The 230,686-nt window shown below is 58.3% G+C and carries 209 protein-coding genes, 3 tRNA genes, 1 other RNA gene and 1 riboswitch (1 of these 214 cut by a window edge); of the genes, 105 read left to right on the top strand and 108 right to left on the bottom strand.

From position 1 onward, the window contains the following. Positions 1 to 61: 61 nt before the first annotated feature. The 4 genes from GPK94_RS02925 to GPK94_RS02940 all read left to right on the top strand — a co-directional run bounded on the left by GPK94_RS02925 (position 62) and on the right by GPK94_RS02940 (position 2,209). Positions 62 to 496 carry a hypothetical protein gene (locus GPK94_RS02925; protein WP_215654353.1) on the top strand — a complete coding sequence of 145 codons (435 nt, stop codon included), beginning with the start codon at positions 62 to 64 and terminating at the stop codon, positions 494 to 496. A gap of 465 nt (positions 497 to 961) precedes the next feature. Next, complete coding sequence (locus tag GPK94_RS02930; RefSeq protein ID WP_215654355.1) at positions 962 to 1,162, top strand: hypothetical protein; 201 nt, start codon at positions 962 to 964, stop codon at positions 1,160 to 1,162. 36 nt (positions 1,163 to 1,198) lie between these two features. Next, positions 1,199 to 1,660, top strand: a complete 462-nt coding sequence (locus tag GPK94_RS02935) for a hypothetical protein (protein WP_215654357.1) — start codon at positions 1,199 to 1,201, stop codon at positions 1,658 to 1,660. 6 nt (positions 1,661 to 1,666) lie between these two features. After that, positions 1,667 to 2,209, top strand: coding sequence for a hypothetical protein (locus GPK94_RS02940; RefSeq protein WP_215654359.1), 543 nt, complete (start codon positions 1,667 to 1,669; stop codon positions 2,207 to 2,209). A gap of 47 nt (positions 2,210 to 2,256) precedes the next feature. Here GPK94_RS02940 and GPK94_RS02945 read toward each other — a convergent pair whose 3' ends face one another. Together GPK94_RS02945 and spoIID are read right to left on the bottom strand one after the other, a co-directional pair. Further along, positions 2,257 to 3,654 carry an NAD(P)/FAD-dependent oxidoreductase gene (locus GPK94_RS02945; RefSeq protein WP_101692299.1) on the bottom strand — a complete coding sequence of 466 codons (1,398 nt, stop codon included), beginning with the start codon at positions 3,652 to 3,654 and terminating at the stop codon, positions 2,257 to 2,259. 112 nt (positions 3,655 to 3,766) lie between these two features. Further along, positions 3,767 to 4,774 carry a stage II sporulation protein D gene (spoIID, locus tag GPK94_RS02950; RefSeq protein ID WP_215654361.1) on the bottom strand — a complete coding sequence of 336 codons (1,008 nt, stop codon included), beginning with the start codon at positions 4,772 to 4,774 and terminating at the stop codon, positions 3,767 to 3,769. A gap of 102 nt (positions 4,775 to 4,876) precedes the next feature. Between spoIID and GPK94_RS02955 the strand changes: the two genes are divergently transcribed. Further along, positions 4,877 to 6,241, top strand: coding sequence for a citrate/2-methylcitrate synthase (locus tag GPK94_RS02955; RefSeq protein ID WP_186963086.1), 1,365 nt, complete (start codon positions 4,877 to 4,879; stop codon positions 6,239 to 6,241). Positions 6,242 to 6,304: 63 nt separating this feature from the next. Here the strand turns inward: GPK94_RS02955 and GPK94_RS02960 are convergent, their stop codons facing one another. Further along, positions 6,305 to 7,453, bottom strand: coding sequence for a HAMP domain-containing sensor histidine kinase (locus tag GPK94_RS02960; RefSeq protein ID WP_252192498.1), 1,149 nt, complete (start codon positions 7,451 to 7,453; stop codon positions 6,305 to 6,307). A gap of 204 nt (positions 7,454 to 7,657) precedes the next feature. On the opposite strand from GPK94_RS02960, the gene GPK94_RS02965 reads away from it, so the two are divergent. Further along, positions 7,658 to 8,530 carry a hypothetical protein gene (locus GPK94_RS02965; RefSeq protein ID WP_215654363.1) on the top strand — a complete coding sequence of 291 codons (873 nt, stop codon included), beginning with the start codon at positions 7,658 to 7,660 and terminating at the stop codon, positions 8,528 to 8,530. Beyond that, the gene (gene metG / locus GPK94_RS02970) at positions 8,520 to 10,490 is read left to right on the top strand and encodes a methionine--tRNA ligase (RefSeq protein WP_101692295.1); all 1,971 of its coding nucleotides are present in this window, start codon (positions 8,520 to 8,522) and stop codon (positions 10,488 to 10,490) included. The genes GPK94_RS02965 and metG overlap by 11 nt, the downstream gene beginning before the upstream one ends. Before the next feature lie 83 nt (positions 10,491 to 10,573). Here the strand turns inward: metG and coaBC are convergent, their stop codons facing one another. After that, complete coding sequence (coaBC, locus tag GPK94_RS02975) at positions 10,574 to 11,776, bottom strand: bifunctional phosphopantothenoylcysteine decarboxylase/phosphopantothenate--cysteine ligase CoaBC (protein WP_215654365.1); 1,203 nt, start codon at positions 11,774 to 11,776, stop codon at positions 10,574 to 10,576. Between the two features lie 261 nt (positions 11,777 to 12,037). On the opposite strand from coaBC, the gene GPK94_RS02980 reads away from it, so the two are divergent. Together GPK94_RS02980 and GPK94_RS02985 are read left to right on the top strand one after the other, a co-directional pair. Then, on the top strand, positions 12,038 to 12,712 hold the full coding sequence (locus GPK94_RS02980; RefSeq protein WP_235964123.1) for an ECF transporter S component: 675 nt from the start codon (positions 12,038 to 12,040) through the stop codon (positions 12,710 to 12,712). A 21-nt stretch (positions 12,713 to 12,733) separates the two neighbouring features. Then, positions 12,734 to 13,504, top strand: coding sequence for a type III pantothenate kinase (locus GPK94_RS02985; RefSeq protein ID WP_101692292.1), 771 nt, complete (start codon positions 12,734 to 12,736; stop codon positions 13,502 to 13,504). A gap of 64 nt (positions 13,505 to 13,568) precedes the next feature. Here the strand turns inward: GPK94_RS02985 and GPK94_RS02990 are convergent, their stop codons facing one another. The 10 genes from GPK94_RS02990 to GPK94_RS03035 all read right to left on the bottom strand — a co-directional run bounded on the left by GPK94_RS02990 (position 13,569) and on the right by GPK94_RS03035 (position 20,445). Beyond that, a complete protein-coding gene (locus GPK94_RS02990) occupies positions 13,569 to 14,792 on the bottom strand; it encodes a cation:proton antiporter (protein ID WP_215654367.1) in 1,224 nt (407 codons plus the stop codon). A gap of 53 nt (positions 14,793 to 14,845) precedes the next feature. Continuing rightward, a riboswitch (Fluoride riboswitch) is annotated at positions 14,846 to 14,924 on the bottom strand. A 26-nt stretch (positions 14,925 to 14,950) separates the two neighbouring features. Beyond that, positions 14,951 to 15,433, bottom strand: a complete 483-nt coding sequence (locus tag GPK94_RS02995) for a GNAT family N-acetyltransferase (RefSeq protein ID WP_180956804.1) — start codon at positions 15,431 to 15,433, stop codon at positions 14,951 to 14,953. Then, on the bottom strand, positions 15,430 to 16,341 hold the full coding sequence (locus GPK94_RS03000; protein WP_346727977.1) for an RluA family pseudouridine synthase: 912 nt from the start codon (positions 16,339 to 16,341) through the stop codon (positions 15,430 to 15,432). The genes GPK94_RS02995 and GPK94_RS03000 overlap by 4 nt, the downstream gene beginning before the upstream one ends. Then, on the bottom strand, positions 16,338 to 17,768 hold the full coding sequence (locus GPK94_RS03005; RefSeq protein ID WP_215654369.1) for a serine hydrolase domain-containing protein: 1,431 nt from the start codon (positions 17,766 to 17,768) through the stop codon (positions 16,338 to 16,340). The genes GPK94_RS03000 and GPK94_RS03005 overlap by 4 nt, the downstream gene beginning before the upstream one ends. Positions 17,769 to 17,837: 69 nt before the next feature. Next, a tRNA-Val gene (locus tag GPK94_RS03010) sits at positions 17,838 to 17,914 on the bottom strand. Positions 17,915 to 17,943: 29 nt separating this feature from the next. Continuing rightward, positions 17,944 to 18,018 (bottom strand) — tRNA-Glu (locus GPK94_RS03015). A 24-nt stretch (positions 18,019 to 18,042) separates the two neighbouring features. Next, positions 18,043 to 18,119, bottom strand: a tRNA-Met gene (locus tag GPK94_RS03020). A gap of 136 nt (positions 18,120 to 18,255) precedes the next feature. Further along, on the bottom strand, positions 18,256 to 19,107 hold the full coding sequence (locus GPK94_RS03025; protein WP_215654370.1) for a DUF3298 and DUF4163 domain-containing protein: 852 nt from the start codon (positions 19,105 to 19,107) through the stop codon (positions 18,256 to 18,258). Continuing rightward, positions 19,100 to 19,600, bottom strand: coding sequence for a sigma-70 family RNA polymerase sigma factor (locus GPK94_RS03030; RefSeq protein ID WP_215654372.1), 501 nt, complete (start codon positions 19,598 to 19,600; stop codon positions 19,100 to 19,102). The genes GPK94_RS03025 and GPK94_RS03030 overlap by 8 nt, the downstream gene beginning before the upstream one ends. After that, positions 19,597 to 20,445 carry a GDSL-type esterase/lipase family protein gene (locus tag GPK94_RS03035; protein ID WP_215654374.1) on the bottom strand — a complete coding sequence of 283 codons (849 nt, stop codon included), beginning with the start codon at positions 20,443 to 20,445 and terminating at the stop codon, positions 19,597 to 19,599. The genes GPK94_RS03030 and GPK94_RS03035 overlap by 4 nt, the downstream gene beginning before the upstream one ends. 245 nt (positions 20,446 to 20,690) lie before the next feature. Here GPK94_RS03035 and asnA point away from each other — a divergent pair, with 245 nt between their 5' ends. Further along, on the top strand, positions 20,691 to 21,704 hold the full coding sequence (gene asnA, locus GPK94_RS03040) for an aspartate--ammonia ligase (RefSeq protein ID WP_215654376.1): 1,014 nt from the start codon (positions 20,691 to 20,693) through the stop codon (positions 21,702 to 21,704). Between the two features lie 272 nt (positions 21,705 to 21,976). On the opposite strand, the gene GPK94_RS03045 is transcribed toward asnA, so the two are convergent. Further along, the gene (locus GPK94_RS03045; protein WP_215654378.1) at positions 21,977 to 22,804 is read right to left on the bottom strand and encodes a putative RNA methyltransferase; all 828 of its coding nucleotides are present in this window, start codon (positions 22,802 to 22,804) and stop codon (positions 21,977 to 21,979) included. Between the two features lie 320 nt (positions 22,805 to 23,124). Between GPK94_RS03045 and GPK94_RS03050 the strand changes: the two genes are divergently transcribed. From GPK94_RS03050 to GPK94_RS03080, 7 genes are all read left to right on the top strand, one after another. Beyond that, positions 23,125 to 24,354, top strand: coding sequence for a hypothetical protein (locus GPK94_RS03050; RefSeq protein WP_215654380.1), 1,230 nt, complete (start codon positions 23,125 to 23,127; stop codon positions 24,352 to 24,354). Between the two features lie 173 nt (positions 24,355 to 24,527). Beyond that, entirely contained in the window at positions 24,528 to 26,126 is a 1,599-nt protein-coding gene (locus GPK94_RS03055) for an ATP-binding cassette domain-containing protein (protein WP_101692283.1), read from the top strand. Between the two features lie 179 nt (positions 26,127 to 26,305). Next, positions 26,306 to 26,857 carry a DUF1836 domain-containing protein gene (locus tag GPK94_RS03060; protein WP_186963075.1) on the top strand — a complete coding sequence of 184 codons (552 nt, stop codon included), beginning with the start codon at positions 26,306 to 26,308 and terminating at the stop codon, positions 26,855 to 26,857. 52 nt (positions 26,858 to 26,909) lie between these two features. Further along, complete coding sequence (locus GPK94_RS03065) at positions 26,910 to 27,782, top strand: DegV family protein (RefSeq protein WP_193535970.1); 873 nt, start codon at positions 26,910 to 26,912, stop codon at positions 27,780 to 27,782. Between the two features lies 1 nt (position 27,783). Next, complete coding sequence (prmA, locus tag GPK94_RS03070) at positions 27,784 to 28,728, top strand: 50S ribosomal protein L11 methyltransferase (protein ID WP_215654382.1); 945 nt, start codon at positions 27,784 to 27,786, stop codon at positions 28,726 to 28,728. A 107-nt stretch (positions 28,729 to 28,835) separates the two neighbouring features. Beyond that, on the top strand, positions 28,836 to 29,252 hold the full coding sequence (locus tag GPK94_RS03075; RefSeq protein WP_252192499.1) for a PPC domain-containing DNA-binding protein: 417 nt from the start codon (positions 28,836 to 28,838) through the stop codon (positions 29,250 to 29,252). Next, positions 29,249 to 30,025, top strand: coding sequence for a TIGR00282 family metallophosphoesterase (locus tag GPK94_RS03080; RefSeq protein ID WP_101692277.1), 777 nt, complete (start codon positions 29,249 to 29,251; stop codon positions 30,023 to 30,025). The genes GPK94_RS03075 and GPK94_RS03080 overlap by 4 nt, the downstream gene beginning before the upstream one ends. A gap of 86 nt (positions 30,026 to 30,111) precedes the next feature. Here GPK94_RS03080 and gap read toward each other — a convergent pair whose 3' ends face one another. Further along, on the bottom strand, positions 30,112 to 31,125 hold the full coding sequence (gene gap / locus GPK94_RS03085) for a type I glyceraldehyde-3-phosphate dehydrogenase (RefSeq protein WP_101692276.1): 1,014 nt from the start codon (positions 31,123 to 31,125) through the stop codon (positions 30,112 to 30,114). A 286-nt stretch (positions 31,126 to 31,411) separates the two neighbouring features. Between gap and GPK94_RS03090 the strand changes: the two genes are divergently transcribed. Then, complete coding sequence (locus GPK94_RS03090; RefSeq protein WP_215654384.1) at positions 31,412 to 32,221, top strand: ATP-binding protein; 810 nt, start codon at positions 31,412 to 31,414, stop codon at positions 32,219 to 32,221. A gap of 112 nt (positions 32,222 to 32,333) precedes the next feature. On the opposite strand, the gene GPK94_RS03095 is transcribed toward GPK94_RS03090, so the two are convergent. The 3 genes from GPK94_RS03095 to GPK94_RS03105 are packed head-to-tail and all read right to left on the bottom strand — an operon-like array spanning position 32,334 to position 36,575. Then, positions 32,334 to 34,628 carry a transglutaminase-like domain-containing protein gene (locus GPK94_RS03095; protein ID WP_215654386.1) on the bottom strand — a complete coding sequence of 765 codons (2,295 nt, stop codon included), beginning with the start codon at positions 34,626 to 34,628 and terminating at the stop codon, positions 32,334 to 32,336. Beyond that, entirely contained in the window at positions 34,625 to 35,632 is a 1,008-nt protein-coding gene (locus GPK94_RS03100) for a DUF58 domain-containing protein (RefSeq protein ID WP_215654388.1), read from the bottom strand. Before GPK94_RS03100 ends, GPK94_RS03095 begins: the two co-directional genes overlap by 4 nt. 10 nt (positions 35,633 to 35,642) lie before the next feature. Next, on the bottom strand, positions 35,643 to 36,575 hold the full coding sequence (locus GPK94_RS03105; RefSeq protein WP_193535980.1) for a MoxR family ATPase: 933 nt from the start codon (positions 36,573 to 36,575) through the stop codon (positions 35,643 to 35,645). A 370-nt stretch (positions 36,576 to 36,945) separates the two neighbouring features. Between GPK94_RS03105 and rimP the strand changes: the two genes are divergently transcribed. The 10 genes from rimP (at position 36,946) to GPK94_RS03155 (ending at position 46,552) form a co-directional block, all read left to right on the top strand. After that, complete coding sequence (rimP, locus tag GPK94_RS03110) at positions 36,946 to 37,401, top strand: ribosome maturation factor RimP (RefSeq protein ID WP_215654390.1); 456 nt, start codon at positions 36,946 to 36,948, stop codon at positions 37,399 to 37,401. A 14-nt stretch (positions 37,402 to 37,415) separates the two neighbouring features. After that, on the top strand, positions 37,416 to 38,603 hold the full coding sequence (nusA, locus tag GPK94_RS03115; protein ID WP_186963068.1) for a transcription termination factor NusA: 1,188 nt from the start codon (positions 37,416 to 37,418) through the stop codon (positions 38,601 to 38,603). A gap of 57 nt (positions 38,604 to 38,660) precedes the next feature. Beyond that, positions 38,661 to 38,936 carry a YlxR family protein gene (locus tag GPK94_RS03120; protein WP_101692269.1) on the top strand — a complete coding sequence of 92 codons (276 nt, stop codon included), beginning with the start codon at positions 38,661 to 38,663 and terminating at the stop codon, positions 38,934 to 38,936. Continuing rightward, on the top strand, positions 38,929 to 39,450 hold the full coding sequence (locus GPK94_RS03125) for a ribosomal L7Ae/L30e/S12e/Gadd45 family protein (protein ID WP_101692268.1): 522 nt from the start codon (positions 38,929 to 38,931) through the stop codon (positions 39,448 to 39,450). The genes GPK94_RS03120 and GPK94_RS03125 overlap by 8 nt, the downstream gene beginning before the upstream one ends. Positions 39,451 to 39,565: 115 nt before the next feature. After that, entirely contained in the window at positions 39,566 to 41,950 is a 2,385-nt protein-coding gene (gene infB / locus GPK94_RS03130) for a translation initiation factor IF-2 (RefSeq protein ID WP_346727987.1), read from the top strand. A 112-nt stretch (positions 41,951 to 42,062) separates the two neighbouring features. Continuing rightward, entirely contained in the window at positions 42,063 to 42,458 is a 396-nt protein-coding gene (gene rbfA, locus GPK94_RS03135; protein ID WP_101692266.1) for a 30S ribosome-binding factor RbfA, read from the top strand. Between the two features lie 5 nt (positions 42,459 to 42,463). Beyond that, on the top strand, positions 42,464 to 43,414 hold the full coding sequence (locus GPK94_RS03140; RefSeq protein WP_215654392.1) for a DHH family phosphoesterase: 951 nt from the start codon (positions 42,464 to 42,466) through the stop codon (positions 43,412 to 43,414). Then, positions 43,407 to 44,282 (top strand): tRNA pseudouridine(55) synthase TruB, encoded by an 876-nt coding sequence (gene truB / locus GPK94_RS03145; protein ID WP_215654394.1) that lies wholly within the window; start codon positions 43,407 to 43,409, stop codon positions 44,280 to 44,282. Before GPK94_RS03140 ends, truB begins: the two co-directional genes overlap by 8 nt. A gap of 5 nt (positions 44,283 to 44,287) precedes the next feature. Continuing rightward, the gene (gene ribF / locus GPK94_RS03150) at positions 44,288 to 45,211 is read left to right on the top strand and encodes a riboflavin biosynthesis protein RibF (protein WP_186963065.1); all 924 of its coding nucleotides are present in this window, start codon (positions 44,288 to 44,290) and stop codon (positions 45,209 to 45,211) included. After that, positions 45,212 to 46,552 carry a DUF1576 domain-containing protein gene (locus GPK94_RS03155; RefSeq protein ID WP_215654396.1) on the top strand — a complete coding sequence of 447 codons (1,341 nt, stop codon included), beginning with the start codon at positions 45,212 to 45,214 and terminating at the stop codon, positions 46,550 to 46,552. Between the two features lie 83 nt (positions 46,553 to 46,635). Here the strand turns inward: GPK94_RS03155 and GPK94_RS03160 are convergent, their stop codons facing one another. From GPK94_RS03160 to dusB, 7 genes are all read right to left on the bottom strand, one after another. Further along, positions 46,636 to 47,298: a DUF6198 family protein gene (locus tag GPK94_RS03160; RefSeq protein WP_215654398.1), complete on the bottom strand. Its 663-nt coding sequence runs from the start codon at positions 47,296 to 47,298 to the stop codon at positions 46,636 to 46,638. A gap of 5 nt (positions 47,299 to 47,303) precedes the next feature. Continuing rightward, positions 47,304 to 47,729: a MarR family transcriptional regulator gene (locus tag GPK94_RS03165; protein ID WP_346727978.1), complete on the bottom strand. Its 426-nt coding sequence runs from the start codon at positions 47,727 to 47,729 to the stop codon at positions 47,304 to 47,306. 145 nt (positions 47,730 to 47,874) lie between these two features. Beyond that, positions 47,875 to 49,218 carry a butyryl-CoA:acetate CoA-transferase gene (locus GPK94_RS03170; RefSeq protein ID WP_215654400.1) on the bottom strand — a complete coding sequence of 448 codons (1,344 nt, stop codon included), beginning with the start codon at positions 49,216 to 49,218 and terminating at the stop codon, positions 47,875 to 47,877. A 170-nt stretch (positions 49,219 to 49,388) separates the two neighbouring features. Next, a complete protein-coding gene (locus tag GPK94_RS03175; protein ID WP_215654402.1) occupies positions 49,389 to 51,467 on the bottom strand; it encodes an elongation factor G in 2,079 nt (692 codons plus the stop codon). Between the two features lie 201 nt (positions 51,468 to 51,668). Further along, positions 51,669 to 52,778, bottom strand: coding sequence for a zf-HC2 domain-containing protein (locus tag GPK94_RS03180; RefSeq protein WP_215654404.1), 1,110 nt, complete (start codon positions 52,776 to 52,778; stop codon positions 51,669 to 51,671). A 47-nt stretch (positions 52,779 to 52,825) separates the two neighbouring features. Further along, positions 52,826 to 53,422 carry a sigma-70 family RNA polymerase sigma factor gene (locus GPK94_RS03185; protein ID WP_215654655.1) on the bottom strand — a complete coding sequence of 199 codons (597 nt, stop codon included), beginning with the start codon at positions 53,420 to 53,422 and terminating at the stop codon, positions 52,826 to 52,828. 42 nt (positions 53,423 to 53,464) lie between these two features. Next, complete coding sequence (gene dusB / locus GPK94_RS03190; protein WP_101692257.1) at positions 53,465 to 54,436, bottom strand: tRNA dihydrouridine synthase DusB; 972 nt, start codon at positions 54,434 to 54,436, stop codon at positions 53,465 to 53,467. A 168-nt stretch (positions 54,437 to 54,604) separates the two neighbouring features. Here dusB and GPK94_RS03195 point away from each other — a divergent pair, with 168 nt between their 5' ends. The 6 genes from GPK94_RS03195 to GPK94_RS03220 all read left to right on the top strand — a co-directional run bounded on the left by GPK94_RS03195 (position 54,605) and on the right by GPK94_RS03220 (position 61,407). Next, positions 54,605 to 54,769, top strand: coding sequence for a rubredoxin (locus tag GPK94_RS03195; protein ID WP_215654657.1), 165 nt, complete (start codon positions 54,605 to 54,607; stop codon positions 54,767 to 54,769). A gap of 231 nt (positions 54,770 to 55,000) precedes the next feature. After that, positions 55,001 to 57,358 carry a SpoIIE family protein phosphatase gene (locus GPK94_RS03200; protein WP_215654406.1) on the top strand — a complete coding sequence of 786 codons (2,358 nt, stop codon included), beginning with the start codon at positions 55,001 to 55,003 and terminating at the stop codon, positions 57,356 to 57,358. A 94-nt stretch (positions 57,359 to 57,452) separates the two neighbouring features. Then, positions 57,453 to 57,656: a 4Fe-4S dicluster domain-containing protein gene (locus tag GPK94_RS03205; protein ID WP_193536003.1), complete on the top strand. Its 204-nt coding sequence runs from the start codon at positions 57,453 to 57,455 to the stop codon at positions 57,654 to 57,656. Next, a complete protein-coding gene (locus tag GPK94_RS03210; protein WP_215654408.1) occupies positions 57,653 to 58,309 on the top strand; it encodes a 4Fe-4S binding protein in 657 nt (218 codons plus the stop codon). Before GPK94_RS03205 ends, GPK94_RS03210 begins: the two co-directional genes overlap by 4 nt. Continuing rightward, positions 58,309 to 58,602 carry a metalloregulator ArsR/SmtB family transcription factor gene (locus GPK94_RS03215; RefSeq protein WP_235964128.1) on the top strand — a complete coding sequence of 98 codons (294 nt, stop codon included), beginning with the start codon at positions 58,309 to 58,311 and terminating at the stop codon, positions 58,600 to 58,602. Before GPK94_RS03210 ends, GPK94_RS03215 begins: the two co-directional genes overlap by 1 nt. A 153-nt stretch (positions 58,603 to 58,755) precedes the next feature. Then, positions 58,756 to 61,407, top strand: coding sequence for a TetM/TetW/TetO/TetS family tetracycline resistance ribosomal protection protein (locus GPK94_RS03220; protein ID WP_215654410.1), 2,652 nt, complete (start codon positions 58,756 to 58,758; stop codon positions 61,405 to 61,407). A gap of 234 nt (positions 61,408 to 61,641) precedes the next feature. Here the strand turns inward: GPK94_RS03220 and GPK94_RS03225 are convergent, their stop codons facing one another. Both GPK94_RS03225 and GPK94_RS03230 read right to left on the bottom strand, forming a co-directional pair. Continuing rightward, positions 61,642 to 62,697 (bottom strand): nucleoside hydrolase, encoded by a 1,056-nt coding sequence (locus GPK94_RS03225; RefSeq protein WP_186963060.1) that lies wholly within the window; start codon positions 62,695 to 62,697, stop codon positions 61,642 to 61,644. A gap of 14 nt (positions 62,698 to 62,711) precedes the next feature. Continuing rightward, positions 62,712 to 63,629, bottom strand: a complete 918-nt coding sequence (locus GPK94_RS03230) for a ribokinase (protein ID WP_215654412.1) — start codon at positions 63,627 to 63,629, stop codon at positions 62,712 to 62,714. 108 nt (positions 63,630 to 63,737) lie between these two features. Between GPK94_RS03230 and GPK94_RS03235 the strand changes: the two genes are divergently transcribed. Then, positions 63,738 to 64,772 carry a LacI family DNA-binding transcriptional regulator gene (locus GPK94_RS03235; protein ID WP_215654414.1) on the top strand — a complete coding sequence of 345 codons (1,035 nt, stop codon included), beginning with the start codon at positions 63,738 to 63,740 and terminating at the stop codon, positions 64,770 to 64,772. Positions 64,773 to 64,814: 42 nt separating this feature from the next. Here GPK94_RS03235 and GPK94_RS03240 read toward each other — a convergent pair whose 3' ends face one another. The 5 genes from GPK94_RS03240 to GPK94_RS03260 all read right to left on the bottom strand — a co-directional run bounded on the left by GPK94_RS03240 (position 64,815) and on the right by GPK94_RS03260 (position 71,021). After that, the gene (locus GPK94_RS03240; protein WP_215654416.1) at positions 64,815 to 65,774 is read right to left on the bottom strand and encodes an ABC transporter permease; all 960 of its coding nucleotides are present in this window, start codon (positions 65,772 to 65,774) and stop codon (positions 64,815 to 64,817) included. Continuing rightward, positions 65,758 to 66,813: an ABC transporter permease gene (locus tag GPK94_RS03245; protein WP_101692248.1), complete on the bottom strand. Its 1,056-nt coding sequence runs from the start codon at positions 66,811 to 66,813 to the stop codon at positions 65,758 to 65,760. The genes GPK94_RS03240 and GPK94_RS03245 overlap by 17 nt, the downstream gene beginning before the upstream one ends. Then, complete coding sequence (locus tag GPK94_RS03250) at positions 66,810 to 68,366, bottom strand: ABC transporter ATP-binding protein (protein WP_346727979.1); 1,557 nt, start codon at positions 68,364 to 68,366, stop codon at positions 66,810 to 66,812. The genes GPK94_RS03245 and GPK94_RS03250 overlap by 4 nt, the downstream gene beginning before the upstream one ends. Before the next feature lie 85 nt (positions 68,367 to 68,451). Continuing rightward, complete coding sequence (locus tag GPK94_RS03255; RefSeq protein WP_186963058.1) at positions 68,452 to 69,612, bottom strand: BMP family ABC transporter substrate-binding protein; 1,161 nt, start codon at positions 69,610 to 69,612, stop codon at positions 68,452 to 68,454. Between the two features lie 71 nt (positions 69,613 to 69,683). After that, a complete protein-coding gene (locus GPK94_RS03260; RefSeq protein ID WP_215654419.1) occupies positions 69,684 to 71,021 on the bottom strand; it encodes an ADP-ribosylglycohydrolase family protein in 1,338 nt (445 codons plus the stop codon). 120 nt (positions 71,022 to 71,141) lie between these two features. Between GPK94_RS03260 and GPK94_RS03265 the strand changes: the two genes are divergently transcribed. The 7 genes from GPK94_RS03265 (at position 71,142) to GPK94_RS03300 (ending at position 79,161) form a co-directional block, all read left to right on the top strand. Then, on the top strand, positions 71,142 to 71,408 hold the full coding sequence (locus GPK94_RS03265; RefSeq protein WP_215654420.1) for a hypothetical protein: 267 nt from the start codon (positions 71,142 to 71,144) through the stop codon (positions 71,406 to 71,408). Between the two features lie 195 nt (positions 71,409 to 71,603). Then, positions 71,604 to 72,452, top strand: coding sequence for a LacI family DNA-binding transcriptional regulator (locus GPK94_RS03275; protein ID WP_215654422.1), 849 nt, complete (start codon positions 71,604 to 71,606; stop codon positions 72,450 to 72,452). Between the two features lie 87 nt (positions 72,453 to 72,539). Then, complete coding sequence (locus GPK94_RS03280) at positions 72,540 to 74,273, top strand: adenine deaminase C-terminal domain-containing protein (RefSeq protein ID WP_215654424.1); 1,734 nt, start codon at positions 72,540 to 72,542, stop codon at positions 74,271 to 74,273. Positions 74,274 to 74,316: 43 nt separating this feature from the next. After that, positions 74,317 to 75,840 carry an ABC transporter ATP-binding protein gene (locus GPK94_RS03285; RefSeq protein ID WP_346727980.1) on the top strand — a complete coding sequence of 508 codons (1,524 nt, stop codon included), beginning with the start codon at positions 74,317 to 74,319 and terminating at the stop codon, positions 75,838 to 75,840. A gap of 68 nt (positions 75,841 to 75,908) precedes the next feature. After that, positions 75,909 to 76,922 (top strand): BMP family protein, encoded by a 1,014-nt coding sequence (locus GPK94_RS03290; RefSeq protein ID WP_193536015.1) that lies wholly within the window; start codon positions 75,909 to 75,911, stop codon positions 76,920 to 76,922. A 136-nt stretch (positions 76,923 to 77,058) separates the two neighbouring features. Continuing rightward, positions 77,059 to 78,219 carry an ABC transporter permease gene (locus tag GPK94_RS03295; RefSeq protein WP_193536018.1) on the top strand — a complete coding sequence of 387 codons (1,161 nt, stop codon included), beginning with the start codon at positions 77,059 to 77,061 and terminating at the stop codon, positions 78,217 to 78,219. Positions 78,220 to 78,231: 12 nt separating this feature from the next. Then, complete coding sequence (locus GPK94_RS03300) at positions 78,232 to 79,161, top strand: ABC transporter permease (protein WP_215654426.1); 930 nt, start codon at positions 78,232 to 78,234, stop codon at positions 79,159 to 79,161. A 207-nt stretch (positions 79,162 to 79,368) separates the two neighbouring features. Here GPK94_RS03300 and GPK94_RS03305 read toward each other — a convergent pair whose 3' ends face one another. The 5 genes from GPK94_RS03305 to GPK94_RS03325 form a co-directional block, all read right to left on the bottom strand. Then, positions 79,369 to 79,584, bottom strand: coding sequence for a hypothetical protein (locus GPK94_RS03305; protein WP_215654428.1), 216 nt, complete (start codon positions 79,582 to 79,584; stop codon positions 79,369 to 79,371). A gap of 196 nt (positions 79,585 to 79,780) precedes the next feature. Then, positions 79,781 to 80,128, bottom strand: a transfer-messenger RNA (tmRNA) gene (gene ssrA, locus GPK94_RS03310). Positions 80,129 to 80,292: 164 nt separating this feature from the next. Beyond that, positions 80,293 to 80,817 (bottom strand): peptidylprolyl isomerase, encoded by a 525-nt coding sequence (locus GPK94_RS03315; protein WP_215654429.1) that lies wholly within the window; start codon positions 80,815 to 80,817, stop codon positions 80,293 to 80,295. A 45-nt stretch (positions 80,818 to 80,862) separates the two neighbouring features. Further along, a complete protein-coding gene (smpB, locus tag GPK94_RS03320) occupies positions 80,863 to 81,333 on the bottom strand; it encodes an SsrA-binding protein SmpB (RefSeq protein WP_101692238.1) in 471 nt (156 codons plus the stop codon). Between the two features lie 101 nt (positions 81,334 to 81,434). Further along, positions 81,435 to 81,926, bottom strand: a complete 492-nt coding sequence (locus GPK94_RS03325; RefSeq protein ID WP_215654431.1) for an adaptor protein MecA — start codon at positions 81,924 to 81,926, stop codon at positions 81,435 to 81,437. Positions 81,927 to 82,176: 250 nt separating this feature from the next. Here GPK94_RS03325 and GPK94_RS03330 point away from each other — a divergent pair, with 250 nt between their 5' ends. Genes GPK94_RS03330 through GPK94_RS03350 form a run of 5 tightly spaced genes read left to right on the top strand, consistent with a single transcriptional unit; the run spans position 82,177 to position 87,503 of the window. Further along, positions 82,177 to 82,713 (top strand): NUDIX hydrolase, encoded by a 537-nt coding sequence (locus tag GPK94_RS03330; RefSeq protein ID WP_101692236.1) that lies wholly within the window; start codon positions 82,177 to 82,179, stop codon positions 82,711 to 82,713. A 42-nt stretch (positions 82,714 to 82,755) separates the two neighbouring features. Then, entirely contained in the window at positions 82,756 to 83,481 is a 726-nt protein-coding gene (locus tag GPK94_RS03335; protein ID WP_193539076.1) for a response regulator, read from the top strand. A gap of 22 nt (positions 83,482 to 83,503) precedes the next feature. Continuing rightward, positions 83,504 to 85,315 carry an ATP-binding protein gene (locus GPK94_RS03340; RefSeq protein ID WP_215654433.1) on the top strand — a complete coding sequence of 604 codons (1,812 nt, stop codon included), beginning with the start codon at positions 83,504 to 83,506 and terminating at the stop codon, positions 85,313 to 85,315. Beyond that, the gene (locus GPK94_RS03345; protein WP_215654435.1) at positions 85,302 to 86,675 is read left to right on the top strand and encodes a hypothetical protein; all 1,374 of its coding nucleotides are present in this window, start codon (positions 85,302 to 85,304) and stop codon (positions 86,673 to 86,675) included. The genes GPK94_RS03340 and GPK94_RS03345 overlap by 14 nt, the downstream gene beginning before the upstream one ends. 12 nt (positions 86,676 to 86,687) lie before the next feature. Continuing rightward, the gene (locus GPK94_RS03350) at positions 86,688 to 87,503 is read left to right on the top strand and encodes a hypothetical protein (RefSeq protein WP_215654437.1); all 816 of its coding nucleotides are present in this window, start codon (positions 86,688 to 86,690) and stop codon (positions 87,501 to 87,503) included. 80 nt (positions 87,504 to 87,583) lie between these two features. Here GPK94_RS03350 and GPK94_RS03355 read toward each other — a convergent pair whose 3' ends face one another. From GPK94_RS03355 to GPK94_RS03370, 4 genes are read right to left on the bottom strand one after another with little or no spacing between them, the layout of a single operon-like run. Continuing rightward, the gene (locus tag GPK94_RS03355) at positions 87,584 to 89,995 is read right to left on the bottom strand and encodes an S-layer homology domain-containing protein (protein ID WP_215654439.1); all 2,412 of its coding nucleotides are present in this window, start codon (positions 89,993 to 89,995) and stop codon (positions 87,584 to 87,586) included. Positions 89,996 to 90,020: 25 nt separating this feature from the next. After that, positions 90,021 to 91,265, bottom strand: coding sequence for an ABC transporter permease (locus GPK94_RS03360; protein ID WP_193539085.1), 1,245 nt, complete (start codon positions 91,263 to 91,265; stop codon positions 90,021 to 90,023). Next, entirely contained in the window at positions 91,262 to 91,957 is a 696-nt protein-coding gene (locus GPK94_RS03365) for an ABC transporter ATP-binding protein (protein WP_101692229.1), read from the bottom strand. The genes GPK94_RS03360 and GPK94_RS03365 overlap by 4 nt, the downstream gene beginning before the upstream one ends. Positions 91,958 to 91,970: 13 nt before the next feature. Continuing rightward, entirely contained in the window at positions 91,971 to 93,674 is a 1,704-nt protein-coding gene (locus GPK94_RS03370; protein ID WP_186962988.1) for an HlyD family efflux transporter periplasmic adaptor subunit, read from the bottom strand. A gap of 237 nt (positions 93,675 to 93,911) precedes the next feature. On the opposite strand from GPK94_RS03370, the gene GPK94_RS03375 reads away from it, so the two are divergent. Continuing rightward, positions 93,912 to 94,178: a hypothetical protein gene (locus GPK94_RS03375; RefSeq protein WP_101692227.1), complete on the top strand. Its 267-nt coding sequence runs from the start codon at positions 93,912 to 93,914 to the stop codon at positions 94,176 to 94,178. 23 nt (positions 94,179 to 94,201) lie between these two features. Here GPK94_RS03375 and GPK94_RS03380 read toward each other — a convergent pair whose 3' ends face one another. Further along, positions 94,202 to 94,915 carry a FadR/GntR family transcriptional regulator gene (locus GPK94_RS03380; RefSeq protein ID WP_101692226.1) on the bottom strand — a complete coding sequence of 238 codons (714 nt, stop codon included), beginning with the start codon at positions 94,913 to 94,915 and terminating at the stop codon, positions 94,202 to 94,204. A 290-nt stretch (positions 94,916 to 95,205) separates the two neighbouring features. Between GPK94_RS03380 and GPK94_RS03385 the strand changes: the two genes are divergently transcribed. From GPK94_RS03385 to GPK94_RS03455, 15 genes are all read left to right on the top strand, one after another. Continuing rightward, positions 95,206 to 95,910: an RraA family protein gene (locus GPK94_RS03385; protein ID WP_101692225.1), complete on the top strand. Its 705-nt coding sequence runs from the start codon at positions 95,206 to 95,208 to the stop codon at positions 95,908 to 95,910. A 61-nt stretch (positions 95,911 to 95,971) separates the two neighbouring features. Further along, positions 95,972 to 97,390 (top strand): SLC13 family permease, encoded by a 1,419-nt coding sequence (locus GPK94_RS03390; RefSeq protein ID WP_101692224.1) that lies wholly within the window; start codon positions 95,972 to 95,974, stop codon positions 97,388 to 97,390. Positions 97,391 to 97,441: 51 nt separating this feature from the next. Next, positions 97,442 to 99,205 (top strand): dihydroxy-acid dehydratase, encoded by a 1,764-nt coding sequence (ilvD, locus tag GPK94_RS03395; protein ID WP_215654443.1) that lies wholly within the window; start codon positions 97,442 to 97,444, stop codon positions 99,203 to 99,205. Positions 99,206 to 99,578: 373 nt separating this feature from the next. Beyond that, positions 99,579 to 99,893 (top strand): TIGR04076 family protein, encoded by a 315-nt coding sequence (locus tag GPK94_RS03400; RefSeq protein ID WP_215654446.1) that lies wholly within the window; start codon positions 99,579 to 99,581, stop codon positions 99,891 to 99,893. Positions 99,894 to 100,005: 112 nt separating this feature from the next. Continuing rightward, positions 100,006 to 101,049 carry a BMP family protein gene (locus GPK94_RS03405; RefSeq protein WP_101692222.1) on the top strand — a complete coding sequence of 348 codons (1,044 nt, stop codon included), beginning with the start codon at positions 100,006 to 100,008 and terminating at the stop codon, positions 101,047 to 101,049. Between the two features lie 159 nt (positions 101,050 to 101,208). Beyond that, positions 101,209 to 102,744: an ABC transporter ATP-binding protein gene (locus tag GPK94_RS03410; protein ID WP_101692221.1), complete on the top strand. Its 1,536-nt coding sequence runs from the start codon at positions 101,209 to 101,211 to the stop codon at positions 102,742 to 102,744. Beyond that, the gene (locus GPK94_RS03415) at positions 102,741 to 103,862 is read left to right on the top strand and encodes an ABC transporter permease (RefSeq protein ID WP_101692220.1); all 1,122 of its coding nucleotides are present in this window, start codon (positions 102,741 to 102,743) and stop codon (positions 103,860 to 103,862) included. The genes GPK94_RS03410 and GPK94_RS03415 overlap by 4 nt, the downstream gene beginning before the upstream one ends. Beyond that, positions 103,855 to 104,775, top strand: coding sequence for an ABC transporter permease (locus GPK94_RS03420; RefSeq protein WP_180956793.1), 921 nt, complete (start codon positions 103,855 to 103,857; stop codon positions 104,773 to 104,775). Before GPK94_RS03415 ends, GPK94_RS03420 begins: the two co-directional genes overlap by 8 nt. Beyond that, positions 104,776 to 105,681, top strand: coding sequence for a dihydrofolate reductase family protein (locus GPK94_RS03425; protein WP_215654448.1), 906 nt, complete (start codon positions 104,776 to 104,778; stop codon positions 105,679 to 105,681). A 47-nt stretch (positions 105,682 to 105,728) separates the two neighbouring features. Continuing rightward, positions 105,729 to 106,364 carry a flavodoxin family protein gene (locus tag GPK94_RS03430; RefSeq protein WP_193539102.1) on the top strand — a complete coding sequence of 212 codons (636 nt, stop codon included), beginning with the start codon at positions 105,729 to 105,731 and terminating at the stop codon, positions 106,362 to 106,364. Then, a complete protein-coding gene (locus tag GPK94_RS03435; protein WP_215654450.1) occupies positions 106,361 to 107,707 on the top strand; it encodes an amidohydrolase in 1,347 nt (448 codons plus the stop codon). The genes GPK94_RS03430 and GPK94_RS03435 overlap by 4 nt, the downstream gene beginning before the upstream one ends. 38 nt (positions 107,708 to 107,745) lie before the next feature. Beyond that, a complete protein-coding gene (locus tag GPK94_RS03440) occupies positions 107,746 to 109,077 on the top strand; it encodes a UbiD family decarboxylase (RefSeq protein WP_215654452.1) in 1,332 nt (443 codons plus the stop codon). 43 nt (positions 109,078 to 109,120) lie between these two features. Then, positions 109,121 to 109,732, top strand: coding sequence for a flavin prenyltransferase UbiX (locus GPK94_RS03445; RefSeq protein WP_193539107.1), 612 nt, complete (start codon positions 109,121 to 109,123; stop codon positions 109,730 to 109,732). 18 nt (positions 109,733 to 109,750) lie between these two features. Further along, the gene (locus GPK94_RS03450; protein WP_215654454.1) at positions 109,751 to 110,908 is read left to right on the top strand and encodes a hypothetical protein; all 1,158 of its coding nucleotides are present in this window, start codon (positions 109,751 to 109,753) and stop codon (positions 110,906 to 110,908) included. Continuing rightward, the gene (locus GPK94_RS03455) at positions 110,890 to 111,087 is read left to right on the top strand and encodes a winged helix-turn-helix domain-containing protein (RefSeq protein ID WP_215654456.1); all 198 of its coding nucleotides are present in this window, start codon (positions 110,890 to 110,892) and stop codon (positions 111,085 to 111,087) included. Before GPK94_RS03450 ends, GPK94_RS03455 begins: the two co-directional genes overlap by 19 nt. Before the next feature lie 62 nt (positions 111,088 to 111,149). On the opposite strand, the gene GPK94_RS03460 is transcribed toward GPK94_RS03455, so the two are convergent. The 15 genes from GPK94_RS03460 to GPK94_RS03530 form a co-directional block, all read right to left on the bottom strand. Beyond that, positions 111,150 to 112,190 (bottom strand): M42 family metallopeptidase, encoded by a 1,041-nt coding sequence (locus GPK94_RS03460; RefSeq protein ID WP_215654457.1) that lies wholly within the window; start codon positions 112,188 to 112,190, stop codon positions 111,150 to 111,152. A 25-nt stretch (positions 112,191 to 112,215) separates the two neighbouring features. Next, positions 112,216 to 113,205: an ABC transporter ATP-binding protein gene (locus GPK94_RS03465; RefSeq protein WP_195279078.1), complete on the bottom strand. Its 990-nt coding sequence runs from the start codon at positions 113,203 to 113,205 to the stop codon at positions 112,216 to 112,218. Beyond that, positions 113,198 to 114,205: an ABC transporter ATP-binding protein gene (locus tag GPK94_RS03470; RefSeq protein ID WP_101692210.1), complete on the bottom strand. Its 1,008-nt coding sequence runs from the start codon at positions 114,203 to 114,205 to the stop codon at positions 113,198 to 113,200. The genes GPK94_RS03465 and GPK94_RS03470 overlap by 8 nt, the downstream gene beginning before the upstream one ends. A 16-nt stretch (positions 114,206 to 114,221) precedes the next feature. Next, on the bottom strand, positions 114,222 to 115,127 hold the full coding sequence (locus GPK94_RS03475; RefSeq protein WP_193539115.1) for an ABC transporter permease: 906 nt from the start codon (positions 115,125 to 115,127) through the stop codon (positions 114,222 to 114,224). A gap of 14 nt (positions 115,128 to 115,141) precedes the next feature. Next, on the bottom strand, positions 115,142 to 116,068 hold the full coding sequence (gene nikB, locus GPK94_RS03480) for a nickel ABC transporter permease (protein WP_186962981.1): 927 nt from the start codon (positions 116,066 to 116,068) through the stop codon (positions 115,142 to 115,144). A gap of 72 nt (positions 116,069 to 116,140) precedes the next feature. After that, positions 116,141 to 117,685: an ABC transporter substrate-binding protein gene (locus GPK94_RS03485; protein WP_180956791.1), complete on the bottom strand. Its 1,545-nt coding sequence runs from the start codon at positions 117,683 to 117,685 to the stop codon at positions 116,141 to 116,143. A gap of 418 nt (positions 117,686 to 118,103) precedes the next feature. Continuing rightward, the gene (locus tag GPK94_RS03490) at positions 118,104 to 118,766 is read right to left on the bottom strand and encodes a cyclase family protein (RefSeq protein ID WP_215654464.1); all 663 of its coding nucleotides are present in this window, start codon (positions 118,764 to 118,766) and stop codon (positions 118,104 to 118,106) included. Positions 118,767 to 118,781: 15 nt separating this feature from the next. Further along, positions 118,782 to 119,780 carry a substrate-binding domain-containing protein gene (locus tag GPK94_RS03495; protein WP_215654466.1) on the bottom strand — a complete coding sequence of 333 codons (999 nt, stop codon included), beginning with the start codon at positions 119,778 to 119,780 and terminating at the stop codon, positions 118,782 to 118,784. Positions 119,781 to 119,795: 15 nt separating this feature from the next. Further along, entirely contained in the window at positions 119,796 to 120,788 is a 993-nt protein-coding gene (locus GPK94_RS03500) for an ABC transporter permease (protein ID WP_215654469.1), read from the bottom strand. Beyond that, a complete protein-coding gene (locus tag GPK94_RS03505) occupies positions 120,770 to 122,314 on the bottom strand; it encodes a sugar ABC transporter ATP-binding protein (RefSeq protein WP_215654471.1) in 1,545 nt (514 codons plus the stop codon). The genes GPK94_RS03500 and GPK94_RS03505 overlap by 19 nt, the downstream gene beginning before the upstream one ends. Before the next feature lie 128 nt (positions 122,315 to 122,442). Beyond that, positions 122,443 to 123,348, bottom strand: coding sequence for a LysR family transcriptional regulator (locus tag GPK94_RS03510; protein WP_215654473.1), 906 nt, complete (start codon positions 123,346 to 123,348; stop codon positions 122,443 to 122,445). Continuing rightward, positions 123,345 to 124,043 (bottom strand): response regulator, encoded by a 699-nt coding sequence (locus GPK94_RS03515; protein WP_215654475.1) that lies wholly within the window; start codon positions 124,041 to 124,043, stop codon positions 123,345 to 123,347. The genes GPK94_RS03510 and GPK94_RS03515 overlap by 4 nt, the downstream gene beginning before the upstream one ends. 5 nt (positions 124,044 to 124,048) lie before the next feature. Then, complete coding sequence (locus tag GPK94_RS03520) at positions 124,049 to 125,656, bottom strand: ATP-binding protein (RefSeq protein WP_215654477.1); 1,608 nt, start codon at positions 125,654 to 125,656, stop codon at positions 124,049 to 124,051. 177 nt (positions 125,657 to 125,833) lie between these two features. After that, positions 125,834 to 127,174: a nucleobase:cation symporter-2 family protein gene (locus GPK94_RS03525; protein WP_215654479.1), complete on the bottom strand. Its 1,341-nt coding sequence runs from the start codon at positions 127,172 to 127,174 to the stop codon at positions 125,834 to 125,836. Positions 127,175 to 127,218: 44 nt separating this feature from the next. Next, positions 127,219 to 128,619: an amidohydrolase family protein gene (locus GPK94_RS03530; RefSeq protein ID WP_101692204.1), complete on the bottom strand. Its 1,401-nt coding sequence runs from the start codon at positions 128,617 to 128,619 to the stop codon at positions 127,219 to 127,221. A 224-nt stretch (positions 128,620 to 128,843) separates the two neighbouring features. Here GPK94_RS03530 and GPK94_RS03535 point away from each other — a divergent pair, with 224 nt between their 5' ends. Further along, positions 128,844 to 129,443 carry a TetR/AcrR family transcriptional regulator gene (locus GPK94_RS03535; protein WP_193539123.1) on the top strand — a complete coding sequence of 200 codons (600 nt, stop codon included), beginning with the start codon at positions 128,844 to 128,846 and terminating at the stop codon, positions 129,441 to 129,443. A gap of 89 nt (positions 129,444 to 129,532) precedes the next feature. Here GPK94_RS03535 and GPK94_RS03540 read toward each other — a convergent pair whose 3' ends face one another. After that, on the bottom strand, positions 129,533 to 131,686 hold the full coding sequence (locus tag GPK94_RS03540) for a 5'-nucleotidase C-terminal domain-containing protein (protein WP_215654481.1): 2,154 nt from the start codon (positions 131,684 to 131,686) through the stop codon (positions 129,533 to 129,535). 560 nt (positions 131,687 to 132,246) lie between these two features. On the opposite strand from GPK94_RS03540, the gene trpB reads away from it, so the two are divergent. Next, complete coding sequence (gene trpB / locus GPK94_RS03545) at positions 132,247 to 133,449, top strand: tryptophan synthase subunit beta (protein ID WP_101692650.1); 1,203 nt, start codon at positions 132,247 to 132,249, stop codon at positions 133,447 to 133,449. A 72-nt stretch (positions 133,450 to 133,521) separates the two neighbouring features. Here the strand turns inward: trpB and GPK94_RS03550 are convergent, their stop codons facing one another. The 5 genes from GPK94_RS03550 to GPK94_RS03570 form a co-directional block, all read right to left on the bottom strand. Beyond that, positions 133,522 to 135,069 (bottom strand): recombinase family protein, encoded by a 1,548-nt coding sequence (locus tag GPK94_RS03550; RefSeq protein WP_215654483.1) that lies wholly within the window; start codon positions 135,067 to 135,069, stop codon positions 133,522 to 133,524. Positions 135,070 to 135,445: 376 nt separating this feature from the next. Beyond that, positions 135,446 to 136,564, bottom strand: coding sequence for a molybdopterin molybdotransferase MoeA (locus GPK94_RS03555; protein ID WP_215654486.1), 1,119 nt, complete (start codon positions 136,562 to 136,564; stop codon positions 135,446 to 135,448). A 2-nt stretch (positions 136,565 to 136,566) separates the two neighbouring features. After that, complete coding sequence (locus GPK94_RS03560) at positions 136,567 to 137,490, bottom strand: class I SAM-dependent methyltransferase (RefSeq protein WP_252192500.1); 924 nt, start codon at positions 137,488 to 137,490, stop codon at positions 136,567 to 136,569. Between the two features lie 17 nt (positions 137,491 to 137,507). Further along, positions 137,508 to 138,305 (bottom strand): ABC transporter ATP-binding protein, encoded by a 798-nt coding sequence (locus GPK94_RS03565; protein WP_101692198.1) that lies wholly within the window; start codon positions 138,303 to 138,305, stop codon positions 137,508 to 137,510. 1 nt (position 138,306) lies between these two features. Beyond that, positions 138,307 to 139,344, bottom strand: a complete 1,038-nt coding sequence (locus tag GPK94_RS03570; protein WP_215654488.1) for an iron ABC transporter permease — start codon at positions 139,342 to 139,344, stop codon at positions 138,307 to 138,309. A gap of 207 nt (positions 139,345 to 139,551) precedes the next feature. Here GPK94_RS03570 and GPK94_RS03575 point away from each other — a divergent pair, with 207 nt between their 5' ends. Next, positions 139,552 to 140,667 carry an ABC transporter substrate-binding protein gene (locus GPK94_RS03575; protein ID WP_252192501.1) on the top strand — a complete coding sequence of 372 codons (1,116 nt, stop codon included), beginning with the start codon at positions 139,552 to 139,554 and terminating at the stop codon, positions 140,665 to 140,667. Between the two features lie 141 nt (positions 140,668 to 140,808). Then, the gene (locus tag GPK94_RS03580) at positions 140,809 to 141,711 is read left to right on the top strand and encodes an NTP transferase domain-containing protein (RefSeq protein ID WP_215654497.1); all 903 of its coding nucleotides are present in this window, start codon (positions 140,809 to 140,811) and stop codon (positions 141,709 to 141,711) included. A 73-nt stretch (positions 141,712 to 141,784) separates the two neighbouring features. On the opposite strand, the gene GPK94_RS03585 is transcribed toward GPK94_RS03580, so the two are convergent. Beyond that, the gene (locus GPK94_RS03585) at positions 141,785 to 142,252 is read right to left on the bottom strand and encodes an ATPase P (RefSeq protein ID WP_195279067.1); all 468 of its coding nucleotides are present in this window, start codon (positions 142,250 to 142,252) and stop codon (positions 141,785 to 141,787) included. A gap of 265 nt (positions 142,253 to 142,517) precedes the next feature. Here GPK94_RS03585 and GPK94_RS03590 point away from each other — a divergent pair, with 265 nt between their 5' ends. Next, on the top strand, positions 142,518 to 143,633 hold the full coding sequence (locus tag GPK94_RS03590; RefSeq protein WP_215654499.1) for an MBL fold metallo-hydrolase: 1,116 nt from the start codon (positions 142,518 to 142,520) through the stop codon (positions 143,631 to 143,633). 77 nt (positions 143,634 to 143,710) lie between these two features. On the opposite strand, the gene GPK94_RS03595 is transcribed toward GPK94_RS03590, so the two are convergent. The 4 genes from GPK94_RS03595 to GPK94_RS03610 form a co-directional block, all read right to left on the bottom strand. After that, positions 143,711 to 144,679 (bottom strand): ABC transporter ATP-binding protein, encoded by a 969-nt coding sequence (locus tag GPK94_RS03595; protein ID WP_186962971.1) that lies wholly within the window; start codon positions 144,677 to 144,679, stop codon positions 143,711 to 143,713. Next, on the bottom strand, positions 144,663 to 146,342 hold the full coding sequence (locus GPK94_RS03600) for an iron ABC transporter permease (protein ID WP_215654502.1): 1,680 nt from the start codon (positions 146,340 to 146,342) through the stop codon (positions 144,663 to 144,665). The genes GPK94_RS03595 and GPK94_RS03600 overlap by 17 nt, the downstream gene beginning before the upstream one ends. 59 nt (positions 146,343 to 146,401) lie before the next feature. Next, on the bottom strand, positions 146,402 to 147,484 hold the full coding sequence (locus GPK94_RS03605) for an ABC transporter substrate-binding protein (protein WP_101692190.1): 1,083 nt from the start codon (positions 147,482 to 147,484) through the stop codon (positions 146,402 to 146,404). 117 nt (positions 147,485 to 147,601) lie between these two features. Then, on the bottom strand, positions 147,602 to 148,228 hold the full coding sequence (locus tag GPK94_RS03610) for a PHP domain-containing protein (RefSeq protein WP_101692189.1): 627 nt from the start codon (positions 148,226 to 148,228) through the stop codon (positions 147,602 to 147,604). 165 nt (positions 148,229 to 148,393) lie between these two features. On the opposite strand from GPK94_RS03610, the gene GPK94_RS03615 reads away from it, so the two are divergent. The 19 genes from GPK94_RS03615 (at position 148,394) to GPK94_RS03705 (ending at position 166,667) form a co-directional block, all read left to right on the top strand. Beyond that, the gene (locus tag GPK94_RS03615; protein WP_346727981.1) at positions 148,394 to 148,780 is read left to right on the top strand and encodes a polysaccharide deacetylase family protein; all 387 of its coding nucleotides are present in this window, start codon (positions 148,394 to 148,396) and stop codon (positions 148,778 to 148,780) included. 263 nt (positions 148,781 to 149,043) lie between these two features. Continuing rightward, positions 149,044 to 149,922: a glucose-1-phosphate thymidylyltransferase RfbA gene (gene rfbA / locus GPK94_RS03620; protein ID WP_101692188.1), complete on the top strand. Its 879-nt coding sequence runs from the start codon at positions 149,044 to 149,046 to the stop codon at positions 149,920 to 149,922. Positions 149,923 to 149,937: 15 nt separating this feature from the next. Then, positions 149,938 to 150,483, top strand: a complete 546-nt coding sequence (rfbC, locus tag GPK94_RS03625; protein WP_101692187.1) for a dTDP-4-dehydrorhamnose 3,5-epimerase — start codon at positions 149,938 to 149,940, stop codon at positions 150,481 to 150,483. 12 nt (positions 150,484 to 150,495) lie between these two features. Continuing rightward, the gene (gene rfbB / locus GPK94_RS03630; protein WP_101692186.1) at positions 150,496 to 151,515 is read left to right on the top strand and encodes a dTDP-glucose 4,6-dehydratase; all 1,020 of its coding nucleotides are present in this window, start codon (positions 150,496 to 150,498) and stop codon (positions 151,513 to 151,515) included. Next, the gene (locus GPK94_RS03635) at positions 151,490 to 152,473 is read left to right on the top strand and encodes a glycosyltransferase family 2 protein (protein WP_215654504.1); all 984 of its coding nucleotides are present in this window, start codon (positions 151,490 to 151,492) and stop codon (positions 152,471 to 152,473) included. The genes rfbB and GPK94_RS03635 overlap by 26 nt, the downstream gene beginning before the upstream one ends. A 7-nt stretch (positions 152,474 to 152,480) precedes the next feature. Then, entirely contained in the window at positions 152,481 to 153,329 is an 849-nt protein-coding gene (gene rfbD, locus GPK94_RS03640) for a dTDP-4-dehydrorhamnose reductase (protein WP_215654506.1), read from the top strand. Between the two features lie 53 nt (positions 153,330 to 153,382). Next, positions 153,383 to 154,135: an ABC transporter permease gene (locus GPK94_RS03645; RefSeq protein WP_195279059.1), complete on the top strand. Its 753-nt coding sequence runs from the start codon at positions 153,383 to 153,385 to the stop codon at positions 154,133 to 154,135. A 9-nt stretch (positions 154,136 to 154,144) separates the two neighbouring features. Then, on the top strand, positions 154,145 to 155,425 hold the full coding sequence (locus GPK94_RS03650) for an ABC transporter ATP-binding protein (protein WP_215654508.1): 1,281 nt from the start codon (positions 154,145 to 154,147) through the stop codon (positions 155,423 to 155,425). An 11-nt stretch (positions 155,426 to 155,436) separates the two neighbouring features. Next, positions 155,437 to 157,782, top strand: coding sequence for a class I SAM-dependent methyltransferase (locus GPK94_RS03655; RefSeq protein WP_215654510.1), 2,346 nt, complete (start codon positions 155,437 to 155,439; stop codon positions 157,780 to 157,782). Positions 157,783 to 157,794: 12 nt separating this feature from the next. Continuing rightward, entirely contained in the window at positions 157,795 to 158,637 is an 843-nt protein-coding gene (locus GPK94_RS03660) for a glycosyltransferase family A protein (RefSeq protein WP_346727982.1), read from the top strand. A gap of 16 nt (positions 158,638 to 158,653) precedes the next feature. Next, positions 158,654 to 159,766 carry a hypothetical protein gene (locus tag GPK94_RS03665; protein WP_101692179.1) on the top strand — a complete coding sequence of 371 codons (1,113 nt, stop codon included), beginning with the start codon at positions 158,654 to 158,656 and terminating at the stop codon, positions 159,764 to 159,766. After that, positions 159,673 to 162,225: a hypothetical protein gene (locus tag GPK94_RS03670; protein ID WP_215654512.1), complete on the top strand. Its 2,553-nt coding sequence runs from the start codon at positions 159,673 to 159,675 to the stop codon at positions 162,223 to 162,225. The genes GPK94_RS03665 and GPK94_RS03670 overlap by 94 nt, the downstream gene beginning before the upstream one ends. A gap of 56 nt (positions 162,226 to 162,281) precedes the next feature. After that, positions 162,282 to 162,578, top strand: a complete 297-nt coding sequence (locus GPK94_RS03675) for a hypothetical protein (protein WP_215654514.1) — start codon at positions 162,282 to 162,284, stop codon at positions 162,576 to 162,578. Positions 162,579 to 162,632: 54 nt separating this feature from the next. Beyond that, on the top strand, positions 162,633 to 163,349 hold the full coding sequence (locus GPK94_RS03680; RefSeq protein ID WP_215654516.1) for a glycosyltransferase family 2 protein: 717 nt from the start codon (positions 162,633 to 162,635) through the stop codon (positions 163,347 to 163,349). A gap of 38 nt (positions 163,350 to 163,387) precedes the next feature. Then, positions 163,388 to 163,684 (top strand): DUF2304 domain-containing protein, encoded by a 297-nt coding sequence (locus GPK94_RS03685; protein ID WP_215654518.1) that lies wholly within the window; start codon positions 163,388 to 163,390, stop codon positions 163,682 to 163,684. Positions 163,685 to 163,689: 5 nt separating this feature from the next. After that, on the top strand, positions 163,690 to 164,037 hold the full coding sequence (locus GPK94_RS03690; RefSeq protein ID WP_193539158.1) for an EamA family transporter: 348 nt from the start codon (positions 163,690 to 163,692) through the stop codon (positions 164,035 to 164,037). A 23-nt stretch (positions 164,038 to 164,060) separates the two neighbouring features. Continuing rightward, positions 164,061 to 165,134 carry a GNAT family N-acetyltransferase gene (locus GPK94_RS03695; protein WP_193539160.1) on the top strand — a complete coding sequence of 358 codons (1,074 nt, stop codon included), beginning with the start codon at positions 164,061 to 164,063 and terminating at the stop codon, positions 165,132 to 165,134. Between the two features lie 9 nt (positions 165,135 to 165,143). Then, positions 165,144 to 165,977, top strand: coding sequence for an XrtA system polysaccharide deacetylase (locus GPK94_RS03700; RefSeq protein ID WP_101692170.1), 834 nt, complete (start codon positions 165,144 to 165,146; stop codon positions 165,975 to 165,977). A 24-nt stretch (positions 165,978 to 166,001) separates the two neighbouring features. After that, positions 166,002 to 166,667, top strand: a complete 666-nt coding sequence (locus tag GPK94_RS03705; RefSeq protein WP_101692169.1) for a UDP-N-acetylglucosamine pyrophosphorylase — start codon at positions 166,002 to 166,004, stop codon at positions 166,665 to 166,667. 438 nt (positions 166,668 to 167,105) lie between these two features. Here GPK94_RS03705 and GPK94_RS03710 read toward each other — a convergent pair whose 3' ends face one another. After that, positions 167,106 to 168,566 (bottom strand): recombinase family protein, encoded by a 1,461-nt coding sequence (locus GPK94_RS03710; protein WP_215654520.1) that lies wholly within the window; start codon positions 168,564 to 168,566, stop codon positions 167,106 to 167,108. 417 nt (positions 168,567 to 168,983) lie between these two features. On the opposite strand from GPK94_RS03710, the gene GPK94_RS03715 reads away from it, so the two are divergent. From GPK94_RS03715 to GPK94_RS03725, 3 genes are all read left to right on the top strand, one after another. Then, positions 168,984 to 169,361, top strand: a complete 378-nt coding sequence (locus tag GPK94_RS03715) for a transcriptional repressor (RefSeq protein ID WP_215654522.1) — start codon at positions 168,984 to 168,986, stop codon at positions 169,359 to 169,361. After that, positions 169,328 to 171,430: a rubrerythrin gene (gene rbr / locus GPK94_RS03720; protein ID WP_215654524.1), complete on the top strand. Its 2,103-nt coding sequence runs from the start codon at positions 169,328 to 169,330 to the stop codon at positions 171,428 to 171,430. Before GPK94_RS03715 ends, rbr begins: the two co-directional genes overlap by 34 nt. A gap of 110 nt (positions 171,431 to 171,540) precedes the next feature. Continuing rightward, positions 171,541 to 172,386, top strand: coding sequence for an S-layer homology domain-containing protein (locus GPK94_RS03725; protein ID WP_215654526.1), 846 nt, complete (start codon positions 171,541 to 171,543; stop codon positions 172,384 to 172,386). Between the two features lie 90 nt (positions 172,387 to 172,476). Here the strand turns inward: GPK94_RS03725 and GPK94_RS03730 are convergent, their stop codons facing one another. The 9 genes from GPK94_RS03730 to GPK94_RS03770 form a co-directional block, all read right to left on the bottom strand. Next, a complete protein-coding gene (locus GPK94_RS03730) occupies positions 172,477 to 173,640 on the bottom strand; it encodes a DUF3798 domain-containing protein (protein ID WP_215654527.1) in 1,164 nt (387 codons plus the stop codon). 34 nt (positions 173,641 to 173,674) lie between these two features. Next, positions 173,675 to 174,730 (bottom strand): hypothetical protein, encoded by a 1,056-nt coding sequence (locus GPK94_RS03735; RefSeq protein ID WP_195279045.1) that lies wholly within the window; start codon positions 174,728 to 174,730, stop codon positions 173,675 to 173,677. Then, positions 174,711 to 175,754, bottom strand: a complete 1,044-nt coding sequence (locus tag GPK94_RS03740; protein WP_215654529.1) for an ABC transporter permease — start codon at positions 175,752 to 175,754, stop codon at positions 174,711 to 174,713. Before GPK94_RS03740 ends, GPK94_RS03735 begins: the two co-directional genes overlap by 20 nt. Beyond that, on the bottom strand, positions 175,751 to 177,280 hold the full coding sequence (locus GPK94_RS03745; RefSeq protein ID WP_215654531.1) for a sugar ABC transporter ATP-binding protein: 1,530 nt from the start codon (positions 177,278 to 177,280) through the stop codon (positions 175,751 to 175,753). Before GPK94_RS03745 ends, GPK94_RS03740 begins: the two co-directional genes overlap by 4 nt. A gap of 429 nt (positions 177,281 to 177,709) precedes the next feature. Further along, positions 177,710 to 178,030: a hypothetical protein gene (locus tag GPK94_RS03750; RefSeq protein WP_101692156.1), complete on the bottom strand. Its 321-nt coding sequence runs from the start codon at positions 178,028 to 178,030 to the stop codon at positions 177,710 to 177,712. A 26-nt stretch (positions 178,031 to 178,056) separates the two neighbouring features. After that, a complete protein-coding gene (gene lsrF / locus GPK94_RS03755) occupies positions 178,057 to 178,944 on the bottom strand; it encodes a 3-hydroxy-5-phosphonooxypentane-2,4-dione thiolase (protein WP_215654533.1) in 888 nt (295 codons plus the stop codon). 3 nt (positions 178,945 to 178,947) lie between these two features. Then, a complete protein-coding gene (locus GPK94_RS03760; protein WP_101692154.1) occupies positions 178,948 to 179,946 on the bottom strand; it encodes a dihydroxyacetone kinase subunit DhaK in 999 nt (332 codons plus the stop codon). A 35-nt stretch (positions 179,947 to 179,981) separates the two neighbouring features. Further along, complete coding sequence (locus GPK94_RS03765) at positions 179,982 to 180,590, bottom strand: DAK2 domain-containing protein (protein ID WP_215654535.1); 609 nt, start codon at positions 180,588 to 180,590, stop codon at positions 179,982 to 179,984. 243 nt (positions 180,591 to 180,833) lie between these two features. Beyond that, positions 180,834 to 181,763 (bottom strand): sugar-binding domain-containing protein, encoded by a 930-nt coding sequence (locus GPK94_RS03770; RefSeq protein WP_195279039.1) that lies wholly within the window; start codon positions 181,761 to 181,763, stop codon positions 180,834 to 180,836. A gap of 163 nt (positions 181,764 to 181,926) precedes the next feature. On the opposite strand from GPK94_RS03770, the gene GPK94_RS03775 reads away from it, so the two are divergent. The 5 genes from GPK94_RS03775 to GPK94_RS03795 all read left to right on the top strand — a co-directional run bounded on the left by GPK94_RS03775 (position 181,927) and on the right by GPK94_RS03795 (position 185,201). Then, entirely contained in the window at positions 181,927 to 182,238 is a 312-nt protein-coding gene (locus GPK94_RS03775; RefSeq protein WP_195279038.1) for a metalloregulator ArsR/SmtB family transcription factor, read from the top strand. An 84-nt stretch (positions 182,239 to 182,322) separates the two neighbouring features. Then, complete coding sequence (locus GPK94_RS03780) at positions 182,323 to 183,336, top strand: permease (protein ID WP_186964211.1); 1,014 nt, start codon at positions 182,323 to 182,325, stop codon at positions 183,334 to 183,336. 72 nt (positions 183,337 to 183,408) lie between these two features. Continuing rightward, positions 183,409 to 183,867 (top strand): C-GCAxxG-C-C family (seleno)protein, encoded by a 459-nt coding sequence (locus tag GPK94_RS03785; protein WP_215654537.1) that lies wholly within the window; start codon positions 183,409 to 183,411, stop codon positions 183,865 to 183,867. A 20-nt stretch (positions 183,868 to 183,887) separates the two neighbouring features. Next, complete coding sequence (locus GPK94_RS03790; protein WP_101692648.1) at positions 183,888 to 184,328, top strand: arsenate reductase ArsC; 441 nt, start codon at positions 183,888 to 183,890, stop codon at positions 184,326 to 184,328. Positions 184,329 to 184,448: 120 nt separating this feature from the next. Further along, a complete protein-coding gene (locus tag GPK94_RS03795) occupies positions 184,449 to 185,201 on the top strand; it encodes a flavodoxin family protein (protein WP_215654539.1) in 753 nt (250 codons plus the stop codon). 93 nt (positions 185,202 to 185,294) lie between these two features. On the opposite strand, the gene gltB is transcribed toward GPK94_RS03795, so the two are convergent. From gltB to glnA, 3 genes are all read right to left on the bottom strand, one after another. Then, on the bottom strand, positions 185,295 to 189,818 hold the full coding sequence (gene gltB, locus GPK94_RS03800; RefSeq protein WP_215654541.1) for a glutamate synthase large subunit: 4,524 nt from the start codon (positions 189,816 to 189,818) through the stop codon (positions 185,295 to 185,297). 85 nt (positions 189,819 to 189,903) lie between these two features. Next, positions 189,904 to 190,446: an ANTAR domain-containing protein gene (locus GPK94_RS03805; protein WP_186964208.1), complete on the bottom strand. Its 543-nt coding sequence runs from the start codon at positions 190,444 to 190,446 to the stop codon at positions 189,904 to 189,906. Between the two features lie 34 nt (positions 190,447 to 190,480). Next, a complete protein-coding gene (glnA, locus tag GPK94_RS03810) occupies positions 190,481 to 191,812 on the bottom strand; it encodes a type I glutamate--ammonia ligase (protein WP_195279035.1) in 1,332 nt (443 codons plus the stop codon). 326 nt (positions 191,813 to 192,138) lie between these two features. Here glnA and purF point away from each other — a divergent pair, with 326 nt between their 5' ends. The 3 genes from purF (at position 192,139) to GPK94_RS03825 (ending at position 197,209) form a co-directional block, all read left to right on the top strand. Next, positions 192,139 to 193,521, top strand: a complete 1,383-nt coding sequence (gene purF, locus GPK94_RS03815) for an amidophosphoribosyltransferase (RefSeq protein ID WP_215654543.1) — start codon at positions 192,139 to 192,141, stop codon at positions 193,519 to 193,521. Positions 193,522 to 193,963: 442 nt separating this feature from the next. After that, complete coding sequence (gene asnB / locus GPK94_RS03820) at positions 193,964 to 195,544, top strand: asparagine synthase B (RefSeq protein ID WP_215654546.1); 1,581 nt, start codon at positions 193,964 to 193,966, stop codon at positions 195,542 to 195,544. Positions 195,545 to 195,577: 33 nt separating this feature from the next. Beyond that, a complete protein-coding gene (locus tag GPK94_RS03825) occupies positions 195,578 to 197,209 on the top strand; it encodes a CTP synthase (protein ID WP_215654548.1) in 1,632 nt (543 codons plus the stop codon). 139 nt (positions 197,210 to 197,348) lie between these two features. Here the strand turns inward: GPK94_RS03825 and GPK94_RS03830 are convergent, their stop codons facing one another. The 5 genes from GPK94_RS03830 to GPK94_RS03850 all read right to left on the bottom strand — a co-directional run bounded on the left by GPK94_RS03830 (position 197,349) and on the right by GPK94_RS03850 (position 200,555). After that, entirely contained in the window at positions 197,349 to 198,302 is a 954-nt protein-coding gene (locus tag GPK94_RS03830) for an alpha/beta hydrolase (RefSeq protein ID WP_215654550.1), read from the bottom strand. 77 nt (positions 198,303 to 198,379) lie between these two features. Further along, the gene (locus tag GPK94_RS03835) at positions 198,380 to 198,778 is read right to left on the bottom strand and encodes a desulfoferrodoxin family protein (RefSeq protein WP_195279025.1); all 399 of its coding nucleotides are present in this window, start codon (positions 198,776 to 198,778) and stop codon (positions 198,380 to 198,382) included. Between the two features lie 17 nt (positions 198,779 to 198,795). Further along, positions 198,796 to 199,371 carry a DUF308 domain-containing protein gene (locus GPK94_RS03840; RefSeq protein WP_101692124.1) on the bottom strand — a complete coding sequence of 192 codons (576 nt, stop codon included), beginning with the start codon at positions 199,369 to 199,371 and terminating at the stop codon, positions 198,796 to 198,798. A gap of 76 nt (positions 199,372 to 199,447) precedes the next feature. After that, positions 199,448 to 199,912 carry a TspO/MBR family protein gene (locus GPK94_RS03845; RefSeq protein WP_215654552.1) on the bottom strand — a complete coding sequence of 155 codons (465 nt, stop codon included), beginning with the start codon at positions 199,910 to 199,912 and terminating at the stop codon, positions 199,448 to 199,450. Between the two features lie 19 nt (positions 199,913 to 199,931). Further along, on the bottom strand, positions 199,932 to 200,555 hold the full coding sequence (locus GPK94_RS03850) for a DUF308 domain-containing protein (protein ID WP_101692122.1): 624 nt from the start codon (positions 200,553 to 200,555) through the stop codon (positions 199,932 to 199,934). A 111-nt stretch (positions 200,556 to 200,666) separates the two neighbouring features. Here GPK94_RS03850 and GPK94_RS15940 point away from each other — a divergent pair, with 111 nt between their 5' ends. Further along, the gene (locus GPK94_RS15940; protein ID WP_252192502.1) at positions 200,667 to 201,302 is read left to right on the top strand and encodes a hypothetical protein; all 636 of its coding nucleotides are present in this window, start codon (positions 200,667 to 200,669) and stop codon (positions 201,300 to 201,302) included. A gap of 30 nt (positions 201,303 to 201,332) precedes the next feature. On the opposite strand, the gene GPK94_RS15945 is transcribed toward GPK94_RS15940, so the two are convergent. Together GPK94_RS15945 and GPK94_RS03865 are read right to left on the bottom strand one after the other, a co-directional pair. Next, on the bottom strand, positions 201,333 to 202,040 hold the full coding sequence (locus GPK94_RS15945) for a Crp/Fnr family transcriptional regulator (protein WP_252192503.1): 708 nt from the start codon (positions 202,038 to 202,040) through the stop codon (positions 201,333 to 201,335). Positions 202,041 to 202,222: 182 nt separating this feature from the next. Then, complete coding sequence (locus tag GPK94_RS03865) at positions 202,223 to 202,861, bottom strand: corrinoid protein (RefSeq protein WP_215654556.1); 639 nt, start codon at positions 202,859 to 202,861, stop codon at positions 202,223 to 202,225. A 70-nt stretch (positions 202,862 to 202,931) separates the two neighbouring features. On the opposite strand from GPK94_RS03865, the gene GPK94_RS03870 reads away from it, so the two are divergent. Beyond that, a complete protein-coding gene (locus GPK94_RS03870) occupies positions 202,932 to 204,179 on the top strand; it encodes a helix-turn-helix domain-containing protein (RefSeq protein ID WP_215654558.1) in 1,248 nt (415 codons plus the stop codon). Positions 204,180 to 204,185: 6 nt separating this feature from the next. Here GPK94_RS03870 and GPK94_RS03875 read toward each other — a convergent pair whose 3' ends face one another. Beyond that, on the bottom strand, positions 204,186 to 205,202 hold the full coding sequence (locus GPK94_RS03875; RefSeq protein WP_215654560.1) for a uroporphyrinogen decarboxylase family protein: 1,017 nt from the start codon (positions 205,200 to 205,202) through the stop codon (positions 204,186 to 204,188). Positions 205,203 to 205,504: 302 nt separating this feature from the next. Between GPK94_RS03875 and GPK94_RS03880 the strand changes: the two genes are divergently transcribed. From GPK94_RS03880 to GPK94_RS03890, 3 genes are all read left to right on the top strand, one after another. Continuing rightward, positions 205,505 to 206,809, top strand: a complete 1,305-nt coding sequence (locus GPK94_RS03880) for a hypothetical protein (protein ID WP_215654562.1) — start codon at positions 205,505 to 205,507, stop codon at positions 206,807 to 206,809. A gap of 77 nt (positions 206,810 to 206,886) precedes the next feature. Then, a complete protein-coding gene (locus tag GPK94_RS03885; RefSeq protein WP_215654564.1) occupies positions 206,887 to 207,573 on the top strand; it encodes a GntR family transcriptional regulator in 687 nt (228 codons plus the stop codon). A gap of 182 nt (positions 207,574 to 207,755) precedes the next feature. Further along, a complete protein-coding gene (locus GPK94_RS03890) occupies positions 207,756 to 208,655 on the top strand; it encodes a BMP family protein (RefSeq protein ID WP_215654566.1) in 900 nt (299 codons plus the stop codon). A gap of 117 nt (positions 208,656 to 208,772) precedes the next feature. On the opposite strand, the gene GPK94_RS03895 is transcribed toward GPK94_RS03890, so the two are convergent. The 7 genes from GPK94_RS03895 to GPK94_RS03925 all read right to left on the bottom strand — a co-directional run bounded on the left by GPK94_RS03895 (position 208,773) and on the right by GPK94_RS03925 (position 217,007). Then, positions 208,773 to 209,558 (bottom strand): pseudouridine-5'-phosphate glycosidase, encoded by a 786-nt coding sequence (locus GPK94_RS03895; protein WP_215654568.1) that lies wholly within the window; start codon positions 209,556 to 209,558, stop codon positions 208,773 to 208,775. After that, positions 209,558 to 210,676, bottom strand: a complete 1,119-nt coding sequence (locus tag GPK94_RS03900; protein ID WP_252192504.1) for a substrate-binding domain-containing protein — start codon at positions 210,674 to 210,676, stop codon at positions 209,558 to 209,560. Before GPK94_RS03900 ends, GPK94_RS03895 begins: the two co-directional genes overlap by 1 nt. A 61-nt stretch (positions 210,677 to 210,737) precedes the next feature. Then, positions 210,738 to 211,694, bottom strand: a complete 957-nt coding sequence (locus GPK94_RS03905) for an ABC transporter permease (protein ID WP_101692118.1) — start codon at positions 211,692 to 211,694, stop codon at positions 210,738 to 210,740. Continuing rightward, complete coding sequence (locus GPK94_RS03910; protein ID WP_215654573.1) at positions 211,691 to 212,437, bottom strand: ATP-binding cassette domain-containing protein; 747 nt, start codon at positions 212,435 to 212,437, stop codon at positions 211,691 to 211,693. Before GPK94_RS03910 ends, GPK94_RS03905 begins: the two co-directional genes overlap by 4 nt. 274 nt (positions 212,438 to 212,711) lie before the next feature. Further along, on the bottom strand, positions 212,712 to 214,226 hold the full coding sequence (locus tag GPK94_RS03915; RefSeq protein WP_215654576.1) for a BCCT family transporter: 1,515 nt from the start codon (positions 214,224 to 214,226) through the stop codon (positions 212,712 to 212,714). Between the two features lie 123 nt (positions 214,227 to 214,349). Next, complete coding sequence (gene grdH / locus GPK94_RS03920; protein WP_215654578.1) at positions 214,350 to 215,666, bottom strand: betaine reductase selenoprotein B; 1,317 nt, start codon at positions 215,664 to 215,666, stop codon at positions 214,350 to 214,352. An 18-nt stretch (positions 215,667 to 215,684) separates the two neighbouring features. Further along, positions 215,685 to 217,007 carry a glycine/sarcosine/betaine reductase component B subunit gene (locus GPK94_RS03925; RefSeq protein ID WP_215654580.1) on the bottom strand — a complete coding sequence of 441 codons (1,323 nt, stop codon included), beginning with the start codon at positions 217,005 to 217,007 and terminating at the stop codon, positions 215,685 to 215,687. Between the two features lie 246 nt (positions 217,008 to 217,253). On the opposite strand from GPK94_RS03925, the gene GPK94_RS03930 reads away from it, so the two are divergent. Further along, positions 217,254 to 217,910, top strand: a complete 657-nt coding sequence (locus GPK94_RS03930) for a TetR/AcrR family transcriptional regulator (protein ID WP_256447297.1) — start codon at positions 217,254 to 217,256, stop codon at positions 217,908 to 217,910. Between the two features lie 180 nt (positions 217,911 to 218,090). Here GPK94_RS03930 and GPK94_RS03935 read toward each other — a convergent pair whose 3' ends face one another. The 6 genes from GPK94_RS03935 to GPK94_RS03960 are packed head-to-tail and all read right to left on the bottom strand — an operon-like array spanning position 218,091 to position 224,725. Then, on the bottom strand, positions 218,091 to 219,353 hold the full coding sequence (locus tag GPK94_RS03935) for a zinc ribbon domain-containing protein (protein WP_215654584.1): 1,263 nt from the start codon (positions 219,351 to 219,353) through the stop codon (positions 218,091 to 218,093). A gap of 11 nt (positions 219,354 to 219,364) precedes the next feature. Next, positions 219,365 to 220,603 carry a zinc ribbon domain-containing protein gene (locus GPK94_RS03940; protein WP_215654586.1) on the bottom strand — a complete coding sequence of 413 codons (1,239 nt, stop codon included), beginning with the start codon at positions 220,601 to 220,603 and terminating at the stop codon, positions 219,365 to 219,367. A 3-nt stretch (positions 220,604 to 220,606) separates the two neighbouring features. Further along, positions 220,607 to 221,527, bottom strand: a complete 921-nt coding sequence (locus GPK94_RS03945; protein ID WP_215654588.1) for a zinc ribbon domain-containing protein — start codon at positions 221,525 to 221,527, stop codon at positions 220,607 to 220,609. Between the two features lie 14 nt (positions 221,528 to 221,541). After that, a complete protein-coding gene (locus GPK94_RS03950) occupies positions 221,542 to 222,798 on the bottom strand; it encodes a zinc ribbon domain-containing protein (RefSeq protein ID WP_215654590.1) in 1,257 nt (418 codons plus the stop codon). 14 nt (positions 222,799 to 222,812) lie between these two features. Then, positions 222,813 to 224,075 (bottom strand): zinc ribbon domain-containing protein, encoded by a 1,263-nt coding sequence (locus GPK94_RS03955; RefSeq protein WP_215654593.1) that lies wholly within the window; start codon positions 224,073 to 224,075, stop codon positions 222,813 to 222,815. Positions 224,076 to 224,077: 2 nt separating this feature from the next. Beyond that, the gene (locus tag GPK94_RS03960) at positions 224,078 to 224,725 is read right to left on the bottom strand and encodes a protein kinase (protein WP_207724984.1); all 648 of its coding nucleotides are present in this window, start codon (positions 224,723 to 224,725) and stop codon (positions 224,078 to 224,080) included. Between the two features lie 167 nt (positions 224,726 to 224,892). On the opposite strand from GPK94_RS03960, the gene GPK94_RS03965 reads away from it, so the two are divergent. After that, complete coding sequence (locus GPK94_RS03965; protein ID WP_346727983.1) at positions 224,893 to 225,318, top strand: helix-turn-helix transcriptional regulator; 426 nt, start codon at positions 224,893 to 224,895, stop codon at positions 225,316 to 225,318. Positions 225,319 to 225,452: 134 nt separating this feature from the next. Here the strand turns inward: GPK94_RS03965 and GPK94_RS03970 are convergent, their stop codons facing one another. The 5 genes from GPK94_RS03970 to GPK94_RS03990 all read right to left on the bottom strand — a co-directional run. After that, a complete protein-coding gene (locus tag GPK94_RS03970) occupies positions 225,453 to 226,523 on the bottom strand; it encodes an FUSC family protein (protein ID WP_215654597.1) in 1,071 nt (356 codons plus the stop codon). Further along, the gene (locus tag GPK94_RS03975) at positions 226,510 to 226,962 is read right to left on the bottom strand and encodes a helix-turn-helix domain-containing protein (RefSeq protein ID WP_207724983.1); all 453 of its coding nucleotides are present in this window, start codon (positions 226,960 to 226,962) and stop codon (positions 226,510 to 226,512) included. Before GPK94_RS03975 ends, GPK94_RS03970 begins: the two co-directional genes overlap by 14 nt. Before the next feature lie 168 nt (positions 226,963 to 227,130). Then, positions 227,131 to 228,474, bottom strand: a complete 1,344-nt coding sequence (locus tag GPK94_RS03980; protein WP_346727984.1) for an MATE family efflux transporter — start codon at positions 228,472 to 228,474, stop codon at positions 227,131 to 227,133. A 148-nt stretch (positions 228,475 to 228,622) separates the two neighbouring features. Continuing rightward, entirely contained in the window at positions 228,623 to 229,060 is a 438-nt protein-coding gene (locus tag GPK94_RS03985; protein WP_215654599.1) for a beta-hydroxyacyl-ACP dehydratase, read from the bottom strand. Positions 229,061 to 229,329: 269 nt separating this feature from the next. Then, positions 229,330 to 230,686 carry the 3' portion of a sigma 54-interacting transcriptional regulator gene (locus tag GPK94_RS03990; protein ID WP_215654601.1) on the bottom strand. The gene runs 134 nt beyond the window's last position, so only the last 1,357 of its 1,491 coding nucleotides appear in the window; the start codon falls outside the window, past its right edge; it ends in the stop codon at positions 229,330 to 229,332.

The raw sequence follows: 230,686 nt of genomic DNA on the forward strand, positions 1-230,686 counted from the left end.
CACCGTGAGTTTTTCAAGTTTTGAACTATTATCTCATTTCTGACGGTGAGATGATAGGCGGGTGATTATTAATCACTTACAAAATAAAATAAATAAATTTGAAATGTTTGAAAGTGAATGCCCAGTACTAAACAGTCAAGAATTAATAAATGAATTTTATGATGATAGTACAGGATACAGTGTAAAAAGATTAAAGCATTTTGATGTCGGAGATATGTTTTTTGTAAAAGATATAATCTCTAATATCACATATGATTCAAACACTAATGTATCTATTATCTGTTTTGGAGAAAATGAACATTGCTTTGAATGGCCATTTATTGGAGATTTAAGAGATCGATTTAATATTGGAGAAAAATTGACTTTTAAATTTAAAGTTTGCGAAGAGTATAATTCTGGAGAGTATGCATTTGAGTCATTAAACTATTTTGTTGATAGTTATGAAGAGATTAGCAAAAACAGTGCTGTAAGTATAGATAACTATATTGTTACTTAAAATGGAGAATTTATTCTTTGCAATATGGGTATTCGGTTACTATTTATTACTTATTAAAATATTTAACCTAATAATTATATTGCCTCCAGGTCCAGGTGCAGCTGTGATAGGCATGATAGCATTATTTGTTATTTTTATTATTAGTGTTGTATTGGCACAGGTTACAACAAACAGTCTTCCTAAAAAGTATTGGTTTCTTTTTCTTTTACTATTACTATTAACACTATATTTTTTATAAGTTTAGAAGCTATCATACTTTTGTACCTGGAAAATAGAATACTAAATTTTCGGAGAGACGATATAATGAAAACAATGTGATAATGATTGAAGAAAATAAAAAACTAACGATTGGATATAGCGGCAAGTATTAGGTCATCTATACTCAATACTCTAAATTGGGTCCCGGGCTCCCGATATGGAGACCGGGACCTTTTCCCCAATATCCGGGATAAGGGAGGGAGTTTCGTGTTCTACGACACCATTTCCAGACTCAAACTGAACGTTGCGCTGAACGAAAAAGAATGTGGAGTCCCGCCGTTCGGTGCGGCGGAAAAGAAGGCCTTGCGTCAGGCGAAACAGGCGGAGGAGGCCTTTCGACGGTCGAAAGGCTATCCGCCCAATACGTTCTGGGGAAAAGTGAAAGCGCTGTTTTTGCGGCGCAGATAGTGGACAACTCGTATCCGGGTACGGGGGTGAGCTGGTATGAAAGGGACTGTATGGCGTACCCGGTGCGGACGGGAGCTTCTGGCCGTCGGGCTTCTTTTGGCGGGTATGCTGCTGTTCGGGCTGGTGCGCTGGGAACAGGACCGTGGGAAGGCGATTTTCTTCGACTCCTCCTATGAGCAGGTCATTCCCCTCACCTGGGAGACAGGAGAGCTGACCGGAAGAGAGATCATTTCCGCCTTTTATGACCATGAGACACGGACCTATGAGGTGCGCCTCCGGCTCCCCGGCCGGGACGGCAATGTCTACTGGCCCTTTGGTGCAGAGGAACATCCGATTCTGACGGTGGATGACCGACAGGTGGAGGATTATTTGACTGTCCCCCATACGACCATTTGGGGAAAAGACGTGTATCTCCTCTTCTCCGACGTGGAGTTGGCCCCGGAGGCGGTCATCACAGTGGGGGAGGAACAATGCACGCTCTGTCCAGTGGAGGAGTGAGTGCCGGTGAAAGGAAATGGATGGAGTAAGTGGTGCCTTCCGCTGGCCCTGGCAGCTGGAATCCTGCTGGGGGCAGTTCTCTTCCCCGGCCGGGCCAAATGGGAGCAGATGGAGGGAAGTCTGCGGGCCAAATTCCATCAGGAGCTGCGGTATGCCGCCTTTTCCGGCGGACAGCTGACCGAGGATATGTCCCCCGTGGAGCGAGTGGAGTTGCTGAGGGACACACAGCGGCATGTGCAGGCGCTGTTGCTGTTCTGGGAGCTGACGCCGTCGCCGCCCTATGAGACCTTGAAACACACGGAAGAGCGGAAACTGAGCAAAGAGGAATTCGGCACAGTCACCGCATTTTTATGGAATTATAATCTGCTGCTGGACCGCGTACTGGAGGCAGAGGAGCCAGAAGCGAAATTGGAGGCGCTGGCAATGGAAGGGGCCAACGCCCTCGGCGCGTCCGTGGATCCCGGCGGTACCGCGCATATTGACTGGCTCTACGATGCGGTCATGGAGGAGAAGCTTGCCGTCCGTTTAGAGCAAGGATTAAGTGAATGAAAAGAGCCACCCGGCATTGCCGGGCGGCTCTTTTGTCTATCCATATCTTATTTTCCCAGACGCTCCGCAATGACACGGGCCACCTTGACGCCGGAGGCGCCGGCCTGGGCCAGGCCGCGGGTGACACCTGCGCCGTCGCCGATGGCGAAGAAACGGGGCAGCGCGGTCTCCAGCTCGCCGGAGAGGGCCAGGCGGGAGGAGTAGAATTTGACCTCCGCGCCGTAGAGGAGAGTGTCGTAGTTGGCGGTACCGGGGGCGATCTTGTCCAGCTGGTAGATCATCTCGATGATGTCGTCCAGCTGCCGCTTGGGCAGGGCCAGGCTCAGGTCGCCGGGAACGGCGGCGGTGAGGGTGGGCCGGACAAAGGACTTGCTCAGGCGGTGCTCGTTGGTACGGATGCCCGCAACCAGGTCGCCGAAGCGCTGCACCAGCACGCCGCCGGCCAGCATGTTGGACAGAGAGGCGATGTGCTTGCCGTAGCGGTAGGGCTCGTTAAAGGGCTGGGTGAAGCGGTTGGAGACCAGCAGGGCGAAGTTGGTGTTCTCGCTGCGCAGCTTGGGGTCGGAATAAGAGTGGCCGTTGACCGTGTTGATGCCCTCCACGTTCTCGGCCACCACATGACCGTAGGGGTTCATGCAGAAGGTGCGCACCTGATCGCCGTACTGCTTGGTGCGGTAGACCAGCTTGGACTCATACACCACGTCGGTGATGTGCTCAAAGACCTTGGCGGGGAGCTCCACCCGTACGCCGATGTCCACCTGGTTATTGATGAGCTCAATCCCCAGGCCCTTGCACTGGTTGGCAAACCACTCCGCGCCGGAACGGCCGGGGGCAGCGATGAGCCAGGTGCAGTCCACCTCGTCTCCCTTGTCGGTGATGAGGCGGTAGCCCTCTTCCCCGCGGTTCTCGATGGTGGTGACGGCGGTGTGGAAGCGGTACTCCACGTGCTCCTTCACGGTCTCATAGATGCTCTGGAGGATTTTCAGGTTGTTCTCGGTGCCCAGGTGCTTGCAGCGGGCCTGGAGGAGATGGAGGTCATGCTCCAGGGCGCGCTTCTCCAGCGCACGGGCCTCGGGAGTGGTGGTGGAAAAGACCTCGGTGGTGGCGCCGTGCTGGACGTTGATGGTATCCACATAGTCGATGAGGTCCATGACCTCTTTCCCGTCCATAAAGTCGGTGAGCCAGCCGCCGAAAGCGGTGGTAAAGTTATACTTGCCGTCGGAGAAGGCGCCCGCACCGCCAAAACCGCACATGGTATCGCAGATCTTGCAGTGAATGCACTCCTTCACTTTGCCCGCCACGATGGGGCAGCTGCGGGTGTAGATATCGGCGCCCTGATCCAGGGTGACCACCTTGAGCGCGGGGTGGCGGCGCATCAGCTCGTACCCGGCGAAGATTCCGGCCTCGCCGCAGCCGATGATGGCTACATCGTATCTTGTGTTCATGTGCGTTCGTTCCCTTTTCTCAAATTTCCGGAGAGCTGTACATACTCTTCCAATTTGCTATTATAACAAAAAATGAGAGAAATGACAAGAGGAAACCAGAGGCCTGTATGAACTATGCTGTGGCCTCCGTGGTGAGCTCAATACCGGTGTAATACCAGGTCAGGATTTCCTCGTAGGTCTTCCCCTCCTTGGCCATGGCATTGGCCCCGTACTGGCTCATGCCCACGCCGTGGCCGTAGCCGGTGACTGAGAAGGTGATGGTATCCGCCGTTGTGGAGATGGTAAAGCTGGTGGAACGCAGCGCGAAGAGGGTGCGCATCTCATTTCCCGAGGTGGAGACTCCGCCCACGGAGATGGACTCCACCCCTCCGGCGGAGTTGAGCTGGGGCGCGCCGAACCAGGAGGACGGGTCCCCCTCCAGCACGGCGTCCGGATGAGCGGCGAGAAATTTCGTCTTGAAGTCGGCGGCGCTGACCTCCACGGTGGAGTGGTAATTGGGCACCTCCTCCCCCTCGGGGGACTCCACACTGGTGAGATAGGGGACGGAATTGCCCCAGACCTCCACGGCGTCCACGGTTTTTCCGGCGGCCGAGGAGAAGAAGACCGCGTCAATGAGCTGTCCATTGTACTTGGCCACCACGCCGTCCGTTCCAGCCACGGCGGCGCGGATCTTGGCGGTGTAGACGTCGGCGTTTTCGCCCCAGTTGGAGGCGGCCTGTTCGGGCTCGATATAGGCCTGACAGCAGGTATGGTCGGTACACACGTCGGCATCCGGATGGGCCTGGGAGGAGTGTTCCATCTTCCGCATAGCGTAAGTACGGGCCGCAACAGCCTGGGCCTTGAGGGCCTCCAGCTCAAAGGAGGCGGGCATCTCAGCGGCCACCACATTCCAGAGATAATCTCCCATGGACATGGTGCTCACCGTCCCGTCAGAGAGCTGGACCTGGATCTGCGTCCCGGTGTCCAGCTCCCCGGAGGGGACGGGGGATACCACTGTGTGGTCCAGGGGAAGAGAGCCGTCCTCCTCCTGAGACTGGAGCGGGTCCCCCCGGAGCAGCAGAAGGGGAAGCAGGAAAAAGAGCAGGAGCAATATGAGGGCTGTGGCCGCCACTTGTTTCATAGGTAGACCTCCGTCGCAGTTAGGTAGTGTGGAAATGCGTTGACTGTCTTACTTTAGTGTGATAAAATAAACAAACATACTTGCGCAAAGGAGCATAGAACCATGGAGGGAAAAAAGGACAATGGCATGGACTTTGTTACCAGTCTATGCGAGGAATACCGGGCCCATAACTACATTGACCCGTCCTACTATGAGCGCTGGGGGGTCAAGCGGGGCCTGCGCAATGCCGACGGCACCGGCGTTCTGGCGGGCGTGACCCAGATCGGCAATGTTCTGGGCTACTATGTGCAGGATGGTGAGCGCTATCCCATGGACGGCAAGCTCATCTACCGGGGCATCAATGTGGAGGAGCTCATCGACGGCTTTATGCGGGAGGGCCGCTTCGGGTTTGAGGAGACGGCCTATCTTCTCCTGTTCGGGGCGCTGCCCGACCGGACGCGGCTGGAGGAGTTCAAGCAGGCTCTGAGCGACAATCATACCCTGCCCAAAATGTTTACCGAGGACATGATCCTCAAGGCGCCCAGCCCTGATGTGATGAATAAGCTGGCCCGCTCGGTGCTGGCCCTCTATTCCTACGACGACAATCCCGACGATCTCTCCCTGGCCAATCAGCTGCGGCAGGCCATCCAGCTCATCGCCCGGGTACCGGTCATCGTGGCCCACGCCTTTGCCGTGAAGCGGCACTACTACAATGACGAGAGCCTCTATCTCCACCGGCCCCAGCCCGGGCTGAGTGTGGCGGAGAACTTCCTCTACTCGGTGCGCCATGACAACCGCTTTACCGAGCAGGAGGCCCGTCTGCTGGACCTGTGCATGGTCCTCCACGCTGAGCACGGCGGCGGCAACAACTCGGCCTTTGCCTGCCGGGTACTCTCCTCCTCCGGGACCGACATGTACTCGGCGGTGGCGGCGGCGGTAGGCTCCCTGAAGGGCCCCCGCCACGGCGGCGCCAACAAGAAGGTCATGGAGATGTTCCGGTATATCGAGTCCGATGTGAAAGACTGGAAGGACGACGAGGAAGTTAAGGATTACCTGGGAAAGATCCTGCGCAAAGAGACGGGAGACCGCTCCGGCCTCATTTACGGGATGGGACACGCCATCTACACCCTGTCCGATCCCCGCGCCGTGCTCCTCAAGAAATTTGCCCGGGAGCTGGCCGAGACCAAGGGTATGCTGGATGAGTTCCAGCTCTTCGAGGCGGTGGAGCGCCTGACCCCGTCGGTGCTGGCCGATGTGAAGGGGGACAAAAAAGTGGTATGCGCCAACATCGATCTCTACTCCGGCTTTGTCTATAAGATGATGGGCATCCCGGAAGAGCTCTACACGCCCCTCTTTGCGATGGCACGTGTGGTAGGCTGGTGTGCCCACCGGCTGGAAGAGGTGGGCGGCAGCGCCAACCGGATCATCCGTCCCGCCTACAAGGCGGTGGCTCCTCTGCGCCCCTTTGTCCCGCTGGACCAGCGGTAATTTGGGCTGCAAAACACTTCGGATACACTGCGGCGGGCCATTCGGCCCGCCGCTTTTCTGCCGTTATGCCTGGATGGAAGGGGCATCGTAGAGGGGGAGTGTGATTACAAAGCTGGTAAAGCGGCCGTTGGACTCGGCCCGGATGGTACCGCCGTGGCGCTCCACGATCTCCTTGGCGATGGCCAGACCCAGCCCCGCGCCCCCCGTCCGGGTGGAGCGGGCGGCGTCCAGCCTGTAAAATTTCTGGAAAATATTTGCCAGCTCCCCCTCCGGGATCTCCAGCCCCTCGTTGGAGATGTGGATCTCCACCTGTTGGCCGTCCCGGAGGGCAGAGATGCGGACCTCCCCGCCGGGGGTGCTGTAATTGACCGCGTTGCGCAGGACGTTGTCAAAAACCCGGACAAGCTTGTCCGGATCACCGAGCACCACAAGGTGGTGCTCGATCTCCGTTGTGCACCGGAGTTCTTTCTCCGCGAAAATGGGGTAAAACTCATCGGCGATCTGCTCCAGCAGCATGGTGAGCTGAATGGGGACCATGGAGTCGGGGTCGGCCCCCAGATCCATGCGGGTGATGTCAAAGAATTCCCCCAGCAGCTCCTCCAGCCGCTGGGCCTTTTCCAGGGCGATACCGGTGAATTTGCTCCGCTGCTCCGGGGTCAGATGGGGATCGTCGTGGAGCAGGGTGAGGTAGCCCACCACGGAGGTAAGGGGAGTCTTGAGATCGTGGGCCAGAAAGGAGATTAGATCCTGCCGGCGCTGTTCCACCGCTTTGGCACAGGCCTCCCGGGCCTGAAGCTGCTGCCGGATGGCGTTGAGGTCCTTTTCCAGGGGAGCGAGCTCCTTGGGAAGTGAGACCTCCTGGTCGGAGAGGTCGGCGATCCGGGCCGTGGCGGAGCGGATCTGGTCCAGCCAGCGGGTAAAGCGTCCCATGGCCAGATAAAAAGCCACAAGCATCAATAAAAACAGGAAGAGCATGACCCACTCCCGCTTATAATTGCGGATGTACAGCTGATAGGCGTCCAGAGATGCGGCGGTGCTCTGCCCAAACAGGTGAGTGGCGATCCAGACAAAGAGCTGGGCAAAGGGGTCCTGGAGAAAGCCATCAATCAGCACGTCCTCCAGAAAGAGCCCTACGGCGCTGGCCACAGCAGCGCCCGCCACCACCACCAGCAGCATACGAAGTTTCAGACGGGTATAGCGCTGTTCTGACATGGGAGACCTCCTATTTCAACATGCGCCTGAGTAACAGCCTTTATTATAAAACGGGGAGGGGAAACTGGCAAGGGAGAGCCCACCCGGAGTCCTTCCACAAAAAACTGCGCTACCCCGTGCTTTTTGTGGGAGAATATGATATACTTATAAACTCGAGGATATTTCCATAGACATAGGCTGGAATGCTTCGGAAAGGAGCCTGACATGCAGAAAAAAATCGTATATCCTGCGCTGGCGGTCCTTCTGGGCGGCGTGGGCTTTGCGCTGCGCCGCTGGGAGCTGGCCACCGCCTTTGAGGAGACAGGGCTTGTGACGCCTGGCATGCCATCCACACTGGCCCTGATCGCCCTTTCGGCCATAGCAGGGATCCTGTGCGCACTGCTGGGATGGAGCCGGCGCAACGTCGATTATGGAGATTATGACACGGCCTTTGCCGCCAAGGACTGTTCGCTCTTTATGGGGGCGGTGGTCCTCTCGGCCTTCCTTCTGCTGGGGGCGGCGGCACTGAAACTGACGGGAATCCCCACGGCCTACCGTGAGGCAGCCGCTCTGGCCGCCCAGGGCAGCGGAGGAAATCCGGCGCTGACCATGCTGCTGCCCATTCTGATGGCGGCGTTGAGCGCGGCGGCGGGGATCTGTGTCCTGGTGACCGGCCGCAACGCTTACCGGGGGGAGCCCACGGGGAAATACAGCTCCCTGGTGCTCATGCCCGCCTATCTGTGCTGTGTGTGGCTTATTGCGGCCTATCAGAACCGGGCTGCCGACCCGGTGATCCAGGACTATATCTATGAGCTGCTGGCCATCATCTGCGTCCTGCTGTCGGTATATTATCTCTCCAGCTTTGCCTTTGAGACTTCCAAGGCAGGCCGGGCTCTGTGCTTTTCCCTGCTGGCAGTCTATTTTTCCATGACCACGCTGGCCGACGCCCATGACTGGGCCACGATGGCGCTGTATGGATTCGGCATTCTCTACCCCTTGACCATGTCTGCCGTCCTCCTCTCCAAGACGGGAAAACCCCGGGAGAAGAAGGGCGCGGGTGATACAGAAGAAACGGAGGAGACCCCCAATGAAGGATAAGAACACATTTTATATCACGACCCCGATCTACTATCCGTCGGACAAGCTTCACATCGGCCACACCTACTGCACCGTGGCCACCGATGCCATGGCCCGCTATAAGCGCCTCCAGGGCTACGATGTGATGTTCCTCACCGGAACCGATGAGCACGGCCAGAAGATCGAGGACAAGGCCAAGGAGGCCGGTGTCTCCCCCAAGGAATTCGTGGACAACATCGTGGAGGGGCCCCGCGGCGTACTGGACCTGTGGAAGCTGATGAACATCTCCAACGACCGCTTCATCCGCACCACCGACGGCTATCACGAGCAGGCCGTGCAGAAGATCTTCAAAAAGCTCTATGAGCAGGGGGACATCTATAAGGGCAAGTATGAGGGCAAGTACTGCAAGCCCTGCGAGTCCTTCTGGACCGAGACCCAGCTGGTGGACGGCAAGTGCCCCGACTGCGGCCGCGAGGTGGTGGACGCCCAGGAGGAGGCCTATTTCTTCCGCCTGTCCAAGTATGCCGACCGCATTCTGGACCTGCTGGAGAACACGGACTTCCTGGAGCCCCGCAGCCGTGTCAATGAGATGGTGAACAACTTCATCAAGCCCGGTCTGGAGGACCTGTGCGTCTCCCGCACCTCCTTCTCCTGGGGCGTGCCGGTGGACTTTGATCCGGGCCATGTGGTCTATGTGTGGATCGACGCCCTCTCCAACTACATCACCGCCCTGGGCTTTGACAACGACGCCCACCAGGACTATGAGAAGTACTGGCCCGCCGATGTCCACTTTGTGGGCAAGGAGATCGTCCGCTTCCACTCCATCATCTGGCCCGCCATCCTCATGGCGCTGGGTGAGCCCCTGCCCAAGAAGGTCTACGGCCACGGCTGGCTCCTGCTGGACGGCGGCAAGATGAGCAAGTCCAAGGGCAATGTGGTGGACCCCTACCTGCTGGCCGAGCGCTACGGAGTGGACGCCCTGCGCTTCTTCCTGCTGCGGACCTTCCCCTTCGGCACCGACGGCAACTTCTCCAACGAGTCCCTCATCAACACCATCAATGTGGACCTGGCCAACGACCTGGGCAACCTCCTCAGCCGCACCGTGTCCATGGTGGGCAAGTACTTTGAGAACGGTCAGCTCCCCGAGGAGCAGACCGGCGACGCCCTGGACGACGAGATCGTCTCTATGGCCTCCACGCTGCGGGACCGGTACGAGCAGGCCATGGAGCGCTATGCCTTCCAGGATGCCCTGGCTGAGGTCTTCAAGCTCATCGCCCGGGCCAACAAGTATATTGACGAGACCGCGCCCTGGGTGCTGGCCAAGGACGAGGCCAACCGGCCCCGCCTGGCCCGGGTCATGTATAACCTGCTGGAGTGCCTGCGCATTTCCGGTGTGCTCCTCAGCCCCTTCATGCCCGACTCCTGCACCAAGCTCTTTGGGCAGATCGGCGCCTGCGCCGAATGCACCACCTGGGAGAGTGCCGGCAAGTGGGGCTCCCTCCCCGCAAATGTGCGGGTGGAGCGGGGCGAGAACCTCTTCCCCCGCATCGACATCCAGAAGGAGCTGGCCGAGCTGGAGAAGGCCGCGGAGGAGGCCAAGCGTGCCGCACTGCCCCCGCTGGAGACTGAGCCCCTGCTGGAGGAGACGGTGGACTTTGACAGCTTCTGCAAGAACGACCTGCGGGTGGTCAAGGTAAAGGACTGCCAGGCGGTGAAGAAGAGCAACAAGCTCCTCAAGTTCACGCTGGACGACGGCACCGGCACCGACCGGCAGATCCTCTCCGGCATCGCCATGTGGTACAAGCCCGAGGAGCTCATCGGGAAGACCCTGGCCGCCATCGTGAATCTGCCGCCCCGCAAGATGATGGGCCAGGAGAGTCAGGGTATGCTGCTCTCCGCCGTCCACACCGAGCGCGGTGAGGAGCGCCTGAACCTCATCATGCTGGACGACAAGATCCCCGCCGGCGCCAAGCTGTGCTGATCGAGACGACCATATCACAAGAAAACCCCCGCCCCGGAAATCCCGGGGCGGGGGTTTTGTATCGCTGCGAACCGTGCGGAAGGTTATCTGCCGCGCATGGTCAGGATCTCGTCCAGCAGAGCGTGGGCCACCTGGTCCTTGGAGAGCAGGGGCAGGGCCTTCTCTCCCTCCTGCGAGAGCAGGGTGACCCGGTTGGTGGAGCCGCCGAATCCGGCCCCCTCCTCCTTGAGGTTGTTGGCCACGATCAGATCCAGGTGCTTCTTGACCAGCTTTTTGCGGGAGTTTTCCACCATGTCGCGGGTCTCCATGGAAAAGCCGCAGAGGAACTGACCGGGGGCCTTGTGCTCTCCAAGCCAGCCCAGGATGTCCTGGGTGCGCTCCAGCGCCAGGTTGAGATCGCTGCCGTCCGCCGACTTTTTGATCTTGTCCCCGGACACGACCGCAGGGCGGTAGTCAGCCACGGCGGCGGCCTTGATGATGATGTCCTGAGTGCCGGCGCGGAGGGTGACCGCCTCAAACATCTCCTGGGCAGAGGTGATGTCCACCGTCTCCACATAGGCCGGGGGCTTCAGCGCGGTGGGGCCGGAGACCAGCGTGACCTGGGCGCCCCGGGCGGCGGCGGCCCGGGCAATGGCATAGCCCATGGTGCCGGTGGAGTGGTTGGTGAGGTAGCGTACCGGGTCCAGACTCTCCCGGGTGGGGCCGGCGGTGACCAGCAGACGCAGGCCCTCCATATCTCTGGGGTGGACCAGCGCGTGGAGGACACTCTCCAGCAGGTCCTCGGGCTCGGGCATCTTCCCAAGGCCCACCGCGCCGCAGGCCAGACGTCCGGCTGCGGGGGTGAGGATCTCCCAGCCGTAGCGGCGCAGAGTCTCCAGATTGTCCTGCGTCACCGGGTTTTCATACATCCGGGTGTTCATGGCCGGAGCGGCAATTTTGGGACAGTCGCAGGCCAGCACGGTGGTGGTGAGCATGTCGTCGGCAATGCCGTGGGCCAGCTTGGCCAGTACATTGGCGGTGGCGGGAGCGATGAGGACCAGGTCGGCCTGGTCAGCCAGAGCCACATGCTCCACCTGATAGGTGTGGTTGCGGTCAAAGGTGTCGGTGACGGTGCGGTTGCCCGTCAGATGCTCAAAGGTCAGCGGGCCAATGAACTCTGTGGCGTTCTTCGTCATGATGACATGTACGTTGCAGTGCTGCTTGACCAGGGCGGAGGCCAGGGCCGCGGCCTTATAGCAGGCGATGCCGCCCGTGACGCCCAGCAGCACGGTTTTTCCTTTCAGCATGGGAATTCCTCGATTCTGCCCGGGAGGGCCATTCTTCCCGGATAGTATAGCAAATGCCGGGCAAAGTGTAAACGGTCTGGTATAAATTTGGGCAGATTCCTTGCATTTTGCCTCTGGATTGGCTATAATGGGAACCGCCTTGGGCCAAAACGATCCGCTGTACCCGACATGGGACGGCAGGAGAGAACAGAGGAGCCCCGGGCACAACAAAATTTGCGCTGTATCTCCCCAGGAGGAGAACGGCAGCAGGAGGTTTTACAATTGAATGTACGTATGCAAGCAGCTCCCAACCGCACGGCCCGCAGTGCAGCGGTGAGGGACATGGTGGTACTCGCCCTGTTTACCGCCATCGTCCTGCTCATGGCCGCAACCCCCATCGGGCTCATCGACCTGCCTCTCATCAAGGCCACCATTCTCCATGTCCCGGTCATCATCGGGGCCATTGTACTGGGGCCCCGGCAGGGCGCCTTCCTGGGCGCCGTGTTTGGTCTGACCAGCCTGGTGAAGAATACCATGGTGCCCGGCGTGCTGTCCTTTGCGTTTTCGCCCCTCATTCCGGTGCCCGGTACCCAGCACGGAAGCGTGTGGGCCCTTTTTATCTCCATGGTGCCCCGGATGCTCATCGGGCCTGTGGCCTGGGGCGTCTATACCCTGCTGCATAAGCTGCTGGGCCGCAAGGCGGGGGCGCGCACCGTGGAGGCGGCGGTGGCCGCGGTAGCGGGCGCCTTTACCAATACCATCCTGGTCATGGGTACCATCGGTCTGGTGTTCCGTCAGGCCTATGCCACGGCCTATAATCTGCCGGTCAATGAAGTGATCGGCGTCATCATGGGCGTGGTGGCCGTCAACGGTGTGCCTGAGGCGGTGGCTGCCGCCGTACTGGTGCCCGCCGTGGCGCTGCCCCTGCAGAAGGCCCTGAAGCGGGATACGATGTAAGAGAGAAGGAGAACGGGATACATGATCTTGGCACTGGATGTGGGCAATACCAATACGGTGGTCGGCGGCTTTGAAGGAAGCACCCTCCGCTTTAGTCTGCGGATGCAGAGCGACCGAAACAAGACGGTGGACGAATACGTCCTCCTGCTCCGGGGACTGCTGGCGGAGAAAGAGGTGGATCTCTCCGGCGTGGAGGGCGGAATCATCTCCAGCGTGGTGCCGGAGCTCCGCTATGTGCTGGGCAAGGCCATGGAACGCCTGACCGGCAAGACCTTCCTGGTGGTGAGCAACCGTCTGGACCTGGGCGGCATCCAGATCAAGATGGACATTCCCGGGCAGGTGGGTGCCGATCTGCTGGTGGATGCGGCGGCCGCCCTCTCCCTCTATCAGCCCCCGCTGGTCATCTTTGATATGGGAACGGCCACCACCATGTCGGTGCTGGACCGGGAGGGCAGCTACATCGGCGGTGTGATCATCCCGGGGCTGCGCCTCTCGATGGACGCCCTCTCCGGGCGGGCCGCACAGCTCCCTTTCATCAATCTGGAGGAGCCGCCCGAGCACCTCATCGGCAAAAACACCGTGGACTGCATGAAGGCAGGCGCCATTTACTCCAACGCCGCCATGCTGGACGGACTGGTGGACCGGGTGGAGGAAGAGCTGGGCGAGAAGGTGACCGTGGTGGCCACCGGCGGCCTGATGGGCGTGGTGCTCCCCTTCTGCAAGCATGAGATCCACTATGACGAGAACCTGCTCCTGATCGGTCTTTTGAAGCTCTACGAGCGCAATTCCTGACGATACGAAAAAGTCCGGCGCCGCATATGCGGCGCCGGACTTTTTTATTCCTGTGGAGTCTATCTCACAGAGTAGGCTCGGGCGGGAGCTCCTCCGGTGCGGCGGAAGTGACCTCCCGGGAGAGCAGGGTGCGGTAGCTCAGTTCGATTCCCAGCGCGCCCAGAGGGGCGGTGACCAGGATGGCGATGACCGCCACGGTGAGCACGATTTCCCCGCAGCCCAGCCCCATGGCCAGCGGCACACCCCCAATGGCGGCCTGGACCGTGGCCTTGGGCAGGTAGGAGAGAATGCAGAAGAGCTTCTCACGGGGCGAGAAGCCGGATCCCAGCAGGCACACACAGACCCCCACCGCCCGGAAGCAAAGGGCGCCCAGAACGGTGATCACCGCCATAGCGCCGGCCGCGGCGGCATAGCGGACGTCCACCTCGGCGCCTACCAGGACGAACAGGATGACCTCGGCCCCCACCCAGAGGGTGGAAAAAGCGCCCGAGAGGGCCTTGGCGCACGCCTTGGAGCGGCGCTGGAGGCCGATGCCGGTCCCCATGACAGCCAGAAGGCCGGAGAAGGGGATGAGCCCTTCCAGTCGATTTTCGCCCTCTACCAGCAGGAAGGCCAGGGACAGCAGGAGCAGCACCTGCACCGGCAGACGCAGGGCGGGGCGGTCCAGCCAGCGGGCAAGCCCCGTGCCAAGCCCCAGTCCGGCGGCCAGCCCCAACACGATGGAGACCGGCACGGAGAGGAGCGCGACGGGGGAGAAGCTGCCGCCCTGTGCCATGCCGGTAAAGGCGGTGAAGAGCACGATGACGAAGACATCATCCACCGAAGCGCCGGCCAGAATCAGCTGGGGGATGCTCTTTTCTGCGCCCCAGCCCTCGTCCATCAGGCGGATCATCCGGGGAACGATGACCGCCGGGGATACGGCGGCCACCACTGCGCCCATAATGGCCGCGTCCAGCGTGGAGATGCCCAGCAGCCGGGGAGCCAGCAGCACCATGCCGAAGATCTCAAAGCAGGCGGGGACAAAGCACATGAGAAGGGCGGGACGGCCCACCCGTTTCAGATCGGCCAGATCCAGGGAGAGGCCCGCCCGGGTGAGAATGATGATAAGGGCCAGCTGCCGCAGATCGGCAGAAATGGAGAGCATAGAGGAGGAGAGCAGGTTCAGCTGGGAGGGCCCCAGCAGGATGCCCACCAGGAGCATGCCCAGCAGACCGGGCAGGTGGAGCTTCTGGGCCACGGCCGAGCCGAAGAACCCCAGAAGCAGGATGAGCGCGAGACTTGTCAGCATGAGAATACCGTCCTTTCCAGAATTTGGAGCGCAAAAAAGGCTGATGCCTCCTGCGCTTGGCAGAAGTCATCAGCCGTAATGGCGGTTTTACCCGACGGGCGGGCCAGGGAGAACTTCATTCCCTCGGTGTGTCAGTATACTCCCGAACGGGGCGGCTGTCAAGCCCTCCAGCCGTAGAGACACAGCCCCGGCTTGATGTGGGGAAAGTGGAGGATCTCCTCCAGGGTGAAGCCGCATTTCTCAGCCAGACGGCGGGAGGCGGTGTTTTCTTCCACAATGAATCCCGCCAGTGTGGAAAAGCCAAGCTCCACCGCCTGCGCCTGGAGGGCGCGCACGGCGGCCGCGCCGTATCCCTGTCCCCAGGCGTCCCGGGCCAGGAAGAGGGAGACCGAGCGGCGGGTGTCCTCATGGTCCCCCAGTTTGAGGGCGGCCACCCCCGCGGAGCGGCCGCTCACAGCGTCCACAATACGCCAGGCCAGGTTGCCCCCCGTGGTGTAGGACTGGGCCAGCTCGTCCCCCTGGGCGGGATCGGTGAGGGGGGAGAAGCGCATATACCGGGCCACCTGGGGATCGGAGCCCAGCTCATAGAAATAGGGCCCGTCGGCCGGGGTGAGGGGCTCCAGACGGATGGCAGGACTCATCTCCGGCCCTCCCCGCTTCCACCCCGGCATAGACGGCGGAAAGCGGCCGGCTCTTTGGCGGAGAAGGTGCGCTCCTCGCCGGTGCGGGGGTCCACCAGGGTGAGTTCATGGGCGTGGAGGCACAGACGGCCCAGCGGGCGGCTCTGGGCCCCATACTGCCGGTCTCCGGCGATGGGATGGCCCAGGTCGGACATGTGGACGCGGATCTGGTTCTTGCGCCCGGTCTCCAGGTCCACCTCCAAAAGGGCATAGCCGCCCCCGGAGCAGAGGACCCGGTAGCGGGTAATAGCCTCCTTGGCGTCCCGCCCCGGCGCGCCGGAGTAGACCAGATGGGTGCGGGTCTCCCGCAGATAGGAGCGGATGCGTCCCTCGGACTCGTCGGGCACCCCCTCCACCAGGGCACGGTAGCCACGGCGGCGGACCCGGCCCTCCCAGTCCTCCTGGAAGGCCAGCTTGGTCTCCTCGTTTTTGGCAAAGAGCACCACGCCGGAGGTGTCCCGGTCCAGGCGGTGGACGATAAAGACCCGGCCGTTCTTCTCCTTTTCCCGCATGTAGTCGGTGAGGATGTGGTAGGCGGTGCGGATCTTTTCCTTCTCGTTGGCGATGGTGAGGAGCCCGGCGGGCTTGTCAATGACGATGATGTCCTTGTCCTCATAGAGCACCGGGAAGGGGAGGGCGGGAACCTCCTCCCGGGCCTGCTTGGGGGCGAGACTCACCCGGTCGCCGGGAGCCAGAGGGTGGTCAAAGCGGGTGAATACCTTTCCGTTCACCCGGAACTGTCCGGAGGAGAGCATGGATTTGATGTTGTTGCGGGACTTGCCCTTCACATGGGAGAGCAGGAAGGGGAGCAGGACGCCGTCCTCCTCCACGGTCCAGGTCAGGGGCGCGGATTGTTTTGGTTCTCTCACAGCTGAGTCTCCTTTTCATTATCTTCCCGCTGGTAGACGCGGGTGTAGACCTGGACGCCCCAGGCCTGTCCGTTGCGAATGTGGAAGCGGCAGCGGCCCACTACCTGCCCCTCTTCATCCAGCTGCTGGAACCAGGTGCCGCCGCACCAGAGCAGCCGGCGCTTGGTTCCATCCTGGTCCACCGAGAGTGCTCCGTCCTGGCAGGAGACCGTCCAGTGGACCGGCACTCCCTCATGGCAGACATAGTGCCCGGTGAGGAGCTCTGGCTGGGAGAAGGTCCCGCCGGCGGGGTGGAGCCAGCGGTGGTCGGCCTCCAGCGGCCGGCCGGTCACCGCGTTGTAGAGAGCCCACAGGAGGTCGGTCACATCCACCTCACCCTGGTTGCACAGCACCGCAAAGCCGTAGTTCTCCCCTTGCAGGTAGCCGCCCTCAGAGGAGACCCCGTGGAGGCCGCCTGAGTGCTCGCAGTACACATGCCCGTCCAGAAGGCGCTTGTTGAGGCCCAGGCAGTAGAAGGCCTTCTCCTGGGTGGGGAAGGCCGGTCCGGCCAGCTTCTCCACCGCCCCGGCGGGGAGGCACTGCACCCCATCCAACACGCCGCCGTTGGAGAGGCACTGATAATACCGGGCCATGTCGTGGGCAGTGGAGCGGACACAGGCGCTCCCCCGGAAGGGAGGCAGGGCGGACCACACCTCATCCCAGTAGAGCTGTCCCTCATCATCTAGGTCAAAGAGGGCGGAGATGTTTCCCTTGGCCAGGACCTTGGCCTCCTCGCCCGCGATGTCCATCACCGAGCGCTCCATGCCCAGGGGGCGGAAGACCCGCTCCTGCAAAAACTGCTCCAGCGGGATGCCGGCGGCCTGATCCACCACATAGGAGAGGATGGCATAGCCCTCGTTGGAGTAGCTCATGATCTCACCCGGCGCGCCCAGAGTGGGGTAGCGGCCCTGGGCGATGTAGTCGATGACCTCTTGGATGGTGGACATGGCATTGGGGGCCGAGGCCTGGAGGGTGCGGGCCCACTTGCTGTCGCGGCCGGGGGTATTCATGGCAATGGACCACTCCAGCGGCTCCATGGGCGGGATGCCGGAGGTGTGCATGGCCAGGTGCCGGAGAGTCACCTCCTCCCGGGCGTTGCCGGGCACCTGGAAGGTGGGAAAATAGCGGACCACCGGGTCCTCCAGAGAGAGCTTCCCCTCCTCCTCCAGCATGGCCAGGGCCAGGGCAGTCATGGATTTGCTCATGGAGGCCACGCCGAAGATGGTGTCGCCGTCCACGGGGAGGAGACCCGCTCCGTCCCGATGGCCGTAGCCCTTGGAGAAGAGCACGCCCTCCGGCCCGCGGATACAGACCGCCACACCGGGGAGCTTGCGCTCAGCGATCTTCTGTTCCAGAAAACGGTCCAATGCCTCTGTGTTCCACTTCATGTCAGTCAGGCCCCTTTCCTCGGCGGATAAAAGAAAATGTCCCAGAACCGTGTGGTCCTGGGACATTCATGGTGGAGACTACTGGACTCGAACCAGTGACCTCCTGCGTGTGAAGCAGGCGCTCTAACCAGCTGAGCTAAGCCTCCAATTGGCGGGAGCGATTCCTCTCCCGTCGTGGTGACGCGTACGGGAATCGAACCCGTGTTACCGCCGTGAAAGGGCGGTGTCTTAACCGCTTGACCAACGCGCCAAGCGAAGGTCTGAAACAGACCTGTGGTAGCGGTACCTGGATTCGAACCGGGGACACTGCGGGTATGAACCGCATGCTCTAGCCAACTGAGCTATACCGCCTTTTCAGCAGCCCCTCGAAACAGGGCAGGACTTAGTATAGACGAAAACCTTCCATTTGTCAACTGGTTTTTTCAAAAAACTTTGGATTTTTTTTGCCTGCTCCGGACCGGCCTGTGCCGGCCCGGAGCAGATCCGTTTAGGGGAGGGGAACGGAGAAGGACTGGATCCCCATATAACCGGGGGCAATCTCATATTTCTCAAAGAAGAGGACCGGATTTCCGTCGGCATCCAGATAGAAGGCCTGGTCATCGGTCACGCCGGAGAAGCCGCCCTGATCCTGGGTGAAATAGACCGCATCCTCCTCCGCGGTGCGGCGGGCCATCTCGTCGCGGATCACCTGGTCACACCGTTCCTTCCAGTCAGGGCCCAGAAGACCGGGAAGGGTGAGCTCGGTCCCGGTGGTCAGATCCAGGTTGTAGGTATAGATCTCGGTATAGGCGCTGGCCAGGGTTTCCGTCTTGTAGATTACGAAGGACAGATACTGCTGGTTGGAGCATTTTACCTCATAGTCCACATCGATAATAATAGGGGTAAAATCCTCGGCCCGGCCTCCGGTGGCCACAAAGGCGTCCCGGGTCTCCCGGGCGCGCTCCTCCGCCTCCTCCAGGACCTGGTCAATGCGGGTGCGGATCTCAGTGTTGATGCGCTGTTCCAGATCGGTATTGCCGGTGTCGGTCAGTGCGGGGAGACGGACATCGATGAGATGTTCCCGGTCGTTGATCTGATACTGCTCCACCGTGACGATCCGGGCCAGGTCTCCCAGAACAGGGAGAGAGGACACGGCGCTGGCAAAGGCAGGGCTGCCGTTGACCAGCAGGCAGAAGCAGGCGCAGGCGGCCAGACCGGCCCCCCATCCCCTCCGAAGGGTCCGGCGGCGCAGATACCGGCGATTGCCCCGGCGCACCGCGGACTCCGTCGCAAAGGAGAGGTCTTCCGGGATTTCAATGGCCTCGTAGCGCTCCTTGGCTTCCTTCCAATGCTCATGCATCCATATCATCCTCCTCGGTCCATTCTTTCAGATGTTTGAGCCCCTTGTAGAGCCGGGACTTGACCGTGTTGAGATTTGCACCGGTGACCCGGGCGATCTCCTCCAGCTTCAGATCTTCAAAAAAGCGCAGGCGGATGACCGTCCGCTCCTTTTCGCTGAGCTTTTCTATGGCGTCGTAGAGATCCAGCCGGGCGCCGGGATCGCATTCGGGTGCGGCCTCCTGTTCCAACTGCTCCTCCAGCGGGACCAGCCGCTTCCCTTGGCGGAACCAGGTGATGCTTTCATTGACCAGAATGCGGTAGAACCAGGTTTTGACGTAGGCGGGCTCCCGCAGGGAGTCGGCCTTGCTGAGGGCTTTGACGATACTCTCCTGTACCACGTCCAATGCGGCATCCCGATCCTTGACATAGCTATAGGCCAGACGGTAGAAGTCGGCCTGATGGGCCAGGATATACTCGGTGAGAACGGCGCGGCGATCCAAAGCGGAACTCATGGCGCTCCCTCCTTCCCGGCATCGAAGGCTACGGTGTGGGTCTGGAGGTAGGAGAGCCATTTCTCATAGGCGTTGGGGAAGAGATGGATCCCATCGCTGCTCTCCTGGGCGGGCAGCGTACCGGATGCATCGGCAAACTGGGACCAGATATCCAACAGAAAGAGCTCCTTCTGCTGGGCCAGAAGCTGAAGCTTCTGATTATAAGCAGTGATTTTTGCGTTGGTGAAAATGCCCTCATTCGATTTCCGGCTGGTCACCGGGAGCAGGGTCTGAAGATAGATCTGGGCCTGTGGCTGGAGCTGCCGGATCTGATCGATCAGCTGGGCATACTGGAGGTAAAACCCCTCCGGACTGCGCCAGCCCAGATCGTTGAGACCAAGGCCCAGATAGAGCTTGGAAAAGCGCTGCTCCTGAAGGGCCTCCAACGCGCTCAGGCGCTTCCCATGGCTGGGAAGGAAGGCCTTGCTCCGGGCCGTCTGGAGGTTCATGCCTCGATAGGCCAGGCGGCCGGCCGGCCGCACCTTGGTATAGAGAAGCAGGCCCTCGGTCCGGGAATCTCCCAGAAAGGCGGCATCGGAAAACCAGTCCAGAGAAACAGCCTGGGAGGCTGGTACCGGCACGGCATAGTCATAGGCGGGGGGCGCAGGGGTGGCCGTGGGGGAAGGGACCGGCGGGAGTGTGGCAGGCGGGACCAAAGCAGTTGGCGGGGCGGAAAGGGAGGGCGAGGGGGCCGCCGCAGGAGTTGGCCGGCTGTCATATGGGGGAGAAGGGTGGGAGGCCGCAGCGGCCAGCGTGCGGGAAACCACCGAAAAACTCCCGGCAAGGGTCAGAAAAAAGGCGCACAAAGCCAACGCCCCCAGGCATCTGGGTGCGTACGAGCGATATGTGTGACCTCTGCGCGGCATTTTCTACTTCCCTTCTGGTTTTGTGTGACTATCGATTAGACGCGGGGAGTGGGGAAAAAGTTTGCTGCAATTTCCTGTGTCCACTCTTGCAAGGTGGGGTGCTGTGGGTTATAATGCGTTAGTATATTAAATCGAGAAACGTAGGATGGTATCCCGTGTCCCGATGGATAAAAGGAGATGTTCGTATGGAAAAGACCGTCATCCCGGCGGGCTATGCCCCCTGCCTCAACCTGTATGATACCCAGAAGGCCATCGGCCTTCTCAAGCGTTTTTTTGAGGACGCACTGGGAGGCGCGCTCAATCTGATGCGGGTCTCCGCCCCACTGTTTGTCGAGGCGGCCACCGGCCTGAACGACGACCTGAACGGTGTGGAGCGGGCCGTCACCTTTGACATCCCCTCCGCGGGCCGGGACGCCCAGGTGGTCCACTCTCTGGCCAAGTGGAAGCGTATGGCCCTCTACCGGTATCAGTTCTCGGTGGGAGAGGGACTCTACACCGACATGAACGCCATCCGGCGGGACGAAGAGCTGGATAACCTGCACTCGGTCTATGTGGATCAGTGGGACTGGGAGAAGGTCATCGCTCCCCGGGACCGGAACGTGGAGTATCTGAAGCAGACCGTACGCACCATCGTCAAGGCCATGTGTGAGACCCAGACCACCCTGCGCTCGGTCTACCCCCGGCTCACCGCGCTGCCTGCCCTGTGCCCGGAGGTGAGCTTTGTCACCACCCAGGAGCTGGAGGACCGCTGGCCCAATCTCTCCCCCAAGGAGCGGGAGAACGCCTGGGTGAAGGATCATCCCACCACCTTCCTCATGCAGATCGGCGGCGCGCTCAAGTCGGGTAAGCCCCACGACGGCCGTGCTCCCGACTATGACGACTGGAACCTCAACGGCGACATTCTGCTGTGGAACCCGGTGCTGCAGAAGGCCTTTGAGGTCTCCTCCATGGGCATCCGGGTGAGCCCCGAGGTGCTGGACCAGCAGCTCACCACCGCCGGCTGCGATGAGCGGCGCTCCCTTACCTTCCACAAGCTCCTGCTGGAGGGCAAGCTTCCCCTGACCATCGGCGGCGGCATTGGCCAGTCCCGTCTGTGCATGCTGCTCCTGGGCAAGGCCCATATCGGCGAGGTGCAGGCGAGCGTGTGGGACGGAGAGACCATTGCGGTGTGTCAGGACGCGGGGGTTATCCTGCTGTAAAGCCGGGATGGGCCTTGCCCAGACCAAGTGTTTTGCCTTGGCAAAACCTTGCCGCAGGGGCGATTCACTCGCCCCGAGGAAGGAAAATGGGACCCCGCCCGGCATGAATGCCGGGTGGGAACAAGGCCCATATCGGCGAGGTGCAGGCGAGCGTGTGGGACGGAGAGACCATCGCGGCGTGTCAGGACGCGGGGGTTATCCTGCTGTAAGCGACCTGTGCAGTTTTTTTGATAACGTGATTGGCGCGGCCTGCGGGCCGCGCCAATCTTTATTTATGCCATATCCCGGCGGAACACGTGGATGCGGAAGCCGGCGCGGACCTCTAGCCGGGACAGCGCGCGAAGCCGCTCCACCCCGGCCTTGGGGGTCTTCCAGCAGTAGGGAGTCATCTGGAAGAGGGCCTGGAGATCCTCCGGATTTTCGATATGGAGCATGGTCTCCACCGGGACCACCTCCAGGAGCTGAAAGCCCTCGTAGGGGATGGTCTCGTCCGGGTTGGGGTAGGGCGTGTCGTAGAGGACCTCCTTGAGCTCCCACAGGTGCTCTGGCGCGGGCACCACATAGAGGAACACGCCGCCGGGCTTCAGGACCCGGTGGAACTCCTCCGCGGCCAGAGGAGAAAAGCAGTTGACCAGCAGATGGGCGCAGCCGTCCGCCACCGGCAGGCGGTAGGCGGAGCCTACGGCAAATTCGGTCTCCCGGTCCCGCTTGGCGGCCCACCGGAGGGCAAATTTGGAGATGTCGATCCCGGCCACTGCGGGGGAACGGCCCGCCTCCCGCAGGGCCTGGGCGATCCCGGCAGTGTAGTACCCCTCCCCACAGCCCGAGTCCACTACGGCGCAGGGGGCTGGGGCGTAGCGGAGGGCCAGCTCCTCCAGGGCGGTGCGCAGCGGCTGGTAGTATCCCGCCGAGAGAAAGCGGTTGCGGGCGGCCACCATGGCTTTGTCATCTCCGGGGGCCTTGGAGTGCATTTGGTTGGGGGGCAGAAGATGGACATAGCCCTCTTTGGAAATGTCGTAGCTGTGGCCGTTGGGACAGGTATAGGTACGCTCCCCACGGGTGAGGGGAGCGGAGCAGATGGGGCAGCGGAACAGGCTCATAGAGGGGCCTCCTTATCAGAGAACAGAATGGATAACAGGGAGTTTTTATTTATTATAGCAGAATATGAGTTGCAGTGTAAAAAGAAAGACGTTTTTCGGATAAGCAGATCTTATCCGGAAGCGCGATGCTAGATGGGAAATTAGACAAATAGAGAAGAGTCTGAGGGGAGAAAAAATGTCAGAAACGGGAAATAATATAAATTCACATAAAACTTCAATAATGTAACCGACTTGTAACCGCTGTGTGCCATACTTCAAACGCCCGGCCAGCCATACCTGGGAGGCGGCCGGGGATCAATTGACAAAAGGAGAGAAACGCAATGAAGAAACAGACACTCAAGCGGGCTGCGGCCCTGACTCTGGCTGTGGCGGTCATGGCGCCTGCCGCATCTGCCCTGAGCTGGAAGGATGGAGCCCCCGCCAACTATAATTTCACCTATGGAGGGGACAACGGCGGTATCGCTAAAGTGGAGGCGTCCGACACCAACGGTACCTTCAGCGGTACGGTAGAGGCTGGTCAGACCATCACCACCCAGACCGGTACCATCGTGTGGCGGGACAGCTACACCAATGTGACCACCTTCACCGTCACCACCGAGCCCGGCTATGAGCTGGTGGGCCTGAGTGGCACCAATGTGGTGGAGGACGATTTCCGGTATGACGGTGGCAACACCTATACCTTCTCCTTCACCGATAAGGGCGCCGAGGCCTGGTGCTATGGGAAGGATGTCTCCTTCGATCTGGTGACTGACAAGACCATGTATACGATCACCTTCGCGAATGAGGATGGAAACGAGCTGGGCTTCATCACCGCCGCGCTGGACGAGCCGCTGTTCACCAGCATTGTTCCCGAAAAAGAGGGGTATACCTTCAGCCGCTGGATGCTGAATGAAACAACTGCGATGCCCGATACATTCACTGCTGATATGCTGAAGTATGCCGATGAGAACAAGAATATCACGGTGACCCCCGAGTTTACGGTGAATGAATATCCTGTTACCATTAACTACTATGTGAACAACAACAATGGAGTCAATGGCGGCACGCTGGAGAGCAAAACTGACAATGTAATGGTCCCCTATGGCACGACCATCAACGAGGCGTGGCTGGCGGAGAATAACCGTCTGAGCGGCTACAAGATGATCGGCGGTGACCATGACGTAACCGTCGGCGTGGATGGCGCTGCGATTGACCTGGTCAAAAAGGAAGCGGTTTTTGAAGAAGACCATGCCTATTTTACCTATGAGAGCAAGGACGACGGGGTGCTCTCTGTCACTTATGGAATCGAGGACAAGCGCGAGGGCGTAAATGTCGACGTGAACGAGACCATCCGGATGTCCTATAGTGATTATCTCTGGGGGGAAAAGACGATCACCTTTACGGTTCAGGTGGCGGACGGCAAGACCCTGGTTCTGAACTGCTCTGACGGTTCCAACGAATTCACGGATAACGGAGACGGCACTTATACCTTTGCGTTTACCCGCGGTGGTACGATGATTAACAAGCCCGCCGATCACATTACCTTTGCTCTGTCCACCGTGGAAAAGTAAAAACTGCTGCATTGGCCCGGAGGTTTTGCCTCCGGGCCTGTTTTTGCGCGGATGTGGAAAAGAACAGGGAAAGAACCGTCTCTTTCGTCCTTTTTTCTCTACCATTTTGGCATGGGATATGGTATCATAGACAAGATTATGATTACTTTTTGTGACAGATAAGGAGCGAAACAATGATCACCGTTTCTGATTTGACCCTTCAGTACAGCGGTCAGCCCCTGTTCAGCCATGTGGATCTTCAGTTCACCAAGGGGAACTGCTATGGCATCATCGGCGCCAACGGCGCGGGCAAGTCCACCTTCCTGAAGATCCTCTCCGGCGAGCTGGAGCCCACCAAGGGTGAGGTCTCCATCCTGCCCAAGACCCGCATGTCGGTCCTCAAGCAGAACCAGAACGCCTATGACGCCTACAATGTTATGGACACCGTCATCATGGGCAACCAGCGCCTCTATGACATCGGCAAGGAGAAGGAAGCCCTCTATGCCAAGGAGGAGATGACCGAGGAGGACGGCATCCGCGCCTGTGAGCTGGAGGAGGAGTATGCCGAGCTGGGCGGCTGGGAGGCCGAGAGCGACGCCTCCCGCATCCTCCAGGGACTGGGCATCGGCACCGAGCTCCACTACAACGACATGGCCACCCTGGACGCCCGCCTCAAGGTGAAGGTCCTGCTGGCCCAGGCGCTCTTCGGCAACCCCGACATCCTGCTGCTGGACGAGCCCACCAACAACCTGGACATCAACGCGGTCAACTGGCTGGAGGACTTCCTGCTGGACTTCGAGGGGACCGTCATCGTGGTCTCCCATGACCGCCACTTCCTCAATACCATCTGTACCCACATCGTGGACATCGACTACAACAAGATCAAGCTCTACGTGGGCAACTACGACTTCTGGTATGAGTCCTCCCAGCTGGTGCAGGCCCTCATCAAGAACCAGAACAAGCGAAATGAGGAGAAGATCAAGGAACTGCAGGACTTTATCGCCCGCTTCTCTGCCAACAAGTCCAAGTCCAAGCAGGCCACGGCCCGGCGCAAGCTCCTGGACAAGCTCACCGTGGAGGAGATGCCCGCCTCTTCCCGCCGCTATCCCTGGGTGGCCTTCTCCCCCGAGCGGGAGGTGGGCAAGGACATCCTCTTTGTCACCGATGTGAGCAAGACCATCGACGGAGTGAAGGTGCTGGACAAGGTCTCCTTCATCGTGGGGCACGATGACAAGATCGCCTTCGTGGGCGACAATGAGAACGCCCACACCGCCCTCTTCAAGATCCTCACCGGCGAGATGGAGCCCGACGAGGGCACCGTGAAGTGGGGCCAGACCGCCACCTTCTCCTACTTCCCCAAGGACAACACCGCCTTCTTCGAGGGACACGACGAGAACCTGGTGGAGTGGCTGCGGGAGTTCTCCCCCGACCCCCACGAGAGCTATCTGCGCGGCTTCCTGGGCCGGATGCTCTTCTCGGGCGACGACGTGTATAAGAGCGTGAAGGTCCTCTCGGGCGGCGAGAAGGTGCGGTGCATGCTCTCCAAGATGATGCTCTCTGGGGCCAATGTGCTGCTGCTGGACCAGCCCACCAACCACCTGGACCTGGAGTCCATCACCGCAGTCAACAACGGTCTGGAGGCGGTGAAGTGCAATGTGCTCTTCTCCTCCCACGACCACCAGCTGGTGCAGACCGTGGCCAACCGGATCTTTGACTTCACGGCCGAGGGCAAGCTCATCGACCGGAAGATGACCTATGACGAGTATCTGGAGAGCGTAAGCTCCAACGGATAAGGACACAGCGCCCGGCCCTTCCGGAGAGATGGGCCGGGCTTTTTCTCCAGGTAAAGTGAGTCGTGTTATGTGACGGAAAGCGGCATAATATGCGGGGAAAGCGCCCTTTGCTTTCCTGTGGAAAATGTGATAGAATAAAAGACAATACTCCGGAAGAAAGCGGGCAAGGAGCATACTCGATGGAGGAACTCAAGGAACTCAAAGCGCGGATGCAGGAGCAGCGGCCGGTGGACTGGGAGAGCTTTCCCGACATCGGACTGTATATGGATCAGGTGGTCTCCTATCTGCCACGGCAGCTCATCCACTACGGGGATGGGGAACTGCTGACCTCCGCCATGGTAAACAACTACATCAAGGACGGCCTGCTTCCAAGGGCGGAGGGAAAGCGCTATTCCCGCACCCATCTGGGGTATCTGACTGCTATCTGTGTGCTCAAGCAGGTGCTCTCCGTGAAGGAGACCAACCGTCTCATCGCCGCGGGTACCGAGCGTAAACGCACCACAGAGGAGCTCTATGCCTACTTCTGCCGGCAACTGGACGCCGCGCTGAGTGAGACCGCCCAGAGCCTGCCCGAAGAGGGGGAGGAGGAAGACCTGCCCCGTCTGGCCCTGGATCTGGCCCTGCGCAGCTATGCGGATCGTCTGGCCTGTCAGCGGGTGCTGGACATCCTGGCCCAGCATACGCCGGAGCCGGAGCGGAGCAGCCGGAAGAAGGAACGCGCCGGGAAGTGAGCCTGCCCGGCGAAGAGGGCCATATATGGCCCATGATAAGGAGGGTTTTCCCATGAGCAACTATCGCATTGTCACCGACTCTGCCGCCGATATGAGCGCGGCCATGGTGGAGGAACTGGGTGTTACCGTTCTGCCCCTGTGTTTTACCATGGAAGAAAAAACCTATGAGGATCATCCGGACCGCCGGGCCATGCCCATTGAGGAGTTCTACCGCCGCCTGCGGGAGGGAAAGATGGCCACCACCTCTGCCGTGAACGTCTCCCAGTACATCGATGTGCTGGAGCCCATGCTGCAGGCAGGGGAGGATGTGCTGGTGCTGGCCTTCTCCTCGGGGCTTTCCACCACCTATAACTCCTCCGCCATTGCGGTGGCCGAGCTGCGGGAGAAGTACCCCGAGCGGAAGATCTTCACCGTGGACACCCTGTGTGCCTCCCTGGGACAGGGACTTCTGGTGTGGCAGGCCGTTGCCCTTCAGAAGGCGGGCAAGAGCCTGGAGGAGGTCCGGGACTGGGCCGAGGCCAACAAGCTCAAGCTCTGCCACTGGGTGGCGGTGGACGATCTGGCCCACCTGAAGCGGGGTGGCCGGATTTCCGCCACCACAGCCTTTGTGGGCGGAATGCTGAACATCAAGCCCATCATCCATGTGGACAACGAGGGCCACCTCATCAACGTGGGGAAGGTGCGCGGCCGCGGCGCCTCCCTCAAGTACCTGGTGGATGAGATGGGAAAGCGGATCACCGATCCCCAGGAGCAGGTCATCTTTATCAGCCACAGCGACTGTCTGGAGGACGCCAAAGTGGTGGGCGAGGAGGCCAAGCGCCGCTTTGGCGTGAAGGACGTGGTCTACAATCACATCGGCCCCGTCATTGGCGCCCACACCGGACCGGGTACGGTGGCACTCTTCTTTATGGGAACGGAGCGGTAATATGGAAGACATCAAGTGGCTGGAAGTGGCCATTGACACAACCACACAGGAGCTGGAGGGTCTCTCCGCCCGGCTGACCATGAACGGCGTGACCGGGCTGGTCATCGAGGACGAGGCCGATTTCCAGCAGTTTTTGGAGAATAATCGCCAGTACTGGGATTATGTGGACGAGGAGCTCCAGGAGAAGATGCGGGGCGTGTGCCGCATCAAGTTCTATGTCTCGGATGATGCCGATGGGCGCAAGCAGCTCCAGAAGTGGATGGAGGGCATTGATAAGCCCTATACCACCGCGGCACTTGGAGAGAATGACTGGGCCCACAGCTGGCAGAAGTACTATAAGCCCATGGAGGTGGGGGAGCGGCTCTACATCGTCCCCGAGTGGGAGCGGGAGGAGCCCGTCCCGGCGGGGAAGACCGCCCTCTATCTGAACCCCGGCCTCACCTTCGGCACCGGCTCTCATGCCTCCACCCAGCTCTGCCTGGGGGGCGTGGAGCGGTATGTGACCGACGGGTGCAAGGTGCTGGACCTGGGCTGCGGAAGCGGCATTCTGTCCATTGCGGCCCTTCGCTTGGGCGCGGAGCACGCGGTGGCGGTGGACATCGACCCCAAGGCGGTGGACGTGGCCTATGAGAATGCGGCCATGAACGACATTGGAAAGGACCGCTACCATGTGCTGGCGGGAGATGTGCTCACCGACGAGGGACTGGTAAACGAGCTGGCGGAGCAGAAGTATCAGGTGGTGCTGGCCAACATCGTGGCCGACGTCATCATTCCTCTCTCTGCCAAGGTGGACCGTTTTCTGGCGGAGGGCGGGACCTTCCTGTGCTCCGGCATCATCGACGTCCGTGCCCACGAGGTAGTGGAGGCGCTGGAGCGCAATGGCCTGACCATCGTGGACCGGTGGGAGAAAAAGGGCTGGGTTGCCCTGGCGGCCCGGTTCCAGTAACAAAAGACAGAGGCGGACGCAGCTGCGTCCGCCTCTTTGCGTCCGGGAAAAGCCTTTGCATCTTGGGCAAAAATCCCGTATAATGGGGAAAATAACGGGGGAAAGGGATGAGTCATATGCGGACCCACTGCTTTCGGCTGCGCCGGGGGGATGACCTGCGGCAGTCGTTGGAGCGTTATGTCAGAGAACAGCATATCCGGGCGGCGGTGGTGCTCTCCGCCGTGGGATGTGTGAGCCGGGCGGTGATCCGGGATGCCTCCGGCGTAACCGTGCACACCCTGGAGGAGCATCTGGAGATCGTCTCCCTGATGGGGACCCTCTCGGAGGAGCGGACCCATCTGCATATTGCCCTGTCCCGGGAGGACCTCTCCACCGTGGGCGGGCACCTGAAGGACGGGTGCATCGTCAATACCACCGCAGAGGTGGTGCTGCTGGAGCTGTCCGGCGTGGCCTTTGGGGCGGGCTATGACCCCGAGACCGGTTATGACGAGCTGGTCATCTCACATGGGGAGGAACCAAAATGATCCTGAATATCTTGGCTGTTGGCGACGTGGTGGGGGAAGCGGGGGTGGAATACCTGTCCCGCCGTCTGCGCGGCATGAAAAAAGACCATGAGATCCACTTCACAGTGGTCAACGGAGAAAATGCCTCGGGCGTGGGGATCCTGCCCCGGCAGGCCCAGGCCATCTTTGACGCGGGAGCCGACGTGATCACCCTGGGCAACCACACCTGGAACCGGCTTCAGATCGCCGACTATCTGGAGGAGAACCCCTACATCCTCCGCCCGGCCAACTACACCAACCGGGTGCCCGGCCGGGGGTGGGGCGTGTATGAGGGGCCCAGAGGTCTGCGGATCGGGGTGCTCAACCTCATCGGTCGGTGTGAGATGGACTGCAACTTTGACAATCCCTTTACCGTGGCGGAACGGTGGGTGAAGCGGGGCGAGGCCGACATCATTCTGGTGGACTTCCATGCGGAGGCCACCAGTGAGAAGGGAGCCATGGCCTGGTATCTGGACGGACAGGTCCAGGCGGTCTGGGGGACCCACACCCACGTACCCACCGCCGACACACAGATCCTGCCCAAGGGAACGGGTTTTGTCACCGACCTGGGTATGGCAGGGCCCATCCACAGCGTGCTGGGGATCCGGCCCAATCAGGCCATCAACCGCTTTTTGGGCGGGCTGCCCCAGCGGTTTGAGTCGGCGGAAGGGCCCTGTAAGATTGACGCGGTCCGCTTTTCCGTGGACACCGCCACCGGGCGCTGCACGGCGGTAGACCGGGTGGATGTCCGCTGAGTTTACACAAGAGGGCAAAAAAATGCCTCCGCTCATACTGAGCGGAGGCATTTTTGCATATGACTTCAGGACACGTAAGAAATTGCTTACTTGTGGTCCACGCTGTACATATGAGCGATCAGATCCAGAACCTTGTTGGAGTAGCCGATCTCGTTGTCGTACCAGGACACGACCTTCACGAAGGTATCGGTCAGGGCGATGCCGGCGGTGGCGTCGAAGATGGAGGTGTGGGTGTCGCCCAGGAAGTCGGAGGAAACGACGGCGTCCTCGGTGTAACCCAGAACACCCTTCAGCTCGCCCTCGGAAGCCTTCTTCATGGCGGCGCAGATCTCCTCGTACTTGGCGGGCTTAGCCAGGTTGACGGTCAGGTCGACCACGGACACGTCCAGAGTGGGAACACGCATGGACATACCGGTCAGCTTGCCGTTGAGCTCGGGGATAACCTTGCCCACGGCCTTGGCGGCGCCGGTGGAGGAGGGGATGATGTTGCCGGAAGCAGCACGGCCGCCGCGCCAATCCTTCTTGGAGGGGCCGTCCACGGTCTTCTGAGTCGCGGTCACAGAGTGAACAGTGGTCATCAGGCCGTCGGTGATGCCCCAGTTGTCATGCAGCACCTTGGCGATGGGAGCCAGGCAGTTGGTGGTGCAGGAGGCATTGGAGACAAAGGTCATGCTGGAGTCATACTTGTCCTGGTTGACGCCCATGACGAACATGGGGGTGTCGTCCTTGGAGGGGGCGGACATGACGACGTGCTTGGCGCCGGCGTCGATGTGAGCCTGGGCCTTCTCCTTGGTCAGGAACAGGCCGGTGGACTCCACCACGTACTCCGCGCCGATCTCACCCCAGGGAATGTCCTTGGGATCCATGCAGGCGTAGAAGTTGACCTTCTTGCCGTTGACGGTGATGGAGGTCTCATCATACTCGATGGTGCCCTCAAACTTGCCGTGCATGGTGTCGTAACGCAGCATATAAGCCATGTAGTCAGGGCTCATAAAAGGATCGTTGATGCCAACGAATTCGATGTCAGAACGCTCGAGGCCGGCGCGGAACACGAGACGGCCGATGCGGCCGAAACCATTAATGCCAACTTTGATGCTCATGGGAATCTCTCCTTCACAAAGTGTAGTTGTTGTACCTTCGCGCATCCTTATTATATCCCACACGGGGGGAAATGAAAAGGGCCAAACGTAAAAAACTGGTCATTGTCCATAAAAAGCCGTGGCGGTTTGACCAAAAGTGGGCGAAATTCGACACAAGTCGACTTTTAAGCTTGTTGTAGAAGCCAGTATTTGCTATACTGGCCGTGTGTATGGGGCTTATGCTGCCCTGTAATCCTAGTAGCGTGTTCGAAAGCACTTTCAGGCGTTGGCCGGGGGAGGTTTTAAATTGAGTAAGGATGCGGATGAGCTGGAGCGCTTCCTGGCAGAACAGCTCCGGGAACAGGTGGGGAACCTGATGGCAGCCTCCCAACTCCTGGCCCCGGTGATCCGGGAGCAGGAAAATCGGCACTATGACCAATATATGGCCATTTTGAATCAGAGCCTTTATCGACTGCTGCGCCTGGCCGAGCATGTAGACCTGGCCCAGCGGGAGCGGCGGGGCGACAAGCTGGAGTTTCATCCGGTCCTGCTGGAGCTGGAGCCCCTCTGCCGGGAGCTGTGCCAGAAGGTAACGGGGGCTGCTGCCCCGCTCCGCGTGGACTTTCAATGGGAGTGGGACGGCCGGGAGGCCGCCGTACTGGGGGATCCGCTGCTGCTGCGCCGGATGCTTCTGAATCTGATTGCTAACGCCCTGCATGCCGCCGGCAGCGGCGGCCAGGCCGGGCTGCGGCTTTGTACCGAGGGGCGAAGCGTGCGTCTGACCGTGTGGAACAGCGGGGGAGAAACTCCGCTGCCCAGATCCGAATCTATAGAGTCCGGGAGCGGCTGGAAGAAAGATTCCGGTGTCCAGACCCGGATGGGGGTGGAGCTGGCCTGGGAAGTGGTGGAGTGCCATCAAGGCACCCTGGTCTTTGAGCAGGGGGAGCGCCGTGGACTGCGGGCGGTCATCTCTCTGCCGGTGGCCAACGACACAGAGGCCACGGGGCTGCACACGCCCCGAATGGGCTACGATCCTACCGGCGGCTTTTTCCAGGTGCTGGTGGAGCTGTCCGATGTCCTGCCCTTTGAGGCCTATCTGCCGGAGGATGTGGAATAAAAGAAGAATGATCTGCGGTACGGAAGCAGTAGAAAGTGGAGCCGCCGGGCGATCCATTGGGATCGCCCGGCGGTTTTGTATACAAAGGGGTGAAAGGGTGGAAAAGATCCCGTCAGCAGAGGAACCAGAACCAGCGCAGCAGAAGCCGTTTCCACCAGGGGCGGGAGCGGTAGAGCCGCTCCGCTTCGGCGCTTGCCGCCTTCCGGGCCAGCCTGCACTCCTCCAACGTCACCCCGTCCCGGCTGAAGGCCGCCTTTTGGGCCAGCTCCTCCACCAGAGGAGGCAGCGTTCCGCCGTGGCGGGAGAGCCTGCGGGCATAGCGGTAGATGGATACCATGGCCCGGTGGGGGTCCTCCTGCCGGAGTCTGCGCCGCCGGAGGGTCCCTGTAATATAGCGGATCAGGATGGGGGGGAAACACACCGCCAGAAGGATTCCAACCGGGAGCAGCCAGCCGGGAAGAGATCCTGTCCCACCGTCGTCCTGTGTCTGTGCGGGCGGGGTGGAAGCGGTGGGCCGGGGAGTCTGCACCGGCGCGGCGCTTGGCTTGGGTGTGGGTGTGGGCTTGGGCGTGGCGCTGGGGGTGGAGACCGGCTCCTCGCTCTCGCCCTGACTCCAGGGGAGGGCGTCGCCCTGATAGCCGGGGGTCATCTCCACCGGATACCAGCCATAGCCCGAGAGATAGATCTCCACCCAGGCGTGGGCGGCGCGGTCGGGTACGGAGTGGGAACCGGGGGTTTTGGCGTTGGTCACATAGCCGCTTACATACCGGGCCGGGATTCCCAGGGAGCGCAGCAGAAGGGTACCGGCAGAGGCGAAGTGCATACAATATCCCCGATGGCTCTCGTTGAGAAAATAGAGGGTAAAATCCTCGCCGTCCGGGACGGGCGGGGTCTCCAGATCGTATTCGGCCAGCTCGGCCAGGTATTCCGCCACCAGTTCAGCCGCCAGCTGAGGGGCGCGGGCCGGGTCATAAGCAGAGTAAAAGGCGTAGCGGGAGGAGGACATCTGAGCCTGGAAGAGCCGGTCCGAGAGCGCATAGACGTGGGGGGAGAGGGCATATAAGAGGTCGTCGGGGACCTGGAGGTAGTGCTGCTGCACAAACGCCTGGTATTCCTGTTCGGCCAGGGCATCCTGCCACTCCAGCGGGGGTGCGGCGTCCGGTTCCAGCGCGCCGGGCCGGAAATAGACCGTGTGCTTCCCCACCAGAGGGCTTCGGATTATGCCGGAATCATCCTGAAAGGAGGCCCCCCGCAGCTCCTCCGGCCGGGAGAGAATCTGATAGGGGAAGTAGACACAGCCGCCGGGGGCGGATACCTGCTCCACTTCAAAGGCATAATAGGGAAGATCGGCCTCCGCCCGGGCGGGGAAATTGAGAGGATTGAGTCCTGAGGAGGTCCCGGTGGAGTCCACCACAGCCCCATCCGAGAGGAGGGAGGCATAGGCGTCCTCCTCCAGAGGGGTCCAGCGGTTGTCCTGATAGAGGGCGGCACTGTATCCCCGCAGGTAGAGCTTTCCGGTATAGTCGGTGCGGATGCGCAGGACGGTATGGCCGTCGTAGCTCTGGGTTCCGGCGGCGGAGAGGTCCACCGTGGCGGTGGAGCCGGCGGAAGAGAACAGAGAGCGGCCAAAGGGGCCGGTCCAGTTGAGGGAGAGGCTCAGGTCCCCCACGGTCTGAAAAAGAGTGTCCCGGCCGTCCTTCACCCAGGCCGGGGGCTGATAGCCCGCCGCCGGAACAAGCAGGGTCAGAAGGCTCAGGGTGATACCCACCAGAGGCAGCGCGGCCAGTGTGAGGCGCGCTGCCCTCTGGGGGTCCTCCCGGGCGCTGCGTGCGCTGAGGAGCAGTCCGCCCCAGCCGGTCAGCAGGAGCACCAACCACAAGACGGGCGGGGTGCTCAGCGGAAGGGCGGGGATCACCGGGACCAGAACCGCCAGTCCGCTGACCCAACAGGAGCGCAGGCGCACCGCCAGAAGGCCCAGCAAGACGGCATAGACCGCGGCAGCGGCCAGTACGGTGAGGGTCACCGCCCAGCTCCACTGCGCGGGGGTGCGCTCCATCACCGGGACCAGGCGGGAGAGACCGGGGAAGTGCTCAGAATAGGTATTGACCACGGCGCACTGGATGGCCGCCTGTCCGGCAAATAGGTCCTCCCAAATCCGCCAGACCAGCTGTCCCCAGAGCAGGGAGGAGAGAAATAAAAGGGGCATCCCAAAGCGCAGGGGGAGGGAGAATATAGTGAGAGAGAGTAAGGTCAGCAGGGTAAGTCCCCCGTACAAGAGGAGCGGGTCCACCGGCAGGGAAAAGGCGGTGCAGAACCAGCCCACCGGCGCCCACAAAAGCAGACCCAGCAGCAGCCCATCGGCCAGCAGGCGCAGAGCAGAGGGGCGAGGGGCAGAAGAACGATTCACAGCCATCCCCCTTCCTGCCAGAGCGTCGGGGTCACATGGAGCCGGCGGGGCGGCCCATCCCCGGCGGGCGGCAGGGCCGCCGCGTCCAGAATGGAGTGCCCCTGGAGGGGGGCGGGCTGGATCAGGATGCGCTGGAAGGCGTCCATGAGGGCGGCGGCATCGGTGACTGGGCAGCTCTCCACCGTGCCGCTCACCGGATGGGCCCACTGGATGACGTGCGGGGTATTTTGCTCCAGCAGCAGGCGGGAGATGGCCAGCAGGCGATCCAGAACGGCATCCAGCTCCTCCGGCGTGCCGAAGTGGTCAAAGGTGAGCAGCAGCGTGGGGCGGCAGGGCTCCAGCATCTCCTTGACCACCAGATCCTCCCGCTTGGAGGAGAGCTTCCAGTGGACCAGGCGCATGGGGTCCCCGGGGCGGTACTCCCGCAGATCATAGTCCTCGGTATTCCCGCCGCCGGGGCGGACCTTCCATTGGACGGAGTGTCCGCCCTCCCCGATGAGCTGGGGGACGGGGCCTGCTTCCATGGGTGCGGGGAGCACATACCGGGTATCCGGCTTGGGCACGGAGAGGGGCAGGGAGAAGAGCCCCAAAAAGTCACACAGGCGGGGCCGGTACACCGTGCAGGTCCAGGCACCGCAGTGTTCGGCGGGGATATCCTGCTCCCAGGTTCCGGCGCCCTCCCGGATGTCCACCTGCCGGATGAGGCGCTGGGCGGAAAAGGGGTCCTCCAGCACCACCCGGGCCCGAAAGCGGGTGAGCGGGAAGGGGGAGTGGCTGGAACAGGAGAGGGTCCAGCCGGCCGACTCGCCGCGGGTGAGCGAAGGGGACGCGCAGGTCAGAACCAGGGTACCGCCCAGAGCGGCGGGCAGGCTCAGCGCCAGGGAGAGGAGCGGGAGGATGAGGAGAAACAGCAGGAAGAAGAGAGCGGCATACCCGGTGGAGCACAGCAGGAACAGCAGTGCCAGAAGCAGGGCGGCCCCATAGGCGATTCGTCGGTGCAGCATGGGGGCGGCCTCACTGGATGGCAGGGGGCTGGACCCCTTTGAGGATGGCCTCCACGGGGCTGCCGACCTCGCCGGACTCGCCCCGGGGGGAGAGGAGAAGCCGGTGGGAAATGGTGTCGGCAAAGACCAGGCGCACGTCGTCGGGCGTCACATAGTCCCGACCCCGGACGAAGGCGGCGGCCCGGCTCATGGCGGCCACCGCCAGAGTGGCCCGGGGGCTGGCTCCCTGAACGATGAGCGGGTGCTCCCGGGTCGCGCCGATGAGACGGACGATGTACTCGCACACCGCGTCGCTCAGATAGACCCGGTCCACAGCGGCGCGCATGGCCTCCAGCTCTTCCAGAGTGGCCACCCGCTCCACCTGGGAGAGGGGATTTCCGCTCTGCTTGCGCCGTAGGAGCTCGGTCTCATCGGCCGCAGAGGGATAGCCCAGGGAGAGCTTGACCATGAAGCGGTCCAGCTGGGAGTCGGGGAGCAGCTGGGTCCCGGAGGCCCCCGCCGGGTTCTGAGTGGCGATGACCAGAAAGGGCTGGGGGACCGGATGGGTCACGCCGTCCACGGTGACCTGCCCCTCCTCCATGGCCTCCAGCAGGGCCGACTGGGTGCGGCTGGTGGCCCGGTTGAGCTCGTCAGCCAGAAAGAGATTGCACAGCACCGCCCCCGGCTGGTACTCCATCTGCCCGGTGGCCTTGTTGAACATGGTAAAGCCCGTCAGGTCCGAGGGCATGACGTCCGGGGTAAACTGGACCCGGTGATACCGGAGGGAAAGAGCCCGGGAAAACGCCAGGGCCATGGTGGTCTTGCCCACGCCGGGGATGTCCTCCAGCAGAATATGGCCCCGGGCCAGGATGGCCAGCAGGGCTTTGGAAAGCACCGCGTCCTTTCCAACCACGGCCTTGCGGACCTCCAGGATCACGTCCGCGGCCAGCTTGCGTTCGGTCATAGGTGCGCCTCCTCCAATCAAAAATTCAGATCAAATCCCAAGGGGATAAACTTCCCATTCTACCCCATTCTATCAAACATCCTCATTATGTCAACAAAAAAAGGTTACAAAGAGGCAAGAGGATGTCCGAAGGCGAAAAAAGTTTGTTTTCCACCCCGCCAGAGCCTAAAAACGGCGGTTCTGCGCCAAAAGAAGCGGCAAAAGATGAGGCAAAGCACTTGCACCGCCGCCCCCGCTGTGGTATAATCGCTATGATAGTAAGAGTAGGTTATGGTTAGAGTGGGGTCCGCCCCGCTCTTCTTTTTGAGAAAAATTCGGTATGTAAAATTCTGGAACCTACTGTTGAGGGCATTGAACTGGAGGTGCGCGCATGGCAAAGGTAACGGATCTGGTGGCCGAACTGGCCGCCCCCATCGCCCAGGCGCAGGGGTGTACCCTGTGGGATGTGGAATATGTGAAGGAGGCCGGTTCCTGGTACCTCCGGGTGTATATTGATAAGGAGGGCGGCGTCTCCATTGACGACTGTGAGGCCGTGTCCCGGCCCCTCTCCGACGCGCTGGACGAGGCCGACCCCATTGAGGGGAGCTATACCCTGGAGGTGGGCTCGGCCGGCATCGACCGGGTGCTGCGCAAGAGCGAGCACTTTGCGGCCTATCTGGGCAGCGAGGTAGAGGTCAAGCTCTACCGGGCCCGGGAGGGGAAAAAGGAATATGTGGGCCTGCTCCGGGGGTATGCCGACGGCAATGTCACCCTGGAGGAGGGCGACTGCACCGTCACATTTGAAAAGAAAGACATCGCACAGGTCCGCCTGTATGTGCGTTTTTAAAGGAGTAAAGAACAATGGCGACGAGAAAGAACGCAAAAGCACAGAAGAGCAACGAGCTGGACGCGACGGAATTTTTCGCCGCGATCCGTATGATCGAAGAGGAGAAGGGCATCCCCAAGGCCTATATGATCGAGAAGATCACCCAGGCTCTGGTCTCGGCCTATAAGCGGGACCACGAGGGCGTGGGCGATAACGTGACCGTGGACGCCAACGAAGAGCTGGGCACCGTGCGCATGTTCGTCAAGAAGGACGTGGTGGAAGAGGTGGATAACCCCTGCACCGAGATGAGCCTGGAGGAGGCCCGGGCCGCGCTGCCCCGGGCGCAGCTGGGCGACGTGCTGCGCATCGAGATCAAGCCCCGCAACTTTGGCCGGATCGCCGCCCAGACCGCCCGTCAGGTCATCATCCAGGGCATGCGTGAGGCCGAGCGCGGCATGATCTATGACGAGTTCAACTCCAAGGAGCATGAGATCCTCACCGGTCTCGTCACCCGCATCGATCCCCGCTCCGGCGCGGCCAGCCTGCGCATCGGCTCCGGCAACGAGAGCACCGAGGCCTATCTGGCGGTCAGCGAGCAGGTCAAGGGCGAGCCCCTCACCGAGGGCATGCGCCTGCGCGTCTATGTGGTGGAAGTGCGCCGCTCCACCAAGGGGCCCCAGGTCCTCCTCTCCCGGACCCATCCCGGTCTGGTCAAGCGCCTCTTTGAGATGGAAGTGCCCGAGATCTATGACGGCACGGTGGAGGTCAAGTCCATCGCCCGTGAGGCTGGCTCCCGCACGAAGCTGGCGGTCTGGTCCGCCGACCCCAACGTGGACGCCATCGGCGCCTGCGTGGGTCCCCGCGGCCAGCGCGTAAACAACATCGTGGAAGAGCTGGGCGGCGAAAAGGTGGACATCATCAAGTACAGCGAGGATCCCGCCGAGTACATCGCCGCGGCCCTCTCCCCCGCCGACGTCATCAGCGTCACCACGCTGGAGGAGGGGAAGAGCTGCCGGGTGGTGGTGCCCGACGATCAGCTCTCCCTGGCCATCGGCAAGGAGGGTCAGAACGCCCGTCTGGCCGCCAAGCTGACCGGCTATAAGATCGACATCAAGCCCCAGAGCGCCCCCGTGGAGGAGGAACTGCCTCAGGATGAGGAGGACTTCCTGGCCGACGAGGAAGTGCTGGAGAACGAGAGCGCCGAGAGCGACAGCGAGGAATAAGCGCGGCGGGCGGGGAGAGCTCTCCCCGCCCACGCCCAGAGAAAGGGGGCAATCCCTATGCCGAAGAAGATCCCCATGCGCCAGTGTCTGGGCTGCCGGGAGATGAAACCCAAGCGGGAGCTGATCCGGGTGGTCAAATCCCCGGAGAATGAGATCTCCCTGGATTTTAAGGGGAAGAAACCCGGACGGGGGGCCTATCTCTGTCCGGACAGCGCCTGCCTGGCCCGGGCCCGCAAGTCCAGGGCGCTGGAGCGGGCCTTTTCCACCCAGATCCCGGATGAGGTCTATGCCGGCCTGGAGGAGCAGATGCAGGAAGGGGCAAAGGATGAATAGCGTACTGCACCTGATCGGACTGGCCCGGAAGGCGGGCCGCCTGGCCGTGGGGGAGGACCCGGTAGGCGAGGCGGTCAAGAGCCGGGAGGGCAAGCTCCTGCTGGTGGCCTGCGACGCGGCGGAGAATACCATACGCCGGGCCGGACACATGGCCGAGAGCGGCACCGCGCCCTGCCTCACCGTCCCCTTCACCAAGGCGGAGCTGGGGCATACCGTGGGGCGCTCCAGCTGTGCGCTGCTGGCCTTCACGGATGTGGGGCTGGCCTGTGCCGCGGCGGAGAAGCTGGCCGCAGAGGACCCGGAGCAATACGGCGCTGCGGCCGAGCTGCTGCGTACCCGGGCCCGCCGGGCGCTGGAGCGGCAGAAGGAGCGGCGTACCCGGGAAAAGGAACGCCAGGCGGCCCGCAGCAAGCCCTGGGCCGCGCCGCCCAGAAAGAAAGAAGGATCGGCCGCCGGGAAGAAGTCCCGCAAGAGATCCGGCCCCAAGGGGGCCCCGCGCCGCCATGAGACATAAGCGCGGCATGAGAACGTATCAAACAACAACCGGACTTGTTCCAATCAGAAAGCATAGCGGTGTGCGCTGTGTTTTCTCGTTGGTACAAGTCCCACAGTGGAGGTGGCTTTATTTGCTGAACAACAAGTATCGTGTCCATGAGGTGGCCAAGGATTTTGGCAAGAATTCCAAAGAGATCGCTGATATCCTCACCGATTACGCCACCGCCCCCAAGAACCATATGCAGGTTCTGGAGGACGGTGAGCTGTCCGTTATTTTCGACTATCTGACCCAGCACAACCAGGTGGAGAGCGTGGAGTCCATCTACGCCGACGTCTACCATGAGCCCAAGGCGGCCGCCAAGCCGGCCCAGGCGGCTCCCCAGGGTGGTCAGAAGAGCGCGCAGAGCGCTCCCCGGCCCCAGAACAACCAGAAGCCCCAGAATACCGGCAGCCAGCAGCAGGCCCGTCCTGCCCAGCAGCAGCCTGCCCAGAAGAGCGGCCAGACCCAGCAGCCTGCCGCCCGTCCCGCCAGCCGCGTCCCCGAGAAGAAGATCGTGGACACCCGCAAGGGCGGCGATGTGAACCTGGATAAGTACGACGAGCGCCTGGAGGACCTGGCTGCCGGTAAGACCAAGCAGATGCAGGCCGGCAAGCAGAAGTTCCAGGGCCGCAACCAGCGCAAGGGCGGCTTCCAGGGCGGCAACAAGCGCCGCCAGGAGGAGCAGGAGAAGATGCGCCGGCTCCAGCTGGAGATCGCCAAGAAGACCCCGCTCACCGTCAAAATCCCCGATGAGATCGGCGTGGGCGAGCTGGCTTCCCGCATGAAGAAGACCGGCGCCGAGGTGGTCAAGACCCTGATGAAGAACGGCGTCATGGCCTCCCTGAGCGACGTCATCGACTTCGACACCGCCGCCATCATCGCCGAGGAGATGGGCTGCAAGGTGGAGAAGGAGGTCATCGTCACCATCGAGGAGCGCCTCATCGACACCGCCGAGGATAAGGAAGAGGATCTGCTCCCCCGCGCTCCCGTGGTGGTGGTCATGGGTCACGTCGACCACGGCAAGACCTCCCTGCTGGACTATATCCGCAACGCCAATGTGGCCTCCGGCGAGGCTGGCGGCATCACCCAGCACATCGGCGCTTACCAGGTCCAGGTGAACGGCCAGACCATCACCTTCCTGGATACCCCCGGCCACGAGGCCTTTACCGCCATGCGTGCCCGCGGCGCCATGGTCACGGACATCGCCATCCTGGTGGTGGCCGCCGACGACGGTATCATGCCCCAGACCGTGGAGTCCATCAACCACGCCAAGGCCGCCAAGATTCCCATCATCGTGGCCATCAACAAGATGGATAAGCCCGAGGCCAACCCCGACCGCATCAAGCAGCAGCTCACCGAGTATGAGCTGGTGCCCGAGGAGTGGGGCGGCGACACCATCATCTGCCCCATCTCCGCCAAGACCGGCGAGGGCATCGACAACCTGCTGGAGATGGTCAACCTGACCGCCGAGATGCAGGAGCTCAAGGCCAACCCCAACCGTTCCGCCCACGGCGCCGTCATCGAGGCCCGTCTGGACAAGGGCCGCGGCCCTGTGGCCACGCTACTGGTCCAGAACGGTACCCTGAAGCAGGGTGACGTCATCATCGCCGGCACCGCGGTGGGCCGTGTCCGCGCCATGACCAACGCCCGCGGCCAGAAGCTGACCGAGGCCGGCCCCTCCGTGCCCGTGGAGATCATCGGTATGGGCGAAGTGCCCGGCGCCGGCGACGACTTCCACGCCGTGGCCGACGAGCGCATGGCCCGCGAGCTGGTGGAGCAGCGCAAGCACGAGCAGAAGATGGCCGCCTCCGGCCCGGTGGGCCACAAGGTCTCCCTGGAGGATCTGTTCAGCCAGATCAAGCAGGGCGAGATGAAGGAGCTGCCCATCATCGTCAAGGCCGACGTGCAGGGCTCTGCCGAGGCCGTCAAGGCCAGCCTGGAGAAGATCTCCAACGACGAGGTCCGCGTCCGGGTCATCCACTGCGCGGTGGGCGCCATCAACGAGAGCGACGTCATGCTGGCCACCACTTCCGGGGCCATCATCGTGGGCTTCAACGTCCGCCCCGACGCCAACGCCAAGGATACCGCCGGCCGCAACGGCGTGGATATGCGGATGTACCGCGTGATCTACGACGCCATCGACGAGATCGAGGCCGCCATGAAGGGTATGCTGGCGCCCAAGTTCAAGGAAGTGGCGCTGGGCCAGGCCGAGGTCCGCGAGGTCTACAAGATCACCGGCGCGGGCATCGTGGCCGGCTGCTATGTCACCGAGGGCAAGGTGGAGCGCAAGGCCCAGATCCGTCTGGTCCGCGACGGCATCGTGGTCCACGAGGGCGCCATTGCCTCCCTCAAGCGCTTCAAGGACGACGCCAAGGAAGTGGCCCAGGGCTACGAGTGTGGTATTACCATCGAGAAGTACCAGGACATCAAGCAGGGCGACATCATCGAGTGCTTCCTGATGGAGCAGATCGAGGTATAAGATCCAGGCAGAGCCAAGGCTCTGTCCCATTCGGAACCAAATCAAACAGACCCGTTCCATCCCCAAGTCATTTGAGGAGGGGCGGGTCTGTATTACGTGATAGGAGAATCATATGGCAAGTAATCGCATCGGACGCATCAACGAGGAGATCCAGCGGGAGCTGGCGACCCTCATCCGCACGGTCAAGGACCCCCGGGTCCACGGGCTGGTGTCCATCACTGCGGTGGAGACCACCCCCGACCTGCGCTTTTCCAAGATCTACGTGAGCGTGCTGGACAAGAGCGACGTGAAGGAGGTCGTCAAGGGCCTCAAGTCAGCGGCCGGGTACCTGCGGCGGGAGCTGGGCTCCGCCCTCAAGCTGCGCTATACCCCGGAGCTCCAGTTCGTGGAGGACGACTCCATCGGACAGGGCGCCCATATCCTGAGCATGCTGCGCAATCCGGAGGTGGTCAAGCCGGCCAATCCGGCCAATGCCCACATTGACCTGGATGCCGAGGATGAGGAGTGAGCGCCATGACCTATCAGGAAGCGGCTGCCTGGCTGCGGCAGCATGACCGCTATCTCATTCTCACCCATAAGCGGCCGGACGGGGATACCATCGGCTGTGCCGCCGCCCTGTGCGCGGGGCTGCGCCGCCTGGGAAAGACCGCACACATCTGCCCCGGTACCGGGGAGACGCACCTCTTCACCCCCTATCTGGAGGGATACCTGGCCCCGGAGGACTATGAGGCGGAGACCGTAGTCTCCACCGACATTGCCGCCCGCAGCCTCTTCACCAGGGAAGGGGAGCGGTGGCTGGAGCGGGGGATCGACCTGGCCATCGACCACCACCCCTCCCAGGAGTTCTTCGCCCGGGAGATCTGCCTGGACGCCGGGCGGGCCGCCTGCGGCGAGCTCATCTACGACATCCTGCGGGAACTGGGCGAGATCACGCCGGAGATGGCGGTCCCCCTCTATGTGGCGGTTTCCACCGACACCGGCTGCTTCCAGTACGGCAACACCACCGCTGACACCCACCGGGTGGCGGCCGCCCTGATGGAGACTGGGATCGACGTCTTTGCCCTCAACAAGCGCCATTTCCGCACCAAGAGCTGGGCTCGGCTCCAGGTGGAGCGGCTCATCGTGGAGCGGATGCACCGGTACAAGGAGGGGCGCATCGCCGTGGCGCTCATCTCCCGCTCCCTGCTGGACGAGGCGGGGGCCACCGAGGAGGACCTGGAAGACATCGCCGCCTTCCTGGGCCAGATCGAGGGTGTGGAGACCTCGGTCACCATCCGGGAGCAGGAGGGCGGTACCTGCAAGCTCTCGGTGCGCACCAGCGGCGGGCTGAACGCCACCAAGGTGTGCGCTCTTCTGGGTGGCGGCGGACACGCTGCCGCTGCGGGCTGCACCGTCTCCGGTACGCTGGAGGAAGCAGAGAAGGCCATCCTGGATGCCATCGGGCAGGTGGCAAGCCATGGCTAACGGGATCATTGTCATCGATAAGCCCCAGGACTGGACCAGCCACGATGTGGTGGGGCGGTGCCGCCGCCTCTTCCACGAGCGGCGGGTGGGCCACGCGGGCACCCTGGACCCCATGGCCACCGGCGTGCTCCCTGTCTTTGTGGGGCGTGCCACCCGGGCGGTGGAGTTTGCCTCTGAATCCGGAAAGGAATATATCGCCGGATTAAAACTGGGAATTATCACCGATACCCAGGATACCACCGGGACTGTGCTGGAGCAGCGGCCCGTCCAGACTGGCCGGGAGCAGCTGGAGGAGGCCCTGGAGGTGTTCCGGGGCGAGATCCTCCAGATCCCTCCCATGTACTCCGCCCTCAAAGTGAAGGGGCAGAAGCTCTATGAGCTGGCCCGGAAGGGCGTGGAGGTGGAGCGCAAGCCCCGTCCGGTGACCATCCACGCCCTGGAGGTGCTGGAGCAGACCGGAGCGGACACCTATCTTCTGCGGGTGGCCTGCTCCAAGGGCACCTATGTCCGCACCCTCTGCCATGACCTGGGACAGAAGCTGGGCTGCGGTGGAGCCATGTGTTCCCTGCGCCGCACCTGGGCCGCCGGGTTTGGCCTGGAGAGCGCGGTCTCGCTGGAGGAGCTGGCCCAGGCTGCCGAGCGGGGAGAGGCCGAGTCCCTTCTGCGCCCGGTGGACTCCTACTTTTCCACCTATCCGGCCCTCACGGTGGATGCCCGGCGGGAAAAGGCCGCCCGGAACGGCGCGGCCTTCCCGCAGCAGGGAGCGGACGGAACCTACCGGGTCTATGGGCCGGAGGGAGACTTTCTGCTGCTGGGCCGGCTGCAGGATGGCTGTATGACCACGATCAAGAGCTTTTTTGAGGTGTGAGAGGAATGGAAGAGACAAGACGTGTGATCGCACTGGGCTTTTTTGACGGGGTCCACCGTGGGCATGGAGCACTGCTGCGCCGGGTGGGGGAGAAGGCGGCTGAGCTGGACGCAGTGCCGGCGGCTGTCACCTTTGACACCCATCCGGAGAACCTGATCCTCCGCAGTCCCCTGCCACTGCTCAGCTCCCCCCATGACCGGGCCGACCTGATGCAGCGGTACTATGGAATACGGGACGTTATCATTGCCCGCTTTGATGAGCGGATGATGCATATGCCCTGGCGGGAATTCATTACCGACTACCTGGTAAAGGAGCACGGAGCCGTCCATCTGGTGGCGGGGCATGACTTCCACTTCGGTTATAAAGGGGAGGGAAATCCTCAGCGCCTGCGGGAGACCTGTGAGGAGTTGGGGATCGGCTGCGACATTATCCCCAAAGTGGAGCAGGACGGCATTACGATCTCCTCCACCTACATCCGTACCCTGGTGGCCCAGGGCGAGATGGAACGGGCCAATGAATTTTTGGGCCATCCCCACACCCTGAGCAATACGGTAGCCCACGGAAAGCGGCTGGGAAGCACGCTGGGCTTTCCCACCGTGAACCTGTCCATACCCAAAGGGGTGTTGATTCCCGCCCACGGGGTATATGCCTGCCGGGCCTGCTTTTCCGATGGGAGCAGCCGTCTGGCGGTGACCAATGTGGGGACCCGTCCAACGGTAGATGACGGGGACCGGGTCAACGTGGAGGGATTCCTGCTGGATTTCAGCGGAGACCTGTACGGAAAGACCATTCGCATGGAGTTTTATAAGCGCCTGCGGGGGGAGCGGAAATTCCCCTCTCTGGAGGCGCTGCGGGAGGAAGTCATGCGCAACGCGGAGGAGACCCGTGCCTATTTTGCAAGTCTGGAACGCGGGAGCGGGGGATCGTAAATGCGCTATGGAAAGATCTACTACGGAGCGCTGGGCCTGGCGGCGGTACTGCTGCTGATCGGCCTGGTCATGGACGGTCCGCTGGCCATCTGGACCGGACTTGGAAAGATCGTGATGACGGAAAACGCCCTCATCACAGACTATATCCAGCTGGCCGGACCGGGCGCGGCCTTTGCCAACGCAGCGATTGTGGTACTCATCACTGCGGCGCTCTACCGGCTGTCGGGGGACCCCCTCAATGGCTCTTCCCTGGTGGGACTGGGCCTGATGGCGGGCTTTTCCCTCTTTGGAAAGAACTTTCTCAACATCTGGCCCATCCTTCTGGGGACCTGGCTCTATGCCAGGAGCCGGAAGGAGCCCTTTGCGAAATATATCTCGGTCTCACTGCTGGCCACCGCTCTGGCCCCCATGGTCAGCTATATTGCACTGGATAACGGTTTTGGCAATCTCTTCAGCGGGATCGTGGTGGGAATCGTGATCGGGTTCATTATGCCGCCCCTGTGCGCCTATACCTTCCGGATCCAGAACGGGATGAACCTCTACAACGTGGGGTTTGCCTGTGGCCTGCTGGCCATGCTCTTTGTGCCGGTGATGACGGCACTGGGCGCCGATCCCACCCTGAACTACCACTGGGCCGAGGGATATAATGTTCTCTTCGGCGGCCTGCTGGGAGCGGCATGTGTGGGCTTTGTTCTGGCGGGACTCTTCCTGTGCCACCGCCCCCCCTGGGCGGCCTGGGCCGGATACCGCCGGCTGCTCAAGACCAGCGGGCGGGCGCCCAGCGACTACCTGCGCATGTTCGGTATGGGTCCTGTCCTCATCAATATGGGCATCAACGGACTTATTGGACTGGCCTTTCTGCTGCTGCTGGGCGGCGATCTCAATGGGCCCACGCTGGGCGGCCTCTTTACCATCATGGGCTTCTCTGCCTTTGGTAAGCATGCGGGCAATATTATTCCGGTTATGGCCGGTGTGACGGCCGGGGGATTTTTCTTCCAGGGCGGGATGGAGAGCGGGTCTCTCCAACTGGCGGTGCTCTTCTGCACGGCTATGGCCCCCATTGCCGGGTATTTTGGCTGGCAGTACGGAGTCCTGGCCGGATTTCTCCACTCGGTGGTTGTACTCAGTACCGGCAGTCCGGTGGCCGGTATGAACCTCTATAACAATGGGTTCTCCGCCGGGCTGATCGCCATTGTCCTCTACCCCACCATCATTGCCATTGCCCGCCACCGCAAGGCGGTCATTCAGGAGGAGGACTACTTCGATACCTTTGAGCACGACGAACCGCAGCTGCCTGCGCCCAAGCACGGGGAGCTGAGCGAGGAGCGGGAGGGCTCCTGACCCAGTTCACCTCACATAGATGTAGAGACAGCGACCGGCCGGCCCTATTTCAGGGCCGGCCGGTCATTTTTTATTTCGGGGACTCAGACGGAGGCCTGCTCCGGAGCGGTGCAGGGGAAGAGCCGTTCGGGCAAAAAGGAGAGAAGGCGTCCAAAGAAGCGGGCGATCAGACCGACCAGAAGAGCGGCCAGAATGGTGCCCTCCCGCACGCCGTCCAGCCGGCGGCTGAGCAGCAGGGAGAGAAGCGCCGCAATAACAGTCATAGAGACATCAAAGGCTACCTTTGTATTGCCAAAATTGGTGTTCCAGGTGGTGCTCACCGCCCGGACAAAGGACTCACCGGGCAGCATGGCCACGTTGGCCAGGACCTCCAGATAGACGCCGAAGCCGAGCACCACGCACCCGACCAGGAGAAGAGCCGCGTGAATGGGATACCAGGCTGGAAGGGAGAGGTCCAGCAGGGCCATGGTCAGGTCAATAAAGGCGCCGAATGCTATGGAAATGGGGATTTGGAGCAGGTGTTCCAGCTGGAAGTTCCGGCGCAGGATGAGCAGCTGGAGCAGAATGAGCAGGAGGCTGAATACCACCGTAAAGGTGCCCAGTGTCCAGGGGAGGGACAGGCTGAGGACATAGGGGATGGAGGAGATGGGAGAAGTACCCAGATCAGCTCTGGTAATTAGGCTCACGCCCAGGGAGCTGAGAAACAGCCCCAGAAGAAAAATCAGATAGCGCTTTAGTTTTTCCATGTGAATCATTCCTTCTCTTCGCTCAGATTTTGATAAATGGCGTAAAAAACGCGGAGAAACGCACTGCGGTCCTCCGGCGAAATGCCGTGAAAGGTGTCCTCTTCCAGGGAGTCAAACATCTCCTGTACGCTGCCCTGGAGCGCACGCCCCCGGTCGGTGAGAAAAATATAGAAGCTCCTCCGGTTTCCGTGGAGCATTCTCCGCTCCACCATTCCACGCTCTTCCATGCGATTCAGAATCGAGGTCAGAGAGGCGGGTTCAATGTGGCAGGCAGTGGCGATCTCTTTTTGACTGGCGCCGTCATGGTCCCCCAGGTAGTCCAACACCTTGGGCTGACCCAGGGTGAGCCCGGTGTCCCGCAGGCCTGCCAGCAGTTTTTTGTGAAAGATAGCCTGGTTGGCCATGAGAAGATAGTGAAAGGAAGGCTGCAAGGAAACATCTCCTCCTCTAATATTAGAATTATAATAGTTAGAATTCTAATATTAAAGTATAGGATACAGATATGCCGTTTGTCAAGGGGAAAGTAAAAACAGACGCCGCAGCCTGCTGGCTGCGGCGTCTGTTCCAATGGTTGAATCAGCGCTTGTTGGAGCGTCTCCAAATGCCCATCTTGGCGGCATCGGAGATGAGCTGATCCCGGAAATCCGGGTGAGCAATGGAGATGATCTTCTCGGCGCGCTCCCAGGTGGAGGTGCCCTTCAGATTCACTTTGCCGTACTCGGTGACCAGGAAGTGGGTGTTGGCGCGTGTATCGGTGACGATGGAGCCGTTATCCAGCGTGGGCTTGATGCGGCTCTCCAGCTGACCGGTCTTTTTGTTCATGAAAGTGGAGGAGCAGCAGATGAAGCTCTTACCGCCCTTGGAGAGGTAGGCGCCCATCACAAAGTCCAGCTGACCGCCGGCGCCGCTGATGTGCTTGGTCCCGGCGCTCTCGGCGTTGACCTGGCCGAAGAGGTCCACATCCACCGCGTTGTTGATGGACATGAAGTTGTCCAGCTGGGCCACCACCCGCACGTCGTTGGTGTAGCTGACCGGAGCGGCCATGCAGGCGGGGTTGTCGTTGAGGTAGTCATACAGCTTCTGGCTGCCGGCGGCAAAGGCATAGGCCTGACGGAAGCGGTCAATGGACTTTTTGGCACCGGTCAGCTTGCCCGCCATGGCCATGTCCACAAAGCCGTCCACGTACATCTCGGTGTGGACGCCCAGGTCCTTCAGATCGGACTGAGCGATGAGGGAGCCCACCGCATTGGGCATGCCGCCGATGCCCAGCTGGAGGCAGGCGCCATTGGGGATCTCCTCCACAATGAGACGGGCGACCGCCTCATCCACCGGGGTGGCCGGGCCGCCGGCAGGCAGCTGGCCAATGGGGGATTCCTGCTCCACAATCATGGAGACCTGGTCTACGTGGATGCTGTTCTCCATACCGCCCAGGCAGCGGGGGATGTTGGGGTTGACCTCCACAATGATGATCTCCGAGCGCTCACAGACGGCCTGGAGATGGGAGGCACTGGGGCCGAAGGTAAAGTAACCCTGGCTGTCCATGGGAGAGACCTGGAACATGGCCACATGGATGGGAGCCACATTTTCCCGGTAGAAGCGGGGCAGCTCGGAATAGCGCATGGGAGCATAGAAGGTGGCGCCCTCGGCGATCATCTTGCGTTCCACACCGGACATATGCCAGGAATTCCAGGTAAAATGCTCCGCCACGTCGGGAACCGACATGATAGCGGGCTTGTGGAACAGGACGCCGCCGCGCACCTTGACATCATAGAGCTCCTGATAGCGGGCTGCCAGCGCCTGATCCAGAGCCTCGGGGGTAATGGCACACCAGCCGTAATCGATCCAGTCGCCCGACTGCACGACCTTGACCGCCTCTTCCGGCGTGGTCAGCTTGCTCTGATACTGCTCCCGATAATTCATCGTCTGACACCTCGTATTGTAAAATTTATATTGTTAGAATTTTAACAATCTAGTGGTACTATTATAGCACCTTTCCGACAAAGATACAAGTAGAAGAAGGGGAGAAAGTCAGAAGTTTTATCCAAAGAAAGACCCCCCGGCTTTTGCCGGGGGGTCAGTGCTTTTATGGATCAGTTGTCCAGCTCCTGGATGGCCTTGGCCGCCTCAATGGCCTTCTGCTGGGCCACAGGGGGCGCCTCCTCGTAGCGGACGAAGTGGAAGGTGAAGGAGCCGCGGCTCTGGGTGAGAGAGCGCAGGTCGATGGCATAGGTCATCATCTCGGCCATGGGGACCTCGGCCTCCACCACCTGATTGCCCTTGCCGTCGGGATTCATGCCCATGACACGGCCGCGGCGCTTGTTCAGGTCGCCAATGATGTCGCCCATGTAGCTGTCGGGAATGGTAACCTTCAGCTCGCCGATGGGCTCCAGAATGGTGGGATTGGCATCGGGGAGACCGGCCTTGTAGGCCAGCTGGGCCGCCGTCTTAAAGGCCATTTCGGAGGAGTCCACCGGGTGGTAGGATCCATCGTACAGGGTGGCCTTCAGGTTGACTACGGGATAGCCAGCCAGAACACCGTGCTGGACGGCCTCGCGCAGGCCCTTCTCCACGGCGGGGAAGTAGTTCTTGGGGACTGCGCCGCCGAAGACCTCCTCGCAGAACTCCAGCTCCTCCTGCTCGCCGGGCTCGAAGCGGATCTTGACATCGCCGAACTGGCCGTGGCCGCCGGACTGCTTCTTGTGGCGGCCCTGGACCTCCACCTTCTTGCGGATCTTCTCCCGGTAGGCCACACGGGGAATGGAGAGCTCAGCCTCGACGCTGAAGCGATTCTTCAGCTTGGAGAGGAGCACGTCCATCTGCATATCGCCGGTGCCGGAGACCACCATCTGGCGGGTCTCGGCGTTGTTGGACCAGTTGAAGGTCAGGTCCTCATCGTTCAGACGGGTGAGGCCGGCGGCGATCTTGTCCTCCTGGCCGCGGGTCTTGGGGGCAATGGCCACCGAGTAGCAGGGCTCGGGGAAGGGCAGGGCGGGGAATTTGACCACCTTGCGGGCATCACAGATGGTATCGCCGGTCTTGAGTGCCTCCATCTTGGAGATGGCGCCGATGTCGCCGCAGACCAGCTCCTTGACCTCTTCAGCCTTCTTGCCCTTCATGATATACAGGCGGCCCAGCTTGATGTTCTCACCGGTACGGGCATTCACCAGAGTCATATCGGGGGTCAGATTGCCGGACATCACCTTGACATAGGAGTACTTGCCGTACTGGTCAGAGGTGGTCTTGAAGACAAAGGCGCAGGGATAAGCGCGGTCGGAGAGGACATACTCCTCCAGCTCGCCGTCAGCGTTCTCCACCAGCTCAGCGGAGCCCTCCAGGGGATTGGGGATCAGATCCACCACGGTATCCAGCAGCATCAGAGTGCCCAGGCCCTGCACGGCAGAACCGCAGACCACCGGGAAGAGGGACAGGTCCCGCACGCCCTGGCGCAGGCCCTGGAGCATCTCGGCATAGGTGAAGTCCTCGCCGGAGAAATACTTGTCCATGAACTCCTCGCTGGTCTCAGCCACCGACTCCTTCAGCGCGTCATAGAGCTCATCCAGCACGGGGAGCTTATCCTCGGGGACCTCGATCTCCACGCGCTTGTCGCCCTGCATCTCATAGGCGCGCTTGTGGAGGACATCGATGATGCCGATGACCTTCTTGTTCTCGTCCCAGATGGGGGCGACAACGGGGGCCACGTTCTTGCCGAACCGCTCCCGCAGGGTAGCGAAGGCGGCGTTGTAGTCCGCGTTTTCCTCGTCGGTCTTGGAGATGTAGAGAATGCGGGGCATATGGCGCTCCTCGCAGTAGTTCCAGGCCTTCTCAGTACCCACGCTCAGGGGGCCGGCCTTGGAGGGGGTGACGATCACGGCGGCGCCGGAGACGCTCAGGGCCTCCATGACCTCGCCGGAGAAATCAAAATAACCGGGGGTGTCCAGTACGTTGATCTTACAGCCCTTATAGTCGACGGGGGCCACCGCCGTGGAGATGGAAACCTGACGGCGGATCTCTTCGGGATCAAAATCACAAACGGTGTTGCCATCGGCGGGGGAGCCCATCCGGATGGTGCCACCGGTCAAAAACAGCATGTTCTCGGCGAGGGTGGTCTTGCCGCTGGCGCCATGGCCCAGCAGGCAGATGTTGCGGATGTTTTGCGCGGAATAGCTCATATGGTTTCCTCTCCTTGCGTTCAAAATCGGAGCAGCCGTGCGTCCGATGGAGCGTCACAACTGACATTAGTCATTATAACTCAAAAACAACATACTGGCAACTGGAATTTTATCAAAATAATGCAAAACGCCGCAAAGCCATGGGAGACAAGCAAAAGCAGGTCTGTGCGATACGTGCACAGACCTGCTTTTGAGAGAAATTCAATTGTCGATTTTGTCACAGAGGGTGTGGACCGCAGAATCTTCCTGCTGGGCCTGGGCCTCCGATATCGTCTCAACGCGCATGGTCTCGGTTGCCGGGAGGACATAGTAGCACAGATAGGAAGTATCCCGGGCGGAGAGAAGGGGTTCTGCGCTCTCATAGCTGTGGAGATGAAATTCCAGTTCCTTCTCCGCGGTCATGCCTACGTAGATCAGTACGGCGCACCGCGGAGCGGGTTCCTCGGTCACAGGAATGGGCTGGAGCAGAAGAGCGGTTGTCTCCGACTCAGGCAGGGCACTTCGGGTAAAGGCGGCCTGTCCCCCCAATTCCTCTTCATAGATGAGCACAAGGGCCTCCTGAATGGTCTCCTGCAGCCCGTCCGAGGTACCAGAGTTGGTCTGGGCGCCATAGGAGGCGGGAGCGTCCTGGACCGGCCCATCTGCCTGAGGCTGTGACTTGGGAGCAGCCGGCAAAGAATCAAGTTCTTCGCTCCCGTAAAGGGCAGGCGCGGGAGCAGGAGTAGAGGCGGGAACGGATGTGGGGGAGGGCTCTGCCGAAGGGGGAGCGGAAGAAGCGCTTCCGTCCGGGATCGCCGCATATACCGAGGGCAGATCTTCCGACGTATCCTCCGTTGCCGGAGGGGTGGAAACAGGGGCAGAAACAGAGGGGAAGCCGGACCCATCGGGCAAAGAAGTGCTGATTGTGGAACGCTCCGTCTGGGGCGTGGGCGAAGGGGAGGAGAGGGTGCTCTCTCCGGGCAGCGCGGTGATCTGGGCCAGACCAATTCCGCCGGCCCCCAGGAGTACCAGAGCAAAGACCGCCGCCGAGGCGGCCCACTGCCGCCAGTGCCGGGGCAGACCGTGCCGCCGGGGCAGCGGGACCACCTTGGGCTCGGCGTGGATTTGATCCAGGATGCGCTGGGAGAGTCCCTCGGGGACCGGGGCATTCAGCAGCGGGAGCTGATCGTGGAGGGACTCCAGATCCGCACGGAGGGCCCGACAGGGGGCACAGATCTTCAGGTGCTCCTCCAGACGCACCGCCTCATCGGGCGCAAGGGGGCCGTCCAGAGAGGCGCTGATGAGCTCCAGAGCCTCGTCACAGGTGAGCATAGGGGTCCCTCCTTTCGGAATAGAGTAGGGTGATGGGGATTGTGTTCTTAAGGAGTAGACGAAGAAGCAGAGGAAAAGTTCCCGGTGGCAATGAGATATTTTCGCAGGGCCAGACGGGCCCGGGCGATGCGGGATTTGACGGTTCCCTCCTCTAGCCCCAGAAGCTGAGCGATCTCGGCATAGGAGAGCCCGTCCAGCTCCCGCAGGACCAGCACCCGGCGGTGCTCCTCCGAGAGGGAACGCAGCCCCGCGCGGATGAGCTCCTGGACCTCCCGGCGCTCGGCGCTCTGCTCCGGAGAGAAGCGCTCGTCGGGCACATCGGCCTGGCGGCCCTCCTCTTCGTCATCCAGAGAGACCGTCATGGAGAGGCCGCTGCGCCGCTTCTCCCGGCGGAGAAAGTCGATGCACAGATTGGAGGTCAGACGATAGAGCCAGGTGGAAAAGGAGCTCTCGCCCTGGAATTTACTGAGGCCCCGCCAGGCGTTGAGGAAGGCCTCCTGGGTGAGCTCGGCCGCGTCGTCCGGGTTGCGGGTCATGCGCAGGGCCAGGTTATAGATGCGGCTCTGATTCTGTTCCACCAGAAGGGCGAAGGCAGACTCGTCGCCCTGCCGGGCTAGTCTGACCAGTTCCTCTTCCGATTGCATGGACACACGCTCCCCTCCTTTCCCGGACGGAAGGAACACGCGTCAGCGCAGGTCCCGCTTGATGCCTTCCGTGACCTTGTAGATATCCTCCATGGTGGAGATTTTGGAGATCTGTTCCTTATAATAGCCCGCATAGGGCACGCCCTTGAGATACCAGGCATAGTGCCGCCGGGCCTCCAGACAGGCCACCTTCTCCCCCTTGTGGGCGGCATTGATCTCAAACTGACGGACCGCGGTATCGCACCGCTGGGCCAGCGGGGGGAGCGGGGGGATCTCCTCCCCGGCGAGCGCGGCGGCGCACTGCTGGAGGAGCCAGGGGTTACCGAATACACCTCGGCCCACCATGGCCATGTCCGCGCCGGTGTAGCGCAGGATGCGCACGGCGGCCTCCGGCGTAAAGACGTCTCCGTTGGCGATGACGGGGACGCTGACCGCCTCCTTGACCGCCCGGATATAGTCCCAGTTGGCCTCCCCGGCGTACATCTGCTTGCGGGTGCGCCCGTGGACGGCCACCGCCGCCGCGCCGGCCTGTTCCATCATGCGGGCAAACTCCACACAGTTGATGGAGCCCTTGTCCCAGCCCAGACGGAATTTGACGGTGACGGGCCGTCCGCCCGCGCCGCGAACCACGGCCTCCAGCACCCGGGCGGCCAGCTCCGGAGTGCGCATGAGCCCCGAGCCGTCCCCGCTCTGGGCCACCTTGGGGACCGGACAGCCCATGTTGATGTCGATGATCTGGGCGCCCGAGATCTCGGCGGCCAGTCCAGCGGCCTGTTCCATGCAGGCCGGGTCGCTGCCGAAGATCTGGGCGGCGGCGGGATGCTCGATCTCCCCCAGCTTGAGCAGGGGGATGGATTTTTTGTCCTGGTAGCAGAGCGCCTTGGAGCTGACCATCTCGGTGACGGTGTAGCAGCCGCTCAGCTCCCGGCAAACCGTGCGGAAACCCAGATCGGTGACGCCGGCCATGGGGGCCAGGACCAGTTTGGAAGGTATGGTGACGCTGCCAATGTTCAAAAGGATCCCTCTCTCAATCAAAACGATAGGTCTTTGGTGTCAGCCGCGTCACAGGGGCGGCCGACTCAATCCTTACTATCATAACATAAGGAGAAAAGGGGGGCAAGGGATGAATCCCGGGCGCGGGGGGCATACTCCTCCCAGGAGGTGATGCGGATGGACAGCGATATGCGGCCCTATCTCTGCTCGGTATGCGGATATGTCTACCAGGCCATGGCGGGAGACGCCGCCCGGGGCGTACCCCCGGGGACCGGGTTTCCCGATTTGCCGGAGGAGTGGGCCTGCCCCCGGTGCCACCAGGGGAAAGAATTGTTCGCACCGATGGAGACATAAGAGATTCAGCCCTTTGGACGGCGTTCCGATCAGGAGGAATGCCGTCCTTTTTGTGCGGATTTTTACCGATAAGCGAAAAAGAGACTGGGAAATGACCTGAAATAGCACAGGAAAAGTGGAGCGGGCAAACTTCTCTTCCCCATTCCGACGGCGTTTTTCCAAAAGCTGGGATATAATGACGGACACACGAAAGATGGCGGCAGGACCGCTGTGGACAGGGAGGAAACCGAAATGGCAGCAAAGGAGACGATCCGAACCCGGGCAGCCCGGGTCAGTGAGGAGATGCGGGAGACCGGACGCCTGGTGCTCCGTGCGCCCATTCTGGTGCGGGGCGCAGAGTGCGCTATGCGCTTCCTCCTGGGAAGCATTTTGGCGGGGGCGGGGATTTTTGGAAACTATGCGCCCTTTGGCCTGGGCATGGTGGCCGCGTCGGGCTCGGGTCTGGATGGATTCTGCGCCTTGCTGGGCGCCTGCATGGGGTATCTGCTCTTCCAGGGCTTTGTGGAGGGACTGCGCTATGCGGCGGCGGCCATACTGATCTTCTCGGTGGCCTTTGCCTTCTATGACATCGGTGCGTACCGCAAGGTGTGGTTTATGCCGGCCGCCGCCGCGCTGATGAATGGGATCACCGGGTTTATCTACCTCTCAGACCGGGGCTGGACGGCCGAGCACTTTATCTTTTTTGGGACCGAGGTACTGCTGGCGGGCGCGTCAGCCTACTTCTACCGCATCGCCTTCTCCCCCTGGACGGAGAACCGGGAGGAGGACGCCCTCACCATCCGGCAGACGGTGAGCCTGCTCATTCTGGCGGGAACGGTGCTGCTCACCCTGTCCAAGATCACACTGGGGGGAGACCTCTCCATCGGACGGCTGGCGGCCGCTCTGGCTGTGATGGTGTGTGCCTATGAGGGCGGCATCGGCGCCGGGGCCACCGTGGGGGTCAGTACCGGGATCGGGATGGATCTGGCGGCAGGAGGGGCGCCCTTTTACTCCATGGCCTATGCGCTCTCCGGGGTCATGGCGGGGGTCTTTCACCGCCAGGGACGGCTGTGTACCGCCCTGGCCTATGTCCTATCCAACGCCGTGGCCGTGCTTTGGACCTGGGGGAATGGAGCGCGCCTGTCGGTACTCTACGAGGTCTTTGCCGCGTCGGTGCTCTTTCTCCTCCTGCCGGAGCGGAGCCTGCGCCAGGTCCGGGCCCTGCTGGTCCGGGAGCCCCGCCGGGATACGGTGGACAAGGCCCGGGAGTATGCCAGAAAGCGCCTGGAGGGGACAGCCCGGGCCTTTCGGGAGCTCCACGATTCCCTGCGCAGCCGCTTTGACCACTCCGGCGGAAACGACGGAGATACGGCCATTATCTTTGACCGGGCCGCCAACCGGGTGTGCAAGACCTGTCCCCAGCAGATCATGTGCTGGCAGCGGTCCTATGTGGACACCTATAACGCCCTCAACGACGCCCTGCCCGCCATGCTGGAGCGGGGAAGGGGGGAGGGAAGCGACTTTCCCCTGCACTTTTCCAGCCGGTGCCAGCGGTTCGCACAGTTTCTCTCCGCGGCCAATGAGGAGCTTTCCGCTCTCTTTTACCGCCGGCAGTACCAAAACCGCCTGCGGGAGAGCCGGGGGGAGGTGTGCCGCCAGTATGCCGAGCTCTCGGCCGCCCTGGGCGCGGCGGCCAGCGAGCTCTCGGCGGAGCTCTCCCCCGATCCCCTCCGGGAGAGACGGCTGCGCCAGCATTTTACGGCAATGGGACTGGAGGCCGAGCCTGCGGTCTACTATGACGAGTCCGGACGGCTCCGGATCGAGATCGAGGGGGTAGGGCTTCAATCCCTCCGGCGGGGGGAGGCCGTCAAGCGCCTGGCTCAGCTGATGGATAAGCCCCTGCGTCTGGTGGAGGAGTGTCCGCCCCGCCATGACCGGGTGGTGCTGGCCGAGCGGGAGCCCTTTATGGCCATGGCGGGCGTGGCTGCCCGGAAAAAAGACGGGGAGACCGTGTCGGGAGACACGGGCGCCTGGTTCAAGCAGGAGGACGGGAGTCTCTTTGTGCTCCTGTGCGACGGCATGGGCTCGGGACCCTCCGCCCACCGGGAGAGCAGCGAGGCCGTGCGTCTGTTGGAGCAGTTTCTGCGGGCTGGTGTGCCGCCGGAGGAGGCCCTGCGCACCCTATCGGGGGCATTGGCCCTCCAGGGAGAGGAGACGGGGGGCTTTACCACCATCGACCTGATGCGGGTGGACCTCTTTACCGGTGCGACGGCAGTCTACAAATACGGTGCGGCCCCCACCTATGTGAAAAAGGGGAACACCGTGCAGCGCATTACAGGCAGTACACTGCCCGCCGGGCTCTCCCCAGTCCAGGGAGCGGCCCCCGATGTGAGCCGCTTCTCCCTGGAGCCAGGGGACTGCGTGCTGATGGTCTCCGACGGCGTGGCCGGCGGGGAGGGGGATGTGTGGCTCCGGGAGCGGCTGCGCTCCTTCCAGGGGGAGAGCCCCAAGGAGCTGGCCCGCATCCTGATCGAGGAGGGACAGCGGCGGGTGGGGAGCGGAGATGACCGCACCGCCATCCTCCTGCGTCTGGAGCGGCGGACGGAGTAGTGTGCCCACAGAAAATCCCACTTGACAGGGAAGGGACGGGTGTGGTAACTTTATTAAGTAATTAAGAAAATACTTAATAAAAGGAGATGGGGAAATGCCGTCGAAGCGAGTGGCCCGGGTGGGCCGTGGCTGTGTGGCCTGCGGAAGCTGTGTGAAGGTCTGCCCAGTGGGGGCCATCCAGGTATGGAAGGGCGTGGAGGCCCGGGTGGACGGGAACCGCTGCGTGGGCTGTGCCCGCTGTGCCGGGGAGTGTCCCGCAGGGGTCATCGATGTAAAGGCACGGGAGGAACTGGCATGAGACAGAAGCGGCACTGGTACGACTACCTCTGGATCGTGACCCCCATTTATCTGGGGCTGGGCATGTTCAACATCCTCTTTGCCTGGCTGGGCATGATCTTTTTTAGCCTCCCCCTGCTCATCTCCATCTTTGGCGGGGGAAAGCTCTATTGCAACCGCTTCTGTGACCGGGGGCAGTTCCTCAGCCTGCTGGGCAGCCGGCTCAAGCTCTCCCGCAACCGGCCTCTGCCCCGGTGGATGAAGCATCCGGCCTTCCGCTATGGATTTTTGGTGTTTTTCCTGGCGATGTTCTCCAACATGCTCTATGTGACCTGGCTGGTATGGGCGGGAAACCGGGCGCTGGGAACCAGCATCAAGCTGCTGTGGACCTTCCGCGTGCCCTGGGCCTGGGCCTATCCGGTGGAGGTGACCCCCTGGGTGGCCCAATTTGCCTTCGGATTTTACAGCCTCATGCTCACCTCCACGCTGATCGGCCTGGTGGTGATGGCCTTCTATAAGCCCAGAGGGTGGTGCGTCTTCTGCCCCATGGGGACCATGACCCAGCTCATCTCCCGCCTGCGGGCGGGCCGTCCGACAGAGGCTGGCTGCGGCGGAAGCTGTGCCTCCTGCACGGCCTGCACCCTCTCCCGGGGAACGGAACAGGAGGGAGAATGATGGGACTGGAGGAACACGCCCGCCAGGTAGCCGATCTGCTGCGGCTGCTGGCCAATGAAAACCGTCTTCTCCTGGTCTGTGCCCTGCTGGAGGGACCCAAGGGGGTGGGGGAGCTGGCTGCGGTGGTGCCGGGGATCACCCGGCCAGCCCTCTCCCAGCACCTTCACGCCCTGCGGGGAGCGGGACTGCTGCGGGATGAGAAGCGGGGACAGTTTGTGACCTATTCCCTGGCCGACCCCCGCCTGCGGGAGGTATTGGCCGTACTGAAACGGGAATACTGTCCCGATCCCTGAGGACCCTTTGCGTGGGGCCTATTTTGTGATAGACTATGAGGTACAGAGCGTGCCGGCCGGACTTGAGCCTTGTCGTTCAAGTCCGGCCGGTATTTTTGTCTATGATTTTTATGTTTTGTATTCATATACAGGCGAGCGCAGAGGATGACAGATATGAAGAAACTTGTGGTTGGCATATTGGCCCACGTGGACGCGGGCAAGACCACCCTCTCAGAGGGGATGCTCTACGTCAGTGGAGCGGTACGCAAACTGGGCCGGGTAGACCATCAGAACGCTTTTCTGGATACCGACGCCCTGGAGCGGCAGCGGGGCATTACCATCTTCTCCAAGCAGGCGGTCTTCACCCTGCCTACCGTGGAGGTGACCCTGCTGGACACCCCGGGCCATGTGGATTTTTCCAGCGAGATGGAGCGCACCCTCCAGGTGCTGGACTGTGCCATTCTGGTCATCAGCGGAACCGACGGGGTACAGGGCCATACCCAGACCCTGTGGAAGCTGCTGGAGCGCTACCATATCCCCACCCTGCTCTTTGTCAACAAGATGGACCTGGACGGAGCCGACCGGGCGGGCTGCCTGGCCCAGCTCCGGGAGCGGCTGCACGACGGCTGTGTGGACTTTACCCAGGAGCGGGAGGGGGAGACCCTCCAGGAGCAGGTCGCCATGTGCGAGGAGGCCACCCTGGAGCGCTATCTGGAGACCGGAACCGTGGAGGACGGGGACATCCGTCACCTGATCCGGGAGCGCAGGCTCTTTCCCTGCTGGTTTGGCTCGGCCCTCCGGCTGGAAGGGGTGGAGGCCTTCCTGGAGGGCCTGGAGCGCTATGCGCCTATCCCCGACTATCCGGCGGACTTTGGGGCCCAGGTCTATAAGATCGGCCGGGACGCCCAGGGGGGGCGTCTCACCTATCTGAAGGTCACGGGAGGCAGCCTGAAGGTCAAGGATCTACTCTCGGGCGGAACGGGCGACGCCGGAGAGGAGGCCCCGTGGGAGGAGAAGGTGGACCGGATCCGCATCTACTCTGGTGAGCGCTTTCAGACGACCGACCGGGCCGAGGCGGGGACGGTGTGCGCCGTCACCGGGCTTACCCATACCCGGGCGGGGGAGAGTCTGGGGAGCGCCCGGCCCATGCAGCTTCCCATGCTGGAGCCGGTACTCACCTACCGGCTCAACCTGCCCGAGGGTGCCGATCCCCACACCGCCCTGCGGCGGCTGCGGGAGCTGGAGGAGGAGGACCCCCAGCTCCACATCCTCTGGAACGAATCCCTGCGGGAGATCCACCTTCAGCTCATGGGAGAGGTCCAGCTGGAGATCCTGCGCGCCATCATCGAGGAGCGGTTTGGGCTCTCGGTGACCTTTGACACGGGGAGCATCCTCTACAAAGAGACCATTGCCGCCCCGGTGGAGGGAGTGGGGCACTTTGAGCCCCTGCGCCATTACGCCGAAGTCCATCTGCTGCTGGAGCCCGGCCCACGGGGGAGCGGCATGTGCTTTGCCACTGCGTGCAGCGAGGACATGCTGGACCGCAACTGGCAGCGTCTGGTGCTCACCCATCTGGCCGAGCGGGTCCATCTGGGGGTTTTGACCGGCTCTCCGATCACCGATATGAAGATCACCCTGGTGGCGGGCCGGTCCCATGCCAAGCACACCGAGGGAGGCGACTTCCGCCAGGCCACCTACCGGGCGGTGCGCCAGGGCCTCATGGAGGCCGAGAGCATTCTGCTGGAGCCCTGGTACGACGTGCGCCTGGAAGTGCCGGCGGCCCAGGTGGGACGGGCCATGTCGGACCTCCAGCGGAGAGGGGGAACCATGGAGCCCCCGGAGACCGTGGGAGAGTATGCCGTCCTGACCGGGCGGGCGCCGGTGGCCGGAATGCGGGACTATGCCGCCGAGGTGGCCGCCTATACCAGGGGCCAGGGCCGTCTCTTCTGCACCCTGAGCGGCTATGAGCCCTGCCACAACGCCCAGCAGGTAGTGGAGGAGATGGGCTATGACCCGGAGCGGGATGTGGAACACACCCCGGACTCTGTTTTCTGTACGCATGGTGCGGGATATGTGGTAAAATGGGATCAAGTAAAGGCCCAGATGCATGTGGAGAGCGGACTCATGCGGAGAGAGGAGGAGCCGGAGATATCCGAGAGCCAACCCCGGCGGGAGGCGCGGTATACCGGCTCTCTTGCGGAGGATGCGGAGCTCCAGGCCATCTATGAGCGGACCTACGGAAAGGTGGAGCGGGATGCCTTCCGGCCCCAGCCCAAGGCCCCTGCCCGCACCAGCCTGGATGAGAGCCGGTATAATGTCCGCACTCAGAACCGGGGACCGGAGTATCTGCTGGTGGACGGGTACAACATCATCCACGCCTGGGACGAGCTCAAGGAGCTGGCCCGGGCGGACCTGTCTGCCGCCCGGAAAGCGCTGATGGATATTCTGAGCAACTACCAGGGCTTCCGAAAGTGTGAGGTCATCGTGGTCTTTGACGCCTACAAGGTCAAGGGGAATCCCGGCAGTGTGTCCAAGTATCACAACATCCATGTGGTGTACACGAAAGAGGCGGAGACGGCGGACAACTATATCGAAAAGGTCACCTATGAGCTGGGGCGGAAATACCAGGTCCGGGTGGCCACCTCCGACGGTGTGGAACAGCTCATCATCCTGGGACACGGAGCCCTGCGTGTCTCGGCCCGGATGTTCCGCATGGAGATCGAACAGGCGGAGGGACAGATCGCCGATCTCATCGCACAAAACAACCGAAAGAACCGGAAGCTGGATCAGCTCCAGTACCGTCTCGGTGGAGAACAGAAGGCATAGAGAGGACGAACAGAAGGCCATCCTATGGATTAAGCCGCAAAACATCGGTATTGACTCATACCGATGTTTTGCGGCTCTTTGTTTGGAACGAAACCGAAACGCAATGAAACAATACGATACAAAATAGTTCAATGCGTTCGAAAGAGAAACGATTTGAAACAGAGGCTGTAGAAGGGCGCTTTGTATAAGCCCCCGTACCGCAGAGGAGAGTCTCTGTGATACGGAGGCAATTTTTTATCCCAATGCGTGGAAGAGATCCCCGAAGATCATGTCCCGGTGACAGTAAGTGGCGGTGCGCATCCGATGGCGTCCCCGGGGCGTGTGGTCCCAGGTCAGGTCGTTGTTCAGCGTGGGGGCCTCGGTCTCCAGCGTGAGGACCCAGTTGGGATTTTTCAGGAAGGCGATGGTGGAGATATCCCAGATGACCCGGCTCCAGGCCACATACTGGGTGGGGAACTGGGAGAGATATGCGTCGCTCTGATCGGACTGTCCCTTGAGATAGCCCTGACGGTTGAGGTCCATGAGCGCAATGGAGGCCTCCGGCTTCTGGAAGGCGTCCAGACAGTTCTGAGCCAGATAGCGGCCGATCTCGCTGCGCTCCCAGAGGCGGCAGCGCAGCTCGTCCTCTGTAGTGGTGAGGAGAGAGGCCACGCCCATGCAGGGGATGTGGACCAGGGGAACGCCGCTGTCCAGGACCACCTGAACGGCCCGGACATCCTGATAGAGGTTATACTCAAAGCCGTGTCCAAAGGAGAGAGGCTGTCCTCCCAGCCAGACCACCACCAGCTTGCGGGCGATCTCGGGGGCCATCAGGAGGGCGGAGGCCACGTTGGTCAGTGCAGCAATGGCGGCCACATAGAGCGGCTCCTCGCTTTCCGTAGCACGGCGGATCAAATCCCGGGCGGCGTCGCTCTCGATGGCTCCCTCCGCAGGGAGATAGCCGGGGGAGCCCCGGAAGACCCGCCCGGAGGAGTCTTCCTTCAGCAGCGAAAAGAGCTTGAGGATCTCCTGATAGCTCTGCTCCATACCGTGGGCCGGGCCGTCCGCGGCGCCGTGCAGGGCGCTGGCCAGCTTGCTCTCCTCACTTTCGCCCAGGGGAGAGGGACCGTGGGAGAAGGGCGCGGCATAGACTGCCTCCACCGAAAAGCGCTCCTTGGAGCGCAGCGCCCAGGCAATGGCGAACTGGTCATCTACCTCATTTTTGGCGTCAGTGTCAATGACCAGACGCAGCTTCCCGGTGGGAATGGTCAGTCTGGATCGGATTTCTTCTTGTGTCAGCGGCTGATACATACCATATGCTCCTTTCAGATGGCGGAGGATTTCGAGGGGACCAGTGCCGTGAGTGCGTCGTCTACCTGCTGTGCATGGGGGATGGAGGGGGCGGCGCCCGGCCGGGCGACGGCCAGAGCGGCTGCCATGCTGGCCCGGGTCAGGGCCTGAGCATGACTGAGTCCCATGCAGACCGACGCAAAGAAATAGCCGGTGAAGGTATCGCCGGCCGCCGTGCTGTCCACGGCCTCCACGGGAAAGACGGCCTGGCGGAGGAGACCCTGCTCACTGGCACAGAGAGAGCCGTTGTCGCCCAGGGTAAGAACGACCTGCATACCCGGCCAGCGGCGGCGCAGAACCTGGCAAATGTCCTGAGGCTCCTGCTCACCGGTGAGTCCGGCGCCCTCGATCTCATTGAGAATGAGCCAGGAGACACCGCTGAGATCGGTATGCAAGAGGGCATCATCCAGCGGGGAGGGATTGAGGACCACCTGCATACCACGCTCCCGGCCCTGGGCGATCAGGTAGGGGAGGCAGGAGATCTCATTTTGCAGAAAGAGCCAGTCTCCGGGGGCAAAATGCGCCAGAACTGCGTCCACTTCCTCCCGGGAGATGGACTGGTTGGCGCCGCCGTAGAGCAGGATGCAGTTCTGCCCCAGCGGGTCCACCTGTATGATGGCATGCCCGGTGGGCAGGGTGGAGTCCTGGTGGACGAGAGAGACATCTACCCCGCTCTCAGAGAGCTCCCGCAGGAGAAAGGTGCCGTCGCTGCCGATCTTTCCCGCGTGCCATACGGGCAGACCGGCCCGGGCCAGGGCAATGCTCTGGTTGAGTCCCTTTCCGCCTCCGGCGGTCTTCATCTCCAGGGACGCCAGCGTCTCGCCCGCACGGACAAAATGGGGCACGATGTAGGAGCGGTCGATGTTGAGAGAACCGAAATTAAGTACCTTCATGCAGATGAACCTCCATGCGTTGCGGATCAAGGGAGTTGTCTTGTCCTTTCAACAGGGCTGTGGTAAAATATGTACTACTAAACAAAGATGCGGGAGGAAGTGAGAGAAATGGCGGTGACGCTGCGGGATGTGGCGCGGCTTGCGGGGGTTTCCCCCGGGGCGGTGTCTCAGGTGCTCAACGGAAAACCCCACCGGATCTCTCCCGAGACCTGCGAGCAGATCCGGCAGGCCGCGGCACAGCTGCGCTATGTCCCCAACCAGAATGCAGTGACTCTGGTGACCGGGCAGAGCCAGGCGATGGGCGTGGTGATTCCGGACATCCGGAACCTCTTTTTTGCCGAGCTGGTCAGCGGCGTGGAAGCAGTGGCGCTGGAGGCGGGGTGGAATATTGTCATCACCTCGTCCAGCGACAAAAGTGCGCTGGCCCTGGCTAATTTCCGGACGCTGGCGGCCCGGGATGTAGGGGCGATTCTTCTGGTCCCGGCCAGCGATGCGGATGAGACGCTGGCCATGGAGTACCGTCAGGCCATCCGGGATTATGGCCGCCCTGTGGTCCAGGTGGACCGGATCATTCCGGATCTTGGCGTGAGTCTGACCGCCATCCACCAGAGGCGGGGAGCCAAATTGGCCATGGAGCACCTGCTGGATCTGGGACACCGCCGGGTGGCCTGCGTATTGGGCCCCACCAATACCTGTGCGCCCCGGCTGAGCGGGGTGCAGGAGGCCTGCGCCCAGCGGGGGATCGCTCTGCGGGAGAGAGACCTCTACCCGGGGGCCTATACGATGGAGAGCGGGTATGCCGTGGCCGACGCCATTTTGGAGGGGGACTACACGGCGGTATTCTGCTTCAACGATATGATGGCCTATGGATTTTACAAGCGGTGCCGGGAGCGGGGGATCTCCATCCCTCACGATCTGTCTGTAATGGGCTTCGACGGAGTGCTCTTCTCCGACTATCTGGAGAAACCCCTCAGCACGGTGTGGCAGCCTGCCCGTCAGCTGGGTGTGGAGGCCGCCCGGCAGGCCTTCCGGGAACTGGAGTGTCCGGAAGAGGCGGGGAAGTGTACTCTGCTGGAGCCGCAGCTCCAGATCCGGGAGAGCACTGTGCCGCCGGCGGCCGGAGCCGTCTGTCAGGAAACATAAACGGGCATCCGTCTCAGGGACGGATGCCCGTTTTTTCTGTGGTCATCCGACCGGCTTGGCCGCAGGCTGGTTCTGTGTTTTCCGACGTTTATGATTGCTTCTGCGGTACTGCCGTACCGAGAAGAGAATCAGGCCCACCAGGGTAACACAGTAGGGGATGGTGCGTACCAGATCGGCCGGCCAGCCCAGCACGCCGGCGGCGTTGGAGAAGGCGTCGGCCGCGCCGAAGAGGAGCGAGGTAAGGGCGGTACCGATGGGGTGGGAGCAGCCCATGGCCTCGGCGGCGATGGCAATCCATCCACGGCCGGCCACCATGTCCCGGGAGAACCAGGAGACATAGCCCATGGACATGAAGGCGCCGCCCAGGCTGGCCAGGAAACCGGAGATGAGCAGGGCAACGGCCTGCACCCGCATGACATGGATACCCACCGACTCGGCGGCATGGGCATCCTCACCCACCGCGCGGAGATGGAAGCCCAGAGGGGTGCGCTTGAGCAGGATGTACACGGCGATGACCGAGAGGAAGGCGAGGTAGGTCAGGATATTGTGTCCGGAGAGGATCTCACCCACCACCGGAATCTGGTCCAGGAGCGGGATCTTTACCTGGGGCAGAACGCCGCTGGGTACCGAGGCGGAGGTGCCCTTGTCGTGGCAGAAGAGATACAGGGCGAACACGGTGCCGCCGGAGGCAAGGGAGTTGATGGCGATGCCGCCCAGAATCACATTGGTGCGGTAGTACAGGGTGAAAAAGGCCAGAATACCGGCGCACAGCAGACCGGAGAGAATGGCACACAGCAGGCCGATCCACGCGCTGGAGGAGAGTGCGGAGGTCATCATACCCACAAAGGCGGCGATGAGCATAATGCCTTCCAGGGCGATGTTGGGAATGCCTGCGGTGTTGGCCACCACCATGCCCATGGCCGCAAAGACAATGGGCGTGGTCACACGCAGGATAGAATAGAAGAAACTGGGTGTGAGAATCACATTAAGCAGCGCGTCCATGCTTGACCCCCTTTTCAATCCACTTCTGACGATAGGTATGGAGGAACCGCTCGGCGGAGACCAGGAGAATGATCAGCGCCTGAAGGATGGAGACCATCTCAGTGGGCACGTCGGAGAGTCGGGCCACCATGTCGGCGCCTACCCGGAGATAGGCCACGAACAGGGCCGAGAGCACCACGCCCAAGGGGTGGTTTCCGCCCATCATGGCGATCATGGCTCCGTCAAATCCGTAGCCGGGCAGAGCGGTCCACTCAAAGCGCTGGTGCAGGCCGATGGTCTCCACTGCGCCGCCCATGCCGGCCAGCACGCCCGAGACCAAGTGGGCCATGATGATCACTTTGGCGGTGTTGATGCCCGAATAGCGGGCAAAGTCCCGGTTGATACCGGTCATACGGATCTCATAGCCCCACTTGGTGCGGTAGAGGAAGAGATAGGTGAGGAGCACGCAGGCCAGGGCGATGATCAGGCCAAAATGGATCCGGGTGCCGGGGACGATCTTGGGAAGAAGGGCGGTCTCGGCAAACTTATAGGAGATCTGGTTGCCGGTCTCCGGATCCCGCATAAAGTTGGTGAGGATCCACAGGCCGACGCCCAACAGAATGTTGTTGAGCATGAGGGAGGTCACCAGCTCGCTGGCATTGAATTTGGCCCGGAGTACGCCGGGAATGGCCATCACGGCCGCGCCGATCACGCCGCCCAGAATCACGATGACCAGAGGGTGGATCCCGGCGGGCATGGAGTAGAAAATGGCCACCAGGGAGACCACGGCACCCGAGATGTAGTAGATACCCTCAGCGCCCAGGTTGAAGAGGCTGGCCTGGAACACCACCGCCATGGCAAGGCCCGAGAAGATGAGGGGGATGGCGGCCTCTACGATGTTGCCCAGGTGACGCTTGGAGTCAAAGGGTCCCACGGTGAAGATCCGGATGGCCTCCAGAGGGGTATCGCTGATGAGGAAAATGATCACATAGGCCGCCGCCAGCGCGATGAGCAGGGAGACGGCGGTGCGGAGCAGTTGGAAGCTTCGTTCCCGGTTCATTTTGTCACCTCCTGGATGCGTTCCGGGGCGTGCCGCTGGAGACCCAGCATGCACAGGCCCAATTCTTCTTCGGTCACGGCGGAGACATCGGGGAAATAGGCCACGATCCGTCCGTCATACAGGACCACCACCGCGTCAGAGAGCTTCATGACTTCAGCCAGGTCCGCCGAGATGAGCAGGACGGCGCTTCCGCTGTCCCGGAGGGAGAGAATCTTCTGGTGGATGATACGGGCCGCGCCGATGTCCACGCCGCGGGTGGGCTGTTCGGCGATGAGCACGCTGGGCTGACCGCTGCACTCCCGGGCCACGACCACCTTCTGCATATTGCCGCCGGAGAGCATGGAGATCTTGGAGGCACCACTGCCGCACTTGATCTCGTAGTCGGCAATGCTCTGACGGGTAAAGGCGTCGATCTGCTCATTGGAGAGCAGGCCCGCGGGGCCGGAGACCGGGGCGCGATAATAGGAGCAGGAGATCAGATTCTCCCGGATAGAGGCTCCGGCCGCCGCACCCTGGCGCAGCCGGTCCTCGGGAATGTAGCCGAGGCCACCTTCCCGCAGGGCACGCACCTTCTGGCGGGAGATGTCCATGCCGTTGATCTCCACACGGCCCTGCTCCAGCTCCCGGGCGCGGGTGAGCAGCTCCACCAGCTCCACCTGGCCGTTGCCCTGGACGCCGGCCACACCCAGCACCGTGCCCGCGTGGACAGCAAAGCTGACGTCGTCCAGAACGGGGACCTGGGCGCCGCCGTAGTAGGAGAGGTGCTCGGCCCGGATCAGGACCTCGCCAGGGGTACAGGGGGCTTTTTCCAGCTCCCCGCCGCCCTCCCAGCCTACGATCTTGGCGGAGAGCTCTTCCTCGGTCAGCTCATCGGTGTCGTAGACGCCCACGCTGCGGCCGTTGCGCATGACCGTGACCCGGTTGGAGATGGCCTTGACCTCCCGCAGCTTGTGGGAGATGAAGATGATGGTGTGTCCCAGGTCCTTGAGCACGTTGAGCTCGGCAAAGAGCTGGTCGGTCTCCTGGGGGGTAAGCACGGCGGTGGGCTCGTCCAGGATCAGGATACGGGCGCCGCGGGCCAGCGCCTTGAGGATCTCCACCTTCTGCTTGATGCCCACCGGGAGAGTGCCCACCACGGCGGTGGGGTCGATATCAAAGTGATATTTTTCACCCAGCTCCCGGGCAAAGTCGTTGACCTTGGCCGAGTCCACAAAGAGCCCCTTTTTGGGCTCGATGCCCAGAGCGATGTTCTGGGCCACGGTGAAGGAGTTGACCAGCATGAAATGCTGATGGACCATGCCGATGCCATGAGAAATGGCATCCTCCGAGGAGTTCATCTCCAGAGGAGCTCCCTCCAGGGTGATGGTGCCGGAGGAGGGCTTCTCCATCCCGAAGAGGATCTTCATCAGCGTGGTCTTACCAGCGCCGTTTTCGCCCACCAGCGCATGGATCTCACCGCGCTTGAGGTTAAAGTTTACATCCTCGTTGGCGACAATGCCGTTGCCGTAGATCTTGGATATATGCTCCATGTTCAATACATACTCTTCCTGCACGGGAACACCTCCTGTTTGGTAAGGCCGCCGCCTGCTCCGGCGGGAACAGGCGGCGGGAAAAGGATCCGGTCTGGAACGGGGAGGATCAGGGCTTGGCAGCCTGACGGATCTGCTCCACTTCCTCGGTGGACATGCCCACGGTATCCAGCGGGGTCACCTCGCCGGAGATGACCTTCTGCCACTCGGCGTCCACATAGTCGCGGCTCTCCTGGGAGAGGAGCTTCTCATAGAATTCGTTCTTGGCGATGGTCACGCCGTTTTCCTTCAGGCCCAGCATCTCGTTGGTGCCCCAGGGAATCTCACCATTCAGGAAACGCTCCACCGCGTCACAGGTGTACTGGGGAATGTTTTTGATGGAGGAGGTGATGATGAGGCTGGCGGCCTCGGGATCGCTGTCCTTGAGGCTCATAGCCTGGTCGGTATCCACGCCGATGGCAAAGCGGGGCTCGCCCTTGGCAGTGAACTCCTTGGCGGCGTCAAACACGCCCAGGCCGGAGGCACCGGCGGCGGTGTAGATGATCTGGGTATCCTGGTACATGATCAGGGCATTTTCCTTGGCCTTGCTGGGATCAGTAAAGCTGCCGACGTAGGAATAGGCCACCTTGATGTCGGGGTTGACGTGCTGGGCACCATCGATGTAGCCGATGAGGAACTCGTTGATGCCGGGGATGTCCAGACCGCCTACAAAGCCGATCTGGTTGACACCCAGCTCCTCGGCCTTCTTGGCGGCGACCATGCCAGAGAGGAAGCTCATCTCGCCCATCTTGGCCAGCATGGCATACACGTTGTCGGGCACATCGGTCATCGTGGCGTCCACGTTGATGAAGAGCTGCTCGGGGAACTCCTCGGCCACCTGGATCAGAGTGTCGTTGACGGAGTCGGACACGGTGAGGATCAGGTCATAGGAGCCATCTTCACAGTAGTCCACAAAGGTGGGGTACCACTTGGTCTGGTCGGTGCCCATCTCCACGGTCTTGACCTGGGCGCCCAGCTCGCTCTGGATCAGGTCCATGGCGGAGTTGGTGGCGTCAAAGAAGGACTTGTCGCCCAGCAGGCCGGGGACCAGCAGAACGAGGTTCAGAGACTCGCCGTTCTTGGGAGTGTAGGAGCCGGTCTGAGCGGTGGGAGCGGGGGTAGCGGAGCTGGTGCCGCCGGTCTGAGCGGGATCGCGGGTGCTGCACGCAGCCAGGCCCAGACCCATGGTGACAGCCAGGGTGAGGGCGATGAGAGACTTCCATACTTTCATGATGTACCTCCAGATTCTTCCTTTGTTTTTATGAACAGCGGCGGTGAGCCGCTGCGGCATATGAGAGGAGCTCAGCGCTTCATCAGCGCGACGGTACGCCGGGCCAGGTCCGAGATGGACGCCTCAGGATACCCATGCACACCAGTCTGGAGCCGGTCCGCCAGCGGCTCGACCCACTGGGCGGGGAGCGCCTTGGCGCCCAGCAGAACGCCCAGGACGGAACCGGCCGTAGCGGCGTTGCAGTCGGTGTCAAAACCGCACTCCACCGCCAGGCCAATGGTGCGGGTGAAATCACACTCGCCCCAGAGCAGGGCCATGGCGACTAGCATGGCGTTGGGGATCACGTGGCACCAGTCAAAGGAATCGGTCTCATCCCAGGCCTGATGGACCCGCTCCACGGCCTCTTCGGCGGACAGACCGTCGGCGTGCCACTGGAGAACCTCCTCCACGGCGGCGGTCAGGCGGGATTGCGCGGGGATCTGACCCAGGCCCTGCCGGAGGATAGAGGTGGGGGTGCCGCCTCCAAAGGCAGCGGCCGACATAGCGGCGGCAAACATGGCGCCATAGATACCGTTTTTGGTGTGGGAAATACGGGCGTCCCGCCAGGCCATATCTGCGGCGGTCTCGGGATCACAGGGATTGACCCAGCCATACAGATCGGTGCGGATCTGTGCGCCAATCCACTCCCGGTAGGGGTTGCGGAGGGAACCAGAGGCGGGCGGGGGGACCAGATTGGCCAGATTGCGGTAGGCCACCCGCTCGGCAGAGCAGGTAAGCAGGAAGGGAAGGCTGGTCAGCCAGCCCACCGCCACATCCTCTGAGGTGAAGTCCCGGCCTACACGCTCCAGGATTTTCAGGGAAAAGACGGTGTAGTTGGTGTCGTCGTCCTCCCGCATACAGTCGATCAGATTGATCCAGTTTTTGTGGAGGGCGTCATAGGGACCGGGGCCGTCGGTCACATCCCAGCGCTTGCGTACCTCCTCCGGCAGATCGGAGGAGAGATAGCGGGCAATGGGATAATTGTTTGTCTCCTTCAGCAGACCCTGGATCCGGGCGCGGGTCCAGCTCTCCACCGGCTGGCCCAGCAGACAGCCGGCACAGCGGCCCAGCCATCCGCCCAGCACACGGTCCTCCACATCTCCGGAGAGGGTCAGAGGGGTGCTCTGGGGACGCAGCGCCCGGATGGCATCCAGATCATCCGGCTCCCGGGCGGCCTGGGCAGGATCGACCGGCAGCTGAGCAATTGCATCATATAGTTTCCAGGCAGCTTGTTCCCGGCTGCCCCCGGAGGGAAGGTTCTGGACCTGCTGTTGCAGTTCCTGCGGAATGGTCCGTCCTTCCTGCCGAGCCTGGCGCAGTTCCCAGGCGATATCATCCGCGGCACGCAGCCACAGGTCCTGCTCGAGCATGTTCATCCTCCTTGTCGGCTGTACAGATAGGGGAGAAAATCAGAGAAATCACAATTTAGAGTTGTGAAATTTAACTGATAAAGCGTTTTATCAATCAGATTATATAGAGAAAAAAGCGCTGTGTCAATTATTGTTGTAAAAAAAGACATACTTTTTTCAAATGGAAAGAAGGGCCGCAGAGGGGGTGGTGTGTGTACAGCCGGAGAGATTGGGGACAAATCGGCGGAAGAAGAGCGGGAAAATAGTGAAATGGGACAGAAAGAAAACGGAAACTCTATATTACAAAAATTAGACACTGTTTTTGTGCAATTACAACTAAAATTGAAATTGAAAAAAAGAGTACTTGCGCAATTTGACAAAAAGAGATATACTGTGTTCATCAAGTGAAACGTATAACTAAACAAGACCACCGAAATGATACCGTTATAAAGGCGGGAGGGGAGCCAAATAGCAACCATCAAAGATATTGCGCTCCATGCGGGGGTAAGCGTCTGTACCGTATCCCGCTATCTGAACAACAAGATCAATGTCCGGCCGGAGACCCGGGAGCGGCTGGAGCGGGCCATTCAGGAACTTGGCTATGTGCCCAATGTGGTGGCGCAGTCCCTCAAACGGAGCAGTACCGACAATATTGCGGTGATTTTGCCGCGGATCAATACCTCCTACTATTCCGACATGACCAGCGGCATCAGCTGGGAGCTGGCCAAGCACGGCTACCATCTCTTCATCTACGAGATGGAGAACCTGCACAAGCCGGAGCTGGAAGTCCTCCAGATGATGCGGGAGAACATGGTGGCAGGGGTCATCTCCATTGGGATGTCCGATGACATGATGTTCCGGGATTCCCTGGTGTATCTGGTGGAGTGGGGAATCCCTGTGGTGTATGTAAACCGCCTGATCCCATACCAGGGATACCCGCTGCTCTATCCCGATTTCATGCGGGTGGGGGAGCTGGCCGCCAACCATCTCATTGAGCGGGGTAAGCGCCGCCTGGCCCTTTTGCAAAAGCCATCGGGGGAGGACCTGGTGGTACACCATGCCGAGACCTTCCGGACCGCTGTGCAGGCCCATGGCCTGGAGCCTCCAGCCATTCTGGAGACGGCCCCCGGCCTGGTCACCTCGCCGGAGTGTCTGGACCGCCTGACCGGGGGAGAGATCGACGGGGTCTTTGTCCTCAACGAGCTGATGGCGGCCGGCCTCATCAAATGTCTCACCCAGCAGGGGATACGGATTCCGGAGGACATTGCAGTCCTGGGATTTGGTAATTCTCTTGTTGGAGAGATTACAGCGCCGGAGCTCTCCTGTGTGGACCTGCAAAACTATGAATTGGGCGTCCATGGCGCCCGGCTAATCCTCCGGCAGATCCAGGGGCTTTCCATCGAGCCGGTCACCATGCTGGAACCTTCTATCGTACAGCGCAAATCAACGTAGCAGCACAAAAGACGGACTAAAGTTCGTCTTTTGTTATAAAGGTTAAACGTATAACTAAATGCGAATAAAAGAGAAGAGGTAGATTTTATGTATGGAAACGGAGTACCGCAGCTTCAGCAGGTCCACGACATCTTTGATGTGGTCCACGGGAAAAAAGAGGCCGACCTGCTGATCAAGAATATACAGATCCTGGACGTCCACGGGGAGACGGTGTATGGCGGATCCCTCCTGATCTACCGCGGACGGATCGTGGCCCTCTCCCCCGATGAGGATCAGATCCAGGTCAGGGAGGTCTTTGACGGACAGGGGCTGTACGCCATCCCCGGTTTGATCGACGCCCACCTCCACTTTGAGTCCCAGCTGGCGCATCCCACCGCCCTGGGCGAGGCCATGGTGCCCAACGGGACCACGACCATTTTTGCCGAGTGCCTGGACCTCATTGGTTCGGCCGGGGAGGAGGGGCTGGAGGCCTTCCGGATGCTCTTCAAGGACTATGAAAAGCTGCCCTATCGGGTCTTTGCCTTTGCCCCCGGCAAAAAGGTCCCGGCTCACATTACGGAGGAGATTCTGAAAGAGAAGCCCGTCATTGGTCTGGGTGAGTTTGAGCACTTTTCCTACTCCAGCGGAGATGAAGAGGACTTCCAGAAAGCGGCCTGGCTGCGGGAGCGGGGCGGCTTCCAGAATTCCCACTGGGGCATCACCACGCTGAGCGATCTGGAGCTCAACTATCTGCCCGCCATCGGCTCCACCAACAACCACGACGTCTGGAACGGGGATGACATCGCCAAGAGCATCCGCTACGGCTACTCCACCCAGATCAAATTCGGCGTGGGCAGCAGCGAGGTCATCAAGACCCTCCTGCGCGCCATTGTGGATCGGAAGTTCCCCACCGACAACTTCTGCCTCTGCTCCGACAATATCTCCATCGACCGCCTGACCAAGATGGGCCACATGGACTGGATCATCTCCCTGTGTGTGGAAATGGGCATCCCGCCCATCAAGGCCATCAAGATGGCCTCCTACAATACCGCAAAGTACTTCCGCATGGACGATCAGATTGGCTCTCTCACCCCCGGTCGCTGGGCGGACATCGTCCTGACCGACAGCCTCTCTGTCATCGAGCCCAAGTACGTCTTTAAATCCGGCGAGCTCATCGCCAAGGACCGCACCCTCCTCAAGCATACCGAGATCGGCTATGACGGCATGGTGACCAAGGGCGTGCCCGGCCTGGATGACCTTCGGCCCGAGCAGCTGGACCTGCGGCCCATCGAGGTCTCGGAAGATGGAAGACAGGCCAAAGTGCTCCTCTTTGACGTCTATGGACGGGGACACGCCAAGTTCTATCAGGAGGTATGGGTACCCTACGTGGATGGGAAGGTGGTCCCCGAGCTGGACGGTCAGAAGCTGGCCCGGATCTCGGTGGTCAAGCGCTACCCCACCGCCGGAGAGGAGCGGCACATCGTCAACGGCCTCTTCAAAGGGGTCTATGTGGAGCGGGGCGCAGTTTCTACATCCTTCCCGGCTCCCACGCCCTATATGGTGGTGGTGGGCCAGGAGAGCAGTGAGATGTATGCCTGCCTCAAGGCGGTGGACCAGTACTCCGGCGCCTGCATCGTGACGGAGGATCAGACAGCAAAGGCGGTATTCCCCATTGAAATCTATGGTATGATGGCCAATATGCCGGTGGAAGAGCTGCGTGCCGCCTCGGCCAAAATCGACGCCGCCCTGGAGGAGCTTGGCAACCACAATGAGGGAGAGCCGGTGACCAACAAGCTGCTGAGCCTGTTCATCTCCCTGCACCGCTTCCGCTTTATGGAGTAACGGGGCACGCGCGCCGGAACAACGCAGAAGAGGAGGAGAGTGCGTGAGCGACTATATCCGAATGGAGCATATTACCAAGCGCTTCCCGGGCGTCACCGCCAGCGCCGACGTGTCCATCGGCTTTGCACGGGGGGAGATCCATGCACTGCTGGGGGAAAACGGCGCCGGAAAATCCACCCTCATGAATATGCTCTACGGCCTTTTGAAGCCCGATGAGGGACAGATCACCATAGACGGCCAGCCGGTCCGGATCAACGGGCCTCAGGATGCCATTGCCCACGGTATCGGCATGGTCCACCAGCATTTTATGCTGATCCCCAAGTTTACCGTGCTGGAGAACGTGATCCTGGGCGGGAAGCTGGACCGGGAACCGCTGCTGGATACCCGCGCGGCCCGGAAACGGATCCTGGATCTCTCCGCCAAGACCGGACTGAAGGTGGACCCGGATGCCCGCATCCATGACCTGAGCGTGGGAGACCAGCAGCGGGTGGAGATCATCAAGGTGCTCTACAAAGGGGTGGACGTCCTCATTATGGATGAACCCACCGCCGTGCTGACGCCCCAGGAGACCGACGAGCTCTTCCAGGTGCTGCGCAACTGGATCAAGGAGGGGAACACCGTCATCTTCATCACCCACAAGATGCGGGAGGTACTGGAGTTCTGCGACCGGGTCAGCGTCCTGCGGGACGGGCATTTCATCGAGACCGTTCCGGTGAGCCAGATCGACGAGGAGCGCCTGGCCCACATGATGGTGGGACGGGAGGTGGAGCTGCGGCTCCAGAAGGCGCCCCCCAAAACCGGGGAGACCGTCCTGGAGGTCAAAGATCTGACCGTGCAGTCGGAGAGCGGCGTGCCCGCGGTATCCAACGTGAGCTTTACGGTGCGGGCGGGGGAGACCGTCGGGATCGCCGGCGTGGACGGAAACGGCCAGCTGGAGCTCATCGAGGCCATCATGGGCCTGACCCCCTCTGCCTCCGGGGAGATCTGTCTCAAGGGAAAAGAGATCACCCACTGTACGCCCAAAGAGATTTTGGAGCGGGGAGTATCCAACATCCCCTTCTCCCGGCAGACCGAGGGACTGGTCCTGAATTTTTCGGTGCGGGACAACTTTATCCTGAAGGAGCGGTGGCACGCCCCCTACGCCAAGCACGGTCTGCTGCAAAATAAGGTCATTGACCAGACCGTCCGGCGCATGATTCAGGAGTATTCCATCAAGGCCAATGGGCCAGAGACCCGGGCGGGCAATATGTCGGGCGGAAACCAGCAGAAGATCGTCGCCAGCCGGGAGATGGAGCGTCCCCACGACCTGCTGGTGGCCTGCCATCCCACCCACGGACTGGACATCGGCGCCATTGAATTCATCCACCGGCGGATCCTGCGCGAGCGGGAGGAGGGGAAGGCAGTCCTGCTGGTCTCTACGGAGATGGATGAGTTGTTGGCCCTCTCAGACCGGATCCTGGTCCTCTTCAAGGGGCAGATCATGGGCGAGGCGCCCGCTACGCCGGAGGCGGTACAGCAGATCGGCCTGATGATGCTGGGAAAGAAAGTGCAGGCGGGCGCCTGCTGAGGAAGCGAGGATGGACGCAGGAGACTGTGATCCAAAACCATATTATGTTACGGAGAAAGGTGATTGTTATGAAAAAGAGACTGACAGCCATGACTCTTGCAGCTGCGATGACCCTTGCCCTGACCGCCTGCGGCGGCGGAAGCACTCCGTCCTCACAGACGCCGGAGACCGGGAACCCGGACGGCGTATCGGTGGCCATCCTGCTGCCGGGCACCATCAACGACGCCGGCTGGTCCGCGGCGGGCTACAACGGCCTGATGCAGGCCAAGGAGGATTTTGGACTGGCGGCCGCCGACTATTCTGAGTCGGTCCCCCTGGCCGAGCAGGAGAGCACCATTCGGGATTATGCCAGCCGTGGCTATAACCTGATCATTGGACACGGAAACGACTTCCAGGACGCCATCGAGAGCGTCTCGGGCGAGTTCCCCGACACCGCCTTTGCCATCACCAACTCCACCGTGGAGGGATTTGACAACGTGGTCGGCATCGACGTGAAAAATGAGGAGCAGGGCTATGTGGCGGGCTACACCCTGGGCCTGCTCACCCAGAGCGGCAAGGTGGGATTTGTGGGCTCCATCGAGGGCCTGGCCCAGACCCGAGTGGAAAACGGCTTTGTAGAGGGCCTCAAGGCGTCCAATCCCCAGGCGGAGGCCGTGGTCACCTATGTGGGCTCCATGGACGACTCCACCAAGGCCAAGGAGCAGGCCAACGCCCTCTTTGACGAGGGAGTGGACTGCATCTTCCAGTACGCCCAGGGCGCCGGCATCGGCGTGGTCCAGGCGGCCGAGGAGGCCGGGAAGCTGATCGTGGTCACCAGCCCCAGCCAGCAGGAGATGGCCGCCAATACGGCCGTCATGTACGTGCAGACCGATACCAAGGAGCAGATCGTCAGCGCGGTAAAGGCTTATACTGAGGGGAATTTCAACAGCGATCTGAAGATCGAGGGCACCTTTGCCTCCGGCCTCTTCAAAGTGGGCGGCTTCAACAGCGAGCTGATGAGCGAAGAGATCCAGCAGCAGGTCCAGTCGGTGGTGGACGATCTGACGTCCGGCGCCCTGAATCTGGAGATTTCCGCCAGCTAAACGGTACATTACTTGCCGGGGGCGGGATACCGTCCCCGGCACAGAACACCCGACACCGTACCGCAGGAGCCCTGCCGGAAAATACCTGCAAAGAGGGCGGGGCTCGGAGAGATAAATGGCCAGGAGGAACGCGACTATGAGTGAAAAAACAGCGGCGCCGCCCAAAGCGGATGCGTCTGCCAGCTACGACCGGCTGGACCAACTGGTCCGGCAGTTTGAAAAGGTATTCAACATCCTGATCCCAGTGGTGGCCATCGTGGTTTCCCTGCTGATCGGCAGCATCATTATCCTTGCGCAGGGGGCGTCGCCTCTGGAGGCCTACGCCGCGCTGGTGCAGGGCGCGTTCGGAGGGGCCTATAACCTGTCCAACAGCCTGGTCATGGCCACTCCGCTGATCCTGACCGGCCTGGGAATCGCCCTGGCGGCACGGTGCGGCATCATCAACCTGGGCGGAGAGGGACAGATCGTGATGGGCGGTATCTTCGCCACCTTTGTGGGGACGCTGCCCCAATTGCAGGGCCTGCCTGCCCCGGTGTATGTGCCCCTGTGTCTGCTGGCCGCCTTTCTGGGCGGAGCCCTCTGGGCTGCCGTCCCCGGGTACTTTTTCGCGCGGCACGGGGTCAATTTTATGATTACCACCATGCTGCTCAATGACATTGCAAACGGCATCATCACCGCGCTGGTACAGGGCCCCATGAAGGAGGCCGATAAATTTGCCCCTCAGTCGGCCCAGGTGGCGGTATCCGCCCGGCTTCCCATTCTCTTCTCCGGGACACGCCTTCACGCGGGCTTTTTGCTGGCGGTGATTTTGGCGGCATTGGCCTTCTTCGTGCTCTTCAAGACCCCCTTTGGGCATGATCTGCGGACGCTGGGTGAAAATCCCACGGCGGCCCGGCATGCGGGTATCCATGTCTTTGGCATGCAGATGGTCATTGTGATCCTGGCGGGAGGACTGGCCGGTATGGCCGGCTCGGCGGAGATCCTTGGGTCGCAGTACCGTCTGCGCTCGGGCTTTCTGTCCAACTACGGCTATGAGGCGCTGGCCGTGGCCATGCTGGGACAGAAGCATCCCTTCGGCGTGGTCATTGCTGGGATCCTCTTCGGCGCGCTGAAATCCGGACGGGGCAGCATGGCCCGGGCGGCCGATCTGCCCACCAGCTTCAGCATGGTGCTCAGCGGCGTCATTATTTTCTTTGTGGCAATCAGCCCCATTTTGATGAAGCTGCCCCGCTATCTGGCGCTGCGGGAAATGAACCGCAAGAACCGCCAGAGCGGCAGCCTGTCCGGCACGGTCTAAGGAGGAGAGCGTATGGAATTTCTGGGTATTTTCAATCAGGATTTTTTCTATACGGCAATCCGGATGGCGGCTCCCATCATTCTGGCTGCTGCGGGCGAGGTCATGCTGGAGCGGGCCGGTATCTTCAATCTGGGCATTGAGGGGGGCATGCTTCTGGGGGCCTTCCTGGCGGTTTTGGGCTCCTATCTGTTCCAGAGTCCGTGGATGGGACTGCTTCTGGCCATCCTCGGCGGCGTGGTGCTGGGCGTGATCTTTGGATGGGCCACCATCAGCCTGCGCGCCAACCAGGCGGTGACCGGGACCGGAATCAACATTCTCTTTGCGGGCCTCACCTCTCTGCTGGCCCGGATGATCTGGGGTGTCCGGGATGTTCCCCTGACCGTGCCGGCCTTTCAGGAGGTGCCTATTCCACTCTTGAGCGACATCCCCGTGATTGGTCCGGTCCTGTTCCGGCACAGCTTTCTGGTGTATGTCTCCTACCTGATGGTGTTTGTTTTGGCTTTTGTGCTCTATAAGACCACCTGGGGACTGAAGATCCGGGCCATCGGCGAGTATTCCAAGGCGGCCGACACCATGGGCATCCATGTCATCGGCTGGAAATATGGTATGTCGGTGCTGGGAAATGTCTGCGCGGCTGTGGCGGGTGTGATTCTGTCCATCTGCTTTACCAACTGCTTTGTGGATAACATTGCCTCCGGCCGGGGCTATATGGCGGTGGCCTGTGTGATCCTGGGCCAGTGGAATCCCTTTGGTGCGCTGGCCGGCGGACTTATCTTCGGCGCGGGCAACGCACTCCAGATGCGCCTTCAGATTTACAATGTCCCCATCCCCACCAGCCTGCTGCTGGTGATCCCGATGGTGCTGGCGCTCATCATGGTGCTGCTAGTCCGGGGCAAGGCCTCCGCCCGTCCGGCAGCTTTGTCCAAGCCCTATGAGAAATAAGAGCAGAACGTATGAGACCCCCGGAAGATTTCTTCCGGGGGTCATATATGTTCAAAGAAGGAACTGCACGCCTTATGTGGTTTATTTTTTGTATCAGGGGGCATTGTTATGGAAAAACAAAATTCCCCGAAAAGTCTGTTATATAGACTTTCCGGGGAAAACAAATATGGAAGAGAGGGATTCATACACAAAAACCGGTTGCAATGGTTATTCCGGCTTTTCCAGGATTACAAAAGACACGAGCGTCTCTTTGTGAAGATAGCGATCCAAGTTCGGGTCCACATCTACCGTCTGTGTGTTCATCTGTGAGATGACCCAACCGTCTTCTAACAATTTGTTGAGACGGACCAGATATTTATTGTCGTTGATATCATTTTGTTCCGTATAATTACGGCTATTGCTGATATAAACTACCTTTTGCATGTTTCCTCCCCTATACTGGCTCTGGTTCTAATTTGGAATATAGAAACAGTATAAATGCTGATATGTTCGAAGATGCACCAATGCCAAATCGAAGCCCAGCGAAGCGGGTTCGATTTGGGAAGGAGCCGCGACAAAATGAGTGAGAGGTGACTTTTATGGAAAAGTCGCCGCGAACGATATGACGTCCGCGGCGACGTGGTGGAGGCGGGGGGAGTCGAACCCCCGTCCGAAAACGCTTCAGCAGGAACTTCTCCGGGCGCAGACGGTTCTTTCCATTCCCGCACCCTGACGTGAGCCGTCACACTTCAGGGATTGGTAGCTTCATGATTCATGGTGCGCTCAAAGCTTTGCGCACACACGTGCACCACTAAACGACGCCCCATCCCGGCTCGTGGTCCTTCCGGGTGGGACGGCCGCTAATTAAGCAGCGGCGAGAACGACGTTATCGTTGTTCTTTAATTTATAAGTTGCCCATTTTAGAGATGTTAGGCGCATCTGCCCGCTATTCCGGCCTCTACGTCCCCGTCGAAACCAGTACGCCCCCATATCGTCGCAAAGTCCGCTCCACTCGGGATACCCAGGTATGGGCATCCCTTGCTTCGCTCCCTTGCGCCTCCTCTTCCCGCCGAACCCATTTTATTGGGTTTCGGCGGGATGGGAGGTTGCAGTTCCCTGGTGGGAACAACGATCACAGGAAAAACTTGAAACTCAGCACTTTTCCGGCGCGGGGTAGTCCACACCGAAGGTCTCCACGGTCACGCTCTTCATCCGCTGCTCCTCAAAGGGGCGGTCCATGGCGTCGGTCTTGACGCCCACGATGGCGTCGGCCACGTCCATACCCTCGATGACCTTGCCGAAGGCGGCATACTGGCCATCCAGGTGGGGCGCCTTCTCCACCATGATGAAGAACTGGCTGCCAGCGGAGTTGGGGTGCATGGCGCGGGCCATGGAGAGCACACCGCGGTCATGCTTCAGAGTGTTCTGCTTGAAGCCGTTGCCGGAGAACTCACCCTTGATGGAGTAGCCGGGGCCGCCCATGCCGGTGCCCTGGGGGCAGCCGCCCTGGATCATGAATCCGGGGATAACACGGTGGAAGATCAGGCCATTATAAAAGCCGCTCTTCACCAGGCTGATGAAGTTGTTGACGGAGTTGGGAGCGATCTCGGGATAGAGCTCGGCAACTATCTTGCCGCCGTTTTCCATCTCAAAGGTCACGATGGGATTCTGAGCCATAGGAAACACGTCCTTTCGTATACATCACGCGTAAAAGCGGCCGAATCAGCCGTAATTGCGTCGGGTCTTCATGGTGCGGTCCATCTCCCGCTTGGCGTCCTTGGCGGCCGCGGCGTCCCGCTTGTCATAGAGCTTCTTGCCCTTGGCAAGACCGACCTCCAGCTTGACGCGGGAATCCTTGAAATAGAGGGAGAGGGGGATCAGAGAGTACCCGTCCTGCTTCACCTTCATGAACAGGCGGAGGATCTCCCGCTTGTGCATCAGCAGGGAGCGGGGCCGGAGGGGATCTTTGTTGAAGATGTTCCCCTTCTCGTAGGGGCTGATGTGCATGCCGATGACCTGCATCTGCCCGTCTTTGATGAGACAGAAGGAGTCCTTCAAATTCACATTGCCCTGACGGATGGATTTGACCTCGGTGCCGGAAAGGGCAATGCCGGCCTCGTAGCGGTCCTCAATAAAGTAGTCATGAAAGGCCTTGCTGTTTTTTGCAATCAGTTTTGTGCCCTTGCGCTCCACGGTCTCACCTCCGCTTCGGATCTCTGGTGTCTATCGTACCAATATTATAGCATGTCTGTCAAGCAGTTCGACGAAAGGTGTGGGAATCTTCCCGTATTGGCTCAGGGATCATAGAGGAGCAGCTGCTCCAGGGCTTGCCGGTCAAAGACGGGGCGGCCGTATTCGGCCAGCTGTCCCTCCCGGAAGGGGGTGGAGGGCAGAGAGGTGCCGTATTCGCTGAGGATATGGATGGCGCAGCGCTCTGTGCCGGGCAGAGAGAGCCACCAGGCGTCATTCCACCAGAAGAGCGCGGCCGACGGGGGAAGGGCGGGCAGGCTCCGGGCGGCGGCACACAGCGTTGGAAGGGAATCAAAGATGAACCAGATCTGACGGGGCGGACGGACATAGGCAAAGACCAATAGCCCGTCGCCCCCGGGGTAGGCGTCCACTTCCAGGGTGCCCTCCAGACAGATGCCGGCCTCCCGGCACAGGGCACGGGTAAGGGTGAGGGCGGCCTCGTCGGAAAAGGTGTCGCCAGTAAGTCCCCGCTCCTCCAGATCGGAGGGGGAGAGATAGAGGGCTATGCTGGATGTACCGATGGGGTGAATGGTCATGAAATGCCTCCTCTTTCCATAGTGTTCCCCTGGGTCCGGAAGAGGGAATAGGGGATGGATTGCTTCCATTATACCGGGGCGGCGGGGGCTTTTACAGCGGTAATGTTTCCCCGGACAGCAGTGGGAAAAATTGGCCGCCGACAGGGGTCCGGACTGGCGGGCGGCCGCCATTTGTGGTACACTAATACAATACGGAACCAAGCCGGAAGAATGCAGACGGGCGAATGCCCGGAGACAAGGAGTGTTACGCGTGGAGTTGTTGGAAAAGACGCTGTCCTCTGAGATCAAATTCAAGGGTCGTATTGTTACCCTGCGCCTGGATGAGGCTGAGCTCCCCAACGGGCGGAAGGCCTCCCGGGAGGTGGTAGAGCATCCCGGCGGCGTGGTGATCCTGCCCCTCTATGAGGACGGCACCGTCACACTGGTGCGCCAGTTCCGCTATCCCTTCCAAAAGGTCATTGCCGAGCTGCCTGCCGGCAAGCTGGAGTACGGGGAGGATCACCGCCTGGCCGCTCTGCGCGAGCTGAGCGAAGAGGTGGGCGCGGTGCCCGATGAGCTGACCTATCTGGGCTGTATCTATACCTCTCCGGGCTTTTCCAGCGAAGTGCTGCACATGTATCTGGCCCGGGGGCTCCACCAGGGGGCGTGCCACCCCGATGAGGATGAGTTCCTGGAGCGGGAGCGGATTCCCTTCCAGACGCTGGTGGAGCGGGTCATGTCCGGCGAGATCGCGGACGGAAAGACGGTAGCCGCCGCGCTGAAGGTCAAGGTGCTGCTGGGCCTTTGATTCCTGGAGCATACAGAGCGCGAGACAAGAAGGAGGAGACCCATGAAAAAGCGGGTTCTGATTGTAGAGGATGAAAAGAATATCGTGGATATCCTCAGCTTCAATCTGGTGCGGGAGGGCTATGAGACGTTGGAGGCCTATGACGGAGAGGCTGGACTCCAGCTGGCGCTGGAGCAGAATCCGGACCTCATTCTGCTGGACCTGATGCTGCCCAAGCGCAGCGGGTTTGATGTCTGCAAAGCCTTCCGGGAAAAGAACCGGAGCACGCCGGTGCTCATGCTCACCGCACGGGAAGAGGAGACTGACAAGGTGCTGGGGCTGGAGCTGGGGGCCGACGACTATATCACCAAGCCCTTTTCCATGCGGGAGCTGTTGGCCCGGGTGAAGGCCAATATCCGCCGTACCGAGGTGCTGCTGCACGAGGCGGCCAAGGAGCCCCGCACAGATAGCGGGGCCAATCAGATCGTACAGGGCCGCATCCGCATCGACACAGACGAGATGGTGGGCTATAAGGATAACGCTCCGCTGGACCTCACGCAGCGGGAGTATGAGCTGCTGAAGTTTCTGGCGTCTCAGCCGGGGAAGGTATTTTCCCGGGAGGCGCTGATGGAACATGTCTGGAACTACGAGGGATATGTGGGCGATGTGCGGGCGGTGGACGTGGCCGTCCGGCGCCTGCGCGAGAAAGTGGAGGACGACCCCGCTTCGCCCCAGTTCATCCTGACCCGTCGGGGACTGGGGTACCTGTTCCACGGGGAAGAGCAGTAAGGAAAGGAGAGGAGGCGCGCGCATGTTTCGCAGCCTGCATATGAAACTGGTGCTCATCATGACGCTGCTCATCGTGTCACTGATGACGGTGGTGGGCGCCTTCCTCATCAATTCCGTGGTGAGCTACTATATCCACGACTTCTACACCAGAATGGAAGAGGTGTTCGGACAGGACGCCGACCTGATGGCGGCCCTGCGTACTCCGGTAGAGGGAGAGGAAAACGGGGCCAAGCAGATCGCCATGATCCTGGAATCCTATAACGGCTCCCTCGGCGTAGATGGACGCAACCGGAACTATTATGTTCTGGACGGACAGACCGGGCGGTGTCTGGAGACCTCGGATACCCAGAGTGATCCCATTCTGGATTTCAGCTCTCTGAATCTGAGCCTCGCCCTCAACGGCAAGGATGGCGGGTATGAGAGCGACGTATCCTCCCGCTATATGGATGTGGCCTTTCCCATTGAACGGGGAGAGAGCGACTATATCATCTATATCTATGATAACCGCGCCAGCATCTCAGACCTGAATGGGGCCCTCATCGATCTGATCGTCAAATCGCTCTTTTTCGGACTGATGATCTCGGTGCTTCTCTCCTTCCTGATGTCCAAAACCATGGTCATTCCCATTGAACGCCTGACCGAGGGTGCCGAGCGGGTGGCCGAGGGGGACTTCTCCTACAAGCTGGAGGTGGCCTCCCGGGATGAGATCGGTATTCTGACCGGAACCTTCAACGCCATGGCGCAGCAGCTCCAGGAGACGCTGACCGAGGTGGAGAATGAGCGCAATAAGCTGGATACCCTCTTCCTCTATATGACCAATGGCGTGGTGGCCTTTTCCGCCTCGGGCGCGGTGATCCATGCCAATCCCGCTGCGGAGGAAATGCTGGGGCGGCCCATTCCCGTGAGCAATGAGGAACAGGGAGAAGAGCCGAGCTATAACTATGAATTCCTCTTTGGGGATATTGCTCCCCTTCACGATGTGCTTGCGGTGGAGGCCAACGGCTGCCTCAACGGTACCCGGGAGGTCAATGGCCGCAGCCTGGAGCTCCTCCTGGCCCCCTTCTACCGGGAGCGCCAGGGCGGCGTGCTGGTGGTCATCCACGATGTCACCCAGCAGCGCAAGACCGAGGAGATGCGGCGGGAGTTTGTAGCCAATGTGTCCCATGAGCTGCGCACGCCTCTGACCAATATCCGCAGCTATGCGGAGACTCTGGTGGACAGCGCAGGGGAGATCCCGCCGGAGATGGAGAAAAATTTCCTGAGTGTTATTCTGGCCGAGAGCGACCGGATGACCCATATTGTACAGGATCTGCTGACCCTCTCCCGCTTTGATTCGGGACACAGCGAGCTGAAAATGGCTCCCTTCTCGTTTGGGCAGGCGGTAGAGGATGTATACCAGGCCAACCGCATGGAGGCCCAGCGCCACGGCCATGATATGCGTCTGCTGCTGGAGGAAGAGCTTCCGCAGGTGATCGGCGACCGGGAGCGGATCGTTCAGGTCATGATGAATGTGATTTCCAATTCCATCAAATACACCCCGGACAATGGAAAGATCCTCATTCGGGCCGGACGGGATGGGAACTGGGTGTGGATGGAGGTGTCGGATAACGGCATCGGCATCCCCGTAGAGGACCGGCCCAGGATCTTTGAGCGCTTTTACCGGGTGGATAAGGCCCGCTCCCGGGAGTCGGGCGGCACAGGCCTGGGTCTTTCCATTGCAAAAGAGATCATCGACCGGCACGAGGGTGTACTCCGTCTGGTAGACCGTCCGGGCCCCGGCCTGACCGTGCGTATGGAGCTGAAGATGGAGGGCCCCGGCTATGAAACTGCGTAATACGGTCCGCAAGCCCCGCCTCAGCAAACGGCGCAGGGCAGTGGAACTGGGGAAGGATGTGCTCATCCTGCTGCTGATCTGCTCTGCGGTGTCCCTGGTGGGGCGCAGCCAGATCTATACCGTAGCGGGAGATAAGGTGTGGTTTTCCTCTCTGAGCAGCTTCTTTGCAGGGAAGGAATCGGAGGTATCGCCCTCCCTCGATCCAGGCCGTCCGGCATCTCTCCCCCATCCTGTGCGCATTGCGGTGTGCGGACAGGGGGGAGAAAGTGTCAGCCGCTATGGGATCCAGTACGATACCGTGCAGGCGGAACAGGTCTTTGGGGCACTCAGCGGATTTCTCAGCGAAGGGCTGGCCAGCGCACGGGACGCTCAGACGGTCTCTGCCCTGGACTGGCAGCAGGCGCTGAAGACACCGGGACTTTATTTTGATTTTCTGGGCAGCGTACCTATGGAACTGATGGTACGCTGGGCATCGGAGGGCGGAGACGTGGAAATCCTGCCCGGCTCTGCCCGGCGCTTGGTCCTGACCGCGGAAGAGGGCGCGGAAACGGCGACCCTCTACTATATGGATGATCAGCAGGGCCTGTATTATGCCTGTAATACGTCGGTGGTATGTGAGGGATATCTGAATAATACGCTGCTGGAGTATGGGGATAATGGCGCCCGGTTTGCCTTTGAGCGGGAGGAGGAATCTTACCGCACACTGGCCCCGGAAGTCCTGCTCCTGCCCGATGCGCCGGCAGCACAGCGCTATCAGGTGACGCAGACCTTGGAGCTGAGCGACGAGGCGGTCCGCGCAGAACTGGAACGTACGTTAGGGTTCCGGGGCAGCGATTATTCCATCGGGGACGCATGGGTCCTCCGGGACGGAGACGGGCTGCGGCTGAGCGAAAACGGAGATATCTTTTACGAAGATGGGGAGGCCCTCTCCACAGCACGGTATCCAGTGGGTCAGGGCAGCGTCTCCCTGTCTGAGGCAGTAGAGGCAGGGCGCAATCTCTTCTACAAAGCATTGGAGGCCTGGTGCGGTACGACAGCCAATGAGGCACAGATCTATCTGAAAGAGATACTGGAGCAGCCGGAAGGCGGATGGGAGATCCGCTTTGGTTATACGCTGGGGGGAGCAGATGTAAGTCTCGAGGACGGAGAGGCCGCCTCGTTTACGGTGCGTGAGGACCGGATCACATCCTATGAGATGCACCTGCGCTGCTATACGGCGACCGGAGAAGAGACCCTGGTGCTGCCGGAGACACAGGCGATCGCGGCCCTGTCGGCTCTGGATCTGGAGGCCGGCGCAGATTTGAGCCTGTGCTATCGGGATGACGGAAACAGCGCCCAGGCGTCCTGGATGGCCGGATGAGGAGGTGCGCCGTTGGAATGGTCTAAAATAAAAAATATTATTCTCCTCATTTTGCTTCTGCTCAATGGAATTTTATTGGTCACGGCGCTGCAGCAGGAGTGGGAGCAGAGACAGGATGCCAGCGCATCCCTGACACAGGTACTGCAGGCACTGGAGAAAAATGGAATTACTGTCTCCCGCAGCATTCTGCCGGAAGAGAAAGAGCTTCCCACTCTGTTGGTGGAACAGGAGAATCTTCAGACCCCTCCCAAGCAGGCGCAGGCCCTCTTGGGGCATTGCAGCTGGGAGGATGAGGGAGGAAGTGTCCGCCTGGTCTATACCGGGGCAGCCGGACGGCTGGAGACCTTCAGTAACGGCCGCTTCTCCGCGGAGTTTAACCCGGGAGAGATGATGCTCAATGGACAGGAACCCCTGGTCCACGGGCTGGCAAAGCTCTCCTGTCTGGAATTCGGCGGAGAACTGACCGACCGCCGCAGCAGCGGAGAGGAGGAGATCCTCACCTTCCGGCAGAATCTGGACGGTGTGCCGGTCTTTAATGCCGTGGCGGAGCTCCACTATCAGAATGGCGGGCTGCACACCATGGAAGGCCAGCGAATTTTTGGGGAAGTGAGCGTTTTAAAAGAGTCTGATATGCTCAACGTCCCCACCATGCTGATGCGCTTTCTGGGACAGCGCAATGAGAGCGGGCGGATGTTCAGCCAGATCTACTCCATTACGGCGGGGTATCACCTCTCCAACAGCCGGCCATATACCCTGACACCGGTCTGGTATGTGGAGACCGACAGCGGCTCCTATATGCTGAACGGAAGCGACGGGAAAATGCTGTAAACAACACCGATAAAAATACCCGGCGGCGGATTCTATGATCCGCCGCCGGGTATTTTTTCATAACTGGGAGAAGAACGGAATTACTCCACCACGACCAGGCGGATCTTGCCGCCCTGCTCGGGGGATTTGTCGTAGTAGACGGTCAGGTCATCGGAGTAGGCCCGGGCCAGCTCAAAGCGCTCGTACCCGGTATCGGCCTCAAACCAGTGGCCGGTGGTCTCGTTGTAACACCAGACCTTCTGAGAGACAGGATAGAGGGAGTCGCCCACCTTCAGCATATGGTTGTCCGGATCGTAGGCCGCCCGGCGAATGCCGGAGGCGGACTGGAGTGTGACAGAACCGGCCAATTTATGAGCGCCGTTGATGGTATCCATAGATGGGACGATGCCAATTACATCACCAGAACGGAAAGTACCACCAAAAACCAAGCTGTTGTCACCATTTTTATCTGCTCCATTTTTAACAGCAATGGTGGGGTTGTTGGCAACCCAGATATTGTCTGAAGGTTCTGCGGGCGTATACTTGGCAAAGCCGTAGTCATACTGGTCGCCGGTCACATCGTCAAAGACCAGGATGTTGTACTTGCCGGTGTAATCCTTGCCGGCGTAGAGGATCTTGGAGGAGGGGACGCTGGTCCGGGTGAGCTGGTCAAAGGTGATCTCATGAGGCTCACTGTTGCCCACCCGTTCAAACATGCGGACATTCTCCGAGAGGGGAACGTCGTTGAGGGTGCGGGAGGCCACGTTGAGGGTACCGCTGACGCTGCCGCCGCCCAGACGGGTGAGGGAGAGTTTCCCTTGCTTTCCGGAGGAGATGGTGACCAGCTGGCCCACCATCTTGTCGGCAGAGGCCTCGTTGAGACCGGGATCGCCGGTAAAGACCACCTTTTCGCCCTTGGCGTTGAAGAGGTCCAGGAGGGGCTTGACCTCCGCACTGCTGGCGGAGCATTTCTCCACGACGCCCACCGTGGTGGAGCGGGCCAGGGAGGGATCCAGGGCGCCGGCCACCCGGCCGTCAGAGGTAAAGAGGAGCGTCACCTGATCGCCGGGACGGAAGGGGGCCAGATCGGCCACAGCCCCGGGAAGAACGGTAAACTCCTGTCCCAGCATGGTCAGCTTGGAGGGTGCGGTGGGGTTGGGATAGGCGTTTTCATACAGGCCGGTGAGACGCAGGTCGGTGACCCGGATGATATTGGCGCCGCTGTCATAGGTGGCCACGTCGTACTGGCGCAGGTCAGCGACTGTGGCAGGGACACCGTTCTTGTAGAGCTGATAGTCGGTGCGTCCGCCCGCCAGGGAGGAGAAGGGATTGGTGGTGCCGTTCGGCTTGGTCCGTGCCACCATGACGCTGTCACTGGACTGGGAGGCGGAGGAGAGATAGACATAGTCCAGCTTGCCCGAGGGGCCATAGCAGAGGGTCATGGGGGTGCCGTTGTAGAGATAGGACCATACCTTTTCAAAGGTCGTGGCTTCGCCGTTTTTCCAGACCGGAGTTTCCGGGAGGATGGTGATCTTTTCTCCGCCGGCTGTGATATAGTTGGCGTCCACCGTGCCGGAGACCGTGACGCGCCGGACAGAGTCGTCCTCATTGGGGCGCAGAGTGAGGAAATTGCCGTTTTTGTCTTGGGCCATCTCACCCCGGACGCCCAGCAGCGAGGAAGAGAGCTCAGTGCGCTGGGTCTTGGGGGAGCGGGTATCCAGGCCGTTGGCCACGGTAACGGTGGTGGAGCCGCTGCTCTGGTTTTTATCCAGCGAGAGGAGAACGGTGTCCTCCGTGAGGGTGCCGCCCAGCTTTTGGACCAGATAGCACTCCTCCGAGCCCTTCACATCGGTAAAGAGGAGGTTGCGGAAGAGCTCCGCCGCCTCGCCGCGGGTCAGCGTGGAATTGCCCTTCAGGCCCAGGCCCTGGGTGAGCCCGTTTTCTCCGGCCACCGAGAGATATCCGTCATACCAGGTGGAACCGGTGGCGATATCCGAGGTGGTGTAGCCCAGCACGCGGGTGAGAATGGCCACGGCCTCTCCATAAGTAATGGCGCGGTCAGGCTCAAAGGTGCCGTTGCCCACGCCCAGAATCAGGCGGTCAGCGGCAGGGGCACTCTCGCCCTTGTCCGAGGAGGTGCTGGAGGTATCCGCCAGCTCGCCGCTGGTGGTCAGGGAGGAGGCGAGATTCACATAGCCCCGGGCCCAGTGCTTGGGACCGACGTCCAGGAAAATGGTACGGTTGCGCTGGGCGGGCTCCAGATCGCCCTTGCCCATCACATCCACCGCCATTTTGCAGAATTCCGCCCGGCTGAGGGTGGCCGAGGGGCGGAAGGAACCGCCGCCGGTGCCGTCCACTACGCCGAGCAGGCGGAGGATCTCCGCCGCTTCGGCAGTGTCGGCATCGCTGATGTCGTGGAACGCGGAGCCGTCGGCCGCGCCCACGGGCAGGACCAGCAGTCCTGCAAGAGTTGCCGCGGCAAGGGCCCCGGCCAGAATACGTTTACAGTTCATGCACTTCTCTCCTTTGCACTTGGGATCAATCCGCACGCAGTGCTTCCACCGGCTGGAGGCCGCTGGCCTTGATGGCAGGATACATACCAAAGAGGACGCCCAGCACCACAGAAAACAGGAAGGCGCCCAGAGCAATGGGGGTACTGGGCAGCAGCAGCGTCCCATCCAGCAGGAAGCGGCCCGCGATCAGTGTGCCGATATAGCCCAGACCAATGCCGAGCAGGCCGCCGATTCCGCAGATGACAGCGGCCTCGATCAGAAACTGGGTAATGATGCTCCGCCGTTCGGCGCCGATGGCCTTGCGGATGCCGATCTCCCGGGTGCGTTCGGTCACGGTGACCAACATGATGTTCATAATACCGATACCGCCCACCAACAGGGAGATGGCGGCAATTCCGCCCAGAACCATGGCCTGCATGTTGCTCTGCTGCTGGATGGAATCGGCCGAGGCATTGTCGCTGCGGATGTTGTAGTCTCCCCGCGTGGGCATGCCGGTGGCATCCTTGGGGAACATGGAGCTGAGGAAGGCATCCAGGCGGGTCATGGCCTCCACCGTGGCCGAGGCGCTTCTGGCCTTGACCACGAAGGAGTTGATGGCGCTGTTTTGGTTGAGGGTACGGTTGAAGGTATAGGGCAGAAGGAGCATATTGTCCAGCTCCGGCCAGTTTTCCAGGTCCTTGCGCTCATACCAGCCAACTACCAGGAAGGGCTGACCGTTGATGGTGATGGTCTTGCCCACCGGGTCCACAAAGTTGAAGAGGGTCTCCTTGAGGCGGCCGCCCAGGACACAGACGTTGTTGGTGTTCTGGATGTCCAGATAGGACAGCTCCCGGCCGCTGGCCAGCGTATAGTTGTTGCAGGCACCGTATTGGTCCGAGCCGAGGACCACCTGGATCATATCCTCCCAGTTTTCATAGTTCTGGGTGGACAGGGTCTTGGCGCCGTACTTGATGATCATCTCATTGTAAAGATTGATGGTGGGCGTCACGCCGACCACCAGGTCCTGCATGCCCAGGCAGTAGTCATACAGGTCCTGAAAGACGGTGTTTCCGTTGTCGCCGCCGTAGAAATAGTAGGCGTCCACATTGATCTTGTTGTTGCCCATCTTCTCAAAGTATTCCAGGTTTTTCTGGTTTTGTCCCTGAACGACCGAGACCATGATGACCACCGAGGCGACACCGATGATGATGCCCAGCATGGTGAGGAAGGAACGGGTCTTTTTGCAGGCGATGGACTTGAAGGCCATCTTGAAGGCTTGCAGCAGGTTCATGTCCAATCCACCTCCTGGGGGGCGTCGGAGATAATGACGCCGTCGGAAAGGCGCACCACCCGGCGGGCGGTGGCGGCGATGTGGTCGTCGTGGGTGATGAGCAGGATGGTGGTTCCCTCCCGGTAGAGGTCCCGGAGGATCTCCAGCACATGTTTGCCGGTCTTGGAGTCCAGAGCGCCGGTGGGCTCGTCGGCCATGATGATGGGGGGGCGAGTAGCAATGGCGCGGGCAATGGCCACACGCTGCTGCTGTCCGCCGGACATTTCACTGGGGCGGTGGTGGGCACGTTCGGCCATGCCAACCTTCTCCAGGGCCTCCATGGCCAGGTCCTCCCGGTCCCAGGCCGGTACACCCCGGTAGATCAGGGGGAGGGTCACATTTTCCAGGGCATCCAGCTCCTGAATGAGGTTGTAGCCCTGAAAAATGAAGCCGATTTCCCGGTTGCGGATGCGGGCCAGCTGACGGTCGCTCAGAGAGGTGATATCGGTGCCGTCCAGATAGTAGTCCCCGTATGTGGGGATGTCCAGACAGCCCAGTACATTCATCAGCGTGGATTTGCCGGAACCGGACTGTCCGACGATAGCGACGAACTCTCCCCGGTCGATCGACAGGGAGACGCCGTCCAGAGCCCGCACCTCGCTCTCTTTGCCCTCGTTGTAGATCTTATAGAGGTTCTTGATGTCAATGAGCATAAAGACACCCCATTTACCAGCTGGAGCTGGATTCGGTCACGGTATAGTTGACAAAGACCTCCATGCCTTCCTCCACGCCCGATTTGATCTCTACGTTCTGTGTATCCGAGATACCGGTCTCCACCGCGACGGGATAGTAGCCGTCCTCCTCGGTGGGAAGGGTGCGCTTCTGGCCAGGCTCCACCTCGGGCAGATCCAGTTCCAGGGTGTTTTCCGGCTTGCTGTCGGCCTTGATGAACACGACGGTCTGCGGGTTGCCGTCCTTGTCCAGCACGCTCTTGACGGCGCTGCCGGGGATCAGCACACAGTCGTCGGACTGGCTGGTCACGAAGGAGTAGTTGACCCAGGCGCCATCCACCAGGCTGCCGTCCATATTGTCCACCGTGAGGGTCACGGGGTAGTTGGTCATACCGTTGCTGCTCTCCGCCTTGCTCATATCAATGGAGGTGACGGTACCGATGTAAGTAGAGCCGTTCCAGTCCAGATCCACGGTGTTGCCCGGCTTGATAAAGGAGATGTTCCGGTCATCCACAGTAATGGTGACCAGCATCGTGGTGGAGTTGGAGATGATGATGACGGTATCGCCGCTCTTGACCTCGGAGCCGACGGTCAGGGTACAGGCGGTCACGGTGCCGTCGATGGGGGCCACTGCGTTGAAGTTGGCAAGAGCCTTCTGGGCGTCCTCCAATGCCTTCTGTGCGGTGGCGATCTCATCCTGCTTGGCGGTGATCTGGTCGTTCAGGGTGTCGGAGCCCAGGGTGAGCAGGGTCTGTCCGGCCGTCACATTGGCGTAGTTGAGGAGGTTGGAAGAGACCACGGGGCCGCTGGCCTTGGTGGTGATAGTACGGGTCTCATAGTACTCGGTCTTACCGGAGGCGTAGGGGTAGGCGGAGGTGCCATCGGCCAGGGCGATGGCCACCGAGGCATCCATGCCGGCGGTCAGGGTGCCGGGGTTATCGAAGACCACGACCACTTCAAAGTGGACGGCGCCCTCGGGGGAGATATAGCTGACCTTGTTGATCTTTTCCACCTTGCCGGAAAAGTCCTTCATGACAGCGGGGATATTGACCGACACGCTCTGCCCCACCGCGATGCTGTTTTCATAGGCATAGCTGAAATAGAGGGAGAGCTTGAGCTTCTTATCGTTGACCAGTGTGGTGACCTCTGCGCCGCTGGAGACATCCTGATCCGGGGTAAAGGTCTGCACATTCATCAGTTTTCCGGCGAAGGGAGCCTTGACCACCAGATCGGAGACCTGCTCCTGCAATTTGGAGAGCTCCCGGTTCAGGTTAGACACCTTTTCCTGGGCGTCCGAGACGGCCTTCTCAGCGGCCTCACTGTAAATGGTGTACAGAGGCTGTCCAGCTGTGACGACATCGCCGGGATTGACGAAAACCTCCCGTACGGTACCACCCTCGGTCAGTGTGATAGCGGCCGATTCCTTGGCTTTAGCATTACCGCTGCCCTGTACCACGCTCTGGATGGTGCCGATGGAGGCGGGGACGGCATAGATCTCACCCTGCTCCACTGGAGGGGGCTGAAGGACAAAGCGCCAGAGCAGATAACCTCCGCCGGCCAGAATAGCCAGCAGAATAACAAGGGTAATGATTCCCTTAAGGTGTTTCTTTTTCCGTTTTTTCTTGGGCGGGGCAGTGGGAGACGGGGCGGATGTAGGGGACGTCTCAGGGGTGAGAACGGGGGTCTGTTGTTCCGTCATATTCATTTCCTCCTATGCCTGGATAATAGTTCACCCTATTGTATCACACCATTTATAAAAAGGTATTTTCAAAAGGATGACAAGTTCTTAATAAAACCTTAAAATTTCCGGCTTTCCTTTTGACGCACAGGGAAGTCAAAAAGTTCCTGAGAAGGGGGACAAAAGAAGGCGAGCACATGGGAGCGTGTTTTACTGCATATGGATAGGACGACAATGGTTATGAGGGAGGGTTTTATCATGAAATGTATTATTTTAAAGCGAAAGATCCTGGCGGCAGCAGGTTGTTTGGCGGTGGCGGCGGCCATGTTCGTAACGGTCAACCATCCGGCGGTCGTAGGTGTGGCGGCCTCGGAGCGGGAGCTGCCCATTTACTGTGTGGAGCGGGACCAGAAGATGCTCTCCATTTCCTTTGACGCAGCCTGGGGTGATGGAAAAGAGCGGCGCCTGGAACACAAGGGAGTTCCAGGCGCCGCTCTTTTTACCCAAAAATCGCGCACCGGCTGAGGGAAGCCCAACGGAAAGGCCCGTCAGCTCACGGTATCATCCATGTGAATAAAGTAATCTCTGGAAGCATTCAAATGAGCCAACATCGCATTTTGCGCGCCGAGAAAATCTTTGCGGCAAATGGCTTCTGTAATCATCTGATGGTAGCGGATCGAGGTTTGGCGAAAATCCATGTCGGAGATGGTAGTGGAAACATACACGGAAGATGAAATGATCGGAATCAGATTGACGAGGACTGCATTTCCGGAACATTTTGCAATTTGTTCGTGGAATTTTGTGTCAGCATCCTGATAATCCTCACCAGCACAGATCAGAGAAGCGTGAAGCGAGCTGAGACGGAGCAGTTCCTGGCACTCCTCTTCTGTGGCGTGAATTGCGGCGGCTGCTGCAATGTGCGGTTCCAGCATAATGCGCACATCGATCAGATCCATAGCCAATTTCTTATTGTGTGCAAGAAACGTCAGGCCCAGCGGGTCGACCGGTATTCCGCGCTTACTGGAAATGTAAGTACCCGATCCCTGCTTCACATCCAAAATATTGCGGCCGACCAATTGCTTGATCGCCTCACGAAGCGTACTGCGGCTTACCTTCAGCATGGAGGAGAGCTCAGCCTCATTTGGAAGCCGATCCCCCTCTTTCATGTTGAGAGACAAAATAAAAGAAATCAGTTTTTCGGCGGTCTCATTGGTGCGAGAGGGCTTGGAATTCATATCGATAGGTGTTTTTTGGGAATCCATATGCACCCAACCTTTATGTTTTTGTTTTATTTTAGACTATAAGTGTTTAAAAAGCAACTGCGTATAAAAGATCGGATCATTTTCTTTGAATACATAATACGAATTAAACGTGGAATAAGTACAATATGCACAAAAATAAAGAATAATAATGTACAAATAGATAAAATATTTTGCAAATATTACAAAAAGATTGATTTTTAAAAAAATAATGGTATGATGAATTTAAAGAAAGCAAAAGTAAAAATAAATTTAATTTACTCGCCATAAAAGAGAAAAGGAGAGGAATTATCATGGAATTATGGTCAAATGAAGAAGAGATGTTTGAATTGATGAAGGAAAAGCTGTATACGCCCGTTGTCGGCGATATCCTGGACAAGGCGGGATACTGTCATCAATTTTTGCCTGCAAACATCAGACCACTTGAAACGATGGCGCCCAGTTCCTTTATTGATGCAACCGTCCCGGACAAGAGAATGAAGATTGCCGGATATGCCTGCACCGTCCTGGAATGCGATGTCTATGGAGAGCAGAAAAAACCTTTTGGATATATGACGGAAGCACTGGATCAGCTGAAGCCGAATGAAGTCTATATCGCAACCGGGGCACATAACAGTGCCCTCTGGGGGGAGTTACTGACGGCCACAGCGCGGACCCGTGGCGCCGCTGGTGCAGTTTTAGATGGGTACAGCCGAGATACGCCGCAGGTTCTGGAGCAGAATTTCCCTGTTTTTTGCACCGGATGCTGGGCACAGGATTCTTCCATTCGCTCCTACGTGAGAGAGGTGCGCTGCCCCATTGAAATTGGACAGGTTGTCATCCAGAATGGCGACGTGGTATTTGGAGACATTGACGGAGTGCTGATCATTCCGCGCAGCATCGCGCCTGAGATTTTAAAGGAAGCGCTGATCAAGGCCGCCGGAGAGAAGCATGTGAGAAAAGAAATTGAGAATGGAATGTCTGCAACAGAGGCATTTGAGAAATACGGGATCTTATAACGTCAGGAGGTAATACAAGAGGTATCCGAGAGAACAGAAAAGTTAAAAGGGAGGAGTAAATATGGCATCACCAATTGGATTCCTGATTATGCTCATTTTGACCATTATTGTCCTGGTTTTCTTGATCATGAAGATCAATCTGCACCCCACCTTTGCACTCTTTTTGGTCGGTCTGGGATTTTCCCTGTGCCTGGGATTTTCCTTTGTAGAGAGTCTGACGACATTGACCGGCGGCTTTGGCAGTACCATGACAAGTCTTGGCGTTCCCATCATGCTGGGAGCCATCCTGGCCATGGGCGTTCAGGATACAGGCGCGGCAAAATCGATCGCCAATTTCTTCATTCGTCTTTTCCATGGAAAAAATTTAGAGCTGGCTCCCGCATTGACGGCCTACATCGTGTCCATTCCTGTATTTGGAGACATTACCACGATCCTTACTTCCAATATTGCGAACGTGCTGAGCAAGAGAAAGCACATTTCCATGAGTAAGATGGCGGCCTTTACGCAGGCGGGCCTGAACCTGACCCATGCGGTGGTGCCCCCTACGCCTGGCATTTTGGCCGTCAGCATTATGCTGGGGGCGGATCTGGGTATGACGATCAGCTGGGGAATTGTCATTTCCTTGGCTGCGCTGATGCTAACGTGGGTGGCCCTGAGAAAGTGGACCGAAAAAGAGTGGATTGAGCCGGTCCCTGAGGTTGTAGCTGAGATTCAGGAGACGGAGTCGGACCGCGTGGAGGACATCTTGATCCGTGGAGAGGATCTGCCTGGAACATTGCCGGCCTTTCTGACCATTCTGATCCCGGTGGTTCTGATTGCAGGAAGCTCTTTTATCAACATGTGCGTGGCGGAAGATGCGGCAATCCGCAACTGGACTGCAATTTTTGGAGATAAAATTGTAGCCTTGGGGCTGGGTGTCATTTATACGATGCTTTTGGGATGCTTCCACCAGAAAGCCGTTCGCAAGAGCGACCGTGATTCTACCCACAAAGAGCAGGAAAAGTTCCATGACATCCTTTTGAACAGCTGGATCGCAAGAGGCTGTGAAGTGGCTCTGCCGGCCCTGCTGATCACCAGCATGGGCGGCGCCTTCTCTGCCGTCATCAAATCTGCCCCCGCGATTGACGGACTGGCATCTATGATTGTGGAGTCCGGTATCCCCGGGCTGCTGGTTCCGTTCCTGATTAGTGCGATCATGATGGCGGCGGTAGGATCGGCTACTACCGCTGGTATTACAGCGGCCGGAGTCGTCTTGCCCATGATGGGGACACTGGGGATCACTCCCGTTGCCACCACGCTGGCGATTGGAGCCGGTTCGATCCTGTTTAACTATATGAACAATTCCGGATTCTGGGTCATCAGCCGTTTCTTCAACTTGAATTTGAAGCAGGGCATCAAGTACATCACGGTGCCCTGTGGAGTGAGCAGTCTGATGTGCTTTATCCTGATTGCCATTTTTACTAGCATTGGAATCATGTAAGGATCACATACTGGATAGCAGAAAGCTGGCTACACTTTGGGAGGTAATCATATGGGTGACTATAAGTGCAATGGGAGCTGTACAACGGCCTGCAATTGCAGTCAAAATGAGCGCTTTTTGTGGCCGCAGTTCGACGCCCTTCAACTGGCGATCGGGTGGACCGAGAGCGACATTCAGAAGAAACAGGTTCTGGTAGAGGACGTCCTGGGAGACAGCCATCCCGGAAGTGCGCATCTGGGCCGTCTCTCAGAACAGGTACAGATCGGCGTCTATGAGAGCGGCGGAAAACCGGGCCGGTTCCATACCACGGATATCTGTGATGGATGTGCCCAAGGGCATGATGGAATGAACTATATTCTGGCCTCCAGAGAGAGCATAGCCGATATGGTGGAGCTTCATGGCCGGTTTGTGCCGTGGGACGGACTGGTCTTGCTCTCCTCCTGTGATAAAAGCATTCCCGGTCATCTCAAAGCGGCGGCACGCCTAAATCTTCCCACGGTTTTTGTGCCGGGCGGAAGTATGCGTCCATCCCGCAACATGACATCTGACATTGATGAGATTGGCGACCTGACGCTGCGCCAGGAGCGGGACCGGGACAATCCGGCCGTAAAGCGAGATGTGCGCAATTATAAGCTGACGGCCTGTCCGTCGGTAGGAGCCTGCCAGATGTATGGAACAGCCAGTACTATGCAGAGCTTGGCAGAGGCCATGGGAGTTGCCCTTCCGGGCTCTGCCCTGGCGCCTGCGACCATGCGGGATATTGATACTTACGCAAGAAATGCCGGCAAGGCCGTTATGAATCTAATCCAAAAGGGGATCACCTTTGATCAGATTGTGACAAAAGAGGCACTGATCAATACGATCATCATTCATTGCGCGGTAGGTGGCTCTACCAATGCGATGATCCATATTCCGGATCTGGCCCGTGAACTGGGGATTGATCTGCCGGTGGAGCTGTTTGACGAGATCAATCACAAGATTCCGCATATTGCCAATATTCTTCCCAGCGGAAAATATCCCACCGAGTGTATGTGGTTTGCGGGAGGAATTCCTGCGGTGCAGTGGCGGATGCGGAAGCATCTGAATTTGGATGTGATGACCTGTACGGGCATGACCCTGGGAGAAAATCTGGAATGTCTGGCAAAAGACGATTTCTTTGAACGGAATGTCGGATATCTGGCCAACTACAAACTGAACGTGGATGATGTCCTTCTCCCGGAGGAGAAGATAAAAGAAAATGGATCGGTGGCCGTCCTGAAGGGCAATATTGCCACAGAGGGCGCGGTGGTAAAATATGCAGCCATTGCGGAAAACATGCGGGTACATGAGGGACCTGCCCGTGTCTTTGACAGCGAAGAAGACTGTTATTATGCGGTCATTGATAAAAAAGTAAAGCCTGGAGATGTGCTGATCATCCGGTATGAGGGACCGAGAGGTTCCGGAATGCCTGAAATGCTGATGACAACAGAGGCAATTGTTTCCGACAAGGATTTGAATGGAACGGTGTCTCTGGTAACCGATGGACGCTTCTCCGGTGCTACAAGAGGACCCGCCATCGGACATGTATCTCCGGAGGCAGCAGCCGGCGGAGAGATCGCGTATATCAAAGATGGGGATATCATCTGCTTTGATATTCCCAAACGTACGCTGAATGTAGTCGGATGTGAGGGTGAGAAAATGAGCCTAGAGCAGGTGGCTGCAGTGTTTGAGCAGCGGAAGAAAGTCATGCAGCTCAAATCGCTTGGTGTACGAAAGGGCGTATTTAAAAAGTATACGGAGCATGCCAGATCTGCAATGCAGGGAGCTGGAATGTAAAAAAGTAGAGAGGCCGGGGACCGTTGTATGAGTACAATGGTCCCCGGCTTTTTGCGGACAAAAAAGCATGGTTCTTGTTGCCCTAACCTGTGGTAAAGGGGTTGCGGAAGTAAAATGGGAAAATAAAGAAAAGTACTTCTTTAATTCTTCCTTATTTCCATATAGCAAGGGGTAATTGAGGTTAAAAAAAGATGGAAATTGTACATATATACAAAATTATAGATATAATAAAAAGAATAATTGACGTATTAGACAATTGAGTACTATACTTCAGGTATCTAATTCGGAAGTGTATGACACAGATTCCTGCAATAAAAGAAATTTTGGAACAAACGACCCGTGAGCACGATATTCAGAGGGAGGCCGTAATGCGATGGATATGACAAGAAAGCGGTATAACAATCCAAAGAAAGCACGGATTGTGGTAGAGAAATGTCCCATTGATTCGACTGGGAAGCCCTGCCACTGCCACCGGGAAGGACAGGTATTTGAATTTGATTTTGAGCGATGTCCTTCCGATTTCTGTGCGGCGGCGTTCCACAATCTCTGGCCGCAGCTTCGGGTTCTGGAACTGGGGGGAAGACACCCCTGGGATGAAACCCCAAATGTGACCCGGGTGGCTTGTCCGGATCCGGACAAGCCCACGATTTTCCGTATCGAGGTCTTTGAAGATCCCGAACAGAAGTAATGGGGAAACACTCCTTCGATCACAGAAGGCCATGTGATAGCGTAACAGATCGCACAGAGTGGTAAAGGTGCGGTCAGAAAATAATGAATGATGGATCAGGAGGAATTGAATTATGAAATGCAAAAAGATGCTGGCTCTTGCTTGCAGCGGCGTTCTTTCCATCTCTTTGCTGGCCGGATGCGGCGGCGATCCTGCCCCGTCGGGCGATCCTGGTACTGCCAGCGGTGGAGGGGAAGATACCACGAAAGTGGCGATGATTCTGACCGGATACATCAATGATGCCGGGTGGAACCAGTCCGCATACGAAGGCCTCCAGATGGCAGAAGAGGAGTATGGTGTGGAAGGCGCCTATACAGAGGCGGTTCCGCAGCCGGACTATGAGACCGTGATGCGTGACTATGCGGATCAGGGGTATGATTTGATCATCTGCGTTGGAAATGAGCTCTCGGACGCGGCTTTGGCTGTGGCGGGATCTTTCCCGGACGTAACCTTTGCGGTAATGAACGGAAACTATGCGCAGGAACCGAATGTAGGCGCCTATCGTTTTAATACGCCTCAGAGCGGATTCCTGGCAGGCGCGGTTGCAGCCATGTATTCTGAAAACGGTGTGGTCGGCATGATCGGCGGCAGCACAGCTCCTCACATCAAAGACTCGGTGGAGGCCTTTGCTGAAGGTGCCAAGTACATCAATCCCGATGCCGAGGTGTTGACCGGCTATACCGAGTCTATGACCGACATCGCCAAGGGAAAAGAAATGGGTATGGCGTTTATTGAGCAGGGCGCGGATGTCCTGTGTGCCAATGCAAACTCCTGTTCTCTGGGCGTAATCGATGCGGCCAAGGAAAAAGGAATCCGCCATATTGGATACATCAGCGATCAGTATGAGGTGGCGCCGGATACGGTCATGGTTTCCATGATCCAGAGCAACCAGTTTATGATCAAGGCCATCATTGAGTCGGTCATCAATGGGGAATTCACTCCGGAGCTTCACCTGTTTGGTATGCCGGAAGGCGCACTCTACCTCAGCGACTTCAACGGGCATGACGAGATTTTGACAGAAGAGGAGCAGGCAAAGATCGAAGAGATCATTGCAGGGATCAACGACGGCTCCCTGGCCGAGGCCGGCATTCTGCCCAAGTCTACCTTTGATCAGTAACATTATCAAAGTAAAGGGTTAGACATGATCACCGCCGGGGGAAGGGAACTTCTCCCGGCGGAATTTCCAATCATAGAGTATGTGCTGAGCACAGATGCGGTAGCTGAGCGGAAAAAGAATTGCAGCCGTATGATCAGAATAGAGTGGGGGAAAACGCGAATGGCAGAAAAAATTCTGGAAATGCGCAATGTCACCAAGCGTTTTGGAAAATTGGTAGCAAACCGGAGTGTCAATTTTGATTTGGAGCGGGGCGAAGTACATGCCCTGCTGGGAGAAAACGGCGCAGGTAAAACGACGCTGATGAATTGCCTGTATGGGATCTACAATCCGGAGGAAGGCGAGATCTTGCTCCATGGTAAGCCGTTAAAACTGAGCAACCCCAAAGATGCAATTGCCCACAATATCGGCATGGTGCACCAGCATTTTATGCTGGTACCCCCGCTGACCGTACTGCAAAACATTGTTTTGGGACAGGAGTGCCGCATTACCCCGATGAACTTGAGTCGGGCTAGAGCACAGGTGGAAGAGCTGTGTGAGAAATATCATTTCCAACTGGAGTTGGATACCAAGGTGGCCGATCTCTCGGTTGGAGCACAGCAGAGAGTGGAATTGGTCAAGGCCCTTTACCGGGGCGCGGATATCCTGATTCTGGATGAGCCCACGGCAGTTTTGACACCGCCGGAGGTAGAGGGACTCTTTGAGATCTTGCAGCAGTTTGTATCGATGGGGAAATCCATTATCATCATTTCCCACAAACTGTGGGAAGTCAAGCGGATCTCCAACCGGGTCACCGTACTTCGCAGCGGAGAGGCGGTTTCCACCGTCATGACCAAGGATGTGGAGGAAGCCGATCTGGCCGCCATGATGGTCGGAAAACGGGTATCTCTGGAGTATGAGAAGACGCCGGTAACCACAGCACAGAATATCCTGGAACTGAAGGATGTCTGCGCCAAGGGCGCCCATCTGGCATCCTCCCTGAAACATGTTTCCATGCATATTCGAGAGGGTGAAGTGCTTGGCATTGCGGGTGTGGACGGAAATGGACAGCTGGAGCTCTCAGAGGTCATTATGGGTCTGTTGCCGACCCAATCGGGAAGCGTCTATTACCGGGGCGAAGAGATTACAAAAATGCCGACCCGAAAACGGATCGAACAGGGATTTGCCCATATTCCGGAGGAGCGAATGACACAGGGACTGGTCATGAATTTCAGTGCCAGTGAAAACATGATCATCAACTGTTATGACCGCCCGCCCTTTACCAAAAACCATCTCTTCAACAGCCGGCAGGTCAAAGAGAACGGAAAAAAGCTGGTAGAGGAATATGACGTGAGACCGCGGGACCCAGATGCGCTGGCACGGTCTTTTTCCGGCGGCAACCAGCAGAAGATCATCATTGCACGGGAGTTTGCACAGGACCCGAGACTGGTTGTGGCGGTCCAGCCCACGCGCGGTCTGGACATTGGCGCAAGTGACTTTGTGCATCAGAAGTTGCTGGAGCAAAAGGAAAAAGGGGCGGGCGTGCTGCTGATCTCGGCGGATCTGGATGAGGTGCTGGCCGTATCCGACCGCGTACTGGTCATCAATGAAGGGGAGATCATGGGAGAGTTTGTTCCCGGAGAAATCGACTATACCGAAATCGGTCTGATGATGGGTGGAACCAAGCGGACAAACAGCAAGGCAGGTGAAACGGCATGATCTGTATGAATTTTGGTGGAACGCAAGTGCGCGTGGAGCGCAAGAAACGGACGGAGAGCCCTCTCTTTCAAAAAGTGCTGGGAATTGGTATTGCACTGCTTCTGGTCATCCTTGTAACGGGGATTATCATTGCACTTTCCGGAAAGTCGCCCATTGCGGCCTTTCAGTGCATGATCAAAGGCGCCTTTGGCACGAAAAACAGTGTGGCCGAGACCTTGATCAAAGCGGTGCCCCTGCTGCTCTCTGGCCTGGGCCTGACAATCTGTTACCGCACTGGCCTGACCTCGGTAGGCTCGGAAGGACAGATTATTATGGGCGGGCTGATGGCCACCATCGTGGGAGTCAACCTGGGCGGCCTTCCCGCTCCGGTGGTCATTCCCATGGCCATGATCGCAGGAATCCTCGGCGGAGGAATCTGGGCCGGTATCGCCGGATTGCTCAAGGCGAAGTTGGGTGTCTCGGAAGTTATCAATACGATCATGCTCAACTATGTGGCGACCTATCTGGTGGCCTATCTGGTGGACGGGCCCATTCAGGAGGCGGCCGGGCACTATCCGCAGTCTGACCTGCTGGGAAAAAACGCGTGGCTTCCAATCATCCTGCCGGGGACGCGGATGCATCTGGGTGTAATTCTGGCTGCGGTGTCGGTGGTCCTGGTATATATGCTCCTCTGGAAATTGCCGCTGGGCTATCAGATGCGGGCCGTGGGAAACAATCCCATCGCGGCAAAGACGAATGGCATCAATGTGGCGCGCAACATGGTGCTGGCCATGTTCCTCTCCGGTGCCTTTGCCGGTCTGGCGGGATCGGTGGAGATCATGGGTATCCACCACCGGCTGATGAATGGTTTCAGCTCCAGCTACGGCTTTGATTCCATGGCAGTTGCGCTGCTGGGCGGTCTGCATCCGGTGGGTGTGACCATTGCGGCCATCTTCTTCGGAGCATTGCGTACCGGTGCCAATACCATGCAGCGTACGCTTCAGGTACCGGTGTCTCTGGTCAATGTCATCCAGGGTCTGGTCATCCTGTTTGTTCTGATGCAGGCACTGCTCAGCCGGTTTACCATTCGGATTATCCAGCGGAATGCAAAGGAAAAGGGGGCAAAACAGCATGCTTGATATCGTAAGCGGCTTTCTTGAGGCAATGGTTCGAATGGCCTGCCCCATTATGCTTGCCAGCCTGGGAGCACTGTTTACTGCGCGCAGCGGCATCATCAATTTCGCCATGGAAGGCATTATGATCATGGGGGCCTTTTTTGGTGTGTATGGCTCCTACCTGTCCGGAAATCCCTGGGTGGGCGCACTGCTTGGAATGCTGGGCGGGTTGGCCGCAGCGGTGGTTCTTGGCATTATGAGCATCACGGTCAAGGTAGATCAGGTCGTGGCGGGTACCGGTATTAATGTGCTCTTTCTTGGACTGACGAGCTACCTATGTACGGTGCTGTATCCCGATGGACAGCCCTCCTCGGTGGAGGCCTTTCAGAGCGTAGAGATTCCGGGCCTCTCCTCTCTTCCGGTAGTGGGCGTATTTTTCCAACAAAATCTGTTGGTCTACCTGGCCTTTTTGCTGGTGCCGCTGATTTGGTATCTGCTCAATCGCACCACTTTTGGACTGTGCCTGCGCTCGGTAGGTGAGCAGCCCCATGCGGCGGACAGCCTGGGCATCAATGTAAACCGGATGCGTTATATCGCCATTCTGCTGGCCGGTATCTTGGGTGGACTGGGCGGCGCGGCCCTCTCGCTCGGACAGGTATCCGTGTTTATGGAAAACATGACATCCGGACGCGGCTATGTGGCCTGGTCTGCGGTGACCGTAGGCAAGTGGAATCCCATCGGCATCATGGGAGCCTCCCTGCTCTTTGGCGGTGCGGAAGCGGTGCAGCTTCGCCTCCAGGCGCTGGGCATTGAAATTCCCCAGCAGTTCTTCCAGATGCTGCCCTACCTGCTGACCATGATAGTGCTGGCCGGTGTAGTAGGCAGAACGGTCGGACCCAAGGCAATGGGCAAGCCGTTTGTCAAGGGAGAGCGGTAAATGGGATTTTCAGCACAGGAGATGCGCTTCACGATGTATTACCCCGAAGGGAGTTCTGCCGGACAGGGGCCTTCGAGGGATGGGGCCACGCCAGAGAAAATTCGGACCGTACTGGGAGAGTTGAGATTCCCCGCTCCGCCGGAAGAGCGCCCCTATCTGTATGGGTGTATGGTGCTCTCCTTTGACGGGAAAATGGGCTTTCCGGACGATCCGGAGGGGACCCTGATCTCGAAGGAGAACCGCTTTGATCCGGTAGGGGCAAAGACCGATTTTTGGATCATGCAGGTCTGCCGGACCTATGCCGACGGCGTGATTCTGGGCGCGGGGACCCTGCGGGCCCGGATGCATAAAATGTGGTGTTCCGAGATCGCCGATCCGGATTTGATCCAGGTGCGGCCTGCGCTGGGGAGAACCGGGGAAGCGCCGCTGGCGCTCATTCCGTCGGTGGACGGAATGGATATTCCGGTAGAGCACGCTATCTTTACAAGAAGTGAGCAACCGGTGATTCTGACTTCCGTCCAGGGGGCGGAGCGGCTGCAAAGCCGGCTAAACCGGCCCAGCCGCGTTCTCAGCGGACCTACCGACCTGAGAAAAGGACTGGAAGAAGTGCAGATCATAGCGGTAGGGGAACAGGAGCCCAACACGGCAGGGCTGCTGCACTTCCTCCGGGCCTGTGGTCTGGAGTATGTATCGGTGGAGGCACCGGGCTATCTCTGGCACCTGATCAGTAAGGGACTTCTGGACGAATACATGCTCAACTACTCCGGCGTCATGGCGGGCGGTATGACCGCGCTGGGTGTAAACGCCGGCTTTACGGTCAAACAACATCCCCATGCAGAGATTCTCAGCGTGGGGTATCACCGGGGATTTCTATATACCCGACAAAAACTCCATTATGGATGGTAAGGTGAAATAGTACCTGAAACAGCAAGAGGAAAGGGTGGAAATGGACCATGGTAAAAATTCTGGGATTGTGCTGCAGCCCGAGAGACGGGGCGACACAATATGCGTTGGAGCAGGGGCTGAAGGCGGCTGCGGAATTTTCTCCGGAAATTGAGACGGAGCTTATTTCAGTGCGTGGGAAAAAAATTGCACCCTGTAACGGATGCGGCTACTGCAAACGGGAAAAGACCTGGTGCTGTATCAAGGATGACATGCAGGAGCTCTTTGAGAAAATCATCCACGCTGACGGTGTGTTGGTGGCCTCTCCGGTCTATGTGATGACCGCTACCCCTCAGCTGCATGCTATCGCCTCGCGGATGCGGCCGGCCATGCACTGCTACCCTGGTATGCTGCGCAACAAATTTGTGGCGGCCATTGCCGTGGGCGGAACCCGGAATGGGGGCCAGGAGACGACGATCGACGACATTTTCCACCTGTTTGGAACTCGGGCTATGAACATGGTGACCAATGAATCGGGCGGTTATACAGGAGCAAAGGTGTGGTCCCAGGATGGAGGTGCACAGGCAGCTGCACAGGATGAGATCGGTCTGAAGACCGTACGGGATTTGGGCCGGAAACTGGCAGAGGTCTGCTATATCTACACATTGGGGAAGCAGGCTTATCAGGATGGGTGTGAAAACAAATGAAAAAGGCCTATCTGCATGTCCATATTGTGACGGTGGATGATCAGGATCGTGTCTGGCCCGACGGTGGCATTCTGTATGAGAATGGGACCATTGCCGCGGTGGGAGAGAGCGCCCATGTGGAGCAGATAGCACGTGAGCGGGGGGCAGAGATCCTGGATGGCGGTGGAAAATACCTCTTTCCGGGGCTGGTCAACACCCATACCCACCTGTACCAGGAGCTGACCAAGGGACTGGGCAGCGATCTGAGCTTGGAGGAATGGTTTCCAAAAGCCATGGCACCGGTGGGCGCAGCCCTGCGGGAGGAGCACATGGAGGCCGGCGTCGCGCTGGGTCTGCTGGAGGCCATCCACAGTGGTGTGACCACAGTCGCGGATTATATGCAGCATCAGCCGGTACCCGGGCTGGGCCGCGTAGAGCTGGACGTGGCAAAACAGATGGGTGTACGCATGGTCTATGGACGGGGATATCGGGATATCGGCCGGGCCGAAGTGGTGGAGGACGCCGCGCATATCTTTGCGGATGTGGAAGATTTGAAGGCGCGTTATGTACAGCCGGATGGGATGATTACCGTATGGCTTGCCCCGGCCGCAAGCTGGGGGCTGAGTGACCACCTGATGCGGGAGACCCGCCGCTATGCCGATGCCACGGAGACACCCATCATGATGCACCTTTTCGAGACGGGTTCCGACGAAGCGGGAAGCCAGCAGCGTTTTGGAAAGCCGGCTATCGAATGGTTTGAAGAGGCGGGACTGCTGGGCCCTGATCTGCTGGCTGTACACTCCGTCGCGCTGGGGAGTGCTGAGATGGAAAAATATCAGCAGTACCGCGTCATGGTATCCTATAACCCGGTTTCCAATATGTATCTTGCATCCGGTTCGGCTCCCGTTCGGGAGCTGAAAGAGCGGGGACTCGCCGTGGCGCTGGGAACGGATGGCGCCGGCTCCAACAATAACAATAATATGTTAGAGGCCATGAAGAGCGGAGCCCTGCTGCAAAAGGTGGTACACCGTGATCCGCAGGCTATGACCGCCGGAGAGATGCTGCGCATGGCGACCATCGAGGGGGCGAGAGCGCTGGGGCTTGGGGACCGGATCGGCTCCATTGAAGTGGGCAAGGCGGCGGATTTCTTTCTCTACGACCCCATGCACAGCCCAATCGCCTGTCCGGTCTGCGGGACCCCGGAGGCGGCTCTGGTTTATTCCGGAGATCACAGAGCCATTGATACCGTTGTCATCCAGGGACAGACTGTATTAGAATGTGGTATACTGACAAAAGGAGACGAGGACGCCATTCTTGTACAGGCGCGGCGTATGGCGGATGATTTGCTCTGTCGGATTCGGTAGGAAACATAGAAATGGAGCGAAAAAAGGAGTATGATAATATGAACCAGATTGGGGATCTCAAAACATTTCTCCAGGCCCTGAAGGAGCGGGACCTGCTCTTTACCACCGAGAAGGAAGTGGACTGGAACCACGAGATCGGTTCCCTCATCGCCACGCTGGAACCCAGCGGACGGGCGGGCTATTTTCCCCATGTGAAGGACAAGCAATTCGGTGTGTGCGGCAACCTCCTGGGGTCCATGGACAGCATCGCGGTGGCACTGGGCTGTGAAAAAGAGGAGATCACGGATTTCCTGGCCAAATGCCTGGACCGTCCCATCAAGCCTCAGATCGTGGAGAGTGCGCCCTGCCAGGCCTACATCCAGACGGGGGACCAGGTGGACGTCACCAAGCTGCCGGTTCCGGTCCATGCACCCAAGGACGGCGGCCCCATCATCACCGGCGGCGTCATCGTATCCAAGGAGCTCCACGGGACCCGTCAGAACCTTTCCTTCCAGCGGATGCATGTGAAGGGCAAGGACAAGATCAGCATCATGATCAACGAGTGGCGGCACCTCAAGGACTTCTACAATGAGGCGGAGGCGGAGGGCAAGCCACTTCCCATTGCCATCTCCATCGGCGCCGACCCGGTGGTCTATGTGGGCGCCGGACTGCGCTACGACGGGGACGAGATGGAGATCGCCGGAGCCATCCGGGGCCGGCCCATGCAGGTGGTCAAATGCATCACCAACGACATCTATGTACCCGCCGAGTCCCAGTTCGTCATCGAGGGTGAGATCCTCCCCAACACCAGAGAGCTGGAGGGCCCCCTGGGTGAGTTCACCGGACATTACAGTGCCCCCTGGAACAGCCCGGTCATCCATGTGACCGCCATCACCCACTGCGCCGATCCCATCTATCAGACCATCAACGGCGCCTCTTTTGAGCACATCAATCTGGGCAATGTGCTTCCCCGGGAGCCCCTGCTGAAGAAATTCACCAGCTATGTGAGCAGCGGCGTGCTGGATGTCCACATTCCGCCCTATGGATCTGGATTTTTGGCCCTGGTCCGCCTGCGGAAGAAGAACCCCGGCGAGCCCAAAAATGTGGCTCTGGCGGCCATGATGACCTATGTGAACATCAAGAATGTCATCGTGGTGGATGAGGATGTGGATATCTATAACCCGGCCGATGTGATGTGGGCGGTGTCTAACCGGGTGGTGCCCGAGCGGGATATCTTCTATGTGCCCAATGCCCAGGGGCATGAGCTGGACCCCTGCTCCGACGAGCGGGGCGTGCAGACCAAGATGGGCATTGACGCCACGCTGAATGAGGAGAGCCGTTGCCTGGAGCGGGTGCGCTATCCCAAGGTCGATTTGAGTCAGTACGTATAAGCGGCCGGTCCGGACCGGAGCCGCGGGAGAAGGGAGAGTCCGTATGGGCGGAAGGTATATCGTAGGGATCACAGGGGCCAGCGGCTCGCTCTATGCCGAGGCGGTGATCCGGCGGCTGCTGAAGGCCGGGTGTGAGGTCCATCTCTGCCTGACCCGGGCCGGACAGATCGTCGTGCGGGAGGAGCTGTCCTGGCAGTGGCCGGAGGGGGCCGCGCCCGAGGAGATCCAGGCCGCGCTGCGCAGCCGCTTCCAGTGCGGAGAGGAGCTGCGGTACTACGACATCCACGCCATCGGCGCCCGGATCGCCAGCGGTTCCTTCCGCACCGACGGAATGGTGGTGGTGCCCTGTTCCATGGGCACCCTCTCCGCCATTGCCCACGGCTCTTCCCACAATCTGTTGGAGCGTGCTGCCGACGTGGTGCTCAAGGAGCGGGGAAAGCTGGTCCTGGCGGTCCGTGAGACCCCTTTCAGCACCATCCACCTGCAAAATATGCTCACCCTCTCCCAGTGCGGCGCGGTCATCATGCCGGCCTGCCCGTCCTTCTACCATGCTCCCTCCTCCCTGGAGGAGCTGGCCGACTTCTTCGCTGGGCGGCTCCTGGACCAGCTGGGGCGGTCCGACGACAGCATCCGCCGCTGGGAGGGGATCGATTGACCGGAAGAGGGGAAGAGGATGCGCCATAAGATCGCATTTATCACCACGGAATATGTGAAGCCGCATCTAGAGCGGGTCCTGCCCCAGCTGGGGATGGACGCAACCTTCTCCATCTATGCCTACCATCCCTTTGAGGAGATCGACGGGTTTTTCCGGCAGATCCCGCGGGAAGTGGATGGCGTGATCACCAGCGGCAACCGATTTGGCAGCGCTTTCCGGCACATGTTTCCCCGGGACCGGCGGGTGGTGGTCCCCATGGGGATCAACGACGCAGAGGTCCACCGGCTCTTCTGGCGGCTCAAGCAGGAGCAGCCCGATCTGGACTTTCAGAGGATTTACGCCGATTTTCTGGATGAGCTTCACCTGAGCATTCCGAGCTTTCTCACAGAGGACCACGGAATCCCACTCTCGGTGAGCATGGATGCCGGACGGGAGCAGACCCCGGAGGAATTCCTGCGGGGGGAATACCGGCAGTTCCAAAAGCTGCTGGAGGTATGGGAGACCGGGCAGTTTGAACGGATCATCACCCGGTACAGCGGCCTGCTCCCGATGCTGCGGCAGCGTGGAGTACAGATTTTTTATCCGTTTCCCAGCATCGACAGCATCCGCTCCGCCTGTGCCCAGGCCCAGCGGGAGATCGAGATGCGCCAGCTCCAGGACTACCAGGCGGCCGAGATCCATGTGAATCTGTGGATGCCCAATCCGGCCTATACGGTGGAAAGCCTCTATGAGCAGCGGCTGCTTCAGCTCCAGCAGAGCCTGATGGACTATTTTGGAAGCAAGGCGGAGGACATGCTCTTCCGCCGCAGCCACTTTGGAGTGGATATCCTCACCGACCGAAAGACGGTGGCCCAGTGCACCCGGGAATATACCGTGTGTGAGCTCAGCACCTTTTTGAATGCGCGGCTGGACTTCCGGATCTTTGTGGGCTATGGGATCGGGCAGGGAATCTATCAGGCCCGTCTCAATGCCATTACGGCCACCCGGGAATCCGAGGTATCGGGGGGAGCTATCTGGTCAATGAGCAGGATGTCCTCATTGGTCCTCTGGGCGGAGGGGAAGCCGCTCCACCATCGCCGTCCGTGTTCTCCTATATGTCCAGCCACGCGGGGATCTCACAGGCCACCATCAACCGGGTGCTGGAAGTGCTGGGCGCCATGCCCAACGGCCGCCTGACCTCCCAGGAGCTAGCGGAGCGGCTGGCAATCACTCGGCGCAGCGCCAACTATTTTCTCAAGGCCATGACTCAGACCGGGATTTTACAGGTGGTGGATATGCACCGGGCGGCCGGCCGTGGACGTCCGGAGCAGGTCTACGGCAGCGCAGCGGCAGAGAATACAGACCGAATTCATTGAGACAAAAAAGGGAGTGTCCCCTCCGTAGTCTACGGAGGGGACACTCCCTTTTTTGATTGTTTTTACAGTCCGAGAGCATATCCCACCAGAAGCTTGGTGGTATTCTCCAGGCTCTTCACATGGGTGCGCTCCACGGCATGGCTGCAATAGACCGGCATGCCGAAGGCCGCAACCCGGACATTGTTGCCCGACTTGAGCGCAATGCTGGCGTCCGTGCCGTAGTGGTAGAAGATATCCACCGCGTAGTCACAGCCGATGCGTTCGGCGGTCTCAATGAGGCGACTGGTCAGGTCGTAGTCATAGGGAGAGAAGGCGTCCTTGCAGCAGATGGCCACATTGAACTCATTGCCCTCATAGTCCGGACCGATCAGACCAATGTCGATGGCCACAAATTCCTCCACCTCGGGGGGAACATAGGAGCCGCCATGGCCGATCTCCTCGTAGTGGGGGAAGGCCAGCAGGGTGCGGTACTTGGGTTTCAGATTGTGCTCGGTCAGATACTTGAGCATGGCGAAGATACAGGCCACAGCGCCCTTATCGTCGATGAAGCGGGACTTGAGGTAGCCGTTATCGGTCACCGTGCAGTGGGGCTCAAAGGAGACCATGTCGCCGTGGCGGATGCCCAGATCCAGCACATCCTGGCGCGATTTAATGGGCTGATCCAGCAGGATCATCATATTCTGCTCATTGCGCTCCAGGGTACGGGCGTCGTCAAAGACGTGGACCGAGTGGGACTGGCAGGTGTAGATGCCGGTATATTTGCGTCCGTCGCGGGTGTGAACGGTGACGGTCTCGCTCTCCATGCTGGTGTGGCTGACGCCGCCCAGATTGCGGATGCGGATCATACCGTCGTCATCGATCCGGCGGACAATGAAGCCCAGCGTATCCAGGTGGCCTCCGATCATAACGGTTTTGCTGTTGTCCTGGCCATCTACCGTGATGTAGATCGTATTGCGGTTGTCGTAGGTCACCTCATAGCCCAGCTCCTTGGCCATCTGGGCCACGACGGGATTGATCTCCCGGTAATAGCCCACGGGGCTGGGCGTGTTAACCAGCGTGCGGAAGGTGTCCAGAATGTATTGAGTGTCGATCTGAAGTTCCATGTTACAGTTCCTCCTGGAATTCCATTTAGTTTCCCTGAGAAGATTCCGCCAGAGGCAGCCCCTGGTCGGCGCACAGATGGCAGGCTACCTTGTGCCGGGGGCTGACCTGATAGACCTTGGGCTCTACCTCGAAGCACTCGGGACGGGCATAGGCGCAGCGGGGCGCGAAGCGGCAGCCGGGCTTGGGGTCGATGGGAGAGCTGATCTCGCCCTGGAGGAGGATACGCTCCTTCTTATGGTGGATGTCAGGCACCGGGATGGCCGAAAGCAGGGCCTTGGTGTAGGGATGGGTGGGGGCGGCAAAGAGCTCCTCACTGGGGGCGTACTCCACCATCTTGCCCAGATACATGACCATGATGTTGTCGGAGAAATAGTTGACCACCGACAGATCGTGGGTGATGAACATGTAGGTCAGTCCGCGCTCATGCTGGAGTTTTTTCAGCAGGTTCAGGATCTGAGCCTGGATGGAAACGTCCAGAGCGGATACCGGCTCGTCACAGACGATGAAGGAGGGGTCCATGGCCAGGGCACGGGCAATGCCGATGCGCTGACGGCGGCCGCCGTCCAGCTCATGGGGATAGGTGTTCATCAGACGCTGGCTCAGACCCACGGTCTCCATCAGGCTGATGACCCGGCGCTCCAGCTCCTGCTTGTTTTTGCACAGCTTGTGCAGACGCAGGGGGGCGGCGATGATCTCGCTGACCGACTTGCGGGGGTTCAGAGAGGCAAAGGGATCCTGGAAGATCATCTGCATCTCCGTGCGGAGATTGCGCATCTCGTGGGTGGAGAACTTGGTGATATCCTTCCCCTGGAAGAGGACCTGACCGCTGGTGGGGTCCTGCAGGCGGAGGATAGCGCGACCGGTGGTGGACTTGCCGCAGCCGGACTCACCCACGACACCCAGGGTCTTGCCTCGCTCCAGGGTGAAGGAAATGTCGTCCACCGCATGGAGCTGTCCCTTCTTGGTGGGGAAATATTTTTTGAGGTTGCGTACCTCCAAAATGACATCAGACATGGTCCGCACCTCCTAATGTGACTCCCGCATCGGGCTCATAGGCCAGACAGCGGACGGTATGGGTGTCCGAGAGCTGGGTGATCTGGGGCATACGGGTCTTGCAGATTTCCTGGCAGTGGCTGCAGCGGGGATGGAAGGGGCAGCCGCTGGGGAGATCGGTGGGATCGGGCATCAGGCCGGGAATGGGCTTGAGCTCCTCGTTGCGCCGCTTGATATTGGGCAGAGAATCGAAGAGACCCTTGGTATAGGGATGGGCCGTGTGATCGAAGATGTCCTCCAGCGTGCCGTGCTCCACGATGTAGCCGGCGTACATGATGCTCACCTCGTCGCAGACCTCGGCCACAATGCCAAGGTCGTGGGTGATCATCAGCATGGAGGTGCCGTATTTCTCCCGCAGCTTCTGCATCAGGTCCAGCACCTGTGCCTGGATGGTCACATCCAGAGCGGTGGTGGGCTCGTCGGCGATGAGCAGGTTGGGATTGCAGGCCAGGGCCATGGCGATGACCACACGCTGCTTCATGCCGCCGGAGAACTGGTGAGGATATTCCGAGGCACGCTCGCCGGGGATGCCGACCAGCTCCAGCATCTCCTGGGCGCGGACCATGGCTTCCTTTTTATTGACCTTCTGGTGGAGCAGGATGACCTCGGCAATCTGCTCTCCCACGGACATGACCGGGTTCAGGGAGGTCATGGGGTCCTGGAAGATCATAGACACATAGTCGCCGCGGATATCCTCCATCTCCTGAAGGGAGTACTCAAAGATATTTTTTCCATCCAGAAGGATGGTGCCTCCGGTAATCTCTCCGGGGGGATCGGGGATCAGGCGGAGAATGCTCAGGGCGGTGGTGGTCTTGCCGGCGCCGGTCTCGCCTACCAGGCCCAGAGTCTTGCCCTTTTCAATGTCCAGATCGATGCCGTTGATGGCGTGGACCACGCCGTCGGTGGTGGAAAACTGGACCGACAGATCCCGGATCTGGACGCTATACTCTTTTTCTTGCATGTCTCATTGTCCTCCCTTACTGCTTCAGTCTGGGATCGAGGGCATCCCGCAGACCGTCGCCCAACAAATTCAGGGCCAGGACCGTGATCACGATGGCCAGACCGGGGAACACCGTCAGATGGATGGCGTCGCGCATGAAGGTACGGCCGCCGGAGAGCATGGCGCCCCACTCGGGCACCGGCTGCTGCACGCCGAGACCGATAAAGCTCAGAGACGCCGTGGACAGGATGGCGCTGGCGACACCCAGCGTGGCCTGTACAATGATGGGAGCCAGGCAGTTGGGGATGATTTCCTGGAGAATGATGCGGAGGGTGCCGGTACCAATAGAGCGGCTGGACTCCACGAACTCCTGATCCTTGATGCTCAGCACGGCCGCGCGGACGATACGGGCATAGCCTGGCACACTGGACATACCGATGGCCACCATAACGTTAAACAGATTGGTACCAAAAGCGGCCACGATGGTGATGGACAGCAGGATGCTGGGGACAGCCAGAAGAACATCCATCACGCGCATGATGACGTTATCAATGATGCCGCCGTAGTAGCCGGCCAGTGCGCCGCACAGTCCGCCGACCACCAGGGAGATGCTCACCGAGACCAGGCCGACCACCAGAGAGATCCGGGAGCCGTGGATGAGACGGGCCAGGATGTCGCGGCCGTACTCATCGGTGCCCAGCCAGTGCTCTGCACTGGGCCCCTGAAGGCGGATGGACATATCCTGCTTGATGACCAGGGTCTCATAATCGGCCAGCTGATTGGCAAAAATCGCACAAAAGACCAGGACCAGAAGGATGGCCAGACCGATCATGGCCATCTTATTTCGGCACAGACGCATCCATACTTCGGCCGCCATGCTGCGCTTTTTCTTAGCGGGCTGAAGGGAGGCGGAGTCCGCCTGGCTTACATGAGTATGTTTCATTGTCTGCACCTCCCTTACTTATACTTGGACTTGATGCGGGGATCCACGAAGGCATAGAGCAGATCCACCAACAGGTTGACGATACTGAAGGCGATGGAGAACACGATCACGCAGCCCATCACGGAGGGGGTATCCTTGGCCTTGATGCTGTTGACCAGATAGGTACCCACGCCGGGCCAGGAGAAGACGGTCTCGGTCAGCACAGCGCCGCCCAGCAGGTAACCGAACTGAAGGCCGATGACCGTGATGACGGGGATCAGGGCGTTGCGCAGGGCATGACGGGTAATGACCACACGCTGCTTGACGCCCTTGGCCCGGGCAGTGCGGATGTAATCCTGACGGATGACCTCCAGCATGGAGGAACGGGTGGTACGGGTAATACTGGCCATACATCCAGTACCCAGGGTAATCACGGGCATGATATAGGTTTTCCACCCGTCCATACCACCCGATGGGAACCATTTCAAATTCAGAGAAAAGACGATGATCAGGATGAGGCCCAGCCAGAAGTTAGGTGTGGCCACACCCAGCAAGGCGCCCACCATACTCACTCCGTCTACCAACGAATATTGTTTGGTGGCGGATATGATGCCGATGGGAATGGAGAGCGCTACAGCGAAGAGCATACCCCACAGGGAGAGCTTCAGCGTGGCGGGGAAGCGGCCCATGATCTCATCAAAGACAGGCCGGTTGGACTTGTAGGAGGTCCCCATATCTCCGTGGAGCAGTCCGCCCATATAGTCCACATAGCGCTTGAGAACGGGGTCGTTCAGGCCCAGCTCCTCCCGAAGGGCCTCCACGGCCTCAATCGGGGCTGTCTCACCGAGGATGGTACGGGCGGGATCACCGGGAGACAGGGACATAATAAAAAATACCAGAAACGACACACCAATGATGACGGGAATCAGCATCAGCAGTCGTTTCAACACATATTTATACATAGTTGTCTGACTCCTTTAAGCATGGGCAAAGGCCGAAGCCTTTGCCCATGCAGCGTGCAGTTGGAAGAAAGATTAGTAGTGCAGGCCCTCGAAGCGCTCCATGCCGATGGCGGAGAGACCGATGCCCTGCAGGTTGGCCTGACGGGCCACCATGCCGGTCCACTCGTTGAGGGGCACCCAGATGGCGTCGTTGACCAGGATCTCCAGGATCTGCTTGTGGTCGGCGCTGACCGCAGCGGGATCGGGGTTGACCGCGGCGTCATCCACCAGGGCGTCCACCTCGGGGTTGCTGTAGAAGGAGCGGTTGCCGCCGTCACCCACGCTGTAAGAGGTGAACAGAGGACGGTAGGTGTTGTCGGGCTCGGCGTTAGCAATCCAGCCGCTGATGGCAGCCTGATGCTCGCCCTTGCCGGTGCGCTCATAGAAGGTGGCGGACTCCATCATCTCGATGTTCATGGTCACGCCGATCTCCTGGAGGTTGGCCTGGATGACGGTGGCGGCACGGTTGCGGGCATCGCCGGCCAGGTAGCAGGTGAAGGTGAAGCCATCGCCGTAGCCGGCCTCTGCCAGCAGCTCCTTGGCCTTGGCGGGATCGTAGGTGTAGATGCCGTCCACTTCCTCATAGCCGATGGCGGCAGAGTTGAAGTACTCGTTGGTGGTCTTGCCGGCGCCGTTGACCATGGCGGTGAGAACGTCGTCCTTGTTGATGGCGTAGTTCATGGCCTGACGGACCTTCACATTGTCGAAGGGAGCCTTGGTGACGTTGAAGAGCAGGAACTCGCTGCGGGTAGAACCAAACTCATCCAGAGCCAGACTCTCGCTCTCGCGGATGCGGTCAGCGTCATTGGCGGGCACATTGAGCATCACGTCGATCTCGCCGTTCTCCAGAGCGATGGTACGGGAGGTCTCCTCGGGGATGATCTTGAAGATCAGGCCGTCGTTCTGCGCGGCACGCTCGGGATCAAAGTAGTTATCATACTTGGTCAGCTCAAAGGAGGCGCCGGGGACCCACTCCTTGAAGGTATACTGACCGGTACCCATGGGGGCGTCGGCCAGAGTCTTGCCGCTGGCCTCCAGCTCCTCGGTGTAGGTCTTGTCCAGAATGGCGGAGCCCATGTGGGCCAGGGAGGAGATCAGCGCGTTGCTGGGAGAGTTGAGGTGGATGACGAAGTTGAGATCGTCCACCACTTCCACAGACTCGATCATGGAGACCAGATGTCCAACCTTGGCGGACTCCTTCTGGCGCTCCAGAGAGAACTTGACATCCTCGGAGGTGAGGGTATCGCCGTTATGGAAGGTGACGCCCTCCTTCAGCTTGAAGTTATAGGTCACATCGTCAACGGCCTCCCAGCTCTCGGCCAGGTCGCCCACGAACTCGTTCGTGGTCTCGTCCAGCAGGACCAGGGTGCTGTAAATATGACGGGTAGCGTAGCCGGAGGCGGTATCGTTCTGCAGATGGGGGTCCAGAGAAGACAGGTCAGAGCTGATGCCGATGGTCATCACGGTCTTGTCGGAGTTGTCTCCGGAACCGGAGGAGCCGCAGCCGGCCAGCAGGGACAGGCTGAGGACGCAGGCCAATGCGAGGCTAACGGTTTTCTTCAGAGTTGGTCTTTTCATAATATCTCCCTTCTTTTCGCGACAATTTCCCTTCACAACATACCGTGAAACTCTGTGGGAGCCGGACTGCATTTTAAAACGGACAGGCCTTGCCACAGCACACACTACTGTGAAAAAGAATATGGTAAAACTAATTATATCATATTACACCCAAAAGACAATATTTTTTGCAGGAAGAATCAAAGAGAACATGCGCAATATTTTGCCAGCCATGGAGAAGGGGTAACCATACCTTAATATAAGTGGAAATTTTTGCATAAAAAATTCGGATAACATGCAAAGTGAGCGTGAAAAAACAAAAACAACGAGGAGCGGATACAGAACGGAACCGGACCTCGTTGTTTTTGGATGGGAAGGTAAATGATTTGCTCGATGAAGAAAGGCTCAGTAAGAGTTCAGGCAGCAGAGAACGGAAGTATTATACCGCGGCCACTGCGCGAACCGGAGCGCCGGAAAAGCCCTGGAGCTTGATGGGAAAGGCCATCAGATAGCAGGAGCCGATGGAAACCAGTTCCTCTGGGATCAGCAGCTCCTCCAGGATCCAGATCCCGTGGGAGAGCAGTTCCTCGTGGCAGGGTCTTCCGGTCCCTTCATACCAGCCGCCCATACTCATGGCGTCAATGGCAATGCCCTTGATGCCCTTTTCACGCAGCCATTTAGCCGCCTCGCCGGTCAGATAGGGCCAGTCATGCTGATAGATCTCATCCATGCTGCGCTTGGGCCCCCATCCGGTGTGCAGGATCACAATAGAGCCGGAGTGGATGGCGGAGGCGTAGGGCTCCAGATGAGAGACCTCGATGCCCTGACGGGGCTGGATCGTCTTGCTCACATCGACGATCACGGCATCCCCCTGAAATGCGGCCACATCGATCTGGTCCACCGTCGTGCCGTCGGGGAAGAAGTGGAAGGGAGCGTCCAGATGCGTACCCGTATGGCTGTTCAGGCGGATCTGCTCAGCGTTGAAACGGTCATTCTCATAGCAGGCCTCGTACTTGACCAAGGTGGGCTCGTAGGTGGGCCAGCCCGGGCAGTGGTCAAAGACCGGCTGGGAGAGGTCATAGAATTTTTTGAAAGGAGTCATTGCCGATCGCCTCGCTTATTCTTCGGTCAGAGCCACTTCCACCAGGGTGTCATAGACTTCGTCGATGTTGTCCTTGGTCACCAGGAGAGTATCCAGGGTGATTTCCTTCTCAACCTCTTTGCCGGCCAGATGATCCATAACGGCCTGGGCAGCGTTGCGGCCCATCAGAACAGGCTGCTGGGCGGAGGTGCCGACGATCTGACCATTGCGGATGGCCTCCACGATCTCGGGGGAGCAGTCAAAGGCAGCCACCAGAACGTCGCTGCGGCCGGCAGTCTCCAGCGCGGACACGGCGCCCATGGAGGGGTCCTCGGCGTGGCAGAAGATGGCGCCCAGGTTGGGATGGGCAGTGATCAGGTCCTGGGCAAAGGTCTCACCCTCGGAGCGGTTGACCTTCTCCATCTGCTTGAAGTCCACGTCCACCAGATTGTTGCTGGCAATGCCCTCGTCAAAGCCATCCTTGCGGAGCACGCCGTTGATGCGGGCCTGGTTCAGAGCGATCTGGGCGACCTCGGTGCCGGGCTCCAGGAGGGAGGCCACATACTCGCCGATGGCCTTGCCGCCGGCCAGGTTGTCGGTGCTGATGTAGGAGACATACTCGCCGGAGTCGGTGCCGATATCACAGATCACGACGGGCACATTGGCCTCTTCCGCCAGGGAGAGCACAGAGACACAGGAGGCGCTGTCGGTGGGGGAGATGACGATGGCGTCCACTTGCTTGGTGATGGCGTCCTGCGCGTTGGACAGCTGGGTGTTGGCGTCGTCCTTGGAGTCATAGGTGACGCACTCGATACCGGACTTGGAGAGCTCGTCCTCAACGCCGTGACGGACATATCTCCAGAAGGGAACATCCAGAGAGGGAGTCAGATAGGCCACCTTGGCGGCAGCTTCTCCGCCGCCGGCGCCGGATGCCTCAGGAGCGGGCGTATTTCCAGCTCCACCGCCGCAGCCGGCCAGCATGCCGGCGGTCATAGCGGCGCACAGGAAGAGACCGAGTACCTTGTTCTTTTTCATTTCATGTTCCTCCTTTTAATGATGGTTCTTCTTGAGTTTCAGCTTGGACAATTTCTCTGCCAGCACAGCAACCACGATCACGGCGCCGATCGCACTGCCCTGCCAGTAGGGGTTCACGCCGAGGATGTTGAGCGCGTTGCGGAGGAAGCCCACCAGGAAAACGCCGATGATGGTTCCCCACAGGGTACCCTTACCGCCGCTCATGCTGGTGCCGCCGATCACAGCGGCAGCGATGGCATCCATCTCCATTCCGTCACCATAGGTGGCATCGCAGGCCATCAGGCGGGAGGTCATGATCCATGCGGCCAGGCCGCACATGAGGCCGGAGATGACATAGGCCATCATAACGTTGAATTTCACGTTGATACCGGTCAGACGGGCCGATTCCGCGTTGGAGCCGATGGCATAGAGGAAGCGGCCAAACTTGGTCTTGGAGAGAATGAAGATAAAAATGGCGAACATCACAAAGATGAAGAGGATATAGACCGGGAAGACGCCCTGGATCTTTCCCTTTCCCAGGAAGCTGTAAATTTCGGGGAATTTAGAAGCTGTGTTGGCGTCGGAGATCACATAGTCCAGGCTGCGGCAGATCTGCATGGTACCCAGAGTCACGATAAAGGCGGGCAGCTTCAGATAGCCGATGAGCACGCCGTTGACCAGGCCGACCAGCATGCCGACCAGCAGGATGACAGCCACGCCCAAAAAGACATTCTGGGTGTTCATGAGAACCATACAGCCGATCATGCCGGAAAGACCGAGGGTAGAGCCGACGGAGAGGTCGATTCCGGAAGTAATGATCACGATGGTCATGCCAATGGCGAGCAGTGCGGTGGAAGAGACCTGACTCACCACGTTCATAATGTTGAAGGGGGTAAAGAAATAGGGGGACGCAAAGCTCAGAATGACAAAAAAGACGATAAAGACGCCCAGCATAGAGAACTCGGTCTTATACTCCTTGGCAATGCGCTTGCCAAGACTTCCTCCCTTTTTTACTTGCTCTGTGTGCATACGATCTCCTCCCCGATGGTGGAATAATATCCGATTTTTTCTTCTGTTGCCTCATCGGCAGACATGGTCCCGGTCAGCTTGCCCTCCCGCATGACATAGATGGTGTCACACACACCCATGATCTCCGGGATTTCAGAGGAGACAATGATAATGCCCATCCCCTGCGCGGCAAGATCCTTCAGGATGGCATAGATGTCTGACTTGGCGCCGATATCCACGCCGCGGGTGGGCTCATCAATGATGAGGACCTTTGGATTGAGCAGGATCCATTTTGCCAGAAGCACCTTCTGCTGGTTGCCGCCGCTGAGACTTTTGACCGGAAGATCGATATTGGCGGTTTTGATACGCATTTCTTCGATCATGCGGTAGCAGTCGGACTCCGCTTCGCGGTTATTCAGAACCGCGGCGCCCCGGGCGGCCAGCTTGGCGAGGCCGATATTTTTCAGAACGCTCAGCTCCTGAAGAAGACCCTCGTTTTTGCGGTCCTCCGTGACAAAGCCAAGACCACTGGCCACCGCGGCCTGGATACCATGGGCGGTCAGCTCTTGGCCGTCCACATAGACCTGTCCGCCGTTGCGGGGGTCCGCGCCGAAGATAGCGCGCATGAGTTCGGTCCGGCCGGCGCCCACTAGACCGGAAAATCCGGCGATCTCACCCTGGTGGACCTGGAAGGAGATGTTTTTCACATAGTCGTTCTGATCGGTGATGTGCTTTGCCTCAAAGACCACGGGGGCCTGGGAGAAGTCCCGGATCTGCTGCTTGTCCTTGGTGCCGTAGAGATCGGTGACATCTCGGCCCACCATGGCGCGGATCAGATCCTCCTGGGCAAGCTCCGCGGTGCGCACACCGTTGAGGATCTGCTTTCCGTCCCGGAGCACGGTGATGCGGTCGGAGATCTCATAGATCTCGTTGATCTTGTGCGAGACGATGATAAAGCCCACGCCCTCGGCCTTGAGCTTGCGGACGATGTCAAAGAGAAGCTCGATCTCCTTGACAGAGAGCGAGGCGGTGGGCTCATCCAGAATGATGACCTTGGCTTTGGTGGAGACCGCCTTCAGGATCTCAATGACCTGCATCTGGGCTACTGAGAGGCGGTTTACCTTCTCGTAGGGATCAATGGCCTCCTCCATGCCAAAGAGCTTGAGGAGCTCCCGGGTCTCCCGGGCCATGGCCTTCTGATTGGAGAGAAAACCGTGCTTGTAATACCGGGGATCGGTCAGAAAGATGTTTTCTGCAATGGAGAAATCAGGGAGAAGGCTGAATTCCTGTGTCACAATGGATACTCCGTGGGAAACGGCGTCCCGGACACTGGAAAAATGCTGTACCGTACCATCCACTTTTAATTCTCCGCCGTCCGCAGTGTGGATTCCTGCGATAATTTTGGAGAGCGTGGATTTACCGGCGCCATTTTCTCCCATCAATGCATGGACTTCGCCCCGTTCAAGATCAAAATCAATATCTTCAATGGCGGCGACCCCGGAGAAAAGCTTTGTAATATGGGTTGCTTCTACCAGTTTTTGCACCATGCATATTCCTCCCTTCTTTTATCGGATATTGACTAAAATGATTATAGCATGGGGAAAAGTTTTTATACAAATATGTAAAAAATATGCCTTTCCATAGAAAATAACTATGGAAAGGCATATTATGGAAATTATTCTCCGATAAATTGATTCAAAAGACGCAGATACTGCTTGGCCAGCGGCTGAAGGATCGTGTCATTTTTTTTGATCCATCCCAGTTTCATCCGCTCGCCGTCGCACAGGGGAATGCCGACCAGATCATGGCGGAGGAGAAAGGAAGCCGGCGCCCCGGTACTGATGGTATAGGCATCTGTTTTTTGGAGGAGGTGGAGCATGGTGAGGCCGTCGCTGATGGTGATTTTTCGGTCGGCGTCCATGGAAAACCAACCCTCTTCGGCCACATTCAGGGAGCCGTCCATCCCCTGGTCATAGCGGAGCATGGGATAAAGGGAGAGCTCTTCTTCGGACACGGTGTCTTTTCCATGCAGCGGATGCCGTTTGCCGAAAATCAGATAGGGACGAAGGCGTTTGATGCTGTAAAACTCCAGCTTGGCTTTTCGGATCTCTTTTAAAATGACCCGCTCTGACTGGTCCAGAAAATGCAGGATGCCGATCTCACTTCGGCCAGAGGCCACGTTCTGAATCACCTCTCGAGTTCTGCCCTCCAGAATTTTGGTGTGGTAGCCGGAAGTGCCCATTTCGCTGTGGAGGAAGGATACGAAGGCCTCTGTGGCGAGGGGGAAGTGCTGCAGGCTGACCGAGAACATCTTGCGGTCTGCCGATTTCTCGATGTATTTATGTTCCACCGCCGCCATCTGTTCATAGACCGTGCGGATATCTTCCAAAAATTCCTGGCCCTGAGGGGTGATCACAACGCCGGTACGGCTTCGGACAAAGATGGGGAATCCGATCTCCTTCTCGACCGATTGGATGGCGTGAGTCATACTGGGCTGGGCCACATAGAGCCGCTTGGCCGCTTCAGTAATGGAGTGGGTCTGTGCGGTGACCAACAGATATTCCATTTCCTTCAGGGTCATTTGAGCTCCTCCTTTCCGAGGGCGGCGCGGTAGAAGACGGCGGGACGTCCTCCGAGCCCGGACTCGATGCGGCTGACGATTTCATGCTGCTCCACCATATAGTTCAGATACCGCTGTACCGTCACTTTAGGAAGGGAGAGAGCCTGAGCCAGCAGATCTGCAGTGATGGCGGTTTCCTGCCGGATACGATTCAGAAGCAGGTCATAGAGCTGTTTTTGCAGCCCTTTTTCCCGCAGAGCCACCACAAGAGCCTCTTCCGAGGCGAGACGGTTGGCAAATACCGCGTCGATCTCGCTTTGGTTCAGACGTCCGGTGGAGTTGATAATGCGGCGGCGCTGGTCAAATTTCAGAAGGGTCTCCACCATGCGATTGGTGGAAAAGGGCTTCAACAGGTAGTCGATCACACCAAAGGGGAGGACATCCCGCACCTGTTCCACGTCGCTGGAAGCTGTGACGACGATCACATCCACTGGAATGTCTTCTTTTCGCAAGCGGTATAGAAACTCCGTTCCGCTCATCTGCGGCATAAACAGATCCAGCAGGATGAGATCCACCGGGTTGAGCCAGATGTAGTTGAGGGCCTCTTCGCCGTTGGAAAAGATCGCTTTGACTTGAAAGTCAGGTGCCTTTTCAATGGCGGCTTTCGTTATTTTGGCCGTATCCGGCTCATCTTCCACGATAATGACTCGATACATCTCAATTACTCCTTTGCAGCGGTGCCTTCAAAGGAAATCGTAATAGAGGTTCCTTCGCCGGGCTCGGTGTTGACATCAATGCTCCCCTGGTATTTGTCCACCAGCTCCTTCACCAGGAAGAGGCCGGTGCCGTGGTGTTCCCCTTTCGTAGAGGCGCCCTTTTCAAACAGGTGGGAGCGCACCTCCTCCACGATTCCACGTCCTGTATCCGTGACCAGGATGACCGTGTAGTTTTCATCAATAAAGAGGCCAATGTTGATCTCTTTGACCGGGATCGAGGCGTCCTTGAGCTCATCGATGGATTTTTCCAGAAGATTTCCAAGAATAGATACGTAGCAGTCAAAGGGAATTCCACGGGTCATATTCTTGCAGTAACTGTCAGAAAGCAGATCCAGCTTGATGCCATAGCTGCTGGCACTCACCATTTTTCCGATGATGATGGCCGCAATTCCGGTGGATTCGATCTCCTTGGTCACACGGCTGATGTTGGCCGAGGAAGTACCGCAGTTGGTGATGAAATTCTTGGCGGCATTGGTCTCCTGGGCCTCCAGATAGCCCAGGATCACATGGAGCTTGTTCATGAATTCGTGGTTGAAGGAGCGGAGACTGTCCACCATCTTATGGCTCTCGGAGAGCTCTTGGGCCAGATGCTGTACTTCTGTTACATTGCGGGAAATGGAGGCAGCGCCGATCAGGGTACCGTGATCATAGACCGGAATACGGCTGCTCAGATACTGTTTTCCATGGATGCAGACGCTGACATTGAATTGGGAGGTGCCGGTTTCTAAAATCTGACATAAGTCGGCCTCGGGAAAGATCTCATCCAGTTTCCCTTCGAAATGCGCCTGATCCGGACAGCCGAGCATCTGCAAAAAGGCCTTGTTCATCATGATGACCTCACCCTTTCGGTTGATGGCCACAATGGCTTCATCCAGGGCGTCTAGGACCTCGGTGCGCTCATCGGTCAGACGGCGGTACTCCTCCAGGCCGCGGCCGCGCAGGATGGAACGGGTCCGCCTGCGGATGGAAATGGAGAGAAAGATCCCCACAAAGGCCGTGACAAAGGAGATGACCATGTAGAGGTACAGCAGGTGCATGACGTCTTCCGTGGGGGACTGGTGAAAGACCGAGAGCACCACATATCCAATGATGGAGCCCGCCGAGTCCGTGACCGGCGTATATACCATCTCCAGACCATAGGCCTTGCGGTCTACGGTGGTGATGAAGGGAACACCGGTGGAGAGTAGCTGCTGCTCACCGCCGAAACTCAGGGTCCGTCCCACAAAAGCCCGGTTGGGATAGTAAATACACTGGCTTTCGGTGTTGCACACGGCTACAAAGTCCAGATTTTCGATGGACTTAATGTAAACATCCAGATAATTGTTGAGATACTCCTGATTATCGCCGACAGAAAGGGCTTCGGTCACAATGGAGGAGTTGGCCAGGGTACGGCCAATCTTGAGAAGTTCTTCCTCTTGTGAGCGGCTGCTGCGGGTTAGCGTAACCGAGAGGGAGAGGACCATGAACAGAAGGACCGTCACAACGATGCCAAAGATCTGAAATAAGTAGACCTGATCTTCCACCTTTACCTGCTTCCACGGGTTCTTCTTCATATGCCTTGTCTCCTCATCGTTTCAAATGCGGGCTGGATTGCGATATAAAAAGTATAACATAGATCCCATGACTTGACAAAAGAGGAGCAGATGGAGGGAAAGACGCAAAAAAATACATCCGGCAATCTGATTCAGATTGCCGGATGTTAGAGCATATGAAAAGATTTATATGAGGGATTACTTGCTCTCCACCTGTGTATCCTCCTCAGATGCAGCGGAGACAGCCTTGTCCTTGGGAAGGATCAGGTTGAGCAGAATGGCGGAAAAGGCAGTTCCGGGGATGCCGTTGATGAGGGCGGAGACATAGAAGGGGTAGTTGGCCAGTGCGGTGGGCGTGGCGCTGAAGCCGAGGCCAATGGCCAGGGACACAGCGATGAGGAGCATATCCCGCTCTGAGAGCTGCTGCTGTCCTAGCATCTTCAGGCCGTTTGCGGCGATGCTGCCGAAGACCACCAGGGTAGCTCCGCCGATGACCGGGGTGGGGATGAGGGAGAGGAAGGCGGCGAGCTTGGGAATGAAGCCCAGCACCACCATAAATCCGCCGGCCGCGGCCACTACATAGCGGCTCTTGACGCCGGTCACGCCGATGAGGCCGATGTTGCCGCTGTAAGAGATGGTGGGGGTGGAGTTAAAGAGGGCGCCCAGAATGCTGGCGACGCCATCACAGACCACGCCGCGGGAGAGATCTTCTTTGGTGGCCACACGGTTGGCCGCAATAAAGGCCACGGTGGAGGTGTCGCCCAGGAACTCCACCAGATTGACCAGAGTCAGCAGGGCCATGATGATGATGGCGGGCAGCTTGAAGGAGATGCCGAAGTGGAGGGGCTGGGGCAGGGAGAACCAGGAGGACTCATTCAGAGAGGAGAAGTCCACCATGCCCAGCGCAGCGGAGAGCAGGAACCCGGCAATCAGGGCGATCAGGACAGAGGCGCCTTTTACAAAGCCCTTTCCCCAGGCATTGAGTACAATGACGATGACCAGCGTGAAGAGGGCCACGCCGTAGTTTTGCAGGCTTCCGTAGGTGGGGCTGTCGCTGCCGCCGGCACAGTACCCCACAGCGACGCTGACCAGGGTGAGACCGATCACCATGATGACACAGCCCATGGCCACAGGGGGAAAGACCTTGCGGATAAATTTGACGCTGACCGCACCGAAGAGGGCCACGGCCACACCGCATACCAGGCTGGCGCCGATGAAGGCGGGGAAGCCATAGGCCTGGGAGATGGCGATGGCGGGTGTCACGAAGGTAAAGGTGGCGCCCAGAATGATGGGCAGGCGGTTACCCACCGGCCCCACGCCCAGAGACTGGAGGATGGTGCCTACGCCGGCAATAAAGATGCTACACTGGAGCATGAGGGTGATCTCCGCGCTGGAGAAGCCCAGGCTGGAACCGATGATGAGAGGAATGGCCAGGGTGCTGGCCAGGAAGAGAAGGACGTGCTGAAGACACAGAGGAATCAACTCGGGAACAGGGGGCTTTTCGTTCAGTTCATAAGTACGCGGCGCCTTGTGGTTCATACAGAATTTCCTCCTTTTCTTTCTCCCTATGGATTTGATAAATCTTATAAATCGTCTCTCAGAGCGGGCTGACGCACGGAGGCGCGCTCCAGCATGCTGCGGGTGGCCTTGCGGATCCAGTGTGCGGTCTCCCGTTCCGGAATGGTCGTGAGAGTACCGTGCTCCACCACCACCTTGCCGTTGACCAGAACGGTATCCACCATGCGCGGATCGCCGCTGAGCACAATGCAGGCCGCCGGGTCATTCTGTCCGCCGGCATAGGAGAACTGACTCCAGTCAAAGAGGACCAGATCGGCTGCCATGCCGGGGGCCAGGTAGCCGATGTCGTCCCGGCCCAGCACCTGCGCGCCGCCGGCGGTGGCCATCCGGAGCACCTGCTCGGCCGAGGGAGCCCGGCTGCCCCATTTCAGCTGGTTGACCAGATAGCAGTTGCGGATCTCACCCATCATGTTGGAGGCGTTGTTGCTGGCGGCTCCGTCGACGCCCAGGCCGATGGCCGCGCCTGCCTCCAGAAAATCGGGGACACGGCACACGCCGGAGCTGAGGAACATATTGGAGTTGGGGCAGTGGGCGATGCCCGTTCCGGTGTCGGCAAAGAGGCGGACCTCCTCGTCGGTGAGCTGGACGCAGTGGGCAAAGTAGAACTGCTTGCCGAACCAGCCCATCCGGCGCATATATTCCACCGGGCGGCAGCCGTGCCGCTCCATGGAGATGGCCAGCTCACCCTGGCTCTCGCCCAGGTGGGTGTGACACTGCACGTTCCGCTTCAGGGCCAGGTCCCGCAGCCGCTGCACGATCTCATCGGTTTCAAAGGGGGGCCAGCACAGGGAGAGGCCGATCTGACACATGGAGAAGCGGCTGGTGTCATGGTAGGTATCGATGAGCCGCTCCGCATCCGCGACGATGTCATCGGCGGACTCCACCAGATCGTCGGGTACATGGCCGCAGCCCTGGGAGCGGCCAATGGTGATGCCGCCCCGGGTGGGATGGAACCGGATGCCCAGCTCTGCGGCCGCTTCGATCTCCACATCGGTCAGCCGCTGAGTGCCCTGGGGATGGACATACATATGGTCCGAAGAGGTAGTACAGCCTGTTTTCAGAAGATCGCCCAGGCCCACGAGGGCCCCGGCGCGGACCAGCTCGGGATTGATCTCACGGAAAATATCATAGACCACCATGAGCCACGGCTCCAGCTTCAGACCATTTGCAATGTGGATATTGCGCACCAGGGACTGGAAGGTGTGGTGGTGGGTATTGACAAAGCCAGGAGTGATGATTTTCCCTGTGGCGTCAATCACCTGGACGGGCCCGGGGCCGGCGTCCAGGTTGGGACCGATCTCTAAAATCTGGTTATCCTCCAGCAGCAGATCCGCATTTCGGTAGCGGGTACCCTTGGGATCCATGGTAAGGATCCAGTCGGCATGTTTGATCAGGGTGCGCGGCATGGCATTGCCTCCTCAAAATACTGACTGATTAGTCAGTCGAATTTCTTGCTATCATCATACGCCCCTTGTGCGCTTTGGTCAATTGACTATTTTAGAGAAAAAATAGGATAAAAAATTATACAAAAAGCCGAATGGGAGCCGGGGGAGACGGGAGCCTTGCAAAGTGCCCCGTTTCTTTCTATAATTTTTAAGAGATAGATTTTACCGAGAAAAGGGTGAACGATGTGCCTCGTACTTTGCAGGAACAGCGTATTTTGGATGCGGCCCTCCGGGTGATGGCCAAATATTCCATCAGCGGGACCCGGATGCATCTGATTGCGGAGGAGGCGGGCATGGCCGCATCCAATCTGCATTACCATTTCAAGACAAAGCATGATCTGCTTCTGGCCCTGCTGGCGGAGATACAGGACCGGTTTGACCAGGAACGCAGCGGGCTTATGCTGCAGGAGACCCATTCCCTGCGGGAGCGGCTGGCGGTCTTTTTTGAGCAGAAGAAGGCGCTCATTCTGGAGCAGCCCCGCTATGACAAGGTCCAGTTTGATTTTTGGCTTTTGGGCCAGTCGGATGAGACGGTCAAGCAGGATTTCCGCCGCTCCTTTGACCACTGGAGAGGGCATCTGGTGGAGAGCATGCTGGAATTTTATCCGCAGATGGAAGCGGAGTATGCCAAGGATCTCTCCTACACGCTGATATCCCTGATGATGGGAGCCTCCATGCAGTATCTGAATGGAGATGGCGTATCCCTGGATCGATATTTTTCGCAGTGCCTGGATATGGTGATCGGAAAAATCGAAGCGGACTATGGTCCGTCCCTCATCAAATAGAAATTGAAAAACGGGCCCCCCGCAGTGAGCAAGCACTGCGGGGGCCCGTCTATTTCAAGAGGTTGGATGATGGGAAGGGCGGGAAAGAATCAGTTCAGAGCGCCGCTGCCCTCCTGGGGATTGAGGATGGTGATGCGGCCATCCAGAGCCGGAGCAATGGAGCCCTGCGCCTTGATGTACTCGCTGACCACATTGCGGTAATAGTCGTTGGTACGGTTGATCAGCTTACAGCCGGGCAGATCCTGGGTTGCCATTTCCCCGTTGTGTCCCTCGCCGTTTTCGGGATTGAGGACGTTGAGCATAGTGTAGCCATCTCCGCCGCCGCACATGAAGTCATTGCAGGCCAGGGTATACCAGGCATTGAGATCCAGCGGAGTTCCGTCCTCCAGCGTCACAGAGACGATGCGCTCGCCCGCGGGCTTGGAACCGTCAAAGGTGTACTTGATGCCCGAGACCTGGGGGAACTTGCCGTTGGTGGTGGGATATCCGTCCACGCCGTTCTCCAGGGCGTCCCACACGGTCTGACCGGTGACCTCCACCAGCGTGACCTTGTTGTCAAAGGGGAGCATGGCAAACACGTCGCCCACGGTCACATCGCCTGCGGTGAGGCCGGCACGGATACCGCCGCCATTCTGAATGGCGATGTCGGCGTCACAGTAATCGCGCAGGGCGTCGGCGGACAGGTTGCCCAGGGGGCTCTCCTGGGTGCGCACCAGGGGGCTGGACCAGGCAATGTCAGAGGCGCACTGTCCGATGACCACGTCCATCTGGGCATCCAGGTCGGCCTGATAGTCCTCCAGGATGGCCTTGACCTCGGGGTCCTCAGGCACGTCGGAGGAGAGGATGATCTGATTGAAGGTATAACCCAGAACCTCGCCGTCCTTGATGTTCAGGTTGGTCTGGTTGACGCAGGTGCCTACGCCGCCGGGATTCACCACCACGGTGTCCTCAATGTTCAGAGGACGGCCGAAGATGTCGTTTCCGCCGCCGATCTCCAGATCAATTCCATCGATCTTGGTGGGGACGGTGTTGTTATGGCTGTGGAGATGGGAGAGAAGGATGACCACATCCGACTCGGCGCTGGCCTTGGTGACGGTCTCCTGGCCCACTTCCCACTGGTCATGGAAGTCGATGTCCTGGGTGTTGGAGTAGTGGGTGGTGGCCTTGCTGCCGTCGTCGGTGAGACCCACGATGGCCACCTTCAGGCCGCCCACTTCCTTGATGATATAGGGATCAAACTGCTCGGGATAGGTGCCGTCCTTCCAGAAGGTATTGGCGGAGAGCATGGCGTATTCCGCACGGTCCGCCAGAGAGAGCAGATTCTCAAAGGAGTAGTCGAAGTCGTGGTTTCCCAGCACCGTGGCGTCGTAGCCCTGGGCGTTCATAACGTCCACACTGGACTTGCCCAGCGAAATATTGGCCAGATCGGTGTTGTAGGGGGAGTCGCCTCCGTCAATGATCAGGGTGTTGGGGTTGCGGCGCTTTGCCTCGTCAAAGAGCCAGGCCGCCCGGGCCGAACCGCCCACCTGGATCCGGGAGCCGGAAGGCGTGTAGGGGACCATATTGCCGTGGATATCCGAGGTGGACATGGTGGTGAGAATGGTCAGGTCCTGGATGGCGGTATCCAGCAGCAGAGCCGCCTCGCCGCGGGTCATGACGGTATCATCCAGAGTGAGGCCTTCCGGGAGCAGTCCGTCCGCCTGGCCCTGGGCCAGGAAGTCCATCTCCTTGTCCGCACCGTAGACCGCCTTCATCACGGCCAGGGCAAACTCGGTCCGGGTCATGGTCTTGTCCCCCTGGAAGGAGCCGTCGATCTGATCCATCAGGCGGGCCTCCAGCACGGTATTGGCCACAGTCTCAGCCCAGGTACCCACGGCATCGGGAGCGGCGGGCATAAGAGCGGCATCCAGTGTGGCTACCGTGGTAGAGGTGGAGTAAAAGGCTTTGGTGGTAGGCTCCGGGATGGTGCCGTCCTCGCCGGCCTCGGGCGCGGGGGCTTCCATGGAAAAGACCGGGACCAGGCAGAAGGCGTTGTAGAGCATAGAGGCGGCGGCCGAACGGGTCAGGGCCTCCTCCGGGCGGTAGGAACCGGTGCCGTCACCCTGGAGCACACCGCGCTGGACAAGGTTGTCGATGCTCTGGGCGTAGGGGCCGGAGACATCGCTCAGAGAGGCCGCAGAGGCGGGGATGGAGACCGCAAGGCTCAGGGCCAGAGACAGGGGGAGAATGCGCATCTTTTTCATAATCATGCTCCTCATCTCAAAATTTTCGTATAAGAACAAATTAAGTATAGCAAGGAATCAAACGCTGTGCAAGAGAGGCGGACGTAATGAATATGTAAGGAAAGAAAAGAGGACGAAAAATTGGGACAACGGACGGGAAGGCGGCCAGGAATACTTGACAAAGAACGTGTGGGATGATATAATGCAGAAAATTTAATAAACTAAACCAATGAAGCGGAGATAACGGCAGTCATGCCCTCACAGAGAGCCTGCGGCGCTGGAAAGCAGGCAGGACACAGGCTGTCAAATGGACCGCAGAGGGTGTGGGGAAACGGGAGGATTCCGGAGTATCCGCAACGTGTGGCATACGTTAGTTGCCGGGGATATGTTGGTATCCTATGGAGTGTGCGGGGATGACCCGTGAATACAAGGTGGCACCGCGGATGATAGCGCTATGATTCGTCCTTGGCAGAAGAGTTGGTTCTGTCAGGGACGTTTTTGTTTTTTCGGGAAACATCCGGGACAACATGCCGGAACGATATGGAATACGTCAGGAGGAGAAGAACATGAAATTCAATCAGGTGGAATTTGATACTTATTTCAAGCAGTACCCGGATGAAAAAGGGTTTTATGGGAAATATGGCGGCTCCTATATTCCTGCCGAGCTCCAGGCGGCCATGGATGAGATCACCCAGGCCTATTTCACCATCTGCAAGTCCAGCAAGTTTGTCAGTGAGCTGCGGCGCATCCGCCGGGAGTTTCAGGGCAGACCCACGCCGGTCTCCTATCTGGAGCGGCTCTCGGGCACGCTGGGCAATGTGCAGCTATATGTCAAGCGGGAGGACCTGAACCACACGGGTGCCCACAAGCTCAACCACTGCATGGGCGAGGCGCTGCTGGCCAAGTATATGGGCAAGAAAAAGGTCATCGCCGAGACCGGCGCCGGACAGCACGGAGTGGCCCTGGCCACGGCCGCGGCCTACTTCGGGCTGGAGTGCGACATCTATATGGGCGCGGTGGATATCCAGAAGCAGGCCCCCAATGTGGCGCGTATGAAGATCCTGGGTGCCAATGTGATCGAGGTTACCCACGGGCTCCAGACCCTGAAGGAAGCGGTGGACGCCGCCTTTGACGCCTACTGCCGGGAGTACCGGGACGCCATCTACTGCATCGGCTCGGTGGTGGGTCCCCACCCCTTCCCCATGATGGTGCGGGATTTCCAGGCTGTGGTGGGCATTGAGGCCAGAGAGCAGTTCCTGGAGATGACGGGCGAGCTGCCCGACGCGGTGGTGGCCTGCGTGGGCGGCGGCTCCAACGCCATGGGCATGTTTGCCGGCTTCCTCAACGACCCGGTGGACATCTACGGGGTAGAGCCGCTGGGCCGGGGCTCCGCCCTGGGCGATCACGCGGCCAGCCTCTCCTACGGCAGCGAGGGTATCATGCACGGGTTCAACAGCCTCATGCTCAAGGACGCCAACGGGGAGCCTGCGCCGGTGTACTCGGTGGCCAGCGGACTGGACTATCCCTCCTCCGGACCGGAGCACGCCTTCCTCCACGATCTGGGACGGGTCAAGTACGACGTGGTCAACGATGAGGAGACCATTGACGCCTTCTTCACCCTCTCTCGGCTGGAGGGCATCATCCCCGCCATTGAGAGCGCCCACGCGGTGGCCTATGGCATGAAACTGGCCAAGACCATGGGGAAGGGCTCGGTCCTCATCAACCTGTCCGGCCGCGGAGACAAGGATATGGACTATATCATTGAAAAGTACGGAATCCGATAAAAGAATGGAAACAGGGGCGCGCCAATACCGATTGGCGCGCCCCCATTTTTGTCGGAAGGACAGGATGAAAGCTTACCCGGATAACAGCCCTGCATCGTCGGCAAAGGTGTATGTAATCTCAAGCTGATGATCTGGAAAGACCCGGATTTCCCGGATGGTCTCGGCCACGGTGACCCGGTCCAGCTCGGTGAGTTTCCCCTGCCGGAGCAGGGCGTCCACCCAGGGCCGGCGGAGGGGATCGTCCTTCTGTTCCCGGGCGAGCTGGGCGAGCTGGCGGGTCAGGGCCTGGATCTGTGCTTCATAGTCCGCCTGATAGGCCAGACAGTCTGCCCGGCTGAGCAGGCCGTCCCGGTAATCCTCATAGGCGGATTTTTTCAGCCGGCGCAGACGCTGGAGAGCGAATTCCAGCCGCTCCCCCTCCGGAGGACCGCCGGAGGAGTGGGGCAGACCGGCGGCCGACTGCTGGGCGAGGATGTTGAGGTCCCCCGCAGAGGAGAGCAGGCGGTTGAGATCCGCCAGAACGATCTGCTCCAGCACGGCGTGAGAGATGCTGTGCCTGGTGCAGACAGTGGGTCCATAGCGCTTATAGGAGCCACAGCTGTAAGAGAGCCCGCCGGGGCGCCGGGTCTTTACCATGGCCCGTCCACAGACGCCGCAGTGGAGAAAACCGGCAAATGGGCTTTGGTTTTGCTCAAAGCTCAGCTGCCGGGTGCGCTTTTGAAGCAGGCTCTGGACCCGCTCCCACTGCTCCCGGGAGATGATGGGTTCATGGGTGCCGGGGACCACGATCCACTCCGCCCGCTGCCGCTGGCGGGCCTTCCCGTGCATGCAGGGACGCTCGCTGCGGCCCTGCTCCATGTTGCCCAGGTACATCTGGTTTTGCAGGATACGGTGGACGGTGGCGTAGGTCCAGTAGGTGGTCTGATCCATCCTGCGCCCGTTGTGGTAGCGCTCACCGGAGAGGCGCTTATACTCGCTGGGGCTGGGGATGTGCTCGGCGTTGAGGGTCTTGGCGATCTTGAGCTGTCCGAGCCCCTCCTCACACAGATCAAAGATCCGCTGGACCACACAGGCGGCGGGGGGATCGATCTCCAGATGGTTGTGGTTCCTGGGGTCTTTCCGGTAGCCATAGCTGGGGAAGGCCCCAATAAACTCCCCCCGCCGCTGCTTGGAGCGGATGGTGGAGCGGACCTTGTCCGAGATGTCCTTGGCATACTGGGTGTTGAAGAGGTTTTTGATGGGCAGGAGCATGTCATAGCGCCCCTGTTCGCTGTCCACCCCGTCGTTGACGGCGATGAAGCGCACTCCCCGGGCGGGGAATTCCTTTTCCAGATAGCGGCCCACCTCGATGTAGTCCCGCCCGAACCGGGAGAGGTCCTTGACCAGGATGCAGTCGATGATTCCGGCGGCCATGTCCTCCTCCATGCGGCGGAAAGAGGGACGGTCAAAATTAGTGCCGGTGTAGCCGTCATCCTGGTAGAAATCGATCAGGCGGAGCTCGGGATGCTCCGCGATGTATTGCTCCAGGAGACGGCGCTGATGGGCGATGCTGTCACTCTCGCTCTTGTCGCCATCCTCCCGGGAGAGACGCAGATACCCGGCCGTATTCCATGTGCGCACGGCCGTCCCTCCTTTCGCAGGTGGATATGGGGCTATTTCATATGGGCCCGGAGCAGGGCCTGGACCACGGCCTCCGGGGAGCGGTCCCCCGCAAATCGGCGGGAGATGTGCCAAGACTCCGGGAGGTGTGGCGGGGCTGTCTGGGTGGACATGTGGCTTCCTCCTTTTCCGTAAATCTCTCTGGTAGCCTATGCGGGAAAAGGGCGGAATAGTATGGACAAAAGACGGCCCTGGGACAAAACCCGGGGCCGTCTCTGTGTGTCGCAAACCATTGGTATGCTTCTTAAAATGCGAACGGTTCGCTTAGAAATCTTCCAGGCCGCGCAGCAGCGTGACCTCCAGCGTTTCGCCGGGCTGGTAAGAGCCCCGGCCCAACTCAGTGATAAAGATGGCGCCCGCCCCCCAGGGCGTCGGCCACACTGCCGCCCCGCCAGGGTTTCTGCTTGGTCTGGTAGCCGGAGGGGGTGTGCCAGAGCTCCATCATACAGAGGATCTCCATATCGCTGGGAGCCTGGATGGGCTCGGTGAGAGTGGCCGGGACCGTTTGCCGCCGGGGAAGAGGTGTGTGGAGCAGCCGGTGCACGATGGCGCGGATGCACCAGTCCATGCCGTAGAGTACCGCCAGGGGAGGCCCAGGCAGATTGATCACCGGTTTATTTCCAATGAGAGCCACGCACATGGGTTTTCCGGGCGCGGCGGCCACCCAGTGGAACAGCGCCGAGCCACGCTCCTCCAGCAGGCGGGCGTTGAAATCCTCTTCCCCTTTGGAAGAGCCGCCGTTGAGGAGTACCACGTCGGCCTCCTCCAGCGCCCGGTCCAGAGCGGCCGCCACATTCTCCGGACGGTCTGGTACGATGGGATAACACAGCGGTTCGGCCCCCATCTCCCGGAGGAGGTTGTGGACCAGGATGCTGTTGCTGTCAATGTTGCACCCGCGCTTCACGGCGGCCCCCAGGGGGACCAGCTCGCTGCCGGTGGGGAGAAAGGCGACCTTTGGCTTTGCAAAGACTTCCACCCGGTCTATGCCGCCCATGGCCAGGCTGGCCAGGTCAAAGGGGCGCAGCTGCCGGTGCTTTGGGACCAGAAGCTGCCCTTCCTGTATGGTGCTGCCGCAGGGCCGGACCCGGTCTCCGGGTTGGACCGAGGAGATGTCATGGAGAAGGAGCCCTCCTTCGGGCGGGAATTCCACCTGCTCAATGGGGATGACCGCGTCAAAGCGGTCGTCAAAGTCGTCGCCGGTGTCGGCGCGGCAGAAGTCCTCCCCGAGCTTCCAGGGGGACATGTCCGGGATCCCCGCGCAGAAGCGGGAGGAAGCGACGGCCACGCCGTCCATGGCGGCTGCCCGGACCACCGGGATGGATACCTGGGCATACAGGTCCTGAACGGGGACCCGGCCCAGGGCCTGGATCGTGGGGATGGTCTCGCTCCGGGTGATGGGGGCCCAGCGCTGGAACAAGGTCTCCAGAACGTGGGCGCGGGTGGGTAGTGCGGACATGGTCATACCTCCTTCTCAGCGTGTATTTTTTCCGGCGCGGAAGAGACGCGCACATCCCACAGGATGCGGCCGTAGCAGGCCTCAATGGACTCGGTGAGCAGGCCGTCGGCGTCGGTATTGCGCTCCATCCAATCCAGGATGCGGGCCTGATGCTCCGGCGTGCGGGCCTCCCGGGGCAGTGTGTGCTCCATCAGAAGGGAGGCATAGCGCTCACTGGGCGGGAGACGCCGCTCCTGAAGGCGGGAATCATAGCTGGTCTCGGGCAGATAGCCCATCAGCAGCAGGGCGTTGAAGAGGGAGTAAAACCAGCGGATCCCCCAGGTAGGGGCCTCCGGAGGCAGGTGAAAGACCTCCTCCCGGAGCCGGCGGCACAGAGAATTGCGGCGGTAGATGTGGGTGATGTTGCAGCAGTAGGCCCGGCTCATGGACACCACCTTCTGGAGACCCAGCTTCCCGTGGATCGCGGGGGTGAGGGAGCTGAACACCAGGTCAAAGGCCTTCTCCAGCCCCTCCTCTTGGACATCCAGGGTCTGGAAGTCGGCCACCCGGAGGGTCAGGTTTTCCACGCCCTGCTTCCGGGCGTATTCGCTGCCATAGTGGACCATTCGGGGAGAGAGATCAAAGCCGGTCACCCAGCGGACCCGGGAGGCGAAGGCGGCGGCAAAGCGGGCCGGACCGCAGCCGATATCGGCAATCTCATATTCCGGGCGGAGCAGGCCGCGCTCTTCCAGATAGGCCATGGTGCTCCGGACGCGGGCGTCCCCCTTCTGGGCCTTGGGGCCCTCCTGCTCCCAGGCGTCTGCCCGCTGATCCCACTTCTGGGCGGAGTGGTCGGGCCGGTCCACGGGCTGGGATTCCTGCATGGAGAGAAAATAGTCCAGATCCCCCCGCAGATCGGGATAGGGTGTGGAGAGAAGCGGTGTCATAACAGTACCTCCTCAAATCAAAAGGATGCGGCCGGCCGTTGGACCGGCAGGCAAATCGTTCTCCGGGCGCCGTAGCGGTCATGGACCGTGGCGACGTCGATCTCAATGTGATAGACCGCCTGGAGATGCTCCGGCGTGATGACCTGTTCCGGGCTTCCGAAGGCGGAGCGCTCCCCGTTCTGCATCAGCAGCACCTTGCTGCCGATGGAGGCGGGGCATTCCGGGCTGTGGGTGGACATGACGATGCAGTATCCCTTCTGGGCCAGATCGGCTACCACCTCCATGAGGAGCTGGTGGTTGGCGTAGTCCAGATTGGCGGCTGGCTCATCCAGAACAAAGATCTTGGCCGACTGGCAGATGGCGCGGGCCAGCAGGACGAGCTGGCGCTGTCCTCCGCTGAGCGCGGTGTATTTCCGGTTGGCAAGGTGGGCGGCGTTGAGCTTTTCCAGAGCCGCAAAGGCGGCCGCGCGATCGGCCTCCTTGGGGGCGCAGAAGGTGGAAAAATGGGCTGAGCGCCCCATCAGGACCACATCCAACACGGTATAGGAGAAAACGGGGGTGTGGTACTGGGGAATGTAGGCGATGCGGCTTGCCAGCTCCCGGGGAGAAAAGGAGCGCACATCCTGTCCATCCAGCCGGATGCTCCCTCCGGTGATGGGCAGAAGGCCCAGAAGCAGGCGGAAGAGGGTGGTCTTGCCGCACCCATTGGGCCCCAGCAGGCAGAGCACCTCCCCCGCGTCGGCGGAGCAGCTCACCCCTTTGACCACGTCTTTTCCGCCATATCCGCCGCGGACCTGGTCCACTTCCAGCAGCATATCAATCGCGCTCCTTCCGCTTGATGATGAGATAGACAAAGAACGGTGCGCCCATAATGCTGGTTACCACGCCCAGCGGCAGCTCCATGGAGAGGATCGAGCGGGCCAGATCATCCATCAGCAGCAGATAGAGGGCGCCCAGCATGGCGCTTGCGGGAATGAGACGGCTGTAATCCACCCCCACCAATGCCCGGGCCATGTGGGGGATCATAAGGCCCACCCAGCCGATCATGCCGCCCAGACACACGGCGGCGGCGCTGAGGAGAGTGGAGGCCAGAATCAGGATCAGGCGGAGCCGGCGCACATTGATGCCCAGCGTGATGGCCTCCTCTTCCTCCAGGGTCAGCAGATTGATCCGCCAGCGCAGCAGCAGGACGATGGCGAGACCCACCGACATGGGGACCGCGCTCCAGGAGAAGGAGTTCATGCTGGTCTTGGTCAGACTTCCCATGAGCCAAAACGTGATCTGCTGAAGCACATCGTTGGGATCGGAGACATACTTGATCATGGTGACGCCGGCATTGCACAGGGCCATGACCATGGAGCCGGTGAGTACCAGGCTGAGGATCTGGGAATGGGCCGATTTCCGGCTGATGAGATAGGAGAATGCCACCGCGGCAATGCCGCCGGTGAACGCCGAGAGCTGAATGAGCCAGTTGGGGGAGCCGCACAGAATGGCAAAAGCGGCCCCAAGGCTGGCCCCGGAGGAGACCCCCAGAATATCCGGCGAGACCAGGGGATTGCGGAACATACCCTGATAGGTGGCCCCCGCCACCGAGAGGGAGGCCCCGATGAAGAGGGCCGAGAGGATGCGGGGGAGGCGGATGCTCCAGAAGATGGTCACGGCCTGGGGCTTGATCTCCCCGGCGGCCCCAAAGCGGGAGAGGAAGGCCTGAAACACTTCCTGAGGGGTCAAGGGATAGTAGCCGATGGCAAAGGAGAAGAGCCCGGCCGCCGCCAGGGCCAGAAACATCCCGGCCAGTACGAGGCGGTAGCGCCTGCGGATCACCGCCTCCTCCTGCTGATATTCCAACTGCATATCCAGGCCTCCTTCGCTTTTCTGCAACGGAATGGTGCTTGACATCCGGACAGGATTGTGATAGTGTCTAAAACATCAAGTCGATATGTTTTTAAAAAACTATCGACGAGAAGTAGTATGACACATTTCCCGCGCTGTGTCAATTCCGACTTGGGCCCGGGTCGGATTTGGGATAGAAACCAAAGCAAGAAAGAGGAGGTCACATCGTTGAAACGTAACTTACGGCGTACATCGGGATTGGCGGCGCTGCTGCTGGCACTGGCGCTGCTGGCCGGATGTACACAGAGCAGCTCCGTTCCCACGGCTTCCCCGGCGGCAGATCCTTCCGCGCAGCAGACCGAGCAGACCGGACAGCGGGAGATCACCGATATGGCGGGGCGCACCATGACGGTACCGGAAGAGATCCAGTCGGCCTTTTCCACCGGACCGGTCTCGGCCATCTATCTGTACACATTGGTCCCCGACAAACTGCTGGGCTGGAACTATGAGCTCAATGACATTGAGAAGAGCATCATCCTTCCCGAGTATCACGACCTGCCCAATTTCGGCATGGGAGATTCGGTCAACTACGAGGCCGTGATTGCGGCCGGTCCCACCATTGCCTTTCATGTCTCCGCCATCAATGAGGAGACGAAGGACGAGGCCGATCAGCTCTCCCAGCAGCTGGGTATTCCGGTGGTGATGGTGAGCTCCGAGCTGGAGGACGCGGCGGAGGTCTACCGCTTCATGGGAGAGCTCTTTGGCGTGGAGGAGCAGGCGGAGGCCCTGGCGGAGTATGCTGAGGCCGTCTTTGCGGATGTAGCCGCCATCGATGTCTCCGAGGAGGAGAAGGTCCGCGTCTACTATGGAAATGGGGAAAACTCTCTGGAGACCGCTCCGGCCGGTTCCTCCCACGGCGCCATCCTGGACGCAGTGAAAGCGGTCAATGTGGCCGATCTGGAGCTGGGAGACGGCTCCAGAGTCCAGATCTCTCTGGAGCAGCTGCTGGCCTGGGACCCGGACGTGATCGTGGTCAATGGTGAGCCCAAGTCCAACATGAGCGGCGGCGCGGCGGCCCAGTCCATTTTGAGCAATCCGGATTTTGCCACCCTCAAAGCCGTACAGGAGGGGAAGGTTTACGGCACGCCCAACGCGCCGTTCAGCTGGGTGGACCGTCCGCCGGGACCCAACCGTCTGGTGGGAATCCGCTGGCTGGCCGGGCTGCTCTATCCCGACCGGGTGCCCTATGACGTGGACGAGGAGGTCAAGGAGTTCTTCCAGCTCTTCTACCATGTGGACCTGAGCGAGGAGCAGCTGGCACAGCTCTACGCCGGTACGATATAAAAAAACAGTATCCAGAACCGATGCCCGGAGAACGCGCTCTCCGGGCATCTCTGCCTTTGGTTGTCTTTTGCAGTATCTGTGGTATAATTTTGGTACATTCTGAGAAGATGAGTCCAGAGCATGGAGAAGGTGGGAGCGCACATGACAGCTGCTTTGATCATTGCCGCGGGCCAGACCGGCGGCGCACGGCGGTTTGAACCGGAAAAAGAGGTAGGGACCCTGAGCGCCCTCAAGCGGAGCGTGCTGACCTTTCAGATGGCCGGGGTGGAGCGCATTGCCGTGGTCTGCGACGGCGAGGAGGACCGGGCCGAAAAGCTGATCCCCCATATGAACGTGGTCTTTCTCCACAGCTCCCACACCGGAGAGATGCTGGAGAGCATCAAAACCGGCCTTTCCTACTTGCAGGACAAGTGCTCTGCGGTGCTCATATCCCACACCGATGTGCCGCTTTTTTCGGTGGAGACGGTGAAGAGACTGCTGGAAGCAGAGGGAGAGATCTGCGTGCCGGTCTGCGGCGGCCGGGGCGGCCATCCCATCCGTCTGAGTGCAGGGCAGATCCCGGGAGTGCTGGGGTATGACGGGCCGGACGGACTGGCCGGCGCCATCCGTGCGGCGGGCGTAGAGAAGACGCGGTTGGAGGTGGACGATGAGGGCATCCTGGCCAATGTCCGGGATGGACGAAAGTATGAGCATCTGATCTCCGGCTATGAGAAGCAGGGATTGCGCCCCGGCTTTCGCTTTCAGCTGTTGGGGGACCGCCCCTTCTACGGCCCGGGCGCCCATCAGCTCCTGCACCTGACCGAGGAGACGGGCTCGCTGATGGATGCCTGCCGTCTCATGGGGATCTCGTACAGCAAGGGACGGAAGATCATCTCCAACCTGGAGCGGCATATGGACTGCCCGGTGCTGGAGCGCACCCGGGGTGGAAAATCGGGGGGAGCGTCCACCGTGACAGAGGCCGGCAAAGCGCTGATGGAGACCTACGGCGCCTTTTGTCAGGAGGCGGAGGAGTATCTCACCCGGCTCTTTTCCAAATATTTTTAAAGATGAAAACGACGCTTTCCCGGCCGGTCAGGCCGCGGGAAAGCGTCGTTTTTTTGCGGTGTGGAAAGGGCGGCTAGGTGCGCAGAGTGGCCCGGATGCGCTGGGGTTTGAGCAGAAGGTCCAGCGCGTCTGTAATGGAGGTCACCACAATGTCCGCATGGCCGAGGAGAGCGGCGCAGCAGCCCTCCTGCCCCATGACACAGATGGAGAGTGCGGCCTGATCGGCCATCCGGATATCGTTATAGCCGTTGCCGATGCAGACCACGCCCCCGGACAGAGAGCGGGCCTCGGAGGCCTTGATCTCGGCTACATGGTCGGTGGGAAAGACCTTGACGGCGACCGGAAGCCCGGCGCACTCCCGCTGGGCGGTCCCATGGGTATCGGCGGTGATGACTGAGATATCCAGACTGCGGCTGAGAGCCTCCAGTCTGGGTTTTACCGCGGGAATCAGCTGACCATCCAGGGCGATGGTCCCATTGTAGTCCAGAAGCAAATGGGTGAGTTGGAGGGGTTCCCGACCGGGGATCGCAATGGTGAGCATATCGGTCTTCTCCTTTGGATGATCTATGGTGCATGAGGAAGAAGGGGGAGGAAACAGGGCGTCCCGCTCTGCTTTCAGGATAGCAGAGCAAGCGCCCGGCGGCAAGCGAAATATGAGGGAAAATGGCGGATGAAGGGGACTTTGAAACCGTCTATATTTGGCGGCGAGAATAGAGAGGAAAACAATTTGAACTCCTCATTCACCAAAGCTATACTGGAAGGCGGAGAAAGGCCGGGTGTGTCGGCCTGGGAAAGGAGAAAATTTTATGAAACACAAGAGACAGGCAGCTGCGGTACTGGCGTGTACGCTGGCGCTGGGACTGGGGGCAACGGCAGGAGCCAGGTCCATGTATCCCATTTTCATCAATGGGGAGGAGACGGAGCTGGCGGGCAATACCGTCAACGGCGTTACCACCATTGGCCTGCGTGCGCTGGCAGAAGGGTTGGGATTTCAGGTGGAATTTGACCAGGAGAGCTCCGCGATCCGCATTACCCGGGAGGATGAGGTAAAGATCACCACCCTGGCGGAGAACAACAACGGCAGCAATGAGGCGCTGGAGAAGGAGTTCGGATTTTCCGCCATCATAGAGACCGGCAACGATAAGATCATCTTTGATACCGCCAAGGCGGGCCAGTTCCTGAAAAATGCCCAGGCCATGAAGATCGACCTGGCCGACTGCAATAAGATGGTCCTCAGCCACACCCACTATGACCACTGCGGCGGTGTGATTCCCTATTTTGATACCTACGGCGCCGAGGGGAAGACTCTCTTTGTGAAGAAGGGCTTCTTTGATAAGGCCGACGGCAAATACTATTACGATTCGGTGGGACAGAAGTTTGACTTTACGGATGGCACCAAGGGTTACTTCCCTGTGGGCATCAACTTTGACGAGCAGGACCTGCTGGACCGGGGCGTTGCCATTGAGTACCTGGATACCAGCAGTGTCAAGATCGCCGACGGCGTAACGGTCTACGGCTCGTTCGACAAGGACCCGTCCTTCCAGCTGGCTCCCAACATGCTGGAGAAGGGGGAGGACGGCACCTACGAGGTGGACGATTTTGACGAAGAGGTCGCAGTCGCGGTGGAGACCAGCAAGGGTCTTGTGACCCTCTCCGGCTGCTCGCACAGCGGAATCCTGAACATCGTCAATACCATCCAGGAGCGCTCGGGCGAAAAGGTGTATGCGGTGATCGGCGGCTTCCACCTGCTGGACGCGGACGAGGCGACCATCCAGGAGACCATCGACCGCTTCAAGGAGCTGGGCGTACAGCAGATCGGCCTGTCTCACTGCACCGGACCCAAGGCGACCGCCATGTTCCAGGAGCAGATGCCGGAGCAGACCTTCCTCAATACGACGGGAAGCGTCTATACGGTGGAATAATTAGCATATTCAAAGAGAAGAGAGACCGCCCATCGGGCGGTCTCTCTTTGCAGTGCAGCAGATTTGGATGGAGTGGGTCAAAGGGAGATCGGGCCGCTCTTCTCTGAAGCGGCTGGAGTCCACTCGGCCCGTACACGAGCGCCAATAGCAAAGCGGCTTCCTGCCTGGCCGGAGAGATCCACATAGAGCGTCTCTTCGCCCCGGTGCAGGACATACAGAGTGTGCGCGCCCATGAAACTGGCCTGGCCAATCAGAAAGCTGCCCGCCGGGTCGGCAGTCAGCCGGATCTCCTCCGGGCGGACCAGGACCTGCTGTCCCTGATAGGGAATGTAGTTGGCCTTGCCCACAAAAGAGGCAACGTAGCGGTTCTGGGGCTGGAAGTAGATCTCCCGGGGCGTGCCGGTCTGGACGGCCTTGCCTTGGTCCATCACCACGATCTGGTCGGAGAGGCTGAGGGCCTCCTCTTGGTCGTGGGTCACAAAGATCATGGTAATGTTCAGCCGCCGCTGGAGTTCCTTGAGCTCCTCACGCAGCTGGACCCGCAGGGCGGCGTCCAGATTGGAGAGAGGCTCGTCCAGCAGCAGGATTTTGGGGCCGGTGGCCATGGCCCGGGCCAGAGCCACCCGCTGTTGCTGTCCGCCGGACAGAGCGCTGACCGGCGTGTGCTCATATCCCTCCAGGCCCACCGCGTGCAGCTGCTCCAGGGCGGCCGCGGCGGCCTCCCGCTTTTTCAGGCGCCGGAAGAAGCGCAGGCCGTAGGAGACGTTCTCCAGCACATTCAAATGGGGGAAGAGGGCATAGCTCTGAAAGACGGTGGACACCGGACGGCGCTCAGGCGGGAGGGGGACCAGATCCTGCCCCTCCAAGAGAATCTGCCCGGCGTCCGGCGTGAGAAAGCCGCCCAGAAGGTGCAGGGTGGTGGTCTTTCCGCAGCCGGAGGGCCCCAAAAGGGTGACAAAAGAGCCCGCTTCGATCTCCAGATCCAGATGGGAGAGGCCCTTGGAGCCGTCGTAGAGCTTTTTCAGCCCCTTAAGCTGTAAAAACATATGGTTTCCTCCTCTGTTTGGTGCGTTTGCTGCCGGCGGTAAAGGCCAGGTTGATGCCGACTGTGACCAGAATGAGCAGGACAGCCTGGACCGATGCGACCCCATAGCGGCCATTCTCAATGGACTGGAAGAGCTCGGCACTGGCCAGATTCTTGCCCGGTGAGATCAGGAAGATCACGGCTCCCACCGATGTCATGCAGGAGGTAAAAATGGAGACAAAGCCAGTGACAAAGGAGGAGCGGAGAATGGGGAAGAGTACGCCGAAGAGGATCTGGAGACGGTTGGCGCCCAGATCCCGGGCGGCATGTTCCAGATTGGGATTCAGGGTGGCAAAGTGGGCGTTGGCACTCTTATTGGTCAGCGAGACCTGCCGGAAGAGCATGTTCAGGATCAGAATCCCCGCCGTCCCCCGGATATAGATGGGCTCATGGCTGAAGGCGGCTACATAGCCCAGGCCGAAGAAGGTCCCCGGAATGATGTAGGGGAGGGAGGCCATAAACTCCACCGCGCGCATTCCCGGCAGTTTTCGGCGGGTGGTGAAATAGGAGAGCAGGATACCCAGAAAGGCAGCTCCGGCGGCCGCCACAGCGGAATAGACCAGGCTGTGGCCAAAGGAGCTCCACTGAGAGCGGGGCAGATCTCCCCAGTATTTCAGCGTAAATGTGAGTGTGCCGCTGGCGGTGTTGGAGAGGGAGGAGAGCAGGATCATGCCGTATTTCAGCGCCATGACAGCGAAAAAGAGCACCGTGGCGCCCCGAGCCAGGAGGGCAATGGGACGGGAGGGGGTGTAGGGCGTGGGAACAGCGGAGTCCCGTCCGTCCATGCGGACGCGCTCTTCCTGCTTCATGGCGCGGCTGTAGCAGTAGAAAGCCGCCGCTGCTGCGGGGACCATCATGACGCTGATAGCCGAAGCCCGTCCCAGATTAGAGGAGGAGATCACCTGGAGGTAGGCCTCTGTGGCCAGGACACGAAAGCTTCCGCCAATAACGATGGGCGTGCCGAAATCCGCCAGATTCATGGTAAAGAGCATCAGCAAAACGGAGAGCAGTGCGGGACGTATCAAGGGAAGAATCACATGCCGCAGGGTCTCCCCGGGCGAGGCGCCCAGATCCCGGGAGGCGAGGATCAGCCGGGCGTCCAGGTGGTCGAAGGCGGTGAGGAGCATCAGTGTGGCAAAGGAGATGCTCCCGATGATCTGGAGGATGACCACGCCGTGCCAGCCGTATGGGTTGATGCTGAGCCCCAGGAGCTGATGAGTGATGATCCCTCTCCGGCCAAAGAGCATGATATAGGCCAGCGCCGAGACAAAAGGCGGGGAGATCATGGTCAGCAGAAGGCCGCTCCGGATGAGGGAGTCGCTGCGTCCCCGCAGTGTGTATACATTCAGCGCGATGAGGAAGGAGAGGGTCACGCTGCCGAGCGAAGAGAGGGTGGCCACAAAAAGGCTGTTCCGGATCAGACCCGCGTTTTTTTCGGTAAAAAGGGCCTGATAGTATTCCAGCGTAAATTGTCCGTCCCGGAACAGGCTGGTGGCCACCACGGAGACGATGGGATAGAGGATAAAGAGGGCTACGCCGGCCAGCACCAGGAGCAGGAGCATACGGTCCAGACAGGCGGCCGCCCGGTAGCGCAGAGGGGAAGATAGGGTGTCAGGATGTTTCATAGTATCCCTCACAAAAAGGCGGACAGGCTGTTGCTGCAGCCTGTCCGACCCGGGTTTGATTAGTTGGACTCCTTGTCACCGGCCAGCGCATCCCACTTGGCCAGCAGGTCTTCCCGCTGGCTGCCGAAGAGGCGCACATCCTGCTCGATGAGCTTGCTGGTGTCCACATTGCCGATCTCAGCGGGGATCTCCACATCCGAGCGGGCCATGATACGGGCGTCAGCCTCACGCAGGGCCTCCTGTCCCTCCTTGGAGAGCATGTAGTCTACAAAGACCTTGGCGGCCTCCTTGTTTTCCGAGCTCTTGAAGATGGCGATGGGAGCGGGGGTCCAGGGGATCATGTCCTCGGGATAGAGAGCGGTGACCGGGAACTCATCCTCCATGGCGAAGGTACCGCCGGTCATGGCCAGGACAGCGATGCCGAACTCACCGGCAGCGCACTTGGGACCGGGCTCGCCGCCGCCCTGGGCGTAAAAGTCCACATTCTCATTGATGCCGCGCCAGACTTCCCAGCCCTTCTCCTCACCATATGCCTGGATGGTGCCGTTGAGGATGGCATACTGGGTGCCGGAGATGGCGGGAGAGGCCATGATGATCTCACCCTTGTACTCGGGTTTGGCCAGGTCCTCCCAGGTCTTGGGTGCCTCCAGGTTGCGCTCGGCGAGGACGTCGTTGTTGACCAGGAAGCCGGCGGGGACAAGAGCCAGACCGGTCCAGTAGCCGTCCTTGTCGCTGTAAGCGGGGTTGATGTTTTCCGCCTCCGGAGAGACATACTGCTCCAGATAGCCCAGATCGGTGGCGGCAATATAGCTGTCCACGCCGCCGCCGAACCAGATGTCGGCAGTGGTGTTGCCGTTTTCGGCCTGGAGCTGGGCCAGAGCCTTACCGGTGGAGATCTCTACATACTCTACCTTAATACCGGTCTTCTCGGTGAAGGCGTCAAAGGAGGCCTCGGCGCCGCCGTAGGCCAGCATGACGTTGAGGGTGGTACCCTCATAGGGCTTCTCAGCGGCAGTCTCGGTGGGGGCAGGGGAGGCGGACTGGGCCGGCTGGCTGGAGGGCTCCGATGCAGGGGTACATCCGGACAGGAGACCTGCCAGGAGGGCGGCTGCGGCTGCGGAGGCAGCAATCTTTTGGTTCATGTGTTTCTTCTCCTTACTCTTTTCCTTACATTTTATCCAAACGCGGTTCTTGACTTTGTCCAGAGGAAGTCCCCTGTCTGCGTCATGGCAGGCAGGGGACATACACGGCGGACAGGGTCAAAAGGTGTCCGCGATTCGATAACCATCGTTCTCCCAGATCGCCGGGTGCACACCGCCCTGATGCAGTGCCTGCACCAGTTCGGAGATGGTCCTGGGATGGCCGGGGACATAGGTGGCATAGACGCCCACCTGGCTGGTCCAGTGGGCGTCGCTGGCGCCGATGGCGGCCAGACCCAGCTCCCGACACCGAGCAAGGGCCAGGCGATTGGCGGCAAGGTCGGTACTGCCGTTGAGCACTTCCACGCCGTGGAGACCGTGGACATCCCGCAGATGCTCCTTTAATCCCCGATTGTTGCTGCGGAAGGGGTGGCAGGCCACACAGAAGCCCCCTGCCGCATTGACCTGGTCGATAAAGTCCTGGGCGGGGATGCGGGTATCGGGAAACGTATCAATTCCAAATGCGGTGATATCGCCCCAGAGAGAGTAGTACTCCACACCGACAAAAATGGGAAATCCAATTTCACGGCTGTATGCCTCAGCCTGTTCCCGGAGCCCCATACTGTCGTGGTCGGTAATGCAGACGCCGTCCAGCCCTTTGATCTTTGCGGTTTCCACAATTTCAGCCAACGTCATGCGGCTGTCACTGGAACAGGTGGATTCATGGATGTGCATATCAAGGAACATGTCGTATCGCCTGCCTTTGGGGAAGAATATAGAAGTCAGAGACAGTAGGGCGGAATAAGCCCAATAGATTGTACCATCTCGGCGGGAGAAATACCAATTGGATTCGTCAATGAAGATAAAATGATATATCGAAAAATGTAATAGGAAACTTCTGAAAATCAACAAGTGAGAAAGATAGACCGCCGCAAGTTTCCATCACCCTGGGGGAACGAGGACACCCAGCAGCTGATCGATATTCTGGAGCAGTATCAGGTCAAGGCGACGTTCTTTGTCGTGGGGGACTGGGTGGACCGCTATCCGGAATCGGTCAAGGCGCTCCATGACGCCGGACATGAGGTGATGAATCACTCCAATTCACACGCACATATGAATCAGCTCTCCCGGGAGGAGATCGTGGCGGATGTGGAGGCCTGCAATGATAAGATCGAAGCGGTGACGGGAGTCCGGCCCACCCTGATCCGGCCACCCTACGGAGAGTATAACAATACCGTGATTTCGACCATCCGCTCCATCGGTATGGAGCCCATCCAGTGGGATGTGGATGTGTCCTAAACAGGTTCAAGGAGTTGGGGGAGAACGGAGGAAGACCTTTTACTGGAAAAGAGCAACGATGGAACGGCAAGGGGATTTTTATTGCGCCTGAGATAGGCCTATGGTATAATCAATAGTTATAAAAGTGTGCGAAAGATTAAGCATAGATAATGCTATTTGCGTATCTAGTGGGGCAAAATTGTTCTTAGAGAAGAAAGAAGGCTTTCATCTCATATAAGGATGTATGGATCTCCTATCATATTGCTAATGGAGGCAACGTCAGAATGAAAGGTATTGTATTGGCCGGTGGCAGCGGAACGCGTTTGTATCCGCTTACGATGGTAACTTCCAAGCAGCTGCTCCCCATTTATGATAAACCCATGGTCTATTATCCACTCTCTACCCTGATGCTGGCGGGGATTCGGGACATCCTCATCATTTCTACCCCACACGATCTCCCCAACTTTGAGCGTCTGCTGGGAGACGGCAGTAAGTTTGGCATTCATCTTTCCTATAAAGTTCAGCCCTCGCCGGACGGACTGGCGCAGGCGTTTATTTTGGGGGAAGAGTTCATCGGCGGGGATCGATGTGCCATGATTTTAGGGGACAATGTGTTCTATGGCGCGGGCCTGACGGCCCATCTCAAACGTGCCGCAAGTCAGGAAACCGGGGCTACCGTATTTGGCTACTATGTGGAGGATCCCCAGCGATTTGGTGTGGTGGAATTTGACGCTTCCGGCAAGGCGGTGTCGCTGGAAGAAAAGCCAAAGAACCCCAAATCCAACTATGCGGTAACCGGACTTTACTTCTACGACCAGAAAGTTTGCCAGCGTGCCAAGGAGCTTCAGCCCTCCGCGCGCGGGGAGTTGGAGATTACCGACCTGAATCGAATCTATCTGGAAGAAGAGACCCTGAATGTCATTACGTTGGGCCGGGGTTATGCCTGGCTGGATACGGGGACAGTGGACTCCTTGGCAGAGGCCACGGAATTTGTCCGGGTCATTGAGACGAGGACGGATACCAAGATTGCAGCGCTGGAGGAGATTGCTTACCGAAATGGCTGGATCGATCGGGAGACGTTACTTGCTTCTGCTGAAAACTATGGGAAGTCTCCATATGGGGCACACCTGCGTGCGGTGGCCGACAATAAAATCCTCTATTAAGGAGCGTATATCGGAATGGAATTTATCAAGACAAAGCTGGATGGCGTCCTGATTGTGGAGCCGAAGGTGTTTGGAGACCATCGTGGTTTTTTTATGGAGAGCTGGTCCAAGCGTGAGTTTGAAAAGGCAGGCCTTTTTTACGACTTTGTGCAGGATAATCACTCTTCCTCCACGGTAAAGGGGACGCTGCGAGGGATCCATTTCCAAAAAGGGGACAAGGCCCAGGCCAAGCTGGTGCGCTGCGCCCGGGGCGCCGTGCTGGATGTGGCGGTGGACTTGCGTCCGGCCAGTCCCACCTATAAGCAGTGGGTGGCGGTGGAGCTGTCCGAGGAGAACAAGCGCCAGCTGCTGATTCCCCGTGGCTTTGGCCATGGCTTTGTGACCTTGACAGATCATGTGGAGTTCCTCTACAAAGCGGATAATAATTATGCGCCGGAAGCCGACGGCGGTATCCGCTGGAACGATCCGGAGCTTGCCATTGACTGGGGGGTAGAAAATCCGATCCTGTCTCAGAAGGACCAGAATGCTCCCTGGCTGAAAGACGCCGAGACCGGATTTTAAGGAGGAGCCGTTATGAAAATGCTCATTACCGGCGGCGCCGGCTTTATTGGCAGCAATTTTATTTTTTATATGCGCAAGGCTCACCCGGACTATGACCTGGTATGCATTGATAAACTCACCTATGCCGGAAACCTGGAGACATTGGCCTCTGTGATGGATGATCCCAAATTTCACTTTATTCGGGCAGATATTGCCGACCGCAGTGAAATGGATCGGATTTTTGCGGAGGAAAAGCCGGATGTGGTGGTGAATTTTGCGGCCGAGAGCCATGTGGACCGGTCCATTGAAAACCCGGCGGTGTTCCTGGAAACCAACGTTATGGGCACGCAGGTGCTACTGGATGTCAGCCGGAAGTACGGTGTAGCCCGCTATCATCAGGTCTCTACCGACGAGGTATACGGCGATCTGCCGCTGGATCGGCCGGACCTGTTTTTTACGGAGGAGACACCGCTGCATACCTCTTCTCCCTACTCTGCGTCCAAGGCATCGGCAGACCTCCTGTGCAATGCATATCATCGCACGTATGGCATGCCTATTACCATCTCCCGCTGCTCCAATAACTATGGCCCCTATCAGTTCCCGGAGAAGCTTATCCCGCTGATGATTGCAAATACCCTGGCGGACAAGCCTCTGCCGGTATATGGAGAGGGGCTGAACGTGCGGGATTGGCTGTATGTGGAGGACCACTGTGCGGCCATTGACCTCATTTTGGAAAAAGGCCGGGTAGGGCAGGTCTACAACATTGGCGGCCACAATGAGATGCGCAATATCGATATTGTAAAAATCATTCTGAAAGCGCTGGACAAGCCTGAGTCTCTGATTACCTATGTGACCGACCGCAAGGGTCACGATATGCGCTATGCCATTGACCCGGCGAAGATCCATCGGGAGCTGGGGTGGCTGCCGGCCACCAAGTTTGCCGATGGAATCCAAAAGACCATTCGGTGGTATCTGGACAACCGGTCTTGGTGGGAAAACATCATCAATGGAGAGTATCAGAACTACTATGAGCGGATGTACGCAAACCGATAAACCGCGTATTGCCATTTTGATGGCCGTTTATGAGCCGCGAATGGACTGGCTGCGGGAGCAGTTAGGTTCCCTGAATGCACAGACCTATCCGAATCTGATGCTGTACGTTCGGGACGACTGCTCTCCGACGGTGCCGTATGAAGAAATACAGTCCTGTTTGCAGGAGTGCATTTCGGCGTTTCCATACGTGGTTCAGCGCAATGAGAAGAACTTGGGTTCCAACCGGACATTTGAGCGGTTAACGCAGGAGGCAGAGGGAGACTACTTTGCCTATTGCGATCAGGACGATGTGTGGCTGCCCGAAAAGCTGGAGATATTAGAAAGGGCGATGAGCGAAAGCGGAGCGCTGCTGTCCTGCTCGGATATGTATATCATTGATGGAAAAGGAGCGCAGATAGCCGACAGCATTACCAAGGTTCGAAAGCATCACGTATTTCATTCGGGGAAGGAATTGGCGGAAGGGCTGCTGACGCATAATTTTGTAACGGGATGTACCATGTTGCTCCAGGCAAAATTGGGGAAACGTGCAGTGCCTTTTTGTCCCTATATGGTACATGACCATTATTTAGCACTCTGGTGCGCAGAGCAAGGTGCGATTATTTCCGTCGAAAAGCCGCTGATCCGCTACCGGATTCACGGTGGGAACCAAACCGGATTGCTGGCTGGCGTTTACGATAAAGCCAGTTACGGAAAAGTTCGGATTGATGCCGCATATTGCCGCATGGCTTGGCTGAAGGAGAATTTTCCTTGTTGTGCCAAGATGAAAAAGGAAATTGAGGCGCGGCTGTGCTGGCTGGAGGCGCGGCAGAGAAACTGGAATCATCGCGGTGGCGCGATGCTGGTTTGGAGATACCGTAAATTCAGTCAGCTGCCCTCTCTGTTTGAAATCGTTGCGTGCCATATGCCGGAATGGCTGTTTTGCAAATTTGTAGAGCTTGGAAAGCGAAATTTAGTGTGAGGGAAAAATGAAAGTATTGGTAACTGGTGCCAGTGGCCAGCTTGGCTATGATGTGTGCAGGGAACTGACCGCTCGTGGGGTTGAAAATTGCGGGGTGTCCTCGAAAGAAATGGACATTACAGACCCACAAGCGGTCTTGGATTTTGTTATGGCGTATAAACCGGACATGGTGATCCATTGTGCGGCCTATACAAAAGTGGATCAGGCGGAAGAGGAAGCGGAAAAGGCTTTCGCGGTCAATGGGAATGGTACGCGCAATATCGCACAAGCGTGTCAGAAACTACATGCAAAAATGCTCTATATTTCCACCGACTATGTGTTTCCTGGAACGGGAGAACAGTTCTATGAGGTCGACGATCCCAAAGGCCCGCTGAATGTTTATGGAAAGTCAAAGCTGGAGGGCGAACTGGCGGTACAGGAACTTCTGGAGCAATATTTCATTGTGCGCATTTCGTGGGTTTTCGGAGAGCATGGGAACAATTTTGTAAAGACAATGCTGAGACTGGCGGAGCAACATCAGACCATCCGTGTCGTCGATGACCAGGTTGGATCGCCAACCTATACCAGGCATGCAGCACAAGCGATATGTGATATAATCAACAGTAAAAACTATGGGATCTATCATTTGACCAATTCTGGAATTTGTTCGTGGGCGGAATTTGCCCGGGAGATTTTCCATATCGCCAACCGGAGTGTATCTGTTATTCCGATTGCAAGTGACGCGTATCCAACAAAAGCAGTTCGGCCGCATAATTCACGACTCAGCAAGAGTGCGAGCGATACACTGGGATGGACGCCGCTTCCAGATTGGCGAACTGCATTATACGAATATCTGGGGGAAATAGACGCACTATGATTCTATTGCAATATTTTCGGGAATTTTGTTCAGATGTATTTGAACGACGCAGGATGATCTGGGATATTGCTGTAAATGATTTTAAGGCCAGATTTTCGAACTCTGTGTTTGGCGCGTTTTGGGCATTTGTGCAGCCGCTTGTTTCCATATTGGTATACTGGTTTGTATTTGAGGTTGGATTCAAGAATCCGCCTGTGGACAATGTTCCCTTTATCTTGTGGTTTACACCGGCATATATAAGTTGGATCTATTTTTCTGAAACTGTCATATATTCAAGCGCCTGCTTGGCGGAATACTCCTATCTGGTGAAGAAGATGAATTTCCGAACAAGCGTATTGCCGGTTGTGAAAGTCCTGTCTGGATTGTTTTTGCACCTGTTTTTCCTGGTGTTTTTATTTTTGATGAACATTTTGTATGGGAATCCGGTGCGGCTCATCTGGCTCCAGAGCTTGTACTATATGTTTGCGATGTGCGTACTCACTCTGGGACTGGGTTTTTTAACATCGAGCATTACCCTGTTCTTTCGGGATATGACACAAATCGTGCAGGTCGTACTGCAGGTTGGTTTTTGGCTTACCCCCATTTTCTACAGTGAAGATAACATTCCTCGCGCCCTGATGATGATTTTAAAATTGAATCCGATGTTTTATATTACCAGAGGATATCGGGACTCCTTTATCTATGGCGTGCCATTTTATCAGAGAATAGGGACAAGTCTTTACTTCTGGATTGTGACAGGGATAATTTTCTTGGCGGGAGCCCTGATGTTCCGCAAGATGAGACCTCATTTTGCGGATGTAATATAGGAGTTTGGCATGGAAGAAATGACATGTATGATCCAATGCGAAAATATAACGAAAAAGTATGCACTGTATTCACGAAAAGTTGACAGACTTCTTGAGGCAATGAGACCGGGAGGGCGTTCTTACCATAAAGATTTTTATGCGCTGCAAGGAATTACCTTCTCCATGCACAAAGGGGAATGTGTTGGTATAGTTGGAAAAAACGGCTCGGGAAAATCCACACTGCTGAAGATATTAACCGGTGTTTTGACCCCTACGGAAGGATCTGTCCATGTTCAAGGAAGAGTTTCCGCGTTGCTGGAGCTGGGTGCGGGATTTAATCCAGAGTATACTGGATATGAAAATATATATTTAAACGGATCGATTATGGGGTACAGCCGGGAGGAAATGCAGCGCAAACTCCCGGAAATTATTGAGTTTGCCGATATCGGAGATTTTATAAATCAGCCGGTCAAAATTTACTCTTCGGGTATGTTTGTCCGGCTTGCATTTGCCGTGGCAATCAGTGTGGATCCGGAAATTTTGATTATTGATGAGGCCCTTGCTGTAGGAGATGTCTTTTTCCAATTAAAGTGCTATAAAAAAATTGAGGATTTCAAAAAACAGGGAAAGACGATTTTATTCGTCAGCCACGATCAGTCAAGCATCATTAAATATTGCGACAGAGCGATTTTACTGGATAAGGGCCGTATGGTCTGTGATGGCGCACCCAAAGAGGTTATTGACGAATACAAGCAGATTCTGGCGGTTGAAAAGCAGCAAAACCAACCCCATTCTGAGGAGGCAATGCCGGAAGAAGAGCGGGAATCTGTCTGCTGGAAGACACAATACGCTCTGAATGAGAAAATATTGGAGTATGGTGACCGGCAAGCAGAAATTACAGATTTCGGGATTTTTGATGAAAGTGGAAACTTGGCCACCATTTATAACAGAAACAGCGTGTATACAATTAAAATGAAGGTGCTCTTCCACGCTGAGATTCAAAATCCGATTTATGCGATTACCTTCAAAGATATGTCTGGGCTGGAGGTTGCCGGAACAAATACCATGCAGGAAAATGTCGATACCGGGACCGTAAAGCCGGGCCAGACGGTGACCGTTTCCTTTCAACAGAAGTTTCCATTTCAGAATTATCCTCTTTTTCTATCTCTTGGGTGTACAAAATTTGACGGGCAGGGCGAACTGCGTGTATTGCACCGTTTGTATGATGTCCTTTGCATACAAACACTCGGAGCAAAAATAACCAATGGTTTTTTTGACATTGATTCAAAGGTAAGGATTGCGCAGCAGTAAGGAGAAAAGCTATGGCGGTTTTCAATACGAAATATTATCAGAGCCAGGAAGACGCCCTCTATTCTGATGGCGATATTGAAGATGAGATCTATACACGTGTTTGCAAGCGTGATGAGACGCTTGGTATGGATCCCCGCTGGGCTGTATTTTATCACTTTTCTCCACAGCGAGAGAACATATTGAACTGGTACCCGTTTGAGTCTAACAGTACCATTCTGGAGATTGGAGCTGGCTGTGGCGCGCTGACCGGACTGTTGATCCGGCGGGGGAAACATGTGACCTCATGCGAATTAACCATGCGAAGAGCCAAGATCCTTTTTCAACGCTACGTGGATGCGGACAACCTGGAAGTCATTGTCGGAAATGTACTGCGTGTGGAGTTTGAAAAGCGCTTTGACTATGTGATCATCAATGGTGTATTGGAGTATGCCGGTGGGATCATGGGAAAAGATGCGGAAAACCCATATACACAATTTTTGAGCTATATGAAGTCTCTTTTGAAGCCTGAGGGGAAGATTTTACTTGCCATAGAAAATCAATTTGGCCTTAAATATATCAACGGCGCACCCGAAGATCATTTGGGCCGAGTTTTTGCGGGGATAAACGGATATCCTGGGCAAAATAAAATACGTACTTTTTCGCGCAAAGAACTTTCCAATCTTTTCGAATGCGTGGGGTTGGATGTGTTGCGGTGGTATTATCCGTATCCGGACTATAAGTTCCCAACCGAAATTTTTTCTGATTCTACGGTGGATGAAATAGAGCCGAAAACCACGGATGTACCCTATGATATGCCTCGAATTGAGCTGTTTGATAAGGAAATTGTCAGAAAAGCTTTGATGGAAAACAAAATTGCTGGAGTTTTTAACAATTCATTCTTGGTGGAGCTGGGAAACAAGGCATGCCAAGAAATGAACGGACCGGACTATGTTAAAATTAGCAGCAATCGAAAAAAGAAATTTGCAATCTGTACACAGATCTATCAGCAGAAGGAAATTGTAGAGAAACGAGCACTTTATCCAGATGCGAATGAACATCTTCAACGGATGGAAACGCCAATCCAGGATCAGGGACCGATTTGTACCGTCCAATCAAAATATGAAGATGGTATCTTAAGGTATTCGCTGCTGCATGAGCAGAGTTTGACGAGTCTCCTGAGTGAACAAGCCGAGCAGGGGCAAGTCGATGCCTTCTGGGATACACTCCAAATTTTAAAAACGTATTTGTACAGGGGTGACCTTTCAAAACAACCTGTAGATCCAAAATTCTTGGAAACGTTTGGCCCTGTTGAGCCCCAAAGACAGCTGCATTGGACAGAAAAAGTAAATATTGATTTGAACACGGACAACTTTTTTTGTGGACCGGATCAATGGACTGTCATTGACAATGAATGGGTCTTCTCCTGTGCGGTTCCGGGGGAGTATGCTCTTTGGAGAGTATTGCAGCAGCTAAGAGACCATGCGCTGTTTCGGCCAATCGTTACAGAAGCAGCGGTAAGAGATTTCTTAGAAGTAGGCGAGCCGGAGCTGGAAGTTTTTGAGAAGTGGGAACACCACTTTATTTCAGAGTATGTTGGTATGCAAGATTTTGCATCTCAGCAAAGAGCCGTATATCATATCGACCTGGATGAAAGCATTAAAGAGGAAGAGGCCAAGCAGTTTCTTTGGAGCCAGCTTTTTCTATTTGATGAGGCCGGCCATGCCGAAGTATTGAAAAGTGCGGCTCAAAATAAGGACGGCATATGGTGTGTCGAGTTTCAGTCAGACAGGATTGCACAGGCAAAACAAATCAGATGGGATCCACTGGAAGGAAATGCATGCAGTATATCTGATGTTCGACTGGAGGAGCTATCGGTAAGACCGATCAATGCACGATCCTGGGATGAAAATAAGGCTGTATTTTCCACCTACGATCCCCAATTCCTGGTAGAGGGCAGTACGTCAAACAGAACATGTATCCAAATCCAATTTAAGTGCGAGATTTTGGATTGGACGACTGGCTACTTTCAAATAGAGTGCGAGAGAAACGCGGAACGGGAAAAACGTCTAAATGCAGAGAGACAGTGTGAGGCGGTCCGTGCTGAAAATCAGCAGCTTCTTATGCGGACTGAAACGGTGGAAGCGCACGCAGCGGAAATAGACCAGCAATTGCAGGAGGAGCGGGCGCAAGCAGAGGAGACTGCCCAAAAATTGCGATTAGCGCAGGCACAGATTGCAGAAAAGGAAGAACGGCTGAAAGAGACTGAGCAACAATTACAGCAGATAAATTCTGCATTGGAATATTTAAAGGGAGAACTATGTGACCATCGGTGGAAATCTGCGGCAAAGATTCTTATGAAGAGAAAAATAGAAGGTTAAGGGTTGAATTAAGTGGAAAAAGTTAGCGTAATCATGCCCTGCTATAATGACGGGGAATATATAACAGATGCGGTTGCGTCTGTTTTTGGTCAATCTTACACTAACATTGAATTGATTGTCATTGATGATGGATCTGATGATCCCAAGACCGTGAGCATACTTGAAGAACTGGAAAAACAGGGGAATGTGAAGCTGCTCCATACGGAGAGGTTGCGTCCGGCAGGTGCAAGAAATGCCGGGATCGAGATTGCTACGGGAAAATATATTTTGCCCGTAGATGCAGATGACCTGATTGAGCCGTGTTATATTGAACGGGCGGTTCAGGTGATGGAAGAAAAAGAAAATATTGGGATCGTCTATTGCCATGCGGATTTGTTCGGCGAAAAGAGCGGACCATGGGAGCTTCCGGAATATTCCTTGCGCTCCATGCTGCTCGACAATGTTATATTTGTCACAGCCCTATTTCGAAAAGAGGATTGGGAAAGTGTCGGGGGATTTCGGACAAATATGGAGCATGGAATGGAGGACTATGACTTCTGGCTTTCGCTGCTGGAGCTCGGGAGAGAGGTAGAGCAGTTACCGGAAACACTCTTCCACTACCGGATTAAGCCCAGATCTCGAACTACGAAGTTCCAAGAAAGTGCAGCGGTTGTGCAAGAAACTTACCGAAATATTTATTTGCAGCATCCACAGTTGTATGAAAAATATAAAGATGAGTATGCGATTATTTTGCGTGATGCGCTGATCGAGCAGCTTTTTCTGAACCGTGCATATCAGGAGAGTCTGGGGATACTGGAGCGACTGAGGAAAAATCCATTCTTAAAATATTGGATCAAAAAATTCATTTTAAAATAAAACGGAGTTTATACGCATGATTATATTTACTTCTGTGTGTGCTAATTACGTGCACAAAGCAAGAACTTTGGCACAGTCGGTAAAAAGGAACATTCCAGATGCAACTATGGTGCTGTGCCTGGTAGAAAGAGAAATTTCAAATGCGATACCAGATGAGTGCTTTGATCACATTGTTTTAGCGAAAGATGCTTGGGAAGGAAATTTTGACCGTTTCATTTTTAAGCATAGCATCGTGGAAGCTTCTACAGCGGTAAAGGGGCAGTTTTTTCGGTACTTGATGGATCGCTTTACGGAAGAAGATAAATTTGTGTATCTGGATCCGGACACTTATGTGTATAGTGATTTTGTTGAGCTGAGAGAGATGTTGGATCAATATCCGATTGTTCTTTGTCCGCACCTGCTCAAACCGGGTAACATTGATATGGAGCTTTCCAGTACCGCACATGGCGTATATAACCTCGGATTTTTGGGCATTAAACGCAGCGACGAAGGAAGAAAGTGCGTTGATTGGTGGGCGGAAAGACTGTACCTCTTTTGCTATGATGACATCCAAAGAGGAATTTTTACCGACCAAAAATGGTTTGATCTTGTTCCAAGCTTTTTTGATGCTAAGATTTTCAAACATCATGGATATGACTTTGCGCCCTGGTCACTTATGAATTGCAATATTACGCGGGATGACGGCGGATACTATATTGAGGGAGATCCGCTGCGCTTCATCCATTTCTCCGGATTTGGTGCCAGTGCGGAAAATTGCATGGATAAATGGCTTCCTGAGGAAGGGCAACTATTTCGTGAACTCTATGCAAAGTATGCGGCCGAGCACAATCAAAACGACGCAGATCATATCTCGAAAACGCCATGGAGCTACGCGAATTACTATTCAGGAGAAGAAGTAAAGCGTGAGGTGCGTGAGGCGTACCGGGAAAACTACGATGTGATGTTTTTGTATGACGACCCGTTTGCGAAGTCGAATAAGATTTACCAGGAGTTACTTGGTGTTGAAAGCAATGGGAAAATAAAGAAACCGTCTAAATGGAAGAGGAGACTGCAAAAGGCGCGGGTCATACTCGCAAGCAAAGGAATTTGCGGGCTGGCAAAGGCGTTTGTACAGTGGATAAAACGATGAAAATTTGGAAACGTGCAATTATATTCATCATTTTGGTTGCAGTAGGCTTCATGTTCTATATACAGAGCTGGGAGCCTCATGTTGCGATTGATATGCAATCGGATATTGCAACAAGTATCAATTTGTTTTATGACAATGGAATGGTGGGCGAGTATCGCTTTGATGATACCCATATGTCCGAAGCCGTTCCTTTAAGTGCAGGGAGACAGACGGTTTTTATCCCGGTTCCAAAGGAAGGGATGAATCGGATCCGTTTGGATTTTGGAACATCTCCCGGAACGATGACTTTGTTTTACATTACGGTCCAGCCGACCTTATTTGAGGAATATTGTTTTGATTCCTCCGATATTTTTAACTGGTTTGAAGTCCAAAATGATATTATAAATAGCGAAGAAAAAGACGGCGCAGTTGTATACACAGTCACAGGAACAGATGGATTCATTGCCGCGGATACCGATTTGACACAGGCAGTAACTGCAAGAATCTCTCTGAAAACAGTGACTGCCCTTGCTGCGGTGGTAGCGCTTGCGTGTGCGCTGACATGGATTGATATTTTGGCCAGAGGTTTTGCTAAAATTTTTAGGAAACTATATCAATTGGGGCATGATTTGTGGGTATATGTGCATATCCCGAATGATTACAAGCGTGCAGTGTTGGGAGTAGGTGTGTGTGCAGTTTCCGCAGCATGTATTGCCCTTGTGATAGATGGAGTGCTGTTAAAAATCCTATATCGTGCGGCTGTTTTTTTGGGAATGGACACGATGACCCGGTACTTCAGCGCAGGAAGCAGTTTTTCATTGCTGCGTGCAGGCTTTTTCTTTATTTTGATTTTTGTTGGAATGCTATGCCTGCTGCTGGGAGGGGAGAGAACCGTACGTTACCGGTATCTCCTGGCAACGCTGCTTCTTGTCCTTATGACCTGCGGGGAATACACCGGTTCTTCCTTGGGCTTTTACGACGGAATGCTGCTGGGAAATACGGAAGAGTACCAGTGCAGCACTCTGTTGGGAATTCCGCAGGGAATTCGTGGAGATGAGTGGGCAACGGAGAAGCCCTATTATTTTGCGCAGGTAAATGGTGGTGACGATCTTCCTTATTACAACGATAAGCTGATGATGGACGGGGCGGATATGATTGTATCCGCATTTTCACCAGTAAAAGATCCGATCATCCTATTCCGGCCATCTTTGCTGGGATTTTTGTTTTTGCCGGCAGCGAATGCGTTTGCATTTTACTGGTGGTGGAAGATTATTACACTCTTTATGTCTGCATTTGAGCTTTGCCGTATCCTAACGGGACGGAACCGATATGGATTTTACGGGGCGATGATTTTCACATTCGCACCTGCGATTCGGTGGTGGCTGTCTCAGTCCACCACGGAATTATATACGTTTGGCTTTTTTGCAGTGGCGTGCTATTATGCATACTTCCAAGCAGAGAGAAGAGTGCTCCGAGGACTGTCGATTGTTGGTGTATTTTACTTCTTAACTTGTTATATACTGACAATTTATCCGGCCTGCCAAGTCCCGGTGGCTTATGTGCTGTTGGGGGTTGTAATCTGGATTATATGGAGAAACTGGGACAAGCATCCCTTTGCGCCCCGACGCCTGTGTACCTATGTGTTGGTCGCCCTTCCGTTTGCGGGGCTACTGGTGCGCTTCTGGCTGATGTCTGGACCGGCAATTCAAACTATGCTGGATACGGTTTATCCAGGAGCAACAAGAGCGTGGATTTCTCTCCCCGCAGAGTATCCGCTCTACCAGCTGATCAACCCATTTACTGCTTTTATTCGGCATCCGGACTTTTCCAACTCGTGTGAAATCAGTCAATTCTATTCATTTGGCATTGTTACGGTCCCTCTGATTATCTGGCTGATCGTACGCCGTCAGAAAAAAGTGCTCTTGCCGGCCCTATTGTGTGGCATATCAACCTTGTTGGCACTGATAGCTTGGCTCCCAGAAATGCCGATCATCAATCAAATCACACTGCTGTCCATGAGTTATCCCAGCCGGATGATGATTGCGTGTGGGATCGGCTATACACTTACTCTGATATCACTGGTCCCCATGCTGGAAGAGGAGATACAGGGGATTTGTACACGAAAGGCGTTGGTAATCTGTGGCGCGCTGTGGCTCTTCCTATTATCTGTAGGGTCCAACTGTGAGAACGTATTTAGCTATTTTTGTGCGGTTCGGTTTGGCACCGTATTTTTTGTCTGTATTGTAACGCTCCTTTGCTATATGGCATATCTGCTTTTGCGAGGGGGGAGACGCTCCTGCACTTACTTTATGTCCCTGCTCGTTGCACTGAATGTCTTTTCTACAGTTTGGATCGATCCGATTACCTGCGGTACGGACTCTATGTTTGAAAAGACAACCATGCAGGCCATTCGGCAGCTCAATGCAGAGGATCCCGGCGGTGGATGGTCAGTGGAAGTCCGACGATTTCGAATCTGGTAAGCGCACAGGGCGTAGCTCGTGTCAGCGGAACCTACTATTATCCGGATTGGACCATGATGGAGACAATTGATCCGAATCATGAATACGAGCACTACTGGAATCAGTATGCCCATATTGATATGCGCTTGACAGTTGGAGAAAATCGAGTCGAAATATACGATTATGAAAAGAGTGAAAAGGTCGATGGTACAAACAGAATAATTTATATTAACTTGGAGACGGCAAATAAGCTTGGAATAAAATATATTTTCACATCTGTTGGAGTACCGGAGGAGTTAGTAAGCACTGGGGCCATTGAGTTGGTCTATGAAGATTCAATTGACCCATGGCAAATTTATGCCATCGTGGGATAGGAATAAAAAATTAGGTACCAGAGATGGTACAATAGATGATAAGCTTGAGGTCATATGAAAGTTTTAGTAATCGTTCCCGCCTACAATGAGGAGCAAAATATTCTGAAAACCATAAGAGATATTCAGAAGAGCGGGCCGGAGAGCATCCAGTATCTGGTGATCAATGACTGCTCTACCGACAAGACAAAGAGCGTGCTCAGAAAAGCAGAAGCCAACTATCTGGACCTCCCCATCAATCTCGGGATCGGTGGTGGTGTGCAGACGGGCTACCGCTATGCGTTGGAGTATGGCTATGATATTGCCATCCAATTTGATGGTGACGGCCAGCACGATGCGCAGTATTTGCAGGATCTAATTGCACCGATTGAGCGCGGGGAAGCCGATGTGGTCATTGGCTCGCGTTTCCTTGAAAAGGAGGGATTTCAGTCAACCGGCCTGCGCCGGCTGGGGATTAATTTTCTCAGTGGACTGATTCATCTTCTCTGTGGTGTAAAGGTTCGGGATGTGACCAGTGGTATGCGGGCGGTAAACCGGAGCATGATTGAGCGATTTGCTGCCGATTATGCACAAGACTATCCCGAACCAGAGGCAATTTTAGCGGCGGGACTTGCTGGGGCGAAAATTGTGGAAGTGCCTGTCCAAATGCGGGAGCGTCAGGGGGGAGTCAGTTCGATTAACCCGGTTCGTTCGGTGTATTATATGATCAAGGTCTCCCTGGCTTTGATCTTGTTCCGTCTTATGTACGGAAGGGAGGCAAAAAATGATCAGTAGGACACTTCAAATTGTGATGCTTTTCGCAGTGGCGGTTGTTGCTCCTGCTGCTGAAAAAGAGAAGTTTACATTTAAAATATACGCTCCTCTGGATATTTTCTGGCATTTTGATGCTGGTGTTGGCTGTATTTCCGCATCTTTTGGATTGGTTTGCTGCATTGATCGGCATTTATGAGCCGACAAATGCACTGTTCTCGTTGATTTTCTTCTGTGTAATTATGATCTTGATGTCACTCACTGCGATTGTCTCTAAGCTGAATGAGAAAAATAAGCAGTTGGCGCAAGTTGTGGCATTGTTGGAACAACGGGTGCGGGACTTAGAAAAGGAGAAATAACCATCATGAAGATGACACTTTTGTGTTTGCTAAACACCGCTTTGATGGCCACAGGACAGATGCTGTTTAAGTATGGTTCCAGTGGGAAATCGATTACTGGGATTGTGGACATTATTCGGCTGTTCTTTTCTCCGGTGGTATTTTGTGCGCTGTGCTTGTATGCAGCTACAACTGGGCTTTGGCTCTATATTTTAAGCAAGGTGCCAATCAGTTTTGCCTATCCGATCCAGGCGCTGGCATTCCCGCTGGTATTACTTGCGTCCATGCTTGTATTCAAAGAGAGTATATCAATTACCCGGTGGGTTGGAGTATTGGTGATTGTCTGCGGTGTGATGATTGCTACGCATGGATGAATTATGGATTGAGGGAAGAAAGTATGTGGAAGCATAAAGCATTTTCGACAGATGATTTTCCGGCGATATTATCCATGGCACAGGAGCAGTATGGACTAGACAATGACATTGCCAATGAGGATTTCTTGCGATATCAGTATTTTAAAAACCCGGCGGGTGATGCCCTGATCGATTTGGCGGTGGATGCGCAGGATGGTGCGCTGGCGGGACAGTATGTGGTCTGGCCCATGCGCTTTTTGATCCATGGGCAACTGCGGCAAAGTTCCAACTCACTCAATACTCTCACCGGAAAGAAGTATCGGGGACAAGGTATTTTTACTGGCCTTGCGGAAGAAACGTACCGTAGAGAAGAGGAACTTGGGCATGCTTTTTGCTATGGGATGCCAAATCCGAATTCCTATCCCGGCTTTATCAAGAAACTGAATTTTAAAGAACTCGGTCAAATCCCCCTCCTGCTGCGTCCATTGCGCCCATCCCAGATGGTGGAAGAGTTTTTGCACAGTAAAGTTCTCTCCGTTTTTGGAAAGCCTACCGATCCTTTTTTCCGAATCAAAGAAAGCGTGAAAGAGGGAGCACTTGAAATTTTACCGGTTACGAAAGAGCGGCTGGAATTGGTAGATGAATTCTGGAATGCGGTGAAGGGGAAATACCCGGTAATGAACATCCGGGACGGCGCATTTGTCCGGTTCCGCTATCTGGATATGCCCCGTAGGACCTATTTCCCCTATCTGGCCGTGGAGCATGGCCGGCCTGTCTGCTTTGCGGTGGGACGGATCATGGAGGTAGCCGGGATGCAGTGTGCCATGTTGGCGGATTTCCTGTTTGCCGATGGCTATGCGGAAGCTGCCGAGCGGCTTTTGCGGAAGCTTCTGCATGAGATGCAAAACCAAGGGGCAAGTCTGGCTGGCTGTCTGATGTTTGGACATACCCAGGAATCTGCGGTTTTGAAAAAGCTCGGCTTTTTCCGTTGTCCGAAGAGATTTGAACCGCAGCCATTTCCGCTGATTTTGCGGTTGTTTGATCAGTCGCTGGAAGAAAAAGGCGTCTGCGATGTGAAGAATTGGTTCTTTACGATGGGCGACTATGATGTAATATAAGAGATGCGTATGAAAAATATTTTTACAATTGACACTGAGGACTGGTTCCACGCAAATTATGAAGATGGTCTTTTCCAAAATGATGCGGCAGTGAAGTCTACAGTGGAAGAGAACACAGAAGTATATTTGGAGGCGCTGGAACGGAACAATGCCACAGCAACGTTTTTTGTCCTCGGATTTGTGGCAGAACAGCACCCGAATTTGGTAAGGAAGATTGCACAGGCCGGACATGAGGTCGCAAGTCATGGATATGGGCATCAGTTGGTCTATAAGCAGTCACCCGAGGCCTTTCGGGAAGATATCCAGCGGAGCAAAAAACTCTTGGAGGATATTACTGGGAAAGCGGTGTTAGGGTACCGGGCACCATCTTGGTCCATTACGGAGGAGTCTCTTTGGGCCCTTGCAATCTTGCAAGAGGAGGGGTTTGTGTATGACAGTAGCATTTTCCCCTTCAAAAATTTTCTGTATGGAATCAGCGGTGCACCTAGATTTCCGTTTCCGGCCGTTCAGTATCATCCGGAGGCAACAAACTTGCTGGAGATTCCGCCTTCTACGGTACGGGTGCCCGGGATGAATATCCCGTTTTCGGGGGGATTCTATTTTCGGGCACTGCCCTATCCGTTTATTCATATGTTTGCAAAGCAAGTCAACCGTGAGGGGCATCCGGTGGTATTTTATTTGCATCCGCGGGAAATTGATCCTCAGCAGCCCAGACTCAAACTCAGCAAACGGGATGCGCTGATCCATTATTATGGTATTGGAGCATGCCGCCGGAAGATGGAACATATGCTGCGAGATTTTGATTGTCAGTCTATGGCTGAATATGTGAATCAAAAAAGATAACGGCGATAAAAGAAGGGGAATTGTATGTATCAGAATCCAGATTTGTTTGATCTTTCCCACACACTGGCTGGAGCATTGTTTGAAGCCACAGAGTATCCATGGCAGGTGCTTCCGCAGATCGGCGATTTCTTGAAAAAACTGGGGCCACAGCTGCCCACGGAAGTATTTGACCATCCAGATGAATTTGTCTGGATTGCAAAATCCGCACGTGTTGCACCCACAGCCAGTATCACAGGGCCCTGTATTATTTGTGAGGATGCAGAGATACGGCATTGTGCATTTATTCGAGGAAACGCACTAGTAGGAGCGAACTGCGTCGTAGGGAACTCTGTGGAACTGAAAAATGTCATTCTGTTTGATAACGTACAAGTCCCGCACTACAATTACGTAGGAGATTCCATATTGGGATACCGAGCGCATATGGGGGCCGGCTCTATTACCTCCAATGTCAAGAGTGACAAGACACTGGTGGTTGTAAAAGATGGCCATACAGAGATTCCTACCGGCCTGAAAAAGTTTGGTGCCATGCTGGGGGACTTTGTGGAGGTTGGATGCAACAGCGTATTGAATCCGGGAACAGTGATTGGTCGCGGAACGAGTGTCTATCCCTTGTCGTCTGTCCGGGGAGTGATTCCCGCAGAGAGTATTTTTAAAAGCGCAAACAATATAGTGAAACGAGAAAAAAACTAAACCAGACAAGGCGGAAAGACCTATATGATCACCTGGCTTACATCCACGACATTCGGTAGACTGATTGCCACATTTTTGATTTCCATGGTGCCTATTGTTGAGCTGCGGGGTGGTCTGCCCTATGGCTGGACTATCCCGTGGCCCTGGCAGCGGTGGTGTTGGACATGCGGTTAAAGGCCATTCCCGCTATTTTCCTGGGTGTCTGTATTGCAGCATCTATCATGACGATGGTAACATTCGGACTCATTCATATTTTGTGAGGAGCTTGCAGATCGTTTGCTGGTGATCATTGCACTGAAAAAGTGGAAGTGAATGTCTTAGTATTTTAAGAGTGGGAGCACAGAGAAAAGGGAACCGCTGCAGAATGAAAACTTCTGCAGCGGTTCCCTTTATACTTTATAAAATATGAGAGGAGCCGTACACTACGTGATTCTCCCATTAGATCCTCCAAACCACCTCCGCCCGCTCGCCGTCTAGTTTGATCTCCCGGATAAACTGGGCGGCGACGATCTTTTTCTGCTCAAAGCTCAGGGGGGCAAATTGAAGGCGTTTCCACTTCGGTACCTGCTTTTTGGTATGTATTTGGGCTTGCTTTGCCAGAATCTCCTGCCGCTGGGCCTCCAGCTTCTGAATGGTCCGGTTGATGTAGGCCATGGTCAGGGCAGAGCCCTCGGCCAGAGCGGACATGAGATGGTCGATCTTCTGGTCGATCTCCGCCAGAAGCCGGGCACTTTCCGCATCTTCTCCCTGGGGTTCCTCCATATCGGGACACTCCAGCAGCAGCTGTTCCAGTTCGGCGGCTACCGACGCCTCCAGTGCCCGCAGGTCCACCCGGATGGAATGGTCACATAGCCCCAGGTTAGAACGCCCGCTGCACAGCAGATAGAACTTGCTGCCATCCCGGTTTACCTTGACACTGTATCCACAGTGGGCGCATTTCAGAAGCCCGGAGAGCCAGGTGTGCTTTCCACGGCCGGAGCCGCCCAGTTGGCGGTTTGCCTCCAGCTTATACTGGCACTGGAGCCACAGGGTGGAGGGAATGATCCCGTGGTGGAGGGCCAGCGAAAAATGCTGGTCCCGGAGGTCCTGATACTTTCCGGCGCTCCGGTCCCGCTTTCCGATGATCATTCCCCCGTGGAGGCCATTAAACTCGTCCAGCGGATTGGAGCAGCGGAGCCCCTTCCCTTGATAGAAGAGGTAGACATCCTCGTCTGCCATGACGTATACCGGGCTATGCAGGATGCGGGAGAGGGTCACATTGTCCCAGGCGGGGCGTTTTGGGCCGGGGATCTCATCCCCATTCAGAGCGCGGGCCACACTGCCCAGGGTAGCCTCCGGCTGGGCATAGGCGGAAAAGATCCGCTGCACCACGGCCGCGTGCTCGTTGGGACAGAGAGCGGGGACCTGCCGCCCATCCGCGGCGGGAAGTTTCTGGATGGAGAACCCATAGGGGGCCGGCCCCCCGGGCCAGGAGCCCAGCTTGGCCCGCTGGAAGTAGTTGTCCCGTACCCGTTCGGCGGTGGTCTCCCGCTCCAGCTGCGCAAAGACCATGATGATGTTCAGCATGGCCCGGCCCATGGGCGTGGAGGTATCAAAGGTCTCATTGATGGATATGAACTCGACTTTGTGTCGCTTCAGGATCTCCCACAGCCGACCAAAGTCGGCAATGGACCGGGAGAAGCGGTCCAGACGGTAGACCACGATCTTCCGGATGAGCCCCTGTTCCACATCGGCCATGAGCCGCTGAAAGGCGGGGCGGTCGGTGTTTTTACCGGAATACCCCTTGTCCTCGTAGACCTGATATTCCGGAGATACTTCCCGGCGGCACAGATCGATCTGTCCCTGGATGGAGAGGCTGTCCGCCTTGTCCACGGACTGCCGGGCATAGATCGCATCCAAGGCGGACACCTCCTGTCCTCACTCACATATTTTTTAGGATGCTATCTTCCGCGGACCTCGGTGGAGCAGGGAAGAATACGGTGCTGTTCCCGAAGTTCTGTGATACAGCGCTGGTATAGCGTTTCCAAAAGGGCATTGCGGGCCTTATCGTTGGCCTGTATGGGATGCTGATGTATGATTTCCAATGGGAGACCCTCCTTTCGGACAAACTGGCCGGTCGGACAGATTACCCTATGCAAGTGGAAGCGGCTCTATGCGACCAGCAGGACAGGCTGTGTTTTCATGACAGGAAACAAGACAAGGCCCCGGAGAATCCTCCGGGGCCTTGTCCTTTGTGGGGGAGAGAGATGTCCTTGACATAGATCAAAAAATAGTTATAATAGAATTAGAATAATTCTAAAAAAGAGTTGTGGTGAAATGACAAAGTACGAGGCAAAGATTCTGGAGTTGGTAACGGCATCCCGAAGCCATATGACGGCCGAGCAGGTCTTTGACGAATTGCGGAAAACCTACCCGACTGTCGTCCTGGCGACCGTCTATAATAACCTCAACCGGCTGTGGAGTGCGGGAGCGATCCGCAAAATATCGGTAGAGGGAATGGCGGATCGTTATGATCGGATCGAGCGGCATGATCATTTGGTGTGCAAGCGATGCGGACGCCTGTCGGATGTGGATCTGGGGGACCTGACGGCGCAGCTGGAACAGGCGGCCGGTCGTTCGATCCTGTCCTATGATCTGAAGCTGATATACCTATGTGAGGAATGCAGAAACGAAGCCCAAGAGAAAGGAACGTGAGGAAACTGAAGCATTTGCCCCTGTCTGTCCGTGTCCCGATTGAGGAGGACAACCCCAGCATCGTGCGCTGGGAAGAGAAGTGTATCCGCTGTGGTATGTGTAAGGAGGCCTGCACCGAACGAATGGGCGTGCACGGCACCTATACCCTGGAGCAAACCGGAGGAAAGGCGATCTGTATTTACTGCGGCCAGTGTGCCAATGTCTGCCCGGTGGACAGCATCACCGAGCGGGACGAGTGTCCCCAGGTGCGGCAGGCCATCGCAGACCCCGACCGGGTGGTGGTGGTCAGCACCTCTCCCTCCGTGCGGGCGAGTCTGGGCGAGGCCTTCGGGATGGAACCGGGCGCCTTTGTGGAGGGAAAGATGGTGGCCCTCCTCCGGGCACTGGGCGCGGACTATGTGCTGGATACCAACTTTGCAGCCGATCTCACCATTGTGGAGGAGGCCAGTGAGCTTATCCGCCGCATAACGGAGAAGGACCGGCCGCTGCCCCAGTTCACCAGCTGCTGCCCGGGCTGGGTCCATTTTGCGGAGATCTATGCCCCGGAGCTGCTGCCCCACCTCTCCACCGCCAAGAGCCCGATCGGGATGCAGGGGCCCACGGTCAAGACCTATTTTGCGCAGAAAATGGGGCTGGACCCCCGTAAAATCGTCCATGTGGCCCTGACTCCGTGTACCGCCAAAAAATTTGAGATCCGGCGGGAGGAGATGCATGCCGCCGCCGACTACCACGGTGTAGAGGGGATGCGGGATACCGACCAGGTGATCACCACCCGGGAGCTGGCCCGGTGGGCCAAGGAAGCGGGGGTGGACTGGAATACCCTGGAGGACTCGGCCTATGATTCCCTGATGGGCACGGCCTCGGGAGCCGGAGTTATCTTCGGCAATACCGGCGGTGTGATGGAGGCTGCACTGCGTACTGCCTATGCATACCTTACCGGACAGGAGGCTCCGGCCGCCCTGCTGGAGCTGGAGAGCGTGAGAGGCTATGAAGGGGTGCGGGAGGCCCAGGTGGAGATCGGAGACCAGACACTGCAGGTGGCAGTGGTCTTTGGCACCGCCAATGCCAGAACATTTTTGAAGCACATTCAGGAGAGCGGGAAGGAGTACCACTTCGTAGAGGTGATGGCCTGTCCGGGCGGCTGCATCGGCGGCGGCGGACAGCCAAAGGATTTACTGCGCGACGGGGATGAGACCCGCAAGAGCCGGATTGCCGCCCTCTACCGGCGGGACAGCTCCATGGCGCTGCGCAGCAGCCATGAGAACCCGGAGATTCAGGCGGTCTACGAGGCCTTTTATGGCAAGCCTCTGAGCGAGATGGCCGAGAAGATGCTCCACACCACCTATCAGGACCAAAGCGGACTTATCCAGACGGATCGTCCCAATCAGAAAGGAGAAGAAAAGACCATGAAGAAGTGGAAATGCAAAGTGTGCGGATATATTCACGAGGGCGACAGCGCCCCGGAGTTCTGCCCCATCTGCAAGCAGCCCGCCTCTGCCTTTGAACTGATGGAGGCGGCCCCTGTCAAGAGCGCAGGCAAGTACGCCGGGACCCAGACCGAAAAGAACCTGGAGGCCGCCTTCGCCGGAGAGTCCCAGGCCCGGAATAAATACACCTATTTTGCCTCGGTAGCCCAGCGGGAGGGCTATGAGCAGATTGCGGAGCTGTTCCTCAAGACCGCCGAAAATGAGAAGGCCCATGCCAAGCTGTGGTTTGAGGAGCTTCACGGCCTGGGGGATACTGCCGAGAATCTGCGCCATGCCGCCGAGGGCGAAAACTACGAGTGGACCGACATGTATGACGGCTTTGCCAAGACCGCTGAGGAGGAGGGCTTCCCGGAGCTGGCCGCCAAGTTCCGCCTGGTGGCCGCCATTGAGAAGCGCCACGAGGAGCGCTACCGTGCGCTGCTGCACAATGTAGAGACCGCACAGGTCTTCGAGAAGAGCGAAGTCAAGGTGTGGGAGTGCCGCAACTGCGGCCACATTGTGGTGGGCACGGCCGCGCCGGAGGTGTGCCCCACCTGCCAGTACGGAAAGAGCTTCTTCGAGATCCACGAGGATAACTATTGATCGTCCCGGAAGCGCGGCTTGGATCTCCATATCGGGGAAAGCTATCGTGAGGCAGAAGACCACGCGGCTCCGTTTACCTGAGTGAAACATACCCAATATCAGGAGTTTTTATGAATCTCATCTTAAGCGACCGACCTCTGGACCTGCCGGGACTTTTCGTGCCGGATCTGGAGTATATCGACCTGTCCAGTCTGAACATCAAGCACTGCATCGGCTGTTTTGGCTGCTGGACCAAAACACCGGGCCGCTGTGTCATCCGGGATGACGCCGTGAAGGTCTATCCGGCCATCGCCGCCAGCACCCGGCTTCTGTATGTGAGCCGGGTGCGGTACGGCGGCTATGATACCACGATGAAGACCATGCTGGAGCGCTCCATCCCGGTGCAGCAGGCCTTTCTCCGCCTGCACCATGGGGAGACACACCATGTGCAGCGCGCCGTGGCGACAAAGGATGCTGTTATCCTGGGCTACGATGTGCCGGAGGATGCGTGGTATGCCAGGGCAGTCAACACACTGGCATCCATGGGAGTGGTTGCAGGGGTAGGCGGTGAGAAATTCTGGCCGGAAGCACCGATTACCCGTGCAGAATTTGTCGCAATGGCCGGGCGGTTTGCACATCCTGTGGAAGCGGGAGGCATGACCTTTGCGGATGTCCAGGAGGATGACTGGTTTTATGAGGAGGTTCAGAGCGCTATTTGGTACGGCTGGATTTCCGGGTATCCGGACGGCACCTTTGGACCGGAACAGCCCATGACCCGCGCCCAGGCAGCCGCCATCCTGAACCGGATGTTGGGACGCAGCGCAGATCGGGCCTTCCTTGCCGAAGACCATGGGCTGCGGGAATTCCGGGATGTTTCAAAGTCCCACGGGGCCTATTTTGACATCTGTGAAGCGGCCAACGGACACGGGTATGAGAAAAGAGATGGCCTTGAATTCTGGAATGCAATCCTTTCCTAGGATCGATCGTACCAAGCGGGCTGGAACATGAAAAATCCCCCTGCCGGAAATATTCCGGCAGGGGGATTGCTCTGTGTGGGGGATCAGAGATTAATAGTAGATATCCTCCAGGATCAGCATCCAGTAGTGGTCCAGACCCTCGCCGGCCATGGCAAAGTCGGCGGCCACGGGCATATGCTCCTTGGAGAAGTTGTCCAGGAACTCCTTGCTCAGGACGTCGTTGATGGTCAGGTCGTTGTCGTGCATATAGACGGCCAGCTCCACCTGGAACTGGGGCACGTAGACGGAGGAGGGCATGGCCCAGCCGGACAGCTTACCGGTCATACCGGCCTCGGCGGCCTTCTCGGTGATCATGCTGTTGATCTTGTCATAGTCGCCCAGATCATCCTCGGTGATCTCCAGGTTGAGAACGGTGGGGTAGGCCTGGGTGGGGGTGGGGCAGCACTGCTCGGCCACGATGAAGCCCTGCTTGAAGGCCTCGTCCAGGATCACGTCGTACATGGGGCAGTTGGTGCCGAAGATGTTGGTGTTGGGACCGTACTTCTCGATCTGGCGGGGCAGGTCCTCCCGGAGGAACTGGAGCATGGCGGCCTTGCCGTTGCCGGTCTGAGGATCGGGGGTCATGATCTCCACAAACTCCATGCCCAGCTCCTCACAGGTGGCCTTCATCATGTCCCGTCTCTGGACCTTGGACTCAGAGGCCATGTGGGTGGGGAAGGAGTAGTGGATGAAGGTCCGGGCGCCCATCTCATAGGCCTTGGTGGGGATGGTCACGCCGCGGCGGACCCAGTCGGTGTTGATGGCCAGATCCACATAGTCGTTGAGAAGCTGGGGATCGTCGTTGCTGGTGACGATGGTGGTGATGTCGGGGCGCTTCTCCTTGATGGTCTGGAAGGCGGGGACAATGCCCTCCATGCCGTTGTTGAAGAGGATGTACTTCATCTCGGGGTCATCGGCCAGGCTGGTGACCACGGAGATGCAGCCCTCCACGTTGGTGGCAAAGTCCTCGGGCAGGGTCTTGTGCACCACGATGTCGGGGTACTTCTCCACCATCTCCTGGGCGCCGCGGAACTCGTCCTCAGAGACGGTCAGGGTGGGGGTCACGATGCCGATCTTGTAGGAGTCCTCAGCGGCGGCACTGGCGGAAGGATTGGCAGCCGGGGTGCCCTGGGGATTGCTCCCGGTGGTGCTGCATCCGGCGGCCATGGATACGACCATCAGCACGGACAGCAGCAGGGAAACGAGTTTCTTCATGGTGTGTATTCCTCCTGATTCTATTTTTTAAAGCCTACGCTTTAAAATTCTGAAGTTTCAGATCCTTTTCCTTCTTGAGATTCATGATAATGGCGATCACGATCACGCCGTAGGCCAGGAAAGACCGGAAGTATTCGCCTACGGAGGGGTTGTTGAAGAGATTCTGGCCCGCCATGGGGGAGGTGATGAAGAGGGTGTGGAAGAGCACCACGCCCAGGAAGCAGTTGCGCAGTTTGGCCTCCCGGATGGTGGCGCCGCCCACTAAAATGGCCGCGGCCGCATAGGTCTCGATCCCCAGATGTCCGGTGTAGACCAGAGCGGTGCCAAAGTCGCCCACAGTGATGATCTGGCTCATGGCAGCAAAGATCGTGGAGATTACGATGCAGATGGTGCGGATGCGGTTGCTGTTGATGCCCAGCAGATTGGCATTGTGCAGATCGCTGCCCACCGCCTTGGCCAGGACCCCCAGCTTGGACTTTTGCAGATAGATCAGGATCAGGGTAAAGGTGCCGATGATGAGAAGCGGCAGCAGGGAGTAGACCTTTCCGTCCAGTGTAAAGGGCAGGACGCTGGTGAACACCTGCTTGAGGGGGGCCACATCCAGCATGTTGCGTACGCCCACGCCGGTATCCAGCAGGATCGCCTCATTGGCGGGGTGGAAAATAGTTCCGTAGCCCACCATAAAGACAAACTGGTAGAGGACGGAGCTGAGCTGTCCGATCATGATGGAGACGATCATCTCGGTCCCCCGGGCCCGGTTGAGCAGCATGGCCACCAGGGTGCCGAAGAGCACCGACAGCGCAATGCTGACTCCCACCACAAAGAGCAGGATGGGGAGGCCGGAGAGATTCAGGTCCATAGCCAGGACGATGGCGGTCTGGGCACAGATGGCCCCCACCACAATGGCGAAGTTGATGCCCATGCCGCAGGTCACCGGCAGGATCAGGGCCAGGACAAAGAGAGTGTTGCGGATGAAGCGGGTATAGACCTCCGAGGAGAGATAGGAAAGGCTCACCCCGGCGTAGTGAAAGGACAGCAGGCAGAGCAGGAATACGGCAATGGGGACCAGGTTATTTTTTAAGAACTTCATTTCCCGCATCCTTTCTCTGGAAGATAAACGCATAAAGAATAATGCCGCTGGTGACGATGGTGCGGAGGATCTCGGCCATTTCCGGCAGCAGAAGGGCGTTGGCCACGGGAATGGACAGGAGATAGGTGGTCTGATACAGGAAGGTCCCGATCAGCGCGTTGGCCACCGTGGCCTTTTTCTGGCTGGCGCCGCCGATGACAATGGCGGAAATGGCGGGGAAGCTCATCATAAAGGGCCCGTCGTAGAGGTGCAGGAAGCCGTAGCTCTGGGAGTAGACCACCACGCCCACGGCGGCCAGGAGCATGGAGAGGATGATGCCGATGGTCCGGTACCGGTCCACCCGCAGACCGGCAAGGCTGGAAAAGCGCTCATTTTCCGCGATGGCGGAGAAGATGATGCCGGTGCGGGTCTTGGAGAAGAGCCAGAGCAGGGCCGCGATGACAAAGAAAAAGAGGAGCAGGCCCACCGGAATGACGATCTCCCCCACCTTGATCTGCCACAGCCGGTCCAGAATGCCGCCGAAGTAGATGTCCAGGTTGACCCGGGGGCGCAGGCCCTGTCCGCCGATGGGATAGAGCATCTGGCGGTTGGTCACAGGGACGAAGGTATAGAAGATGTTCATGATGGGGATGAAGGAGTACCCGGCAAAGGTGCCTACGATCTCCTCGTTCAGCTTGAGGCGGTTCAGGATCTTGCTGTATCCAAAGCCGAAGAGAACGGCGATGGCAGCCCCCACCAGAAGGGATACAAAGAAGCCCAGCCAGCCGGTCATCTTGTAATTGAGGGCGAATACCATCCCCAGAAGACCGGCGGAGAGTCCGATGGACATACCGAAGTTTCGTCCGGCGCCCACGTTCATCATGGGGATCAGGGAGAGGACCAGAATGCCGTTCATGGCCCATTTGATGAGGGCGTCGTTGATAAGGCTGACAAAGCTGATGTCCACCAGCACGGCCAGGATCAGGAGCACCAGCATGTAGAGGGACATGATGAACCGCGGAGGATTGATGGCGTGAAGCTTCATGCGTTTCCCCTCCCGTACAGCGACAGCGTCAGTTCTTCCAGGTCCATCTCGCCCTCGAAGGTCTGAAATACCTGACCCTGATACATGACCACCACCCGGTCGCAGACCCGGACCAGCTCCTCCAGCTCGCCAGAGGTAATGACGACGGTGGTGTGTTCCCGCTCGTTCATCTTCAAGAGCCAGTCCAGAATCAGTTCTTTGGAATAGATGTCAATGCCGCGGGTGGGCTCGTTGACAAAGAGCAGCTCGGGCGCAAAGGTGAGGGCCCGGGCGATGCAGACCTTTTGCTGGTTGCCGCCGCTGAGCTCCCGGACCGGGGCGTCGGGCGAGCGGCAGACGATGTTGAGCTGCTCGATCATGGCCTGGGCGTGGGCCTGGATGGCCTTCCGGTCCAGCAGGGAGAGAGCGGGGCAAGCCTTCCAGCGCAGAAATTCCCGGTGCCGCAGCTCCGTGCCGAAGATCATGTTTTTCCAGACCGGGCTCTCCCGGAAGAGGCTGGTCTTTGCCCGGTCGTCCGAGAGGTAGTAGATCCCCCGGGCGGTCAGGGTGCTGTTATCCCCCAGGGAGAGCTTCTCCCCCTTGAAACGGGCCTGGAAGCTAGCCGGCTTGAGCCCGAAGAGGCCTTCTGCCAGCAGTTCCTGACCCTGACCGACCAGGCCGGTGATCCCCAGCACCTCCCCCTCCCGGATATCCAGCTCGGTGCCATTGATCTGGGAGAGCTGCATCAGGACGTCGCCTTTCTGCTTCTTTGCCGCGCGCTGGGTCTTGACGATTTTCCGCCCGACCATGTCGTCGGCAAAGGCTCCGATGGAAAAATCGGCCTTCTCATAGGTGGAGATCAGTGCGCCGTCCCTGAGCACGGAGACGGTATCGCAGACCTGCATGATCTCCTCCAGCCGGTGGGAGATGAAGATGACGGCGATGCCCCGGTCCGCAATCTCCCGGATACAGGAGAGAAGGGCCTTGGTTTCGGTGATGTTGAGAGAGCTGGTGGGCTCGTCCAGGATCAGCAGACGGATGTTCTGCTGGTCCAGCTCCCGGGCAAGCTCCACAAACTGCTTCTGGTTCAGGGAGAGGGCGTCGATCACCTGGCCCGGGTCCATATGGGCGCCGATGGCCTCCAGTGCGTGCTGGGCGTCGCGAACATTTTTGTTTGGGTCCAGCAGGGAGAGCTCGGGCAGGAGCGGGGTGGAAAACCGGGTTTTCTCCCGGTTGATCTTGATATTTTCCGTCACAGTCATGCCGGAGAACAGAGCCAGTTCCTGGTGTACCATGGCGATGCCGCAGGCCACGGACTGGCTGTGATTCTGGATGGTGATGTCCCGGCCGTCCAGGAGGATCCGGCCGGTATAGCCCCCCGAGCGGGCGATGGTCTCGTTGCCGTTGAGGATGTTCATGAGGGTGCTCTTTCCCGAGCCGTTGGCGCCGATGAGACCGTGGACCTTTCCGGGGAGAATGGTCAGGTTAATGTCGTTGAGTACGGTGTGTCCGTCAAATGCCTTTGACAGATGTTTGAGTTCCAGCATAATGCCCTCCGCAGATGGGTTCAGCAGAATGGTGCTTCTAAGTAGACATAAAAAAACAGTTCCCCAAACGCGATGGGATGTGGAAGCATGCACCGTGCTTGGAAAACTGACTGTGTGGTTTCATTGGGAAAAAGGCCAATGCCTATGGTAGGATACTGGAAGGGGGGGCGTTTGTCAAGGTTTATCTTTAGATGTAATAATGGCACGAAATATATAGGGTTTCTCTATGCGGCTGGAGCGGGAAACACACAGTCCGGCATGGGGATGCAATGACCCGTGGCAAAAAGGAAGGGAGCCGCTGCAACATTTTATGTTGCGGCGGCTCCCTTAAAAGTGCCAGAAAAAACGTTATGTTACTCCGCAGTAGCAGGACCAAATCGCTCAGTTACCATTCCTTCCGAAGCGTTTGGCAATGCACTGCACGGAGGTTCAATTCGCCTCATAGAGCTCGATGATCGCGCCGTCCTTCCACACGAAGGCCAGACGGTCCTTCTCCCCGGCGGGCATGGGGCCGCAGATAACGCGGTCGGCGTCGGCGATGTACTTCTCCAGATTGTCCACCTTATAGGCCACATGGGGGTTGCGGTGGATATCCTCGGGGAAGGGGGTGCCCTCCTCAAACTTCAGATATTCGATCTTGTAGTCATAGTCATCCACGCAGCTTACCCAGAATTTGGCCTCTGCATTGTAGGTCATGTTGGGCTTGCGGTTGGTGACGGGGATACCAATATGCATATACTCAGCGGACATAATGATGCCTCCTATACGATTTGAAATCAAATTTCCCCGTTTTTCACGGCCTCATAGACCTGGAAGGCCTCCTTGGGGGTGCTGCCCTGGTGGACCACCGCGCCGATGGCCTGGGCCATACCGGCGGGACAGTCGGACTGGAAGATGTTCCGGCCCATATCCACGCCGTGGGCTCCTTCCTGGATGGCGCGGTAGGCCATCTCCAGAGCCTCCAGTTCGGGCAGCTTCTTGCCGCCGGCAATGACGATGGGCACCGGGCAGGCGGCGGCCACCCGCTCAAAGCCCTCACAGTAGTAGCTCTTGACGATATTGGCGCCGTTTTCTGCCAGTACCCGGGTGGCCAGCTGGAAGAACTTCTCGGTGCGTTCCATCTGCTTGCCCACGGCCACCACACCCAGGGTGGGGATGCCGTATTTGGTCCCGGCGTCGGCGGTACGGGCGAGGAGCTCCAGGGAGCGAGACTCGCCGGGGGCGCCCAGGAAGGTCTGCACGGCCATACAGTCGGCATTCATGCGGATGGCATTTTCGATGTCGCAGGCGATGCCGCCGCCGTTGGACATCTCATCAAAGAGGACGGTGGTATCATAGGTGACCCGCACGCACTTGGCTACCCGGGCGGCGGGGGAGATGCAGGAGCGGAGGACTCCCTTGGTGCCCATGAGTACGTCCACATAGGGGATGAGGGGCGGAATGACCAGGTCGATCCGTTCCAGACCGGCGGTGGGGCCCATGATATAGCCGTGGTCAAAGGCCAGCATGACGGTGTTGCCGGATTTCGGGTTGAAGAGCCGGGCCAGACGGTTCTGCATACCCCAGTCGCTGTGGGCCGCGCCCTTGACGAAGAAGCCATCCAGGGCCACGGGGGTGTCCAGGTGGTAGTCGTGGGCGGCCTTGTTTCCAATGTTATCTGCCATAACTTACTCCTTGCTGTATGCGGGGGTGTGACAGGGAGTGTTCCACAGACGGATGAACTCCTCGTCCCACTTGGCGATGTTCATCTGGAAGCCGCCGGCCTCCTGGACCGTGAGGATCTCGCCCACCATGCTGGCGACCACCTCTACGCCCTTGGCCTTCAGGAACTCCACCGTGTCCTTGAAGAGCACCAGCATCTCCATCATAGTGGTGGCGCCGCAGCCGTTGATCATCACAAAGGTCTTGTCGCCCGCCTTCAGATCCAGCTTCTTGCTCAGAGCCTCGGCCACTGTGGCCACCGTGTCCTTGGAGGACATCATGGGAACCCGGACGCCGCCGCCCTCGCCGTGCTGACCCGCGCCGATCTCCATCATGTCGGTCTCACCCAGGTCGCCGAAGGACATGCCGTTCTGGGGATGGGTGGCGTCGGTGGATTTGACTGTGATGGAGGCCATGTTGTCGGCGTAGCGCTGGGCGATCTCGGCCACCTCGTCCAGGCTCTTGCCCTCCCGGGCAGCGGCGGCTGCGATGTGGTAGAGGGCCACCGCACCGGCCAGGCCGCGCTTGTTGTCCTCGCCGTTGGGGTCGTACTGGACCTCTTCCCCGGTGACCACCTGGCGGAAGTTGAGGCCGGCCTTCTGGGCCAGCTTGATGGCCTGCTTGCCGGCCAGCTGGTCGCCCGCGTAGTTCAGTGTAAGGAGCAGTACACCGTGGCCCTTGTCGGCCAGCTTCATAGCGTCAAAGACCAGCTTGGCGTTGGGGGCGGCGAAGATGTCGCCCACGGCCTGCACGTCCAGCATGCCCTTACCCACAAAGCCGGCCTGGGCGGGCTCATGGCCCGAGCCGCCGTAGGTGACGATGGTCACGCGGTCGGCGTTTGCCAGGTCTTTGCTGATGACCAGATGGCCGTCCACGTCCAGAATATCGGGATAGGCCATGCCCAGTCCGATCAGTTCCTCGTCCGTGATGGTCTCAGGGGCATTGATAAACTTCTTCATTTTCATGTGACATTACCTCCCGGTTAAAATAGCAGATTGATTCAGCTCTGGGCCAGGCCCTGGAAAAAGAGGGCCATCGAGGTGGCGCCGGCGTCGGGGGTGCCGATGGTCTGCTCCCCGTAGCTCTTGGCCCGGCCGAATTTTGCGGTAAACTGTTTGGTGGCCTCGGCACCATCGTGGGCCGCCTGGGCCGCCAGGGTAAAGAGCTTGCTTTCGTCCTGTCCCGTGTAGGCGGCAATAGCCTGACTGGCCGGGATCAGGGCGTCCATCATAGTCTTATCGCCAACCTTGGCCCCGGAGATGTCGTCCAGAGCCTCAAATCCATGGGCAAACATGGCCTGGAGGCCGGGAATATCGATCTCGTCACCAGCGGGGGCGGCCTCCTGCATGCCGTCCAGCCAGGTGTTCCAGAGGGGGACTGCGCTGCCGCCGTTGAGGACCATGACCGCCATGGCGGCATCATCCAGCATGGACTGGATCCCGCCCTCGGATTCCTCTATGGCCTGTGCGATGGCGCCTGCAATTTTGTTCATGGTGAGACCGTGGTCCGCGTCGCCGAATTTGGAGTCGATTTCCGTCAAAATCTGCTCTGCTGCAGTGACACAGGCGCAGGCATGCTGAAACCGTGCGGCGAGTTCCGTCTTTTTCATGGTGCGATTCCTTCTTTCCGATCAGACAAAGATAGACCGTTCCGGTGTGTACAGATAGGAGAGCGACACATTGGGTGTTACTTATGTGCAATCATCTTATCTCTGTATGTAACAAAAGTCAATTAACGGTGTGCAGATTCTATATAAATTATAAAATATATCATTTTAAATTGTGCAATAAATAAAAAGAACTCTTTCCGACGGAAGAAATTCCGAAGGAAAGAGTTACATTTGAAAAGAAAATCAGTTCAATGCCTCGCGGACGAGATCGGCCCGGGCCACCAGGTGGGTCAGAAGCCCCGACTTCAGCGCGCCGCGCAGTGCCTTGGCGCTGGTATTGGCAGAGCAGACGCCCACGATGTTGGGACAGCGCTTGAGGGTATCCAGCGGGATCTGAATGGCAAAATCCTGCTCCGACTGGATGACCTTCCCGTCGGCATTAAAATAGTAGACCAGCAGCCGCCCGCAGGTGTGCTCCTCCTGGAGCAAGCTGCCGTAGCGGACCAGGGAGGCAAAGTCCGGGCTGGAGGGATAGTTTCCGATGTTCACCAGGGCAGTGTCCATCTTGTTCCACTGGAACTGGATCTGCCGATAGATCTCGGTGGAGCAGAGCAGATGCTTTTCCTCTAGGCTGTCCGGCAGGGCGGGGAGGTAGATAAAGTGGGGGGTGGCCCCCAGCTGCTGGGCGATGAGGCGGACATTCTCGTTGGACTGGTAATTGCGGGCGGGGATGCTGGCATTGCCAACCAGGGGGCAGATGTCGGTGACGGTACTGCCCAGCTGGGGATGTGCCTCCAGCCAGGTGACCAGCTGTCCGATCAGATGGCCCCAGCCGATCCCCAGATGCCGGGAGCGGAGCTGCCACAGAAGCTGTACCGCACCCTGGGAGAGCAGCTGGTTGGTGGCGTCGTCGTCCTTGCCGTCCTCCACCAGAACGCCGTCCCGGATGGAGGAGGACAGCCGCAGCTGTTCCAGCAGCGAGTTTGCGTCGGAGGCGGGGGGACAGACGATGATCTTGACCACGCCGAGGGCGCGGGCCTCGTGGAGCATCCGGCTGACCAGGGGGCGGGATACACCCAGTTCTGCGGCGATGTCGCTCTGCTTCCAGTCATCCAGATAGTAGCGCTGGGCGACATAGGCCAGTTTTTGCAATTTTTCCTGATTGCGGTCCATAAATACCCCCTGTGATGGAGCGTGTTACATTTGTAACTCTATCATAGTACAGAATACCTCTGAATGCAATGAGGACAGTGAGAAGAAATAGATTGACTTTTTTCGATTTGAAAGGTATACTGAGAATCAATTCGAATAGAATCGATTGGAAAGGAGGGATACCATGCGTGACCACGGGGCGGACGCAAAGGTATTCAAAGCCTTCTGCGATGTGAACCGCCTGCAAATTTTGGAGCTGCTCCGCAGTGGGGAAAAATGCTCCTGCGTCCTGCTGGAAGACCTGAACATCAGCCAGTCCACGCTGTCCTATCACATGAAGATCCTGTGTGATTCGGGCATCGTGGTGGGCCGTGTGGAGGGCAAGTGGACCCACTACGGAATCAGTGAAGCGGGCAGCCGGTATGCAAAAGAGCTGCTGCAATGCCTCACGGAAGTAAATACTAGTGCAGAAACGAACTGCACCTGCCAAGGATAAGAGCCATCCCATACGCGATGGCTTTTCTTTGGGACGTAAAATCGAAAATTTTAGAACTGTTTTCCGAGGAGAGGAGACAAAGAAATGGAAGTACTTCGCACGGCCTGGCTGTTTTTCCAGGACCAGATCCTAGGCATGCAATGGCTCAAAGCGCTGGTAGGCCACGGGCTTACTGCCGCCGGGCTTTCCACCGATTCCATGTTGGGGGGCGCCCTGCAATTTTTTATCTACGACACCATTAAGATTTTTGTGCTGCTCTCGGTGCTGATTTTTGGGATCTCCTATATCCAGAGCTATTTTCCCCCGGAGCGTACCAAGCGCATCCTGGGACGATTCCACGGGATCGGCGCCAATTCGGTGGCGGCCCTGCTGGGGACTGTGACTCCCTTCTGCTCCTGTTCGTCCATCCCCATTTTTATGGGATTTACCAGCGCGGGCCTTCCGGTGGGGGTGACCTTCTCCTTCCTGATCTCCTCCCCCATGGTGGACCTGGGGTCCCTGGTGCTGCTGATGAGCATCTTTGGGGCCAGAGTGGCTGTGGTTTATGTGCTCCTGGGACTGGTCATTGCCGTCATCGGCGGAACCGTGATCGAAAAGCTGAAGATGGACCGCTATGTGGAGGACTTCATCAAAAACGCCCCCCACATTGAGGTGGAGGGCCGAAAGCTTACCCGCCGCGACCGGGTGCTTTATGCGAAAGAGCAGCTTTTGGGCACGATTCGGAAGGTGGCCCCCTATATTCTGATCGGAGTGGGGATCGGCGCACTGATCCACAATGTGGTGCCCCAGGCGTGGGTGGAGCGGGTCCTGGGCGGGGACAATCCCTTTGCCGTGATTCTGGCCACCCTGGTGGGCGTCCCCATGTATGCCGACATCTTCGGCACCATCCCTGTGGCAGAGAGTCTGCTCTTTAAGGGCGCTGGGCTGGGGACCATCCTCTCCTTTATGATGGCGGTCACCACCCTGAGCCTGCCCTCCATGATCATGCTGAAAAAGGCGGTCAAACCCAGACTGCTGGGCACCTTTATTGCCATCTGTATCATTGGAATCGTGGTGGTAGGGTATTTCTTCAATGCGATCCAGTTCCTGTTGGTCTGATCCATTGCAAATCGTACACTGGTGTGGTTTAATAGGCACAGAAATCAGCCGGAAATACAGGAGGTTTGAGTTATGAGGTTGGAGGCAGATCTGGATCAGATCCGGGCGCGGGCGGAGGAGTACTACCGCAAGGGGGAATTCTACTGCTCCGAGGCGGTAGTAAAGACCGTGGTGGAGGAGCTGGGAATCGATGCGCCGGCGGAGGCGGTCAAAATGGCCTCCGGTTTTCCTGTGGGCATGGGCGGCATGGGGTGTACCTGCGGTGCGCTGACGGGCGGTATCCTGACCATCGGTCTGGTCTACGGCAGAACGGAGGGAAAGGACCCCAGTGTGGACCGGGCTATGGCTCTGAGCGCAAAGCTCTATCAGATCTTCTGCCAGCGGCACAAGGTCAGCTGCTGTAAAGTGCTGACCAAGGGGATGGAGAAGGGCTCCAAGGAGCACATGGAGCAGTGCATCGCCTTCACGGGCGAGATGGCCTATGAGACGGCGAAGATCATTCTGGAGGAAGAGCGGGGCGCGAAACAATGAGTGAAAGCTGGAATGCGGGAATGGAGTGCGGCGCGGAGCGCACCCGGCCCCAGATCGTATGCCAGGGCAAGCCCAAGGTGGCCTTTGTCTGCGTCCATAACTCCTGCCGCAGTCAGATGGCGGAGGCCCTGGGCAAGAAATTGGCCAGCGACGTGTTTGAGAGCTACTCCGCCGGTACCGAATTGAAGGACCATATCAATCCGGACGCAGTGCGGATGATGAAGGCCCTCCACGGCATCGATATGGAGGAGACGCAGTACAACAAGCTGATTTTTGACATCCCTCAGCCGGATGTGGTGATCTTCATGGGCTGCAATGTGAGCTGCCCCAATCTCCCCTTCCAGTACGCCGAGAACTGGGGACTGGATGACCCCACCGGCAAGGGGGACGAGGTTTTCGCAGAGACTATTGCCAAGATCGAGGCGCGTGTCCTGGCCCTGAAGGAGACGCTGCGGATGTGAGCAAAGGCTGCCGCCAAGGGGCGGCAGCCTTTTGCGGTCTGTGGAAGAAACTGCGGAATATCCTTAGGTTGGGGCAGATGATGGCTGCCATAGGAAAACCGGGTTGGAGAGGAGCATGGAATGAAAAAGGCAGTGGCGTTGCTTGGCGCCCAGAGGAGACAGAATACCTTCCGTCTGCTGGGGGAAATCGGGGAGATCTTAGCAAAGCACGGGATCGCTTTGGAGGTGATTGAGCTCTACCGGTATGACATTCAATTCTGCGCGGGCTGTGACCGCTGCATTCTGAATGGGGAATGCGTGTGGAAGGATGACGCGGAGGAGCTGATGGAACGCCTCGCGGAGGCAGATGGCGTGATCCTCGCCTCGCCGGTCTATCTCCAGCAGGTGTCGGGAAAATTGAAGACCTTTCTAGACCGGACCTGCCGGTGGTATCACCGCCCGGTCCTCACGGGCAAGCCAATGTTGGCGGTGGCCAGCACCAAGGGGTCGGGCCTGAAAAAGACCCTGTCCTATCTGGAGAGCATTGCGGTGCAGTGGGGAGCCATGCCGACGGGAAAGGTGGGGCGGACTATCTTCAATCAGGACCGGAAGATCTCCGAGCGGGAGGTGGAGCGATTCGTATGCCTGATGGAGCAGCCGGAGCGCTACTCCCCCTCGCTGGGCCAGATGATCGACTTTGAGGTGCAGAAATCCATGGCCCTCTTCCTGGGAAAGCTGGATCGGGCCTACTGGGAGGAGAAGGGATGGGTGGACCGGCCCTATTATTTCCCTTGCAGAATCTACCGTCCCTATGCTCTCATCAGCCGGGGGATCGGCGGACTGATCCGGTCCAAAATGAAGGGCGGAGGGAAAGAGGACCCTACGCATCCTTAAAAGAGTAGAAGAGTAAGGGGAGTATCAGAGCAGAAGCCAGCGTCCAAAGGACGCTGGCTTCCACTTCGATGGGAGAGAATGGAAGAGAGGGAATCAGGTTGGCGTGCGGGATGTCTGGGAGGCATAGAAGGCCGCCATTTCAGCCTCTTCCCGGCCCATGCCCTGGGCCTCATAGGCTGCAATGGCATGGAGCATGCGGTCATAATCCCGGGGGAGGATTTTCTTGAACCGGGGCAGGTACGCTTCAAACTCGGCCAGAATGGCTTTGGCTCTGGGGGAGCCGGTGGCCGCGGCGTGTGCCTGGATGAGAGCACGCAGCTCCGCGGCATCCTGTGGGTCGCTCACCGGGTCCATGGACACCAGTTCCTTGTTGATGCGCAGGTACAGATCCCGATGCTCATCCAGCACATAGGCGATGCCGCCGCTCATGCCGGCGGCAAAGTTTTTGCCGGTAGGACCCAGGATCACCACCCGGCCGCCGGTCATGTACTCGCAGCCGTGGTCTCCGGTCCCCTCGACCACAGCGGTTGCACCGGAGTTGCGCACGCAAAAGCGCTCCCCAGCCACACCGTTGAGGAAGGCGGTACCGCCGGTGGCGCCGTAGAGGGCCACATTGCCCACCAGAATATTTTCGGCCGGATCAAACCGACTGTCCCGGGGTGGGTAGACCACCAGCTTGCCGCCGGAGAGCCCCTTGCCCAGATAGTCGTTGGCGTCGCCTTCCAGCTCCAGGGTCAGGCCCCGGGGCAGAAACGCGCCGAAAGACTGGCCACCCCCGCCGGTACAGTGGATGCGGAAGGTGTCCTCAGGCAGATCGTTCCCGTGGAGACGGGTGATCTCCGAGCCCAGCTGAGTACCCACGGCCCGGTCGGTGGAGGAGACGGAGATAGAGAGTGTGCGGGGGTGTCCGGCGGCCAGATCTTTCCCCAGAGCGGGCTCCAGGACCTTCCGGTCCACGGTGTTCTCCAGGTGAAAGTCGTAGACATCGCTTGGCTGAAAGTGCTGCCCATCCTGCGCGGTGCAGGGGTTCTGGAGGAGGCGGGACAGGTCCACCGTGGCAGAGCGGGGATTGGCGGCAGGGGAGCGGACAGCCAGCAGGTCGGTGCGCCCCACCAGCTCCTCCACGGTGCGTACGCCCAGCTGCGCCATGTATTCCCGCAGCTCCTGGGCGATGAAGCGCATGAAATTTACCACATACTCCGCCTTGCCCCGGAAGCGTTTGCGCAGCTCCGGATTCTGGGTGGCCACGCCCACAGGGCAGGTGTCCAGGTTGCACACCCGCTTCATCACGCAGCCCAGAGCCACCAGCGGGGCGGTGGCAAAGCCGAAGGTCTCGGCGCCCAGCATACAGGCGATGGCCACGTCCCGGCCGGACATGAGCTTGCCGTCCACCTCCAGCATGACCCGGGTACGCAGATCGTTCTGGATGAGGGTCTGGTGGGCCTCGGCAAGGCCCAGCTCCCAGGGCAGACCGGCATTGTAGATGGAGGTGCGGGGCGCGGCTCCGGTTCCGCCGTCATAGCCGGAGATGAGGATGGCCTGGGCCCCTGCCTTGGCCGCGCCGGCGGCCACCGTCCCCACACCGGCCTCGCTGACCAGTTTAACCGAGATGGAGGCCCTGTGATTGGCGCATTTCAGATCATAGATGAGCTGGGCCAGATCCTCGATGGAGTAGATATCGTGATGGGGCGGCGGCGAGATGAGGGGGACACCGGGGGTGGCGTGGCGGCACCGGGCGATCCAGGGATAGACCTTCCCGGCCGGAAGATGGCCGCCCTCCCCGGGTTTGGCCCCCTGAGCCAGCTTGATCTGGAGCTCCTCCGCGCTGACCAGATATTCGCTGGTGACCCCAAAGCGGCCGGAGGCCACCTGTTTGATGGCTGAGTTGCGGGCGGGGTCACGGAGGCGGTCGGGCTCCTCACCGCCCTCGCCCGAGTTGGACCGCCCGCCCAGCTGGTTCATGGCCAGGGCCAAACACTCGTGAGCCTCCGGGGAGATGGAACCGTAGCTCATGGCCCCGGTCCGGAAGCGCCGGACGATGGCGTCCACGCTCTCCACCTCATCTAGCGGGATGGGCTGGGCGGCATAGCGGAATTCCAGCAGACCGCGCAGGGTGCGGGGCCTGGTCTCGTCATCTACCAGGGCGGTGTACTGCCGAAAAATCTCATAGCTGCCCTGGTGGGTGGCCTCCCGCAAGAGACGGATGGTCTGGGGGTTGAAGAGGTGGTCCTGGCGGTCCTCCCGGGTGACCTGGGGGGAGGGCGGCGTACCGGGCGGAGTCTGGAAGGCCCGGGAGTGATTGCGCTCAGCCATGGCGCCGATCTCCTCCAGGCCGATCCCGCCCACCCGGGAGACCGTGTTGGTAAAGTGGCGGTCGATGACCTCCTGTCGGATGCCTACTGCCTCGAAGATCTGGGCGGACTGGTAGGACTGGAGGGTGGAGATCCCCATTTTGGCGGCGATCTTTACGATCCCGTGGAGCACGGCGGCGTTGTAGTCGGCCACGGCGGTGTGGAAATCCTTGTCCAGCTGCCCGGACTCGATAAGGTCCACGATGGTCTCCTCCACCAGATAGGGATTCACGGCCCGGGCACCATAGCCCAGAAGGGTGGCAAAGTGGTGGACATCCCGGGGCTCACCGGTCTCCAGCAGGATGGACACGGCCGTGCGCTTGCGGCTGCGGATGAGATGCTGCTCGATGGAGGACACGGCCAGCAGGGAGGGGATGGCCACATGGTTTTCATCCACACCCCGGTCGGACAGGATGACCACATTGGCTCCCGCACGCCAGGCCCGGTCCACCGAGAGGGCCAGCTGGTCCAGGGCCTGGTCCAGCGGAGTGTTCTTATAGTGGAGCATGGACACGGTCTCTACCCGGAAGCCGGGCTGGTCCATGGCCTTGATCTTCATCATGTCGGTGGAGGTGAGGATAGGATTGTGGATCTGGAGCACCCGGCAGTTCTCGGCGCACTCCTGGAGGAGATTGCCGTCGTCGCCCACATAGATGGTGGTGTCGGTGACCACTTCCTCCCGAATGGCGTCAATGGGGGGATTGGTCACCTGGGCAAAGAGCTGCTTGAAATAGTGGAAGAGCGGCTGATCCTTGGGGTCCAGCACGGCCAGCGGCACATCGGCGCCCATGGCGGCGGTGGGCTCCGCGCCGGTCTTCGCCATGGGAAGGATGGTGTCGGTGATCTCCTGCTCGGTATAGCCAAAGGCCGTGCGCAGGCGGAGCAGTTCCTCCCGGCTGTGCCGCTCCACCCGGCGGTTGGGGATGGGGAGATCCCGCAGGCGGAGCAGATTCCGGTCCAGCCACTCGCCGTAGGGCTGACGGGCGGCATAGGCCTCCTTTACCTCCTGGTCGGAGCGGATGCGTCCCTGCACGGTGTCCACCAGCAGCATCCGCCCGGGCTGGAGCCTGCCCTTGCGGACGATCTCCCCGCTGGGCAGATCCAGCACCCCCACCTCAGAGGAGAGGATGAGCCGGTGGTCGGCAGTGATGTAGTAGCGGGCGGGACGCAGACCGTTCCGGTCCAGCACCGCGCCCACCAGGTCGCCATCCGAGAAGAGAATGGCGGCCGGGCCGTCCCAGGGCTCCATCAGGGTGGAATAGTAGTGGTACAGATCCCGTCTGGCCCGGGAGATGTTCCGGTCCTCCCGCCAGGGCTCCGGGATACAGGCCATGACGGCCAGCGGCAGATCCATGCCCGCCATCATCAGAAATTCCATCGTGTTATCCAGCATGGCGGAGTCGGAGCCGGAGGGATCGACCACCGGCAGGACCTTGTCCATGTCTCCGGCCAGCAGGGGGGTGGACATGGTCTCCTCCCGGGCCATCATCCGGTCGGCGTTGCCCCGAATCGTGTTGATCTCGCCGTTGTGGGCCATGAGGCGGTTGGGGTGGGCCCGCTCCCAGGAGGGATTCGTGTTGGTGGAGAAGCGGGAGTGGACCAGGGCGATGGCCGACTCATAGTCGGCGCTCTGGAGATCGGGATAGAACCGGCGGAGCTGGTCCACCAGGAACATCCCCTTGTAGACGATGGTGCGGCTGGAGAGGGAGACCACGTAGGTCTCCTGGTTGGAGTGCTCAAAGACCCGCCGGAGGAGATAGAGCTTCCGGTCAAAGGGGAGGCCTGTGGGGAGGGACTCGGGCTTGGCCACAAAGGCCTGCTCGATGCAGGGCATTTTGTCCCGCGCCTTGCGGCCCAGAATATCCGGATAGACCGGTACCTTCCGCCAGCCCAGGAAGGGGAGCCCCTCCCGCCGGGAGAGGACCTCGAACATCTCTTTGGCGCGGCGGCGGACCGCCTCGTCCTGGGGAAAGAAAAACATTCCCACACCATACTCGCGCGGGCCGGGGAGAGAGATGCCGGCATCCCGGGCGGCAGCGGCAAAAAACCGGTGGGAGATCTGAAGCAGGATGCCCACTCCGTCGCCGGTCTCTCCTGTGGCATCCTTTCCGGCCCGGTGTTCCAGCTTTTCCACGATCTTCAGGGCGTCGTCCACCGTTCTGCGGCTGGGTTGGCCGTTGATCTCCACCACCGCGCCGATCCCGCAGGCGTCATGCTCGAAGGAGGGGGTGTACAGGCCTCGGGGCGGGCAGCCGGTTCTCTCCATATATAGCGCTCCTTTCACGTAAGGGATAGAAAAAGGCGGCAGCCGCGTTCCCGGACTGCCGCCACGAGACCGCCTTGTCTCTGTCTTATTCCAGATCTTCACTGTCCAGGACCAGCTGGGCGGTCTGGCTCATCCGCACGCCGTGGTCCATACTGTTTTTTTGCAGGAACCGGTGGGCCTGCTCCTCGGTCATGCCGTTGCGGTCCATGAGCAGGTGCTTGGCCCGGTCCACCAGCTGCTGTTCCTCGGTGGGACGCCGGGGGGCGAGGATCCGTTCCAGACGGTGCCCCATCCGCAGAAGCATCTCCACCGTGGTGAGGAGGTCCCGCCGGGTGACGGGGGTGGGGAGACGAAAGAGCTCCACATTTTCCAGCAGTTCCAACAGATTCTGTGGGGCCAGGACCAGAACGGAGCAGAACGGGGGCAGATCCTCGGCCAGCAGCTGGGCGGACTGGTCCCGCAGCTTGTATCCGCACACGACCGTGGTGATGCGGCGCTTGCACACCATCCGGCGCACCTGGTCGGCAGAGGTACAGAGGAGACAGGCGGCGGTGCCGGAGCTCTCCAGAAGCTCTTTGATCCGCCGGGCGGTCTTTTCCTGCTCAAAAGCCAGAATGATCTGCTCCATAGATTCCTCTCCCTCCGGGGGCCGGGCGTGCCGGTCAGTAGTTGATCATGTATTTGTCGCACTCCCAGGAGCTGACGCGGGTGCGGTATTCATCCCACTCCTTGACTTTTCCGGCGATGTAGTTTTCCGACACGTGCTCGCCCAGGGTGTCCAGAATCAGGGGGTCGGCCTGCATGGCGCGGATGGCCTCCTCCAGCGAGCCGGGCAGGCTCTCGATGCCGTGGGCCTCCCGGGTAGCCTGGTCCATGACGAAGATGTTCTCAGTCACCTCGGCGGGGGGCGTCATGCCCTGCTCGATGCCGTCCAGTCCGGCGGCCAGGCAGACCGCCAGCTCCAGATAGGGGTTGCAGGCGGGGTCAGGAGAGCGCAGCTCCACCCGGGTGGACTGGCCGCGGGCGGCGGGAATGCGGATGAGGGCGGAACGGTTGGAGGCCGACCAGGCCAGGTAGCAGGGGGCCTCGTAGCCGGGCACCAGCCGCTTGTAGGAGTTGACCAGGGGGTTGGTCACGGCCGCCATGCCCTTGACATGGTGGAGCAGACCGGCGATGAAGCTGTACGCCTCCTTGGAGAGGCCCTTCTCCCCGTCGGGGTCGTAGAAGACGTTCTTCCCGTTGCGGAAGAGGGACATGTTGGTGTGCATGCCGGAGCCGTTGATCCCGAAGATGGGCTTGGGCATGAAAGTGGCGTGGAGCCCGTTGCGCTGGGCCAGGGTCTTGACCGCCAGCTTGAAGGTCATGATGTTGTCGGCCGCCCGCAGGGCATCGGCGTATTTGAAGTCGATCTCGTGCTGTCCCTGGGCCACCTCGTGGTGGCTGGCCTCGATCTCAAAACCCATCTGCTCCAGCGCCATGCAGATCTCCCGGCGGGTGCCCTCGCCGTGGTCCAGAGGGCCCAGATCGAAGTAACCAGCCTCATCGTTGGTCTTGGTGGTGGGCTTGCCCTCGTCGTCGGTCTGGAAGAGGAAAAACTCGGCCTCGGGGCCTACGTTGAAGGCGTCGTATCCCATGTCGGAGGCCCGCTTCAGGACCCGCTTGAGCACACCGCGGGGATCCCCTGCAAAGGGGGTGCCGTCCGGGTTGTAGACGTCGCAGATGAGACGGGCCACCTTGCCGTGGCTGGGGCGCCAGGGGAAAATGACAAAGGAGTCCAGATCGGGGTAGAGGTACTGGTCCGACTCATCGATGCGGACAAAACCTTCGATGGAGGAGCCGTCGAACATGATCTGATTGTTGACCGCTTTTTCAATCTGAGATGCGGTGATGGCGACATTTTTCAGTTGACCAAAAATGTCGGTGAACTGGAGGCGGATAAACTCCACATCTTCATCCTTTACCATGCGGATGATATCTTCTTTGCTGTACGACATGCAAGACTCCCCTTTCGGACTTTCATAAAACAAAAACAAAGGCGAACCGACCTTTCGGTCAGAACGCCTTTGCTCTGAACTATGGGCGAAAGTATAGTCCTGTTTTTTGAAGATGTCAATAGTTTTTTTAATATTTTTTGAAAATGATTTTTTGAGAGAAATCCAAACAAAATAAAACTAATAAGTTTATAACATTCATATTTTAGGCTGGAGCGTGCAGCTGTGGTCTTGACAGGAGAAGGGGAAAGTATATATAATCATGTCGGACAGCAAGGGCGCTGCGGAATTTAACCGCAGCGCCCTTGTCTCTTTTTGGAGATGGAACGATGGAGGAGGAATCAGAATTGTCCATCCATGAAGAATGCGGGATCTTTGGCATCTGGGACCCGGCCGGAGACTGTGCCCGCACCGTTTATTATGGCCTCTACGCGCTTCAGCACCGGGGGCAGGAGGCCTGCGGGATCGCCGCGATCAATGACCGGGAGCTCTCCTTCCACAAGGATGTGGGACTTGTGGGCGAGGTGTTCGATGCAAGGCGTCTGGATCAGCTCAACGGGACCATGGCAGTGGGCCATGTGCGCTATGCCACCACCGGCGGCAACCGGCGGGAAAATGCACAGCCCCTCACGCTGAAGTATGTGAAGGGGACGCTGGCGGTGGCGCACAACGGAAACCTGGTGAACACCCAGGAGCTGCGCACTGCCTTTGAGTACCGGGGAGCTATCTTTCAGACCACCACCGACTCTGAGCTGATCGCCTATGCCATTGCCCAGGAGCGTCTGCGCTGCAGCTGTGTGGAGGATGCGGTCTGCCAGGCGGTAAAGGGCCTGCGTGGAGCCTACTCCTTGCTGGTCATGTCTCCTCAAAAGCTGATCGCCGTCCGGGACCCCTGGGGATTCCGGCCTCTGTGCATGGGACGGCGGGGAGAAGCCATCCTGTTTGCTTCGGAGAGCTGTGCGCTGAGCGCGGTGGGGGCGGAACTGGTGCGGGAGGTGGAACCCGGGGAGATCGTGGTGGTGGAGAACGGAGAGATCACATCTATCCGGGAAAACTGCGTAAACGCCTCCAGCCATATGTGCATTTTTGAGTACATCTACTTTGCCCGGCCGGACTCCATCCTCTGCGGCCAATCGGTCCACATGGCCAGGCGGCAGGCGGGGCGCCTGCTGGCCCGGTCCAGCCCGGCGGAGGCGGATGTGGTCATCGGCGTTCCGGACTCCGGGCTGGACGCCGCCATGGGCTATGCGGAGGAGTCCGGCATTCCCTACGGGATCGGGCTGGTAAAAAACCGCTATGTGGGGCGCACCTTCATCACGCCCGGACAGCAGAGCCGGGAGCAGGCCGTGCGCATCAAGCTGGGCGCCCTGAGAAGCTGCGTGGAGGGTAAGCGGGTGGTCATGATCGACGACTCCATCGTCCGTGGAACGACCTCCCGCCAGATCGTCTCCCTGCTGCGGGAGGCCGGAGCGGCACAGGTACATATGCGGGTTTCCTCCCCGCCCTTCCTGGCGCCCTGCCATTTCGGAACGGATATTCCGGACCGAGATGAGCTGATCGCCTGCCGCTATTCCATGGAGGAGATCCAGACTCTCATCGGTGCCGACAGTCTGGCCTTCCTCCGCCGGGAGGATCTGCATCAGATGGTTCCGGACGCCACCTGCGGCTTCTGTGAGGGGTGCTTTACCGGTACGTATCCCATTCGTTTTTAAAGGCACAAAATCTGTTGGGGCGTTCCCCGTAAAAAATGGGACACTTTGCTGAAAATGGGACTCCCCCTTGACAGAGCGTCGTCATCCGGCTATAATGCCTAACAACAGCAAGGGCGCTGTGGCATGGGCCACGGCGCCCTTGTCTATTTTTATTAGAAACCAGAGGCAATGAGGGAGAAAAGTAGCGCAGAGGGTCGGTCACAGTGAGCGGGTGAGAATGGAAAACCCGCACCAGAGGCTGCGTGAAGAACACTCCGGAGCAGAAACCTGAACGCCGGTACGGCCATTAGGGGGACCGGGCGCGACCGTTATATCGCACCGGCTTGTCCAGAGCTGGAAAAGGGGCCGTCGGAAGGCGGCAAAGTTAGGTGGCACCGCGGAGCGCAGCATTCGTCCTAAGAAAAGGAGAAGGCTGCGCAAAGAGATCCGGAGGTGCTTTTTTATGTGTTCGATCATCGGTTTTACCCAAAAGACCAGGACGGCGGAGGAGGTGCGGTACTATCTGGACCGGACCCGTTCCCGGGGGCCGGACATGGCCCGTGTGACAGAGACGCCGTCGGGCTGGCTGGGCTTCCGACGCCTTTCCATCATGGGACTGGACGAGCGGGGGATGCAGCCCTTCTCCCTGGGCGCGGATATGGTGGTGTGCAACGGGGAACTCTACGGCTGGAGAAAATGGCGGGAGGCCCTGAAGGGGAAGTATTCCTTCCGCAGTGAGAGCGACTGTGAGATCCTGCTCCCCCTCTACCGGGAGTATGGGGTGGAGATGTTCTCCAAGCTGGACGCGGAATTTGCCCTCATCCTCTACGATGGACAGGAGGACACCTACATTGCCGCCCGGGACCCCATCGGCATCCGGCCGCTGTTCTACGGCTATGACCGGGACGGAGGCATCGTCTTTGCCAGTGAGGCAAAGAACCTGGTGGGGCTGTGCGGAGAGATTTTTCCCTTCCCGCCGGGGCATTACTATTACCGTGGACAGTTTATCCGGTATGCGGACATCGCGCAGACGCCGTGCGACTGCACTGACGATCTGGAGACGGTCTGCCGCAAGATCCATGGCAAGCTGATCGCGGCGGTGGAAAAGCGGCTGGATGCGGACGCGCCCCTGGGATTTCTCCTCTCCGGCGGCCTGGATTCCAGCCTGGTGTGCGCCATTGCCGCCAAGCTCCTGGGCAGGCCCATCCGCACCTTTGCCATCGGCATGGACACGGACGCCATCGACCTCAAGTATGCCCGGACCGTAGCCGACTTTATCGGCGCAGAGCACACCGAGATCATCATGACCCGGGAAGATGTGCTCCGGGCACTCCCTGAGGTGGTAGCCGCACTGGAAACCTGGGACATCACCACCATCCGGGCCAGCATCGGCATGTACCTGTGCTGCCGGGCCATCCGGGAGCGGACCAATGTCCGGGTGCTCCTTACCGGAGAGATCTCCGATGAGCTCTTTGGGTATAAGTACACCGACTTTGCCCCCACACCGGAGGCCTTCCAGCAGGAGTCCCGCAAGCGGATCGAGGAGCTCTATCTGTACGATGTGCTCCGGGCCGACCGCTGTATTAGTGTCCACTCCATGGAGGCACGGGTGCCCTTTGGTGACCTGGATTTTGCCCGGTACGTCATGTCGGTGGACCCGACCCTCAAGATGAACACCTATGGCAAGGGAAAGTATCTGCTGCGCCGGGCTTTTGCGGAGGATAGCCTGCTGCCCGAACAGATCCTCTGGCGGGAGAAGGCGGCCTTTTCCGACGCGGTGGGCCACTCCATGGTGGATGATCTGAAGGAATACGCCGCCGGACAGTACACGGACGGGGCCTTTTTGAGCGGGTGCGCCAGGTATCCTTTCCGGCCTCCCTTTACCAAGGAGAGCCTGCTCTACCGGGATCTCTTCGAGAAGTACTACCCGGGTCAGGCAAAAATGATCCGCGATTTCTGGATGCCCAACCGGGAATGGGAGGGCTGCGATGTGGATGACCCGTCCGCCCGGGTGCTGGGAAACTACGGCGCCAGCGGTTTTTGAGTATAAAATCCATGAAAAAAGAGGGAACAGCACATGACAAAGTATATTTTTGTGACCGGAGGCGTGGTATCCGGCTTGGGAAAAGGGATCGCGGCGGCCTCCCTGGGACGCCTGCTGAAGGCCCGGGGACTCAAGGTGGCCCTTCAGAAATTTGATCCCTATCTCAATGTGGACCCGGGTACCATGAGTCCCTATCAGCACGGCGAGGTGTTTGTCACGGAGGACGGCGCCGAGACCGATCTGGATCTGGGACACTATGAGCGCTTCACCGACGAGGATTTGACGGTGGACTCCTCGGTCACCTCGGGCAAGATATACTGGTCGGTGCTCAACCGGGAGCGGGAGGGGGCTTTTCTGGGCGGTACCGTCCAGGTCATCCCCCACATCACCAACGAGATCAAGGAGCGAGTCTACCGGGTCGGACGGCGTCCGGGCATCGACGTGGTCATCACGGAGATCGGCGGCACGGTGGGCGACATCGAGTCCCAGCCCTTCCTGGAGGCCATCCGCCAGGTGGCGGTGGAGGTGGGACGGCAGAATGTGCTCTATATCCACGTCTCTCTCATTGTCTCCATCCCGGGGACCGGGGAGCTCAAGAGTAAGCCCACCCAGCACTCGGTCAAGGAGCTGCTGGGGTTGGGAATTCAGCCGGATGTGATCCTCTGCCGCTCCGACGCGGAGATCCCCCAGGACATTCGGGATAAAATTTCCCTCTTCTGCAATATCCCGCCGGAACAGGTGATTGCCAATCAGACGGCGCCCATTCTGTATGAAGTCCCGCTCATGCTGGAGCGGGAGGGGTTGGCCAGAGTGGTCTGCCAAAGATTGAAGCTGGGCGGAGCGGATGCGGATCTGAACCAGTGGCGCACCATGGTGGAACGGGCGAAACACCCGCACGGACGGGTGGAGATCGCGCTGGTGGGAAAGTATGTGGCGCTGCACGACGCCTATCTCTCCGTCGCGGAGGCCCTGGCCCACGGTGGGATCGAGAACAGTGTTCAGGTGGCCATCCGCTGGGTGGACTCGGAGCAGCTGAACGATGACAATGCCGCGCAAATGCTGGGCGGATGCGCCGGAGTCATTGTCCCGGGCGGCTTTGGTTCCCGCGGGGTGGACGGGATGCTTTCGGCCATCCGCTGGGCCAGAGAGAACCGTGTCCCATACTTTGGGATCTGTCTGGGCATGCAGATGGCGGTGATCGAGTTTGCCCGCCACGCAGCCGGTCTGGCGGACGCCCATTCCACGGAGTTGGCTTCCACTGCCCACCCGGTCATCGATCTGATGCCCGAGCAGCGGGGGGTGGTCAGCAAGGGTGGGACCATGCGTCTGGGGGCCTATCCCTGCCATATTACCAGCCGGGACACCAGGGCCTTTCACGCCTACGGCACAGAGGAGATCTGGGAGCGGCACCGCCATCGCTATGAGTTCAACAACGATTTCCGGACACTGCTTGTGGAAAAGGGGCTCTGCCTCTCCGGACTCTCCCCGGACGGCAGTCTGGTGGAGATGGTGGAGCTGCCCGGGCATCCCTGGTTTGTGGGCGTCCAATTCCACCCGGAATTCAAGTCCCGTCCCAACAAAGCCCACCCGCTGTTCCGGGACTTTGTAGCCGCAGCGGTTGAGTATGCGGCCAAGAGTGGGGCAAAAGAGGCCGAGACGAGATAACCTGTGGCGGGGCGGACGGATTCTCGATACCGCAAAAGATGTAAAGATGTGTTTATAAAATGAGCGTCTGCCCTCTATGACATCGCACAGCGGGCAGACGCTTTATTGTAGACCGGAGATATGGGGAGTGTGGCGGAGATCAGCCCATCTGATGGAGGAAATGTTCCACATGCTCCATTGCCTCGCTGGCGCTTTTCAGAGGGAACATCTGAAATACATGCCACAGATCCTTCCAGCACTCCAGCACGCAGGGGACGCCGGCCTGGGCCAGTCCCTCCTGGAGCCGAAGGGAGTCGGAGAGCAGGATCTCCCGCTCCCCTACCTGGATGAGGGTCGGGGGCAGTCCCCGCAGATCCCCGAACAGAGGGGAGAACTCAGGGCGGCTCCAGTCTGCGTTGGGGGCATAGGCACTGCGCACGGCATGGATATAATCGGCGCAGAGCATGGGGTCCAGATCCCTGCAGCTCTCATAGGAGTCGCCGGAGGCGGTCATGTCGGTCCAGGGCGAATAGAGGATCAGGCGGCCGGGGAGAAAGCGATCTTCGTCCCGCAGGGTCATCGCCAGTTCCAGCGCCAGGTTTCCGCCGGCGGAGTCACCGGCCAGCAGAATGTCACGGGCGCCCCACCCCTGCCCCATCAGATAATCCCAGGCGGCACGTGCATCCTCCAGCGCAGCGGGATAGGGGTGCTCGGGTGCCAGCCGGTACTGGAAGACCAGAACCGCACATCCGGTGGCCCCCGCCATCTTGGCGGCCAGCACCCGGGCATATCCCAGGTTTCCGCTGGTGTAGCCGCCTCCGTGACAGTAGAGGATGGCCCGGCGCCGGTCGTGTCCCCGCTCCGGACGGACCCAGGCCATGGGCATGCCGTCCAGGGTAAAGGGCTCCCAGCTGAAGCCGATGGGCGGGGAGACCAGCCGCCCCAGGACCTCCTGTCCCAGGCGCTGACGCTTCAGGTCTTCCGGCTCCATGGAGTCGGGCGAGGCGGCGCTGTGGATGGCCTTGAGTGCGGCCATCACGGCTTCGGTCATTTTTGCGTTGACCTTTTCTGTATTTTCACTGTGTGTGCTGGAGATGAGGGAGTTTTTATACATGGGAGCTTCCGCCTTTCTAATGGTGGAGGAGTGGATGGAGGGCTGTTCCTGTGGACAGAGGAGTGGGGATCCTTGGTTCAACAGAGGGTGTCTGAGCGAGAAAAGGCGGTGGTTTTCCACAGCCCGTGGAGATTGCAGTAGGCGTAGGCGGCGATGGGAGACTCACCGCAGGGAAGCAGGAAATCGGCCTGTGGATCGCTGCCGGGGGAGAGATGGCGCAGGTAGAAGCCGTGTTCGGTCTCCAACAGGACCCAGAGGATGGAGTGTGCTTCGGTCATGGGGTGGGGGCTGCTGCCGATATTGAGGATGATCCAGCGGTTGCCCTGCTGTACCACGGGGATGTGCTTTTCCACGGCGCCGTCCGTGGAGCCGGGCTCCAGCAGGGTCATGGGCTGGCCGCAGCAGATCAGCGGCACGCCGGAATCGGTGAGTTTGGTAACTACGTTGCCGCAGTGAGAACAGAAATACAGATTCATAAGAGATCTCCTTTTGATCAAGTGGGGTCGGTAGGGACAGAGTCGGGGGGAGGAGCGGTGGGAAGTTTGCGGGAAGCCAGTGCCGTGGCCAGATCACTCACGCCGTCTGCAATCAGAGCGGCACCGAAAACCATGATGGTCATACGGGCGGCATGGAACGGATTGACGATGAGCAGGATACCCAGGATGAGGGGAATCAGGGAGGAGAGGGCCAGCGGAATGAGGGTAGAGGTCCGCAGATGGAGGGCGGAAAAGAACAGGGGGGCCTTGCCCACTCCATCAATCAGCAGAAGAGCGCCCAGCACCAGAGGGAGGAAGGAGAGGATAGCCTGGGGCCAGAACAGGGCAAAGAGGGAAAAAGCCAGCGGGAGGACGGTGAGGAAGAGGTCACCTCCGGAGCCTTCCCCTGCCTTACGGCTCTGAAGATAGCGGAAGAGATGACTGGCGGCGTAGACGGCGGCTCCGGCGGAGAGGGCCCATACAAAGATCGTGCCGCTGATTCCAGGGAATAGGAGTAGGGGCAGACCCAGGGCCATATAGAGGATGGAGATCCAGATGGAGGCGCTTCGGGTCCAGAAGAATTGAAACATCATAGCAATACCTTGCCTTTCTGCTGCGCCGGATTGCCGCAGCTCTTGCAGTTTGAGTGGAGAGGATGGGGAAAGCTGGTCAGCGGTTGAGGGACCAGACGGTGTAATTCAGATACCCGGCAAAGCTGACCCACAGGAAATAGGGGATCTGCAGCCATGCCGCCGCCCGGCTGACCGAGTGGAAGGCAAAGAGCATCAGCAGGATCAGCAGCCACAGGACCCCGAGACAGAGCAGGGCGGCGAGATAATCCCCGCGGCCAAAGAAGAGCGGGCTCCAGATCACATTGACGGCCAACTGTAACACCCAGATCACCACGGCGAGCGAGGTACCGGGACCGCCTTTTCGGACGACGAGGGCCAGGCCCAATCCCATAAGCAGATAGAGGATGGTCCACACTACCGGAAATACCGCGCCGGGTGGAGTCAGAGGCGAGAGGGCCAGAAGCGGATAGACGGTCTCCAGGCCGTTGCCGGACAGGGTCCAGGAGAACGCCCCTGCGGCCAGCGCCAGGAGAGGAAAGAGAAGCAGTGCGAGTTTTTTCATAGACACCTCACAGATACGCTTAGAAGCGGACAGCACGGCGGCCGGACCAGGATTCAGCCGAGAGTGCAATGGCGGAGACCAACAGATAGACGCCCCACAGTGCGGTCAGGGAAAACCAGCTCACGATCGGGTTGAGGAGAATGACCACGCTCAGGAGCAGATTCAGGATACCGCCGGCCAGGACCCAGCCTGCCCCGGAGAGCTTTGCTTTGTACAGGGCATAAAAGGCGGAGATCTGGATGACGCCGGCAGAGGCGGTGAGGAAGCCTGCGGCATAGGAGAGCGATTCAATCAGGGGAAAGAGACCGGCGGGGCCGGAGAGCGCGATCCACATGGAAAGCCCTGCAAAGAGCATGAGCAGAATCCCGTTGAGAAGACTCCAGCCGCTGCGCTCTCCCTTTGGAACACGGAAAAAAGCGAGGGTCTGAGAGATTCCGTAGAGCAGCAGTCCGGCGGTGATCAGATAGGCGATCGCGACGCCTGCCACGATGGGGGAGAGCAGCAGGAAGAGCCCGAGGCCGCCCAGAAGCAGGCCGGAGAGAAGTCCGCTTTTCCGGTTGATGGGAGCGGCGGGCAGATCATCGAGGATCTGCTCGTAATCCGCATCGTGGATGTCATAGGGAGGACGGGAGGAAGGATTCATAGACAGAACCGCCTTTCTTTAAAATGGGAGAGGTCTGAAGCAGGTGGAGAGAAATGGATCGGCCGGTGTGTCAGCGGCGGAAGGGTGAGCGGGAAGGGTCCGATACAGGGAGTGAAGCAAGTCGATGCTTTCCAGTACGAGGAGCAGGCTGGTGAAAAGAATCACGGTTCCTGCAGGGAGGGTCCGTACCCAGGAAGTGGCCAGGGGGTGAAGAAAGCGGACCAGAACCAGGGAGGAGAAGCCCCACCAGAGGGAGGAATACAGGGAGATGTAGCCGTGGAGCTGAAAAGGAAACCGACTGTAATCCCAATATCGCTGATGAAACATACGCTCCAGGGAAACGCCGGTCCCATATTCCAGTACGGTGGCACTGGCCATGCCGGCCAGGAAGAGAAGCAGAGGGTGAGCGGCAAAGGGGGTGAAGAGAGCTGTGATCAGAAGGGCCCCAAAGCCGTAGATGGGAAGGAATGGGCCGCGGAGGAAACCGCGGTTGGTCCAGCGGCGTGTATGCAGGGAGACATAGCAGGACTCCCAGATCCAGCCAGCAAAGGAATAGAGGAAGAAAAGGAACATGACAGAAGCTGTTTTCATAGGCGGCACATCCAATCCTTTCGAAATCATGGGGCCTTTGCCACTGGGGGGTATATCTATCATGTCATAAATGAGGCAGAAAAACGGTTGTGTAGACAACGGGGGAGAAAAAACGGGAGAAAAAGAGAAAAATACGCAAAAAATTCCCCCGGATAACCATGCGGTTACCGGGGGAGAAAACAATATTCAGACATTTGGGTCGGATTCTTCCGGGGTGAGGGAGAGGGCGTCCAGCAGTTCAAAGGCGTTGCGGTCAAAGCGGAGCAGGCCCTCATCCCGCATTTTGCACAGCTCGTTGGACATGGCGCTGCGGTCCACAAAGAGATAGTCCGCCAGATCCTGCCGGTTGAGCGGGATGGGAAAGACACGGCTTCCAGCCTGGTGGGCCTGGGCGGAGAGATAGTCCAGCAGCCGCTCCCGGATGGAGCGGCGGATGCTGTCCTCCAGCTTTCGGGTCAGCCGCTGGGCGGCCTGGGCCAGCGCCAGGGTGAGGTTTTGCAGAAAACGGATCTGCACCGGAGAGGTCAAAGTGTGTTCTCGCAGAAGCGTGTCCACGGGGAAGCGAAGAAGATCGGTATCCTCCATGGCGATGGCGGAGATGTGCAGGCGGTAGTGTCCCACGGCATTGATGAGGCCGATGGACTCCCCTCTGCCGAGGGTGTCCATCAGATTTTTGTTGCCGTGGATATCCGTGTGGAACAGGTGCAGACGTCCTGTAAGGATCACGCCGACCTCGGAGCATTCTTCCCCATCCTGCAGGGCGGTGGTCCCCTTGGGAAGGTGGGATTGCCGCGCATTCAGGGTGTCCAGAAGTTCCAGACGCTCTTCCAAAGTAAAACTGCGAAACAGAAGGCTCGCATCCAGATAAGATAAAACGGAGGATTGCTCGATCATAAAACACATCGCCCCCAATGACACATTGAGACGGTCGGGCCGTGTTTTGCCCAGCTCTTATCTCTAATGATAAAGGAAAAGGAGGGGGGAAGGCAACGGGTATGGGAAACTTTTTTGGGGAAAAAGATGGCCTGACACAGAGAGAATCCTCCGTGTCAGGCCAATGCTTGCAATATCGGTTTTTAGCAGGACTGGCAGAAAGCCACCGCGGCCTCCGCTGCGCTGGAGGCGTCGGGCGTATACTTGTCGGCCCCGATCTGCTGGCAGAAGCTGTCGGTGACCGGAGCGCCGCCGATCATGATCTTGACCTTGTCGCGGATACCGGCCTCTTCCGCCTTGGCCACCACATCCTGCATGACGTTCATGGTGGTGGTCAGCAGGGCGGAGCAGCAGATGATCTGGCAGTTTTCCTGGATCGCGGTCTGGACATACTGCTCGGGAGAGACGTCGCAGCCCAGGTCGATGACCTCGAGGCCCTTGCCCTCCATCATCATCTTGACAAGGTTTTTGCCGATGTCGTGCAGATCGCCCTTCACGGTGCCAATGCAGACCTTGCCGGTGTTGGTTACGCCGGCATCGGCCAGAAGAGGCTTCAGCAGGGCTGCACCCATGTTCATGGCACGGGCGGCCACCAGTACCTCGGGAACAAAGACCTCGTTGTTCTTGAACTTGGCGCCGATGATGTTCATGCCGTCCAGCAGGCCCTCTTCCAGGATCTGCTTGGCGGAAATACCCTCATCAATGGCCTTCTGGACCAGCTCCTTCACGACCTTCGCCTTGCCGTGCTGCAGGTTTTCAGAGATCTCATTCAAAATACTCATTGCTTTTTCCTCCATATATTTATAAGATTGTAATAAATAAACGGTGATACTGCAAAAAGGTGGGAAAAGGATGTCTGCGAAATCAAAAGAGAGCCTGTTTGATCAAAAAGTTGCTGTGGAATGCGCCAAGGCATTTTCCTGCTCCACCGGACTGGGATGTACGGTATCCGATACGAAGGGCACGGTCCTGTATGAGGCGGGGTATGGATGCGCCTCCTGTGAGCTGTGCGCGGCGCTGGGGCAGGGCGAGGAGCAGTGCCCCAGGGTGCATATGTATGGAATGGTGGAGGCCGAGCGCTTCGGGGGACAGTATATCTACTTCTGCCCCCAGGGGCTCAACTTTTTTGTCTCTCCCATTTTGGGGACCAGCGGGAGCGAGGCCAAAATTACGGCCGGCCCCTTTATCATGGTGGACTATCAGGATTTTGTGGACTGTGAACTGGCAGAGAAGCACTGTGCCGACAGCGAGGCGGTGCTCCGGATCCTGAAGAAAGCTCCCATCATATCGCCTGCAACGGTCAGTCAGCTCTCCACACTGCTCTTTATGGCGGTTGGATTTATGAACAATGTGGCGGCGGAAAATAAACTCCTCTCGGTCAAGCAGTCCGACGATCTCCAGAGTCAGATCAGCAATTATATCGTCCAGCTCAAGGAGACCGAGAATCCGCCGCCCTATCCCTTTGAACTGGAACGCCGTCTGCTCCAGAGCATTTCCCGGCAGGAGAAGAAGGAGGCACAGCAATATCTCAATGAACTGCTGGGGTCCATCCTGTTTTCCGCCGGAGGAAATCTGGCGACCATCAAGAGCCGGACCACCGAACTGCTGGTGCTCATCTCCCGCACGGCAGTGGAGTGCGGCGCCGATCCCACCCAGAGCCTGCGCCTGAATCACGGCTATCTCCAGGCCATCCCAAAGCTGCGGACCATTGACGAACTTTGCTACTGGCTCTCCGGCGTGGTGAACCGCTACATGGAAAGTCTCTTTGAGTTTTCCGATGCGAGACACTCCAACCTGATCCACCGCTGCATTCAGTACATCGGGACCCATTACGGGGAGAAGATCACACTGGAGGAGACGGCCAAGATCGTCTATCTCTCAGCGCCCTATCTGAGCCGGATTTTTAAAGAGGAGACCGGGAGCACCTTTAACGACTACGTGACCACCGTGCGCATCGAGAAGGCCAAACAGCTGATCCGCCAGGGGGATCTCCGGCTGAGCGATATTGCGCTGATGGTGGGCTACGAGGATCAGAGCTACTTTACCAAGGTGTTCCGAAGAGTGGTGGGCTGCTCCCCCAGCGAGTTCCGGAAGAAATGAGGTTCCTCAGGCCTTGGCGGCGTAGAAGTCTTTGACCGCATCGAAGAACGCGTCGATGTTCTCCCAGCGGGACATGGGGGGAATGTCGCAGCCGGAGGAGATCACAAAATTGGGATAGCGGCAGCAGGTCTCCATCAGCGACTGGGTGGCCTTCCGGATGGATGCGGGGGTACCATTGCGGAACTCGGCGGCGGGGTCGATGTTGCCCATTGCCACCACGTCGGGGGGAATGTGGGTCATCATCTCGGCCATATCAATGGCGTTGCCGAAGTGATAGGCGCCCGCCCCGGTGGAGAGGATGGAGTCGATCATCTGGATCGTGCTGTTTCCACAGTTGTGATAGATCACAATGAATTCATCGGTCTGCACGGCGTCTACGATCTCTTTGACATAGGGACTGGAGAACTCCTCGGCAAGGGTGGGGGAGAGAAGTCCGGCCAGAGGCTCGGCGATGACGACGCCGTTGGCGCCCGTTTCCTGATAGGCGCGGCAGTAGTTCTTCAAAAACTCGGTAGACTTTCGGAGAAGCGTGTGAACCATCTCAGGCTCCTCGTAGCAGTAGATCATCGCATCGGTCACGCCCATGAGACGTCCCGCCAGGGAGAAGGGACCGATGACGCCCGCGAGGACCGGGCGGTCCTGGATCATGGTGCACGCTTTCCGCATGGCATCCAGATAGATGCCGGTCCGGCCGCTTCCCACCTCGGGGACGGGAAGGGCCTCCGCCTCCTCCGGCGTGGTGACGATACAGCCAATGACGGTGGGGACCTCATCATCGCTGACCCGGATCTCGCTTCCGAAACATTCCGCCTCCAGGGAGAGGTCCATGAGGCTGACAGCCGCGGCTGAATCTACCCGGTCGGCAATCCGTTTCATTCCATTTGCCTGGGCGTCGCTGCTGGAAATCAATTCCCGTACACTGATATCCATAAGCTGAACGGCCGGGAATGAAAGAATGGGCATGGCTTTTTTGGTCTGATCCAAGCGCATATGGGTGATCCAATCTTTCATGTTTCGACTCACGAGATGTTCCTCCTTGTAACATTAAATTTGGTATGTACTACAAATTTGATAATTCTAATATAGCAAAGTGCGGTCAATCCGTATAGTGCAGTTTTATAATAAAATGGTATTTTCTTAATATAAAATTGAAAAGTACCATAAGGTATACGGCGAAGAATGAGATTATATAGACAAAAATAGTGTATACTCTTTGTGTAATACATGGAAAAGAGAAAGATAAAGTTGACATCAAATGAAAAGAAGTGCTATCCTTCTCTCACAAGGAATACGGTATACCGTATTTAGTGAAGGGAGGAGACCACATGACATTTCCTTATCAGGCGACCGCACAGCAGGTGGAAACGCTGCGGCAGCTGGCAAGGACCTATCTGGAGATCGCGGCCGATCCCAAGCAGGAGGCGCGCAGAGAGCTGTGGCGCAGGCACAACGCACTGGAGCATACCAGAACCCCGATTCTCTGCTCCTGGCTGTGGAGCAGCAACACGGAGTGGAACCTGCTGCGGGATGAATGTGTCTGCACCGGAGGGATTCTGCTCTTTATCGAGCGCTGGCTGCGCAACCGCATCTTCCAGGATACCCTGGGAGATGATATGGTGCTGGAGCCCTGGATTCCCATCCGGGCGGTCCTGCACGGTCCCAATGATACCGACTGGGGCATGTACACCGAGAGCGGCATGAATCCCTTTGAAAACCTGTGGGGAGAAAATCAGACCTTTAAGCGGGACGGCGACGCGTGGCAGGCGGTTCCCTTTGTTGAGAGCTCCAAGGATATCTATGAGCGGCTCCATCCGGTCCACCACAGGGTCAACGAGGAGGCCACCGCCAAGCGCCTGGAATACCTCAATGAGATTTTTGACGGGATTTTGCCCATCCATATGGATCGGAACTCCATCTACCGCTCCACGTACGGCGGATGTGATCTCTCCGAGGCCCTGGGCAAGTTCATCGGCATTGAGAATATTTACTATTTGGTGTATGATGATCCAGAACTACTCCATGAACTGGCATCTTTCATGCAGAAAGCCGTGCTTGCCAACTTTGAAGAGGCGGAGCAGGCCGGAGACTTCCAGCCGGACGGCACCATCAACGCCAACGTAGGTATGCCGTATACTGCGGGGATGGAGGACCCTGCCTGCGGACAGAAAGGAAAGCTCATGTCCGAGCAGTGGATCTTTACCCATGGGCAGGAGTTTGCCTCGGTCTCGGCCCAGATGCACAAGGAATTTTTGCTGGACTATCAGATCCCCATTTTGTCCAAATTCAAATATGCCAGTTATGGATGCTGTGAAGACTTGACTCATAAGATCGATATGCTGCGCAGTATTCCAAACCTGCGGCGCATTGCCGTGGCGCCTACCGCCGACCTTGCAAAATGTGCCGAGCAGATCGGGACGGATTACTCCATCTGCTGGAGACCCAGCCCCGCCTGCGTGACCGTCAGCTTTGATGAGGAGGCCATCCGCAAGCAGATCCGCAAGGGCCTGGAAGAGAGCAAGGGCTGCATTGTGGACATCATGCTCAAGGATATCATGCATGTGGACGGAGAGCCCTCCAGACTCAAGCGCTGGGTGGAAATTGCCATGGATGAGGCGGAGCGCATCGGATAAGGGCCCCGCGAAGCATGCAGATTCGGCCATAGGAGTTGTCTCACAGAAGAAATGATCAAAGAAAGGGACGGCTCACCATGGACGGAACATACAAAATTGCAGTAAAGACAAAGAGCGAACTGGCTTTTGATACCCTGCGGGACATGATCATCAGCGGTCAGATCGAGCAGAATCGGATCTATACGGTGGCAGAGCTGGGGAAAATGCTGGACATCAGCCGTACACCGCTGGCCAAAGCGCTCTCCCGGCTGGAGGAGCAGGGAATCATTGAGTTGGTCACCAAGGCGGGCGTGATGGTCCTTCCGCTGCGTGTGGCGGATCTGGAAGAGCACTCCCATCTGGTCACACAGGTGGCAAAGTTGGTGGTAGAGTGGGTGACAGAGCGGTGCACCGGGGAGGAGATCCAGACGCTGCGGCCCATTGTGAAAAACATTCGCCGCGCCGTTGAGACACTGGATCAGGAACTCTATTTTGCCGCGTCACGGAGTTTTTATCTGGAGATGTGTGATCTGGTGCAGGCGGAACACTGCCATCGTTTCTTTGAAAATTACAGCGACTATGAGGGGTGGTATTGCTATAAGCTGGCAGAAAACAAACAGGCGCTCTTGTCCCTGGCCGAAGACCACGAGACGCTGATCGAGGCCATGTGCGGCGGGGATGTGTCGATGGCCCTGTATGTCTGTGAGCTGCATAAGGAAAAATGTATCGCGCTCCTGAAACGTCATGCAAATCCGGAAAACATCATTCAACTTTCCTGTAACTGAGCGGCGGCCCAGTGGTGCCGCCGGATTGACAAAGGAGGAAACCTGTAATGAAACACTGGATTTCCATTGGAATGTCGGCAGCACTTCTTTTCTCTTGTATCAGTTGTAGTTCTGGAGGAGCGAGTACATCTGAGCCCCCCGAATCGGGAGAGCCCAGTCGTGCATCAGAGGTCAAAATTGGTATGCTGATTCCCGGATCTCCGACCGATGGGGGATTCAGTCAGCAGGGAGCCGAAGCCTGCAAGGCCATTGAAGAGACCTATGGTTATGAGGTGTCGCTGGTGGAGGCTGCCACAGCGGACAGCATCAAGCAGGAAGCGGAGAATATGGCAGCAGAGGGCTATAAGATCGTCTATGGCCATGGCGGACAGTGCACGAGTCCCTTTGCCGAGATCTCACCGGATTATCCGGACACCTGGTTCATCACCCTGGGCGGTAATGTGGTCACAGAGAACCAGTTCCCCGTCTGTTTCTGCGGCGAAGAGGGGTTTTATGTCACCGGAGTAATAGCCGGAATGATGAGCAAGACGGGAAAGATTGCCGCTACCCTGGGCGGCGACTATCCGGCCTATACAAAGGCCACCACCGGCTTCCGTCTGGGAGCGGAGAGCGTAAATCCGGATGTGGAATGTTCCGTGGCGGTATTGAGTGCCCCCGATCCCAATGAGGCCTATGAGACCACGTTGAATCAGATCAATATGGGGGCCGATTTTATTCTTGGAAACTGCAATGAGGGGCAGATCGGCGCCCTGAAGGCGGTCTCGGAAAATCCCGGGGTTTATGCCATCGGAAGCCTGGGTGACTTTACCGATCAGGCGCCGGAGAGTGTCCTTGTAAACGTGGTCGGAGACTTCAATCGGGGCTATCTCGAGGCCACGGAAGCTGTGATGAGCGGAAGCATTGAAGAACCAGAGATCATGTTCCTGACCTTTGCCAATGAATGTGTTTCTCTGGTATGGAATGAGGAACTCAAGGCGCAGATACCCCAGGAAGTGGTAGACGCCGCGGAGCAGGCAGTTCAGGACATTATCGATGGGAAGATCGATGTCCCGAACGAGTATGAGTTGGACACGGTGGAGTGACCGTCTGTTTTAAAATATGGTTTGCTGGCTGTTATAGCCAGCAAACCATATTTTTTGACAAATAAGCCGCGGGAGTTCTCTGTCGTAAAGAACTCCCGCGGCTTATCTTATAAACAATTATCGTTCCCCGGTCAGTTGGGCGGCCAGAAGCGCGTTGGCGCAGATGGACTCAAATTGGATCTGGGAAGAGTATCCGTCGGTCAAACGATCAAAGGCGGCATTGGCAGCGGGATGATACTCCCGCCCCTCGGCCTCGGCCTGCTTTCCGGCGGCAATACCCTCCGCCAGCAGGGAGAGGTCCCCGACTCGCTTGTGAACGGGAATGGGGTGGAGCAGGAGTAGCCGGCCGTGCTCCCGAGGGAGCGTTTCTCCGCTCCAGGTGCCGGAGAGCGGCACGTCGGCGCTCTGGAAGAGATAGCCGGTGCAGCGGTCCCCTCCGATTCCCAGAACCTGCACGCCGGAGTCGGTCAGCCACTGAATGGTGGCCGGGATATCCAGCATGTCCTTGGGGGAGGTGGAGAGCAGCGCCACCGGAATATCCCGGAGAGCCGGAAGGTCGGGGCAGAGGGCCTCGCTGTGGATCTCACCGATGCCGCCCATGCCGCAGGTCACGGCCAGCGGGAGCCCCATCTGCTGGCAGACGGCCATGGTTCCCGAGGCAGTCAGTGCACCGGAAAGTCCCTCCTCCAGTGCGGCGGGCAGCCGGTCATAGCTGATGCGGCACAGCTCCGAAGCGCGGTCCCGGAAGGGGAGAAACTCTGCCATGGAGCCGATCACCACCCGCCCGGCATCCACCCAGGCAATGTTGTCCAGTTCCTGGGGCCAGCGGCGCAGCATCTCCTCATTGGAGATAGACACCAACCCATGGGTGAGCAGTGCCGATTCAATCAGAAACGAATGCATTACTTCCAGCCTTCCAGGTCGTTGACGTTGTCCACGGTGACCAGGGTCAGGGGCAGGTAGATGTTGTTCTCAAAGGTCTCGCCCTCGTTGAGCATCACCGCCATCTGAAGCGCGGCCTTGGTGTACCGCTCGCTGGAGTAGGACATGGAACCGGTCATGGTGCCTGCGCTGATGGCGGCACGGGCGTCGTCGGTGAAGTCCACACCGTAGACCAGGACGCCCTCCTTACCCTCCGCGGTGAGTGCCTCCACGGCGGCCAGCGCCATGGTGTCGTTGCAGCAGAAGATGCCCTTGAGGTCGGGGTACTCGGTGATCAGGGCCTTGGTGGCGTCATAGGCCAGCGTGGCGTCCCAGTCGCAGTTCTGCACCGCCACCAGATCGATGTTGTCGGTGGCCTCAAAGACAGACTTGGCGCCGGAGGTGCGGCCCTCACTCTGGCCGGCACCGGCCAGACCGGCCAGGATGGCGACCTGTCCGCCGTCGGGCAGACGGGAGATCATGTCGTTGGCCACGGTCTCACCCTGCTCGGTAAAGGCCACAGTGATGGTGGCATCCAGATGACCGCCGGCCTCTTCCAGCGCATCCACATCCACGCCGGGACCCAGGTTGATGACCTTGACGCCGTTCTCGTTGCACTTGACGATGCCGGGGATCAGGTTGGTGCCGTCGATGGGGGAGACAATGATGACGTCATAGTCCATGTCGGCCATGGTCATCAGCACGTCCAGCTGGGAGGCGGTGTCGCCCTCGGTGGTGCCGGTCTGCACATCGATGTCGATGCCCATCTCCTCACCGGCGGCTTCGTAGTAGTTCTTCATATTGACCCAGAAGGGGTTGGTGAGAGAGATCACCACAGCGCCCACCTTGATGTCGCCAAACTGCTCGGGCATGGTGCCGATCTGGGCCTCCATGGCGGCGTCAAACTCCTGATAGAGCTGCTGCACGGTGGGGGAGAGGCCGCTGTCCGCACCTTCACCCTCCGGGGCGGGGGTGGCGCTGACCACGGGAGTGCTCTCCTCCGGGGCGGGGGTGCCTTCCACATTGGCGGAAGAGCCGCAGGCGGCCAGGCTGAAGAGCATTGCAGCCGCCAGCAGAAGGGAATACCATTTTTTCATCATCTTATATCCTCCTGTAAGACAGATTATGATAAAGGAAGCTCTTTCCTTTATACCAGTTGGATCAGCCGATACGGCTTTTGCGCTCCCGGAACTCCGCAATGACGACCGCGCACAACAGCATGGCGCCGGTAATGAACTGCTGGTAGTAGGAGGAGACGCTCAGAATGGTCAGGCCATTCCGGATGAGTCCCATGAGAAACACGGCAATCACAGTACCGGGCAGATTGCCCCGGCCGCCGTGCAGTGCGGTTCCTCCCATGATGACGGCGCAGATGGCATCCATCTCCATATTGAGGCCAGCGTTGGCCTCGGCCGAGTTGAGCCGGGCGGTGACAATGATGCCGGCCAGCGCGGATAAGACGCCCATCAGCACAAAGACCGAGACCCGGTAGCGTCCAATGGGCACACCGCTGCGCTTGAGCGCCTCCGGGTTGCCGCCTAGGGAGGTCACATAGGTGCCCCAGCGCATGTGGTAAAAGAGAGGGATGAGCAAGACAATGACCAGAAGAGCCATGGTGACGCCCGACTCCATACCAAAGAGATCGCCGCAGCCAAAGGAGCGGAAACCCTGGGGCAATTTGGTGATGGGAATACCCTGAGTGGCAATGAGGGAGAGGCCCCGGTACAGAAAGGCGGTGGCCAGGGTAATGATAAAGGCGTTGATGCGGGTAAAGTGGATGAGCAGGCCATTGATAGCCCCCATGATTCCGCCCAGAGCCAGGGCGAGGGGGATGGAGAGTCCAACCGACAGTCCGCCCTTCAGTGCCATAGCGGTGCAGATGGCGCTGAACGAGAGGATGGATCCCACCGAGAGGTCAATGGCGCCGGAGGAGATGATGCACATCATCCCGCAGGCCAGGAGCAGCCGGTAGGAGTTGGCCTCCAGGATATTGACCACGTTTTTCAGGGAAAAGAAGGACTGGGTCTGTATGGACAGAAAGACCATCATGGCCAGGCATACCACCAGGAGCAGCAGGGAGGTGGACTGTCTGGAGCACCAGCGTTTCAGAGCGATCATACTTCCTCCACCTCGCTTTCCCGGCGCAGGATCAGGTCCTGAAGGGCGTCGATGGTGGTATCCGCCGTGGCAGCTCCTGCGATGATATGTCCGGAGCGCAGTACATAGATGAAATCGGCCAGGGCAAAGACCTGGTGAAGATTGTGACTGATGATGAGCTGGGTCATACCGTGCTCCCGGAGGCGGGAGAGCATTTGGAGCGTGCTGTGGCTCTCCTGAATGCCCATGGCGGCGGTGGGCTCGTCCAACAACAGGACCGAGCCCGGGCGGCGCAGGGCACGGGCAATGGCCACCCCCTGACGCTGTCCGCCGGAGAGATGGCTCACGGGCTGGGTCAGGTCGGGGATCTGTACATGGATGTCCTCCAGAAGCTGCCTGGCCTCCTCTGCCATGGCGCGCCGGTCCAGAAAGGGACCGCGCATGCGCTCACTGCCCAGAAAAATGTTCTCCACGCTGTTTTTAAAATTATCCAGTGCCAGGTCCTGATACACGGTCCGGATGCCCAGTTCTATGGCTTGGGGGATGGTGAGACCACGATAACTGCGTCCACCGATCCGGATCTCCCCCCGGTCGGGTCGGAGGTTGCCGGAGAGAATTTTGATCAGGGTGGACTTACCGGAGCCGTTATCCCCCACGATAGCGGTGATCGCCCCTGGCCGTACGTCCAGGGAGACGCCGTGAAGGACCTGGATCTGCCCAAAAGACTTAAAAACCTGGTTGATGGAAAGGATACTCTGTTTCATATTCACATCCGCTACACTGATTGACGAAAAGCAATGTTACCGTTTTCTATCATAGCAGTGTGCCGAAGGAAGTTCAAATTGACAAATAAAATAAATAGATAAAGTGATATAGATAAAATAAATAGAACGCAGAATTTGGGCGCGCAGCGGAAAGGATGATTCCAGCACTTTTTTCGGGAACTGTTGTAGATCACAGAGTAAATATCGGGTGGTATAGCAAGGCACCGTACTCCTTCTGGAGCACGGTGCCTTGCTGCTTTAAAAGGAGGAATGCTTACTCTTTCTGTACCGAGGGGTCTTTGCGGATTGTCTGGACAACTGAAACCATGGTGAATATGAGTATGAAAGCAAATGGGAACGCGGAAACAATGGACATCGTTTGCAGCATATCCAGACCTTTGCTGGTACAGACCATCAGGACCAGCGCGAGCGCTGCCTGGAGCACGCCCCAGACCAGCTTTCGGCTGAGGGGAGGATTCAGATCTCCATTGGAGCTGAGCATACCCAGCACGAATGTGGCGGAATTGAAGGAGGTGATAAAAAAGGTACACAGCAGAACCAGGAATACCACCGACAGAATGGAGGAAAGCGGATAATGCCGCAAAACGGCAAAAAGTGTTCCGGCGGTATCGGAGACTAATTCACGGGCAGCCTCTACGCCGATCTCACGGCCGACGTCGATTCCCATAGAGCCAAATATGGAAAACCACAGCAGGGATGCGCTGGAGGGAAGGAACAGGACTCCGGCGATGAATTCCTGTACGGTGCGGCCTTTGGAGATGCGGGCAATAAATCCACCGATGAAGGGAGCCCAGGCGATCCACCAGGCCCAGTAAAAGACGGTCCACTTTCCATACCAGCTACTGGTATCGCTGAAGGAGCCTGTCTCCAGTGCGCTGGACGGAAGGGTCTGGATATATACGCCAAGCCCTTCGACCCAGTGACACAGGATCTCCCGGGTGGGCCCCAGGAGCAGACCGCAGACGGCCAAGAGGCCTACGATCATGTTATTCAGATTTCCGATGCGCTTGATGCCTTTTTCCATTCCGGCTGCCGTGACCACCAGACAGGCGATGGTGATGATTACCACGGTGGCGATCAGGACGGGCTTGGATTTCGGCAGGCCAAACACAGCGTTCAATCCGCCGTCGATCTGCATGGCTCCCAGTCCCAGGGAGGTGGCGATCCCGGCAGCGGTAGCAAAGATGGCCAGGATATCGATCCCTTTCTGGAGGATGCGGCAGGTTTTGTTGTCCCCTGCCAAGGCAGGAAATACGGAACTCACCAGACCGGGCTTTCCCTTGCGGAACTGGAAGTAAGCCATACCGAGTCCCAGGACACAGTAGGCAGCCCAGGGATGGAGCCCCCAGTGGAGGAACGCCTTCTGAAAGGCAAAACGGGTTGCTTCTGCGCTTCCCGGCTCTATACCCGGCGGAGCAGCCCACACACTCAGCGGCTCCGCCACACCCCAGAAAACCAGACCGATCCCGGCACCGGCCGAAAACAGCATTCCGAACCAGGCCGCGTTGCTGTACTCCGGCCGGGCATCATCTGCGCCCAGTCGGATTTTACGATATTTACTGAAAAAACCGATCCAGATAGAAAAGATGACAAAGGCGCTCATAGCCAGCATATAGAGCCACGAAAAGTTGACGGACAGGAAGGTGAAGGCAGTATTTGCCGCTGCTTCAAACAGACTGCCCGACAGCACGGCCCAGAGTACCAATGCCACAATGAGAATCACAGAAATGGTATAGGTTATGTTCTTTTCGCGCTTTGGCTTGTTCATAAAATTCCCTCTCGATCAAAGGCGGAAAATTGGAATGGGCGGCGGCAGGGAGAGCCCCGACCGCCGCCCATCCGCTATGGCCCAGACAGAGTTGGCCAGGAGAAAGGTATTTGTTCCGAAGAATCAGTATTTGACCTTGAATACGGTCTGTTCCGTGATGTCGGTGGCCAGGGCATCCAGGGCCACACCGACCCGGTGATAGCGCAGCTTCCACTGGGTCTCGGCGGAGGTGTTGGGATCGCCCAGAGGATAGGGAATGGAAATGGTGGGAACCATCCGGTTGGCGCCGACCGTAGAGGCCACGGGGATCAGATTGCACATCTGGACAATGGTAAAGCCGGCACGCTCAAACTCTTTCACCATCGTTGCACCGCAACGAGTGCAGGTGCCTCACGTGGAGCCCATGATGATGGCGTCTACTTTGTCCTGCTTGAGGAGAGGAATGATCTCTTTGGCCATGCGGCGGGCCTCGGCCTCAGTGGTGCCGGTGCCGACCGTGGAGTAAAAATAGGGGTGCAGGGAGCCAAATTTACCCTCACGCTCATAGGCGCGCATTGCGTCCAGGGGCACGATGACATTGGGGTCAGCATTGGCGGCAGCGGGATCGAAGCCGGCGTGGATGGTCTTGAACACGCCGCTCTCCAGCCGGTCCATGCCGGAAATGTCATAGCGGCCCCAACGGGTGGCAGAGGCGGACTGGATGCGGTCCGGGTTATCCACCGGGACGATACCGCCGGTGGTGCACAGGGCGATGCGGGCCTTGCTCAGGTCCTGAATCGCGGGGGCGATGGGGACGAGATCCTTGGCAGGAATGACCAGCTCGGTCTGATAGGGTTCCCCATTGAGCTTGTGGATCAGCATTTCCACACCGCGCCGGGCAGCGGGCTTGTTACCCACAGGCCAGGCCTGGTGCCGCACGCCGCGGGGGAAGATTTTCTCCTCGGTTGCACCGGTGTGGGGCTGGCCGGTCAGATCCTTGTTGATGTAGTTGGCCATGAGGGTCACGTCACCGCGCATCTTGGCGGCAGACTTGCCGCCCACAAAGATGGGCATATCCTTGCGGAACATCTCAACGCCGGGATTTTCCACATGCATGGAGGTGAGCACCGGCACGCCGTACCGGTCATGGACGGCCTTGCAGATGGTGCCGCAGGCAAAGCCGTAGCGTCCGGCCTGGAAGGCGGGGCCGGCTACGAAGAGGTCAAATTCCTTGTCGGAGAGGAAGCCGAGGATGGTCTCTACCGCCTCGTCGGTCCGGGAGCCCATGAAGTTGTCGCCGCAGACGATAGTGTGGGTCACCTCGCCGCCGTTGGGCTTTACCAGAGCGTTCAGAGCCATGGCAGGTCCGATCAGCTCAGCCTTGATAAAGGGAGCCTGATCGGCCTGATCTTCGCCGCCGATGCCGGCGAAGAACTGATTGATGTAGTGAATAATTTTCATATAGATTCCCCTCCTTGATTAAAATTCCAGCATAGTCTTGGGGGACCAGCCGGCGATCTGGTCGCCGCAGAACATGGAGTTGTTTTCCATGATGATGGAGCCGTCCGGACGGACCGAGGGACCCAGGATCTCATCGCCGGCCCAGCCGCCGGAGAGGCCGTCCCGGGCCAGAGCCTGGAGCTCTCCGATGACCGTGGAGCAGGGGGGCAGTTCAATGAGTTTGGAGACATTGCCGGTGGAGACCAGTGCGTTGCATTTCTCATCCAGGGTCACCAGGGGCTGGGAGCGGCCGTCGCGGCCGGTACACTCGTTGGAGATGCCGACCACCTTGACGCCCACATCCTCCAGGGCCACGATGCAGCGGACATAGTCAGCATCCGGATTGCCGTAGCCCTCCTCAGTGACGATGGCGCCGTCGGCTCCCAGGTTGAGAGCCATGTTGGACACCATGACGGCGGCGCGCTCCTTCTGATCCAGGGCCACGTTCAGGTTGGACATGATGACGCCGATGAAGTTGAAGGACTTGCCGTCCTCCGCCATCATCTCCTGGATGGTGGGGAAGTTCTGGAAATCGTAGGTACACCACTTGGAGGAGCAGGGCATGAAGGAACCCGAAATGATGGCTCCGTCCAGCACCTCGGTGGGGCTGACAAAAGAGGGGAGATACTTATTCATATCCCAGCCGTAGAGCAGATCGTTATAGCCCAGCTCCTCCATCTGAGACTGCGGCTGCATAACCAGCACCACATTGGGCAGCCCGTTCTTTTCCCGCTGTGTGACGGGAGTAAAGTCAAAGACATCCACATCCTCGGGTTCCAGGTCCTTTACAGCCTGGCCAATGTACTCGGCCAGACGGTGCGCGGCCCAGCGGATGGCGTGGTTCTTCTTCTGCTGCTCATAACGCTCAAACTCCTCGTCCGTGTCCATGACCATGCACACGTTGATGAGCTGGGAGAAGATGGTGTACTTGGCGCCCTCGCCACCCATGTCGATCAGTCCGTCGCCGAAGGAACCCCAGTGCTTGCCTACGGCCAGCACACTGCATCCCTTCAGAGCGTGGACCCGGCCCTGGCCAGCGGGGCAGACCTCGCCGGTCACACCGGGAAAGAGGGTGCGTCCGTCGGTGCGGACGCGGGGCTCCACGGCCTCCTTGACCGGGCAAATGCGGGTGTCGTCACCGGGGCGGGCGATGACCAGATCCAGGTCGGTGATGTGCTCATCCTCACCGCGCAGGTAGGCGATGGCCCCCTCCTTGTCGATGGTCAGAAGACCGTTGGAAAATTTGGTTTCCGGCCCAAACTGAATGTCGGTGACGTGGAAATTTCCAATTTCCAGTTTCATAAACAGACTTCCTTTCTTTTCAGAGTGGATCATTGGAATGGGGTTGCTTATGTGGATTTCTTTTATCGAACATGATTTTATTATCATGTTCGATAAAAGTCAAGGGCGTTTTATAGAAAAATCCGAGGGGAGGTCTTTGGGGAGGATGTGTTGTCTACTTTGTACAAAAGAGTTGACGAAATAAAAATATTGGGGTAATATTATTATAAAATCACGATAAAAAAATACTTGGAAAAGAGATGGCGTATGGCAAGACACCCCTATACCAGTGAAGAACGCGCGCAAATTTTTGCACGCTTTATTGTGGCGGCCAACCAACTTATGGAAGAAAAAGGCGTCAACGCGGTTACGATCCGCCGGGTGGCGGAATTGGCCGGATACAAGAGCTCCACACTGTATCACTACTTCAGTGATCAAGATCACCTGATCATGTACGCGTCCATGAAATATTTTCAGGAGTACAATCGGCAGCTGGCCATCTATATTACGGAGCTCCAAGACCCTTATCTGCGGTTCCGGGCAACCTGGGAGTTTTTCTGCGACTCTGCTTTCCGGCATCCCGATGCCTTTTATCGCCTGTTTTTCGGGCGCTATTCGGATGACCTGGAGGAGATTATTCGGGTCTACTATGAGGTGTTTCCCGATGAAATGCAGGATACCGACCCCATTGTCCGGGAGATGCTTCAGCACGGCTCACTCCTCCAGCGGAATATGAGTATCATGCGGCCGCTGGTGGAGTGCGGCAAAGTTCCGGCGGATCGGGCAGAGCTCTGGAATGAAATCATCGTGCACTGCTTCCGGGTCATTCTGGAGGAAAAGATGCTCCGGGGCGATGCACTGGAAAACGCCAAACTGATCGAGCGGCTCCAGGACTATATCGGCGCACTGATCGAACGCCCGTGATTACCGCGGTCTCTGTGAGCGGGGGAGAATGCTGAGTTTAAACAGGAAGAGTCTGTTACAAGCTGTGGTTTTCAGCCCAGAACGAGAAATTTGCGCATAAAAAAGTTACCGGCAACCGTTAAACTGACGGTTGCCGGTAACTTTTTATCCGAGTAGTTTTTTGAAATCTGGTATTGCGGCCTAAGAGAACAGCGCCTTGGAGGTATCGATGCTGTGGCCGGAGGGATTGTCGATATCCGTGCCGTTGCCGGAAAATTCTGAGCCATCGAAGCTGAGGGTCAGATCGGTGGGCACATTCTCCAGCAGCACGGCGGTGCCATTGTTCACAAAGTGATTATCGTGATAGCGGCTGTCGGAGGCGGACTGTCCGGTGGAGTTGAAGTGGAAGCCCACCTCATTGTCGGTAAAGGTACACTCGGTCACATTCACCCAGGCGCTCCCCTGGGACTGGAAACCGGTCTTGTAGCCGGTAAAGGAGCAGCCGATGGCCCAGGTCTTGACGGGAGCAATGATGCCGATGTCGGTGCCGTCTCCAACAAAGTCCATGTCATAGAAATAAGAGATGAACTGGTAATTGCCGCTGCCGATAGTTACCGAGCCCTTGAGAACAGTGCGCCCCGCCCCCTCGTCGGTACAGCCGTAGAACTCATAGGCCCGGGCCATCTTCAGATCCCCTTCATAGGTCACGGGGGGCAGGTAGATGTGGATCAGATCGGAGGGGGCAACCTCCCGGACGGTCTGGTCCAGCAGGGCTTGCAGCTCCTCCACGGTGTTCATGGGGTAGTCCTGCCAGTGGTACTCGTGGGTGATGATGGGGGTAACGTGGATGTTCTGGCGGATGCGGATCTCGTCCCCGTTCTTCATCTGGATGGTCCAGATGATCTGGGGCTCTCCGGAATCGCCGGTAAAATCGAGGGAGCAGATCATGGCGGCGTCGGGGGAGTACTCCTCGTCGTGACTGGGCTCTCCGGCGGTGAGAGGATCGGCGGCGTTCTCGTCCTGAACCACCTCCACGGTGACTTTCTCCACCAGAGGCTCAAACTCCGCCCAGGCATCGGCGCCGGTAGCGGCGTCGTTGACATACCACCGGGAGGGCCAGCGATACTCCTCGTCAGGGGAGCCCTGCTGGTAGATGTCGGGGGCGGGGGCACAGCGGTCGTTGGGCCAGGCCACCAGCAGCTGATAGGTCTTATCCCCGCTCTCGTAGTACACCACGCCCAGCTCGTCATACTGCTGGGGCACATAGGGGCGATTACAGTACCAGACAGCCCCACCGATGGCGGCGATTACCACCAGGGCCAGCAGGCCCAGCAGAAGCTTTTTGAGCAGAGGGATAGGCTTTCTCACCTTTTTCCGGGCGTGGACGTCCTTGGCGCAGTGGGGACAGAAGGCGGCGTTTTCCGGCAGGGGCGCGCCGCAGTGGGGGCATTTGTGTTCCATCATGGGATTCTCCTTTACTCAAAGGTGACCTGGGACAGGTCCAGGGGCTGGTCGCAGGGGTTGAGGATGCTCTGGGCGTTGGCCCGGAAGGCGGAACCCTGGAAGTTGAGGACCACGTCGGTGGGGACGTTATCCAGCTGCACCGCCACATCATTGCCCTCAAAGAGGTTGTCGTTGTACATGGAGTGGTTGGCGTACTCTCCCGTGCTGTCGAATTGGAAGCCGATGCCGTTATTCCGGAAGGTACAGCCGATGACATTGGCCCAGCTGGTGCTGTAGGCCAGTACACCGGTGTCCCAGCCGGTGAAGGTACAGTTTGTGGCCCGGAAGGGAGAGGAGCCGGAGAGACCGGTGCCGCTGCCGCTCCCCACAAAGTCAATGTCTTGGAGATAGGCGATCTCGCTGTTAGGTGCCACCACCTGAACGGGGCCTGTGAAGGTGGTACGCCTCCCGGCTTCGTCGGCAGAACCGTACAGGTTCATGCTCCGGCTCTGGATCGTGATTCCGTCCGCATAGGTCACCGGGGGCAGGTAGAGGTTGATGACCGCCACAGGGTCCGTTACCTGGTCCGGGATGGCGTCGATGAGGGCCTGCAGTTCCTCCGTCGTGTCCATGGGGTACTCCTCCGGGTGGTAGTCGTACACCGGGATGGGGATCACCTCATAGGTCTGCCGGAGAGAAATGGTGTCTCCGTTTTTCATGTGAAAGGTCCACACCAGCTCCGCCGGGGCGCTCTGCCCGGTGAAGTCGATGAGGGAGATGAGGGGACACTCGGGCGCGCCCTCGTTGTAGGCGGGCTGGGAGCATACGAAGGGGGAGGGGCTGTCCTCCTGGCCGGTAAAGGCCGCCGTTACCTCCACCACCTCCGCCAGGAAGGCCTCCGAGGCGTCCACGCCGTTATGGGTGTCGTTGACAAACAGCCGGGAGGGGACCCGGTATTGGCCCTCCGGCTCCCCGGGAATGGTCAGCTCCGGTACGGGGGTGTAGCGGTCTACGCTCTGGGTGAGCAGGAGCTGATAGTTCCCGTAGCGGACCTCCCCATAGCCGTCGTAGGTCCTGGGGGCGAAGATTGCCCACAGCCCGAACCCGACGGCGGCCAGCACCGCCAGAGCCAGCAGGGCCAGCAGCAGCTTTTTCAGCAGGGGGACCGGCTTTTTCGCCGCTTTCCGGGAATGGATGTCCTTCGCACAATGGGGACAGAAAACGGCGTTTTCCGGCAGGTCTGCGCCGCAGTGGGGGCATTTGTACTCCATGACTTATCCCCCGTTCCCCTGATGATCCAGCATGGTGTAGCCCAGCAGGTTGTAGTCCTGGTCCAGCAGCAGGTAGCACCGCCACCGGCCCTCTTTGGGCAGGAATTCCTCCAGGCGCTCGATCTCCCGGCACTGGCGCTCCAGCTCCGGGCTGTGGAGGGTGTGCCACAGGGCGTAGATCTGGGCGTCGTCCTTCCGCAGCACCGGGCCCTGGCCAGTATTGTAGCCGTTTAAGAACCACACCGCCCCGGAGGAGGGAATCTCCTCCGGAGAGATGTAAGTGGAGAAATCATCTTCCCAGTTGCCCTCAAAGGCGGCCAGCTCCGCCTCGTAGAGGTGGGTGAAGTCGTAGTCGCAGTTCACCACGTCCATCTGCCACTTGCCGTCCCCCAGGCTGGTGGGGGAGCCAATGAAGTAGCCCATCAGGTGGGTGTTGCTGTCAAAGATCAGCAGAGACACCCGGTTGTTGGAGTCATTGCCCGCGCTGTACATCCCCCGCTCGCCCACGGCGGATTGGGTGCCACGGGAGGACACCAGCTGGGCCATCTGGTAGCTGTCCACCAGGTAGTCGTCGATGTTGTCGCTGCTCTTGGAGGTGGTGCCGAAGTCAATGGCGATGAGGGTGGGGAAGAACTCCTCCAGATATTCGGGGGTGACCGTCACCATGCCGTCTTCGTCCTCCTGAAAAACCACGGCCGTGGTCTCCCCGGCGGGGAGGCCGGTGGAGGAATCGTGCAGCAGTACCCAGCCTGCCGCCGCTGCTGCCGCTAGAATTACCAGCAGCAGAACCCATTTCAGGCCCTTACGCCACAGGTGGGAGGGAACGGAGGCCGCTTTCCGGGTGCGGATGCTCTGGGCGCAGTGGGGGCAGAAGGAGGCATCTGCCGGCAGAGGCGCGCCGCAGTGTGGACAGTTATGTTCCATAAAGAACCTCTCTTTCATTCAAAGATGACATGTACCGTGCTGAGAATGTTGTCGGTAGCATTGAGGATATCCTCCTCGTTGCCGGAGAAACGGGACTGGGCCAGGCGGATGGTATGATTGCTTGGTACCCGGACCAGATCCATGCCTATTCCATTGTTTACAAAGGTGTTGCCGGTAAAATCGGTGTAGTTAAAATAGGTCCCGGCGCTGTCAAAGCGCAGGCCAACCCCGTTGTCTTCGAACCAGCAGTCGATGGGATCGGCCCAGTTCTCTCCGCCGATCAGCATGCCCACGTCCCAGCCCGTGAAGCGGCAGTCCTTCACCCGGTAGTCGGCCTCGATGGTAAGGCCGGTGCCCGAGCCGTTCCCCTGGAAGTCGATGCTTTGGATCGAGGTCAGGGAATTCTGCTCCGGCGAGAGGACCACTGGCCCCAGGAAAGAGGTGCGCCGTCCCTGCTCGTCTGCGGAGCCAGAGAGCTGGATGGCCCGCCGGTCAATGGTGAGTCCGCCCTGATACTGGACCGGGGGCAGATGGAGATGGATCACGGTGGGCAGGGGGACCTCCTTCTGGAGGCGGTCCACCAGGGCCTGGAGGTCCTCGATAGTGTCCATATCATAGTCCTCCGGGTAGCAGTGGAGGGTGTCCACCGACTGGAGGTTCAGGGTCTGCCACAGAAAGATGGTATCCCCGTTTTTCATGGTGATGGTCCACTCCATCTCCACCGGCCCCCGGCTCTGACCGGTGAACTCCAGCGAGGAGACCAGCAGACCCTCGGACAGTTCCTCACCACGGATGGGGGGCTGGCAGATCACAGGGGAGGGATTGTCCGGCGGCTGAAATACCCGGACCTGAACGGACTGGGTGTGTTGATAAAACATCTGCCCTGCATCCGTTCCGCTGTCCTGGTGGAAGATAAAGAGCTTGGAGGACCGCTCATAGAAACCGTCCGCCTCTACCGGCATGGTGCGTTCTGCCTCCGGGGTGGGGAGGTTGCGGAAGGTGAGCAGCAGGCGATAGTCTTGACCGTTCAGATGGTAAATCAGCTCCCCAGAGGCATTGTATACGTCTGGAGTGGCGGCGTCATATAGTAAAACCGCGGCCGCTGCCAGAGCGGCCAAGATCAACAGCCGAAGGGCACGCTTCAAAGGGCCCACCCACCGGCGAACAGGTACATCCACCTCCTGACGGGGGCGGATGCTCCGGGCACAGTAGGGGCAGAAGGAGGCACCTGACCACAGGGACGCACCGCAGTGGGGACAGTCGTGCTTCATAGGAATTCTCCCGTTTACTCAAAGGTGGCGTAAGTGGTATCAATGACATGGCCGGTGGGGTTATTGATGTTGGCGTTGTTACCGGAGAACCGGCAGCCGGAGAAGTAGATGGTCTGCGTACCAGGTACTTGCAGCAGATTTACCGCCATCTGGTTGCGGAGAAAGGTGTTGCCCTCAAAATCGGTACAGTTCACATAGGAGCCCGCGCTGTGGAAGCACAGTCCCACGTCATTGTCCTCAAAGGAGCACCCCACCGGGTCGGCCCAGTCTTCCCCGCCCACCAGCATTCCAGTGTCCCAACCGGTGAAGAGGCAGTTGCGCACCCGGCAGTCGGCCTCAATGGTGAGGCCGGTGTCAGAGCCACTGCCACGAAAGTCAATGTTTTCGATGATGGTCAGGGGGTCCTGCTCCGGCCGGATGACCACCGGCCCCAAAAAAGCGGTGCGCATATTCTTCTCATACACCGAGCCGGAGAGCTGGATGGACCGCTTGTCAATGGTGAGCCCTCCCTCATAATGGACCGGAGGCAGGTGGAGTCGCACCACCGTGGGCAGGGGGACCTCCTCCTGGATCTGGTCCACCAGGGCCTGGAGGTCCTCGATGGTGTCCATGTCGTAGTCCTCCGGGTAGTAGTGGATAGTGTCCACCAGCTCAAAGGCCAGCGTTTGTCGGAGAAGGATGGTGTCCCCGTTTTTCATGTCAATGCGCCACTCTACCTCCACCGGTCCCTGGCTCGTTCCGGTAAAATCCAGCGTGGAGACCAGCAGGCTGCCGGCGTTATCGTCGGAAAAGAGCGGCGCATGGCAGATGACCGGGGAGGCGTTGTCCGGCTGGAGCACCCGGACCTGGCAGGAGTCGATCTGCTGGTTAAACATCCGCCCCGCGTCGATCCCGGTGTCCACGTGGGTAATGATCAGCTTGGAGGAACGTTGATAGCTTTCGTCCGACTCCACCTGTACGGTGTATTCCGGCTCCGGAGTACCGTCGTTGCGGAAGCTGACCGCTAGGTGGTAGTCGCTGCCGTCCATCTCATAGATAAGCTCCCCATAGGCGTCGTACACGTCGGGTGTGACGGCGTCATACAGCAAAATCAAGGCCGCGATCAGAGCGGCCGCCGCCAGCAGAAGCCCGGCCCGTCTCAGTGGCCGCAGCCATCGGCGGATGGGTACGAACACCGCCTGCCGGGGATGGAGATCCTTTGCGCAGTAGGGGCAGAAAGAGGCGCCCTCCGGAAGGGAGGCGCCGCAGTGGGGGCAGTGCTTTACCGGCCCGGGCATCCTCAGAGAGCCTCCATCAGCCGCAGCACGTTTTTATAGCGGTGCTGGGGGTTGACGTGGGTACAGCGGTCCACGATGCGGCCCATTTTGCCCCCCGCCAGCTTTTTGGAGGGGTGTTCCCCGGTGAGCATGACGTTGATGAGCACGCCCAGGGAGTAGATGTCGGTGCGGATATCCGACTGGGACAGGCCGTACTGTTCCGGGGCGGCAAAGCCGGTGGTGCCCAGGATCTGGGTATCCATCTCATTCTCCGGCTTGTGCAGGCGGGCGGCATCAAAGTCGATGAGCACCGCCTGATCTCCCCGGAGGATGATATTCTCCGGCTTCACATCCCGGTGGACTGCGCCGATGGAGTGGAGGACCCACAGGGCATGGCACACCTGAATGACCACTTTTTTGGTCTCCTCCGGGGAAAAAAGTCCGCCCTCCAGCAGAAAGCCCAGGGTATCGCCCGCGATAAATTCCTCCACCACCAGGTTTTCGCTCCCCAGGCTCGCCACCTCAAACACCGTGGGCAGATTGGGACAGGTGTAGTCCAGTAATTTGTAATAGACCTCCGGATTGCCGGTGAACTGCCGGAGGATGAAGCGCTGGCCGGAGGCTTTGTGACGGATGAGCTGAACGCTGCCCCGGTCGCTCTGCTTGAGCATGCGCACAGGGTCGTATTCTTCTTCGAGACGATGTTGCAACCAAGTATAAATGGAAATCACCCCAAAATCAGAGACACTATGCAGTGTGCATATTGTTATCAATCACAAAATGTTGTAGATTTAGTATATACAATCTGACCATGGAAGTAAAGAGGGGGGGATCTGTGGTGAAAGAAAAGACCACTGACGACCTCCGGCAGGAATTGATGACCCAGCCGGATATTGATTCTTATATCAAAGAAAATCAGGAGTTTTTCTGTGACTGGAGCGTCTCGGAACTCCTGGGACAGCTGTATGAAAAGAGCGGCCTTTCCAAGGCGGGACTGGCCCGCAAGGCCGGGATGAGTGAGGTGTACCTCCATCAGATCTTTTCCGGGCGGAGGAAACCGTCCCGGGATCGGCTGCTCTGTCTGTGCATCGGCCTGGATGCAACGCTGGATGAGACCCAGCGCCTGCTCAAGCAGGCGGCCTATGCCCAGGTCTATCCCAAAAATAAGCGGGATGCCATCATCAGCCACGGGATCATTCACCATACGCCGTTGAGTGCCATCAACGACAAGCTGTTCGCCGAGAATGAGAGGACCCTGTTCTAAATAGGAATGGGCCGCAGACGATTGTTTCGGCAAAGAAAATGCCAGGGACCCGCTGTAAGGGCGGGACCCTGGCATTTTGATGTTTTGGCTGTGTGGGTGCACCGGGCGCCCAATCGCAGAAAGGGCGTTCCAGGTCAGGAGGGCTGCTCTTCCGGCGCGGGGAGAAACTTTGCGGCGACCACTTTGTGAAAAAGAAGGGCAAAGAGCAGTCCAAACGCCACGCCCAGGAAGGTATTGACGATGCGGAGCAGGACGGCCTGCTGGACACCGTAAATACCGGCACCCAGCATCAGTGCGCCGAAGCAATTCATCGCCGTTTTGTAGTGGTAATCGGTGCAGAAGCCCAGGCACAGTCCCCCCAGCGGACCGAGCAGGGAATGCAGCGCCTCGGGGGTGAGCTGATAGAGTATAAAAAACAGACAGGAGCCTGCAACGGCGCCCACGATACGCTGCCGGAAGCGGAGGGTAGTATCATGAGAGTAGGGATACTGGGAGAGTAGGGATGCACAGGCAAAGCCGATCCACATGAAGCGCTCCATTCCCCAGATCTGTCCCGCCGATAATACCAGGCTGACCCCCAGGGCCATGCGCAGCTGCCAGAGATGGACGGGATTCGAGAGGCTGAACTTCCGCACCACATGGTGAAAGCGGATCTTTTTGTGCAGCTCCCGGTGTTTGGCAAAGAGGATCGCGCCGCAGATGAGGTAGCCCACCAAGGCCAGCATACCGCGGCGGACAAGTGCCTCGCCGCTGACCGGATTGCCGGTCAGATAGACGTAGGCGAAACTGTACAGACCGCCATTTCCCAGCTCCGGCCGTTGGGTGGTGATATACAGCAGTCCAAAGAAGGCCGCAAAATGGAGCGGGATCAGGCCTACCGGCGGGATCACGGCCGCTGCACTGGGGGCCAGCACCAGGATGGCAAGGGCGATTGCCAGTGTGAAGAGGGAATCACCGACACAGTATTTAAAATTGACAAAGCGCAGGCCCAGCATGATACAGAATAACGCTACGGCCATGGCGGTGTTATCCGCGCCGAAGATGCCGGACAGGAGGCTGATAAATACAATGGCAAAGGCCACGATGAGCACGGAGCGCACCGTGATTGCCAACCAATAATAATTCTTTTCCTGCAGCGTTTCACAGGCGGCGATCTTTCGCTTTAGAATGGACGGGTCCATCTGTAAGGCATCATAAAATTTCATGGTCAAGGTGCTTGTTCGGTCCTTTCTCGATCTGTGCGGCCAGTTGATCGGTATGAGATAGAAATTGCTCAAATACGTCTCCTGTGCTGCGCCACAGGTCGTAAAAGGGCTGTAAAATGCTCTCATATCCCTTTTTCAGTTCAGACAGGCCGGATTCGGTGATAAAAAGACGATAGCTTCGCTCATCCTCCGCCTGGCGCTCCTTGCGGACGCAGCCCTTTTCAAAGAGCGACTTCAGGCAGCGGCTCACCGCCTCCTTTTTCATACCGCTCCCCTCGCTGAGCAGGAAAGGGGTATTTTGCCCGGGATTCAGATAGAGCCTTGCCAACAGCTCGCATTCACTGGCGGTCAATGTAGACTGCCGTGCCGGAAGCAGTGCACGCACGACCTTTTGCAACTGCTGCTGATAGTGCGCCATATCGGTCCATTCGATCTGCATAGATATCCCTCTTCTATATAGTTAACGTTATTAAGTATATAGACGGTGTTTTGACCTGTCAAGAGGACAGTGCCGCATTCTTGCAGAACAGCAAAATTTTTTACACAAAAAACCCGGCTGTGCAGAGAGGCACAGCCGGGTTTTACTTCGGGTTGAACGGACCACAGCTCAAAAACGGCTGTGGAGCCAGTCGGCCTTGTGATAATAGATCCAAAAGGCAATGGAGCTGAGCAGCCAGGTGAGGGGGTAGACCCAATAGACCATCTGGATGCTCTGGGTCAGCGGGACGGTGATGGTAAGGAACGTCACCCGGACCACGCACCAGAAGACCAGCATGACGGCCATGGGGATCATGGCCTTTCCGGAGCCGCGCAGCAAGGCGGAAATGGAGTGGGAGTAGGCCAGCAGGAAGAAGAAGAGCGCCGAGGTGCGGGCCTTCTCGATGCCGAAGCGGATGACCTCCGGGTTGGAGTCAAAAGCGGCGATGAGCTGCGGCGCAAAGACAAAGACCAGCACGCCGATGATCTCGGCCAGGATGACCGTGGTCCAAATGCCAAAACGCGCGCCCTTTTTGGCGCGCTCCAGCTGTCCGGCTCCCAGGTTCTGGCCGGTGAAAGTGGTGAGTGCCATGGTGAAGCTGGTGATGGGGAGAAATCCGAACCCTTCGATTTTGGAATAGGCCCCGCAGCCGGCCATGGCGATCTCTCCAAACACATTGATGTTGGATTGGACCACCACGTTGGCAAAGGCGATGATGGAGTTTTGCAGGCCGGAGGGGAGCCCCAGCCGGATGATCTGCCGCAGCATTTCGCCGTCAAAGCGGATTTTGGACAGATACAGGCGATAGCAGTCCTGGGTACGCACCAGCTGGATGAGGCAGAGAACGGCGCTGACCAGCTGAGAGATGACCGTGGCGATGGCAGCCCCCTCCACCCCCATGTGGAAGAGCCCGATGAATACCAGGTCCAGCACAATGTTGATGAGAGAGGAGATGATCAGATAATAGAGCGGATGGCGGCTGTCTCCCACCGCCTGGAGGATACCGACAGAAACGTTGTAGAGGACAAAACCGAGGGAGCCGGCAAAGTAAAGCCGCAGGTAGAGCACAGAGTCCCCCATGACATTCTGGGGCGTAGCCATCCATAAGAGGATCTGTGGCGAGAGGAGCATCCCCACCAGGGTCATAACCACACCGGCGGCCAAACCGAAGGCCACGGTGGTATGGATGGCCAGGCGCATGTGGTCGTAGTCCTTGGCACCGAAATACCGGGCGATGACCACCCCTGCGCCGATGGAGACGCCGCTCAGAAAGCCGATGAGCATAAAGATAAGGCTGCTGGAGGAGCTGACCGCGGCCAGCGCGTTGCTGCCAAGAAAATTGCCCACAATCAGGGAGTCGGCGGTGTTGTAGAGCTGCTGAAAAAGGTTGCCGAAGAAGATGGGCAGCGCAAAAAGGGTGATGCTTTTGCGAATGGAGCCGTTGAGCATGGAGGCAGTGCGTTCCTGCTGCAAATCATGTCCCTCCCTGTACGTCGATCTCCTGTCCGGCAGAGCCGACAGGTACACGGCCCATTATAGGACCCTTTTCCACATTGCGCAAGGGCGTGGGGAAAATCGGAGCGCGGATGGCCTGTGGATTGTGCAGATGCCTCAGGGAGAATTAGCGCATGGCCAGAGTTAACACACCTATGGCACAGAGAATGTCTCTGTCTGCCTGATAGGCCGCTGTTTCACAGGAAATGATCCGGCGGACAGCATCTTCGTGCGTAATCCGCGCGGTCATACGCAGATGTACTCCGGGGAGAATCTTATGCTTAAATCTCATCTGATCAATGCCCATAAAGAGGGGAACCATTCCCTGATAGCGCTCTAACGACAACAAGAGGATATCAGCTGTCTGTGCTAAGGCCTCTACGGAGTAAACTCCGGGTAAGACCGGATTGCCAGGAAAATGCCCCTGGAATACCGACATGTCTGGCGAGACATAAAAGCGAGTCTCTATGGAGTCACCAGGAATGAGTTTGCTAACCTCATCGACTAATAAAATAGGGGGACGCTGTGGAATGATGCTTTTAATTTCTTCCAATGTTAGTGTCATTGCCTATACCTCCCGATGGAACCGTTGATCGGCTTGTCTAAATGCATGGGTATAGATACGGTGACTTCTCACTTAATTGTGACACGCAAGCAGGGTGCCAAGCGGTGGATCGAGGAGGGACAGAAAATGGTGAACAGAGGAGGATTTAAATTGTCATTTTTGATAATAAGAAAAAGAAAAATGGAGGAAAAGCACGCTGTTTCAAAGCTTTGCGCGAATTATCATTTTTGACATGGGAAATATCAGTTTTGATAATATATATAAAAATTCTAATATTTTTTGATTTTGCTAAATTTTTCGCCATATTGTCGCTTTTTTCTTGCGAAAGTCGTAATATTCATTCCCATTGATTGAGAGGCGGTTTTCAGAGTGCCATGCTTTTCATATGCTCTCCGGATATATTCATACTCCAATTGTTCCAGAAGAAGAGGAAGATCGATGGGCTGGCTGAGGTCAAAAAGCTCGTGTTTCTCGGTTTCGGAGGTCCTGCGGAATGGGAGATCCTGAGCGATTACCTGGTCGTTTTCTCCCATAACCACAATCTGTTCTACTACATTTTTTAGTTCCCGTACATTTCCGGGCCAGGAATACTGCTCCATGGCGTGCAGCGCTTGGCGGGTCAAAGTTTTTTGGGTGTGATATTTTTCGTTGTAGCGGGAGAGAAATTTTTGCGCCAGCGGCGGGATATCCCTTGTTCGTTCACGGAGAGGGGGCAGGCACAGCTGTACGACGTTAAGCCGGTAATACAGATCCTGGCGAAAGGTTTTCTCTTCCACCATACGCTCCAAATTCCGATTGGTAGCCGCAATCACGCGTACATCAATTTGAATGGGACGGGTTCCGCCCAAACGAACAATTTCTCCCTCCTGAAGGGCACGCAGGAGCTTTACCTGAAGATCCAGGGGCAGTTCTCCGATCTCGTCCAGAAAGAGTGTACCCCGGTGGGCAATCTCAAAGTAACCCATTTTACCACTGGAAGACGCACCGGTAAAAGCCCCTTTTTCATAACCGAATAGTTCACTTTCTATTAAGTTTGGGGATATAGCACCGCAATTTACTTTAATAAAAGGATTTTTGGCGCGCAAGCTGTTTTCGTGCAAAAACTTGGCGATCTCTTCCTTTCCGGTTCCTGTTTCACCGGTAATCAGCACCGTGGAGTCCGTTGGAGCAACCTTATTGGAACGGTAGAGGACTTCCAGCATTTTAGGGTCCTCGGCCACAATATCGGGCTTTTGGTAGAGCTGTTCTCGGATCGCATTGAATCTGGACTGATATTCACTAGCCAATGCACGGGTCCGGGACAGTTGAGCACGCAATTGATCGATTTCCTCAAAATCACGGTTGTTGCTTACGACCATGATAATTTCGCCGTTTTGATTAAAAATAGGGTTGCTGGTAATGTAGGCGGTACGATTTGTCTTATAAAATTTTTGCTCAATGGTAATCGGGCGCCCTGTTTTCAGTACCATCAGCGAGGCAGATTCTGAGATGAGTCCATCCTCCAAATCATGTACATTTTTCCCCAGTATTTCTTCGCGACAAGCGCCGGAAAGTTCCTCATAACTCTTATTTACCTTGATGATACGGCCAGTTCCATCCGTAATAAAAAGGCCGTCCATAGAGTTT

The sequence above is a fragment of the Pseudoflavonifractor sp. MCC625 genome (genome assembly GCF_018784545.1).
In the GTDB taxonomy this organism is placed as follows: Bacteria; Bacillota; Clostridia; order Oscillospirales; family Oscillospiraceae; genus Pseudoflavonifractor_A; species Pseudoflavonifractor_A gallinarum.

Coding starts and splice junctions, on each gene's coding strand:
- GPK94_RS03365 (WP_101692229.1), bottom strand. CDS start 91,957: ATGCTCATTGACATCAAGAACCTCTATAAGATCTACAACGAGGGCAAA.
- GPK94_RS03795 (WP_215654539.1), top strand. CDS start 184,449: ATGAAAAAGGCAGTGGCGTTGCTTGGCGCCCAGAGGAGACAGAATACC.
- GPK94_RS03835 (WP_195279025.1), bottom strand. CDS start 198,778: ATGAATCTGTATTTCTGTTCTCACTGCGGCAACGTAGTTACCAAACTC.
- GPK94_RS03680 (WP_215654516.1), top strand. CDS start 162,633: ATGAAAGTTTTAGTAATCGTTCCCGCCTACAATGAGGAGCAAAATATT.
- GPK94_RS03340 (WP_215654433.1), top strand. CDS start 83,504: ATGTTTCGCAGCCTGCATATGAAACTGGTGCTCATCATGACGCTGCTC.
- GPK94_RS03280 (WP_215654424.1), top strand. CDS start 72,540: ATGTATGGAAACGGAGTACCGCAGCTTCAGCAGGTCCACGACATCTTT.
- GPK94_RS03555 (WP_215654486.1), bottom strand. CDS start 136,564: ATGTCCGCACTACCCACCCGCGCCCACGTTCTGGAGACCTTGTTCCAG.
- GPK94_RS03410 (WP_101692221.1), top strand. CDS start 101,209: ATGGCAGAAAAAATTCTGGAAATGCGCAATGTCACCAAGCGTTTTGGA.
- GPK94_RS03240 (WP_215654416.1), bottom strand. CDS start 65,774: ATGGACGCGCTGCTTAATGTGATTCTCACACCCAGTTTCTTCTATTCT.
- gap (WP_101692276.1), bottom strand. CDS start 31,125: ATGAGCATCAAAGTTGGCATTAATGGTTTCGGCCGCATCGGCCGTCTC.
- GPK94_RS03060 (WP_186963075.1), top strand. CDS start 26,306: ATGGAGGAACTCAAGGAACTCAAAGCGCGGATGCAGGAGCAGCGGCCG.
- GPK94_RS03485 (WP_180956791.1), bottom strand. CDS start 117,685: ATGAAAAGACCAACTCTGAAGAAAACCGTTAGCCTCGCATTGGCCTGC.
- GPK94_RS03140 (WP_215654392.1), top strand. CDS start 42,464: ATGACCTATCAGGAAGCGGCTGCCTGGCTGCGGCAGCATGACCGCTAT.
- GPK94_RS03455 (WP_215654456.1), top strand. CDS start 110,890: ATGCCCAACGGCCGCCTGACCTCCCAGGAGCTAGCGGAGCGGCTGGCA.
- GPK94_RS03425 (WP_215654448.1), top strand. CDS start 104,776: ATGGGATTTTCAGCACAGGAGATGCGCTTCACGATGTATTACCCCGAA.
- GPK94_RS03245 (WP_101692248.1), bottom strand. CDS start 66,813: ATGAACCGGGAACGAAGCTTCCAACTGCTCCGCACCGCCGTCTCCCTG.
- GPK94_RS03030 (WP_215654372.1), bottom strand. CDS start 19,600: ATGAGTTCCGCTTTGGATCGCCGCGCCGTTCTCACCGAGTATATCCTG.
- GPK94_RS03885 (WP_215654564.1), top strand. CDS start 206,887: ATGGACGGAACATACAAAATTGCAGTAAAGACAAAGAGCGAACTGGCT.
- asnB (WP_215654546.1), top strand. CDS start 193,964: ATGTGTTCGATCATCGGTTTTACCCAAAAGACCAGGACGGCGGAGGAG.
- GPK94_RS03500 (WP_215654469.1), bottom strand. CDS start 120,788: ATGCACACAGAGCAAGTAAAAAAGGGAGGAAGTCTTGGCAAGCGCATT.
- GPK94_RS03905 (WP_101692118.1), bottom strand. CDS start 211,694: ATGATCGCTCTGAAACGCTGGTGCTCCAGACAGTCCACCTCCCTGCTG.
- GPK94_RS03385 (WP_101692225.1), top strand. CDS start 95,206: ATGGAATTATGGTCAAATGAAGAAGAGATGTTTGAATTGATGAAGGAA.
- GPK94_RS02960 (WP_252192498.1), bottom strand. CDS start 7,453: ATGTCAGAACAGCGCTATACCCGTCTGAAACTTCGTATGCTGCTGGTG.
- GPK94_RS03790 (WP_101692648.1), top strand. CDS start 183,888: ATGGAGTGCGGCGCGGAGCGCACCCGGCCCCAGATCGTATGCCAGGGC.
- GPK94_RS03840 (WP_101692124.1), bottom strand. CDS start 199,371: ATGATGTTTCAATTCTTCTGGACCCGAAGCGCCTCCATCTGGATCTCC.
- GPK94_RS03170 (WP_215654400.1), bottom strand. CDS start 49,218: ATGAATTATCGGGAGCAGTATCAGAGCAAGCTGACCACGCCGGAAGAG.
- GPK94_RS03450 (WP_215654454.1), top strand. CDS start 109,751: ATGCGCCATAAGATCGCATTTATCACCACGGAATATGTGAAGCCGCAT.
- rfbB (WP_101692186.1), top strand. CDS start 150,496: ATGAAAATGCTCATTACCGGCGGCGCCGGCTTTATTGGCAGCAATTTT.
- glnA (WP_195279035.1), bottom strand. CDS start 191,812: ATGTCGTACAGCAAAGAAGATATCATCCGCATGGTAAAGGATGAAGAT.
- GPK94_RS03935 (WP_215654584.1), bottom strand. CDS start 219,353: ATGATGGAACACAAATGCCCCCACTGCGGCGCGCCCCTGCCGGAAAAC.
- GPK94_RS03200 (WP_215654406.1), top strand. CDS start 55,001: ATGGCAGCAAAGGAGACGATCCGAACCCGGGCAGCCCGGGTCAGTGAG.
- GPK94_RS03960 (WP_207724984.1), bottom strand. CDS start 224,725: ATGCTCAAGCAGAGCGACCGGGGCAGCGTTCAGCTCATCCGTCACAAA.
- GPK94_RS03600 (WP_215654502.1), bottom strand. CDS start 146,342: ATGAAACATCCTGACACCCTATCTTCCCCTCTGCGCTACCGGGCGGCC.
- GPK94_RS03745 (WP_215654531.1), bottom strand. CDS start 177,280: ATGCTGGAACTCAAACATCTGTCAAAGGCATTTGACGGACACACCGTA.
- GPK94_RS02995 (WP_180956804.1), bottom strand. CDS start 15,433: ATGAGTCCTGCCATCCGTCTGGAGCCCCTCACCCCGGCCGACGGGCCC.
- GPK94_RS03445 (WP_193539107.1), top strand. CDS start 109,121: ATGGGCGGAAGGTATATCGTAGGGATCACAGGGGCCAGCGGCTCGCTC.
- GPK94_RS03975 (WP_207724983.1), bottom strand. CDS start 226,962: ATGCAGATCGAATGGACCGATATGGCGCACTATCAGCAGCAGTTGCAA.
- GPK94_RS03770 (WP_195279039.1), bottom strand. CDS start 181,763: ATGGACCGCAATCAGGAAAAATTGCAAAAACTGGCCTATGTCGCCCAG.
- GPK94_RS03260 (WP_215654419.1), bottom strand. CDS start 71,021: ATGCTCGAGCAGGACCTGTGGCTGCGTGCCGCGGATGATATCGCCTGG.
- GPK94_RS03950 (WP_215654590.1), bottom strand. CDS start 222,798: ATGAAGCACGACTGTCCCCACTGCGGTGCGTCCCTGTGGTCAGGTGCC.
- GPK94_RS03100 (WP_215654388.1), bottom strand. CDS start 35,632: ATGCTGCACCGACGAATCGCCTATGGGGCCGCCCTGCTTCTGGCACTG.
- rimP (WP_215654390.1), top strand. CDS start 36,946: ATGGCAAAGGTAACGGATCTGGTGGCCGAACTGGCCGCCCCCATCGCC.
- GPK94_RS03415 (WP_101692220.1), top strand. CDS start 102,741: ATGATCTGTATGAATTTTGGTGGAACGCAAGTGCGCGTGGAGCGCAAG.
- GPK94_RS03985 (WP_215654599.1), bottom strand. CDS start 229,060: ATGACACTAACATTGGAAGAAATTAAAAGCATCATTCCACAGCGTCCC.
- GPK94_RS03025 (WP_215654370.1), bottom strand. CDS start 19,107: ATGCATGAGCATTGGAAGGAAGCCAAGGAGCGCTACGAGGCCATTGAA.
- GPK94_RS03390 (WP_101692224.1), top strand. CDS start 95,972: ATGGCATCACCAATTGGATTCCTGATTATGCTCATTTTGACCATTATT.
- GPK94_RS03050 (WP_215654380.1), top strand. CDS start 23,125: ATGAAGAAACAGACACTCAAGCGGGCTGCGGCCCTGACTCTGGCTGTG.
- GPK94_RS03125 (WP_101692268.1), top strand. CDS start 38,929: ATGAATAGCGTACTGCACCTGATCGGACTGGCCCGGAAGGCGGGCCGC.
- GPK94_RS03475 (WP_193539115.1), bottom strand. CDS start 115,127: ATGAAACATACTCATGTAAGCCAGGCGGACTCCGCCTCCCTTCAGCCC.
- GPK94_RS02935 (WP_215654357.1), top strand. CDS start 1,199: ATGAAAGGGACTGTATGGCGTACCCGGTGCGGACGGGAGCTTCTGGCC.
- GPK94_RS03325 (WP_215654431.1), bottom strand. CDS start 81,926: ATGACCATTCACCCCATCGGTACATCCAGCATAGCCCTCTATCTCTCC.
- GPK94_RS03005 (WP_215654369.1), bottom strand. CDS start 17,768: ATGAAGTGGAACACAGAGGCATTGGACCGTTTTCTGGAACAGAAGATC.
- GPK94_RS03345 (WP_215654435.1), top strand. CDS start 85,302: ATGAAACTGCGTAATACGGTCCGCAAGCCCCGCCTCAGCAAACGGCGC.
- metG (WP_101692295.1), top strand. CDS start 8,520: ATGAAGGATAAGAACACATTTTATATCACGACCCCGATCTACTATCCG.
- rfbD (WP_215654506.1), top strand. CDS start 152,481: ATGAAAGTATTGGTAACTGGTGCCAGTGGCCAGCTTGGCTATGATGTG.
- GPK94_RS03780 (WP_186964211.1), top strand. CDS start 182,323: ATGGAAGTACTTCGCACGGCCTGGCTGTTTTTCCAGGACCAGATCCTA.
- GPK94_RS03570 (WP_215654488.1), bottom strand. CDS start 139,344: ATGCAGTTGGAATATCAGCAGGAGGAGGCGGTGATCCGCAGGCGCTAC.
- GPK94_RS03210 (WP_215654408.1), top strand. CDS start 57,653: ATGAGACAGAAGCGGCACTGGTACGACTACCTCTGGATCGTGACCCCC.
- GPK94_RS03045 (WP_215654378.1), bottom strand. CDS start 22,804: ATGAGCCTGTTCCGCTGCCCCATCTGCTCCGCTCCCCTCACCCGTGGG.
- GPK94_RS03055 (WP_101692283.1), top strand. CDS start 24,528: ATGATCACCGTTTCTGATTTGACCCTTCAGTACAGCGGTCAGCCCCTG.
- GPK94_RS03915 (WP_215654576.1), bottom strand. CDS start 214,226: ATGAACAAGCCAAAGCGCGAAAAGAACATAACCTATACCATTTCTGTG.
- GPK94_RS03845 (WP_215654552.1), bottom strand. CDS start 199,912: ATGAAAAAACTCGCACTGCTTCTCTTTCCTCTCCTGGCGCTGGCCGCA.
- GPK94_RS03690 (WP_193539158.1), top strand. CDS start 163,690: ATGAAGATGACACTTTTGTGTTTGCTAAACACCGCTTTGATGGCCACA.
- GPK94_RS03155 (WP_215654396.1), top strand. CDS start 45,212: ATGCGCTATGGAAAGATCTACTACGGAGCGCTGGGCCTGGCGGCGGTA.
- GPK94_RS03510 (WP_215654473.1), bottom strand. CDS start 123,348: ATGACCCTGAAGGAAATGGAATATCTGTTGGTCACCGCACAGACCCAC.
- GPK94_RS03180 (WP_215654404.1), bottom strand. CDS start 52,778: ATGCTCACCTGTGACGAGGCTCTGGAGCTCATCAGCGCCTCTCTGGAC.
- GPK94_RS03955 (WP_215654593.1), bottom strand. CDS start 224,075: ATGCCCGGGCCGGTAAAGCACTGCCCCCACTGCGGCGCCTCCCTTCCG.
- GPK94_RS03580 (WP_215654497.1), top strand. CDS start 140,809: ATGACAGCTGCTTTGATCATTGCCGCGGGCCAGACCGGCGGCGCACGG.
- GPK94_RS03405 (WP_101692222.1), top strand. CDS start 100,006: ATGAAATGCAAAAAGATGCTGGCTCTTGCTTGCAGCGGCGTTCTTTCC.
- GPK94_RS02945 (WP_101692299.1), bottom strand. CDS start 3,654: ATGAACACAAGATACGATGTAGCCATCATCGGCTGCGGCGAGGCCGGA.
- GPK94_RS03370 (WP_186962988.1), bottom strand. CDS start 93,674: ATGACGGAACAACAGACCCCCGTTCTCACCCCTGAGACGTCCCCTACA.
- GPK94_RS03785 (WP_215654537.1), top strand. CDS start 183,409: ATGAGGTTGGAGGCAGATCTGGATCAGATCCGGGCGCGGGCGGAGGAG.
- GPK94_RS03470 (WP_101692210.1), bottom strand. CDS start 114,205: ATGCAAGAAAAAGAGTATAGCGTCCAGATCCGGGATCTGTCGGTCCAG.
- GPK94_RS03440 (WP_215654452.1), top strand. CDS start 107,746: ATGAACCAGATTGGGGATCTCAAAACATTTCTCCAGGCCCTGAAGGAG.
- GPK94_RS03230 (WP_215654412.1), bottom strand. CDS start 63,629: ATGAAGGTACTTAATTTCGGTTCTCTCAACATCGACCGCTCCTACATC.
- ribF (WP_186963065.1), top strand. CDS start 44,288: ATGGAAGAGACAAGACGTGTGATCGCACTGGGCTTTTTTGACGGGGTC.
- GPK94_RS03560 (WP_252192500.1), bottom strand. CDS start 137,490: ATGACACCGCTTCTCTCCACACCCTATCCCGATCTGCGGGGGGATCTG.
- GPK94_RS03465 (WP_195279078.1), bottom strand. CDS start 113,205: ATGTCTGATGTCATTTTGGAGGTACGCAACCTCAAAAAATATTTCCCC.
- coaBC (WP_215654365.1), bottom strand. CDS start 11,776: ATGCTGAAAGGAAAAACCGTGCTGCTGGGCGTCACGGGCGGCATCGCC.
- GPK94_RS03735 (WP_195279045.1), bottom strand. CDS start 174,730: ATGAAGTTCTTAAAAAATAACCTGGTCCCCATTGCCGTATTCCTGCTC.
- GPK94_RS03880 (WP_215654562.1), top strand. CDS start 205,505: ATGACATTTCCTTATCAGGCGACCGCACAGCAGGTGGAAACGCTGCGG.
- ilvD (WP_215654443.1), top strand. CDS start 97,442: ATGGGTGACTATAAGTGCAATGGGAGCTGTACAACGGCCTGCAATTGC.
- GPK94_RS15945 (WP_252192503.1), bottom strand. CDS start 202,040: ATGATCGAGCAATCCTCCGTTTTATCTTATCTGGATGCGAGCCTTCTG.
- rbr (WP_215654524.1), top strand. CDS start 169,328: ATGCAGAAACGAAGCCCAAGAGAAAGGAACGTGAGGAAACTGAAGCAT.
- GPK94_RS03635 (WP_215654504.1), top strand. CDS start 151,490: ATGAGCGGATGTACGCAAACCGATAAACCGCGTATTGCCATTTTGATG.
- GPK94_RS03700 (WP_101692170.1), top strand. CDS start 165,144: ATGAAAAATATTTTTACAATTGACACTGAGGACTGGTTCCACGCAAAT.
- nusA (WP_186963068.1), top strand. CDS start 37,416: ATGGCGACGAGAAAGAACGCAAAAGCACAGAAGAGCAACGAGCTGGAC.
- GPK94_RS03665 (WP_101692179.1), top strand. CDS start 158,654: ATGATTATATTTACTTCTGTGTGTGCTAATTACGTGCACAAAGCAAGA.
- rfbC (WP_101692187.1), top strand. CDS start 149,938: ATGGAATTTATCAAGACAAAGCTGGATGGCGTCCTGATTGTGGAGCCG.
- GPK94_RS03610 (WP_101692189.1), bottom strand. CDS start 148,228: ATGTTCCTTGATATGCACATCCATGAATCCACCTGTTCCAGTGACAGC.
- GPK94_RS03335 (WP_193539076.1), top strand. CDS start 82,756: ATGAAAAAGCGGGTTCTGATTGTAGAGGATGAAAAGAATATCGTGGAT.
- GPK94_RS03215 (WP_235964128.1), top strand. CDS start 58,309: ATGGGACTGGAGGAACACGCCCGCCAGGTAGCCGATCTGCTGCGGCTG.
- GPK94_RS03805 (WP_186964208.1), bottom strand. CDS start 190,446: ATGGAGCAGATCATTCTGGCTTTTGAGCAGGAAAAGACCGCCCGGCGG.
- GPK94_RS03715 (WP_215654522.1), top strand. CDS start 168,984: ATGACAAAGTACGAGGCAAAGATTCTGGAGTTGGTAACGGCATCCCGA.
- GPK94_RS03300 (WP_215654426.1), top strand. CDS start 78,232: ATGGAATTTCTGGGTATTTTCAATCAGGATTTTTTCTATACGGCAATC.
- GPK94_RS03565 (WP_101692198.1), bottom strand. CDS start 138,305: ATGCTGCTGGAAGTGGACCAGGTCCGCGGCGGATATGGCGGAAAAGAC.
- GPK94_RS03760 (WP_101692154.1), bottom strand. CDS start 179,946: ATGAAAATGAAGAAGTTTATCAATGCCCCTGAGACCATCACGGACGAG.
- nikB (WP_186962981.1), bottom strand. CDS start 116,068: ATGTATAAATATGTGTTGAAACGACTGCTGATGCTGATTCCCGTCATC.
- GPK94_RS03895 (WP_215654568.1), bottom strand. CDS start 209,558: ATGCATTCGTTTCTGATTGAATCGGCACTGCTCACCCATGGGTTGGTG.
- GPK94_RS03255 (WP_186963058.1), bottom strand. CDS start 69,612: ATGAAAGTATGGAAGTCTCTCATCGCCCTCACCCTGGCTGTCACCATG.
- GPK94_RS03400 (WP_215654446.1), top strand. CDS start 99,579: ATGGATATGACAAGAAAGCGGTATAACAATCCAAAGAAAGCACGGATT.
- GPK94_RS03065 (WP_193535970.1), top strand. CDS start 26,910: ATGAGCAACTATCGCATTGTCACCGACTCTGCCGCCGATATGAGCGCG.
- GPK94_RS03360 (WP_193539085.1), bottom strand. CDS start 91,265: ATGAACCTGCTGCAAGCCTTCAAGATGGCCTTCAAGTCCATCGCCTGC.
- GPK94_RS03850 (WP_101692122.1), bottom strand. CDS start 200,555: ATGAATCCTTCCTCCCGTCCTCCCTATGACATCCACGATGCGGATTAC.
- GPK94_RS03900 (WP_252192504.1), bottom strand. CDS start 210,676: ATGATGAAAAAATGGTATTCCCTTCTGCTGGCGGCTGCAATGCTCTTC.
- GPK94_RS03380 (WP_101692226.1), bottom strand. CDS start 94,915: ATGGATTCCCAAAAAACACCTATCGATATGAATTCCAAGCCCTCTCGC.
- GPK94_RS02965 (WP_215654363.1), top strand. CDS start 7,658: ATGCAGAAAAAAATCGTATATCCTGCGCTGGCGGTCCTTCTGGGCGGC.
- GPK94_RS03540 (WP_215654481.1), bottom strand. CDS start 131,686: ATGAAAAAGATGCGCATTCTCCCCCTGTCTCTGGCCCTGAGCCTTGCG.
- GPK94_RS03375 (WP_101692227.1), top strand. CDS start 93,912: ATGAAATGTATTATTTTAAAGCGAAAGATCCTGGCGGCAGCAGGTTGT.
- rbfA (WP_101692266.1), top strand. CDS start 42,063: ATGGCAAGTAATCGCATCGGACGCATCAACGAGGAGATCCAGCGGGAG.
- GPK94_RS03315 (WP_215654429.1), bottom strand. CDS start 80,817: ATGGCTCAGAATCCCATCGTGACCTTTGAGATGGAAAACGGCGGCAAG.
- GPK94_RS03655 (WP_215654510.1), top strand. CDS start 155,437: ATGGCGGTTTTCAATACGAAATATTATCAGAGCCAGGAAGACGCCCTC.
- GPK94_RS03075 (WP_252192499.1), top strand. CDS start 28,836: ATGAGTCATATGCGGACCCACTGCTTTCGGCTGCGCCGGGGGGATGAC.
- GPK94_RS03730 (WP_215654527.1), bottom strand. CDS start 173,640: ATGAAGAAACTCGTTTCCCTGCTGCTGTCCGTGCTGATGGTCGTATCC.
- spoIID (WP_215654361.1), bottom strand. CDS start 4,774: ATGAAACAAGTGGCGGCCACAGCCCTCATATTGCTCCTGCTCTTTTTC.
- rfbA (WP_101692188.1), top strand. CDS start 149,044: ATGAAAGGTATTGTATTGGCCGGTGGCAGCGGAACGCGTTTGTATCCG.
- GPK94_RS03290 (WP_193536015.1), top strand. CDS start 75,909: ATGAAAAAGAGACTGACAGCCATGACTCTTGCAGCTGCGATGACCCTT.
- GPK94_RS03605 (WP_101692190.1), bottom strand. CDS start 147,484: ATGAACCAAAAGATTGCTGCCTCCGCAGCCGCAGCCGCCCTCCTGGCA.
- GPK94_RS03305 (WP_215654428.1), bottom strand. CDS start 79,584: ATGCAAAAGGTAGTTTATATCAGCAATAGCCGTAATTATACGGAACAA.
- asnA (WP_215654376.1), top strand. CDS start 20,691: ATGGAAAAGACCGTCATCCCGGCGGGCTATGCCCCCTGCCTCAACCTG.
- GPK94_RS03925 (WP_215654580.1), bottom strand. CDS start 217,007: ATGAAACTGGAAATTGGAAATTTCCACGTCACCGACATTCAGTTTGGG.
- GPK94_RS02990 (WP_215654367.1), bottom strand. CDS start 14,792: ATGCTGACAAGTCTCGCGCTCATCCTGCTTCTGGGGTTCTTCGGCTCG.
- GPK94_RS03225 (WP_186963060.1), bottom strand. CDS start 62,697: ATGTATCAGCCGCTGACACAAGAAGAAATCCGATCCAGACTGACCATT.
- GPK94_RS03235 (WP_215654414.1), top strand. CDS start 63,738: ATGGCGGTGACGCTGCGGGATGTGGCGCGGCTTGCGGGGGTTTCCCCC.
- GPK94_RS03725 (WP_215654526.1), top strand. CDS start 171,541: ATGAATCTCATCTTAAGCGACCGACCTCTGGACCTGCCGGGACTTTTC.
- GPK94_RS03195 (WP_215654657.1), top strand. CDS start 54,605: ATGCGGCCCTATCTCTGCTCGGTATGCGGATATGTCTACCAGGCCATG.
- GPK94_RS02955 (WP_186963086.1), top strand. CDS start 4,877: ATGGAGGGAAAAAAGGACAATGGCATGGACTTTGTTACCAGTCTATGC.
- GPK94_RS03525 (WP_215654479.1), bottom strand. CDS start 127,174: ATGAACCACAAGGCGCCGCGTACTTATGAACTGAACGAAAAGCCCCCT.
- GPK94_RS03910 (WP_215654573.1), bottom strand. CDS start 212,437: ATGAAACAGAGTATCCTTTCCATCAACCAGGTTTTTAAGTCTTTTGGG.
- GPK94_RS03355 (WP_215654439.1), bottom strand. CDS start 89,995: ATGAACTGTAAACGTATTCTGGCCGGGGCCCTTGCCGCGGCAACTCTT.
- prmA (WP_215654382.1), top strand. CDS start 27,784: ATGGAAGACATCAAGTGGCTGGAAGTGGCCATTGACACAACCACACAG.
- GPK94_RS03080 (WP_101692277.1), top strand. CDS start 29,249: ATGATCCTGAATATCTTGGCTGTTGGCGACGTGGTGGGGGAAGCGGGG.
- GPK94_RS03160 (WP_215654398.1), bottom strand. CDS start 47,298: ATGGAAAAACTAAAGCGCTATCTGATTTTTCTTCTGGGGCTGTTTCTC.
- GPK94_RS03420 (WP_180956793.1), top strand. CDS start 103,855: ATGCTTGATATCGTAAGCGGCTTTCTTGAGGCAATGGTTCGAATGGCC.
- gltB (WP_215654541.1), bottom strand. CDS start 189,818: ATGGAGAGAACCGGCTGCCCGCCCCGAGGCCTGTACACCCCCTCCTTC.
- GPK94_RS03695 (WP_193539160.1), top strand. CDS start 164,061: ATGTGGAAGCATAAAGCATTTTCGACAGATGATTTTCCGGCGATATTA.
- GPK94_RS03675 (WP_215654514.1), top strand. CDS start 162,282: ATGGAGACAATTGATCCGAATCATGAATACGAGCACTACTGGAATCAG.
- GPK94_RS02985 (WP_101692292.1), top strand. CDS start 12,734: ATGATCTTGGCACTGGATGTGGGCAATACCAATACGGTGGTCGGCGGC.
- GPK94_RS03505 (WP_215654471.1), bottom strand. CDS start 122,314: ATGGTGCAAAAACTGGTAGAAGCAACCCATATTACAAAGCTTTTCTCC.
- GPK94_RS03750 (WP_101692156.1), bottom strand. CDS start 178,030: ATGTCCGCTGAGTATATGCATATTGGTATCCCCGTCACCAACCGCAAG.
- GPK94_RS03940 (WP_215654586.1), bottom strand. CDS start 220,603: ATGGAGTACAAATGCCCCCACTGCGGCGCAGACCTGCCGGAAAACGCC.
- GPK94_RS03650 (WP_215654508.1), top strand. CDS start 154,145: ATGGAAGAAATGACATGTATGATCCAATGCGAAAATATAACGAAAAAG.
- GPK94_RS03670 (WP_215654512.1), top strand. CDS start 159,673: ATGGAAGAGGAGACTGCAAAAGGCGCGGGTCATACTCGCAAGCAAAGG.
- GPK94_RS03865 (WP_215654556.1), bottom strand. CDS start 202,861: ATGAGTATTTTGAATGAGATCTCTGAAAACCTGCAGCACGGCAAGGCG.
- GPK94_RS03825 (WP_215654548.1), top strand. CDS start 195,578: ATGACAAAGTATATTTTTGTGACCGGAGGCGTGGTATCCGGCTTGGGA.
- GPK94_RS03585 (WP_195279067.1), bottom strand. CDS start 142,252: ATGCTCACCATTGCGATCCCCGGTCGGGAACCCCTCCAACTCACCCAT.
- GPK94_RS03515 (WP_215654475.1), bottom strand. CDS start 124,043: ATGTATCGAGTCATTATCGTGGAAGATGAGCCGGATACGGCCAAAATA.
- GPK94_RS03495 (WP_215654466.1), bottom strand. CDS start 119,780: ATGAAAAAGAACAAGGTACTCGGTCTCTTCCTGTGCGCCGCTATGACC.
- GPK94_RS03295 (WP_193536018.1), top strand. CDS start 77,059: ATGAGTGAAAAAACAGCGGCGCCGCCCAAAGCGGATGCGTCTGCCAGC.
- lsrF (WP_215654533.1), bottom strand. CDS start 178,944: ATGGCAGATAACATTGGAAACAAGGCCGCCCACGACTACCACCTGGAC.
- GPK94_RS03205 (WP_193536003.1), top strand. CDS start 57,453: ATGCCGTCGAAGCGAGTGGCCCGGGTGGGCCGTGGCTGTGTGGCCTGC.
- GPK94_RS03775 (WP_195279038.1), top strand. CDS start 181,927: ATGCGTGACCACGGGGCGGACGCAAAGGTATTCAAAGCCTTCTGCGAT.
- GPK94_RS03175 (WP_215654402.1), bottom strand. CDS start 51,467: ATGAGCTATTCCGCGCAAAACATCCGCAACATCTGCCTGCTGGGCCAT.
- GPK94_RS03705 (WP_101692169.1), top strand. CDS start 166,002: ATGTATCAGAATCCAGATTTGTTTGATCTTTCCCACACACTGGCTGGA.
- GPK94_RS03830 (WP_215654550.1), bottom strand. CDS start 198,302: ATGTATAAAAACTCCCTCATCTCCAGCACACACAGTGAAAATACAGAA.
- GPK94_RS03590 (WP_215654499.1), top strand. CDS start 142,518: ATGAAACACAAGAGACAGGCAGCTGCGGTACTGGCGTGTACGCTGGCG.
- GPK94_RS03930 (WP_256447297.1), top strand. CDS start 217,254: ATGGCAAGACACCCCTATACCAGTGAAGAACGCGCGCAAATTTTTGCA.
- GPK94_RS03220 (WP_215654410.1), top strand. CDS start 58,756: ATGAAGAAACTTGTGGTTGGCATATTGGCCCACGTGGACGCGGGCAAG.
- GPK94_RS03945 (WP_215654588.1), bottom strand. CDS start 221,527: ATGGAACATAACTGTCCACACTGCGGCGCGCCTCTGCCGGCAGATGCC.
- GPK94_RS03490 (WP_215654464.1), bottom strand. CDS start 118,766: ATGACTCCTTTCAAAAAATTCTATGACCTCTCCCAGCCGGTCTTTGAC.
- GPK94_RS03120 (WP_101692269.1), top strand. CDS start 38,661: ATGCCGAAGAAGATCCCCATGCGCCAGTGTCTGGGCTGCCGGGAGATG.
- truB (WP_215654394.1), top strand. CDS start 43,407: ATGGCTAACGGGATCATTGTCATCGATAAGCCCCAGGACTGGACCAGC.
- GPK94_RS03645 (WP_195279059.1), top strand. CDS start 153,383: ATGATCTGGGATATTGCTGTAAATGATTTTAAGGCCAGATTTTCGAAC.
- GPK94_RS03430 (WP_193539102.1), top strand. CDS start 105,729: ATGGTAAAAATTCTGGGATTGTGCTGCAGCCCGAGAGACGGGGCGACA.
- GPK94_RS03460 (WP_215654457.1), bottom strand. CDS start 112,190: ATGGAACTTCAGATCGACACTCAATACATTCTGGACACCTTCCGCACG.
- GPK94_RS03970 (WP_215654597.1), bottom strand. CDS start 226,523: ATGAAATTTTATGATGCCTTACAGATGGACCCGTCCATTCTAAAGCGA.
- GPK94_RS03740 (WP_215654529.1), bottom strand. CDS start 175,754: ATGAAGCTTCACGCCATCAATCCTCCGCGGTTCATCATGTCCCTCTAC.
- GPK94_RS03435 (WP_215654450.1), top strand. CDS start 106,361: ATGAAAAAGGCCTATCTGCATGTCCATATTGTGACGGTGGATGATCAG.
- GPK94_RS03765 (WP_215654535.1), bottom strand. CDS start 180,590: ATGAAAAAGACGGAACTCGCCGCACGGTTTCAGCATGCCTGCGCCTGT.
- GPK94_RS03185 (WP_215654655.1), bottom strand. CDS start 53,422: ATGCAATCGGAAGAGGAACTGGTCAGACTAGCCCGGCAGGGCGACGAG.
- GPK94_RS03105 (WP_193535980.1), bottom strand. CDS start 36,575: ATGACCGAACGCAAGCTGGCCGCGGACGTGATCCTGGAGGTCCGCAAG.
- GPK94_RS03890 (WP_215654566.1), top strand. CDS start 207,756: ATGCTGATTCCCGGATCTCCGACCGATGGGGGATTCAGTCAGCAGGGA.
- GPK94_RS03595 (WP_186962971.1), bottom strand. CDS start 144,679: ATGTTTTTACAGCTTAAGGGGCTGAAAAAGCTCTACGACGGCTCCAAG.
- GPK94_RS03870 (WP_215654558.1), top strand. CDS start 202,932: ATGTCTGCGAAATCAAAAGAGAGCCTGTTTGATCAAAAAGTTGCTGTG.
- purF (WP_215654543.1), top strand. CDS start 192,139: ATGGAGGAGGAATCAGAATTGTCCATCCATGAAGAATGCGGGATCTTT.
- GPK94_RS03530 (WP_101692204.1), bottom strand. CDS start 128,619: ATGCCGCGCACCCTGATCAAACATGCCGACTGGATCCTTACCATGGAT.
- GPK94_RS03520 (WP_215654477.1), bottom strand. CDS start 125,656: ATGAAGAAGAACCCGTGGAAGCAGGTAAAGGTGGAAGATCAGGTCTAC.